A 230,686-nucleotide genomic window follows, 5' to 3' on the forward strand; every position below is an offset into this window, starting at 1 on the left:
CTACGGCTATGACGACAACTACTACGCACTGGGCCACCCCAGTGACCCCAACTACTTCCGGATCCTGGGCGGATCGGACTTCGGCATCGACTACAACTCCGCTCTGAACTCCATCGACGCACCGAACCTCATGCAGGAAATGGATCGGGCGGGAATCTCGTGGGCCGGCTACGCGCAGAGCATGCCCAGCGCCGGTGACCTGGTGTCGTCCGGTGACTACTCCGCCGACGAACTGCCGTTCGCCCAATTCGGTTACGTCTACGGCAACACTCCTGATTACCTGCAGGAGCATCTGCTGCCGCTGACGCAGTTGTCCACCGACCTCAATGACCCGAGCACGTTCCCCGGATTCACCTGGATCGCCGCCAACGAGGACAACAACGGGGAAGGCCCGGTCGACTCGCTTAGTGGTGTTCTCCAGTTCATCGCCACCCAGCTCGGAGACCATCAGTACAACGTCGCGGCCGCCGACCAGTTCGTCCAGCAGGAGGTCTCCACCATCGAGGGCTCGAAGACGTGGACTGACCCGAACGAGAAGGACGCGATCATCATCGTCACCGACGAGGACAACAACAACCTCTCACTGGGCTTCGGTAACCAAGGCAATAACGTTCCGATGATCGTCATCCCGAGCGCGGGTGCCGTGACGTACGGGGGGATGCAATCCGGCAATTTCACCACCGACGCCTACTACAACGAGTACAGCCTGATGGCCACCATCGAAGACGCCCTGGGTCTGGCCCCGCTCACGGACAACGACACGTACGCCCAGGCCATGAACGCCTTCTGGAAGTAGTGGTCGAACCCCGGCACTAGCACCGGCACACATGAGTGCCCCTGTCGAGCGTCGGTTGATGGTTGACGGATCTGTTTCGGTTGATCCTTGACACTCGGGTTTAGTGCTTAGGCCGGACCGCGGGTGCGGAGGGCCCGTTTGTTTCTTACCTCATCAAGGGAGTGTCAAGGATCAACCGAAGCAACTGTCAAGCCTCAGCCGAAACACCGTCAAGCATCACCCGACACCGAAATGTCAAGCATCAACCGAGGTCATACACCGGCTGCTGCGCCCCCGGCAGGACTCGAACCTGCGACCACAAGATTAGAAGTCATGTGCTCTATCCACCTGAGCTACGGAGGCAATGCGGGTCCAGTTTATCCGCTGGTAGCGGTAGATCCGTCCCGACCGAGCAATGCCGCAGCGGCTGTTTCTGATTTACCCGCTGGTACCCGTCCAGCCAGTCGTGCTCGACGTGCGGGGAACGCCGGCCCGATCTGAGTCTGGCTGATCGGGTGTTTACCTGCCCGAACGGTCACCGTCTCGATCGTGACCTAAATGCGGCAATCAACCTGGCCCGCTGGGATCGCTCCCAGCCCGAGAAGGGCGGTGCCGAACAACCACCACAGTGGTTCGACATGCTTTAGCGTTGAATGGTGCTCGTGAAGACTGTGAAACAGAAGGGGCGCGTGGTGGCTGCGTCGGTGGGTCGGGCAGGCCAGGGCCGGAAGCCGCAGTCTGGAGCTCGGCGTGGGTGACCTTGTGGACGCCGACGGATTGCCCACCGAACTCGGTGCTCTCGACTACCTGTTGCACCGCGGGGAGGCCAATCCGCGTACTCGCTCGGGGATCATGGGTCTCGAGCTGCTCGATACCACCCCCGACTGGGACCGGTTCCGGAGCCTGTTCGAGAACGTCTCGCGGAAGGTGCTGCGGCTGCGCCAGAAGGTCGTGGTGCCCACGCTGCCGACGGCGGCGCCGCGGTGGGTGGTAGACCCCGACTTCAACCTTGACTTTCATGTCCGGCGAGTCCGGGTGCCCGAGCCCGGGGGCCTGCGCGAAGTGCTTGACCTGGCCGAGGTGGCCCTGCAATCACCGATGGACATCCAGCGTCCGCTGTGGTCGGCGACCCTGGTGGAGGGGCTAGCCGAGGGCCGCGCCGCCACCTTGATGCATCTGAGTCACGCGGTCACCGACGGAGTCGGCGGTGCCGCCATGTTCGGCCGGATCTATGACCTGGAGCGCGATCCGCCGGCGCGGTCGATGCCGCCCCAGCCAGTACCGCAGGACTTGTCGTCCAACGACCTGATGCGCGACGGCATCAACCACCTACCGATCGCGATGCTCGGCGGCACCCGCGATGTGCTGTTGGGGGCGCTGTCGATGGCGACCCGCACCGTGCGTGACCCGTTGTCGGCGGTGACCGGCGCCATCACCTACGCCCGGTCGGGCGCGCGGGTGATGAGTCAGGCCGCCGAACCCTCGCCACTGCTGCGCCGGCGCAGCCTGGCCAGTCGGACCCAGGCGATCGACGTGCGGCTGTCGGATCTGCATCGGGCCGCCAAGGCCGGCGGGGGATCCATCAACGACGCCTACCTGGCTGCCGTGTCCGGTGCGCTGGGGCGCTATCACCGGGCGCTGGGGGTGCCGATCGCGACCTTGCCGATGGCGATCCCGGTGAACCTGCGTGCCGATGCCGATCCCGCCGGCGGCAACCGGTTTACCGGGGTGAACCTGGCGGCCCCGGTCGGAGTTGCCGACCCGGTGGAGCGGATCAAGCGGATTCGGTCTCAGATGACCCAGCGCCGTGACGAGCCGGCGATGGACGTCCTCGGCTCGATCGCGCCGCTGCTGAGCGTCTTTCCGTCCCCGGTGTTGGAGAAGATGACCGAGTCGGTGGTTAGCGCAGACGTGCAGGCCAGCAACGTGGCGTTCTATCCCGGCGAAACCTACATTGCGGGCGCGAAGGTGCTGCGGCACTACGGAATCGGCCCGCTGCCGGGTGTCGCGATGATGGTGGTGCTGATCTCCCGGGGCGGCGAGTGCACCATCACGGTCCGCTACGACCGCGCAGCCGTCCGCGACGAGAGGCTGTTCGCCACCTGCCTGGTGGAGGGCTTCGACGAAATTCTGGCGCTCGCCGGAGATCCCGCACCGCGCTGCGTGCCGGCCTCCTTCACCGCTGGTGGCGAGTCATGACCGACGACGCAAAGTCTCAGCCGCCGCGCGACATGCGGCTGCCCGGATCGGTGGCCGAGATCGCGGCGAGCCCGCTCGGTCCCAAGATCGGCGCGTTCTTCGATCTCGACGGCACCCTGGTGGCCGGCTTCACCGCCGTGATCCTCACCCGGGAGCGATTCCGGAGCCGCGACATGGGGCTCGGGGAACTGTTCGGCATGATCCAGGCCGGGCTCAACCATCAGCTCGGCCGCATCGAGTTCGAGGAGCTCATCAACACCGCGTCGTCGGCGCTGCGTGGCCGTTCGATCAGTGACCTCGACGAGATCGGTGAGCGGCTGTTCGTCCAGAAGATCGCCAAGCGCATCTATCCCGAGATGCGTGCGGTGGTGCGCGCCCATCAGGCGCGTGGGCACACGGTGGTGCTGAGTTCTTCGGCGCTGACCATTCAGGTTGAACCGGTGGCTCGTTTTCTGGGTATCGCCAACACGCTCACCAACGCCTTCGTCACCGACGAGAACGGTGTGCTCACCGGCGAGGTGGTCGAACCGATTCTGTGGGGACCGGGTAAGGCCGCCGCGGTGCAGAAGTTCGCGGCCGAACACGACATCGACCTGCAGGACAGTTACTTCTACGCCGACGGGGACGAAGACGTCGCGCTGATGCATCTGGTCGGCAACCCGCGACCGACGAATCCCGAGGGCAAGATGGCCTCGGTCGCCCGGAAGCGCGGCTGGCCCATCCTGCAGTTCAGCAGCCGCGGCAGCGGAGTCGTCGGCCAGCTGCGGAACCTGGCCGGGCTCGGCTCGATCGTCCCGGTGGGCGCCGGCGCGATCGGGCTGGGCCTGCTGAGCGGCAGCCGGCGCCGGGGCGTCAACTTCTTCACCGCGTTGTTCCCGCAGGTGTTGTTGGGTCTCAATGGTGTGCGGCTCAACGTGATCGGCAAGGAGAACCTCACCGCAACCCGGCCGGCGGTTTTCATTTTCAACCACCGCAACCAGGTCGATCCGGTGATCACCGCCTCGCTGGTGCGCGACAACTGGATCAGCGTCGGCAAACGCGAACTGGAGCGAGATCCGATCGCCGGCCCGCTGGGAAAGCTGACCGAGATGGTGTTCATCGACCGGGACGACGCGGCGGCGGCCGTCGAGTCTCTACACGAGGTCGAGGAACGCGCCAAGCGCGGTCTGTCGGTGGTGATCGCGCCCGAAGGCACCCGGGTGGACACCACCGGGGTGGGCCCGTTCAAAAAGGGGCCGTTCCGGCTCGCCATGGCGGCCGGGATACCGATCGTGCCGGTGATCATCCGCAACGCCGAGGTGGTCGCCGCCCGGGACTCGATAAGCGCTCACCCCGGCACGGTGGACGTCGCGGTGTTCCCGGCGATCTCGGTCGAGGACTGGACGGTCGACACGCTGCCCGAGCGGATCGAACAGGTCCGCCAGCTGTACCTGGACACCCTGGCTGACTGGCCGGTCGACGAGTTGCCGGCCTGGTCGCCCAAGCCAACCGCACCGGTCAAGAAGGCAGCGGCCAAGAAGGCGCCGGCGAAGAAAGCCCCCGCCAAAAAGGCGCCGGCTAGAAAAGCTGCCGCCAAGAAGGCCGTCGCCAAGAAAGTCCCGGCCAAGAAAGCTCCGGCCAAGAAGCCGCCGGCTCCGAAGGGGGAGCAGTGACGACATCACCGGCCCCCGATCCCTCGGGGGCCACCACAACCGCTGACACGCTGGTCTTGGCCTACGTGAAGTCACCGGTGGAGGCCGACCTCGTTCACGAGTGGCTGGAACGGTACCGGGACGGCCGCCGCGGCGACCGTATCGACCTGTTGGAGCTCGACCCGTCGCAGCGCTCACCCGGGGCGATGGCGCGGCTGGTTGGGCACCTCGAACGCGACGAGCGGCGGTCGATCCTGCCGGTGCGGGTCTTCTGGATGCCCCGCGCCGAAGCCTCCGCCCTGAAGCGGGTGGCCGCCTTGCTGCCCGGCCGCAATCCGTATCGGCCCAGCGAACGCCAACAGCGCCAGATCCTGCGTACCGAGTCGTCGCTGGCCCGTGTGGTTGTCGGTGAGCCGGCTAGCGTCGCCGACCTGCGCAGTCAGTGGAGCGAGAACACCGTCGGTGAAAACCCCCGGGACTTCGCACATTTCGTCACGCGTCGGGCGGTGCTGGCGCTAGAGCGTGCCGAGAACCGGATCCTGGGCCCGCAGTACAAGTCGCCGCGGTTGGTGAAACCGGAGATCTTGGCGTCCACCCGTTTCCGCGAGGGACTGCAAGCCATTCCGGGTGCCACCGTCGACGAGGCCGGCAAGATGCTCGACGAGCTGTCCACCGGCTGGAGTCGGGTCTCGGTCGATATGGTCGCCGTCTTGACCCGGATGCTCAGCCGCGGCTTCGACCCCGAGATCGACTACGACGAGTATCAGGTCGCCGCGCTGCGCACCGCCTTGGAGAACCACCCCGCGGTGCTGCTGTTCTCCCACCGCTCCTACATCGACGGCGCGGTCATGCCGGTGGCGATGCAGGAGAACCGGCTTCCGCCGGTCCACGTCTTCGCCGGTATCAACCTGTCGTTCGGCTTGATGGGGCCGTTGCTGCGCCGCTCCGGGGTGATCTTCATCCGCCGCAGCATCGGCAACAACCCGCTCTACAAGTACGTGCTCAAGGAGTACGTCGGCTACGTGATGGAGAAGCGGTTCAACCTGAGCTGGTCCATCGAGGGCACCCGGTCCCGCACCGGCAAGATGCTGCCCCCCAAGCTCGGGCTGATGACCTACGTCGCCGACGCCTACTTGGATGACCGCACTGAAGATGTGCTCCTGCAGGGTGTGTCGATCAGTTTCGACCAGCTGCACGAGACCGACGAGTACGCCGCCTACGCCCGCGGCGGGGAGAAGACCCCCGAGGGGATCCGCTGGCTCTACCGCTTCATCAAGGCGCAGGGCGAACGCAACTACGGCAAGATCTACGTCCGTTTCCCCGAGGCCGTATCGATGCGCCAGTACCTTGGCGCCCCCGACGGCTCGACGGCGACCGACCCGGACGCCAAGCGGCTGGCCATGCAGAAGATGGCCATCGAGGTGGCCTGGCGGATCCAGCGCGTCACCCCGATCAGCGCGACCGGTCTGGTGTCGGCGTTGCTGTTGACCACGCACGGGCTGGCACTGACGCTGGACCAGATCCACCATTCGCTGCAGGCCGGCCTGGATTACCTGGAACGCAAGCAGACCCCGATCTCCACCAGCGCGTTGCGGCTGCGCAGCCGCGACGGGGTCCGCGCGGCGGTGGACGCACTGTCCAACGGGCATCCGGTCACCCGCGTCGACGGCGGCCGGGAGTCGGTGTGGCGGATCGCCCCCGAGGACGAGCATGCCGCGTCGTTCTACCGCAATTCGGTGATCCACGCCTTTCTGGAGACCTCGATCGTCGAGCTGGCCCTGGCGCACGCCGGTCGCGGCGAAGGTGACCGGTTGGACGCGTTCTGGACGCAGGCGATGCGGCTGCGCGACCTGCTGAAGTTCGACTTCTACTTCGCCGACTCCGCGTCGTTCCGCGACAACATCGCCGAGGAAATGTCCTGGTTCGGTGACTGGCAGGCCCGGGTCGGCGCGGGCGGAGCCGAGATCGACGGCATTCTGTCCGAGAAGACTCCGGTGACCTCCGACGTCATGCTGCGGGTGTTCTTCGAGTCCTACGCGATCGTCGCCGACGTGCTCTGCGACGCGCCGGACGACATCGGTGAGAACGAACTGACGCAGTTGGCCCTGGGGGTCGGCCGCCAGTACGTGGCGCAGGGACGCGTTCGCAGCAGCGAATCGGTGTCCACCCTGCTGTTTGCGACCGCGTGTCAGGTGGTCGCCGATCAGGGCCTGCTGAAACCCGCGCCGGATCTGGCGGGGCGCCGCAAAGCGTTCCGGGCTGAATTGCGAGCGATCCTGCAGGACTCCGACCACATCGCCCGCATCGCCCGGGAGGCGTTTGCCGCCCGGGACATGGAGGTGCGACGGCATTGGCGGGGATTGAGCAGGTAGCGCGGCGGGCTACAACGTCGCCTGCCTGGTATGCGGCGCGGTGGGTGCGCACCATACGCTGGGAGCCATGACGGCTACTTCGGCGACCCGCGGCCGCGCGGTGATCTTGGCGCCGATGCTGGTGGGGCTGGCGATCTTGGCCGGATGCATCGCCGCCGGAATCGGGGCGCTGTCGCTGGCCGATGCCCTGACTGCGACCGGCCTGCCCGATCCAGGGCCGGTGACCACGCTGGGACTGCCGTTCGTGCGGGCGGCCGGCGAGATGGCCGCCGTGCTGGCGGTGGGATCGTTTCTGCTCGCGGCGTTCCTGGTGCCGCCGCAGGAAAGCGGGGTACTCGACGCCGCCGGCTACCGCGCGCTGCGGTTGGGCACCGCAGCCTCGGGAGCCTGGGCGGTGTGCGCCGCGCTGCTGGTTCCGCTGACGATCTCCGATGTCTCCGGGCATCCGTTGTCTGAGTTCCTCGATCCGGCGACGGCTTGGTCGTTCGCCGGACTGGTCGACACCGCGTCGGCGTGGCGGTGGACCGCGCTGCTGGCCGCGGTGGTGACGCTGGTGAGCCTGCCTGTGCTGCGCTGGTCCTGGACGCCGGTGCTGCTGGCGGGTTCGCTGCTGACCCTGATCCCGTTGGGGTTGACCGGACATTCGGCCGCCGGCGGGTCGCACGACCTGGCGACCAACAGCCTGCTCATCCACCTGATCGCCGCGGGCCTGTGGGCCGGCGGTCTGCTGGCGCTGCTGGTACACGCGATTCGCGGCGGAGAACACGCCGACCTGGCAGCACGGCGATTCTCCACCGTGGCGCTGTGGTGCTTCGTCGCGATGGGCCTGTCGGGGGTGCTCAACGCGCTGGTTCGGCTGGCCCCTGCCGACTTGCTGACCACCCCCTACGGCCAGCTGGTGGTGGCCAAGTTCGTCGCCCTGTGTGCGCTTGGCGCCCTCGGTGCCTGGCAGCGCCGCCGCGGGGTGGCGGCACTGCAGGACGACCCGAACAAGCGCGCCCCGCTGATCCGGCTGGCTCTGACGGAGGCCGTCGTCTTCGCGCTCACCTTCGGCGTCGCGGTGGGGCTGGGCCGCACCCCACCACCCCCGCCGACGGTGCTCAACCCGTCGGTCCCGATGGTCAAGATCGGCTACGACTTCGCCGGCCCGCCGACCGTGGCGCGGATTCTGTTCGACTGGCGTTTCGACGTCGTCTTCGGTACCGCCGCGATAGTCCTGGCCGGGGTGTATCTGGCCGGTGTGCTGCGGCTGCGCCGCCGCGGTGACGCCTGGCCCGCAGGCCGCACGGCCGCCTGGATGCTGGGCTGCCTGACCCTGCTGTTCGCCACCTCGTCGGGAACCGGTCGCTACATGCCGGCGATGTTCAGCATGCACATGGCCGTGCACATGTTGCTGTCGATGCTGGTACCGATCCTGCTGGTGCTCGGCGGGCCGACCACGCTGGCGCTACGCGCGTTGCCGGTGGCCGGTCGCGGCGAACCGCCAGGGATGCGGGAATGGCTGCTGGCCGCGCTGCACAGCCGGGTCTCGCGATTCCTCACCAACCCGATCATTGCGGCGGTGATCTTCGTCGTCGGCTTCTACGGGCTCTACTTCAGCAGCCTCTTCGACTCGATCGCCGGCAGTCACGCCGGACACCTCGCGATGAACATCCACTTCATCCTCAGCGGCTACCTCTTCTATTGGGTGGTGATCGGCGTGGACCCCACCCCCCGGCCCATCTCGCCGCTGGCCAAACTGGCGGTGGTGTTCGCCTCGCTGCCCCTGCACGGCTTCTTCGGGGTCTTCTTGATGGGCATGCACAAGGTGCTCGGGGAGTGGTTCTACGGTGCGCTGGGTTTGCCCTGGCATACCGACTTGGCCGGAGACCAGCACCTGGGCGGCGGCATCACCTGGTCGGCAGGCGAATTGCCGCTGCTCATAGTGATGATTGCGCTGCTGGTGCAGTGGCATCGCAGTGACCGGCGCACCGCAAAGCGGCTCGACCGTGCGGCTGACCGTGATGACGACGCCGACCTGGCCGCCTACAACGCGATGTTGGCCGAGATGGCCCGCCACGATGGAACGGTGCAGCGCTGAACCCAGCGCGGGGTCCCGACTAGGCGATCTGACCGGCCGCGGCGCGTACCGCCGCGCGCACCCGATCGGCAACGACCTGCGCCGATGAGGTGTCGAGCTTGCCGTCAAGATGCAGGAATGCCAGGCCGTGCACCAATCCCCACACGGCGGTGGCCATCGCCTCCGAGTCGGCCGATGGAAACACCTGCCGCACAATGGAGTTCAGATACTCTTGGATCGCGGTGACCGCATCCACCCGCTCGGCGTTGCTCGGGTCGCACTGCTCGGTGAACATCACCCGGAACAAGCCGGGCCGGTCGAGCGCGAACTGGACGTAGGCGATGGCGATCGCAGCGAGGTCATCCGCCGTCTTCGGTGCGGGATGTGCGGCGAGCAGGTCGGAGGCCAGTTCGCGATAGCCGACTGCGGCGATCGCAGACAGCAGCGCGTTCCGGTCGGCGAAATGTCGGTAGGGCGCCGCGGTCGATACGCCGGCTCGGCGAGCGGCGGCACGCAGCGACAGTTCGGTGGCGCCGTTTTCCTCAAGGAGATCCATGGCCGCGCGTAGCAGGGTTCCGGGCAGGTCGCCGTGATGGTAGGTCTTGGTGGACGCTGACATCTGTGGCTACCCCGTGTTGACCATCTGTGGCTACCCCGTGTTGACGCCGCTTACATGAGCTCCTAATGTTAGCAGCAAGCATGAGTAAGCGCCGCTAACATCGGTGGCTTTTGCGGTGACGAATCAAAGGAGACCGTGCAGTGACCTCACCCCGAACGATCGTGATCACCGGCGCCAGTGACGGCATCGGCGCTGTTGCGGCCCGTGCCTTGGCCGGGCCGGAGGTCAATCTCGTTGTCGTCGGCCGCTCGGCCCAGAAATTGGCGCCGGTCGCCGCCGCTGCCGGTGCTACCGCGCTGACCGCTGACTTCGCCGATCTGGACCAGGTTCGTGCGCTGGCCGAACAGATCCGCGAACAGGTCGGCGCTATCGACGTCCTGCTGAACAACGCGGGTGGAACGTTCGCGCCGGGCCTGCGGACTGCCCAGGGGCACGAACCCAACTTCGGGATCAACCACCTCGCGCCCTTCCTGCTGACCAACCTGCTGCGCGATCGGCTGGCCGCCGCCGGTGGCGCACTGGTGCTGAACACCTCCAGCGTCGGCAACCGGTTCGGACACATCGACCTCGATGACCTGGACTATCGACGCCGGCGCGCCTTCGAGACACGAGCCTATGGGACCAGCAAGCTGATGAACATTCTGTTCACCCGCGGCATCGCCCAGCGCTGGGCTGGCGACGGGATCGTCTCGGCCGCAGTGCATCCCGGTCCGGTCGCGACGAGCTTCGGTCGGGACTCGTGGTTCGTCGGCCTGCTCTACCGCACTCCGCTGCGCCATCTCGCGACGATCACTCCGGCTCAGGGCGCCGCGCCGTTGATCGAGCTGGCCAATCGCGGCGCCGACCCAGAGATCAACGGCGTCTACTTCGACCGTCATCGCGCCAACGGCCGCGAGAATCGGCAAGCCCACGACCCCAAGCTCATTGACGGGCTATGGACCGTCTCCGCCGATCTCGTCGGCCTGGGCTGATAGCCACGGCTGGTGTCCGAATCGATCGATGTGCACCACGTCGTCGATCGGCGGACGCTGGGTCGGGCCGTATCGCCCGCGAGCCCAACCGATCGGGATGATGCACACCGGCACCATCTCGGGCGGCAGCTCCAGCACGCGGCGTGTACTGCGGACGAACAACAACGGCAGCGTCTGCAGTGAGGCGCCCAAGCCGACGGCTCGGCACGCCAGCAGCAGGTTCTGCACCGCGGGATAGACCGAACCGTAGAACGACGAGACCCTGATCTGCGGCCACCCGACCGGTCGGTGCTTGGGGGTGCGCCGGTAGCAGGCCACCACGAGGGTCGGCAGTTCGTGGTAGTGCTCACGCTGCCACTCGGACACCGCCAACTGGCGTAGCGTCGGCTCGTCAGTGGTAGCCCGCCTGGCAAACCACCCGAATAGCTTGAACATTCGTTGGTAGCTGCGCACCAGGCGCCGCTTCTGCTCGGCGTCATTGACCACGACAAATGCCCAGTCTTGGCTGTTCGAACTGGTGGGCGCCTTGAGCGCGAGCGCAAGCACCTCGCGCAGTAGTTCCTCGTCGACGGGGTCGAAGTGCAGCCGGCGAATCGCGCGCTGCGAGCGCATGGCCTCGGCGAGCGGCATGGTCAATCCCGCCAGTGCCTCGGCGGTGTCCGGGGGTACGAAGGGGCTCGGGGTGGTGTTCATCGTTTCGTCCTCGACGACACGAAATTCGATGCCGGCGTCGGCGAGGCGGCGCAGGAGGTTGTCGCCCATCGCGGCGACGGTGGTGAGCTGGCCCGAAGCTTGCGGGTTGGCGTCGAACGCCAGGGACATGGCCGACTCCGCCAGCATTTTCGCGGTCTCGCCGTAGCCGGGGTCGCCGCCGCGGACCTGGGTGTGCACCCGCTTTCCGCCGCCTTCGCCGATGAAGTCGACGGTGAACCATGAACTGGCCCTTCGCGACTCCGAAGGGCCCTCACCCTGCGGGATTCGCCTGCCGAGCGCGTGACGCAGTCGCGGCACCTGCGCGGCGGCGACGAACGCGCCGACGCCGGCGAGGGTAGCGGCCAGCGTGGTAGCCCGCTGGAGTCCCGCGTAGTGGGTGTAGGTGAAGTCGGGGCCGTAGTCGGCGCGGGCGGCGGCGGAGCGCTGCACGATCTGGGGGTCGACCGTGGGCAGGGGCAGCAGCCACACGCCGAGTACGGCATCGCGGCGCGGAACACCGATGCGGGCGCGCGTTCGGCGGCCATCGGTACGTGGCTCGGCTTTCTTGCGCGCGACCTCGACCTGGCGCATCTGTCGCAAGCGCGACATCTGTGCCAGCGCGGAGTGCAACGTGCCGCCGGAGATCATCATGTCGGCGCGCGCCACGCCGCGGACCGTCAGCGGCACCCCGTCGGGTAGGTGCTGGACGGTGAAGAAGGCGCCCAAATCATGTGGGATGGAGTCGAACCCGCAAGCGTGAACCAGCCGGGCGCCGGTCTGCACCGCCGTGGCGTGGTGGTTCAGATACATCCGGTCGATGAACTCCGGCTCGCCGGTGAGGTCGAGGTAGTCGGTGCCGGCCGCGGCGCACGCCGCCACCAGCGACTCACCGTGCTCCAGGTACGGGCCGACCGTGGCGATCACGACCCGCGCAGACTCGGCCACCGCGCGCAGCGAGTCGGGATCGTTGGTGTCGGCCAGGAGGAGCTGCAGTGCGGCGGCGGCCGGGTTGATTGCAGCGAGCCGGTCGCGAACGGCTTCGAGCTTGGCCTTGTTACGGCCGGCCAGGGCCCATTGTGCGTCGGCGGGAAGATGTGCGGCGAGATAGTCGGCCGTCAGACCGCCGGTGAAACCGGTGGCGCCGAAAATCACCAGATCGAAAGGGCGGCGGGGAGTTTGGTCAGGGAGGCTCATAGTCCATTCATCTTCGGGCGGGTGCGGTCACGCGGCTCGGGCGTGCAGCCAGTTCTGGTAGCGACGCAGTGCCCGGCGCCGCAAGAGGGCCTCCTGGGCGTAGGCGGCGAAGGGATGCACCGTGGGTCGGGGCCGTTTGCCTTTGCCCAGGCGGCGCAGCTGATAGCGGACTCGGGCCATGCTGATGGCTGACGCGACGGCTTTGTCCTTGGCGGTGACCGGGGGGAGTTCGACCGCGGCGTCGGTTCCGCGACGCCACTTGTTCGGCAGGTCGGGATCGACGGCCAGCGCGGTTCCCATGCCGACCAGGTCGATACCGCCGGCGAGGACTTCGTCGGCCACCGACCGGCGGACGATGCCGCCGGTCAGCATCAGCGGCAGCGGACTGGACTGGGCCAGTTCCTCGGCGAGGGTGAGGAAGTACGCCTCGCGGGCGCGAGTCCGCTCATCGGCCACTTGGCCGGTCATGGCGGGGCTTTCGTAGCTGCCGCCGGACAGTTCCACCACATCTACCCCCAGGGGCGCCAGCAGCCCGATCACCGTCGCGGCGTCGTCGGCGTCGAAGCCGCCACGCTGAAAGTCGGCCGAGTTGAGCTTGACCGCCACCGCGAACGCGGGGGATACCGACGACCGGACCGCGCGGACGATGTCGAGCAGCAGCCGCGCGCGGTTGGCCAATGTTCCGCCCCACTGATCGGTGCGCTGGTTCGACAGCGGCGAAAGGAACTGCGAGAGCAGGTAGCCGTGGGCGGCGTGGATCTCGACTCCGTCGAACCCGGCCTGTTCTGCACGCCGAGCGGTCTCGGCGAAGCGGGCCACGGTGGCGCCGATCTGCTCGGCGGTCATCTCGACGGGCTCGGCCAGCCGCTTGCTGTTGCGGCCGATATCCACCCGGATGGACGAGGGTCCCCATGCGACACCGGGCATATTGGCCATCACTTGGCGGCCCGGATGGTTGATCTGCATCCACACCCGCGAGCCGCCGCTGCGGGCCGCGGCCGCCCACTGCCGGAACGGCTCCAGCGGCGCCTGCGCGTCGAGTACGACGCCCGCCGGTCCGGTCAGCGCCTCGGCGTGCACCATCACGTTGCCGGTGATGATCAGCCCGGCGCCGCCTTGGCTCCACCGCCGGTACAGCTGGAAGAGTGCCTCGTCGGGCAGCTGGCCGGCGACTGCCATGTTCTCTTCCATGGCGGCCTTGACCAGGCGATTCTCGATGACTGAACCGTTGGCCAGGCGCAGGGGTGTGAAGATCGTGGCGGGCATCGCACTCTCCGGACGTAGGCAATGTTAACAGTGCTTACGTCAGCATAGGGGGCGAAGTAAGCGCCGTCAACATCAACTTGATCGCAAGTGTTGACGGTGCTTACATTGGCGGCCTACTCTGGCCCCGGCGCGTCCATATCTAGCGAGGAGGAGCCTCCATGCCATCGACCCAGCAGGACACCGTCGAGGTCGATCTGGGTGGACATCTGGTCTCGGTCCCCAAAGGTGGCCTCTACGACCGGTATCGGATGAACACCGATCTCGACGATGTTGCCGCCGATCCGCGGGTGAGCAGCGTCGACTTCTTCCGGCAGTTGCCCAAAGCTCGTGTCGAGTCACCGATCGGACCGACGCTCACCCCAAACTTCTACTACCGGATCAGCACCGCGCGGCTCGTCATGCTGGCCAGAACCAAGACCATCCGTCGCCAACTGCCAAAAGAGTTGGCGCCGTTAGAGATCGGGCCGGGACTGGGGTTGATCTCGGTGATGTTCTTCCGCTACGACGTGTGCGACATCGACTTCTACACCGAGGCCGCCATCGGAATCGCGGTGCGACCCGCACGGCACGGCCGGCTCGGATTCGTAGACCTGCTGGCCGGGCTGGGCAACGACCATCTCCACTCCTATGTCCTGTCGCTGCCGGTCAGCACCGATATCGCTCAGGTGCGCGGTCATGTCGGTTACGGGTTCCCCAAATGGGTCACCGGGCTCGACGTCGACATCGACGGTCACCAGACCACCGCTCGGGTGGCCAACGAGGCCGGCGAGACAGACCTGGCGTTATCGGTGGCCACTCCCGCCCAGACCCGATCCCGGACGGGTGAACGAGTCTCCACACTCACCTCGTATACGACGATCCACGGCGCCTGGCACTCCACCTTGAGCCAGACCAACATGCTCTCGGTCGGTACCGAACGCTTCCCGCGCAATCTCGACCTGCGGATCGGTCAGGGGCGGCTGGCCGACGACTTGCGATCGCTCAGACCGATTCGGACCGTTCAACTCGACGTCGCGTGTGAAGCTCAACTTGCCTTGCACATGCCCGTTCCCACGTCGGTCCGGAGCTGAGGCTATTCGTGCAGCCCCGCTTCGGCGATCGCCTCGGCCTCCTGCTCGGTGGCCACCGACGGTCCCGACCCGGGCAGGCGTTTGCCGGCCGTCTCCGGCGTGAACCACACCGTGATTGCGCCGATGACGCCCGCGCCCATCAGCAGGTAGGCCGGCAACATCACGTTGCCGGTGCCTGACACCAGCGTCTCGGCGACCAGCGGAGTGGTGCCGCCGAACACCGAGACCGAGATGTTGAATCCGATCGCAACCGCGAAATAGCGCACCCTGGTGGGAAACAGCGCGGGCAGCGTCGACGGCGTGGTGCTGTAGAAGCACAGCAGCATGACGCCGATGAGCAGCACGCCGAGCAGTCGCAGCGGGTAGCTACCGCCCTGGCGGATCAACAGGAAGGCGGGAACAGACCCCACGATCAGCAGAGCGCTGCCGGTCCACAGAATCGGCTTGCGACCGATGCGGTCGGACAACTTGGCCAGCGGCAACACGGCGACCAGCATGAACACCAGTGCCACCACGATCATCGTCAGTCCGCGGCTGCCGCTGATGCGACCGACCTGTTTGAAGTACGTCGGCAGATACCCGGTGAGCATGTAGTTGGTGACGTTCTCGGCCAGCACCAGGCCCATGCAGATCAGCAGGCCGTTGCGCTGCCCGGTGACGGTCTGCTTGAACTGCAGCCACCCGTTGCTGTGGTCGGCGTCGGGCGTCTCGCTGAGCTGCTCCAGCTCTTCAAAGGCCGGTGATTCGTCGATGCGCAGCCGCATATACAGCGTCACCAAGGCCAGTGGCACACCCAGCAGAAACGGGACCCGCCAACCCCAGTGCAGCATGTCGGAGACCGGCAGTTGGGTTTTGAGCAGGGTCACTACCGCGGCGCCCGTGATGTAGCCGCCGAGTGTGCCCAGCGGCAGATAGCCGGTCAGCGCGCCGCGACTGCGGTCTGGGGCATGCTCGCTGACGTAGGTCATGGCGCCCACGTATTCGCCGCCGGTGGAGAACCCCTGCATGATCTTGGTGACGATCAGCAGGATCGGGGCCCACAAGCCGATCTTCTCGTACGACGGCAGCAGCCCCGTGATGGTGGTACCGACCGCCATCAGGGTGACGGTCATGACTAAGACCCGTTTACGGCCGATGCGGTCACCGAGCGCGCCGAAGACGATGCCGCCGAACGGCCGCACCGCGAACGCTGCCGCCAGGGTGCCGAAGGTGGCGATCAGGCCCACCGCGCTGGAACTGTCACTGGGGTAGAACACCTGCGCGATGGTGGTGGCCAGGAAGCCGTAGATCCCGAAGTCGTACCACTCCATGAAGTTGCCGACGGCCGTGCCCGCGATCGAGCGCTGCATGGCCGCCGGGTCCGAGACCCGTATGTCGTCGCGTGCCCATGTGCTGCGGCTGGTGTGTTCACCGCTGCCGGACCGGCCTTTGGTATCCACCGCAAGCAACGTATACCAACCGCGCGCCCACTTCTCGTCGGCACGGTAAGAGCTACCAGGCGGGGCGGCGGCCTCTACGATGGCGGGCATGCGCAGGCTCCCGGGCGTCCTGACCGTGGTCAGCGTCGCCGCTGCCCTGGTCGGCGGTTGCTCATCCGACTCCCCAACGGTCCCGTCGGCTGCGTCGTCAACCGTTGCCGCGACTACGCCACCAACCTCGTCGACGCCCGCATCCACCACGTCGCCGTCGCGCACCTCGCCCAAGAAGTCCACCGAGCCCCTGCCGGACGCCGCGGCGATCCTCAAGGAGTCCAGCGCCACCACCGCCGAACTCGACAGCGTGCATCTGTCGATGGCGGTGACCGGCAGCATCGAGAACATGCCGGTCACAGCGCTCGACGGGGACGTGACCCAGCAGCCCGACCCCGCGGCGAAGGGCTATGCCAAGATCGCCTACCGGGGCGCGCCGGCCTATGTGGCGTTCGTCGTGTTCGGCGGCGACTTCTACGTGTCGCAGGAGCACGGCCGCTGGGTCGACTACGGTCCGGCCGCCAAGTTCTATGACGCGGCGAGCATCCTGAGCCCCGACACCGGGCTGGCCGGCCTGCTGACCGATTTCATCGATCCCGAGGTCGAGGGGCGCGAGACCATCGATGACGTCCACACCGTGCGGATCAGCGGCGAGGTATCAGCCGACGCGGCGAAGAAGATCGTGCCGCAGCTGCAGGCCACCAAACGGACCGCGTGCACGGTTTGGATCGACGAGACCGGCGACCACCACCTGGTTGCGCTGAAGCTGGCCTCCGGCGACGACGACGCCGTGGCGATCACCTTCTCGAACTGGAATGCGCCGGTGACCGTCGGCAAGCCGCGGGCCTAGCTTCCGCCGGGGTTATCCCCAATGCGCTGTTCTTCCCCAGTTGCCGTTGTGCGTGACGGCCGGCCCGGCGTCCTTGTCGGGCCTACCGCGCCCAATGGGTGCAGCACCGGCGAGCTCGTCAGGCCCGCCGCAACCAGGAAGGAAGCACCCCTATGTTCGAGACAACACTTACCGTGATCGGCAACATCGTCAACGACCCGATTCGGCGCCGGGTGGGCGAGCACGAACTCATCAAGTTCCGGGTCGCCAGCAATTCGCGCAAGCGCGCTGCCGACGGCAGCTGGGAGACCGGTAACTCCCTGTTCGTGACCGTCAACTGCTGGGACAGGTTGGTCACCGGGGTGGGGGCGTCGCTGAGCAAGGGGCTGCCGGTGGTCGTGGTGGGGCATGTCTTCACCAGCGAGTACGAGGACAAAGACGGGGTTCGCCGCTCGTCGGTGGAGCTGCGCGCGACCGCGGTTGGCCCCGATCTGGCGCGGTGCGCGGCTCGGGTGGAGAAGATCATCGCTGCCGGACCGGACAATCCGCCGGTTGCTGCCGGTAGCGACGACGCCGACGGCCCAGATTGCGTGGACGGCGAATCCGACGCCAGCGACGAGATGGCCGAGATGGCTGGGATAGCTCTGACGCCCTGACAGCAGCCGACAGCGCTGCCGGACGACCCCCTAGGATGGTTGGCGAGCAAATTCGCGAGACCAGGAGGCGACACCCCGGCATGGCTGAGTTCATCTACACGATGAAGAAGGTGCGCAAAGCACACGGCGACAAAGTCATCCTCGACGACGTCACGCTGAACTTCCTGCCCGGCGCCAAGATCGGTGTCGTCGGTCCTAACGGTGCTGGTAAGTCCAGCGTCCTGCGGATCATGGCCGGGTTGGACAAGGCGAACAACGGCGATGCGTTCCTCGCGCCGGGCGCCTCCGTCGGCATCCTGTTGCAGGAACCGCATCTGGACGAAACCAAGACCGTCCGGGAGAACGTCGAAGAGGGCGTGCCGATCAAGGCCAAGCTCAATCGGTACAACGAGGTCGCCGAGCTGATGGCCACCGACTACACCGACGAGCTGATGGAAGAGATGGGCAAGCTCCAGGAGGAGCTCGACTCCGCCGACGCCTGGGACATCGACTCGCAGCTCGAACAGGCGATGGACGCACTGCGCTGCCCGCCGGCCGACGAGCCCGTCACTCACCTCTCCGGTGGTGAGCGCCGGCGGGTGGCGCTGTGCAAGCTGCTGCTGAGCAAGCCGGACCTGCTGCTCCTGGACGAGCCGACCAACCACCTCGACGCCGAGAGCGTGCTGTGGCTGGAGCAGCACCTGGCCTCCTACCCGGGCGCCATCCTCGCGGTCACTCACGACCGCTACTTCCTCGACAACGTCGCCGAGTGGATCCTCGAGCTCGACCGGGGCCGCGCCTACCCCTACGAGGGCAACTACTCCACCTACCTGGAGAAGAAGGCCGACCGCCTGGAGGTGCAGGGCAAGAAGGACCAGAAGCTGCAGAAGCGGCTCAAGGACGAACTCGCCTGGGTGCGTTCGGGTGCCAAGGCCCGCCAAGCCAAGAACAAGGCCCGCCTGCAGCGCTACGACGAGATGGTTGTCGAGGCGGAGAAGACCCGCAAGCTCGACTTCGAGGAGATCCAGATCCCGGTCGGCCCGCGGTTGGGCAACACTGTGGTCGAGGTGGAACACCTGGACAAGGGCTTCGACTCCCGCCAGCTGATCAAGGACCTGTCCTTCACGCTGCCGCGCAACGGCATCGTCGGCGTGATCGGCCCCAACGGCGTCGGCAAGACGACCCTGTTCAAGACCATCGTCGGGCTGGAAGAGCCGGACAGCGGCACGGTCAAGGTCGGCGAAACGGTCAAGTTGAGCTACGTCGACCAGAATCGCGCCGGCATCGACCCGAAAAAGACGGTTTGGGAAGTGGTCTCCGACGGCTTGGACTACATCGAGGTCGGGCAGACCGAGATCCCGTCCCGGGCCTACGTCTCGGCGTTCGGGTTCAAAGGCCCCGATCAGCAGAAGCCCGCGGGTGTGCTCTCCGGTGGTGAACGCAACCGGCTGAATCTGGCGTTGACCCTCAAGCAGGGCGGCAACCTGATCCTGCTCGACGAGCCGACCAACGACCTCGATGTCGAAACACTCGGTTCGCTCGAGAACGCCCTCGAACAGTTCCCCGGCTGCGCGGTGGTCATCAGCCACGACCGCTGGTTCCTCGACCGCACCTGCACGCACATCCTGGCGTGGGAGGGTGACGACGACAACGAGGCCAAATGGTTCTGGTTCGAGGGCAACTTCGGTGCCTACGAGGAGAACAAGGTGCAGCGACTCGGTGCCGAAGCGGCGCGTCCGCATCGAGTGACCCACCGCAGGCTCACCCGCGACTAATGTTGGCCCGGTAGCGGCGCTGCCGGAGCTGACACACAGTCAGGAGGGGTGGGATGACAAAGTCCACCAAGGAATCAACCGCGTGGACAACATTTCCCGACCCCTCTGAGCCGCAGGGCATTCCTGCGTGGGTCTCGACCGCCTACGTCGAGACCTATCGCGGGTCGCACAGCGACTCTCTGGTCAGCGACGAACCATTGGGTGGCACCGATCCGGCCAGCCGGGCCGCCGCCACCGCCGTCGTGACCCCGGCGCTGCTGGCTGCGCACGCCCGGCTGGCGCAGCACCGGGTCGCCGGCGAGACCCGGGTTGCGGTGTACCCCGCCGACGATCCCGCCGGGTTCGGGCCGGCACTGCAGGTGGTCACCGACCACGGCGGCATGCTGATGGACTCGGTGGCGGTGCTGCTGCACCGGCTCGGGGTGGCCTACGTCGGGATTATGACTCCGGTCTTCACGGTGCGGCGCGATGCGGCCGGGGAACTGCGCTCGGTGGAGCCGAGATCCGCCGACGGCTCGGCGGGGGCCGAGGCCTGGATTCATGTCCAGCTCTCACCGACGGTCAATCGCAACACTCTGGCCGAGACCGAACGCCTGCTGCCCGATGTGATGGCCGACGTCCGCCAGGTCGCCGTCGATTCCACGGCGATGCGCGACGCGCTCAACGAGCTCGCCGCCGATGTCGAGGCCAATGCGCACGGCCACTACACCGCGCCGGACCGCCACGATGTCGCCGCTCTGCTGCAGTGGCTGGCCGACGGGCGCTTCGTGCTGCTGGGATACCAGAGCGGCGTGGTGCGCGACGGGCAGGTTCACATCGAAGACGCCGCTCGACTGGGAGTGCTGCGCCTGCGTAAGTCTTTGCGGCCCAGGCTCACCGGCAACAATCTGCTGACCCTTGCGCAGGCCACCGTGCCCAGTTACATGCGGTTCAGTTCACACACCTATGTGGTGGTGATCCGCGAGGATACCGGCGACAGCATCATCGCGCACCGCTTCGTCGGACTGTTCACCGCCGGCGCGATGAACGCCGACGTCTTCGAGATACCAGTCATCTCGCACACCGTCCGTCGCGCGCTGGCTTTGGCGGAGAAGGAGCCTGGCCACCCCGGGCAACTGCTGCTCGATATCATCCAAACCGTTCCGCGTTCAGAGCTTTTCGCGATCGATGCCGAGCAGTTGCTGAACATGGCGATGGCGGTGTCCGACCTGGGTGCGCGGCGCGGAACCCTGCTGTTCCTGCGCGGCGACCGGACCGGTCGCTTCGTGTCCTGCCTGGTGTACCTGCCCCGTGACCGCTACACCACCCCGGTGCGGTTGCATATGGAGGACATCCTGATCCACGAGTTCGGTGGGGTAGGGCTGGAATACAGCGCTCGTGTCAGCGAAGCGCCCTGGGCGCTACTGCATTTCATGGTCCGGATGTCCGACGATCCCGACGCCCGTTCGGTCGACACCGGCGAGGCCAACCGGGTCCGGATCCAGGCGCTGCTGGCCGAGGCCACCCGGACCTGGGGAGACCGGCTGCTCGAGACGGCGGCGCAGGACTCCATCGACGCCGAGGTGGCCGAACACTATGCGGTCGCCTTCGACGAGATCTACAAGCAGGCCGTCGCTCCGGCCGAGGCGGTCGGTGACATCGCGATCATCGAGCGGCTGACCGCCGACTCGGTCAAATTGGTGTTCTCCGACTACGGCGAGGCCGACGGAAGTCAGTTGGCCTGGTTTCTCGGTGGGCACGGTGCGTCGCTGAGCCAACTGCTGCCGATGCTGCAGTGCATGGGAGTGGCTGTCCTCGAAGAGCGACCGTTCACCGTCACCCGCGCGGACGGCCTGCAGGTGTGGATCTACAAGTTCAAGGTGTCCGCACACCCGACGATTGAGATCCCGGCGAGCGGAGCCGAGCGCGTCGACGCCGAACAACGATTCGCCGACGGCGTCACCGCGATCTGGGAGGGCCGCGCCGAGCCCGACCGATTCAACGAGCTGGTGCTGCGCGCCGGACTGAACTGGCAACAGGTGGTGGTGCTGCGCGGCTACGCCAAATACCTGCGCCAGGCCCGGTTCCCCTACAGCGAGAACCACATCGCCTCGGTGCTCAACGACTATCCGAGCATCGCGCGGGCCCTGGTGGCGCTGTTCGAGGCGCTCTTCGACCCGTCGCGCACGCATCGCAACCGGGACGCGCAGTCGGCCGCCGCTGACGTCGCAGTGGGCATCGACGCGGTGGTGAGCCTGGACACCGACCGCGTGCTACGTGCGTTCGCCTCCCTGATTCAAGCCACCCTGCGTACCAATTACTTTGTCACCCGCGACGATTCGGCTCGTGCACGTAACGTGCTGGCGCTCAAGCTGAATGCTGGCCTGATCGACGAGTTGCCGCTGCCCCGGCCGAAGTTCGAGATCTTCGTCTACTCACCCCGGGTCGAGGGTGTGCACCTACGGTTCGGCTTCGTATCGCGCGGCGGACTGCGCTGGTCGGACCGCCGCGAGGACTATCGCACCGAGATCCTCGGACTGGTCAAGGCCCAAGAGGTCAAGAACGCCGTCATCGTCCCGACCGGGGCCAAAGGCGGGTTCGTGGTCAAACACCCACCGACGCCCACCGGTAACCCGCTAGCCGACCGCGAGGCAACCCGCGACGAAGGGATCGCCTGCTACACGCTGTTCATCTCCGGGCTGCTCGACGTCACCGACAACGTCGACCACGCCACCGGCGCGGTCAGCGCGCCGCCGCAGGTCGTGCGCCGCGACGGTGACGACGCGTACCTGGTGGTGGCCGCCGACAAGGGCACCGCCAGCTTCTCTGACATCGCCAACGGGGTGGCCGAGTCCTACGGCTACTGGTTGGGCGACGCATTCGCGTCCGGAGGGTCGGTCGGCTACGACCACAAGGAGATGGGTATCACCGCCAAGGGTGCCTGGGAGTCGGTCAAGCGGCACTTCCGGGAGATGGGCATCGATACCCAGACCCAGGATTTTAGTGTCGTCGGAGTTGGAGACATGAGCGGCGACGTGTTCGGCAACGGCATGCTGCGGAGCCAACACATCCGGCTGATGGCCGCCTTCGACCATCGGCACATCTTCCTCGATCCCGACCCCGATCCCGCCCGGTCCTTCGCCGAGCGTCAGCGGATGTTCGACCTGCCCCGGTCCAGTTGGGACGACTACGACAAGTCGCTGATTAGCGCCGGGGGCGGCGTCTATGCGCGGGACCTGAAATCCGTGCCGGTCAGCCCGCAGGTCGCCGCAGTGCTGGGCCTCGGCGAGGACATCACCGAGCTCACCCCGCCGGTGCTGATCCGGGCGATCCTGCGGGCGCCCGTGGACCTGCTGTTCAACGGTGGCATCGGCACCTATGTCAAGGCCGAGTCCGAATCGGACGCCGATGTGGGCGACCGTGCCAACGACCAGGTCCGGGTCAATGGAAACCAGGTGCGCGCTAAGGTGATCGGCGAAGGCGGAAACCTCGGCGTCACGCCGCTGGGCCGCGTCGAATTCGACCTGGCCGGCGGGCGCATCAATACCGACGCCCTGGACAACTCCGCCGGAGTCGACTGCTCCGACCACGAGGTCAACATCAAGATCCTGATCGACGCCCTGGTCACCGTAGGCAAGGTCGACGCCGCGGACCGGCCCGAGTTGCTGGCGTCGATGACCGACGAAGTCAGCGCGCTGGTGCTCGCGGACAACACCGCCCAGAACGATCTGATGGGAACCAGCCGGGCCAACGCCGCGAGTCTGCTTCCGGTGCACGCCGATCAGATCCGCCACTTGGTGGCCGACCGGGGCCTCAACCGTGCACTGGAGGCGCTGCCTTCGGAGAAGGAGATCGCCCGGCGTGCCGAGGCCGGGCTGGGCCTGGCCTCACCGGAGTTGGCCACCCTGATGGCGCACGTCAAGCTGACGCTGAAAGCGGCGGTGCTGGCCACCGATCTGCCCGAACAGGATGTGTTCGCCGCCCGGCTCCCGCAGTACTTCCCGCGCGTTTTACAAGAGCGCTTCGGCCCCGAGATCCGTCAGCATCAACTGCGCCGCGAAATCGTCACCACCATGCTGATCAACGACGTAGTGGACACCGCGGGCATCACTTACGCCTTCCGGATCACCGAGGACGCGGGCGTCGAGCTGATCGACGCGGTGCGCGCCTACGTCGCGACCGATGCCATCTTCGGGGTGGGCGACCTCTGGCGCCGCATCCGCGCAGCCGGCGAGCAGGACTGCCTGCCGGTCGCGGTGACCGACCGAATGACACTGGACCTGCGGCGGCTCATCGACAGAGCCGGCCGGTGGCTGCTCAATTACCGCCCCCAGCCGCTGGCGGTCGGCGCCGAAATCAATCGGTTCGCTGAGCAGGTTGCCGCACTGTCACCGCGGATGTCGGGATGGCTGCGCGGCGACGACGCCGACATCGTCGCCAAACACATCCGCGAGTTCGAGGCCCAGGGCGTGCCCCGTGGCCTGGCCTCCGACGTCGCCCTGGGCCTATATCGCTACAGCCTGCTCGACATCATCGACGTCGCCGACATCACCGAACGCGACGCCGACGAGGTCGCGGACACCTACTTCGCGCTGATGGATCGCCTCGGTACCGACGGGCTGCTGACCGCGGTCGCCCAGCTCCCGCGCGATGACCGCTGGCATGCCTTGGCGCGGTTGGCGATCCGTGACGACATCTACAATTCGGTGCGGTCGCTGTGCCTGGACGTGCTGGCGGTCGGGGAACCGGACGAGGATGGGATGCAGAAAATCGCCGAATGGGAATCGACCAACGCCTCACGCGTGGAGCGGGCGCGGCGCACGCTGACCCAGATCTACGAATCCGACCAGCGGGATCTGGCGACCCTGTCGGTGGCGGCCCGGCAGATCCGCAGCATGACGCGCGGCGCGGCCTCATGAGCCCGGCAGGAGAATCCAACGGGCAGCCGGTGGGCTTTGTGGCGGCGGTTCCGGTGCGCTGGTCGGACATCGATATGTACCAGCACGTGAACCACGCGACCATGGTGACGATGCTCGAAGAGGCGCGGGTGCCCTTCCTGTCGCCGGCGTTCGCGGTCGACATCACCAGCGTCGGCCTGCTGATCGCCGAGGTCAAAGTCGGCTACAAGGGGCAACTGCGGCTGACGGACTCACCGCTGCAGGTGACGATGTGGGTGTCTCGGCTGCGCACGGTGGACTTCACCATCGGCTACGAGGTGCGCTCGGTGCACGCGGCCCCGGACTCCCGGCCTGCCGTGATCGCCGAGACGCAGTTGGCCACCTTCAGCATCGACGAGCAGAAGCTGGTGCGGCTGTCGGCGGACCATCGCGCCTACCTGGAGAAGTTCATCCGTTGAACGCGCTGATGCTCCCGATCAGTCTGCCGTGAGCATGGCGTCGAGCAGTCGTTGAATGACGATGCTCACGTCGGCACGCGTCTGCTCGGGGTCGTCGGCCGTCGCGATCAGCATCGCTGCTTCGTCGAGCGCGCCGATCAGCACGTGGGCGAGCGCGCGGACCGGCTGGTGGGGGAGTTGTCCCGCTTTCATCGCTTCACTGAGCAGCTGCTCGGTCATGCCGAGGCTGTAGCGCTGGGCCACGTCGCGAAAGCCGTCCCAACCCAGGACGTTGGGGGCATCGAGCAGCAGGAGTTGCCGCACCTCCGGATCGTTGGCCACCACCAGCCAGTTTTCCGCGGCTGCCCGTAACGCGGCGGCGGGGGTGGTTGATGCGGAGGCGGCCACCGCTTCGGCCAGGCGCGCCATCACGTCGGCTTCCACCGATTCCACGACGGCCAGGAAAAGCGCTGCCTTGTCCGGGAATTGGTGGTACATCGCGCCCCGGGTCACGCCGGCGGCCTCCGCGATCTCGGGGGTCCCCACGGCCGCGTAGCCACGCGCACCCCACAGTTTGCGGGCCGCGCTCATCAAGGCAGCACGGGTGGCGGCGGAACGCTCGGCTTGCGTCCGACGCTTGATTTCCGTACAGGCTGTCGGTAAGTTATCGGCAGGTTGCACGTAACTATGTTAGGAGCTGCCCATGCCCACCGTTGACATTGACGCCGGAACAATCCACTACGACACCGCGGGCCCGCAGGATGGCCGCCCGGTGCTGTTCGTCCACGGCTACGCCATGGGCGCCTCGCTGTGGGGGCCACTGAGCGCCCGCCTGGCAGCGCGAGGTCTCCGCTGCATCGCCCCGAATTGGCCGCTGGGCACACACCCGACGGCGCTGCGGGCCGGCGCTGATAGAACCCTGCCCGGGATCGCGGCCATGGTGGACGCGGTCATGGGAGCGCTCGGCCTCGAGGACGTGGTGCTGGTCGGCAACGACACCGGAGGCCTGATCAGCCAACTGGTCGCGGTCAACCACCCCGACCGGCTAGGCGCGCTAGTGCTGACCAGCTGCGACGCCTTCGAGCACTTCCCGCCGCCCATTCTGAAGCCCTTCGTGCTGGCCGCGAAGACGGCGATCACCTTCCGGGGAGTGCTCCAGCCGATGCGGCTGCGGATGGTTCGTCAGCGCGGATACGGCGCGCTTTCCCACGGCGACATCGACCACCTGGTGAAAGGGTGGGTCACACCCGCGCTGGGTGACGCCGCCATCGCCGAAGACCTCCGTCACCTCACCAAATCGCTGAACCAGCAGACCGCCCTGGACGCCGGGGCGCGACTGCACGAGTTCACCAGGCCGGCCCTGATCGCCTGGTCCGCCGATGACCTGTTCTTTCCGGTCGAAGACGGGCGGCGCCTCGCAAGTACGCTGCCCAACTCCCGCTTCGAACTCATCGACGGCGCGCGCACCTTCTCGATGATCGATCGGCCGGACCGGCTGGCAGATCTGGTCGCCGAATTCGCCAGCACCGCAAGCGGTCCAGGAGTCCGTGGCCGACCGTGAGATGACCGGCCGTTCAGACCAGCCACGCAGCGGTGTTCGGCGGCAAGGCGCCGCCGGTCGCCGGCGCGCTGGCCAGGATCAGCTGCCCTTCCGGAAGATCCACCGGGCGCTTACTGGCATTGAGTGCGCAGATCAGCCCGCCGCGCCGGAAGATGAGCATTCCGGGCAGGGCGTCTAGCCACTCGATCTGCGATCCGGTGAGTTCGGTTCTGCTCCTGCGCATCTCGAGAGCCTGCCGGTACAGCGACAGCGTCGAGCTGCGGTCGCTGCGTTGTCTCTCGACAGTCAGGTGCGCCCAGTCCGGCGGCATCGGCAGCCAGGTGTCGGGGTTGTCGGAGAATCCGAACGCCGGTGCGTCGCCGGACCACGGCAAGGGCACCCGGCAGCCGTCGCGACCGCGTTCGGTGTGCCCCGAGCGCTCCCACACCGGGTCCTGCAGGGCCGAATCGGGCAGCTCGACGTTGGGCAGGCCCAGCTCCTGGCCGTTGTAGACGAACACCGCGCCCGGCAGGGCCAACAACACCAGAGCCATAGCCCTGGCCCGGTCCAGCCCGACGGCCCCGCCGCCGTAGCGGGTGACCGCCCGCTCGACGTCATGGTTCTCCAGCGCCCAGGTGGCACTGGCGCCCACCAACCCCACCGCGGCCAGCGAATTGTCGATCGCACCGCGGATCTCGTCGGCATCGAAGTCGGCTTGCAGCAGCCGGAAGTTGAACGCCAGGTGCAGTTCGTCGGGCCGTAGATACTCGGCGAACTGATCGTTGTCGTGCACCCAGACCTCGCCGACGCTCACCGCGTCCGGATAGTCGTCCATGACCCGGCGAATCGCCCGGTGAATCGGGTGGACGCCGGGCCGGTTGAATCGCGGGTCATCGTCCTGATGGGCCAGCAGCTTCACATCGGTGACCGGCATGTCCGGCAGACCGGCCGGCTTGGCCATGCCGTGCGACACATCGATGCGGAAGCCGTCCACGCCGCGGTCCAGCCAGAACCGCAGGGTTCGCTCGAAATCGGCGAACACCTCGGGATTATCCCAGTTCAGATCCGGCTGTGACACATCGAACAGATGCAGGTACCACTGGCCTGGGCCGTCCGGCTCGGTGACCCGCGTCCAGGCCGGGCCGCCGAACACCGACACCCAGTTGTTGGGTGGCAGCCCGCCGTCGGGTCCGCGGCCGTCGCGGAAGAAGTAGCGGTCGCGCGCGGCACTGCCCGGCCTATGCGGCGGTTCCAGCTTCGCCTCTCCTCCGTCGAGGCTCGCTGAACCGCCGGGTTCATGCGGCGGTTCCAGCTTCGGCTCTCCTGCGTCGAGCCTCGCTGAACCGCCGGGTTTGGCGGCCAGTGCCTCGACGAACCACGGGTGCGCCGAACTGGTGTGGTTGGGCACCAGGTCCATGGTCAGCTTGATTCCCCGCGCGTGCGCGGCGGCCACCAGCCGATCCAGTGCCGCGAGGTCGCCGAAGAGCGGATCGATGTCACGCGGATTCGCCACGTCGTAGCCGTGGTCGGCCATCGGCGACACCGTCACCGGGTTGAGCCAGATCGCGTCGACGCCGATTTCGCGCAGGTAGTCCAGGTGTGCGGTCACCCCGTCGAGGTCGCCGACCCCGTCGCCGTTGCTGTCGGCGAACGAGCGGGGATACACCTGGTAGAACACACTCTGGGACCACCAGGGACTCTCGCGGGTGGCCATCAGATCGGCGCGTTGACCAGGAAGTCGGCCGCCGAATGCAGGTACTGCAGCAATTCGCCGCGGTGCGCATCGTCGAGGGTGTCGCTGTCGATCTCGCCGATGGCCGTCACCATGCAGCGCAGCCAGGCATCGCGCTGCAGCGGGCCGATCCGGTAGGGGATGTGGCGCATCCGCAACCGCGGGTGCCCGCGAAGTTCGGTGTAGGTGCGCGGTCCGCCCCAGTACTGCTCGAGGAACATGCGCAACCGTTCCTCGGCGCCATCCATGTCGTCGGCGGGGTACATCGGGCGCAGGATCGGATCCTGGGCGACCAGTTGATAAAACCGCGACACGATGGCGTGGAAGGTCTCCGCACCGCCGACGGCGTCATAAAACGAGGGTTCTTCTATCGGCTGCATCGCCCCCCATTGTGGGGCATCGTCGATGCCTGCCGGTGAACACACAGGAAATAGGCGTGCGACCAGCGCCGAATCATGGTGAACTGTTCGGCGGAGGTCAATGGTGCGACATCTAAACCGGCTGCAAGACCGGATATGAAACGTCGGGGCCACCGCACCCCCGGTGCCCCACCGGCGAGCCTGAGCGGGCTTGCCACCGCCCCATGCCTGCATTCGGTCGCCACTTCCGGTGCTGCGACCAGCAATGAAGCCGCATCGATCTGGACTCGTCGGCGAGTATTGCTGCTGAACTCCACTTTCGAGCCGTTGACGGCGCTGTCGCTGCGGCGTGCCGTGGTGATGCTGATCTGCGGTAAGGCCGACATCGTGCACGACGATCCGGCCGGCCCGGTCATCCACTCGGCGACCCGGTCGGTGCCGGTGCCGTCGGTGATCCGGCTGCGGAACTACGTTCGGGTGCCGTACCGGGCCCGGATCCCGTTGACCCGGGCTGCGCTGATGCACCGCGATCAGCACAGCTGCGCCTACTGCGGTGGCAAGGCCGACACGGTCGACCACGTCGTGCCGCGCAGCCGCGGCGGTGACCACTCCTGGGAGAACTGTGTCGCCGCCTGCTCGACCTGCAACCACCGCAAGGCGGACCGGTTGCTGGCCGAGATCGGCTGGACGCTGCGATTGGTGCCCACCTCGCCCAAGGGCCAGCATTGGCGGCTGCTGGCGGTGATCCACGATCTCGATCCGGTGTGGATGCGCTACCTCGGTGAGGGCGCTGCCTAAGCGGATCGCCCCATCCGGCCGGGTTCCCGCATCGTTCGATCAGCGGTGGGATACCGTCTACGGCGTGAGCGTGTTGGAAACCCTCGGCATCTTCATTGGCATCCCGGTGGCAATGTTCGCACTGCTGGCCGCCCGGACCCTGACGCAGAAGGGGCCGCGCGCGGCCACCTATCAGATGTCGGAGCGGTGGACACACCCGCCGATCCTGTGGTCGGCGACCGACGAGGCCATTGGCGGACATGGCCACGGCCATTCCGAGTTCAGCGTGGGGGGTGGAACCAGTGGCAACTGGTGAAGTCGTAACGATCGATCCGGCGGACCTGCCCTACGGCTTTGTGGTCACCAACAGCGGTCGGGTTTCCGGGGTTACCGAGCCCGGCGAGGCGTCGACGCATTACCCGTTCCCGGTCAAGGAACTGGTGGCTCTCGATGACGCACTGACCTACGCCTCGCGCGACACGCAGGCCCGCTTCGCCACCTACATCGGCGACCTGGGTTCCGACACCGCCGCGCGGGCCCGCGAGATCCTGGCGAAGGTGCCCACCCCCAACGACGCCGTGCTGATCGCGGTCTCGCCGGACCAGAAGGCCATCGAGGTGGTCTACGGCGCCGGCGTGGCCGGCCGCATTGCTCCGGCAGCGGCACCGCAGGGTGTGGCCGCGGCGGCCGCGGCGTTCCGTGACGGCAACTTGATCGACGGTCTGGTCAGCGCGGTGCAGGTGATCAGCGCCGGCGTGACCCCGGCCTAGCTGCTGGCTGTACCGCCGGACGATCCCGTGGTCGCGAGCGTGAACCTGCCCGGTCCACACGCAGGACCGGATGTCGTTTCGGCGCATGCTCTGGCTGCGGCCTCCCCGGCGCACCGCGCCTGGCTGGCGAACCTCGACCGGCGCGGTGTCGGACCGCGGGCGGTGACCGAAATCGTTCGTGGGCAGGGCATCACGCGGGACAGTTTCCGGGCTCTGGACGTAATGGAGCAGATCACCGACCCGGACGGCAAGAGCTTTTTCGTCATCCCCCGAACAGCCGGCGGCGACGCCGTGCGGCGCGCGGTGCTGCTGACCTACCTTCTCAATGCGGGCACCGGGTACGGTCGGCCCGGCGCTCGCAGCGACTTTCCCGAGACGCCGTACGGCGCCGACGAGATACGACGGATCATCGATCGCCAGCGCGCGAATCGCTGGAGTTACGCGGCGGTCCGCAGCATCTGCAATGCCGGCGGCTGCGTGGCCACGACCCCGAACGGCGTGTTGATGGTCGTGGGAGGCAATCGAATTCACGGGGCGTTCAGCCACCGTGGCGGCACCATGTGGGGTGATCTGTTCCTGATCAACGCCCAGCGGGTCTCCGATCCCGCCGGATTGCTGCGCGAGATCGTCGCATCGGGCCGCGTCGGTACGAGCGGACCTGACCTGGATGCGCTGTTGCATCACGAGGAGATCCACGCCCAGCAGTGGGCCGCCCTGGGGCCGGTGCGGATGCCCTCGCGCTACCTCGCCGAGGAGGCGAGGGCGCGAATCTTTGGCGGCGTCAACGGTTTCGAGAAGGACGCCGGCCTGCGCGACGGGGGATACCGCTGATCAAGCGGTGTCAACGCTGCGCGCGCGCAGTGACCGCTCCACCCCGGCCCGACCCTCGGTTACCAGCCTCCGCAGCGCCGGTGGCACCGAAGGATCGGCCAGGAAGGCGTCGGCGGCGTCCAATCCGGCCTGGCTGACATCCCACCCGGGGTACAGACCCACCACCACGGTCTGCGCGACCTCGCTGGATCGCCGTTCCCACACACCGGAGATCGCCTCGAAGTAGCGCGCGGTGAACGGCGCCAACAGCTCGCCCTGGCCGGGCTGCACGATTCCGCCGATGATTGCGCGACCGGTGATGTTGGCCAACGTGTCGTCCTCGATCACCTGCTGCCAGGCCGCTTCTTTGACGGCGGGCTGCGGCCGGGCCGCCGAAGCCTGTGCGCCCTGGCGTTGGCCGGCCGCGGTGGGGTCGCGCTGGATCTCGGCATCGATCGCCGCAGAGTCCAGCGCACCGCCGCGGGCCAGCGCCACCACGATCCGCCAGCGCAGGTCGGTGTCGACGGCCAGCCCGGACAGCCCTTGGGTAGCCGGGTCGGCGTCCAACAGTGCGGCCAGCACCGTAGTGTGCCGCTCGGCGAGCACCGAGGTGCACAGCGCGTTGACATAGGCCAGCTGGTGATCCGAGCCGGGCTCGGCCCCCCGGGCCAACTCCAGCAGCCGGTCGGCGAACGCGGGCCACCCGTGCTCGGCGGCCCAGTCCGGATCGGCGTAGAACCCCAGCGCGGTCTGCGCCTGCAGCAGCAGCCGCGAGGCGACGCCGACCTCGGCTTCGGCGCCGATGCCGCGCTGTACCAGTGCCAGGAAGTCCCGGGCGCGCAGCTCGGCTTCGCGGGTCATCTCCCAGGCCGCCGACCACACCAGCGTGCGCGGCAACGGCTCGGCGATGTCGGCGATGCGCTCCGTCGCGGCGGCCAGTGACTGCGGGTCCAGCCGCAGCGCGCAGTAGGTCAGGTCGTCGTCATTGACCAGGATCAGCTTTCCGCGCGAAACCCCGACCAGGCCGGGCACCTGGGTGCTGGGCCCGTCGATGTCCAGCTCCTCGCGGTGCACGCGCACCAACCGGCCGGAACCGGAGGGGTCGTCATCGTAGATACCGATGGCCAACCGGTGCACCCGCGTCTCACCGGCACCTGGGGCAGCACCACCCTGCGTCACCGCGAACCGGGTGAACCGGCCGTCGCCGTCAACATCGAAGTCCGCCTGCAGCGTGTTCAGGCCGGTGGTCTTCAGCCACTGCCGGCCCCAGTCGGACAGATCCCGGCCGGACGCCTTCTCCAGTGCCGCCAGCAGGTCGTCAAAGGTGGCGTTGTCAAAGGCGTGCGCGGCGAAGTAGTCACGCAGACCGGCCAGGAAGTGCTCCAGACCGACGTAGGCCACCAACTGCTTGAGCACCGAAGCGCCCTTGGCGTAGGTGATTCCGTCGAAGTTGACCTCCACAGCGGCCAGGTCGGGGATGTCGGCGGCGATCGGGTGCGTCGACGGCAGCTGGTCTTGGCGGTAGGCCCATGATTTCTCCGCGTTCGCGAACGTGGTCCAGGCGCTGGTGTATTCGGTGGCCTCGCTCTGGCACAGCACCGAGGCGAACGTCGCGAATGACTCGTTGAGCCACAGGTCGTCCCACCAACGCATGGTGACCAGGTCGCCGAACCACATGTGCGCCATCTCGTGCAGCACGGTCTCGGCGCGTCGTTCATAGGACGCCCGGGTCACCTTGCTGCGAAAGACGTAGTCCTCCAGGAACGTCACCGCTCCGGCGTTCTCCATGGCACCGGCGTTGAACTCCGGCACGAACAGCTGGTCGTACTTGCCGAATGCATACGGCACGCCGAAGTTGCGGTGGTAGAAGCCAAATCCCTGTTTGGTCTCGGTGAACAGCCGCTCGGAGTCCATGTGCTCGGCCAGCGATGCCCGGCAGAACAGGCCCAGCGGGATCTCGCTGTGTTCGTCGCGGTATACGTCGTCCCAACGGGCATACGGTCCGGCGATCAGTGCCACCAGATAGGTGCTCATCTTCGGCGTGGTCGCAAACGTGTGCATTCCGTCGCGCACCGCGGTGGTGGCGCCGTTGGAGATCACCTGCCAGTGCGGCGGTGCGGTGACGGTGATGTCGAAGGTGGCCTTGAGGTCGGGTTGGTCGAAGCAGGCGAACATCCGCTTGGCGTCCGCGGTTTCGAACTGCGAGTACAGGTACACCTCATCGTCGACCGGGTCGACGAAGCGGTGCAGACCTTCGCCGGTGTTGGAGTAGTAGCACTGCGCGTCGATCTCGACGGTGTTGTGCCCGTCCAGGCCGGTCAGTGTGACGCCGACGGCCTCGTCGTAGGCCGAGACATCGAGGGCGCGGCCGTTGAGGGTGGCGCTGTGGATCGTCGCGGCGGCGATGTCGATGACGGTGTCGCTACCGGCCAGTGCGTCGAAGGTGACGGTGGTGGTGGAGCGGAAGGTGCGCTCGCCCGGATTGCCGCTGCCATCGGTCAGGTCCAGGGCGATCCGGTAGTTGACGACGGTGACCGAAGCGGCCCGCACGGCGGCCTGGTCGCGGGTGAGGTTAGGAAGTGCCACGCCCGCCTACAGTAGCCGCCAGACCGTGCGGGCGGGCGCCGGACCGAGTTTAATGAGGCCATGCTCATCGCCGGTCTGACCTTCGCCGCGCTGGCCGCGGTGTTGCACGTCTACATCTTCGCGCTCGAGTCGCTGAGTTGGACTTCGCCGCGCACTCGGGCTGTCTTCGGCACCACCGCCGAGGAGGCCGAGACCACCAAGGCGCTGGCCTTCAATCAGGGTTTCTACAATCTGTTCCTGGCCATCGTCACGGTCGTGGGTATCGCCGCGGTTTCGTTGGACCACAACACCGTTGGGCTTGCGCTGATCTTCGCCGGCGTGGGGTCCATGCTGGCCGCGGCACTGGTTCTGGTGACGTCGTCGCCCGACAAGGCCCGCGCCGCCGTCGTCCAGGGCGCGTTCCCGGCGGTCGCGGTCGCGCTGCTGGCCCTGAGCCTGTAGTCGCGCGGCGGGCATAGATGTGCTCGGGGCCGCGTTAGAGGTTGCAGACGTGTCCATTGTTGGCTGAGAGGATCGCCATGCCCGTGAAATCGCAAGCCGAGTTCTGGTTCGACCCGCTGTGCCCGTGGTGCTGGATCACCTCGCGGTGGATCCTCGAGGTCGAGAAGGTCCGTGACATCGACGTCACCTTCCACGTGATGAGCTTGGCCGTCCTCAACGAGGGCCGCGACGACCTGCCCGAGCAGTACCGCGAGGGCATGAAGCAGGCGTGGGGCCCGGTGCGGGTGGCGATCGCCGCCGAGCAGCTACGCGGCAACGAGATCCTGCGGCCGCTGTACACCGCGATGGGAACCCGGATCCACAACCAGAACAACAAGGACTTCCCCGACGTCATCGCCGGTGCACTGGCCGAGGTGGGTCTGCCGGCCGAACTGGCCGACGCCGCCACCAGCGACGCTTACGACGAGGCGCTGCGGGCAAGCCACCACGCTGGGATGGACGCCGTCGGCAAGGACGTCGGAACCCCGACCATCCACGTCAACGGGGTGGCGTTCTTCGGGCCGGTGCTGTCTCGCATTCCCCGCGGCGAGCAGGCGGGGGAGCTGTGGGATGCATCGGTGACCTTCGCGTCCTATCCGCACTTCTGGGAGCTCAAGCGAACCCGGGTCGAGGCGCCGGAGTTCGACTGACGGTTGGCGGGGGAGCAGACCGGGTCTGAGACAATGACGCCATGCGCGTCTACCTCGGCTGCGACCACGCCGGCTACGAACTCAAAGAAGCGATCGTCGAGCACCTGAAGAAGGCCGGCCATGAGCCGGTCGACTGCGGGGCCTTCAGCTATGACGCCGAGGACGACTACCCGGCGTTCTGCATCGCGGCGGCGGCTCGTACGGTTGCCGATCCCGACAGTCTCGGCATCGTGATCGGCGGGTCCGGCAACGGTGAGCAGATCGCAGCCAACAAGGTGCCCGGGGCGCGTTGCGCGCTGGCCTGGAGCACCGAAACCGCGCAACTGGCCCGGGAACACAACAATGCCCAGCTGATCGGCATCGGCGGCCGGATGCACAACACCGCTGAAGCACTCGCGATCGTCGACGCATTCTTGAGCACCCCGTGGTCGGAGGCCGAGCGTCACCAGCGGCGCATCGACATCCTGGCTGCCTACGAGCGCAACCACGAGGCACCTCCGGTGCCCGGCGCGCCCGCCTGACCCGACCACAGACTGGCCTGACATGCCGGAGGGGCACATCTTGCACCGGCTGGCCCGGCTGCATCAGCGCCGCTTCGCGGGCGCGCCGGTCGCGGTGTCCAGTCCGCAGGGCCGCTTCGAATCCGGCGCCGCCGTAGTCGACGGGCAGCCACTGCTGCGTGCCGACGCGTGGGGCAAGCACTTGTTCCACCACTACGCGCGCGGGCCGATCGTGCACGTGCACCTGGGGATCTACGGCCACTTCACCGAGTTCGGCCTGGCTGACGGTGGCCTGCCCGAACCGGTCGGCCAGGTCCGGATGCGGATGGTGGGTGCCGACTACGGCACCGATCTGCGCGGTCCGGCCGCGTGCGAGGTGGTCGACGAGGCGCAGGTTGCCGACGTGATCGCGCGGCTGGGACCCGATCCGCTGCGCAGTGATGCCGACCCGTCACTGGCCTTCAAGCGAATTGCCAAGTCCCGCAAAACCATAGCTGCACTGTTGATGGACCAGTCGGTGCTGGCCGGGGTCGGCAACGTCTACCGCAGCGAGGTGCTGTTCCGGCATCGGATCGACCCCTACCGGCCCGGTGTGCAGATCGGCGAAGCGGACTTCGCCGAGATCTGGGCCGACTTGGTGGCGCTGATGAAGGTCGGGCTGCGGCGCGGCAGCATCGTCGTCGTCCGGCCCGAGGATGACCACGGCGCTCCGGCGTACGCGCCCGGCAAGCCGCGTACCTACGTCTACCGGCGCGCCGGCGACCCGTGCCGTCTGTGCGGGACTGCCGTGCGCACCGCTGAACTGGAGGGCCGCAATGTGTTCTGGTGTCCGTCCTGTCAGGGTGGCGGGTCGCCCACCTAGCGGGTCAGTCGTCGTAGACCGTTTCGCGCCGGGGCCGAAGCGCCACCCCGAGCGCCCGGTAGATCTCGTTGGACAACACCACGCTGCGCGGGTCGGCATTGGCCTGGGTGTGATCGAACCGGTTCATCACGTAGCCGTAGCCGATCCGGTGCTCCAGATCCGCGAACGCGAACGATCCGCCGAGGCCACCGTGACCGAAGATCCGCCGGTTGGGCCCGTTGACCCCCTCGGCGTTGAGCATGTAGCCCATTCCCCACCCGTGCTCGGCGACTCGGGGCCCGAGCACCAGGTCGGTTTCGGTGCCGCCCTGCAGCACCCGCAGGCGGTCCATGGCGGCCCGGCTGAGCAGCTTCTCCTGCACCAATGCGTTATAGAAGGTGGCCATGCCCAGGGCCGAGACCTGGGCGTTGGTGCCGGGGAACTCCAGTTGGCGCCAGAGCGTCAGGTCGTTGGTGGCGATCTCGTCGTCGGGGGCGAATCCCATCGCGACCGCCAGTCCCGCCTTGGGGTGGTCGTCCAACGAAGTCGGGCGTTTCGGTGCGCCGGCCGAGGACAGCATCTCCCGGATCGTCGGCTTGCCCACCGGATCGGCGCAGCGGTAGGGCTGCTGCTCGGCCGGCACCCCGATGTGTACCTCGGCGCCCAGCGGGCCGGCGACCTCCGTGCGCAGGTACTGGCTCACGGTCAATCCGGTTACCCGCCGGACGACTTCACCGATGATGAAGCCGTAGGTGGTCATGTGGTAGCCCTGCGCGGTGCCGGGACGCCACCACGGTTCGGCGGCGGCCAGGCGTTCGCAGACCAGATCCCAGTCGGTGACGTCGCGCCAGTGCATCGGTTCACGCGGCCCGATCGCCCCGGAACGGTGCGCCAGCACCATCGCCAGGGAGATGTCGCCCTTGCCAGCCTGGCCGAACTGCGGCCAGTAGTGGGCCACCGGTACTCGCAGGTCCAGCTCCCCGGCATCGGCGAGCCGATGCACGCAAGTGCTGGTCAGGCCCTTACTGCCCGACAACACGGTGCTCAGGGTGTCTTCCTGCCAGGGCCGCTGGCCGTCGACGTCGGCGGAGCCGGCCCACAGATTGACGACCAGTTCGCCGTCGACATACGCCGCGACGGCCGCGCCGAGCTCGTCGCGCTCGGTGAAGTTGCGCTCGAACTCGTCGCGCACCTTGGCGAAGCGCGGGGAGCACGTCCCATGTATTTGGACGTGCCGTGTGCCGCCCATGGCGTGCCTTCCTGCTAGGGAGCATCCCCTTCCGCGGGGGCGACGGGGCGATCGCACCCGCGCAGCTTGCTTGGAAGGATAAGTCCGCGGCGTCGCGCGAGTACAGCAGCCCCCGGCCGGCACGCGCCTGTTGAGCAGTTGCTTGTCGAGGGGGGAGACCGCCGCTGGAGTCCGCCGAACCGCAGGTCGGCGGACCCCAGGCGGGTCCTTGTGGAGCGGGCGACGGGAATCGAACCCGCGTAGCTAGTTTGGAAGACTAGGGCTCTACCATTGAGCTACGCCCGCATGAACAGCTAGAGCGAGACTGTACCGGCGTGGCGGACCCGAAATCCAATTGCCCCGCCGCGGTGGCTTCGTGGGGCGTTGGCAGCAGGTCATTGTGATCACCGATATGCCGGGCCGTAGGATCGCCTGGTCAGTGCGGGGTGTAGCGCAGCTTGGTAGCGCATCCGCTTTGGGAGCGGAAGGCCGCAGGTTCAAATCCTGTCACCCCGACCACTAGCGCGCGCCGCACCGGCACGACCGACCACGTCAACGATATCGAGGAGTACACCCGTGAAGAGCACCGTCGAGCAGCTGACCCCGACCCGGGTTCGCATCAACGTTGAGGTGCCGTTCACCGAGCTTCAGCCGGATTTCGAGCGGACCTACAAGGAGTTGGCCAAGCAGGTGCGGTTGCCGGGCTTCCGGCCGGGTAAGGCTCCGGCCAAGCTCATCGAGGCTCGCTTCGGTCGCGCCGCGGTGTTGCAGCAGGTGGTCAACGAGGCGCTGCCGAGCCGCTACAGCGAGGCGGTGACGAGCTCGGACCTCAAGCCGCTGGGTCAGCCCGACATCGAGGTCACCAAGCTCGACGACGGTGAGCAGATCTCCTTCACTGCTGAGGTCGACGTGCGGCCCGACATCGCCCTGCCCGACCTGGAGCAGCTGAAGATCACGGTGGATCCCATCCAGGTCAACGACGACGAGGTCGACGCCGAGCTCGACTCGCTGCGCGCCCGGTTCGGCACCCTGACCGGTGTCGAGCGCCCGGCCGCCGACGGCGACTTCGTCTCGATCGACCTGGACGCCACGATCGACGGCGAGGCGGTTGAAGGCGCTGCCACCGAGGGGCTGTCGCACGAGGTCGGATCGGGTCAGCTCATCGAGGGCCTCGACGACGCCATCGTGGGGTTGTCGGCCGGTGAGAGCAAGTCCTTCACCACCAAGCTGGCGGCCGGCCCGCAGGCCGGCAAGGACGCTGAGGTCACCGTCACGGTTCAGTCGGTCAAGGAGCGCGAGCTGCCGGAGGCCGACGACGAGTTTGCGCAGCTGGCCAGCGAGTACGACACCATCGGCGAGCTGCGGGAGAACCTCACCGAGCAGGTGAGCCGGACCAAGCGCATCCAGCAGGCTGAGAAGGTCCGCGAGGCGACGCTGGCGACCCTGGTCGAGCAGGTCGAGATGCCGTTGCCCGAGGCCGTCGTGCAGGCGCACATCGACAACGCGTTGCACAACGCGCTGCACGGTCTGGACCACGACGAGAACAAGTTCGCCGAGTCGCTGGCCGAAAAGGGCTCCTCGCGCGCCGAGTTCGACGCCGAGACCCGCAGCGAGGCCGAGAAGTCGGTGAAGACCCAGCTGCTGCTCGATGCGCTCGGCGACAAGCTGGAGATCCAGGTGGGCCAGAACGACCTCACCCAGCACCTGGTGCTGATGGCACGTCAGTACGGCATCCCGCCGCAGCAGCTGGTGCAGTTCCTGCAGCAGAACAACCAGCTGCCGGCGGTCTTCGCCGACGTGCGTCGCGGCATGGCGCTGGCCGCGGCGGTGCGTGCGGCCGCGGTCAGCGATACCGCGGGCAACGAGATCGACACCGCCGAGTTCTTCGGCACCGACGAATCAGGTGACGAGGCAGACGAAGCCGCCGAGGCTTTGGCCGCCGCTGAGGAAGCGGCCGAGGAAGCCGCCGAGGCCGAGGCTGCATCCGACGAGTGACGCTGTAAGCGAACGAAGCCGGTTCGGACCGCCCTGAGCCGTTCCGGTTGGTTAGGGTCGGTGCATATGAATCTCGAGAAAGCAGGTATCCCACTGTGAGCCAGCCCGGTCTGAATCTCGTCGACTCGGTTTACGAGCGGCTACTGCGAGAACGCATTATCTTCCTGGGGTCGCAGGTGGACGACGACATCGCCAACCGGCTGTGTGCCCAGATCCTGTTGTTGGCCGCCGAGGACCCGACCAAGGACATCTCGCTCTACATCAACTCCCCGGGCGGTTCGATCAGCGCGGGGATGGCGATCTACGACACCATGGTGCTGGCACCGTGTGACGTAGCCACCTACGCGATGGGGATGGCCGCCTCGATGGGCGAGTTCCTGCTTGCGGCGGGCACCAAGGGCAAGCGCTACGCCCTGCCGCACGCCCGGATCCTGATGCACCAACCGCTGGGCGGGGTGACCGGCAGCGCCGCCGACATCGCCATCCAGGCCGAGCAGTTCGCGGTCATCAAGAAGGAGATGTTCCGGCTCAACGCCGAGTTCACCGGTCAGTCCATCGAGCGCATCGAGGCCGACTCCGACCGCGACCGCTGGTTCACTGCCACCGAAGCCCTGGAATACGGCTTCGTCGACCACATCATCACCAGCGCCCACGTCAACGGAGCCACATCATGAACCCCGAAACCTTGCGAGCCATCGCACCGCAGGCGCGCTACATCCTGCCGTCGTTCGTGGAGCACTCCAGCTGGGGCGTCAAGGAGTCCAACCCGTACAACAAGCTGTTCGAGGAGCGCATCATCTTCCTCGGCGTGCAGGTCGACGACGCCTCGGCCAACGACATCATGGCCCAGTTGCTGGTGCTGGAGTCTTTGGACCCCGACCGCGACATCACCATGTACATCAACTCCCCGGGTGGTTCGTTCACCTCGCTGATGGCGATCTACGACACCATGCAGTACGTGCGGGCCGATATTCAGACCGTGTGCCTGGGTCAGGCCGCCTCGGCTGCGGCGGTGTTGCTGGCGGCGGGTACGCCGGGCAAGCGGATGGCTTTGCCCAACGCCCGAGTGCTGATCCACCAGCCGTCGCTGTCCGGAGTGATCCAGGGCCAGTTCTCCGACCTGGAGATCCAGGCCGCTGAGATCGAGCGGATGCGGACCCTGATGGAGTCCACCCTGGCCCGCCACACCGGGAAGGACCCGGAGGTGGTCCGCAAGGACACCGACCGCGACAAGATCCTGACCGCGGCCGAGGCCAAGGAGTACGGGATCATCGACACCGTGCTGGAGTACCGGAAGCTGTCGGCTCAGACGGCGTAGGCCCCGCGCCGAGCGTGTACTCAGCGCGAATTTTCAGCCGGATTTCCGCGCTCATTACACGCTCGGCGGGCTACGGCCGCCACGGCGGCAATCTCGGCCGGGCCCACCCGGCAGCAACCCCCGATGATGCGGGCACCGGCGGCAACCCAGGCCGGCACCAGGGCGGGGGAGAAGCGCCTCGGTCCCGCCCAGCGCCCCGACCTCCACTGCTCACCGCTGTTGGGGTAGACGATCAGCGGCTTGCCGGTGACTTCGCTGGCGATCTCGATCGCCGGCAGGACGTCGGCCGGGGCGCAGCAGTTCACCCCCACCGCGACGATCTGCGGCACCTCGGCGGCCACCGCGAAGGCCTCCGCGAGGGGCTGCCCGGCGCGGGTTTGGGTGCCGTCGATCGTGTAGCTGAGCCAGGCCGGAACGTTCGCCTCCTGGACCAGGCCCACCAGGGCCGCCGCCTCATCGAGGTCCGGCACGGTCTCCAACGCGAGCAGGTCGGCGCCGGCGTCGGCCAGGATCTCCAACCGGGGCCGGTGCCACGCAGACAGCTGTGTGACCGAAAGTCCGTACCGGCCGCGGTATTCCGAGCCGTTGGCGCGAGCGGCGCCGTACGGGCCGACTGACGCCGCAACCCAGCGCCCACGCGCGCCGTCGCCGGCTTGGCGGGCCAGGTCCACGCTGCGGCGCAACAGCCCGGCGGCCGCCCGTCGGTCGATCCCGCGGGCGGCGAATCCGTCGAAGCTCGCCTGATAGCTGGCGGTGGTCGCGATCTGCGCACCGGCGGCAAAGAAGGCCGCGTGAACGGCCGCGATGTCTTGGGGTGCTTCCACGAGCAACCGGGCCGACCACAGCGGGTCGGACAGGTCGGCCCCGCGGGCTTCCAGCTCCGTCGCCAGCCCCCCATCGGCGACGAGCACGGTATCGTCGGGCACGGCGAACCCCACGTTTGCCACTCTAGAGCTGGAAGGCTCCGCCCGGCTCACAGCCGGGTAACGCCCCCGAAACGCTCACGCCACGCCAGCGCGTCACACGCCGGCTGCGGCGCCTTGGGCTATATGTTCGTGGAGCAGGCAGACGGAGCCCGTGATGAATACCAACGACGCGATTCGGCCTTATCGGTCGCCTCGCACCGGAGTGAACGGGTAGCGTCGGAGCAGACACCGGCACCCCGACGACAGACGGCGAACAGGAAGTAGGTCCTAACGCACCATGGCGCGCATTGGAGACGGCGGGGACCTGCTGAAGTGTTCGTTCTGCGGCAAGAGTCAGAAGCAGGTCAAGAAGCTCATTGCAGGTCCGGGCGTCTACATCTGCGATGAGTGCATCGACCTGTGCAACGAGATCATCGAAGAGGAGTTGGCCGACGCCGACGACGTGAAGCTCGATGAGCTGCCCAAGCCCGCTGAGATCCGGGAGTTCCTGGAGGGTTACGTCATCGGCCAGGACACGGCCAAGCGCACGCTCGCGGTGGCCGTCTACAACCACTACAAGCGCATCCAGGCCGGCGAGAAGAGCCGGGACTCGCGCTCGGGTGAGCCGGTTGAGCTGACCAAGTCCAACATCTTGATGCTCGGGCCCACCGGCTGTGGCAAGACCTACCTGGCCCAAACGCTGGCCAAGATGCTCAATGTCCCGTTCGCAATAGCGGATGCGACGGCACTCACCGAAGCCGGCTATGTCGGTGAGGATGTCGAAAACATTCTGCTCAAGCTGATTCAAGCGGCCGACTACGACGTCAAGCGCGCCGAGACCGGCATCGTCTACATCGACGAGGTCGACAAGATCGCCCGCAAGAGCGAAAACCCCTCGATCACCCGCGACGTCTCCGGCGAGGGCGTGCAGCAGGCGCTGCTCAAGATCCTGGAAGGTACGCAGGCCTCGGTTCCGCCGCAGGGCGGTCGCAAGCACCCGCACCAGGAATTCATCCAGATCGACACCACCAATGTGCTGTTCATCGTTGCCGGTGCTTTCGCCGGCCTGGAGAAGATCGTCTCGGACCGGGTTGGCAAGCGGGGCTTGGGATTCGGCGCCGAAGTCCGGTCCAAGGCCGAGATCGACACCACCGACCACTTCGCCGAGGTCATGCCGGAAGACCTGATCAAGTTCGGTCTGATCCCCGAGTTCATCGGCCGGTTGCCGGTGGTGGCCTCGGTGACCAACCTGGACATGGAGTCGTTGGTCAAGATCCTGTCGGAGCCCAAGAACGCGCTCGTCAAGCAGTACACCCGGCTGTTCGAGATGGACGGGGTCGAGCTCGAGTTCAGCCAGGACGCGCTGGAGGCCATCGCAGATCAGGCCATCCACCGCGGCACCGGTGCGCGCGGTCTGCGGGCGATCATGGAAGAAGTCCTGCTGCCGGTCATGTATGACATCCCCAGCCGCAACGATGTCGCCAAGGTCGTCGTGACCAAGGAAACGGTGCAGGACAACGTGTTGCCGACCATCGTGCCGCGCAAGGCATCGCGCGGCGAGCGTCGCGACAAGAGCGCCTGACCCGGGGCGGCGCTCGACGCCGCGCAAAGTTACTCGCCAGTACCGAACTTCTCTTAGAGTTGGCGCGCGGGTGAACGTGATGAAAACCACATTTCCGGCTCAAGTTGACCGCGAACCCCAGTGTGACATCGACATTTAACACTGAGTAACCCGAATTTCGACACGGTGTGGCGTCGTATGGTCTATAAGAGCGGTGCAATAATCGGTACTGCCAGTGACAGAAAAACTTGTGGGTGCGCCAGCCGTGCTGCGCGGGCCCGGGTGGACAGTGATGGAAGGCGGGGCTGTGGGGCCGAGCGGTAACGGAGTCGGGTCGGCACCCGGTCGCCAAAAACTCGAGAAAGTCGTCATCCGTTTCGCCGGTGACTCCGGCGACGGTATGCAGCTCACCGGCGATCGCTTCACCTCCGAGGCGGCCCTGTTCGGCAACGACCTGGCTACCCAGCCGAACTACCCGGCCGAGATCCGCGCACCTCAGGGCACCCTGCCCGGTGTGTCGTCGTTCCAGATCCAGATCGCCGACTTCGACATCCTCACCGCCGGTGACCGCCCCGATGTGTTGGTGGCGATGAACCCCGCGGCGCTGAAGGCCAACATCGGCGACCTGCCGCGTGGCGGCATGGTGATCGTCAACTCCGACGAGTTCACCAAGCGCAACCTGGCCAAGATCGGCTACGAGACCAACCCGCTGGAGACCGAGGAACTCTCCGACTACGTCGTGGTTCCGGTCGCGATGACCTCTCTGACCCTGGGTGCGGTCGAGGCGATCGGCGCGACCAAGAAAGACGGCGCCCGGGCCAAGAACATGTTCGCCCTGGGCCTGCTGTCCTGGATGTACGGCCGGGAGCTGGCGAGCAGCGAGCGGTTCATCCGGGAGAAGTTCGCCAAGAAGCCCGATGTGGCCGACGCCAACGTGCTGGCGCTCAAGGCGGGCTGGAACTACGGCGAGACCACCGAGGCGTTCGGCACCACCTACGAGATCGCCCCGGCCAAGCTGCCGGCGGGCGAGTACCGCCAGATCTCGGGCAACACCGCGATGGCCTACGGCGTGATCGTCGCCGGCCAGCTGGCCGACACCCAGGTGGTGCTGGGGACCTACCCGATCACCCCGGCCTCGGACATCCTGCACGAGCTGTCGAAGTACAAGAACTTCAACGTGCTGACCTTCCAGGCCGAAGACGAGATCGCCGGCATCGGTGCGGCGATCGGCGCCTCCTACGGCGGTGCGCTGGGTGTCACCAGCACCTCCGGTCCCGGTTTGGCGCTCAAGGCCGAGGCGCTGGGCCTGGCCGTGATGACCGAGCTGCCGCTGCTGTTGATCAACGTCCAGCGCGGCGGCCCGTCCACCGGCCTGCCTACCAAGACCGAGCAGGCCGACCTGATGCAGGCGCTCTACGGGCGCAACGGTGAGTCGCCGGTGGCGGTGCTGGCGCCGTGCACGCCGTCGGACTGCTTCGACGCGGCCATCGAGGCCGTTCGGATCGCGGTGACATACCGCACCCCGGTGGTGCTGCTCTCCGACGGCGCGATCGCCAATGGTTCGGAGCCGTGGCGTATCCCGGACGTTGCCGCGATGGAGCCCATCGACCAAAACCTGGCCAAGGCCGGCGAGGACTTCGCGCCGTACGCGCGCGACCCGGAGACCCTGGCCCGGCAGTTCGCCATCCCCGGCACCCCGGGCCTGGAGCACCGGATCGGTGGCCTGGAGAAGGCCAACGGCTCCGGGGCGATCTCCTATGAGCCGGCCAACCACGACCTGATGGTGCGGCTGCGTCAGGCCAAGATCGACGGCATCAAGGTTCCCGACCTGGTCGTCGATGACCCGTCCGGGGACGCCGAGCTGCTGATGTTGGGCTGGGGCAGTTCCTACGGCCCGATCGCCGAGGCCTGCCGGCGGGTCCGACGCGGCGGCGTCAAGGTTGCGCAGGCGCACCTGCGTAACCTCAACCCGTTGCCGGCCAACCTGGGTGAGGTGCTGCGGCGCTACCCCAAGGTGGTGCTGCCGGAGATGAACCTGGGCCAGTTGGCGCTGCTGCTGCGCGGCCGTTACTTGGTCGACATCCAGTCGGTGACCAAGGTGACCGGCCAGGCATTCCTGGCCGACGAGGTCGAGGGGATCATCGACGACGCACTGGCCGGCACGCTGGCCGACCGGGAGAACGAGAAGGCGTCGCTGGCCAGGGCCGCGGCGGTCACCATTGCGGGTACAGCAGGAGCGAACTCATGACCACCACCGAAGCTGTCGGCTCGCTCGTCGGAACCGATCTGGGACTGACCGCGCTGAGCGGGGTCCCCACCACCGACGAGCCGCAGAAGTCCAAGGACTTCACCTCCGACCAGGAGGTGCGCTGGTGCCCGGGTTGTGGCGACTACGCCATCCTCAACTCCGTCCGCAACTTCCTGCCCGAACTGGGGGTGCGGCGGGAGAACGTGGTGTTCGTCAGCGGGATCGGCTGCTCGAGCCGCTTCCCGTACTACATGAACACCTACGGCGTGCACTCGATCCACGGCCGTGGCCCGACGTTCGCCACCGGGCTGGCGACCGCCCGTGAAGACCTGAAGGTGTTCCTGATCACCGGTGACGGCGACGCGCTGTCGATCGGCGGCAACCACCTGATCCACACGCTGCGACGCAACGTCAACATCACCATCCTGCTGTTCAACAACCGGATCTACGGCCTGACCAAGGGCCAGTATTCGCCGACCTCGGAGACCGGCAAGGTCACCAAGTCGACGCCGTACGGTTCGCTGGACAACCCGTTCAACCCGATCTCGCTGGCCCTCGGCGCCGAGGCGACCTTCGTTGGGCGGGCCCTGGACTCCGACCGCAAGGGCCTGACCGAGGTCCTGCAAGGTGCGATGGAGCACCGCGGCTCGGCGCTGGTGGAGATCCTGCAGGACTGCCCGGTGTTCAACGATGGCTCCTTCGACCTGCTGCGCAAGGAAGGTGCGGAAAGCCGCATCATCAATGTCCGGCACGGCGAGCGCATCGTGTTCGGCGCCGAGGGGGAGTACTGCGTCATCAAGTCCGGTTTCGGGCTCGAGGTCGCCAAGACCGCCGACGTCTCGGCCGACCAGATCGTGGTGCACGACGCCACCCAGGCCGACTCCTCGTACGCCTTCGCGCTGTCGCGGCTCTCGGAGCAGGACCTGTCGCACTTCCCGATGGGCATTTTCCGCAAGGTCAGCAAGCCCACCTACGACGATCTGGCTCGTGCGCAGGTCGCCGAGGCCCGGCAGTCGACCGCTAACGACACCGCCGCACTTCAGGCGCTGCTGCGTGGTCGCGACACCTGGACCGTGGACTGAGGCGAGTCTGAGGCCATGACTGCCGGTCGGTTGGCCGGAGTCGTGCTGGCCGGCGGCGCCTCGCGCCGGATGGGCCGCGATAAGGCCACTCTGACCGTGCCGGGCCGCTTCGCCGGTTTGACTCTGGTGGAACACCAGGTATCGGTGCTGGCGCAGCGTTGTGATCCCCTCTTCGTGGTGGCCGCCCAGGGCCAGGCGTTGCCCGATCTCGCTGCACAGGTGCTGCGCGACGCAGTGCCCGGGCTGGGTCCGTTGCCCGCGATCGGGCTGGGGTTGCATGCAGCGGCACAGGCCGGCGCCCCACGCGCCTTCGTCTGTGCGGTCGACATGCCTTTTCTGACAACGGATTTGATCGACGCGCTTACTTCTCCCGTGGCCGACGTCGTGCTGCCGCACGCTGATCGCGACCACTATCTGGCCGGGGTGTATCGCACCACGCTGGCCGACACCGTCGATTCCTTGGTCGCGTCCGGGGAACGCCGGGTGGGCGCGTTGATCGACGTGGCCGACGTCCGGCGGATCATGCTGGCCGACGCGTCCCCGCTGGCCAATCTCAACTCTCCGGACGATCTCGCCGATCTGCGCTGAGTCGCATAGCAGCAAATATGGTTTGTCGTTGCGAATAAAGCGTTATTCGGGGCGCACAGGTAATGAAATATATCGTCGTATTATCTGCGTGAGATACAAAAATTATTGGCGCGACGCGGAGTTTTCCACTCGGGGAGCTTGTTGTATGAGTCTGGAAACGCTTGTAGCGCAACGTAATTGGTTCGGGGCCTCGGGCGACGGTGGATGTTGAGACGAGCCGGATTGCAGCGCCTATTCCGCACGCGAAATTACGTGATGGTTCGGTAGAGGCGCAGCTTTCGCCTGCTTGACGCGCTGCGAGCAGTCCAGGCCCGATGACCTGCGACGAATGAGGTAGATGATGCTGCTGGGACCTCTGTAGCGGGCGATTCTCGGCTGAGGGGGCGATGAACCGTTCTCAAATTCCGGCATTTGCAGTGGTCCAGCCCACAAAAAACCCGTGATCTGACTCACGCTCATCGGCGCCGGCTGCTAGGTCGACAGAACACCGAAAGCGGGTGCTGACCTGCTATGACCATTCCCGACCGCAACGTGATGGTTTCGTGATCTAGCCGAAATATTCGCGTCATGCGGTTGGACTTGTCGTATGAACGTTTCGTAAGTTTCCTCTCGCCCTAATGCAAGGCAAACAAATTGAATCGACGGAACCGCGTGTGAGCGGGGCCGCGGGCGGCCCCTCAAACGTCTCCGCGGTGCCGGGTGTCATCCCGGCGGGCGTATCTGCCCCCGCTGTCGTGCCTGACCTAGACGGCACGTCTCGAAGACCACTCCCGCCTGAAGCCCAGGCATGCCGGCCCACTGCCGTGGGCGCACTTCGGCGCGCGCACTGCGAAAGGAACGATGTTGAAGAACGTCCGCAAGCCCCTGACCCTGGCCGCGATCGCCGGCGCCCTGATCACCGGCGCGGTCGCCCTGTCCGACGCCACCGCCAAGGCGGACAGCGTCAACTGGGACGCCATCGCGGCCTGCGAGTCGGGTGGCAACTGGTCGATCAACACCGGCAACGGCTACTACGGCGGACTGCAGTTCAACGCCGGCACCTGGCGTGCCAACGGTGGCAGCGGCATGCCGCACAACGCCAGCCGTGCCGAGCAGATCCGGGTTGCCGAGAACGTTCTGCGCAGCCAGGGCATCGGTGCCTGGCCGGTGTGCGGCCGTCGCGGCTGACCATCCCTGTAGCGCTATCGACGACGGCGCCGGGCGACCAGCCCGGCGCCGTCGCCGTCGGATAGGGGCTCGGGCCGGCGAGTAGCGTCGGGCGCGTGCCTGACACGCCTCGTGAGCTCGACATCATCCTCTATGGGGCCACCGGTTTCGCCGGGAAGCTGACCGCCCAATACCTGGCCCGCGCCGGCGCAGCCGCCCGGATCGGGTTGGCCGGCCGCTCGGCGGAGCGGGTGCGCGAGGTCCGCGACGGTCTCGGATCGCCAGCCCAAGACTGGCCGATCGTGGTGGCCGACGCCGACAAGCCCGCAACCCTGGGGGCGATGGCGGCCCAGACCCGGGTGGTGATCACCACCGTGGGTCCCTACACCCGTTATGGCATGCCCTTGGTCGCAGCCTGCGCTGCGGCCGGCACCGATTACGTCGACCTCACCGGCGAGACGCTGTTCGTGCGGGAGAGCATCGACCGCTACCACAGGCAGGCCGCCGACAACCAAGCTCGCATCGTGCACGCCTGCGGCTTCGATTCCATCCCCTCGGACATGAGTGTGTACGCCTTGTATAGGGCTGCCTGCGACGACGGCACCGGGGATCTGCTAGACACCGACTTCGTTGTGCGGGGCGCCTCCGGTGGGGCGTCCGGCGGCACCCTCGCGACCATGATTGAGTTCCTCAGCGCCGCCGCCAACGACCCGAAGGCCCGACGCCAGCTGTCGGATCCCTACACGCTCAGCTCGGATCGGTCCGCCGAGCCGCGATTGGGCCCCGAGCCGGACCTGTCCTGGCGGCGGGGCCAAGACATCGCGCCGGAACTCGACGGAATCTGGACCGCCGGCTTCGCCATGGCACCTGTCAACACCCGCATCGTGCGGCGCAGCAACGGACTGCTGGACTGGGCCTACGGTCGCCGCTTCCGCTACGCCGAGCACATGAGCGTCGGCTCGTCGGCCGCGGCACCTGCACTGTCTGGACTGGCCACTGGAATGGGCAAGGCGACCTTCGGGGTCGGCGGCCACCTCTTGCGGCTGGTGCCGGCCGGATTGCTGGAACGGGTGTTGCCCAAGCCGGGCACCGGCCCCAGCCGGAGCCGTCGCGAGAACGGCTACTACCGCATCGAGACCTACACGACCACGAGCAGCGGGGCCCGCTACCGGGCCGACATGGCGCAGCGGGGCGACCCCGGCTACCAGGCCACCTCGGTGCTGTTGGGCGAGAGCGCGCTGGCGCTGGCGCTGGACCGCGACGCACTGTCGGACCACTACGGCGTGCTCACCCCGGCGGCCGCGATGGGCGATGTGCTGCTGGCCAGACTGCCCGCAGCGGGTGTGACGCTCGAGGTTTGTCGGCTGCGCTGACCGGGGCTCAATTGGCCGGTGCCGGGCACTGATCTTTCCGCTAATGTCGTTTTCGACCGCTGCTCCTAGCAGCACCCAGCAACGAAGGTGGAATCATCATGGCCGGCCTCGACGATCTCTTCGCTCAGATCCCCATCCAGGACATCGCTAACCAGCTCGGCGCTGACTCGGGTGAAGTGGACAGCACCATTCGGACCCTGGTGCCGGTACTGGTCGGCGGGTTGAGCCAGAACGCCCAAGACCCGAGCCAGGCCGACAGCATCGTCAACACCGCCGCCACCTTCGCCGCCCAGGGGCTGCTGGACAACGCGTTCGGTGCCAGCCAGTCCGAAGGCCAGCAGGTGATCTCCACCATCTTCGGCGGCAACAACACCAGCGAGGTCGCCTCGGCACTGTCGGGTGCCGGAGCGGGCAACAACGACCTGCTGCAGAAGCTGCTGCCGATCATCGCGCCGATCGTGCTCGCCTACATCGGCAAGCAACTGACCGGCCAGAAGGCCGAGCCGGCCCAGCAGCAGGCCTCCGGTGGCGGTCTCGGTGACGTCCTGGGCAGCATCCTGGGTGGTGCAGCCGGCGGCGGAGGCAACAAGTCGATGGGCAGCATCCTGGGCAACGCGCTGGGCGGCAAGACCGGGGAGGCGATCGGCGGAATCCTCGGCGGGCTGCTCGGCGGTAAGAAGTAGCTCGTCAGCACAAAGCCCTCGGACCGACCAGGTCCGGGGGCTTTGGCGTCTCTCGGGCAGTCATTCCTAGAATCAAGCGGTGACTGACACTTCCAACGCCGCCAACGCCGATCACCTGCCCAAGTCATGGGAGCCGGGTGCGGTAGAGGACGCGATCTACCAGCGTTGGGTGGATGCCGGCTACTTCACCGCTGATCCCACCAGCGACAAGCCCGGCTACTCGATCGTGCTGCCCCCGCCGAACGTCACCGGCAGCCTGCACATGGGCCACGCGCTTGACCACACCCTGATGGACGTGTTGACCCGTCGCAAGCGGATGCAGGGCTACGAGGTGTTGTGGCTGCCCGGCATGGACCACGCCGGCATCGCCACCCAGAGCGTGGTGGAACGCCAGCTCGCCGTCGACGGCAAGACAAAAGAAGACTTCGGCCGCGAACTGTTCATCGAGAAGGTGTGGGACTGGAAGAGGGAGTCGGGCGGCACCATCGGGGGCCAGATGCGCCGCCTCGGCGACGGCGTGGACTGGAGTCGCGAACGCTTCACCATGGATGACGGCCTGTCGCGGGCGGTCCGCACCATCTTCAAGCGGCTCTACGATGCGGGGCTGATCTACCAGGCCGAACGACTGGTCAACTGGTCGCCCGTGCTGGAGACCGCGATCAGCGATCTTGAGGTCAAGTACGACGACATCGAGGGCGAGCTGGTGTCGTTCCGGTACGGCTCGCTCGATGACACCGAGCCCCACATCGTGGTGGCCACCACCCGGCTGGAGACCATGCTCGGTGACACGGCGATCGCGGTGCATCCCGACGACGACCGGTACCGCGACCTGGTGGGCAGCTCACTGCCACACCCGTTCTCCGACCGGCAGATCGCCGTGGTTGCCGACGCACACGTGGACCCCGAATTCGGCACCGGCGCGGTCAAGGTCACGCCCGCCCACGATCCCAACGACTTCGAGATCGGTCTGCGCCACCGGCTGGACATGCCGACGATCCTGGACAAACGCGCCCGGATCACCGGCACCGGAACACAGTTCGACGGCATGGACCGCTTCGAGGCGCGCGTCGCGGTGCGCGAAGCGCTGGCCGCGCAAGGCCGCATCGTGGCCGAAAAGCGGCCCTACCTGCACAGTGTCGGGCATTCCGAGCGTAGCGGTGAGGTCATAGAGCCGCGGCTGTCCATGCAGTGGTGGGTCGACGTCTCCTCGCTGGCCAAGGCCGCCGGTGACGCGGTTCGCGACGGCGACACCGTCATCCATCCGAAGAGCCTGGAGCCGCGCTGGTTCGCCTGGGTCGACGATATGCACGACTGGTGTATCTCGCGGCAGCTGTGGTGGGGGCATCGCATCCCGATTTGGCACGGGCCCAACGGCGAAAAGGTTTGCGTCGGACCGGATGAGACCCCGCCTGAGGGCTGGGAGCAGGACCCCGACGTGCTGGACACTTGGTTCTCCTCGGCGCTGTGGCCGTTCTCCACGATGGGCTGGCCAGACGCCACGCCGGAGCTGGAGAAGTTCTATCCCACCAGCGTCTTGGTGACCGGCTACGACATCTTGTTCTTCTGGGTGGCTCGGATGATGATGTTCGGCACCTTCGTCGGTGGCGACGCTGCGCTGCCCGACGCCCATGTTCCGTTCCGTAACGTGTTCTTGCACGGCCTGATCCGCGACGAGCACGGCCGCAAAATGAGCAAGTCCAAGGGCAACGGGATCGATCCACTGGACTGGGTGGAGACGTTCGGCGCCGATGCCCTGCGGTTCACCCTGGCCCGCGGCGCCGGCCCCGGCAGCGACCTCTCGATCGGAGAGGACCACGCCCGTGCGTCGCGCAACTTCGTCACCAAGCTGTTCAACGCGACCCGATTCGCGCTGATGAACGGCGCCTCGCTGGCGCCATTGCCGAGCATCGATGAGCTGACCGATGCCGACCGCTGGATCCTGGGTCGCCTGGAAGAGGTTCGCGCCGAAGTGGATTCGGCGTTCGAGGGCTACGAGTTCGGGCGGGCCTGCGAGGCGCTGTACCACTTCGCCTGGGACGAATTCTGCGACTGGTACGTCGAATTGGCCAAGACGCAGCTGGGGCAGGGACTGACCCACACCACGGCCGTGCTCGCGGCGGTGCTGGACAGCCTGTTGCGACTGTTGCACCCGGTGATCCCGTTCGTCACCGAAACCCTGTGGCAGGAGCTCACCGGTGCAGAGTCTCTGGTGATCGCGGACTGGCCGGCCCCGTCGGGCATCGCCTTGGACAAGGTTGCCGCGCAACGGATCACTGACATGCAGAAGCTGGTGACCGAGGTGCGTCGCTTCCGCAGCGACCAGGGTCTGCGCGACCGGCAGAAGGTCTCGGCCCGGTTGACCGGCATCGACGACGCCGACCTGGCCACCCAGGTGGCCGCGGTGGCCTCCCAGGCCTGGCTGACCGAACCGGGGGAGGGCTTCGCGCCGTCGGCCACCGTCGAGGTGCGACTGACTCGCGGCACCGTCGTCGTCGAACTGGACACCTCCGGGACCGTCGACGTCGTCGCCGAACGCCGCCGCCTGGAAAAGGACCTGGCCACGGCGCGCAAGGACCTCGATGCCACTTCGGCGAAGCTGGGCAACGCCGAGTTCCTGGGCAAGGCACCTGAGGCTGTGATCGAGAAGATCCGGGCCCGCCAACAGCTGGCCCGCGACGAGGTGGAGCGCATCACCGCGCGTCTGGCAGGCCTGGCGTGACCGATCAACCGATCGGCACCTCTGAGCCCACTCCGGACGAGATCGCGGCACTGCTCCAGGTCGAGCACCTGCTTGATCAGCGGTGGGGTGAGTCCAAGATCGAGCCGAGCCTGACCCGCATCAACGCCTTACTGGAACTGCTCGGCTCGCCGCAGCGCAGTTACCCGTCCATCCACGTCGCCGGCACCAACGGCAAGACCTCGGTGGTGCGGATGATCGACGCGCTGCTGACGGCGTTCAGCCGCCGCACCGGGCGCACCACCAGCCCGCATCTGCAGTCGGCGGTCGAGCGCATTGCGATCGACGGCCAACCGATCAGCCCGGCGCGCTATGTGGAGACTTACGCCGAGATCGAGCCCTTCGTGCAGATGGTCGATGCGTCCTCGCAGGCCGACGGCGGGCCGGCCATGAGCAAGTTCGAGGTGCTCACCGGGATGGCGTTCGCGGCGTTCGCCGACGCCCCAGTCGACGTCGCCATTGTGGAAGTCGGACTGGGCGGCCGCTGGGACGCCACCAACGTCGTCGATGCTCCGGTCGCCGTCATCACCCCCATCGGCATCGACCACGTCGACTACCTCGGTGAGGACATCGCCGGGATCGCCGCGGAGAAGGCCGGCATCATTCACCGCTCCTCGGACGAACTGACCGACACCGTGGCGGTGATCGCCCGCCAGCTGCCCGAGGTGATGGAGGTGTTGCTGGCGCAGTCGGTGCGCGCCGACGCCGCGGTGGCACGGGAGACCTCGGAGTTCGCGGTGCGCACTCGCCAACTCGCGGTCGGCGGGCAGGTGCTGGAACTGCAGGGCTTGGGCGGGGTGTACTCCGATATCTTTCTGCCGCTGCACGGCGAGCATCAGGCCCACAACGCGGTGCTGGCGCTGGCAGCGGTGGAGGCGTTCTTCGGGGCCGGCGCCGAGCGTCAGCTCGACGTCGAGACCGTTCGGGCGGGGTTCGCCGCGGTGCGCAGCCCGGGCCGACTGGAGCGGATGCGCAGTTCGCCCACGGTGTTCATCGACGCCGCGCACAACCCGGCCGGCGCCGCCGTGTTGGCCCAGGCCCTGGACGAGGATTTCGACTTCCGGTATCTGGTCGGTGTGGTCAGCGTGCTCGGTGACAAGGACGTCGACGGCATTTTGGCAGCCCTGGAACCGGCCTTCGATCGAATTGTGGTGACCCATAACGGTTCTCCGCGTGCGCTGGACGTCGAGACTCTCACCGTGGCAGCAGCGCGGTGGTTCGGTGACGAGCGAGTGGTCACCACCGAAACGCTCGAGGATGCAATCGACACCGCCACGGCACTGGTCGACGAGTACGACTCCGAGGGAGACGCGTCCGGGGCCGGGATCGTCATCACCGGCTCGGTAGTCACTGCCGGCGCTGCTCGCTCTCTGTTCGGGAAGGACCCGGCATGACCCAACAGCCTGATGCTCCCGACCCGTGGCGGGGTTTTCGCGGCGTGATGGCCGCAACGCTGATACTCGAGGCCATCACGGTGCTGCTGGCGCTGCCGGTGGTCAGCGTCGTCGGCGGCGGTCTGACACCGTTCTCGCTGGCATATCTGCTCGGCCTGGCGCTGGTGTTGCTGCTGTTCGCTGGTATCCAGGGCCGCAGCTGGGCGATCTGGGCCAACCTGGCGCTGCAGCCGGTGCTGGTGGCCGGGTTCGCGATTTACCCCGGCGTGGGCATCATGGGCCTGGTGTTCACCGCGGCGTGGGCGCTGATCGCCTATTTCCGTGCCGTGGTCCTGCGACGCTCGTGACGGAACCGGCGACCGGGCCGGTACGCTATCGCCCGTGCCGCTGGCGATGATGCAGGGCGGAACGATGGAAGAGGAGCGGCGCTGCATGACTGAGCGGACTTTGGTGCTGATCAAGCCGGACGGCGTGAACCGTCGGCTGGTGGGCGAGATCATCAACCGCATCGAGAAGAAGGGGCTGACGTTGGCGGCCCTGGAGCTGCGGCCGGTGCAGCAGGCCGTGGCCCGGCAGCACTACGCCGAGCACGACGGCAAGGCGTTCTTCGCCTCGCTGCTGGACTTCATCACCTCAGGTCCCGTGGTCGCCGCCGTGGTCGAAGGACCGCGCGCGATCGAGGCGTTCCGGCAGCTCGCCGGCGGCACCGACCCGGTGGCCAAGGCCACCCCGGGCACCATCCGCGGCGACTTCGGTCTGGAGACCCAGTTCAACCTGGTGCACGGCTCGGACTCGCCGGAGTCGGCCGAGCGTGAGATCGCGCTGTGGTTCCCCGACCTGAAGCCGTCGGCGCCGACGGCCCCCATGACGCTGGCCTGACATCGGAGTTAGCGCCTTTCGTCCGGCCCCTGTGGATTGTGTGGGATACTGACTAACGGGTGAACGTCACCGGACCGGTGTCCGACACCCGAATGAAGACTTCGACGAGTGCGACGGTCGCGATATGTGATGCGGCGCCGATCGCCGGTCTTCATTCAGCCAGGCACCGAGTCGGTTCAACCCGAGCCCCTCGGAGCGAGACCACCACAAGCCCGGGGAAGTGAGCCGGGCCCATAACGAGAAGTCCTCGCGTGGCCGCGTCGCAACGACGCGCCCGGGGGCTTGAGGAGACGTACGTGGCAGACCCCTCTCTTTTTAAAGGCCCTGACTCAGAGGCACCGGCAGCGCCGGGCGAGCACGAAGAGTTACCCGATCGACTGCGGGTGCACTCGCTGGCGCGGGTGCTGGGCACCACCAGCCGGCGCGTCCTGGACGCGCTGACCGAGCTGGACGGCCGGGCGCGCAGCGCCCACTCCAGCGTGGATCGTGTCGAGGCGGTGCGGGTCCGCGACCTGCTGGATTCGTTCGCCGAGCCTGCGGTCTCCGGGTTGTTCCAGGAGGCCGGCGAGGCCGAGGCAACCGGTGAGGTCCCCGACGAGCCGGAGTCTCGGCTGCTGCTCGAGACGGCCCCGGAGCCGGCCGCCGTACGGGCGGACTACATGCCGTTGTTCGTCGCGCCCCAGCCGGTCGCCTTTGAGCGCCCGGTACCCCGCGTCGTCGAAGAGGACGCCGACGATGATGAAGACGACGACGACCTCGCCGGCTCCGACGCCGATGCTGACGCCGATGACGAGAACGGCGACCGCCCGGCCAACCGGCGCCGCCGCCGTGGGCGCCGTGGCCGTGGCCGTGGCCGCGGGTCCGAGGGTGCGGCAGCCGAGGACGCCGACGACGAGACCGAGGACGACGACTCCGCCGCGGAATCGGAGGAGGCCGACGACGCCGAGGACGCCGCCGATGATGAGGGCGGCTCGGCCGAGGACGTGGGCAACCGTCGCCGTCGCCGTCGCCGTCGGCGCAAAGCCGGAGCCGGTGAGGAAGAGGACGCCGGGTCGTCGGACGACCCACCCAACACCGTCGTGCACGAACGGGCTCCGCGCGCCAAGTCCAGCAGGTCCGCCAAGAGTGACCGCGGCACCGGTGACGACGAGATCCAGGGCATCACCGGCTCGACACGGCTGGAGGCCAAGCGGCAACGCCGCCGCGACGGCCGCGACGCCGGGCGCCGTCGTCCGCCGATCCTGAGCGAGGCCGAGTTCCTGGCCCGCCGCGAGGCCGTCGAACGCCGGATGGTGGTCCGTGACCGGGTCCGGACCGAGCCGCCGCACCAGGGTGCCCGCTACACCCAGATCGCCGTGCTGGAAGACGGCGTGATGGTGGAGCACTTCGTCACCTCAGCCGCCTCCACTTCGCTGGTGGGCAACGTCTACCTGGGCATTGTCCAGAACGTGCTGCCGTCGATGGAGGCCGCCTTCGTCGACATCGGCCGGGGCCGCAACGGCGTGCTGTACGCCGGTGAGGTGAACTGGGAAGCCGCCGGTCTCGGTGGCGCCAACCGCAAGATCGAACAGGCGCTCAAACCCGGCGACTATGTCGTGGTGCAGGTCAGCAAGGACCCCATCGGACACAAGGGCGCCCGGCTGACCACGCAGGTGTCGCTGGCCGGTCGCTACCTGGTCTATGTACCGGGCGCGTCGTCGACCGGCATCAGCCGCAAGCTGCCCGACACCGAACGTCAGCGTCTCAAGGAGATCCTGCGCGAGGTGGTTCCCGCCGACGCCGGCGTGATCATCCGCACCGCGTCGGAGGGCGTCAAAGAAGAGGACATCCGCTCCGACGTGGAACGCCTCCAGGAACGCTGGAACCAGATCGAGGCCACCGCGGCCGAGACCAAGGGGAAGGCCGCCGGGGCGGCGGTGGCGCTCTACGAAGAGCCCGACGTGCTGGTCAAGGTGATCCGAGACCTGTTCAACGAGGACTTCTCGGAGTTGGTGGTCTCCGGTGACGACGCCTGGGCCACGATCAACGAGTACGTGGGCTCGGTGGCCCCCGAACTGCTGCCGAAACTGACCCGCTACCAGTCGCCCACCGGCCCGGATGGCCAAGCCGGCCCGGACGTGTTCGCCGTGCACCGCATCGACGAGCAGCTGGCCAAGGCGCTGGACCGCAAGGTCTGGCTGCCTTCGGGCGGCACGTTGGTCATCGACCGGACCGAGGCGATGACGGTGGTCGACGTCAACACCGGCAAGTTCACCGGCTCCGGGGGCAACCTCGAGGAGACGGTGACCAAGAACAACTTGGAGGCCGCCGAAGAGATCGTGCGGCAGCTTCGCCTGCGTGATATCGGCGGCATCATCGTCATCGACTTCATCGACATGGTGCTGGAGTCCAACCGGGACCTGGTGCTGCGTCGGCTGACCGAGGCACTGGGCCGCGACCGGACCCGCCATCAGGTCTCGGAGGTGACGTCGCTGGGGCTGGTGCAGCTGACCCGCAAGCGGCTGGGCACCGGGCTGATCGAGGCGTTCTCGACGAACTGCCAGCACTGCGCCGGGCGCGGCATCATGCTGCACGCCGACCCGGTCGACTCGGCCGCGCCGGGACGCAAGACGGAATCGGGCGGCGGCGGCACCACCACCAGCAGCCGCCGCAGCAAGCGTTCGAAGAAACCGAAGGTCGACGAACCGGCAGTCGTCAAGGTTCCGGTGCACACGCCCGGTGACCACCCGATGTTCAAGGCGATGGCCGCGGCCAGCGACCGGCACGACGAGTCGGACGACGAGCACGAGACTGCGCCCGACGGCGACGAGCTGGTGGTGAACCTCGCCGAGCAGGACGCCGAAGGCACCGAAGAGGCCGAGGGCGCCGACGAGGTGGCCCAGGAGTCCCTGGAGTCCGACGTGGCCGATGAGGACCTCGGCGACGACGATGATGACGCCGACGACGAGGATGTCGACGACGATGACGACGAAGTCGATCTCGACGATGATGATGACGAAGATTTCGACGACGACCTGGATGTCATCGATGAGTCTGATGAGTCCGACGGAGACGACTCCGACGATGCAGAAGACTCCGAGGACTTTGATGGGCCCGACGAGCCCGAGGTGGCAGTTGCGGTGGTCGAGCGTCCCCGACGTCGGCGTGCGGCGGCCCGGCCGGCCGGGCCACCGATCTAACGTAGTGCCGGTTTGACCCCTTAGCCGCTGGTCACGTACCCTTGACCAGTTGTCGCCAGGCGGGAATAACCACAGCTCGGCGGACAGAACCCCAGACACCTGCGCAAGTCCCGATGGCGTGCGCGCCCGAGAAGCAGAGGTAGAAACCAACGATGGCGACGTACGCAATCGTCAAAACCGGCGGCAAGCAGTACAAGGTTGCCGTTGGTGACGTGCTCAAGGTTGAGAAGATCGAGTCCGAGCCGGGATCGTCGGTCTCGCTGCCGGTCGCGCTGGTTGTGGACGGTGCCACCGTCACCACCGACGCCGCCAAGCTGGCGAAGGTCGCGGTCACCGGAGAGGTCCTGGAGCACACCAAGGGCCCCAAGATCCGCATCCACAAGTTCAAGAACAAGACCGGCTACCACAAGCGGCAGGGTCACCGTCAGCAGCTGACCGTGCTCAAGGTCACCGGAATCAAGTAGCAGCAGGAGGCAGCGAGATGGCACACAAAAAGGGCGCTTCCAGCTCACGTAACGGGCGCGACTCCAACGCCCAGCGACTCGGCGTCAAGCGGTTCGGCGGCCAGGTTGTCAAGGCCGGCGAGATCCTGGTCCGCCAACGGGGAACCCACTTCCACCCCGGCGTCAACGTCGGGCGCGGCGGCGACGACACCCTGTTCGCCACGGCACCCGGTGCGGTCGAATTCGGTGTGAAGCGCGGCCGCAAGTTGATCAACATCGTGCCTGTCGCCCGCGACTAGTCGCTGGCGTAACTGGGCGCCGTTCGGCGCCGGATAGGTAGTAACGCCATGTCCCGGTTCGTCGACCGCGTTGTCATCCATGTGCGGGCCGGCGACGGGGGCAACGGCTGCGCCTCGATTCACCGGGAGAAGTTCAAACCGCTCGGTGGTCCTGACGGTGGCAACGGCGGCCGCGGCGGCAGCGTCGTGCTGGTCGTCGACCCCCAGGTGCACACCCTGCTGGACTTCCACTTCCGGCCACACATCGACGCGGCCTCCGGCAAGCAGGGCCAGGGCAACAACAAGGACGGCGCGTTCGGCGCGGACCTGGAGATCAAGGTGCCCGACGGCACCGTCGTGCTCGACGAGCACGGGCGGCTGCTGGCGGACCTGGTAGGCACGGGTGCCCGCTTCGAGGCGGCAGCCGGCGGACGCGGCGGTTTGGGCAACGCGGCACTGGTGTCGCGCGCCCGCAAGGCGCCCGGCTTTGCACTGTTGGGGGAGAAGGGCGAGACCCGCGACCTCACCCTGGAACTCAAGACCGTCGCCGACGTCGGGCTGATCGGATTCCCCTCGGCGGGCAAATCCGCGCTGGTGTCGGTGATTTCGGCGGCCAAGCCGAAGATCGCCGACTATCCGTTCACCACACTGGCGCCGAACCTGGGCGTGGTCTCGGCCGGAGAGAACACTTTCACCGCGGCAGATGTGCCCGGGCTCATTCCCGGTGCCTCGGCCGGTCGCGGGCTGGGCTTGGACTTTCTGCGGCACATCGAACGCTGCGCCGTGCTGGTGCACGTCGTAGACTGCGCGACCGCCGAGCCGGGCCGCGACCCGCTCTCCGATATTGAAGCGATCGAAGCCGAACTGGCCGCCTATACCCCGACCATGCAAGGGGATTCGACGCTGGGCGACCTGGTCGACCGGCCGCGGGCGGTGGTGCTCAACAAGATCGACGTGCCCGAGGCGCTGGAGATGGCCGAGTTCGTCCGCGACGACATCGTGGCTGAGCGCGGTTGGCCGGTGTTCATGGTCTCCACGGTGAGCCGTGTCGGCTTGCGGCCGTTGACCTTCGCGCTGGCCGAGATGGTGACGGCGTACCGCGCGGCGCAACCGGAGCCGGTGGCGCGCCGCCCGGTGATCCGTCCCGTGCGCGCGGGCGAGACCGGATTCACCGTGGAATCCGACGGTGAGGGCGGCTTTATCGTGCGCGGGTCGCAGCCCGAGCGCTGGGTGCACCAGACCAACTTCGACAACGACGAAGCGGTCGGCTACCTGGGCGACCGGCTGGCCCGACTCGGGGTCGAGGACGAACTGCTGAAGCGCGGCGCCAAACCGGGCTGCGCGGTGACCATCGGCGAGATGACCTTCGACTGGGAGCCGGCAACGCAGGCCGGGGTCGACATCACACTGTCCGGCCGCGGCACCGACACCAGGCTGGAGCGCACCGACCGAGTGGGTGCCGCTGAGCGCAAGGTGGCACGCAAGCAGCGCCGAGAGCATCCGGAGGACGAGTGACCGGCAGTGCTGCGCGCGAAGCGATTCGCACCGCGCGCACCGTCGTGGTCAAGATCGGCACCACCGCGCTGACCACCGAGTCCGGCATGTTCGACGCCGCCCGGCTGGCCGGGCTGGTCGAGGCGATCGAGGGCCGAATGAAGTCCGGCTCGGACGTGACGATCGTGTCCTCGGGGGCTATCGCCGCCGGGCTGGAGCCGCTTGGATTGGCCAAGCGGCCAACCGATCTGGCCACTAAACAGGCCGCCGCCAGTGTGGGCCAGGTGGCGTTGGTCAACGCCTGGAGTGCCGCCTTCGGCCGGTTCGGCCGCACCGTCGGGCAGGTGTTGCTGACCGCCCAGGACGTCTCGATGCGGGTGTCGCACACCAATGCCGCCCGTACCCTGGACCGGCTGCGCTCATTGCACGCGGTGGCGATCGTCAACGAGAACGACACGGTGGCTACCAGCGAGATTCGGTTCGGCGACAACGACCGCCTCTCGGCGCTGGTGGCGCATCTGGTGGGCGCCGACGCGCTGGTGCTGCTCTCCGACATCGACGGCCTCTATGACTCCGATCCCCGCAAGGGCCCGGCCCGCCTGGTCCCCGAGGTAGCGGGACCGGATGATCTCGCCGATGTGGTTGCCAGCGAGGGCAGCCACCTGGGCACCGGCGGCATGGTGTCGAAGCTGTCGTCGGCACTGCTGGCCGCCGATGCGGGAGTTCCGGTGTTGCTGGCCGCGGCCAGTGAGGCCGCTGCCGCGCTTTCGGACGCATCGGTAGGCACCGTCTTCGCACCCCGGGCGCAACGGATGTCGGCACGCAAGTTCTGGGTCCGCCATGCCGCGGACGCGGCCGGGATGTTGACGCTGGACGCCGGGGCCGTCGAGGCGGTACTGGCGCGCCGACGCTCCCTGCTGCCGGCCGGGATCACCGCGGTCGCGGGCAGGTTCTACGGCGGCGACGTGGTCGAACTGTGCGGCCCGGACGGGGCCGTGGTGGCCCGCGGCGTGGTCGGTTACGACGCTGCGGAGTTGGACGCCATGATCGGCCATTCGACCGCCGAGTTGGCACCGGACGCGCGCCGGCCGGTCGTGCACGCCGACGACCTGGTCGCGGTGTAATCCTTGGGCGCAGGTCACCTACAAGACCCGGGTGCCGCCGGCGTGTGGCCGGTCCGCATTGTTGCCCAGCCGGCGGAAATGGCGGCGCCGCAGGATCGAGAGCTCCCACGATCGCTCGGCTTGGACCGTGTAGTGGGCGCTATTTCTCGGTTGGCTTGAGATACAGCGTGCCCCAAACGATTTCAGTTAGGGCAGTGGCGAGCTCGGCATCGTAGTCCGCGTCGCGGACCGGCAGGTTCTGCTGGCAGACCCGCTCCACCATCCAGGTGAGCGCGTTTGCGGTCGCGGCAACGGGTAAGTCGCGACGAATGGAGCCGTCGGCCTGGCCGTCTTCGATGACCTGAGCCACTCGGCCGGAGATGCCGGTCAGCAGGTCGCGGTAGGTGGCGCCCACCAGCGGGTCGTAGCCGGCCATCTCGCTGAGCGCGATCAGCAGCGGTTGATGCCGCCGATAGTTGGCGATGATCGAGGTCATCGCGGCGTGCACATCGTCGGGATCGCGGCGCTGCGCCACGCCCCACCAGCGCTCGGCCCCCGAGGCGAGATCGCCGAACACCTGGCCGGCGAGCCGGCGCAACAGATGACCCTTGTCCTCGAAGTAGATGTAGAAGCTGGCGCGCGAGATGCCGGCCTCGGTCGCGAGGCGGTCCACGCTCAGTTCGGTGAAGCTGGCGCCGGCGCTCATCAGTCGCTCGGTGGCGTCGAGAAGCTGCCGTTCGATCTCCTCGCGCCGCTCTTGGCGGCTGGCGGGGGGCTTGCGGGTCACAGAAGCCACAGCGGTCAGCGTAACGGCAAACCCGACGTCTTGACTAGACACTATGTCTAGACCTACTGTCGGACCGAGCCCGGTGTGACCGGGGCCATACGCCGAGGAGGTCTCGTGACCGCACCATCCGCCGCGCTGCGCAGCTACGACGCGGTCGACCTGTCCTCCCGCGCGTTCTGGTCCAGTACCGCTGAAGAGCGGGAGCGCTCGTTCGCGGTGCTACGGGCCGAGCGTCCGGTGAGCTGGCACCCCCCGGTGGAGGACGCCATGCTCAACGACCCCGACGATCCCGGCTATTGGGCCGTCACCCGCCACGCCGACATCGTCTCGGTGAGCCGGAACAACGACGTGTTCTTGTCGGGAAAGGGCGTGCAGTTCGAGAACTTCCCCGAGGAGTTGCTGGAGACCACGCAGTCTTTCTTGGCCATGGATCCGCCGCGGCACACCAAACTGCGCAAACTGGCCACCGCGGCGTTCACTCCCCGCCAGATCAGACGCATCGAGGACTCGATCAAGGCCAGCGCCAAGGCAATCGTCGCCGAACTCAAGGCCGCCGGCAGCGGGGCGGACTTCGTCGAGCACTGCGCCAAGGAACTGCCGCTACGCACGCTGGCGGACATGGTCGGCGTGCCGGAATCCGAGCGCGCACAGGTGGCCCATGCCGCCGATGCGCTGGTGTCGACCAACGACCCGGTATTCCTTGACGGGCGCGACCCGCTGGCGGTGATGGGCGAAAACATCATGTACCTGCACCAGGTGGCGGGTGCGCTGGCCGCCGAGCGCCGGGAGCGCCCCGGCGACGACCTGTTCAGCAGCCTGGTGAACGCCGAGGTCGACGGCGACCGGCTCACCGACGCCGAGGTCAGCGCCTACTTCGTGCTGCTGTCGGTGGCCGGCAATGACACCACTCGCCAGACCACCAGCCATGCACTTAAGGCGCTCACCGACTTCCCTGGGCAACGTTCCTGGCTGCTGGAGGATTTCGACCGCCGGATCGGGACAGCGGTCGAGGAGTTCATCCGCTACGCGACACCGGTGATGACCTTCCGTCGAACCGCCGCAACCGATTACGAGCTCGGCGGGCAGACCATTCGGGCCGGCGATAAGGTGGCCATGTTCTATGCGTCAGGCAACTGGGATGCGGCGGTGTTCGACCATCCCGATCGCCTGGATCTGAGCCGCGACCCCAATCCGCATCTGGGCTTCGGCGGCGGCGGGCAGCACTACTGCCTGGGGACCCATGTGGCGCGTGCCCAGCTGCGCGCCCTCTTCGGTGAGTTGCTCCACCAACTGCCGCGCATCGAGGCCGGTGATCCGGAGTACTTAGCGGGCAGCTTCATCCACGGCATCCGGGCCATGGCTTGCACCTTCTAGGTCCGTGCCGAAGTGCCGGCCGGTGGCGTCCTTGCCGATCGCGGTCAGCACGATGACGGCGAGCAGCGTCGGCACCACCGTGACGACCAGGGCGTACGGGTAGCCGTGGGCGGCCGCCAAGTGCTCCTGGATCGGCAAGTTGAACGCAGCGAAGAGATTGCCCAGCTGGTAGGTCACGCCCGGGTAGAAGCCGCGGATCGCATCCGGCGACATCTCGGTCAGGTGTGCCGGGATGACGCCCCAGGCGCCCTGCACGCAGATCTGGATCAGGAACGAGCCCAGGCACAGCATGCCCGCGGTGTGCGACAACGCGAACAGCGGCACGATCGGCAAGCCCATCACCGCGGCCCAGATGATCGCGTAGCGCCGGCCCAACCGCTGTGACAGCGAGCCGAAGATCAGCCCGCCGATGATCCCGCCGATGTTGTAGATCACCGCGATCCACTTGGCCGTGACATGGGACAGACCTGCCCCGTCGGGTGAGGTCAGAAACGTCGGGTAGATGTCGTGGGTGCCGTGGCTCATCCAGTTGAACGCCGTCATCAGCAACACTAGGTAGCAGAACCGGCGGATCACCTTGGCGTCGGTGAAGACATCGCGAATCTTGGTGTGGGTCAGCCGCATCCGGTCCTGGGTGGCCTGCCATATCTCCGACTCCGTCACCCGGTAGCGGATCAGCAGGCTGACCATGGCCGGCAGGATCGACAGCCCGAACAGCCAGCGCCAGGACAACCCCAGCACGTCGTTCACCAGGAGCGAGGCCAGGGTGGCGGCCAGGTAGCCGAACAGATAACCCTCCTGCAGCAGCCCGGAGAAGAACCCGCGGCGCTCGGGCGGGATCTTCTCCATGGCGAGCGCGGCGCCCAGTCCCCATTCGCCGCCCATCCCGATCCCGTAGAGCAGACGCAGAATCACCAGCACGGTGAAGGTGGGCGCGAACGCGCACAAGAACCCCACCGTCGAGTAGAAGACCACGTTCACCATGAGTGGTATTCGTCTGCCGACCCGGTCGGCCCACAGCCCGAACAGCAGCGCCCCGAGTGGGCGCATCACCAGCGTGGCCGTGGTCAGAAACGCGACCTCGGTCTTGGTGTGGCCGAAGGTCTTGGCGATGTCGGCATAGACGAACACCACGATGAAGTAGTCGAATGCATCCATCGACCAGCCCAACACGGCGGCGAGGAACGAGTTGCGCTGGTCGGGGGTGAGCCGCTGCTTTGTCACCGGAGCATCGTGCCGGATTTCGGAGCGATTGTGTGCCGCTACTGACGGATTACCGCGACGAGATTTCGCAGGCCAGCTCCGAAGCCATCAACGCCAGTGTCGGCGAACAACCGCCGTCGATCTTGACGTCGGCCAACTCATCGCCGCGGGTGGGGCCGCGGTTGACGATCGCGACCGGGACACCGCGCGCGGCGGCGTGGCGAACAAACCGGTAGCCGGAGAACACCGTCAGTGACGAACCCGCCACCAGCAATGCCTCTGCGTCATCGACCATCGAATAGGCTTGAGCGACGCGTTCTTTGGGGACACTTTCGCCGAAATAGACGATGTCGGGCTTGAGGATCCCGCCGCAATGCCGGCAGTCGACGAAGCGAAATGACGCGGTATCGGTGACGACGGCGTCCGCATCGGGCGCCACGGCGATACCGCCGAGCCTCCCCGCCCGGTCGATGAACCCGGGGTTGAGCTGCTCGAGCTGCTCGTCCAGCGACGCTCGGCTCAAAGATTGCCCGCAACTCAAGCAGACCACCGTCGCGTAGCTGCCGTGCAGATCCACCACGTGTCGGCTTCCTGCTTTGGTGTGCAGCAGATCGACGTTCTGGGTGATCACCCCGGTCACCACACCCGCTGCTTCCAGCGCGGCCACTCCCAAGTGCCCGATATTGGGTGCGGTGTCGGCCATGTGGCGCCAGCCGATGTGGTTGCGAGCCCAGTACCGCTGACGAAACACCGGGTCGCCGGTGAACTGGGCGATGGTCATCGGGTTGGTCGGCGGCGAGTCCGGGCCACGATAGTCCGGAATGCCGGAATCGGTGGAGATGCCGGCGCCGCTGAGCACCGCGACCCGCCGGCCCGCCAGCAGCGTCAGCAGGTCGCAGACTGTCGGCTCGGTTCGGCCCATCCGGCTAGCGTAGGCACTTCGCGGCGGTCGACGTCTCAGCAGCCATGTTGCGGCACATCATCTCCAGTGCGGCGGCACCCAGTTCGGCGTCGATGTGGGCGACGGCGTCGACCGGTATCACCACCGGAAGGTGCCGTACATAGGCGTCCAGGGCGGTATAGAGGATGCATTGCTCGGTGACCTGGCCGGCCAGAATCAACCGACGGGTGCCGAGCCGGCCGAGCAGGTACTCCAGCGGGGTGGAATAGAAGGCGCTGTGTCGCACCTTGGTCATCAACCGGTCGCCGGCCACCGGGGCGACGGGCCGAACCAGCTCGGGTCTGTTGCCGTTCAGCGCCGACGCGGCGATCTGGGCGAATCCACCGGTGAAATCGCCGTAGTTGTCGTTGACGTAGATCAGGTCGACATCGTTGGCGGCCCGGCTGCGTTCCACCAGGTCGGCCAGTGGTTCGACGATCTGCGCGACGTTGTCGGCCAGTTGCTCGGCGTCGGCGTGGCGGTAGGCGTTGAGCATGTCGACGACCACCACCGCGGTTTCGGTCATGCCCTGGTGATACCCGAAAGCTGCACGTTGACACAGTCCAGGCGACAATGGGGGCAATGGAGCATTCTGGGGACTTCTACAACGCCTACCGGCATGGGTTCGCGCGGGTTGCCGCCTGCACGCACCGCACCGCGCTCGCCGACCCGGCCGTCAACGCCGAGTCGGTGCTACGGCTGGCGCGCGAATGCCATAACGACGGCGTCGCGCTGGCCGTATTTCCCGAGCTCACCCTGTCGGGATACTCCATTGACGACATCGTGCAGCAGGACAGCCTGCTCAGTGCCGTCGAGGCGGCGCTGCTCGGCGTGGTCGCGGCGTCGACGGAGCTGCTGCCGGTCTTGGTGGTGGGGGCACCGCTGCGCTATGCACACCGCGTCTACAACACCGCGGTCGTCATCCACCGCGGGCGCATCCTGGGCGTCGCGCCGAAGTCCTACCTGCCGACCTACCGGGAGTTCTACGAAGGCCGCCAGCTGGCTGCCGGTGCCGACGAACGCGGACTCATTCGGCTGGGCGGCGTAGAGATCCCGTTCGGGCCGGACCTGCTGTTCGCCGCGACCGATCTACCCGGGTTCGTGTTGCACGCTGAGGTGTGCGAGGACATGTTCGTGCCGGTGCCGCCCAGCGCACAGGCGGCCCTGGCCGGCGCGACGGTGCTGGCCAACCTGTCCGGCAGTCCGATCACCGTCGGGCGCGCCGACGACCGCTGCCTGTTGGCCCGGTCGGCCTCGGCGCGCTGCCTGGCCGCGTATGTCTACGCCGCCGCGGGCGAGGGGGAGTCGACCACCGACCTCGCCTGGGACGGCCAGACCATGATCTGGGAGAACGGCACGCTGCTCGACGAAAGCGAACGGTTCCCCAGCGGCCCGCGCCGATCGGTCGCCGACGTCGACCTCGGACTGCTGCGCTCGGAGCGGCTTCGCATGGGCACCTTCGACGACAACCGCCGCCACCACCGGGATGCGGTGCAGGCGTTCCGGCGGGTGGAGTTCATTCTGGACCCGCCGGCCGGAGACATCGGGCTACGGCGGGTGGTCGAACGATTCCCGTTCGTGCCGTCGAATCCGCAGCGCCTGCAACAGGACTGCTACGAGGCCTACAACATCCAGGTTTCTGGACTGGAGCAGCGGCTGCGCGCACTGAACTGTCCCAAGGTGGTCATCGGGGTGTCGGGCGGACTGGATTCGACGCACGCCCTGATCGTCGCGGCTCGGGCGATGGACCGGGAAAACCGGCCGCGCAGTGACATTCTGGCGTTCACCATGCCCGGCTTTGCCACCGGTGAGCGCACCAAGGCCAATGCCGCCGCACTGAGCAAGGCGCTGGGAGTGACGTTCGCGGAGATCGACATCCGCGAGACCGCGAAACTGATGCTGTCCGAACTCGGGCACCCGTTCGCGCGCGGTGAAGCCGTCTATGACGTCACGTTCGAGAACGTCCAAGCCGGTCTGCGCACCGATTATCTGTTCCGGATCGCCAACCAGAACGGCGGCATCGTGCTGGGCACCGGCGACCTGTCCGAGCTGGCGCTGGGCTGGTCCACCTACGGGGTGGGCGATCAGATGTCGCACTACAACGTCAACGGTGGAGTGCCCAAAACCCTGATCCAGCACCTGATCCGGTGGGTGATCAACTCCGGGGAGTTCGACTCCGACGTATGCGCGGTGCTGGCCTCGGTGCTTAACACCGAGATCAGCCCGGAACTGGTGCCGGCGACTGACGGCGAAGAGATTCAGCGCAGCGAGGACAAGGTGGGCCCGTACCCGCTGCAGGACTTCGCGCTGTTTCAGGCGCTGCGGTACGGATTCACCCCTGCCAAGACCGCGTTCCTGGCCTGGCATGCCTGGCATGACGTGGAAGCGGGTTCCTGGCCGCCCGGATATCCGGCGGACAAACGCCAGGCCTATTCGTTGGCGGATATTCGGCGCTGGCTGAAAGTCTTTGTGCAGCGGTTCTATTCGTTCAGTCAGTTCAAGCGCTCGGCGCTGCCGAACGGGCCGAAGGTGTCCCACGGCGGTTCGCTGTCGCCGCGGGGAGATTGGCGGGCTCCGTCGGACATGTCGGCGCGGATCTGGCTTGACGAGATCGAACGGGAGATTCCGCAGGAGTAGGGAGGAGCACTGAGGATGGCCGACATTAGAAGGTTTCCGTTGTCACCGGCGTTGCAGCGGGCCATGACCCTGCTCAGCGATCCACCGTCGGACCCGCAGGTGAGCCGCGGCTATCTCGACCTGCTCGACGGGGCAGGGGAGCGGGCCGCGCAGCAGAACACCGGCGCCATCCAGCGGTTGTGGGCCTCAAGGTTCGGGTCGATGTTCTACGACAACGCCCAAGCGGTGGCCCGCCGCCTGCTCGAAGCCTGGCAGCACCCGATCGACTGGCTGGAGATCCCGGCCGGCGGGGTGGCGCTGGACGTCGGCTGCGGGCCGGGCAGCATCACCACCTCGCTGGCCCAAGCGGTCGGCCCAGAAGGTTTGGCACTGGGCATCGATGTCTCAGAGCCGATGCTGGCCCGGGCGGTGCGGGTGCAGGCCGGCTCGCAGACCGGCTTCCTGCGCGCCGATGCTCAGCAACTCCCGCTACGCGACCAGACTGTTGATGCTGTGGTCTCTATCGCTGTCCTGCAGCTGATCCCCGATCCGGTGGCCGCGCTGGGCGAGATGGCGCGGGTGCTCAAGCCCGGCGGGCGCATCGCACTGATGGTGCCCACCGCCGGATCGGCCTCCCGGCTATGGCAGGTGCTGCCCAAGGCCGGCGCGCGGGTGTTTGACGACGACGAGATCGCCGACACCCTTGAACTCCAAGGTCTCACCGGCGTGCGGGTCAAGAACTTCGGCACCATCCAGTGGGTGCGGGCCAAACGGGACTGATCGTCTGGCAGGGTGTGAATCATGCCCACCGTCCTGATCGAGGTCCGCCGCCACTACGAGCCGGCCGAGGAAGTCGCGATCATCGACGCCGTGCACGGCGCGCTCGTGACCGCGTTCCAGATCCCGGCCAAGGACAAGAACGTGCGGCTGGTCGTGCATGAGCCGCACCGGTTTGCGGTTCCGGCGCAGCTCTCCAAGCCCGAATGCCGCACCCTGATCTCGATCGACTGCTTCTCCGGCCGGTCGCTTGAGGCCAAGCGTCTGCTTTATGCCGGAATCGTCGAAAACCTTGCTGTGCTGGGCATTCCCGCCGACCACGTGATGATCACCCTGCATGAGGCGGATCGGGAAAACTGGGGCATCCGGGGCGGGCAAGCCGCATCCGATGTCGACCTGGGATTCAACGTCGGAGTCTGAACGCATCCAGTGCTGCGCTGATCGCCTCGGCACTCGGTGCGCAGTCCCCGGCACCGGCCACCAGGGTGGCCAACGACCCTGCCACGCAAGCGCGCTGCACTGCGCGTTCGATCCCCCCGGGCCATTCGGTCGCCAGCACCCCGGCGAACACGTCACCCGCGCCCGTGCTGTCGAGCGCCTGAACCACCGGAGCCGGCATCGTGCGAGTGCCGCCGGGCCCGCAGTAGCGGGCGCCATCCGCGCCGAGGGTGACCACCCGGTGCGCCACCTTGTGGCGAAACCGCTCGGATTCGGATTCGTTGACCACCGCGACGTCAACCTGCTCGATGAGCCCCGCCATATCCGTGGCGGGCGGGGACACGTTGAGCATCACCGTCGCCGCGCCCGTGTGAGCCACCTCGGCGGCCGCGGTGGCGACCGGGATCGGAATCTCCAGCTGCATCAGCAGCACGTCGCAGTCGGCGATCAGGTCGCGCTGACCGGAATCCAGCGCCCACGTGCTGTTGGCGCCGGGGGCCACCACGATGGTGTTCTCCTCGGACAGGTCCACCGTGATGACCGCCGAGCCGCTGGGCCCGGGCATCGTCGTCAGGCCGTCGGTCCCGACACCGTTGCTCTGCAGGTGCCTGCGCAGCAGCAACCCGGCGTCGTCGTCACCGACCGCGCCCACCAACTGCACCTGCGCCCCCGCTCGTGCCGCGGCCACCGCCTGGTTGGCGCCCTTTCCGCCGGGGTAGCTGCTTCGCGCCGTGGCCAGCACCGTCTCGCCCCGGGCGGGCAAGGTGGCGACGTTGAACACGGTATCGAGGTTCACGCTGCCCACTACGCACACCCGCGTCACCACGCAGTCCAGCTTCGCATTCGCAACCGTGGAATGTCGTGCATCCCCTAGTGTGAGACTCCATCCGACAACCGGTGAAGGGAGCCGCCGAGTGGACTCGGCACCGTCGACAGTGACCACGGCGAGTGATGAGCGCCGGCGCTGGCGGTTGCTGGCCCGGCTCAGCATTCAGACCAAGCTGATGTTCATCCTGCTGATCACCAGCGTGGCCTCGGTCGCGGTCGTGGGATTCGTCGAGTTCCAGTATGGCGCACAGGAATTGCAGCATGCGGCCACCAGCAAGTTGGTGCAGGCACGGGAGGCGCAGCGACGTGCGGTCACCGGACTGTTCGCCGAGATGACCAACTCCCTAGTCGTTTTCAGCGGGGGAGCGACCGCAGCTACCGCACTCAAGTCATTTACGGCTGGATTCGACGAGCTCGCCGCCGCTGCAATCACGCCCGAACAGCAGGGGGCGATAGAGGCTTATTACCAGGACCACTTCACCAAGGCGCTGGGCAAACGGACCGGCGAGCAGCCGGACATCGCCGCGTTGCTGCCCACGGCGAACGCGCAGCGTTACCTGCAGGCCCGCTACACCGCAGGCTTTGTCGCGGAGCCGAAGAAGTCCGACGACTCTGGTGACGGCAGTGCCTGGTCGGCGGCAAATGCCCAGTTCAACAACGTCTTCGCGGAAATCGTCCAGCTCAACGAGTACCTGGACGCGTTGCTTCTAGACACCCGAGGCAATGTGGTCTATTCGGTCAACAAGGGCGTGGATCTGGGTACCAACGTGCTCACCGGTCCCTACCGTGAATCCGGTCTGCGTGACGCCTATCGCAAGGCGTTGGCAGCCAACGCGGTCAATTTTGTGTGGATCACCGATTACCAGCCTTACCAACCCAACTTGGACACACCCACCGCCTGGTTGGTGTCTCCGGTCGGTACCAAGGGCGTGGTCGAGGGCGTGTTGGCCTTGCCGCTGCCCAGCGCCAAAGTCAATCGGATCATGACCGCCGACCGTGAGTGGGAGGCCGCTGGGCTGGGTCACACCACCGAAACCTATCTGGCCGGTCCGGACCACCTGATGCGCTCCGATTCGCGACTGTTCCTGGAGGATCCGGAGCGGTATCGCCGGGAGGCGGTGGCGGCGGGGACCTCGGAGGCGACGGTGGAACGCGCGCTGCGGCTGGGAACCACTACCTTGGTGCAGCCGGTCGGCGGTCCGGGACTGGAGGCCGCACAGCGTGGCCAGACCGGCACGCTGACCAACGGGCATGCCTATCTGGGAAACCGCGAGCTGACTGCGTACGCGCCGCTGACCGTGCCCAACTCGGACCTGCAGTGGTCGATTCTGGCGACCAGGGACTACTCCGACGCCTACGCCGCGGTCACTTCGTTCAGCAAGCGGGTGGTGCTTGCCACCACCGGCGTCATCTTCGCCATCTGCGTGCTGGCCATGCTGCTGGCGCGACTTTTCCTGCAGCCGATCCGCCGCCTGCAGGTCGCAGCCCAGCGGATCAGCGCCGGTGACTACAGCGCCGCGGTGCCGGCCCGGACGGCCGACGAGATCGGCGAACTGACTAAGGCGTTCAACGACATGAGCTACAGCCTTCGCACGAAGGAGGAGCTGCTCGATCAGCAGCGCAAACAGAACGACGAGCTGCTGCTGTCACTGATGCCGGAGTCGGTGGTACGACGTTATCGCGGGGGCGAGCAGGCCATCGCGGAAGAGCATCACAACGTCAGCGTTGTCTACGCCGAACTGCATGGGATTGACCAGCTGTCCTCCGAGCTCTCCGCGAGCGAATTGGTGACAACCGTCGACGATCTGGTCAGACAGTTCGACGCGGCGGCCGAAGCCGTTGGGGTCGAACGAATTCGCACCATGTACAACGGCTATCTCGCAGGTTGCGGCTTGACCACCCCGAGGCTGGACGGGGTGCACCGTATCGTCGAGTTCGCGTGCGAGATGCAGCGCATCGTTGATCGGTTCGACGTCAAAACCGGTTACCGGCTGAGCTTGTGGGCCGGGGTCAACACCGGAGAAGTCGTCAGCGGTCTGGTTGGCCGGTCCGGGGTCACTTATGACCTGTGGGGCTCTGCTGTCAACCTGGCCTACCAGTTGCGCAGGGTCACACCGGAATCCGGCATCTACGTCACCGCCGGAGTGCGCGACATGCTGGACGGTACCGCGGAGTTCTCGCTGGCCGGCACCCTCACGATAGGTGACGCCGAGGAGCAGGCCTGGCGATTGGCTTCGAGATTTTCCGAGGCACCGTGAACGTCTTCGGGGCGTGGTTGTACTGGGCGGTCGGTGTCGCGATCGGCCTCCCGGTGGGCCTGGTACTGCTGACCGAAGGGCATGTGGCGCTGGCGCGCAGAGGCAGCCACCTCGCCCGACCAGTGGCTCTGGCGCGTAATTACCTGTTGCCGCTGGGCGCATTGCTGGTCTTACTGGCGCAGGTCGCCGGCGTACCGGGACACGATCCGATGCTGCGGATCATCTACACCGCGTTCGGCTTCGTGGTGTTGGTGGTACTGCTGTCCGGGCTGAACGTGACCTTTTTCCAGAGCGCTCCAAAAGGCTCCTGGCGCAGCCGGATACCGACCATCTTCGTCGATGTCGCACGATTCCTGCTGATCGGTGTGGGTCTGGCGCTGATCCTGTCGCACGTCTGGGGTGCCAGGATCGGCGGCCTGTTCACCGCGTTGGGTGTGACGTCGGTGGTCATCGGCTTGATGTTGCAGAATTCGGTCGGCCAGATCGTTTCGGGTCTGTTCATGCTGTTCGAGCAGCCATTCCGGATCGGTGACTGGCTTTCCACCCCCACCGCACGTGGCCGGGTTGTTGAAGTGAACTGGCGGGCGGTGCACATCGGCACCGCTGACGGGCTGCAGGTCACGCCGAACTCGGTTCTGGCCGGAACCTCGTTCACCAACGTCAGTCGATCCGGCGGTGCGCACCGGGTATCGATCACGACCACCTTCGCCGTCGTGGATCCGCCAGACCAGGTGTGCGCGTTGTTGTCACGGGTTGCGACCGCTCTACCGATGCGAACCACCGGCGAGGCACCGGATTCGGCGGCACTCGGCGGTGGCCAGTACCGCACCACGGTCGCGCTGGGCTCGCCGGCCGACGACGGCGCGGCGCAGACCACCTTCCTGAGGTGGCTTTGGTACGCCGCCCGACGGGCGGGACTGCACCTTGACGAAGCCGAAGATGTGTTCTCGACACCGGAACGAGTGGCCGAGGCACTGCGGTCAGTAGTGGCACCCGCGCTTCGGTTGACCGATGACGACCAGCGCGCCCTGGAGCCGTACGCCACGGTGGTCCGTTACGGCAGAGACGAGGCCCTGCAACGGGCTGGCCAGGTGCCGACCGCGATGACCTTTCTGACCGAGGGCAGCGTCCGGCTCACCAGTGCGGATCCAGCCTGGCCGGACGCCACGCTGCGGCACGGTGCGTTTCTCGGCGTCACCACGCTGACCCGGCAACCCAGTCTGTTCGACGCGCACGCCGTGGAGGAAGTGACCGCGGTAGTCATCGACCGGGAGAACATCGAAGAACTGGTGATGACCAAGCCGTTGTTGCTGCAGGAGCTGGGCCGCATCATCGATCAGCGGCGTCCCGCGGCATCTGCATAGCAGGGGACGGTACAGCGAGGCCGTTTTACCTGATCGGGCGTTCGCCGATACTCTGGCACGATGAGCGTCCCCGTGCTTCCCGACCTGCGCCAAGAGGTCCATGACGCCGCCCGCCGCGCGAGGGTCGCCTCGCGTTCCCTGACGGCGCTGTCCACCGCTGCCAAGAACAGTGCGCTGAACGCCGCAGCCGACGCGCTGCTGGCCCACGCCGACGACATCTTGGCCGCTAATGACCGCGACGTTGCCGCTGCCCGTGACGCCGGCACGCCCGAGGCCATCTTGGACCGACTGGCGCTGACCAAGTCCCGGGTTGACGGGATCGCCGCCGGACTGCGTCAGGTCGCCGGCCTGCCCGACCCGGTCGGCGAGGTACTGCGCGGCTACACCTTGCCCAACGGGCTGTTGCTGCGTCAGCAGCGCGTCCCACTCGGCGTGGTGGGCATGGTCTATGAGGGCCGGCCGAACGTCACCGTCGACGCATTCGGGCTGACACTGAAGTCCGGCAATGCCGCGCTGCTACGCGGCAGTTCGTCGGCGGCCCACTCCAACCAGGCGTTGGTGGACGTGCTGCGCGGTGCTCTGGAGGCCGAGGACCTGCCCGCCGACGCGGTGCAGCTGCTGTCGTCGGTTGATCGCGCCACCGTCACCCACCTGATCCAGGCCCGCGGACTCGTTGACGTGGTGATCCCGCGCGGCGGGGCCGGGCTGATCGAGGCCGTGGTGCGCGATGCGTTGGTGCCCACCATCGAGACCGGTGTCGGCAATTGCCACGTCTACATCCACGAGGCCGCCGACCTCGACATCGCCGAACAGGTGCTGTTGAACTCCAAGACCCGCCGGCCCAGTGTCTGCAATGCCGCCGAGACGCTGCTGATCGACAAGGCGATCGCCGCATCCGCGGTGCCACGGCTGGTGGACGCGTTGACCGCCGCCGGAGTAGCGGTGCATGGAGACGCCGACGCCGCCGCTGACGAGGACCACCTACGTCGCGAGTACCTGGCGATGGACATCGCGCTGTCGGTGGTCGACGGGCTAGAAGGCGCGATCGATCACATCAACGAATACGGCACCGGTCACACCGAGGCCATCGTCACCACCAACATGGCGGCCGCCCAGCGATTCAGCGAGCAGGTCGACGCCGCGGCGGTCATGGTCAACGCCTCCACCGCCTTCACCGACGGCGAGCAGTTCGGCTTCGGTGCCGAGATCGGCATCTCCACCCAGAAACTGCACGCCCGGGGGCCGATGGGGCTGCCGGAGCTGACGTCGACCAAATGGATCGTGTGGGGTGACGGCCACACCCGTCCCGCCTAAGGCGCCTCGAAGGAGCTACATCCGCATGGAAAAACCCGCCGTTCCCGCCACCCCGGCCCGCCAAGCGCCGCTGTTTTCCGACATCGACGACGTCGCCCGGCGGCTGGCCGAGACGGGCTACCTGGCCGACACCGCCACCACCACGGCGGTGTTTCTGGCCGACCGGCTGGGCAAACCCTTGCTGGTGGAGGGTCCGGCCGGGGTCGGCAAGACCGAACTGGCCCGCGCGGTGGCCGCGGCCACCGGTTCCGGGCTGGTGCGGTTGCAGTGCTACGAGGGCGTCGACGAAGCCCGGGCGCTGTATGAGTGGAATCACGCCAAGCAGATTTTGCGCATCCAGTCGGGGTCCAACGGCGGTGACTGGGACGCCACCAAGATGGACGTATTCTCCGAGGAGTTCCTGCTGTCGCGTCCGCTGCTGACCGCGATCCGGCGCACCGATCCGACGGTGCTGCTGATCGATGAGACCGACAAGGCCGACATCGAGATCGAGGGTCTGCTGTTGGAGGTGCTCTCCGACTTCGCGGTCACCGTCCCGGAACTGGGCACGATCACCGCCACGCGCACCCCGTTCACGGTGTTGACCTCCAACGCCACCCGGGAACTGTCCGAAGCGCTCAAGCGCCGCTGCCTGTTCCTGCACATCGACTTCCCAGACCCGGACCTGGAACGCCGGATTCTGCTGTCGCGGGTACCCGAGTTGCCCGAGCATCTGGCCGCCGAGCTGGTGCGCATCATCGCGGTGTTGCGCGGCATGCAGCTCAAGAAACTTCCGTCGGTGGCCGAGACCATCGACTGGGGCCGCACCATCTTGGCCCTGGGCATGGACACCATCGACGATGCCACCGTCGCTGCCACCCTGGGGGTAGTGCTCAAGCACCAATCCGATCAGGTGCGGGCATCCGGCGAGCTGCGACTGAACTGATGGTCGTCTGATGGTTCGCCGCACCCGCCCGTCGCAACCTCTTGCCCCGCACGGAATTCCGGGGCACCTGGTGGGGTTCGTGGAAGCGCTGCGCGGACAGGGGATTTCGGTGGGTCCCTCCGAGACCGTCGACGCTGGACGGGTGCTGACCGCGATCGGGCTCGACGACCGGGAGGTGCTGCGGGAAGGCCTGGCCTGCGCGGTGCTGCGTCGGCCCGACCATCGCGACACCTACGACGCCATGTTCGATCTGTGGTTCCCCGCCGCGTTGGGTGGGCGCACGGTGGTCGTCGATGGCGACGAGCAGCCGTCCGACGACGTGCCCCTGCCGGAGGACGCCGAGGACATGCGGGCAATGCTGCTCGATCTGCTGACCGAGAATCCCGATCTCGCCGACACCGATCCCCGATTGTCGGCGATGATCGCCGCCATCGTTGGTGCCTACGGGCAATACCGCTCCAGCCGGGGCCCGTCCTACTCGGCCTACCAGGCGCTCAAAGCGCTGGCGCTCGACGAGTTGGAAGGCAAGTTACTGGCCGGGCTGCTCGCGCCTTACGGCGACGAGCCCAGCCCCACCCAGGAACAGATCGCCAAGGCGATGGCGGCGCAGCGGATCGCTGCACTGCGCAAGCTCGTCGACGCCGAGACCAAGCGGCGCACCGCCGAGCAGTTGGGGCGCGAACACGTCCAGATGTACGGCATTCCGCAGCTGAGCGAGAACGTCGAGTTCCTGCGTGCGTCCGGCGAACAGTTGCGTCAGATGCGCCGGGTGGTGGCGCCGCTGGCCCGCACCCTGGCGACTCGACTGGCCGCGCGTCGGCGACGCTCCCGTGCCGGGACCATCGACCTGCGCAAGACCCTGCGTAAGTCGATGTCCACCGGCGGAGTGCCGATCGACGTGGTGCTGCGCAAGCCGCGGCCCGCGCGGCCCGAGCTGGTGGTGCTGTGCGATGTCTCGGGCTCGGTCGCCGGGTTCAGTCATTTCACTTTGCTTCTGGTTCATGCTCTGCGGCAGCAGTTTTCCAGAGTTCGCGTCTTTGCGTTCATCGACACCACTGACGAGGTGACGCACCTGTTCGGGCCGGAGGCCGACCTGGCCGTGGCGATCCAGCGGATCACCCGGGAGTCGGGGGTCTATACCCGCGACGGCCACTCCGACTACGGCAATGCGTTCGTCTCGTTCGCCGAGAACTATCCGAACGTGGTGTCGCCCCGCAGTGCGCTGCTGGTGCTCGGCGACGGTCGCACCAATTACCGAAACCCAGGGGTGGAGGTGCTGTCGCACTTGGTGACCGCCAGCCGGCACGCGCACTGGCTCAACCCCGAGCCTCAGCATCTCTGGGGCAGTGGCGATTCCGCGGTTCCGCGGTATGCCGACGTGATCCCCATGCACGAGTGCCGCTCGGCCAAACAACTGGCCGGCGTCATCGACGCCCTGCTGCCTGTCTAACCCCGACGGCGTGGTCCGGCGTTAGGACTCGTCAGCGGGTCCGCTCGTATACCAACCAGCGCAGCTCCATCGGGCTGTCGCTGCGCGAGGTCCGGAACGCGTCGAGCCCGGTAGCCCACCCGATGTACCAGCTGGTGGGCGGCCAGGCGCCGTCGGGCAGATTTGCCTTCTCGTAGTCGTGCGCCGATTCGTCGGAACGTAGCTCGAGTGGCAGGCCGGCTGCGGCGGCCGCCATATCGTTGCGGGTAAACAAGCTGGAGTAGATCTGCTGGCAGAATTCGCGGGCCGCCTGGTCGGGCTCGTAGCCGTCGTTCGCCAGGAAGCTGTTGAACACCAGCTTCCCGCCCGGAGCCAGACTTCGGGCGGCGAGCTCGAAAAGGTCGCGCACCTGCTGCGTAGACCGGAAATCGGTCAGTACCTCCGAAAGCACCATCATCTGGTAGTCGTCGCGCAGGTCGTCGGCGTCGGCGAACACGTCACGCACGATGACTCGCACGTCCAACGATTCCCGTTCGGCCTCGGCCTGAAGGATCGCGGCGAATTTCGGGGTCATCTCCACGACGTCGACCGGATGCCCACGGCGTGCCAGGGCTAGGGCGTTCCGGCCGGTGCCGCCGCCGATCTCAAGCACCCGATGAGTGGCTGGATCGTCCGCTTCGCTCGAGATCTGCCAGATCCGGGCATCGGGATGGGAGCCGAACAACGGTGGTTCTCGCGTCGCGAGCCAGTACTCGTATGCCTGCGCGAGGGAGCTCCACTGGGCGCGGACCGTGTAGTTCAGGGTGGCGCCGATCGGGGCGTTGTAGGAGATGACGATGTGCGAACGTGGCGATGCGGAGTAGGCCTGAGTCAGTTGACCGTGCAACACCCCTTTGAGACTGGCGAGTTCGAGATCACTGAAGGGCTTGCCCAGGCCCGAGAACACCGTGGCGCACATTGACACGTATTCGTCGACCATGCTCGGCACGGCCGGCAGCCTGATCTCGCCGGTGATCTGTGCCCGGGTGTAGAAGCGCCTGAGCATGGCGTCTTTGGTCGCCTGGGTGCGATCAGTCGAGTTCACCGGAAAACCTTCCACAGACATCTTCTACACGATCGGCATCGGCTTCGCGGCAGCAACGGGGTGTTGCGCCACCGATGAGAGTATGCCGAAGCGGAAAGCTGCCCGGCGCGTCGGCCGACTACGCCGCAAGCGAGCGGTACCACCAGCACGCTCACGCCGACGAGGACCCCAAGTAAGCTGGCCTATCGTGCGAAAACGGCGGCTTGGAGTCATGGGTGGGACGTTCGACCCCATCCATCATGGGCACCTGGTCGCCGCCAGCGAGGTGGCCGATCTGTTCGAGCTCGATGAGGTGGTTTTCGTGCCAACGGGCCAGCCATGGCTCAAGGAACGCCGCGTCACTGCCGCAGAGGACCGTTACCTGATGACGGTGATCGCCACCGCGTCGAACCCACGGTTCTCGGTGAGCCGCGCCGACATCGATCGCGGCGGCCCCACTTACACCAAAGACACCTTGCGCGACCTGCAAGAACAGAACCCCGACGCCGAGCTCTACTTCATCACCGGTGCAGACGCGCTGGCCACCATTCTGTCCTGGCAGGATTGGCCGGAGATGTTCGAGATGGCGCGGTTTGTGGGGGTGAGCCGGCCCGGCTACGAGCTCAACGGCGACCATCTCGCCGAGGCGCTCGGCTCCCTGCCGCCGCATGCCTTGACGCTGGTCGAAGTGCCGGCACTGGCGATCTCTTCCACCGATTGCCGCCGGCGCGCGGCAGAATCCCGCCCGATCTGGTACCTGGTACCAGACGGGGTGGTCCAGTACGTGTCCAAGCGCCGCCTCTATCAACCGACCCCCGGAGACCAACAATGACCGCGACACCCGAGGCCGTGCGGATGGCCACCGTGGCGGCCGGCGCCGCCTCGAACAAGCTGGCCGACGACGTCGTCGTCATCGACGTCTCAGCGCAGCTGGTCATCACCGACTGCTTTGTCATCGCCTCGGCCTCCAACGAGCGCCAGGTCAACGCCATCGTCGACGAGGTCGAGGACAAGATGCGCCTGGCCGGCTACAAGCCGGCACGCCGCGAGGGCACTCGGGAGGGGCGCTGGACTCTGCTGGACTACATCGACGTCGTCGTGCACATCCAGCACCAGGACGAGCGGGACTTCTACGCGCTGGACCGGTTGTGGAAGGACTGCCCGCTGGTGCCGGTGGACTTAGCGGACTCAGCCGGTGAGTCGGCGCCCGAGGACGCCTCGTGAGGATCCGCAGGTTGATCCTGCTGCGACACGGCCAGACCGAGTTCAACGCCGGCAGTCGGATGCAGGGGCAGTTGGACACCGTTCTCAGTGACCTGGGTCGGGCGCAGGCGGAGGCGGCGGCGGAGGTGCTGCGCAAACGGCACCCGCTGCTGATCGTGTCTTCGGACCTGTGGCGGGCCTACGACACCGCCACCGTGCTGGCCGAGCACAACGGGTTGCAGGTCCGGGTCGACACCCGGCTGCGGGAAACCCATCTGGGTGACTGGCAGGGATTGACCCACGAACAGGTCGACGCCGCCGCACCGGGCGCCCGGTTGGCTTGGCGTGACGACGCCCGATGGGCACCCCACGGCGGGGAGAGCCGCATCGACGTGGCCGAGCGCAGTGTTCCGTTGGTGCGCGAGCTGGTGGCCGGGGAGCCGGACTGGGGCAGAGCCGATCACGCCGATCAGCCGGTAGTGCTGGTCGCCCACGGCGGGCTGATCGCCGCTCTGACCGCGGCGTTGCTGCGGTTGCCGGTGGAGAACTGGCCGGTGCTGGGGGGGATGGCCAACGCCAGCTGGACCCAGCTCAGCGGATACTCCGACAGCCCGGATTCCGCCCAGGACGACTTCGCCGATGTGCGGTGGCGTCTCGACGTCTGGAACGCTTCAGCACAGGTGGCCGGCGATGTCCTCTGACGCACGGACGCCCGCGCAAGCCCGTCCCACGCTGCTGGTCTTCGCTGACTCGCTCTCCTACTACGGGCCCACCGGCGGCCTGCCCGCCGATGATCCACGGATCTGGCCGAACATCGTTGCCAGCCAGCTGGACTGGGACGTCGAACTGATCGGTCGGATCGGCTGGACCAGCCGAGACGTCTGGTGGGCGTCCACCCAGGACCCACGGGCGTGGGCGGCACTGCCCCGGGCCGGGGCGGTCATCTTTGCCACCAGCGGGATGGACTCACTGCCCTCGGTGTGGCCGACGGCAGTGCGTGAATTGATCCGTTATGTGCGGCCGGCCTGGCTGCGGCGTTGGGTCCGAGATGGCTACGGCTGGCTGCAGCCCCGGTTCTCGCCGGTGGCGCGGGCGGCCCTACCGCCGCACCTCACCGTGGAATATCTTGAGATGACTAGGGGAGCAATCGATTTCAACCGTCCGGGTATTCCCATCGTGGCGTCGCTGCCGTCGGTGCACATCGCTGACACCTACGGCCGCGCCCACCAGGGACGGGAACCCACGGTGCGCGCGATCACGGCCTGGTCGCGGGAACACGATGTGCCTCTGGTGGACCTGAAGGCCGCGGTGGGCGATGAGGTCATGAGCGGGCGTGCAAATCCTGACGGCATTCATTGGAACTTCGAGGCGCACCGGGCGGTCGCCGACCTGATGCTCAAGGCCCTGAGTGAGGCCGGCGTCCCCGGCCCGTTGGTATGACCGCCTGATGAGCGTCGTCGTCATCACCGATTCGTCGGCCTGCCTGCCGCTTGAGACGCGTGACCGCTGGGGTATTCGCACGGTACCGCTGCACATCCTGCTCGAGGGAGCCGATTTGCGTGACGGTGTCGACGACGTGCCCGCGGACATTTATGCGCGCGAGCGTGTCACCACCTCGGGGGCGGGGCCGGAAGAGCTGGCGGAGATCTACCGGAATGCGCTTGACTACAGCGCGGGCTCTGGGGTGGTGGCGGTGCACATCTCCTCGGCGTTGTCCGGGACGTTCGGCACCGCAGCACAGGTAGCCGGTCAGATCGGGCCCGGCGTGCGGGTGGTCGACTCGAAATCGGCGGGTATGGGCACCGGGTTCGTGGCGCTGGCCGCCGCTCGGGCGGCCGCCGACGGTGCCGACCTGAATGCCGTTGCGGCCGCGGCCGATGCCGCCGTGCAACGCGGTCACGCCTATATGGTGGTGCAACGCCTCGACAATCTGCGGCGCAGCGGCCGGATCGGCAGTGCTGCGGCCTGGCTGGGCACCGCACTGTCGCTGAAACCGCTGCTCGCGGTAGATGACGGAAAACTTGTTCTGGCCCAACGCATCCGCACCGTCAGTAAGGCCGTCGCGTCGATGATCGACCGGGTTTGCGATGTGGTCGGAGATCGCTCAGCGGCGCTGGCGGTGCATCATGTGGCTAATCCACAGGGGGCCCAAGAGGTGGCTGGCGCGCTGGCGGAGCGGTTGCCGGTCTGTGAGCCGGCGGTGATCACCAGCCTGTGCCCGACGTTGGCCCTGCACGTGGGGGCTGGCGCGGTCGCGGTGTGCGTCGATGTCGACCCGGTTGGGGGCTGAGCGCGTCAACGCCGGCGTTGCCTACTGCGTGGGCGTGGCGAATCTGTCGGTGTCGGTGGACTCTTCACGCGGGGTGTGTGCTGCGATCCCGCGAATGTTCTTGTTGGGACCCCACGGTCGGACCACCTGCGGCCACCAGAACCACTTGCCCAGCAACGTCGCGATCGACGGCATGAAGAACGCGCGGACCACGAAGGTGTCCAGCAGCAGCCCGATCGCCACGGTGGTGCCATACATACCGATGGCCTTGAGATCGCTGAAGAACATGATGCCCATGGTGGCCGCGAACACCATGCCGGCCGAGGTCACCACGCCGCCGCTGCCTGCCATCGCTCGGATATAGCCGGTCTTGAGCCCGGCGTGTATCTCCTCCTCGAAGCGGGAGACCAGCAGCAGGTTGTAGTCCGAGCCGACGGCCAGCAACACGATCACCGCCAGCACCAGCGTCACCCAATAGATGTGCTGGCCGAAAATGTGCTGCCAGATCAACACCGAGATACCGAAAGACGCGGCGATAGAACTGGATGCGGTGCCGAGGATGACCGCTGCGGCCACCAGGCTTCGGGTGATCATCATCATGATCAAGAAGATCAACGTCAGCGACGCGACGATCGCGATCATCAGGTCGTACTTGGCGCCGTTCTGCATGTCTTCGTAGAGGGCGGCCATGCCGCCGATGTAGACCTTGGCGTCCGCCAATGACGACTGCTTCAGGGCCTCCTGCGCAGCGATCCGCTCCGGCTCAACCCGTTTGATGCCCTCCGCGGTCGCCGGATAGGTCTGGTGGGTGACGAAGAATCGCGCCGATTTTCCGTCCGGTGACATGAACAGCCGAAGACCGGTTTGGAAGTCCTTGTTGTCGAACGCTTCTGCCGGCAGATAGAAGAAGTCGTCGTTCTTGGAGTCGTCGAAGCTTTGACCCATCATGATTTGGGTGTTGCTCAGGTCCTCCATCTGATCGATGAACGCCGAGAACGTCGAGTGCACTGTGAGTACCAGGCCGCGCATGATTCGCATGGTGTCGACCACGGCCGGCAGTAGTTCGACCGCTTGCGGCAGCAGGCGCGCTGTCTTGGTGATGTCGTCGGACAGGTAATGCAGTTGCTCGGCGAGTTGGTCGATGCCGTCGGTGGCGTCGAAGGTGTTGCGCAGCGCGTTGCACATCGGGATGTCGAAGCAGTGCGGCTCCCAGTAGAAGTAGCTGCGCAGCGGACGGAACTGATCGTCGAACTCGGCGATGTGGTCGCGGATCCGGTCGGAGACGTCCACGGTGTTCCGGGTGACCTCGGCCGTGTCGTCGAACGTCCGGTCGACCTCCTGGAGATAGCCGTACATCTGGATCAGCAACTCGATGTCCTTGTCGAGTTGCTGCGAGATGGTGTCGATGTCCTTGATCCGGTCCTTGAGCGTCTTCATGTTCTGGATCATCAGCTGGTTGGAGACGCTGAGTTGAAAGGGGATCGAGCTGTGCTGCAGCGGAATTCCCAAGGGGCGGGTGATGTCTTGGATCATCCCGATCCCGACCACCCGCATGATGTTCTTGGCGACTCGGTCCAGCACCAGCATGTCGGCGGGATTGCGCATGTCGTGGTCGGATTCGACCATGGTGATGTCCGGCGCCATCCGGGCAGCCGAGAAATGTTTCTCCGCTGCGGCATAAGCCACGTTGACCGGGGTGTCGGCGGGCAGGTATTTGCGGTCGTCGTAACCCGGTTTGAAACCTGGCAGGGCCACCAGACCGATCATGATGATGGCCAGGCTGGCCACGGCGATCGGCCCGGGCCAGCGCACCACCGAGACGCCGGCCCGGCGCCAGAACCCGCCCGGCTTGGCCTTTTTGGGTTCGAGCAGACCCAGGCTGGTCACCACCACCAACATGGCCGGTCCCAGGGTGAGCGCGGCGCCGACCACCACGAGCATGCCCACGGAGACCGGAATGCCCATGGTGTGGAAGTAGGGCAGCCGGGTGAAGTACAGCATCGCCGACGCCCCGGCGATGGTCAGACCCGAACCCAGCACCACCGGGGTGACACTGCGAACGGTGGTGTAGTACGCGTCGACCCGGTCCTCGCCGACCAGCCGGGCTTCCCGGTACCGGCCGATGAGAAAGATGCCGTAGTCCGTGCCCGCGGCGATCGCGAGCATCACCATGATGTTGACCGCGAACGTGGTCAGGCCCATGACGTCGTTGTAGCCGAGGACCGCGACGACACCGCGGGCGCAGATCAGCTCAAGCAGGGTCAGAAACAGCTGGGTCAACATCGCCGACACCGACCTGAAGACGATCAGCAGCATGATCGCGATAGCGGCGATGGTGAACAGCGTGATCTTGACCAGGCTGGAGTCGCCGATCTCGCGTAGATCAGCGGTCAGCGCAGCCGGTCCGGCGACATAGGCCTTGACCCCGGGCGGCGCGGGCGTGTCATCAATGGCCTGGCGGACTGCGACAACCGAGTCATTGGCCTCGGTCATGCCCTGGTTGCCTACCAGGTTGAGCATGATGTAGGCCGCTTTGGCGTCGGAGCTCTGCACGCCTGCCGCGGTCAGCCGGTCACGCCAGAAGTCCTGGGCGTGCTCGACATGGTGTTTGTCGGCGACCAGCTTCGCGACAATCTCGTCGTAGTAATGATGGGCGGCATCGCCGAGTTCGTCGTCGCCGACCACCACCATCATCACGGTGCTGTTGGACTTGTACTCCTGAAAGTTCTCGCCGACCAGCTTGCTGGCAATCATCGACGGCGCATCGACGGGCGCCAGCGGCGCGGAGTGCTCCTCAGAGATGACTTCCAACTGGGGAACAAGGACATTCACTAGCACCGTGAGCACGATCCAGGCGATGATGATCGGCACCGCGAAAATGCGCAGCATGTGCGCGAAGAAAGGCCGCTTGACGTGCGGATCCTGGTGGCTGTCCAGCTGCTCTTTGATCCGTTTGATCATCCGGACTTCACCAGGCAGAAGGTCTGGGCGTTCAGGCCGGCGGCGCGGCGTTCGTCGAGCAGCCGGTCGTCGATCTTGATTCGGCAGCCGATCTCACCGGTGTTGCCCTGAACGATCATGTTGGCCATGACGGCGGGCAACACCGTGACCACCGTGTAGGTCCACGGCAGCGGCACGCCCGTGAGCTGATGGACGTTGGCCTCGGCGTCCCAGTAGTTGATGTCAGCGGTGGTGCCGGGTGGCCCGAAGGCCTCGTAGGCGACGTATTTCGGGTTGAACTGGACGATTTCGATGCCGGCGCCGGCGTGGGGATTGAGGTCTTCGGAGGCGAACACTTTGTGCAGCCGGCTGACGACCACACTCGAGACCGCGATGACCACGATGAAGACCAGCGGAATCCAATGGCGTCTGAGCATGCCGGTGACCGAGATTTTCCCCATCTCACCGCCTTCCGCCTGCTGATAGTGCGGTTGAACGTCGGCGCTGGACGGCCTGCTCTCCGGCTTCGCCGGAAGCATCGATGGTTCCGCGAATCGCGCCCTTCGGCAGCATAACCTTCGACTGGCTAAGGAATGCAAGATCTGCTGTCTCGGCGCCGGGGGGACTGGCTGTCTCGACTCGAGTTCAGCGCCAACGCCGCGACTTCAGTAGCATGGCCGCTGATGCACGCTCTGGGAAAAGTCGTCCGATTCGGTGCGGTGGTCATCGTGGCAGCGCTGGCGCTGGCCGGGTGCAGCGGTAAGGGCACGTCGGGCGCGTCCTCGCAGGAGTCGTCGGCCCCTGGGGCGTCGTGGACTCGCCCCGACGCGCCGCCCGATCCGCTCACTCTGCTTCGCGCCGGTGACCTCGCGATCGCGCAGGTGCCGGACAGCGTGTTGATCTTCATCGAGAGTCAGACCAGCGACGCCGGTACCTGGAAAGCCAGGGTGGTCACTCGCGACGGCACCGAACACCAGGTCAAGATCGACTCTGACGGGGTGTCCGTGCTGGTCGGCCCCGTCGTGACCGACGACAGCGACGCCGACAAGGCCAAGCGGCGCGCCAATGTGGACGGCACCCATCTGGACTACCGCAGCGCCGTGGAACGGGTACTGCGGGCAGTGCCCAACAGTTCGATCACCGAGCTGAGCCTGCTCGACATGAACGGCACGGTCGTCTGGGAAGCCGACGTGTGGGACGACAAACTGGCCGAGCGCGACGTCACGGTCGACGCGGCAACGGGGGCGGTCACCGCGAACCGGCAGGCCTGATTCGGCGGTCCAGCTTCACCTCTCCTGCGTCGAGGCTCGCTGATATAGATCAAGTTGGTCCTTCTCAAATGCCTCCGGAGGTGTCAGGAAGGGATCTGTAACTGATTCCTTGTTGGGCCCGTGTGTTGGACCTCGAACAAACCACCATCACCGAGATCATCAGGCACACCCCATCATCGCCCGCACCCAGCAATCAGACGTTCACCCCGGCTGGCGTGTTACCGACCCAGGCTCCTAGCCGTCGCTAACCGCCGAGCCCCGCGTCGCGCCCGGCCAGGGTGGTGATCGCCGACCAGTCCAGCTGTCCGCCGCCGTTGGCCAGCAGGGCCAGGAAGCGGTCGCGCAGCAGGCTGCCCAGCGGCAGCGGCACCGTCAGCTCCTCGGCGGCCTGCAACGCCAACCGGACGTCCTTGAGCCCGAGGGTGGCGGCGAAACCGGCCGGCTCGAAGCTCTTGCGGGCGATCAGGTCGCCGTAGGTCGCATACGCCGGAGCGTTGAACAGCGTCGAGGTGAGGATGTCGACGTAGGTCACCGGGTCCACCCCGGCCTTCTCCACCAGCGCGATGGTCTCACCGAGCGACTCGATGACGGTGGCGAGCATAAAGTTGCCGGACAGCTTCACCAGGTTGGCGGTGTACGGCTGCTCGGACACCACAAAGGTGCGCTGACCGATCGCGTCGAAAAGCGGCGCCACCAGGTTCAGTGCCGCCGGCGCGCCGGCCGCGATCACGAAAAGCTTTGCCGCAGCGGCGGCGTCAGGCCGGCCGAAGACGGGTGCGGCGATATAGGACTGCCCCGCGTCGGCGTGCGCGGCGGTGAGCCGCCGGGCCAGCGCCATGCTGATGGTGCTCGAGGAGATGTGTGTGCCGCCGGGCGGCAAGGACGCCACAATCCCGTCCGGTCCGAGCGCGACGTTCTCGACGGCCTCGTCGTCGGCCAGCATGGTCTGCACCACGTCGCCGCGGCAGGTGTCGGCCACCGTGCGCGCCGACGTGGCGCCCTGCTGTGCCAGGGTGGCCACTTTGGCCGATGACCGGTTGTAGGCGGTGACGGCGTGACCTGCCTTGAGCAGGTTGGCGGCCATGCCGCTGCCCATGTTTCCGAGTCCGATGAATCCGACGTGCATGATGTCTACCTTGCCCTGTATGTCTGTATGACGGAATGCAACGGTTGAGGAGGACGTCTGGTGGGTGTGTACGCGGTGACCGGGTCGGCATCCGGCATGGGACGCCAGGCGGCGGACAAGCTGCGGGCGGTCGGTCACACAGTGATCGGGGTCGACCTGCGCGACGCCGAAGTCGTTGCGGACCTGTCCAGCCCGACCGGGCGATCGGCCGCCGCCGATCAAGTGCTGGCCCAGTGTGGCGGCCGCCTCGACGGCGCGGTCATGGCGGCCGGGCTGGGCCCGAAGCCGGGCCCGGGCATGGCCCGCACCATCTTCGAGGTGAACTTCCGCGGGGTGGTGGATCTGCTCGACGCGTGGCGGCCGGCGCTGGCCGCCGCTGAGCTCGCCAAAGTTGTGGTGATCGGCAGCAATTCGTCGACCACCATTCCGGCCGTTCCCCGTCGGGCGGTGCGTGCCCTGCTCGCCGGCAAGACGGCCCGGGCGGTGCGAACGGTGAAGCTGCTGGGCCCCGCGGCGCCGTCGATGGCCTACGGCGCATCGAAGATCGCGGTGACCCGCTGGGCACGCCGGCACGCGGTCACGCCGGCGTGGGCCGGCGCCGGGATCCGGCTCAACGTGCTGGCGCCCGGGGCGATCCAGACCCCGCTGCTCGACGAGTTGTTGGCGATACCCCAGCAGGCCAAGGCTGTTCAGTCGTTCCCGGTGCCGGTCGGCGGGTACGGCGATCCGGCACAGCTGGCCGACTGGATGCTGTTCATGCTTTCGGACGCCGCAGAATTCCTGTGTGGCAGTGTCATTTTCGTCGACGGCGGCACCGACGCCTACTTCCGCAGCGATGACTGGCCACGCAGTCTTGGTATCTCGGGGGTGCCGCGCTACCTGCTGCGGATGAGGTCGTTTCGAGCGACGTCGAAACCCTAGGCGTCAGGCCTGCTCGACGGTCACCGCGATACCGTTCACCGCGCCGTTGCCCGACGGCTCGTCGATGAATGTGGGCGGCGCCAGGATGTTGTTGTTCACGCCCGGCGCGCCGTTGGCCACCGTCAGGCGGGTGCCGGCCTTGCCGTGACCCCAGCCGTGCGGCATCGACACCACGCCGGGTTTGATCGCGTCGGTGACCTCGACGGGAACTTCGACGCGCCCCGTCGCCGAAGCCACTACGGCGCTGTCCCCGGTCGTCAGGTTGCGCGCTGCCGCATCGTCAGGGTGGATCAGCAAGGTGCAGCGGTCCTTGCCCTTCATCAACGGCGTGAAGTTGTGCATCCAGGAATTGTTGGAGCGTAGGTGACGTCGACTGACCAAGACCAACTCATCGGCCCGACGATCCAGCCGCGCGGCCAGCCGGGGCAGGTCGTCGAGCAGATACTGCGGCGCAAGCCGCACCTTCTTGTCCGGCGTGCTCAGGATGCCGGGTACCTGCGGCACCATCGGGCCGAAGTCGATGCCGTTCGGGTGAGCTTTGACCATGTCGAGTGTCAGCCCGTCCGGGTTCTCGCCGTATCGATCGCCGAATGGCCCGGTGCGCAGTGTCAGGTCCAAGATCCGTTCCGGTCCGCCGTGGTCATAGCGGGCGCGGATCTCGGGTCCGGTCAAGCCCTGTAGATAACACATGACGTCGAAGAAGCCATCGTCGAGCGCGGTGACATCGACATCTTCGGCAGGGGTCCCAGTGCACAGACCGGTCAACCGGATCAGGATCTCCCACTCGTCGGGACGGTCGGGGTCATCGGGGAAGAACACCGCCGGCGAGTAGTTGCTGACGCTGCTGATGGCGAACTGCAGCAACAGGTCATCATGGTGCGGCTGCTCCAGCGGTGAGAGTCCGGGCAGGAACACGTCGGCGTGCCGGGTCGTCTCGTTGAGCCAGCAGTCCACCGCGATCATGGCGTCCAGCGTCGGCAGCGCCTCATCGAGCTCGTGGCCGGCCGGGCTGGACAACACCGGGTTGCCCGCGACGGTGATCAGCGCCTTGACTTGGCCTTCACCCGGGGTGGTGATCTCCTCGGCCAGGCACGACACCGGGGTCTGGCCGAGCACCTCTTTGGCGCCGCGAACGCGGCTGCGCCACCGGCCGAATTCCGGTCGACCACCCTCTAAACCGGGCAGTTGTTGGGTGGTCAGTGACCACGCCGTCGCCCGCGGGAACATCGCGCCCCCCGGGCAGTCGAAATGGCCGGTGAGGATGTTGACCACATCGACCAGCCAGCTCGCCAGACTGCCGAATTCCTGGGTGCACAAGCCGATTCGGCCATACACCACACCCTTGTCGGTGTTGGCCAGTTGCCGCGCCAACTCCCGGATCCGGTCGGCACTGATCCCCGTTGCCGGGGCCACTCGCTGCGGCGACCAGTCCGCGGTGATCGCCCGCATGGCCTCGACGCCGTCGACATACTCGCCAGCAACGCCCAGCCGAATCAGATCCTCGTCGAACAAGGTGTGGATCACGGCAAGCAGCAGCGCGGCGTCGGTGCCGGGGTTGATCGGCAGCCATTCGTCGGCTTTGGCGGCGGTGGCGGTGCGAACCGGGTCGATGACGATCACGGTTCCGCGACGGCGGATGTCCGCGATGATCGCGTTGATATTCGGTGCGGCCAGCAGCGAACCCTGCGACACCGCCGGATTGGCGCCCATGATCACCAGCAGGTCGGTGTGTGCGATGTCGGGTACCGGAATGGCCCACCAACCCCCGTACATCAGGTGCGAGGTCAGGTTTTTGGGCCACTGGTCCACCGTGCCCGATGAGTAGCTGGTCGGGATGCCGGACATTCCCAGCAGCATCCCGATATAGCGGCCCAGGGAGAACGTGTGCGCTGTCGGATTGCCGATGTAGGAGCTCACGGCGGCGATGCCGTGATCGGCGATGATCGGTTGCAGCAGTTCGGTGCAGCGGCGGAAGGCGGCCTCCCAGCTGACCTGGCGCCACTCGCCGTCCACCTTGATCATCGGCACTCGGATGCGGTCGGGGTCCTCGTGGACCGCGCCGAGTGAGGCGCCTTTCGGGCAGAGGTGACCACGGCTCCAGACGTCGTCGCGGTTGCCGCCGATTCGGGCGACTCGGCCGCCATCGACGTGAATCTCTAAGCCGCACATGGCTTCGCAGAGTGGGCAGGTGAGCAGGTGGCGACCGTCTTTGCCGGTGTCGGCCAATGGCCCGAGCGTCATGTCGGCGATGCTAGAAGTTTCGCGGTCGCATTGGCCGGGACCGTCCCGCTCAGTGGGCCAAAGCTTTTATCCCATTCACTGAGACAACTGGTTCTTTCCTCACGTTTTCATCAGCTAGCGTCCGGCGCTGTGAGTCCGATCACAGCGCTGAAACCATAGAAACGGAGACTGCCATGCCGCACTTTGTCGCCCGCTCTTTGATCATCGCCGGTGCCGCCCTCGCCGGCGCCGGCATGGTCACCGTCACCCCGGTAGCGGCGCCGCCGGCCGTGGCCTCGGCCGCGGATGTCCGGCTTGCCGCTGGTGAGGCTCAAGACATCCTGCTGGAGTTCGTGCGGCACGGGACTTCGACGGACAACGTGAATCTCATCAACGGCACCCTCGCGCCCGGAGCGCACCTGACCGGTGATCCCTACCCGGCCGCCTACAACGGCCAGCTCCAGGCGGAACAGGTGGGGCAGAGCCTCTATGACCAGTACGGTGCGACGGGCGTGGACGGGATCTTTGCCTCCGGGCTGATCCGGACCCAGGAAACCGCCGCGCCGTTCGCGGACTTGATGGGCATGAACGTCACCAACCTGTCCGGCCTCAACGAGATCAGCGCCGGCATATGGGAAGGCATCCACGCGTCGACCGGGGATGAGTTCAAGAACATGGCCTTCATGTACCTGGCTGCGCCGATCGCATGGACCTACGGGCTCTACTGGGTGCCGCTGCTGGGTTCCTCGGATTACAACGGAATGGCGTTCGAAGACCGCTTCGGCGGGGCCGTCCAACAGATCTACGCCACCAGCATCAACGCCGACGACCCCACCTATCAGGATGTTGCCTTCTCGCACGGCGCGGCGATCATGGCGTGGGTGCAGATGAACGTCGACAACCCCGACCCGTCGCTGATCTGGACCCACCCGCTGACAAACACCAGCCAGGTGGTGCTGGAGGGCAACCCCACCGACGGTTGGACGCTGGTCAGCTGGGACGGGATCGACGTCGCGCCGGCGGATACCGCGACGCAACTGTTCGTCGCGTTCCGGGATCTGATGACGGTGCCGCAGATGGCGATGTTCCACATCCAGCAGGCGCTGCTGAGCATGGATTCCACCCAGATCACCGATGCCTTTTCGACCGGCTTCACCGATGTCTGGAATGAGATGGTGCAGTTCCCGCAGACGGTGTGGAACATCGTGATGGATTCGTTCGATTCCAGTCCGGCCGCGGCCGTCTCCACCGACATCGCCGGATCGATGGCCGACCTCGCCGCGGTGATTTGATCGCTGTGCGCCTCACGGGCGGCCCAGCGACGGGCCGCCCGTGAGCCTCGATCCTCAGATCGCCGAGTTGTTGCCGGTGCTCAACGCGGGATTTCCCCGCGTCGAGACGATGACCGGTCCGCAGGCGCGAGCGGCAATTCGTGCCCGCCTGCAGGTGCCCGCCGAGCCGGAGCCGGTGGGCGGCGTGGCAGAGCGCACCGTCGCCGGCCCCGCGGGCCCAATCCCGGTCAGGATCTACCGGCCCGCAACCGCGCCCGATGCCGGCTTGCCGGTGGTGGTGTTCGCGCACGGCGGCGGATTCGTGTTCTGCGGCCTGGATTCTCACGACGGACTCTGCCGGGCCATGGCGAACGGGCTGGGCGCGGTGGTGGTGTCAGTCGACTATCGGCTGGCGCCGGAGGCGCGCTGGCCGGCGGCTGCCGACGACGTCTACGCGGCGACCGCATGGGCGGCGCGGAACGCCGAGCGGTGGGGTGCGGATCCGGGCCGGCTGGTGGTCGCCGGGGACAGTGCCGGCGGGAATCTCGCCGCGGTCACCGCGATGATGGCCCGCGACCGTTGCGGACCGGAGATCGCTTGTCAGGTACTGATCTACCCGGTGATCGCCGCCGACTTCACGACCGTCTCTTACCAGAAGTTCGGGGAAGGCTTCTACAACACCGCTGCCGCCATGGCTTGGTACTGGGACCAGTATCTGCCCGGCGTTACCGACCGCACCCACCGCTACGCCTCGCCGATCCAAGACGTACGCGCCGGGCTGCCCTCAGCCGTGGTGATCACCGCGGGCTGTGACCCGCTCTGTTCTGAAGGGCAGGCCTATGCGGCGGCCCTGGCAGCCTCGGGCGTTGCGACCACCCACCGCGACTATCCGGGTGCCATCCACGGGTTCTTGACCATGCCGATGTTGCAGCTGGCTCAGCGCGCCCGACAGGCGTTATGGGCCGACATGGCGGAGTTCCTGAGGGGCTGAGGTTCGGCCCAGCCCGGGTACCGCTCAGCGGGACTTCCGCTTGAACCACTCCACTGCGCTTCGCACACTTGACCCACTGACCGTTCAGGGGAGAACCATAGTGTCGCCAATGATCAGCATCGCCGAGGCGTCTGGACGCGCGGCCGCGGCAACCTCATTGTGGCGTGCAGAACGGCTGGGCCGTCCTATCGAGTCCCTGTGCGATATGTCCCCAGGACTGAATATCGATGACGCATATGCGATTCAGCGGCGCAACATTGCGCGCAGAGTCGACGCCGGATCGGCGATCTGCGGGCACAAAGTCGGACTGTCCTCCCCGATAATGCAGCAGATGATCGGGGTGTACGAGCCGTGTTACGGCCACCTGCTCACCGACATGATGGCCGACGACGGCGATACGGTGAAGTTGTCCGGACGGTACCAGCCCCGGATCGAAGTCGAGGTGGCATTTGTGCTCGGGGACAGCCTGCCTGGGCGGCGTTGCACTGAACGCGATGTGCTGGCCGCCACCGACTACGTCACCGCAGCCATCGAGGTGATCGACAGCCGCATTCAGGACTGGCGTATCGGCATTGTCGACGCGATCGCGGACAATGCCTGCGCCGCGCGATTCGTGCTGGGCTGGCAGGGCTGTCCGCCGGGGGCCGTGGACCTGACCGACATCGACGCCGTGCTCTACTCCGGTCACGCTGGACGCGAGGTTGTCGTCACCCGGGGAAACGCCGGTATGGTGCAGGGCAATCCGGCCGCGGCCGTGGCTTGGCTGGCCCGCACGGTCGCACGATCCGGGGTGCGTCTGGAAGCTGGTCACACCATTCTGTCCGGAGCGTGCACCCCTGCCTTCGATGTCGGTGTGGGCGATCGATTCCGGGCTGAACTGGCCGGTATCGGAAGCGTTTCCGTCGAATTCTGGTGAACCGCTGGGCCTAATGCGGCGGTCCCAGTTTCGCTTCTCCTTCGTCGAGGCTCGCTGAACCGCCGGGCTCAATGCGGCGGTCCCAGCTTCGCTTCTCCTTCGTCGAGGCTCGCTGAACCGCCGGCTCAGGATTCGATAACGTCGAATCCCTTGTAGCCGGCCTCTGCGACCGCGGCGATGATCTGCCCGTACACGCCGAAGCCACCGATGAAGGGCATGAAGACCCGCGGCCGGCCCGGGATGTTGGCGCCCAGATACCACGAGTTCGCTTGCGTCATAAGGGTGCCTGCCGCGCGTTGCGCGCATTCGGCACCCCATTCGGCGGCTGCGTCCCGGCGTGCCTCCAGCGCGATCGCATCGTGGGCGCCCAGATAGCCGATCGCGTCGGCGATCCAGTCGACATGCAACTCCGAATGCAACACCATGTTGGCCAACACCGAGGGGCTGCCGGGTCCGGTGAGGTTGAATAGATTCGGGAAGCCCGGAATCCCCAGTCCCAGGTAGGTGTTCGGGCCATTGGCCCATGCGTCGTTGAGGGTCTGACCGTCGCGGCCCACGACCCGCAACTTTTCGACCGATCCGGTCATCGCGTCGAACCCGGTCGCGAACACCAGAGCATCCAGCTCGTAGTGCGCATCGGACGTGTGCACACCCGCGGCATCGATCCGTTCGATTGGCGTGGCACGCAGATTCACCAGGGACACGTTGTCCCGGTTGAAGGTCTGAAAGTAGTTTGAGTCGGTGCAGATTCGCTTGGTGCCGATCGGGTGGTCCTTGGGGATCAGCAGTTCCGCCGTCGCCGGATCGTCGATGACCGCGCGCACCTTCTCCTCCCAGAACATCCGTGCGGTGTCGTTGGCCTCGATGGTGGTGGTTTGGTCGGGGAAAGTCTTGGCGAACAGCACGCCACCGAGCTGCCAGCGCTTCTCGTAGGCGTCACGCAGTTCTTCGGCGGATGCTTGTACCGCCAGCTTCGGGTGGGGTCGGTGCGGTGAACCGCCACCGCTGTCCATCGAAAGCTGCCGGCGTTCGGCATAGCCGGCCTTCTGGGCCTGCCTAGTGGCGTCATCGAGCGGGATATTGCCGGCCGGCACGCTGTAGTTTGCGGTGCGCTGGAACACGTTCAAATGTGCGGCCTGCTCGGCGATAGGCGGAATCACTTGAATACCGGACGAACCGGTACCAATCACGCCTACCCGCTTGCCGGTGAAGTTGACGCCTTCGTGCGGCCAGCGCCCGGTGTGGTAAATCTGCCCGCCAAAGGTCTCGAGCCCGGCGATCGCCGGAATGTTCGCATTCGACAGCGGGCCCACCGCAAGCACACAGAACTTGGCTGACACGACGTCGCCGCCGTCGGTGCGGACCTCCCAGCGCTGCGCCGTCTCATCGAGGATCATCTCGGTGACCCGGGTGCCGAACCGGATGTGCCGTCGCAAGTCGAAACGGTCCGCGACGTGGTTCAGGTAGGCCAGGATCTCCGGCTGGGTGGCGTACTTTTCGGTCCAGTCCCATTCCTGTTGCAGGTCATCGTCGAACGAGTACGAGTAGTCGACGCTTTCCACATCGCAGCGAGCCCCGGGGTAGCGGTTCCAGTACCAGACGCCCCCCACGCCATCGGCGGCCTCGAACGCCTGTACCGACAGACCGTCGCGGCGGAATCGGTGTATCGCGTAGAGCCCGCCGAAGCCGGCGCCGATCACTACGACATCAACGGAGCTGGTCATGGGAGGAAGCTACCGATGCCGGAGGGCCCTGGAACAGGGCTTGTCCCGCTGGGTGGGAATTGAGCCGGGCGTGATTTCCCGGTGTGGTTGTGTGCACTAGGTGAGGCTGGTGAGGAAAAGGAGATTGTTGCCATGAAACCGGATTCGGACCGACTCTGCGCCGTGGTTGCCCTGGTCACCGGCGGTGCTCGAGGGCTTGGCGCGGCATTCGCCCGCCGCATCGTCGAACTGGGCGGCAAGGTGGTTATCGCCGACTTGCTCGACGACGAGGGCGCCGAGCAGGCCAAGGAGCTTGGGCAGAATGCGCGCTACACGCACCTGGACGTCACTGACACCGCGCAGTGGGACGAAGCGGTGTCCTACGCGAACGCCGAATTCGGATCCCTCAACGGCCTCGTCAACAACGCTGGCATTGCGACCGGACAGTTCATCGAGCACGAACCCGTCGACCACTTCCGTACGGTGCTGGAGGTCAACCTGGTGGGCGTGTTCAACGGAATTCAGGCCGTGATCGGCTCCATGCGGGACGCCGGCGGCGGTTCGATCGTGAACATCTCCTCGGCGGCCGGTCTGATGGGGCTCCCGCTCACCGCGGGTTACGGCGCCTCCAAGTGGGGCGTGCGAGGACTGACGAAGATCGCGGCGACCGAACTGGGCGCCGACCGGATCAGGGTCAACTCGGTGCACCCGGGCATGACCTACACTCCGATGACCGCCGAAGTCGGTATTCAACTCGGCGAGGGCAACTACCCCAACACCCCGATGGGGCGGGTCGGTGTCCCCGACGAGATCGCCGGGGCGGTCACGTATCTGCTGTCGGATGACGCCGCCTACGTGACCGGCGCCGAGATCGCCGTGGATGGCGGCTGGACTGCGGGTCCCACCGTGAAATACGCGATGGGCCAATAGGGCCGCTGGTTTCAGCCCCTCGGCCGCCAGCTGCATGGGAGTGTGGAGCTATGGCAGCTGCTGGCCACGGGGACCCGCCGACGTCGATGGTTGCTCGGGTCGCACTGATCATGAACGTGTTCGAGCCTGGCGAGTGTCTGCGTCTGGATCAAGTGGTCTCGCGCACCCAGCTGCCACGTTCGTCGGTTCATCGCATCCTCAACCAGCTGCATTCCGTGGGGCTGCTGCGCCACCGCGCCGACGGATACACGCTGGCGGCCTCATCACTTCCGGTGACCCGGATGGTCGAGTACTCCCAGCTGCGTGCCGTCGCCTCGCGGACACTCGAACGGCTCCACGCAGATACCGGATTGGTGGTCCACCTAGGCGTGCTGCTCGGCGGTGAGGTCGTCTATCTGGACAAGGTGGCCGGACGCAGCGCAGTCGTGTTGCCGACCCGAGTCGCCGGCCGTACCCCCGCGAACGCCAGTGCCCTGGGCAAGGCGATGCTCGCGCAGCTTCCGGCGGAGGAGGTCGACTCGGTGTTCAGCGGGCCGCTGAGCAAGCTCACCCGGGCCACGATCGTGGACCTGGCCACCCTGCATCAGGAGCTGACCCGAATCCGGTCCCGGCACGGCCTGGCCTACGACAACGAGGAATTGGCGGTCGGTCTGTGCAGTGTCGCCGCCCCGATCCGCACCAGCGATGGGGAAGTGGCTGGCTTGTCGCTGACCGGTACGTTGCCGATGCACCGGTTGCAGCGCACCGCACCGTTCGTGATGCGCGCCGTCGGCCGCATCTCCCACTATCTGGGCCGAGCCGATCCCGAAGCGGCGGTGCGGGGTTCGCAAGCTCCGGTGAGCGAAACCGACACCATGTTGTCGCGGGTGCTGCGCACCCTGACCTCCGACGCGTGGGTGTAGCTCGGCGGGCCCGGCTCACAAGATGAATTCGTCGACCTTCAAACCGAACGCGAACTGACCGACGACCGACAGCACTCGTTCGGCGTCGTTGGACACGTGCATGCGGGCCGTCTGTACATCGCGCCAGACCCGCTCCACCAACCCGTCGAGGTCCGGTCCCGACCGCTCGACGAACCAGCGGACCACCTGCGCCGCGCGTTCGAACGCCACCACCTGGTCTCGTCTGCCGCGCAACAACAGCGCGGCGTCCGGGAATGCGTCGTGGTCCGCGCAGCTCATGAATTCGCTTATATTGCGCTCGATTTGCCGTATCGATAAGTGCACTCCGGTACTCGCGGTCGCTATCGCGTCTAGGGGGCCGGTGAAGGATGGTCGGCGCGCGGTAAGCAGCCCGAGAGCGGCACCGATCACCGGCACGGTCCCGGCATGGGTGTACAACACCGTCTGCGGAAGTCGGTAGAGCGGTGCCAGGCCGGCGCGCGGCTGCTGGCTGACCCCGAACGTGCGGTAGTGGGGCACGATGGCACGGGAAACCACCACTTCGTCAGCGCCGATACCGCGTAGACCCAGGCCGTTCCAATTCGGCTCGATCGTGAAGTCCTCGCGGGGCACCAGCGCGACGGTGAAGTCCTGGGCGGCGCCGTCCTCGCCGACGAGCACCGCCCCGGCCATCAGCCATGAGGCGTGTTGCGCGCCCGCGCAACGGCTCCACCGGCCGGAGAGCCGAAATCCTCCGCTGGTCTGTTCCAGCCGCCCAGTGGGCGCGTAGGACTCGCAGAGCAACGCTCGTGGGTTGTCGGCCCAAACATCGTGCTGCGCCCGTTCGTCGAACAGTGCCAGGTGCCAGGCGTGCACACCCAACATCGCGGCCAGCCAACCCGTGGAGGTACATGCCGCCGCGATGTCGCGACTGGCGGTCAGGTACTCGTCCGGGTGGGCCTGCGCCCCGCCGAATGCGGTGGGCCGCAGTATCGCGAAGAACCCGGCCTCGTGCAGGCCAGCGATGATGTCGGCATCGACCGCGCCATTGCGGTCGACATCGGCCGCCGCCTCGGCAATCGCGGGAAGTAGTGCGCGGACCGCCTCGACGGTCATGCGAGGCTGACGACGCGCTGCAGGTCTGCGGCTTTCGGGCCTAGCGCCTCAACACCCGAAAGCCGTTTCATGCGATCAGCCTAATGAACTGCGGCACAACCGCTGCTTCCTTTCGGTCAAACTTGGATACCATTCCTCATCGCGCACAAGGAGGTGGGAATGACCCGACCGTCGACTGTGCACAGCGTCGCGCGCGAGATTCTCGACGTGGTGGCGCCGGTCGTTGCTGTCGAAGGCGAAAAGTGGCCGTCGACACCGCAATTGACGGCGGTGATGCAGCAGTGTGGCGGATGGCGAATGTTGCAACCGGTGCGCTACGGAGGCCCTGCGGTCACGGCCGAGGAGTTCCTCGTGGCGGTCTCGGAGTTGGCGGCGCTGGACGCATCGCTGGGATGGCTTACCGCGATGTTCAACGCGGCGGCCCACGAGGTCGGCAGCCTGCCCGGCGCGGTGGCCGACGAAGTATGGGGCGGTGACAGCACGGCGCTGATCGCACCGGGCTACTGCTCGGAAGGACGTCTGGTGCTCGCCGGTGCGGAATCCCAACTGACCGGCTGTTGGCACGCGGTCGGCGGCGCGGATTTCGCGGATTGGCTCCTGTTGACCGCTGACGGTGACGATGGCCGTTACCGGGTGCTGCTGCCCCGCGCGCAGGTGAACGCCGAGCCGGTGCGCAACCCGTCCGGACTGCTCGGGATAGACATCTGCGACGTCAAAGTGTCTGACGTTGCCGTGCCAGCCCGCCGCATCTTCCCGTCTTCGGCGTCGGCGCTGCCCGGCGCGGGGGCGGCAGCGACGGTGATCGGGGCGGCCGATGGGGTGTGGCACCGGCACGTCGGGGAGATCCGCCAGCGACTGTCGGCCTCCTACGGCAGCGAGGAGGTCATGGATCGGCCATCGTCGACGGCCCATGTGGGTCGTGCTGCCTGCGATATCGACGCCGCCAGACTCCAGCTCAGTGCAACGCTGCCGGCGGACGGTGGTAGTGCCGACGCCGAGATGGTGCGCACGGCGGCAACCGCACAGCTGCAGGCCGCCGCACGAGCACGTGATGCGGCCGATGATCTGCTGGCCAGCAGCCGGCGTCATGCGCTGGCCTCCTCGGATCCGGTCAGCCGGCTGTGGCAGGGCACGCACGCGTGCTTCGGGCTGACCGCGCGGCTGCTGGACGGCCTGTCAGACGGCTTCGTCGACTGACTCGGGTGCGGTCGGTGCCAGGGCCGCCAACTCCGCGAGTGCCCGGGGCAGACCGTCCGCGATCTGCCACGCGTCGGAGACATGGTCGCCGCAGACGAGCGTGCAGATAGTCATCTGGTCCTCATAACTCCACCCGGTGAAGTTCAGGCCCATGGGAAACACCACCGGGCCCGTCGAAATGAGCTTCTCGATCGGTGCTCCAGCCCAGTACAGGCGGCGCTGTGGACCCCGCATGTTGGATGCGATCAGGCTGAAGGTGGGTCGGCCCGTCATCCGTTCACTGACCAGTGGCAACGCGCGTGAATAGAACCAGAACAGCGGCCAGTACTCCATCCAGTCGTGCTGTAGCAGGGCATCTCGCTCCGCTTGCACTTCGCGGGCCGTCCTTGTGGCGTCGGCGATGGCATGAAGACGCTCGGCCGGATCGGCGATATCGGTCGCGAGCACCACGTTCCACCGCGCGACGTGGTTGCCCCAGTCGGTCCCAGCGCCGGGCGGGCGCATCGACACCGGGACCACCGCGGTCAGCGTCTCGACGGGCAGTTCGCCGTTGCGGTCCAGGAATTCGCGCAGCGCACCGCTGCACACGGCCAGGAACACATCGTTGACCGTGACGCCGAAAGCCTTGCCGACCTGTTTGATGGTCGACATGTCGCAGCTGTGGTAGGCAAACCTGCGGCTGGTCGTCAGTGGCGCGTTAAACCGCGTTCCGGGTGCGGAGAATGCAGCGGCGTAGCCGGGCTTACCGGACTTCTGGCGACGGCGCATGATGCCGGCCACGCGCACACTGCGGGCAATGATGCGCGGGAAGTTCAGTGCGGCGTCGGCCTGATGGCGCAGCACCATCGGCAGCCATGTCGACAGCGCCGGGCGCCGTTCGACCGCCGGTGGCGTGGACGGCGGTGTGGGAACCGGGGCGTCGGGGTCGGTGCTGTAGATGGTCTCGAGGAGCCGCAGGGAGGCCATGCCGTCGGCAATGGCGTGGTGAACCTTCAGGACGAAGGCCACCCGCCCGTCGGCGAGACCGTCTACGTACCACAGTTGCCAGGGCGGGCGGTGCCGCTCGGTATCGGATTCCAAGATCTCGCCGATTACCGCCGCGAGTTCACAGTCACCGCCGGGTGCCGCCGCGGTCGTGTGTTTGACGTGGTAATCGAGGTCGATGCTGGGGCGCGCGACCCACCAGGGCCGACCGAACCCCAGGCGCGGCATCAGCAACTGCCACTGCAGTGGTTCGACGTGTTGCACCAACGCTGGAACCGCGGCCCGGACCGTCTCCAAGGTGACCGCCTCACGTCCCTGGCTCGGGTCGAGCACGACCGCCTTGATCGTGTATTGCGGCTGCACCTCGTTCTCCCATGCGAAGAAACTGTTGTCCTCGCCTTTCAGGCGACGCATCTCTCACCTCACTGGCTGGATTGGCTGGCACGCGCGTCGCTTCCACGGCGCCGTGGTGTGTGGCATGAGTCACTGTGGCATGCAGCTGTGTCGGGAAAGACCGTTTGTCTCACCCAGTGAGACGCAGCGGCTCGGGTGCGGCCAATGCCGCAATATTGTGCAGCTTGTGAAGCCGAGAAAACCCCCTGGACCAGGGCGGCTGGCGTTGCGGACCGCTGACCCGCTCCAGGTCGGGGATGTGGTCTGCCTGCAGCCACTCGAAGGGAGTGCCCGATGAGCCGACCGACCCCCGATTCGATGAAGCGCGAGACCGCCGACCGGATGGGTGCGGCGTTCGCGTCGATCGCTGCTGGCAATGGCAACGCAGCTGAGGTCCGGGCCAAACTGAAGGCCAGTCGCCGGCCGGCTGTCCCGGTGCCGGTGGCGCGAATCGAGGATCGCCTCATTCCGGGCCCGGATGCGGCGACGTCGCTGCCGGTGCGGATCTACTACCCGGCCAGTACGGGCGCATCCGGTGAACGGCCGCCGGTGCTGGTCTACTTCCACGGCGGCGGATTCGTGCTGTGCGACCTCGATTCACACGACTCGTGCTGCCGACGGCTGGCGAATGGATCGGGGGCCGTGGTGGTGTCGGTCGACTACCGGTTGGCGCCCGAACACCCATTCCCTGCGGCCGTGCATGACGCCTGGTCTGCCACCGAATGGGTGGCCGGTCACGCCGACGAACTCGGCGCCGACGCGGCGCGGCTGGTGATCGCCGGGGACAGTGCCGGCGGCAATCTCGCCGCCGTGGTGGCCATGCTGGCCCGCGATCGAGGCGGACCGAAGATCGCGTTGCAGGTGCTGATCTACCCCGTCGTCGACCAGCGACGGAAGTCGTCGACGGCCAGCCAGCACGCCAAAAATGGCGTGCTCACGGGGTCGCATATGCAGTGGTTCACCGAGCAGTACCTCGGCCGTGAAGGCGACCGTACCAACGTGCTGGCGTCGCCGATTCTTGGCGAATTCGCCGGGCTGCCACCTGCGCACGTTGTGACGGGAGCGCTGGACCCGTTGTGCGAGGAAGGCGAAGACTTCGCGGCCCGGCTGCGCGGCGCTGGAGTTCCGGCCACGGTACGGCGCTATGACGACGGCTTCCACGGCTTCTTCAACCTGGCCGACCACTTGCCGTTGGCTCGTGAAGCAAACGAGGACGTATGTGCCGTCCTGCGCAATGCCTTGGGCAACAAGACATCTGACCATCTGTCACAGGCCTAACAGAAGAAGAAAGGGCGCCATGAAACTGCAGAACAGCCGGGTGCTCATCACCGGCGCCAGCCGCGGGCTCGGCAAGCGCATCGCCGAAGTGTTGACCGCGCATGGTTGCGCAGTGGCACTGGTGGCGCGCGACGGTGCCGCCCTGGAGGTATTGGCCAAAGAACTGGGCGGCCAGGCCTATCCGGCCGACCTGGGCGACCCGACGGCAGTGGAGGGCCTCGTCGACCGGGTCGAGGCAGACGGTCCGGTGGACATCTTGATCAACAACGCCGGCGTCGACCACGTCGGCAGGTTTCACGAGGCGAGCCCCGAACAGATACGGAATCTGCTGCAGGTCAATCTGGCCGCGCCGATGGAACTGTGCCGTCAGGTGATACCTGGCATGGTGCGCCGCGGTCGTGGCCATATCGTCAACGTGTCGTCGATGGGCGCCATCTCCCAGGGGCCCGGGCTGACCCTGTACGGGTCGTCGAAGGCGGGGCTGAGCCACTTCACCGCTGGGATCCGCGGAGAGTTACGGGGCAAGCCGGTCGGCACCACGCTGGTGCAGATCGGCGAGGTCAAGACGGACATGATCGACCACATCCGGGCATTCGGGCCGGCCCGGCGCACCATCGAGCGGTCTATTCGGTGGCGGATGATTCCCCGCGAATCGCTTGACCCGGTGGCGGTATCGGAGGCCATTGCGGGGGCGATCGAGCGCAACCGCCGGCACGTCATCATGCCGCGAAGCATTGTTCCGATGGCGAAGTTCACCGAGTTCCCCCGGCGCGTTTCGGAACTGATGTTGACCGGTATCGATCAGGACCGTGACTGATGGCAGGCGTGGATCTGACCGGGAAGGTCGCCATCATCACCGGAGCGGCACGCGGTCAGGGCGCCGCTGAGGCCCGGTTGTTCACCGAGCTCGGTGCTCGTGTGGTGCTCACGGATGTGCTGGCCGACGAAGGGGAGCGCATCGCCACCGAACTCGGGGCCCGGTTCGTGCGTCACGATGTCGGCGACGAGGCCGGGTGGAAGACCGTGGTCGATACTGTGGTCGGTGAGTTCGGGCGTCTCGACGTGTTGGTCAACAACGCCGCGATCTGCCAGTCGATTCCGCTCGTCGAGCAGTCCGTTGCGGGTTTCGAGGCGATGCTGCGGGTCAACCTCATCGGGGCGTTTCTGGGCGTCAAGGCGGTGGTGAAGCCAATGCAGGCCAGCGGCGGCGGGTCGGTGATCAATGTGTCATCGCAAGCCGGATTGCAGGGTCTGGCCGGCTACAGCGCCTACGGGGCGTCGAAGTGGGGACTGCGCGGCATGACGAAGGTCGCCGCAATCGAGTTGGGGCCCTATGGGATTCGAGTCAACTCGGTACACCCCGGCATGATCGACACCCCGATGGTCGCGCATCTGGGCATCCAGCCCGGGCCGGGCCGACACCCGGCAGCACCGCTGACCCGCATCGGGCTGCCCTCCGAAGTCGCCGATGTGGTCGCCTTCTTGGCCTCGGATGCCTCGGCGTATGTGACCGGAGCCGAACTGGCCGTCGACGGCGGGGCGAGCGCGGGCAAGATCCCGACCCCGACACCGTGACCGGCGGCCCCCGGCGTTAGCGTGTCTAAAGAGTTTCGGGGACTTTTGAGGAGACACATGCCGGCAGAGCTGAGCCACGACGAGACCCTGCGCGAGGTCACCACCGAGCAGGGGGTGCTGCGCTACCACGAGGCCGGCGACGGGCCCACGCTGCTGTTGCTGCACGGCTCCGGGCCGGGGGTGACCGGGTGGCGCAACTACCGCGGCGTGCTGCCCGCGTTCGCCGAGCACTTCCGCTGCCTGGTGCTGGAGTTTCCCGGCTTCGGCGTCAGCGACGACTTCGGCGGGCACCCGATGGTGACGGCGTTCGGCGCGGTGCCGGCGTTCGCCGAGGCGCTGGGCCTGGACCGGTTCAGCATCGTGGGCAACTCGATGGGCGGCGGCGTCGGGATCAACTTCGCGACCGCCAATCCTGACAAAGTCCGCAGACTGGTGACGATCGGCGGGATCGGCACCAACCTGCTGACGCCGGGGCCCACCGAGGGCGTCCGGCTGCTGCAGGACTTCACCGACAACCCCAGCCGCGAATCACTGGTGCGCTGGCTGGAGTCGATGGTCTACGACCCGGCCGTGGTGACCGAAGAGCTGATCGAGGAGCGCTGGGCGCTGGCCACCGACCCCGAGACGCTGGCGAGCGCCCGGCGGATGTACGGCAAGAAGGCCTACAACGCGATGATGCAGATGATGGCCGCATCCAAGGGGCCGATGCCGTGGGCGATGATGCACCGGGTGCAATGCCCGACCCTGATCACTTGGGGTCGCGACGACCGGGTCAGCCCGCTGGACATGGCGCTGATCCCGATGCGGACCATCCCCAACGCCGAGCTGCACGTCTTCCCCAACTGCGGGCACTGGACCATGATCGAGGCCAAGGACGCCTTCGAAAGCGTCGTGCTGGACTTCCTGCGACGCGACTAGATCAATGCCAAAACACCGCGGCGACGGTCTCCCGTCGCCGCGGTGTTTTGCGTTGTTCTGTCTTCAGAAGGTGAAGCTGAACAGGGCGTGGTCGTAGAGGTCCAAGCCGTTCAGCAGGTCGTCGATGGTCGCGTCGCCGACGCCGAGGTTGCCCAGCAGCTGGTCCAGGGTGCTGTTGAGCACGCCGTCCAGCGCGGAGGTGTTCAGCAGGCCGGAGATCAGGCTGTCCAGGGTGTTGCCGGAGAGCCCCAGCGAGTCCAGGAGGCCCCCAATCGTCGCGCTGGGCGCGATCAGCCCACCGAGCAGACCACCCAGGGCGGCGTCGTCGATGCCCAGGCCGCTGAGCAGGCTGTTGACCGACATGTTCAGGCTCGGCGTCACGGCGCCGAGCATCTGGTCGAGGGTGGCGTTGCCGAAGCCCAGGACGTCGAGTGCGCTGCTGACGTGGATGCCGCCGAGTGGAATGTCCGGATCGGTGAGCAGTGTCACCAGGCCGGGGAAGACCGGGGCGTCGGTGAGGCCGAGCAGTCCCACGAAGCCGCCGACGGTGGTAAGTCCGTTGAGGCCGGGCACCAGGCCGATCAGATCGAGGAACCCGGTGAGGCTGGCGGGGTTGGCGCCCAGATCGGTGAGCAGGTCGCCGGTCTGCACGTTGTTCAGGCCCAGGCCGCTCACCAGGTCACCGAAGGTGATGTCATTCAGGCCCGGTACGGCGTTGCCCATGGCGGTGAGCAGCGGCGCCAGCTGGCTCAGCTCCATGTTGCCGAAGCCCAGGCCACTGACCAGCTGATTCACCGTGGTGTCGCCCAGGCCCAGGCCGTCGACCAGGTTGGTGAGCAGCGCGCCGACGTTCTCATCGCCCAGTCCCACGCCGGTGACCAGGTCGCCGAGCGTGATCCCGTCCAGGCCCAGCCCGTTGAGCAAGCCGGTGAGCAGGGGCAGGAGGTGCATGTCGGACAGTCCCATGCTGTCGGCCAAGTCGCCGAGGGTGGCGTTGCCCAGTCCGAGGCCGTCGACCAGGCCGGGCAGCAGGGTGCTCAGTTGGTCGTCGCCCATCCCCAGGAAGTCGACGATCTGGGCCAGCGTGACGTTGCCCAGGCCGAGCAGGTCGGCCATCGGGCCCAGCGGGAACAGTCCGACGGTGCTGCCGTCGATGACGAGGAAGCCGAGATTGATGACGTCGTCGCCAGCTGCTGATGACGCCGCCGTCAGCGCCACTGCCTGGTGCTGTATCTGGGGAAGTTGCGGGGCGACGGGCGCCACGGAGATCAACGCCGCGGTGGCTACCGCGAAGGTGCCGGTCAGAAGTGGCTGGAAGGTGCGTTGCATGGTTTCCCCCATCTCGATCGCTGAACTGCGACTTAAGATTTCCATTGTTAGTGAATGAGCGTAAGCATATAAACGCGCATCAGTCAACGAGTTCTCTGATGAAAGGGTGATTTGGAAGGGGCTCGCCGGCTGCGTCCCGCGGCTGGGAAGCCGGGCGGGCGGGCAAAACGCCGGTGGTGGAGCCCCCTGTCAGGATTGAACTGACGACCTAACGTTTTAAAGGCGCTCGTTCCGTGAGTTTCCGCCGACTGGGCGACACCGACAGCGCCGGCTTGCGCCTCTGCCGGCTCGAGTCGGCGGGAGCGGGCCGCTCGACGACATCACCTCGTCGTACAATCGCCGTGGCTCATTGAGCCGAACCCGGCCGCGTTAGCTCAGTTGGTAGAGCGTCGCTCTTGTAAAGCGGATGTCGAGAGTTCGAGTCTCTCACGCGGCTCCATTTCTGTCGGCACTGATGGATAGCGTTGCCAACAGCCGCACCGCCGACGCTCTTGGAGGCCTGGCTCGACACCGGAGTCTGTGGTCGCACGTCGTACCTAGGCAACTATGTCCGGGACCACGAGCAGCACGGCGGTTGCTGTGCGATCTGCGGCATCGAGGGCAAGTGGAACGGCGTGACCTTGACGCTGATCATCGATCACCTCGATGGAGATGCAAGCAACAATCGTCGTGAGAATCTGCGGCTCGTTTGTCCCAATTGCGACAGTCAGCTGCCGACGTACAAAGCGAAAAGTCGCGGCAACGGTCGCTACTACCGGCGACAGCGGTACGCCGATGGCCGGTCCTATTGAGGCACCGGCCTCCGTTCAGGGGCCGTCGGCACTTGGGACATCGGTGTCGATCACCCGTTGGGAGCGCACCGTCCGGGGCGACGAGCGGCGGCTGGATCGGCGAGGCAGTAGCGGGATGCGTTCGGCGATATTGCTCAGCGGATTGACCACCATGGTCAGCGCGATCACCGCCTCCTGCAGGGTCTCGATTGCCGGTTCCAGAGCTTCCATCCCGGGGGCCAGTCGGCTCAGGGTGTCGGCGACGCCGGCGAGCTGCTCCAGGGGCCCGTTGCGGGCGGTCAGCTTGTCGATCAGCCCGCCTTCGGACAGCAACCGGTCGGCCAGGCCGTCCTCGGCCAGCAGCCGTTCGATCAACCCGTCTTCGTCGGTCAGCTGATCCACCAGGCCGCCGGGCTGCAGGGCCCGCTGGAGCCCGCCACCCTCGGCGGTGAGCCGGTCGATCACTCCGCCCGGTCCGGTCAGTTGGTCGACCAGGCCGCCCGGCGCCAGCAGCCGATCGGCCGGCCCGCCCGGCGCCAGCGCACGCCCCAGCGGCGCGTCGTCGTCCATCAACTTGGCCAGCCGGTTGGCCCGGGCGATGGTGTCATCCAGGCCCAGCATGTGGGCCATCGAGCTGTTTGCGCCCTGCTTTCCGGCATCGCCCAGGGCCTGGCGAGCCAGTCCCAGCGCTGTCGTGGCGACGCCGAGACTGGCGTCGGCGATCGACAGACCGATGCGCGCCGGGGCGGTGGACACGGCAATCAGCTGTTTGACCAGGCTCACCAGGTCAGTCTAGGGGGCATTGGGAGCAGCTATCAGCTAGTTTGATTGACAACAAACGTACAGCCAATATCCAGGTCATTTTCACCGGACCGCGAGGGAATTGACGCTATGGGAGCAACAGCCGCGCAAGACGCCGCACCGGAGGCCCGAGTTCTCGTCGTTGATGACGAGACGAACATTGTGGAACTGCTGGCGGTCAGTCTCAAATTCCAGGGCTTCGAGGTCTACACCGCCTCCAGTGGACCGGCGGCGCTGGACCGCGCGCGTGAGGTCCGCCCTGACGCGGTGATTCTCGACGTGATGATGCCGGGCATGGATGGCTTCGGGGTGCTGCGCCGGCTGCGCGCCGACGGCATCGACGCGCCCGCGCTGTTCTTGACCGCGCGCGACTCACTGCAGGACAAGATCACCGGGCTGACCCTCGGTGGCGACGACTACGTGACCAAGCCGTTCAGCTTGGAGGAGGTGGTGGCGCGGCTGCGGGTCATCCTGCGCCGGGCGGGTAAGGGCGCCCAGGAGCCGCGCAACTCCCGGCTGACGTTCGCCGACATCGAACTCGATGAGGACACCCACGAAGTGTGGAAGTCCGGCCAGCCGGTGTCGTTGTCGCCCACCGAGTTCACGCTGTTGCGGTACTTCGTGATCAATGCCGGCACGGTGCTGAGCAAGCCGAAGATTCTGGACCACGTCTGGCGCTATGACTTCGGTGGCGACGTCAACGTGGTGGAGTCTTATGTCTCCTACCTACGGCGCAAGATCGACACCGGCGAAAAGCGCCTGTTGCACACGCTGCGTGGGGTCGGCTATGTGCTGCGCGAGCCGCGATGAACGCGAGGTGCGACGAACGACTGTGGCCGGTGAAGGCCGGGAACGGGTTATAGGTCGAAAGATATGGGGACGGTCAAACCCCTTCGGGACATCTTGCCGCTGAAAGTCAGTTTGGTGGCTGCCACTCTGGCCATGGTGGCCGTCGGGCTGCTGGCGCAGGGGTACGCCGTCAACACGATCCTGCGGCATCGCCTGATCAGCAGGATCGACGCCACGCTCATCGACGCCGCCCACGGCTGGGCCGTGGAACAGCGCGGGCGGCTGCCGTCGAGGGAGGGTGAGGACCCCAGTCCCGGCCGGCCGCCGACGAGCTTCTACGTCCGCGACGTAGACCCCGACGGCAGCATCTGGACCGTCGTCAATGACCAGAACGCCGAGCCGTTGCTGCCGCCGGACAACGATGTGGGATCGGTGCCGATCACGATCGGCTCCGTCGACGGGTCGGGCGTGCAGTGGCGGGCGTTGTCGGTGCACGGCGAGAACGGCAGGCTGATCACCGTCGCCCGGGATCTGTCCGATCCCCGGGCCACGCTGCGCTACCTGGCCTGGTCGCGGGTTGCGATCGACGTCGCGGTGCTGCTGGTGTTGGGCGCCGCCGGTTATCTGGTGGTCAACCGCAGCTTGCGGCCGCTCGCTGAGGTCGAACGGACCGCGGCGGCGATCGCTGCCGGTCAGTTGGACAGTCGTGTGCCCGAACGTGATCCGCGTACCGAAGTCGGACGCCTCACGTTGGCACTCAACGGCATGCTGGCGCAGATCCAGGAGGCCGTGGCCTCCTCAGCGGACTCGGCGGAAAGCGCGCGCGTCTCCGAGGAACGGATGCGGCGGTTCATCACCGATGCCAGCCACGAACTGCGCACCCCGCTGACCACGATTCGCGGCTTCGCCGAGCTGTACCGGCAGGGCGCGGCGCGCGATGTGGAACTGCTGATGTCGCGCATCGAAAGCGAAGCCCGCCGGATGGGACTGCTCGTCGAGGACCTGCTGTTGCTGGCCAGAACCGATGCTCAGCGTCCGCTGGAGCGCCATTGGGTCGACCTGTTGGTGTTGGCCACCGACGCGGTGCACGATGCCCGGGCCACCGCACCGAATCGCGCCGTTGAACTCGAGGTCTTCGACGGCCCCGGAACCCCCGAAGTGCTCGGCGACGAAGCGCGGCTGCGGCAGGTGCTGAGCAACCTGGTCTCCAACGCGCTGCAGCACACCCCGGACGGGACCGCGATCACCGTGCGGGTCGGCACCGAGGGCGATGACGCCATCCTCGAGGTCGTCGACCAGGGGCCTGGGATGAGCGAGCAGGATGTGGAGCGGGTCTTCGAACGGTTCTTCCGGACCGACTCATCGCGGGCGCGGGCCAGCGGCGGCACCGGGTTGGGGCTGTCGATCGTCGACTCGCTGACCCGAGCGCACCACGGCTCGGTGACCGTCAGCTCGCCGCCGGGGCAGGGCTGCACCTTCCGGGTCTCGCTGCCGCGTCTTGCCGACACCTCGGCCCGCGCGGCCGAGTTACCCGCCGAGATCGTCTGAGTCTCAGCCCAGTTCGGCCAGTGCGGCCTTGATCTTGGCCTGCGCATCGTCGAGCGATTCTGCTGACGGATTGCGATCCACCCCGGTGAAACCGAAGTCGGACAGGCTGCGGGTCGGAAAGACGTGGACATGCAGGTGAGGAACTTCCAGGCCCGCGATGATCATGCCGGCCCGCTCGGTGTCGAACGCTCGGCACACCGCTTTGCCGATCTTCTGGGCCACCGCCATCACCTGGCCGAAGGCGGCGCCGTCAATGTCCTGCCACCCGTCGAGCTCGGCGCGGGGCACCACCAGCGTGTGGCCTTGGGTCATCGGCTCGATGGTCAAGAAGGCGACGACGTCGTCGTCCTCGTAGACGAATCGGCCCGGCAGCTCCCGGTTGATGATTTTGGTGAACACGGTGGTCATGGGATCAGCATATGCGCCGACTGCCAGATTAAACGGCCGCTGCTGCGTATTATCGAGGACGAGCTGATACCTATCGCGCGGGCTTGCCACGCTAGAGGCGGAGGAGATGAGATGTCATCTGTCGCAACCTTTCTCAGCAGTCCTAAGGCAGTGGGAACCTGGAATCTGGATCCGGAGCAATCAAGCATCCGCTTCGAGAACGGAACCATGTGGGGCGCGCTGAAGGTCCGGGGCGCGTTTACCGAATTCAGCGGCAGCGGCGAGATCAAGGACGACAAAACGGTGACGGGCAGGGTTGATATCAAGGCCGCCTCGATCAACACCGGATTGGGCACCCGTGACCACGACCTGCGCCGATCAAACTTCTTCAACACCGACCATTACCCCGACATCACCGTCGTGGTCGCCGGTGGAGAGCCCGCCGGCGGCGACGTCGCTCGGCTGGACGCCGAGCTGACTGTCAAGGGCATCACCGGACCGTTGCCGTTGAAAGTCGAGGTGACCCCGCTCGAAGACGGCGGGGTACGGCTGACCACCGAGGCGACCGTCACCCGCAAGCAGTTCGCGGTGGAAGGCAACTTCCTGGGCATGGTCGGCAACCGGACCAGGCTCAAGGTCAGCCTGGTCTTTCGGCCGGCCTAATTCCTCTGTTGACTCTGCGCCTACCAGGCAAAAGTGCGAGTAGGTTGCCTGGTCAGCGCAGAGTCAACCGATGACTTACCGGTCCGCGTCGGTGTAGCGGATGATGCCGCGAATGTTCTTGCCGTCCAGCATGTCCTGGTAGCCCTCGTTGATCTGCTCCAGCTTGTACTGGCGGGTCACCATGTCATCGAGGTTCAGCTTGCCGACCTTGTACATCGACAGCAGCTGCGGGATGTCGTACTGCGGGTTTCCGCCGCCGAAGATGGTGCCCTGCAGGTTCTTCTGCAGCAGCGTCAGCATCGCCAGGTTGAGCGTGACCTGGTTGTCGAGCATGGATCCCATCGCGGTGAGCACGCAGGTGCCGCCCTTGGCGGTCAAGACCATGTAGTTGTCGACGTCTGCGCCGTGCACCTCGCCGACCGTGACGATCACCTTGCGGGCCATCAGGCCGGCGGTGACCTCCATCATGCCGCCCATCGCGGCGAAGATGTCGGGGTAGACGTGGGTGGCGCCGAACTTCAGCGCCTGGTCGCGCTTCCAGTCCACCGGGTCGATGACGAAGATGTTGCGGGCACCGGCGTTGACCGCGCCCTGCAGTGCGGACATACCGACCCCGCCGACACCGACGATCGCGACGTCCTCGCCCGGGCGGATGTCGGCGCTGCGGACAGCCGACCCGTAGCCGGTGGTGACACCGCAGCCGACCAGGCAGGCCACCTCGAACGGAATCGACGGGTCGATCTTGACCACCGAGGATTTGTGCACCACCATCCACGGCGAGAAGGTGCCGAGCAGTGTCATCGGGTAGACGCCCTGGCCGCGCGCGGTGACGCGGAAGGTGCCGTCGCTGACGGCCACGCCGTTGAGCAGTCCAGCGCCCAGGTCGCACAGGTTGCGCAGTCCGGACTGACAGGTCGGACAGCTGCCGCAGGACGGGATGAAGGACAGCACGACGTGGTCGCCGGGGGCGATGTCTTCCACTCCGGGCCCGACCTCGGTGACGATGCCGGCGCCCTCGTGCCCGCCGAGCACCGGGAAGCCGGCCATGGGGATGCTGCCGGTCATCAGGTGGTGGTCGGAGTGGCACATGCCGGCCGCCTCCATCTGAATCTTGACCTCGTCTTTCTGGGGCTCACCGATCTCGATCTCTTCGACCGACCACGGCTTGTTGAACTCCCAGAGCAACGCACCCTTTGTCTTCACCGCGAACCTGCTTTCCTTTTGAATTTCTCGGACGTCCGGCAGTCCCCTGCTCGGAGCCTATAACCGACTACCGGGCCGCGGGAAGGTTCGTTCGAACCCCTTGGAACCCCTGGGACCGCACCGCCGGGCCGCGCTGCTGACGGCCTAGCCGTGGTAGGCGACCTGTAGATCTTTGACGCCATTGATCCAGCCGGAACGCAGTCGGCGGGGCTTCGCCATTCTCGTGATATCTGGGAGCTGGTTGGCGATTTCGTCGAAGATCAGCCGGATCTCCATCCGGGCCAAGTTGGCACCGATGCAGTAGTGGGTGCCTTGCCCGCCGAACGCCAAGTGCGGGTTCGGGTCGCGCAGGATGTCGAAGCTGAACGGCCGGTCGAAGACCTCTTCGTCGTAGTTGGCTGAGCTGTAGAACAACCCGACCCGCTGTCCTTTGCTGATGGCCACTCCACCCAGTTCGGTGTCGACTTTGGCGGTGCGCTGGAAGCAGTGCACCGGGGTTGCCCAGCGCACGATCTCGTCGACGGCGGTCTCGGGCCGCTGCCGCTTGTAGAGCTCCCACTGATCGGGGTGTTCGGCGAACGCGTTGATGCCGTGCGTCATGGCGTTGCGGGTGGTCTCGTTGCCCGCCACCGCCAGCAGGATGACGAAGAACGCGAATTCGGTCTCGCCGAGTGATTCACCGTCGATGTCGGCCTGGACCAGCCGGGTGACGATGTCGTCGGCCGGACAGCGCCGTCGCTCCTCGGCCATCGTGTAGGCGTAGCCCATCAACTCAGCGTTTGCCATCGCCGGATCGGAGTCGAAATCCGGGTCATCGGTGTTCATGATCGAGTTGGTCCAGTGAAACAGCTTTTCCCGATCGGCCTCGGGAACCCCGAGCAGATCGGCGATCGCCAACAGCGGCAGCCGCATCGCGATGTCGTCGACGAAATTGCCGCTGTCCTTCTCGGCCGCCGCGGCGACGATTTCGCGGGCCGACTGGGCCAGCGTCTCCTCCAGCGCAGCCACGGAGCGGGGCGTGAACAGTCGCGACACCAGCTTGCGCAGCCGGGTGTGCTCGGGCGGGTCGTGGTTGATCAACAGCGCCTTGGTCAGATCCAGCTGGTCGGCGGTGATGCCGTCGGGCAACCGCATGACCGCGCCCTTGGCGTTGGTTGACCACACGTCGTTGTCGCGCGAGATCTCTTTGATGTGTTGGTGTTTGCTGATAACCCAGTAGCCGCCGTCATCGAAGATGTTGCTGTGCGACGGCTGTTCGTTCCACCAGATCGGCGCGGTCTTGCGCAGCTCGGCGAACTGGGTGATCGGCATGCCGTGGAGCAGGACATCCGGGTCGGTGAAATCGAAACCCGAACCGAACGGACAAGCTGATTGCGTTGATGTCAAGACGAACACCTTTGGTTGTCACTGGAGCATGGACCTCGCTCGGGCATACACATGATGGCTAGGTGTATGACCGGGTGTCAACCATTTTTGTGCGGAACATCGGTGACCAGACCGCCGTCCATGACGAACTCCGAGCCTGTGGCGTAGGAAGACTCGTCACTGGCTAGGAACAGCACGAAGGTGGCGACTTCGTCGGAGGTGCCGGGCCTCCCCAGCGGGATCGTCACCATGTCCTCGGGCAGATGCTCGGTCATCGGGGTGCGGATGAAACCGGGGTGCAGCGAGTTGACCCGAATGTTGTGGCGCGCCAGTTCGAGAGCGGCGGATTTGGTCAGTCCGCGCACCGCCCATTTCGAGGCCACATAGGGGTGCACAAAGGCTGCCCCGCGCAGACCCTCGATCGAGGACACGTTGATGATCGATCCGCCGCCGGCGGCGATCATCGAATCGATGGACGCGCGCATGCCCAGGAACGTGCCGTTGAGATTCACGTCAATGACGTTGTGCCACTGGTCCAGATCGAACTTGCGCAACGGCCCCAGCGCGACGGTCCCGGCGTTGTTGACCAACACGTTCAGCTTCCCGAACGTCTCGACCGCGACGCTCACCGCGGCGGCCCACTGCTCCGGGTCCCGGACGTCGAGATGCACATACCGCGCGGCGTCACCCAGCTCCGCCGCGAGCGCCGCGCCCTCTTCGTCCAGCACGTCGCCGATGACCACTTTGGCGCCCTCGCCGATCAGCATCCGGGCATCGGCCGCGCCCATGCCGCGTGCACCCCCGCTGATCAGGGCTACCTTGCCGTCTACACGTCCCATGTGCATTCCGCCTTTCAGTCCGGTGGTGGGTTGTCTTCGGTGTCTCAGTCGGTGGTTGTCGCGATGACGGCGGGTGCGCCGACCAACGGCAGGTCGAGGGTGGTGACGATTCCGGCCGGTGCCGCGACGACGGCGGGAATCGCGTTGACCACCCGGCCAACACCGACGGCGATCGCGGCGTAGTTGTGATCGCCGTGCCGGCTGGTCGGGCAGATATCGACGGAGTAGGACGGTTCGCCGGTGATCTCCACCCGATAGGAGCCGCCCGGCTGTGCCGGCTGCGCCCAGTCTGGTCGCAGGTCGCTGCGCAGCCGGGTGACGTGCTCGACCACAATCAGGGGCTTGCCGTCGACGATGCCGTTGATCTCGAATTTGAGTGCGGCGACACCGCCTTTGGGGATATGGCCGGCGGCGATGTCGAAGGCTTCCGGGGCGGGTTCGCGCTCCGATGAGTCGGTGATGGCGTCCAGGGTCACGCCCAGTCCGGCGGCTAACTCCCGGATTGTGGCGCCCCAGGCGATGCTCAAGATGCCGGGCTGCAGCAGCATCGGCACATTGTCGAGCGAATTGCCGAAGCCCATCACGTCGAACATGACCTCGGCGCCGTCATAGGTCGCGTAGTCGGCGATCTCCAGGCAACGGATCTGCTCAATGCGTTGGCACGTGCTGGCGAACGCCAGCGGCACCATGTCGGTGACGAAACCGGGATCGACACCGTTGACGTACACGCTCGAATTGCCTTGTCGGGCTGCATCCTCGATAGGCGCGATGAACTTATCCGGGATGACGCCCCAGGGGTATTGCAACACCCCTGGGGCGGTTCCGATGACATTGATGCCGGCGGCCAGCAGCCGGCAGACGTCCTTGAGCGCGTCCGGCAGTCGGGTATCGCCCATCGCGCAGTAGACCGCGGCCTCGGGCTTGGCGCCGATGATCGCCTCGAAGTCGTCGGTGGCGGCGATACCGGTGTGGACGTCGAGACCGGCGAGCTCACCGGCGTCCTTGCCCACTTTGGCTGCTGTCGAGACCCACACTCCGGTGAGCTCGTAGGCGGGATTGGTGATCAGCCCACGCAGGGCGATACTTCCGGCGTTGCCGGTCCCGATCAGGGCGACGCGTATGGCCACGAGTTCTCCTGGAGTGAGTGGTGTTCTACCAGAGTGGAACCGGAGATGTGCCCAGCGGGTAATAGCCGGGGAGCTTCTCGCCGGCCAGGCTGCGCTCGATGCGCTTCTGCATTCCGGCCGAGAGCTTTCCTGCGGTCATCAGGTCCAGGTAGAGCTTCTGGACGTGACCGAAGTCGAAGAAGTCACGCTGCCACTCGATCTTCGCCTCGGCGTTGAGCCGAAACCAGCTGCCGCCGATTCCGTAAATCTCGTATTCGTCGTCGGCGGCTTCTCCCGTCCTGGCGACCTGCTTCCAGAATCCGACGATCTCGCCCTGCTTATCGTCGATGAGCACTCTTTGGTAGGGGTACTGCCAGTTGTCCAGCCCCTCCATCTCCAGACCCAGGGCAACGTCGCGGATCTCGTCGATCCCGACACACATGACGTCCTCTTTGGGGCCGATGTTCCAGCCGTAGGTGGCGTCATCGGAGTAGAAGTCGGCCAGCGGCCGCCAGTCGCCGGCCGCTTCGGCGTCGCGGTTGGCCTGCAGCCAGCGCTCGACCCATTCTTCGTAGGCCTCGCGGGGGAGGGGGGCTGAAGTCGCCATGTCTATTCCTTCTCTTCAATGGACAACGCTCGGGTGGGGCAGGCCCGTACGGCAGCCTGAATCTGGCGGCGGTCGGTGTCGGGTGGTTCAGCGTCGAGGATCTCGACCTTGCCGTGCTTGGGCACTTGGAAGTAGTCGGGCGCCTCCAACTCGCACATGGCGTGGCCCTGGCACAGGTCCAGGTCCACCTTCACTGTGTAGCTACCCATTTCAGCGCTCCCTCGGCTTCTACTTGCTGCGTCGCCGGTAGCGGACCTTGGCGGGGCGAGCCAGTTGCACCACCATCTTGGAATGGTCGTTGCGGTAGCTCTCCGGCGGCTGCGACATCTCGAATTCATACTCGCGCAGCAGAACCGAGAAGATCGCCTTGATCTGCATGGTGGCAAACGCCGCCCCGACGCAGCGGTGCCGACCGGCCCCGAACGGGATCCACGTCCAGCGGTGAATGACGTCTTCCTCGCGCGGTTCGTTGTAGCGTTCCGGGACGAAGTCGTTAGGTTCGGGGAAGTTCTCCGGAATCCGGTTGGAGACCGCCGGCGACGCCGCCACCATGTCGCCTTCGTGGATCGGGTAGCCGCAGACCTCGAACTCACCCTTGGCCACCCGCATCAAGATGATCAGCGGCGGATGCATGCGCAGGGTCTCTTTGAGCACGTTCTCCAGGTTCGGGATCTGGCGCAGCGCATGGAAACTTACCTCGCCGCCGTCGGCGTACAGCTCGTCGAGTTCGGCGATCACTGCGGCGTGCGCCTCCGGGTGGCGCAGCATCTCGATCAGCGTCCACGCGCTGGTTCCCGAGCTGGTGTGATGCCCGGCGAACATCATCGAGATGATGATCCCGGTGATCTCGTCGGCGGAAAACCGCGGGTTTCCGTTCTCGTCCGGGATCGACACCATGACGTCGATCATGTCCCGGCGTTTCTTGTCGGACTCCGGGTTGGCCAGCCGGCCGTTCATGATGCCCTGCACCAGTTCGACCAGCTTGACGCGGGCCTCGTCACGGCGGCGGAAGCTCTCGATCGGCAGGTACGGGTCGACGTAGCACAGCGGGTCGGTGCCGTTCTCCAGTTCGTAGTAGAGCTGGGCGAACCGGTTGTCGAGTTCTTCACGGAACTTCCGCCCGATCAGGCACGCCGTCGAGGTGTAGATGGTCAGCTCGGCGAAGAACTCCAGTAGATCAATTTCACCGCTCTCGCCCCACCCTTCGATCATCTGGCGCACCTCATGCTCGATGGTGCTGGCGTGGCGCTTCATGTGCTCGCCGCGAAGTGCGGTGTTGTGCAACATCTCTGCGCGCCGCTCCGGCGGAGCGTCGAAGACCACGCCGTTGCCGAAGATCGGAGTCATGAACGGGTAGGCGGCGGCTTGGTCGAGTTCGTCGTCGGTGGAACGGAAGAAGAACTCGTTGGCTTCGGCACCGGTCAGCAGCACCACCTTGCGGCCGGCCAGGTCGAACCAGCCGACGTCGCCGCATTCGTCGCGGACGCGCTGCATCAACGCGATCGGATCGGTGCGGAATTCTTCGAGATGGCCGTGCTCGGCCTGGCCCCCGGAAACGCGGGGAACCTCAACACTGACGGTCATGACGGCATTCCTTCCTCGCCCAGTTGCAGGTTCTGGCGATCGGAGGCGGTGTCGCGTAGCGGGGCCTCGGGCTGCACCTCCATGTCGACGATGTGTGCGCCGCGCGGGGTCTCCGCGACGAACGCGATGGCGCGAGCCAGGTCTTGCGGGCGAAGGAAGTAGCTGTGCCGAGCCTGACCCCACTTGGCCCAGTCTTCGAGCATCGGTCCCACCTGTTCGGCCGACAGCTTCCAGCCCATCTCGGTCAGGGTCGGACCGGGGTGGACGATCGAGGCGCGTACCCCGGTGCCCTCCAGCTCCATTCGCAGGTTGTGCACCATCGCGACCAGCGCGGCTTTGGCCGCGCCGTAGGCACCCATATGTGGACGCTGCTGCAAAGCCACATCGGAGCCGACGAAGATCACGTCACCGCGCTGGCGGGCGACCATGTCCGGCAACACCGCGGTGGCCAACCGGTTGGCGCCGATCAGATGTACCTGAATCTGATCGTTGAACGCTTCGGTGGGCAGCTCGTGAATGCGTCCGGGGAACATGTCGCCAGCGCCGGAGACCAGCAACTCGATCTCACCGAGGGCATCGATACTCTGCGCCACAAAAGATTTCACCGAGTCGGCGTCGGTGACGTCGAGCGGGAACGCGACGGCCTCGCCGCCATTGTCGCGGATGGTATCGACGAGCTTCGCCAGCTTATCCACACGCCGGGCGCCCAAGGCTACCGGGAAACCACGGCGCGCCAACTCTTCTGCGGTGGCGGCGCCGATACCCGAGGATGCGCCCGTGACGATGGCGGGCCGTCGGTCCGGGGATGGGTCGAAGCGTGGCATTTATGCCTCCTTGACGGTGATCGGGAGGTCGGCGAAGCCGCGCACGTTGGATGAATGCACTCGCACGGCGTTGGCCTCATCGACCTGGTAGTCGCTGATCCGGCTGAAAAGTTCGTCGAGCGCCACCCGGGCCTCCATCCGGGCCAGGTGTGCGCCGAGGCAGAAGTGGGCGCCGCTGCCGAAACTGAGCAGCTTGGAACCGATGTCGCGTCCGATCCGGAAGTCGTCGGGGTCGTCGAAGACCCGCTCGTCACGGTTTCCGGAACCGGGCAACAACAGCACCACCGAGTCGGCCGGAATGGTGGTGCCGTGCAGTGTGTAGTCCTCGGCAACGGTGCGGGCCAGGATCTGGCTGGGGGTGTCGTAGCGCAGTGTCTCCTCGACCCACAGCGGGATCCGGGAGCGGTCGGCGAACACCGAGGTCAGCTGGTCGCGGTTGCGGTGCCCCCAGTAGACGGAGCTGCCGAGCAGTTTGGTGGTGGTCTCGTTGCCGGCGATCACCATCAAGAACAAGAACGCCAGGATCTCGGAGTCGCCGAGCCGGTCGCCGTCGACCTCGGTCTCTAGCAGTGCGGAGGTCAGGTTGTCGGCCGGGTTCTTCTTGAAGTCGGCGATCATCGCGTTGTAGTAGGTCATCAGATCCACCGACGCCTGGATCGCCGACTGGGGCACATCGGTCACCCCGTCCTCGCGGTGCAGCACCCCGTCGGCGAGTTCCCGGATCCGGGCCCTGTCGGCTTCCGGCACACCCATCAGCTCGGAGATGACGTCCATCGGCAGCTTGCCAGCGAAATCGTTGATGAAGTCGAACGAGCAGGTGCCGTCGGAGCCGGGCTGGATCGCGGCATCCAGATGCTGGCGCGCCAGCCGAACCACTTGGGGTTCGAGCTCGCGGATCCGGCGCGGGGTGAAGCCCTTGGACACCAGGGTGCGAAGCCGCAGATGCGCCGGATCGTCCATCGCCAAAAACGACATCACCAGCTGGGCATGCGGGCCGCGGGAGACCGGGTCCAGGGAAACCCCATCCCGGTTGGACAGCGCTTCGCTGTTGCGGAACCCGTGCAGCACATCTTGGTGGCGCGAGATCGCCCAGAAATTGAGCTCTTCGTTGCGGTACACCGGGGCCTCGTCGCGCAGGCGCCGGTAGTAGGGGAACGGGTCCTCGTGGAAGTCGTAGTCGTAGGGGTTGAGGACGGGTGGTGCCGTCTGCAAGCTCATCGCGGTGCTCCTGATTCGAGGATCAGGCTGACGACATAGGCCAGCCGATCGGTGATCTGGTGGTAGGTGAAGGCGCCGCTGCCGGCGTTGACCAGAGCGCCGAAGAAGGTCATCTCCAGGGCAGAGACCTTCTGGGGGTCCGCGTCCGGGCCGAACGCCGAGATGATGCGGCGGTGGATCTCCGCGCCGATCCGGTCGCGCACCGTGCGGACCGCCGGGTCGCTGTTGCCGCTGAGCAGCGCGGCCGTGCAGGCCGCCGCGACCTCGGGCTCGTCGGCGACCACCAGTGCCAGGTGCCGCAGCGCCTGGTTGACCCGACTCGGCATCGGCTCGTTGACGTCGGTGAAGTAGGGGACCTGGCGGACCAGGTCCAGATACACCTCGGCGATCAGATGGTTCTTGGAGGAGAAGTAGGTATAGGCGGTGGCCGGGGCGACCTTGGCGCGGGCCGCGACGGCGCGCACGGTCAGGTCTGCGTAGGACTTCTCCCGCAGCATCTCGACGCCGGCGCGCAGCACCTTGCGGAAGGTCTCTTCCTGGCGCCGGTTCCGGGTCGCCGGCTCAGCCAAGGCAGCGTTCGACGATGTGACTGCCGCCACCGGTTCGCTGGACACGTGTCCAACGTAGCCGAAGGTGGATTTGTTAGGCAAGTCCCCTGGGAAGCAAGGGTTTCAGGCCGAGAGGGTTGCGGGGGTGCCAAGTCTGGGTCTAGGGTTCGAGCCGGTGATAACGGACATGTGTCCATTTTCGCAGTGTTTCTTCACGGGGGACTGCGACCAAGCTGCGGGAGTGACTGATGGCGCTACTGGCTGACGGCGTGAGCCGGCTGCTTATCGACGGCAAGCTGACCTCGGGCGGAGCCGGCGGCTTCGCCACCGTCAACCCGGCCACCGAAGAGGTGCTCGGTGAGGCGGCCAATGCCGACGCCGCCGACATGGATCGCGCGATCGGCGCGGCACGCCGGGCGTTCGACGAGACCGACTGGTCGACCAACACCGAACTGCGGGTGCGCTGCGTACGTCAATTGCGGGACGCGATGCTCGAGCACGTCGAGGAGCTTCGCGATCTGACCATCGCCGATGTGGGCGCGCCCCGGATGCTGACCGCCGGCGCGCAGCTGGAAGGGCCGATCAACGACCTCAGTTTCGCCGCGGACACCGCCGAAAATTACGAGTGGACACAAGATCTCGGTCAGGCTGCGCCGATGGGGATCCCCACTCGACGCTCGGTGGTGCGGGAGGCGGTGGGCGTCGTCGGCGCCATCACCCCGTGGAACTTCCCGCATCAGATCAACCTGGCCAAGTTGGGCCCGGCGCTGGCCGCCGGCAACACCGTCGTGCTCAAGCCCGCACCCGACACTCCATGGGTCGCCGCGGTACTCGGCGAGCTGATCGCGGAGAACACCGACATTCCGCCGGGCGTGGTCAACATCGTCACCTCGACCGACCACGCGCTGGGTGCCACACTCGCCAAAGACCCACGGGTGGACTTGGTTTCGTTCACCGGCTCGACTGCCACCGGCCGCAGCGTGATGGCGGACGCCGCCGCCACCATCAAGAAGGTGTTCCTGGAGCTGGGAGGCAAGTCCGCCTTCCTGGTGCTCGACGATGCCGACCTGGCTGCGGCCTGCTCGGTGGCGGGATTCTCGGTCTGCCTGCACGCCGGGCAGGGCTGCGCGATCACCACGCGACTGGTGGTGCCCCGGGCTCGCTACGACGAGGCGGTCGCCATCGCGGCCCGCACCATGGGCTCGATCAAGGCCGGCGACCCGTCAAAGCCGGGCACCATCTGCGGCCCGGTGATCTCGGCTCGCCAGCGTGACCGGGTGCAGAGCTACCTGGATCTCGCGATCACCGAGGGCGGGAGCTTCGCCTGCGGTGGCGGTCGCCCAGCGGATCAGCCCGCCGGCTTCTTCATCGAACCCACCGTGATCGCCGGGCTCACCAACGAGGCGCGGGTGGCCCGCGAGGAGATCTTCGGCCCCGTGCTCACCGTGATCGCGCATGACGGCGACGACGACGCGGTGCGCATCGCCAACGACTCACCCTACGGGTTGTCCGCCACCGTCTACGGTGCCGACGCCGAGCGGGCGGCGGGGGTGGCGGCCCGAGTGCGCGCCGGCACCGTCAACGTCAACGGCGGGGTGTGGTACTCCGCAGACATGCCGTTCGGCGGTTACAAGCAGTCCGGCAATGGCCGCGAGATGGGCATCGCCGGGTTCGAGGAATACCTGGAAATCAAAGCCATTGCGACAGCAGCGAACTAACGACAAACACCGGATCAAGGAGAACAAGCAGATGGGTCAATTCGACGACAAGGTGGCTATCGTCACCGGCTCCGGTGGCGGAATCGGGCAGGCCTACGCCCAGGCCCTCGCCGGCGAGGGCGCTGCGGTGGTGGTCGCTGACATCAACATCGACGGCGCGAAGACCGTGGCCGAGCAGATCGTCGCCGACGGCGGCAAGGCGATCGCGGTGCGCGTCGACGTCTCCGACCTGGAGTCGGCGCAGGCCATGGCGGACGCGGCCGTGGCGGAGTTCGGCGGAATCGACTACCTGGTCAACAACGCCGCGATCTTCGGCGGGATGAAGCTCGACGGCCTGCTCACCGTGCCGTGGGACTACTACGAGAACTTCATGCGGGTGAATCTGGACGGCGCACTGATCTGCACCCGGGCGGTTTACGAGCACATGGCTCAGCGCGGCGGCGGCGCGATCGTCAACCAGTCCTCCACCGCGGCATGGGTCTACTCGAACTTCTACGGCCTGGCCAAGGTCGGCGTCAACGGCCTGACCCAGCAGCTCTCCCGCGAGCTGGGCTGGCGCAACATCCGGATCAACGCGATCGCACCCGGCCCGATCGACACCGAGGCCAACCGGGTCACCACCCCGCAGGCCATCGTGAAGCAGATGGTGCAGCAGCTGCCGCTGGCCCGGATGGGCACGCCGGAAGATCTCGTCCCGATGTGCCTGTTCCTGCTGTCGGATCAGGCGTCGTGGATCACCGGCCAGATCTTCAACGTCGACGGCGGACAGATCATCCGCTCATGAGCGGCCCGGAAGAACAGCCCCGCCTCGGCTACATCGGCCTGGGCAATATGGGTGCGCCGATGGCCAAGCGTCTGGTCGACTGGCCCGGTGGGGTAACGATTTTCGACCTGCGGACCGAAGCGATGGCGCCACTGGCCGAGGCTGGGGCCAGCGTAGCCGGCAGTGTCGCCGAGGTCGGCGCGAACGCCGACATCATCAGCATCACGGTGCTCGACGACGCCCAGGTCCGCCAGGTGGTCGCCGAACTGGTACCCACGGCGAAGCCCGGCACCGTCATCGCGATCCACTCGACGATCGCCGACACCACGGCCGCCGAGCTGGCTGAGGAGCTCAAGCGCCACGGCATTCACGTCGTCGACGCTCCGGTCAGCGGTGGTGCCGGCGCGGCTGAGAAGGGCCAACTGGCCACCATGGTCGGTGCCGATCGCGCGGTCTACGAGCAGATCAAGCCGGCTTTCAAGCAGTGGGCATCGTTGGTGATCCACGCCGGGGAGCCCGGCGCCGGAACCCGAATGAAGCTGGCGCGCAACATGTTGACGTTCACCGCCTACGCGGCGGCCGGCGAAGCTATGAAATTGGCCGAGGCGGCCGGGCTCGATCTGCAGGCGCTGGGCCGAGTGGTGCGCCACACCGATGCGCTCACCGGCGGTCCCGGCGCGATCATGCTGCTGGACTCGACCGCACCGCTGCCGGCGGACCACTTCCTGTACAACGCCTTCACCCATACCCGCGGACTCGGGGAGAAAGACCTGCGCCTCGCACTGGGATTGGGACAGGACACCGGGGTCGACCTTCCGCTCGCCCGGGTCGCGCTCGCCGAACTAGCCGCCGGACTGGGCGTACCGCACTCGGAAGGACTAGGAGAGAACTGATGGACGAACTGCGCCGTGCCGGGCTGGCCAAGATGAACGAGGTCTACGCCTGGGACATGCCCGACATGCCGGGCGAGTACTTCGCGCTCACCGCCGATCACCTGTTCGGCCGAATCTGGAGCCGGCCCGGGCTTTCCATGCGCGACAAGCGCCTGATGACGCTGACGGTGGTGACCGCGGCGGGGGAGAAGGACCTCGCGGAGATCCAGGTCAACGCCGCGCTGCACAACGGCGAGCTGACCGAGGACGAGCTGCGCGAGATGGCCATCTTCATCACCCATTACGTCGGCTTCCCCCGCGGATCCGGGCTGAACTCCGTGGTGGAGAAGGTGATTGCCAAGCGCAACAAGGCCGCCGCCGAGGGCAAGCGCGAGGACAAGAAGGCCAACGTCGCAGCCGTGCTGGATAAGCAGAAGGGCGAGTGACCCAGAACCTGCTCGCCGCGCGGGGTGCCGTGGTGGTCGGCGGCAGTCGCGGCATCGGGCGAGCGGTGGCGCGGCTGCTGGCGGCGTGCGGTGCCGGAGTGGTGGTCAATGGCCGGGACCCGGGGGCGGTGGAGGACACCACCGCGGCGATCACCGCAGCGGGTGGGCGGGCGATCGGCCTGGCCGGTGCGGCCCATGTCGAGGCGACCGCCGTGGCGCTGATCCAGGCCTGTCGGGAGGAATACGGCAGCGTCGACGTGCTGATCAACTGCGCCGGCGTCGCCGAACCCCCCGGCTCCTCGATCCTGTCGGTGTCCACCGAACAATTCCAGGACCTGCTCGACGCACATTTGGGCACGGCCTTTCAGACCTGCCGGGCGGCCGCGCCGATCATGGCCGAGCAGCGCCGAGGCTCGATCGTCAACAGCGGTTCGGTGGCATTTCTGGGCGATTACGGCGGCACCGGATATCCCGCCGGCAAGGGCGCGATCAACGGCCTGACCGTGGCGGTGGCAGCGGAGCTCGCGCCCTACGGGGTGCGGGCGAATGTCGTCTGTCCGGGCGCCAAGACCCGGTTGTCCACCGGCGATGACTATGAGAAGCACATCCGCGACCTGAACGCCCGGGGTTTGTTAGATGAGGTCAGCATGCAGGCTTCGCTGGACCCGGCCCCCGCCGACTACGTCGCCCCGCTGTACGCCTACCTGGCCAGCGACCTGTCTGCCGAGGTGAGCGGATCGGTGTTCCTGGCCTCGGGAGGCTTCCTGGGCCGCTTCGACCGGCCGGTCCCCGCGGTGCTCGGATACCGCGATCACCAGCGCCACTCGCCCTGGACCGTCGACGAACTGCACACCATGGTGGCGAGCCGCTGACACGACGGAAGCGATGCCCGTAATACCAGTAGACCGGACTGTGGCGCGAACAGTCCGCACGCACCGCGGGCGGGCTTTCGCCTTCGATATCCTTTGTCTCGCGCCTCACCGATGACGAACCGAGGCGAACTCAGAGAGGAGTAGCGCCCATGCGCGTCCTGGTGATCGGTTCCGGCGCCCGGGAACATGCGTTACTCCTAGCCCTTCGCAAGGACCCCAAGGTTGACCACGTGGTGATCGCCCCCGGTAACGCCGGTACCGCGGCGGTGGCCGAGCAACGAGACATCGACATCACCTCGGCGTCGGCGGTCACCGCCTTGGCCCGCGACGTTGAGGCCGACCTGGTGGTGATCGGGCCGGAGGTGCCGCTGGTCTTGGGTGTGGCAGATGCGGTGCGTGCCGCTGGCATCGCCTGCTTCGGACCGTCGCAGGACGCCGCTCGCATCGAAGGCTCCAAGGCATTCGCTAAGGATGTGATGGCCGCCGCCGGCGTGCGCACCGCCCGCTCGGAGATCGTCGACAGCCCCGCTGACCTGGACGCCGCCCTGACCCGGTTCGGTCCGGATGCCGGGGAGGCGGCCTGGGTGGTCAAGGACGACGGGCTGGCCGCCGGCAAGGGCGTTGTAGTCACGGCAGATCGGGCTGCCGCCCGGGCCCACGCCGCCGGCCTGCTCGACAGCGGGCATCCGGTGCTGCTGGAATCCTTCCTGGACGGGCCCGAACTCTCCCTGTTCTGCATCGTCGACGGCGCCACCGTGGTACCGCTGCTGCCGGCACAGGACTTCAAGAGGGTGGGCGACGGCGACAGCGGGCCCAACACCGGCGGCATGGGCGCCTACGCACCGTTGCCGTGGTTGTCCCGGGAGGCTGCGGCCGGCATCGTCACCGACGTCGTCGAACCCGTCGCGGCCGAACTGCTCCGGCGGGGCAGCCGGTTCACTGGATTGCTGTATGCCGGTCTGGCGATGACGTCGACCGGGCCGGCGGTGGTCGAATTCAATTGCCGCTTCGGCGATCCAGAGACCCAGGCGGTGCTGGCCCTGCTGGAGTCGCCGCTCGGGCAGTTACTGCATGCCGCCGCCACCGGCGGGCTGAGCGAGTTCGGGGTGTTGCGCTGGCGGGATGCGGCGGCGGTGACAGTGGTGCTGGCAGCGGAGAACTACCCCGGCCGGCCGCGTGTCGGAGACGTGATCGTGGGTGCCGAGGCCGACGGGGTGTTACACGCCGGTACCGCGCGCCGTGACGATGGGGCGGTGGTGTCCTCCGGCGGGCGGGTGCTGTCGGTGGTGGGCGTCGGAGACGACCTGAGTGCCGCGCGTGCCGACGCGTACCGGATCCTCGACTCAATTCGCTTGCCGGGAAGCCACTTCCGCAGCGACATCGGCGCAGCTGCCGCCGAGGGGAAGATCCAGATCTGACCGCGGGCGCCTACCGCTATCCTTGGTGGCATGTCAGACGAGACGCAGCCGGACGCCACTGAACAGGAAACGCAGGAGCCCGCCAAGAAGGTTGACAAACCGAAGCGGCGGCCTGCCCCAGCCCCTGCTCCAGCGCCATCAATGCGCGGCCCGCTGCTGATCGCAGGTGCAGTGGGCCTAGTCGCCGGGCTCATCGGCGGCGCGGCCGTCGCCGGCCTGTGGCACCCGTCGTCCTCCGGCGGCAGTTCCGCCAAGTTCAACACTGCGCAGATCAACGAGGCGAAGAAGGACGTGTGCGGCGCGGTCGTGCTCGCTCGCCAAGCGGTGGCCAACAACATGCACATGAAGAACCCGGATCCGGAGAACCCCATCGCCCAGCTCGCGGTCGCGGCCAACGCCCGGTTGTCGCTGACTGCGGGTGCGGCATACCTGCGTGGCCGGCTCGATGCGGACCCCGCGACGCCGCAAGACATCGTGGAAACCACTCAGAAGATGGCCGGTGCGCTGGAGCGTCTGAACCTCAGCTACCTTGTCGGGCAACCGAATACGGAGCGCGAGCAGCTGGGGCATGACCTCGATGCGCACATCGCCGCGCTGGGCAAGCTCTGCCAGTAACCCCGTTGGGGTTGCCGCTCAGAGCCCGAATAGGGCCAGCGGGTCTGTTGCGGACATGACGCCAGCGTCGTCGAGGCCGTTGAAGGCGGCACCCGCGTCGAGCGGGTTGGCGGCGGAGAACATGCCGAACAACGAGCTCAGATCGACGTTGCCGAACGGCGTCACCAGGGTGTCGGTGACGGTGCCATCGTCGCCGGGCGTGGCGATGTAGACGTTCTGCCAGCCGCCGCCGAAGTTCAGGACGTCGTAGACCGTTCCTGCCGTCGGCAGCAACGCGGCGTCTACCCCTTCGGCAGCGGCGACGCTCGCCACGGTGAACTCGGTGTTGGCCATCCCCAGCAGGTTCGACACATTCACGCCGGTGGTGATGCTCCCGAGGTCGGTAGGGCTCGACCCGGAGTCGTCGTAGACAGTGAAGACCTGCGGGGCGAAGTCGATCGGTGCACCGCCACCAATGCCGACCGAGGCACCGCCGAGGGCCAGCAGCGGTCCGATGCCGAACAGCGCCGGCACGATGTTGAAACCCTCTTCCGAGCCGGTCAAGCCGAGCGTCGGGTCGAAGACATACCCGCCGAGGCTGAAAGCATCATCGCCGAGGCTGCTGTCGCCAACCTGCAGCCCGGTGAACGCGTCACCCGGGTCGAGTGGGTTGGCGGCATTGATGCCGCCGAACAGCGAGTCCAGGTTCATGTTGCCGAAAGGCGTGACCAGGGTGTCGTGAACAGTGCCGGGGGTAACGGTGCCGTCGACGGTGACGTCCGGCGTCGCCGTGTAGATATTCACCCATCCGCCGCCGAGGTTGAAGGCGTCGTAGACCGATCCCAGTACCGGTAGCTGCGAGTCCGTCACGCCGTCGGCAGCGGTGACACCTTGGACGATCAACTGGGTGTTGGTCATGCCCAGCAGATTCGCCACGTCCACCGCGGTCTTGACGTTGCCGAGCTCGCTACCGTTGCTTCCGTAGACGTCGAAGTCCTGCGGGGCGAAGGCTTGTGGCTGGGTTCCGGGATACCCCAGGCTGAACACCAGTTGGCCGCCGCCGAGGTTCAACAGCGGCGGCAAGCCGGCGAGGGAGTCGACCGGTGTGAAGCCCTCGGTCACCGTGCCGTCCTCCCCGGTGCTGAACGGGTTGAACGTGAAGCCGCCGATGGTGAAGGCGTCGGCGCCCATACTGCTGTCGCCGGCCTGCAGGGGGGTGAACGCATCGCCCGGCTGCAGCGGGTTGGCGGCGTTCATGCTGGCGAACAGCGAACTCAGGTCGGTGCTGCCGAACGGCGTCACCAGGGTGTCGGTGACGGTGCCGTTCGCGCCCGGGGTGGCGACATAGACGTTGTAGAAGCCGTTGCCCAGGTTGAGGACGTCGTAGACCGTTCCCTTCGCGGGTAGTGCCGAGCCCTCGACCCCGTCGGCGGGGGTGGTGTCGAGGACGGTGAACGCGGTGTTGGACAGGCCCAGTAGGTTCGCGACGGTTTCGTTGGTGCTGATGCTGCCGAGCGATTCGGTGCCGTTGTACAAATCGAAGATCTGCGGGGCGAGGTCCAAGCTGGTGGGCCCAATGCTCACCGACCCGCCACCGAGGCCCAGCAGCGGTGGAGCCAGGCTGAGTGGCCCGACCGGGTCGAAGCCTTTGGTGCCCGATGAGGTGATCGGGTCGAAGACGGTGCCGTCGATGGTGAAAGCGTTGTCGCCCGGGGCGGCAGCGCCCAGCGCGGCTTGCATGAGTGCTGCGGTGATCAGCCCACCACCGGCGGTGGCAGCAACGGCGGCCGTCTGAATTCGTCGATTTGTCATCACAGGCCTTCCAATTGGTTCGGTTGGACCGGCATTTAATAGCACTCAGAATCAGTTGAGTTACTGATGAGTACTTTTCGACGCTACCTCGCGTGTTCTTCGTCACACAAGGTTTCATTTGGCTCAGATAACGGACTAATTCGACGATTTAGGGGACAATGCGGCCGAATCACGCGACATCCCCCCAGATTCGCGGTAGTCCGAGCGCCGCAGTCATTGCTCGCTCTCGTGCCAGCGGTGTTCGGAGACTGAAGAACGCTTAGGCAGTCAGCAGTGGGGCGATCCAGGTCAACTCAGCCGGCAGCTGAGAGCTCCAATAGGACCCGTCGTGCCCGCCCGGGGAGAAACCGCCCGCCGGGGGGTTGGGCAGCTGGGCAATGAAAGCCTGGGTCGCCGAATAGAACGGGTCATCATTTCCGCAATCCACCCGAATCGGGATCGAGCCCAGTGACGGCATCCCGAAAACAGAGTTGGCCGAGAAGTCCGACGCGCCATCGAACGCGCCCGGCGCTGTCGCTCCGGGCGTCAGCCACAGTGCGGGGCTGACCGCGCAGATCGCCGCGGTTCGGCGCGGGCCGAGGCGACCCCCCAACAGCAGGGCGCCGTAGCCGCCCATCGACCAGCCGATGAATCCCACCCGCGAGGTGTCCAGGCCCTGCTCAGCCAGCAGTGGCAACAACTCGTCGGTCACCATTGCCCCCGAGTCCTCCCCGGACGTGCGGCGGTGCCAGTAGCTCCCGCCGCCGTCAACGGCGACCACCGCGAACGGGGGCAGCCCGGCGTCGACTGCTTGGGCCAGGCCCTGCTCGACGCCACCGGCCATCACTGTCGCGGCGTCACTTCCCTTGCCGTGCAGGGCGATCAGCGGACGCAGCGCCCCAGTCTGGCCGGGGGGCCGGGCGATCGCCCAGTTGGTGGTGATTCCTCCGCGCGCCGCCGAGGAGAACGAACCCGTCGTCATCGTGGGTGCGGCTTGCGGCGGGGCGGCCTGCGTCGGTCGCGCACTCAGTAGTGAACTCGCCCCCAGTGCGCCCGCGGTGCCCAGCACGGCCCCGGCGCGCAGTACCGCTCGTCGGCTCAACTCCGGCATGGCGGCCATCATGCCAGCGGGGTGCTGTTTGTCCGAAAAGGCGGAAACGCATGATGCTGCGCTACCTGGGCTGGCAGCATCTCTAGTCGTGATGACAGCAGTGACGCCCAAGGGCGAGCGGCGGCGGTATGCGCTGATCAGCGCCGCCGCCGAGCTGCTGCGTGAGGGTGGGTTCGATGCGGTGCGCCACCGCGCCGTGGCGCAGCGGGCCGGCCTGCCGCTGGCGTCGACGACCTATTACTTCTCGTCACTTGAAGACCTCATCGCCCGCGCGGTGGAACACATCGGGATGTTGGAAGTCGCGCAACTGCGGGCTCGCATCACCGAGCTTTCCCGGCGCCGGCGCAGTGCCGAGACCACGGCGGACATCCTGGTGGAGCTGTTGGTGGGGGAGGAGCGCGATGAGCAGATCACCGAGCAGCTCATCTCTCGCTACGAGCGCTACATCGTGTGCTCTCGCCACCCGGCGCTGCGTGACATTCAGCGCCGTATCCTGCATCAACGGTCCGACGCGGTCACCGAGGCCGTCGAACGCTCCGGGAGGATCGCGCGGGTCGAGATGGCCTATTCCCTGGTCTGCATGGTCGACGGTGCGGTGATGGCGGCGCTGGTCGATGACCTCCAGGGGCCGCGGGCGGCCGCCCGGGCCGCGGTCATCGATGTCATCGATATGCTCGCTCCACTGGATCAGCGCGCGGTGTCGGCCTGAGAAGCACACACGGTATGCTGCCTCGATCCCTTTGTCGCTCCTTAGCTACTGGCGGGTAACGAAGGGTCCGGAGGTGCTTGGAAAAGCGCCGTAAGCGCCGGAAGACGGCGAAGAGATGCGAATGTGGAGAGCTACGTCATGAATATCGGTGTCCTATCCGAGGCGCAGCCCGGTGAGACGCGTGTGTCGGCGACGCCGACGACCGTCGCTGCACTGACCAAGCTCGGTTACGACGTCGTAGTGGATTCCGGTGCCGGAGAAGCATCGTCCTTTTCCGATGCGGCGTACACCGAGGCCGGTGCCACCATTGGCGATGCACGCGCCGCCGACATCGTCTTCGGCGTCAATGCCCCGTCGATCGAGCAGCTGGACGGGATGAAGCCGGGCGCGACGCTGGTCAGCCTGTTGGCCCCGGCCCTGAACCCGGATCGGGTGGAGGATCTTGCCCGTCGGCCCATCACCGCGCTGTCGATGGACGCAGTTCCCCGGATCTCGCGCGCGCAGTCGCTGGACGTGCTGAGCTCGATGGCCAACATCGCCGGCTACCGCGCCGTGATCGAGGCTGCCCACGTCTTCGGCCGATTCTTCACCGGTCAGGTGACCGCCGCGGGCAAGGTGCCGCCGGCCAAGGTGCTGGTGGTGGGCGCCGGAGTTGCGGGCTTGGCCGCGATCGGTGCTGCCGGCAGCCTGGGTGCCATCGTGCGGGCCACGGACCCGCGTCCGGAGGTGGCCGACCAGGTTCGCTCGCTCGGCGGGGAATACCTGTCCATCGAAGACCCCGAGGCCGAGGTGTCGGCCACCGGCTACGCCAAGGAGATGGGCGACGACTACAAGGCGCGCGAGGCGCAGCTCTACAGCGAGCAGTGCACCGACGTCGACATCATCGTCACCACCGCACTCATCCCGGGTAGGCCCGCGCCGCGGATCATCACCGCCGAGATGGTGGCGTCGATGAAGCCGGGCAGCGTGATCGTCGACATGGCCGCATCCAACGGCGGCAACGTCGAGGGCACCGTCAAGGACCAGGCCGTCGTCACCGACAACGGGGTGACGATCATCGGCTACACCGACCTGGCCGGCCGGCTGCCCGCGCAGGCATCGCAGCTCTACGGCACCAACCTGGTCAACCTGATGAAGTTGATGACACCCGGCAAGGACGGCCAGCTGGTGCTGGACTTCGACGACGTGGTGCAGCGGTCGATGACCGTGGTGCGCGACGGCGAGTCGACGTGGCCCCCGCCGCCGGTGCAGGTCTCGGCCGCCCCGGCCAAGGTCGCCGAAGCCCCGGTGGTGGCGCAGGCGAACAAAGAACCGATGTCGGCCGGACGCCGGCTGGGCGTGGTGGTCTCGGCGGCGGCCGTGCTGTTCGCACTGGTCGCGCTGGCGCCGGCGGCGCTGCAGGTGCACCTGACCGTCTTCGCGTTGGCGATCGTGATCGGTTACTACGTGATCGGCCACGTGCACCACGCGCTGCACACGCCGCTGATGTCGGTGACCAACGCGATCTCGGGAATCATCGTGGTGGGCGCGCTACTGCAGATCGGCCACGGCGACCCGGCCATCACGAGTTTGGCCGCCGCGGCGATCCTGCTGGCCAGCATCAACATCTTCGGTGGTTTTGCGGTGACCCGCCGCATGCTCGCCATGTTCTCCCGCAGCTAGGCGCTGCGCACCCCGACTTGGAGTAGACCCCGCTTATGTTTTCAGTTGAGACCGCCGCCTCGGCGGCATACATCGTCGCGGCCTTGCTGTTCATCCTGGCCCTGGCCGGGCTGAGCAAGCACGAGACGTCCAAGGCCGGCAACAGCTTCGGCATCCTCGGGATGGCGGTGGCGCTGGCCGCGACGATCACCTTGGCGGTGCATCACGAGATCAATCCGGTCGGCTTGGCGTTGCTGATCGGGGCCACCGTGGTCGGTGCGGCGATCGGGTTGTGGCGCGCCAAGGTCGTCGAGATGACCGGCATGCCGGAACTCATTGCACTCCTCCATTCCTTTGTAGGCCTGGCTGCCGTGCTGGTCGGCTGGAACGGCTACCTGCACGTCGAGAACAGCCCGTGCAGTGCGGACGCCCGCGAATTGGCGGCCTCGGGACTATTCGGCATCCACTCGGCCGAGGTGTTCATCGGCGTCTTCATCGGTGCGGTCACCTTCACCGGCTCGATCGTGGCCAACCTCAAACTGTCGGCGCGGATGAAGTCCAACCCGCTGATGCTGCCCGGCAAGAACTTCCTCAACATCGGCGCACTGGTCGCGTTTGTCGCGCTGACGGTGTGGTTCGTGCACGAGCCGCAGCTGTGGCTGCTGATCGCCGTCACCGTGCTGGCGCTGGCGTTGGGCTGGCACCTGGTGGCCTCTATCGGCGGCGGCGACATGCCGGTGGTCGTGTCGATGCTCAACAGCTACTCCGGCTGGGCGGCGGCGGCTTCGGGCTTCCTGCTCTCCAACGACCTGCTGATCATCACCGGTGCGCTGGTCGGCTCCTCGGGTGCCTACCTGTCCTACATCATGTGCAAGGCGATGAACCGGTCGTTCATCTCGGTGATCGCCGGTGGCTTCGGGATCGAGGCCGGCCCGGCCGAGGACAAGGACTACGGCGAGCACCGCGAGATCACCGCCGAAGGGGTGGCCGAGCTGTTGGGCGGTGCCGACTCGGTGATCATCACCCCCGGCTACGGCATGGCCGTCGCGCAGGCCCAGTACGGCGTCGCCGAACTGACCCGCAAGCTGCGCGACCGCGGTGTCAACGTGCGCTTCGGCATCCACCCGGTCGCCGGCCGACTGCCCGGCCACATGAACGTGCTGCTGGCCGAGGCCAAGGTGCCCTACGACATCGTGCTGGAGATGGACGAGATCAACGACGACTTCGGCGACACGTCGGTGGTCCTGGTGATCGGCGCCAACGACACCGTCAACCCGGCCGCCGCCGAAGACCCCTCCAGCCCGATCGCGGGGATGCCGGTGCTGACCGTGTGGGACGCCGACAACGTGATCGTCTTCAAGCGCTCCATGGCTTCCGGCTACGCGGGCGTGCAGAACCCGCTGTTCTTCCGGCAGAACTCCGCCATGTTGTTCGGTGACGCCAAGGACCGGGTCGAAGACATCCTGCACGCGTTGTAAGGCCCTTGCTTAGGGCGTGTGCGGCCGGGCGAAACCCAAGCGTTTGGCTTGGCCCGCCGGCTGCGACGGCTCGCGATGCAGGCCGTTCAACAACGCGAACAGCACCGGCTCGATCTCGTCGACCGCCTGTGCGGGGTCGGCGGCGGCGGCGATGATGGGCCCGGTCTTGCTGAGCAGGGCGTAGAGCAATTCGGCGGTGACGCCGACCGGTACGGCCACGATCTGGCCGGTCTCGATCAGCTCGCCGAGCACGCCGCGCAGCAACGGAAGCGCCAGTTCCTCGTCGACGGTCTGCTTGCGGTCCCAACCCAGTGCGCTGGCCGATTCCCGTAGCAACACCCGTGCGTCGTGATTGTGGACGTAGCAGCGCAGCACCGCGCTGATCGCCAACAGGGCCTGTTCCCAGGGGCTGGCGTCGTCGGGCATGGACTCCAGGGCGCCCGGTAGTACGGCCTGCATGACATCGGCTTGGCTGAGCCTGAACACCTCGGCGAAGATCGCCTGTTTGTCGCGAAAGTGGTGGTAGACGGCGCCCTTGCTGGAGTGCGATGCCTGCGCGATCTCATCGACCGAGGTCGCTTCGAAGCCCTTGGCAACGAAAAGGGTCCGGGCGGCGTCGAGCACCGCGGTCCGCGTGAGCTCGGCGTGCATGTCCCGCCGGGTCGGCCTCCCGTTACTCATCGGCCAAAGCGTACTCACCGACCGGCAGTCTGTGTCAGACTACAAGTCTGTCCGTTTTTATCGACATGTGGAGTCGCCATGTTGACCGTTGGCCGCGCCGACGAGGGTAATGCCGCGTGGGCGCCTCACGAGTGGCCCCCGGCAGCTCAGATAGCGGTCGACGTTTTCCTGGAGTTCATGCGCAACAAGCGGGTGCGCCCCTACGACATCGCCACCCGGTGCCGCACCCGATCCCTGACCCGCCACGTCCCTATCGGGCCGCGGCGAGAGATCGTGCGCTCTTTCGACCTCGCGCCGCCGTTCTGGCCGGTCACCATCGACCGCTATGACGGCCTGCTGGCCGGCTACGGCATCAACCGAAACGGCGCGTGCATTCGCTACACCCAGAATCCCTACCCGCTGACCAGCCGGGCTGACGACGTGACAGTGCGGCGCGTGCAGTTCTCGCAGGGATGTCAGAACGTGATGCGCCGTGCCACCCGAACCAACCCCGCCTTCATCTGCGAACCGCTGCCGCCGTGGCGTGCCGTCCAGGTCGTCGGGGAGTACCTCATCGATGCCGCGCTATCACTGTCCGAAGGTCGCGGCCCGGTGATCGTGGAAGCCGTGCCCGCTGCCCAGGCCAGTCAGACGCGACCGGAGCGCACGACCGTAAGCTAGCTGCTCGTGAGCATTCCCAATGTGCTGGCCACCCGTTACGCCAGCGCCGCCATGACCGACATCTGGTCGCCGCAGGCCAAGATCGTTGCCGAGCGTCGGCTGTGGCTGGCGGTGCTGCGCGCCCAGTCCGAGCTGGGCGTGCCGGTGCCCGCACAGGCGATCGCCGACTACGAGGCCGTCCTCGGTGACGTCGACCTGGCGTCGATCGCAGCCCGCGAGCGGGTCACCCGCCACGACGTCAAGGCCCGGATCGAGGAGTTCAACGCCCTCGCCGGTCACGAGCACATCCACAAGGGCATGACCAGCCGGGACCTGACCGAAAACGTCGAGCAGCTGCAGATCCGCCAGTCCCTGCAACTCGTCCACGACCACGGGGTCGCGGTCGCGGCGCGCCTGGTCAGCCACGCGGCGGCCTACCGCGACCTGGTGATGGCCGGGCGCAGCCACAACGTCGCCGCGCAGGCCACCACGTTGGGTAAGCGGTTCGCCTCGGCTGCCGAGGAGACCGTGCTCGCGCTGGCGCGAGTGCGTGAGCTGATCGACCGCTACCCGCTGCGCGGCATCAAGGGTCCGATGGGCACCGCGCAGGACATGCTGGATCTGTTCGACGGCGACACCGCCAAACTGGCGCAATTGGAACGCTCCATCGCAGGTTTTCTGGGGTTCTCGGCGGTGCTGACCAGCGTCGGGCAGGTCTACCCCCGCTCGCTGGACCACGACGTGGTTTCCGCGCTGGTGCAACTGGGCGCCGGCCCGTCCTCGCTGGCGCAGACGATCCGACTGATGGCCGGCCACGAACTGGTCACCGAAGGATTCGCGCCCGGCCAGGTGGGCTCCTCGGCGATGCCGCACAAGATGAACACCCGCAGCTGCGAGCGGGTCAACGGGCTGCAGGTGGTGTTGCGCGGCTACGCCTCAATGGCTGCCGAACTGGCCGGCGCGCAGTGGAACGAGGGCGACGTCTTCTGCTCGGTGGTGCGTCGCGTCGCGTTGCCCGACGCCTTCTTCGCCGTCGACGGGCAGACCGAGACCTTCTTGACCGTGCTCGACGAATTCGGGGCCTACCCGGCGGTGATCACCCGCGAACTGGATCGCTACCTGCCGTTCCTGGCCACCACCAAGGTATTGATCGCCGCGGTGCGTGCCGGGGTGGGACGCGAAGCCGCCCACGAGGTGATCAAGGAGCACGCGGTGGCCGTCGCGCTGGCGATGCGCGAGCGGGGCGCCGAACCCGACTTGCTGGACAGGCTGGCCGCCGACGAACGGCTGCCGCTGGACCGGGCCGCGCTGGATGCCGCCGTCGCCGACCGGCAGGCCTTCACCGGCGCGGCCGCTGACCAGGTGGACCGGGTGGCGGCACAGGTGGCCGAACTGGTGCAGCGCTATCCGGAGGCGGCCAGCTACAGCCCGGGCGCGATCCTGTAACCGTCATGGGCGAGCTCGCGGGAGTCGACTTCACCGATCTGGACAACTTCGCCGACGGATTCCCCCACGAGCTGTTCGCGCTGCACCGCAGCGTCGCCCCGGTGTTCTGGCACGAACCCACCGCGCACACCCCGGACGGCGAAGGCTTCTGGTCGGTGGCCACCCACGCCGAAACCCTCGAGGTGCTGCGCGACGCGCGGACCTATTCGTCGGTGACCGGCGGCGCCAGGGCGTTCGGCGGTACCGTGCTGCAGGACCTGCCGATCGCGGGCCAACTGCTGAACATGATGGACGACCCGCGGCATGCGCGGGTCCGGCGGCTGGTCAGCTCCGGGCTCACCCCGCGGATGATCCGCCGGGTCGAAGAGGACCTGCGGCGGCGGGCGCGGACGCTGCTGGACGCCGTCGAGCCCGGCGTGCCGTTTGACTTCCTGGTCGACATCGCCGCCGAGGTGCCGATGCAGATGATCTGCATCCTGCTCGGCGTTCCCGAGGCCGACCGGCACTGGCTGTTCGAGGCGATCGAGCCCAGCTTCGACTTCCGCGGTTCGCGCGCGGCGGTGGTGTCCCGACTGTCCATCGAGGACGCCGGAAACCGGGTCTACACGTTCGGACGGGAGTTGATCGCGGCCAAGCGCGCCGAGCCGAGCGACGACATGCTCTCGGTGGTGGCCAACTCGACTGACCCCGAGCTCAGCGATCTCGAGGTGTATCTGTTCTTCCAGTTGCTGTTCAGTGCCGGCGCCGAGACCACCCGCAACGCCATCGCCGGCGGGCTGCTGGCGCTGTCTGCTTACCCCGACCAATATCGTTTGCTGCGTAGCGATTTCGATCTGCTGTCGACCGCCATCGAGGAGATCCTGCGCTGGACCTCACCGGCTCCGTCGAAGCGGCGCACCGCCACCCGGCGCGCGGTGCTGGGTGGGCAGACCATCGACGCCGGCCAGAAGGTGCTGGTGTGGGAGGGCTCGGCCAACCGTGACCCGGCGGTCTTCGACCGGCCCGATCAGTTCGACATCACCCGTAAACCCAACCCACACATCGGTTTCGGTCACGGCGCCCATTTCTGCTTGGGTGCCCACCTGGCCCGACTGGAACTGCGGGTGCTCTACGAGGAGCTGCTGAGCCGGTTCGGTGAATTGGCGGTGGTGGCGCCGGTGGAGTGGACGCGCAGCAACCGGCACACCGGGATGCGACACATGATGGTGGAACTGCGGCCTTAGGCCCTCTGCGATTTCGGCGCGCTTTCTCCCGCTCAGCGGGCACTATCGCGCCGAAATCGCCCGGTGGACTTCGGCGATGACGCGGTCCGGGGTAGTGGTCAGGTCTAGGAGCGTGGGTCGGTAAGGGTTTGCGCGGGTCCACGGCGGTGCCGGTTTCATTGTGCGCTGGTGGCGGTAGCCGTCGGCGTGTCGCCGCCCTGGCCGCACAATCAACGCGGAGACACCCCGACAGAACAGGAGGACACCCCCGCGGCACTGACCGCCTGAACCACCAACTCGAAGAATCACACGACGACGTCGTACACCACGCCCGTGGACTTGACCATGCCGTAGGACTGGCCCCGACAAGGCGAGGCTCAGGTTAGCGCGCGGGGGTCAACCCCATCGACGTTGAGGACATCGATGTACCGCGCGAAGGCCTTGTCGACCTCGCTTTTGATCTGGACGAGCGTGCCTTCTTCCATGCGGTAGGTCCGGTTCGGATCGCCTTTGAATGAGAGCCAGTTGAAGCTGGTCGTGATCCACTGGTCGTCGAAGATCAGGATCTTGGCGTGGGTGTTCTGCAGGCGGACGATCCGCAGCTTGTCGTATCGAGCCGCCAGGTTGTTGAGCCTGCGAAGCGCAAAGTCATCCGATCCGCTGTCATCTGGCCCGTATCCGTGACCGATATGCACTTCAACGCCTGCTCGAAGCCGTCGCTCAAGGGCAGCAACGAAATCTGTGTTGACCACCCCGCCCTTGACCCAAGGTGCGATGATCAGCAGTCGCTTCTTGGTGCCGTTGAGCGCCTTAGTGAGCAGCTGCGGGTGCTCATGGACGTCGACACTGCGCACCGCAATGTCCTCGATGCGTTGCGGAATCTCGACGGATTCGTCGCCGTCTCGGATCCTCAACTCGCCAGCGGCCCTGAGGATCTCGACCTGATCGCCCGTCACCCGCTGGTCCTCGAGCTCGGGGGCTAGAGTCGGACGAGGCTCCGAGCGTGCTACAACGATCCCAAGTTTGACGACGGCATCCGTGGCCGCAAGTTCCAGTCCATGGTTCGGCTGAAGGTCTCCATCAACGCATAGCCCCAGTTCCACCTCGCCGGAGTCAGGATCGCCATAGATCAGCAGTTGGGCCGGCATATACAGGTGTAGGTTCTGTGCCGCGATCTTTCGAACGCGCAGGACCTCCACTTTCCGCGTCCGGTCGTCGCGTGACTCGACCAGCTCGTTGAAGCGTTGCACGGCAAGGTCGTCTAGGTTGACGCGCGAGCTCTTCTTGGCCGGCAGAAGCACGAGGCCAGCTTCCAATGCGTCCCGCTTCTTGAGCAGGCTGGAACGCGTGTAGTCCTCGGCGTTCCAGACGAGCCGATCGAACGGCACGTTGAGTTGAGTCAAGATTGGCTGTACCGCTTCGGCATTGCGCGCGGCTTCTAGCCCCAGCGTCGTCAGGCCAAGTTGTCCGCTCCAAGCCTTGGTGAGGTTGTTTGAGCTGATCTGGTCGGCGACTGTGGTAACGACCTGGCTGCGCTGTAAGCCAAGGAGTGCAGCGATCTCATCAATCTCACGAACCCCGGCGTGCACGAACCGCAGAATGAATTCTTCCAGCAGGGGGAGCGGCTTGCGTTCTTGAGCCAACACGTCCACGCGGAGCATCGTGACCGGTAGGGCGGCATCGACCACCCTAATCAGCTGGAGACCCGGCCTGTGGTCGCCGAACCGGCGCCGAATCATTTCGGCCGACGTAAGACTCATCGCTCCGCCGTCCGCAGTTCGCAGTCGTCCGGATGTGTCTCGACATAGGTCAGGACCTTCTTCAAGGCACCGGTTGTACCTCTGACGAAGCCAGCGTCGCCGACGATGGTGAGGCCGAATCGAGCTCGGGAGAGCGCAACGTTGATTCGTCGCCAGTAGTCGGGGCCGATGAAGCCGAGTTCAGCCCTGGAGTTGCTGCGCGTCACAGAGAAGAAGGCGACATCCGACTCACGCCCCTGCACGGCATCGACGCTCATAACCGTGATCGACAGGTGCCGCAATCGGTTACCAAGGGGAGCAAGCTGCTGTTTTAGGTCGGCGACTTGCGCAACGTATGGCGCGATCACAAGGACATCTAGCCGTTCACGGTTCCTCGGCAGGCCGACGACCTGCTTGTCGATGGATCCGTTCAGCACCGTCAGTCGATCGACGACGATGCGAGCCTCGGCACGGTTCGCGAAGCTCTTGCCCCTGCCCTGGGGAGCTGCTTCTCGGCGAGCCTCGCCGTGTGCCGACGTATCGAGCCACAGTACGGGCTTGCCGTAACCCAGAGAATAGCCGTCGAGCCCGCCGTCATTGGGGGAGCGCAACTGCTCTTTGTAGAAGCAGGTCGAGATCATGTCACCGATCGGGCGGATCATCCGGTACTGCTGATTAAGCATCACCTGGGAGTGTTCCGGCAATCGGTCCGTCAGTCTTTGGAAGAGCGTTTGTTTGACATATTCGGGCAGAAGCTGGTGGTCATTCATCAGATCCTTGTTTCGCAGCAGGTCTTCGTCGACTGGCGGCAGCTGGTTTGTGTCACCGACGACGACCCAGCGCTTGGCTCGGGAAATCGGCACCAAGGCTTCGGTGAGGGTTGCTCGAGACGCCTCATCGACGATGCACAGGTCGATGTCGAGATGCCGCACGGCGGGATGCCTGAGGTATCCGACACAGGTTCCAGCGATAACGCTCGTCTGGTCGAGGAACGTGTTTGCGAGGCCAGGATCCGAGGCGATCCGCTGCAGCCATTCGCCCTGCAACTGGAGCCGGGTTAGTAGCTGCTGCGCCTCGCTGCTTCCACCTATGAGGGCATCTACAGCAGTCATAGTGTCCTCTGCAGTCATCTCGACTGACAGAGTCAGGTCGCTGCCCAGCTCGGATTGCGCCTCGGCTAGTAACTCATCTCGGAGGTCAGCCAGCGCGTCGACCCTGTCTTGCACCGATGTTGTGGAGGTTGGCTCTGACAGGGATGTTGCCAACTCCGACCGCTGATCTTCCTCGTCATCTGGACGCGCGGCCTGGAGGTGGTCGAGTTGTGCCAGGGCGGCGGACAACTGCTGTAGCGCCAATGCGGCTCGCAGATGTGACGGTGGCAACCCCGCTTCAGTGGCACGTGCTCCGAGGTGACTCTCCGCGTTCTTGCGCACTGCTCGTGCCCAACGCTTCATCTGAGCATCGAGCAGAAAGTGCCGCACTGATTCATCGACGCGATTCGGGTCAGCGCTTGCGAGCCTGACCATGCTGGCTTGACCGCCGTCGGCAAGTCGCTGCAGTGCGTTATCCACGGCGACGTTCGTCTGCGAGGCGATGAGCACCCGTGCCTCGGCGTTTACCCGCAGTGTCTGCTCAACGAGCTCAGCGATGAAGCTCGTCTTGCCTGTACCCGGTGGTCCTTGGACAACGAAGATGTCAGGCGATCCCATCGCTGTCTCGATGGCCTGGCGCTTGCGTTCGTCCAGATTGCGGTTCCAGATTTGGATCGGAGCCGACTTGGGCTCCGTGTTGCGGCCGGGATCGAGCAGCAGCTCCCGTAGGTCCGAGCGGGCTGACTTGTCGCGCTGAACGTCGTCGACGGCCCTACGCTGCCGGTTCAGAGCCGCTTCGTCGGGGCCAAGGTGCGGATCGAGGACGGCCCGGTCGGGAAGTCCCTCCCACCTCCGAGCACTCAGGATGACAACTCGGTCGGCCTCGTGATCGATGACTTCGCCCCATCCGAGCTTTCGGTCGGTCACCAAATCTCGAACGCGCCATTCTGTGCCGACTAGATCGTGATCTACCGCGGTTTCTAGAATGAACGTGGCCTCGCGGCCCCGTGCCTGCCACTTTTTGTAGGGAAGTGGCTTCTTCTCTCCGCGGGCAAGCTCTTCGCGGGCATTCAGTACTCGACGCCAGATGTCGAATAGTTCGTCGCCGTCTCGCTCCCCTCCGTCAGTTGGGTCCGCGTGATCCCGAGCGGCGTAGAAGGCATCGACGGTGTCGATCAAGGTGGCGATGCCGGTCCTGGCTAGAACAGGATTGGCCGGCTGGCTAAACATCCAGTCGAAGATTTTCGGCACCAGAAGTGCTCGGCGCCTGTGATTTTCAAGTCGCTCGAAGTCCAACTCTGCCGCTTTGATGATCACAGCGCCGCTCTCGTCGGACTTCAAAGTGAAGCTCCAAGCCTCGCCGTCGATGCGGATGCTGTCACGCTGGGGTTCGCCCGACTCCTGGTCGTTGAAGAAGGAGGCGTAGACATCCCCCGACAGGTCGGCGTTTGCCTTGCCGATCGCCTCCTGTCGTGCGTCATCGCTACCCGCCAGCGCTCTGACCGCCGATTTCGTAAGACGCAGCCAGACGGGATTTCGCGCGAGCTGCTGTTGCGCCCGTCTGCGCTGTTGGATGGCCTTTAAGCCGCCTAGGAGGTCGCCGGCGTTCTTAGGCCGGGCGTCAGGCTGCGTGGCGATGCACGAGCCCAGCAGATGCCGAACATCAGGAGGAACGGGGATTGTCTCCAATGCCCGTTCGACACCTGCGAGGTCCTTAAGTTGCTCCTGGGTCATGCATTGAATGAGGAGAACACCCATTGAGTAGACGTCTCGCACGTACTGGATATCTGCGTTGAGTTCCGGCGGTGCGTACGGCTTCGAATGCCAGGCTGCGACGGTATGCGAAGTTGCTGGTGCCTCGCCCCGGATCTTCGCGATTCCGAAGTCTGCGAGCAGTGGAACGCCGGAGTCTGAGACAAGGACGTTCTGCGGCTTGATGTCTCGGTGCTCTATCTGCTTCAGATGGGTGTAGGCGAGCGCATCCACCAACGGCAGCGCTATCTCGGTAGCCAGACGATCCCACGAGTCCCAAGGCCCGGATGCCTTCAGAACATCGTCGAGGTTCCGCTCGACCCAGTCCAGGACGAGGACGTAGGTGGCGGTCTCGTCTATGCCGGACCAGCGGCAGCGCACGATGTTCGGGTGCGAAAGGTTCTTGAGCGTCGTCGCTTCGTTATTGAAGACCTTCCGGGTCACATCGTCGGACTGACCGGAGAGCAGTTTAACTGCAACAAATGATTCGTCGCGATCATCAATCGCCTTGCGAACGACGGAGAAGGTCCCGCTACGGCGCTCGACCTTCAGAAGCATGTAGTGGTCGGCAATGACGTCGGGCATGCCCAGACCTCCTCTTGTTGTCGACGCTGACTGACGGGAGATCCCTATCGAAACATGGCCGTCGGACACGAAGGCGTCTACCCCGAGTCCGGTGGACTCGCCCGGTGCTCGACGCTCGACTTGGTCGCCGGACTGCGACGGCTACAGATTCAACAACGAACCTGGGCGGACTCCAGGCAACTCTGCGATCCTTTCGGCGGACGAGACGCGCGCGGCGGTCCGCGCGCCTGGGGGATTGCTGTCGCCATGCGTACTTAACATCGTCATCATGACCGGAGAGGGCGATTGGCCCGAAGAGAAGACAGCCGGCGAAGAGCCGCGACAATCCGCTGCGGCGAACCCAAGTCGTAAGCCCGCTCGCGACGAGCGCGACCGAAGTCTTGAACGCATCGAGAAAGTTCTCTATGGGGTGCGACGTACGCGATCAGCCAAGCTGGCGCCTGATCGGTTCCTGACGCCGATCGACTACCTCATCAACCTAAATATGCAGTACCGCGCCCACCGCAGGGCGCTAGCCGGCTTCCGATGGGGCGATGAGGATGAGTGCACCGTTCCACCCACTGACCATGTTCGAATCCCGTCGCTGTTCGTCGTCGAACTCTTCCCACCGAGTGTTAAGGAAAATCTGGACCAAGCAATAAATCGAAACCGCTGGGATACAAAGCAATTACGAATGCTCGGCCGCCGCTATATGCCTACTCCCGACGAGGCTAGATCGGGAGCCCGCTGGACGTGGTGGAACCTCGGCGAGGTTGTACGTCGCGGTAGCAATGCCATCGGCCATGATGCCGTCCGTCGAAAGATGCCCAAAGAGTTCGATCGAGTCGAACTCAAAGCTCTTCAGATCGGCCAAGGGATCACGGCTGTCATGGCGAAGTTCGATCTTGATGACGACGCGATATCTCGGCTCGATGAGGCTTGGCACCGGGATTACCAGCCTGAAATGTATTGGGGTAAGCGGGGTGGGGAGTGGCCACGACCCTTGGACCCCGATTTTGTGGCGTTCCGAAGGGTGCAAGAGGAACGAGGTCGCCTGCATGGTGCTGCACGGCAATGGTTTTCCGCTAAGTGGCCCGGGTTTTTTGCAACAAATGGACAGCCGCAGCCTTTACTGGATGTCGTCCTGTTCGATGAGATAAGTGCCTACCCCGAGACGCGTCCAGCGAGAGGGGTTGATGGAGCTGTTCGCGCCCTCGGGCTTCCGCATACGGTCTACGTTCAGAGGTCGAGCAAGCTCCCGGCAATGACCATCGGGGAGCGGGATATACGAACTGACTCGGACATGGAGGATCGCCGAACGTGGGCGATTTGGGGCAACCGAACCGAGATCCTCGCCGGCCTCACGAAGGAGCTTACGTCCTATGGGCTTGGCCAGAATGACAGTTCGATCGCTTACTACGTCCGAGGCGCGGTTGAGGACTATTTTTTACGGTTGTCCATAAGCGAAATGCTGGAAGTGTGTCAGGGGCGGTACGCATCGATGCGAGACGCTGCCCGCCAACACGGCCAGCTGGGCCGCCTACGAGCTAGCTTGCTGACCCTCAGCGTCGACATGAGCAGCATTGACCGAGACATTCGGGCATACAACGGACGCGGCTGGCGGCGAGACCCGGCACAGTTCTTCTTCGAAGAAGCGCCGTTTCTCGTCGCCGAAGGCGTCGAACGCGGCCGTGAGATACGTGAGCCGATCAACATGAATGAGCACCTACTGAATGAACAGATGGGAATGCTCGAAACGCTGCTGGCCGCAGACGAGGATTATCGCGGCATTTTGACTGCGGCAGCGTCTCTGACGTCGTCGCTGGAGTCCCTTCGGGTGGCCAAAACGGCTGTATGGGTGGCGATCTCCTCGCTGGGCGTTGCCGCGGCTACTTTGCTGATTACGAATGTGTCAGACGACAACCTGTTTGGCGTCCTTGCGCGTTGGCTTGGCCGGCTTCACTGATTGGGACGGAGCCGCCAGCGCCATCATCACCCGGACGGTCGCCTCAGAGGTGCTGCCGGCTCGGGGCGACCAGATACCTGGCGGTCACGTGACGAAACGATGTGCGCGTCGCCGGTTGCCGGCGCACCGGGTCATCTCTGCATAAGCCGCAGATCGTAGATGTCCGTTGGCATCTGACGTGGGGCATTGTCACGGCATCTGAGGTATCGGCGTGTCTTTGCCAATCTATCTGGGGTACTGCCCGTAGCCTCGACTCAGTGTGCGCTGCAACGGTGGCGGCATGGCCGCAGGTCACTCGACCTGGCGGACCCGGGCATACCCCCAACCGCCCAGCACACCGTTCCGACACGTCGGACAGCCGATCTCGCCGGCCAAAAGCCGGGACTCGACGCAGGCCAAATCAACCTCTACCGTCACCATCAGTGCCTGCGAGCACTACAGCGCGGCACCCAGCGAGCCGACAAAGACTTTAGCGGGGTGTCGCGCACCCATCAGTTACCTCGTCACACTGATGGTGAACACGAGCCCAAGCAACCGGCAGATCCGGCCGACCGGCCTATCGGCAACCCCAGTGGCGAATCCCCACCCCGTGGTCGTCACCCAGAGAGACGGTCAACATCCGTTCTCGCTTGACCTGAGGCACTGTTTGCTGCCTGACCAGCGGTTGAATTATCGCCGGCCGGTGTGGTTGCGGGTTCCCTGTCCTTGTGTCGGTGGGAGGCGAGGAAGTCGTCGACGATGCGTGTGCAGTCGTGGGCAGTCATGGTGCGCAGGCCGGTCATCCGCGCGAAGGCGAATGGCCCGATGAGTTGGCACAGTACGAGTTCGACGTCGAAGTCGCCGAGTTCAGCGCGGGCTTCGGCGCTTTGCAGTATGGCGTCGAAGGGTTGTCGGTATTGGTCAATGACTCGTGCGCGCAGGGCCCTAGGGGCGTGCTCGGTACTGGCGTGATCGGTGGTTGCGGTGGGGCCCAGGGCGAGCCAGGCCAGCGCGGTGACGTGCAGCGGGGCGTCGTCGAATAAGGCGGCCTGGCGGGTGAGCAGTTCGATGAGCCGTTCGCGCAGCGTTCCACTGGCGGGTGCAGGCGGGGTGACTTGGGGCAGTAGCCGCTCGAAGGTCGCTGCAAGCAGCTGCGACGAGCTGTTGAAATGACGGTAGAGGGTGGTGCGAGCCACCTTGGAGGCTTTGGTGACCGCATCAATGGTGACGGCCTCAACGCCGCCGCTGGTGAGCAGTGCGGCCGCTGCGTCCAGTAGGCGATTGCGAGACCGGATCCGGCGGGGGTCGATGTCGTCATCGTCCTTGCTGTCATCGTGGCCGAACTGCAACCGGCTGCTCACCTCGCTCACCTCGCTGCTTCCGGGTTTTTGGCCGGCGTTGCGCGCTTGGGCCGATTATGGCACCAACGGTAGCCCAGCGAAACGGTTCGTCGCTGGCAGTGCCATCGTGTTCCGGATTGGCTCCGTGACACCCAGTGATTGCTACCGCTAGTAGTGTAGCGCTACCAATAGTACCATTTGTGCATCGCTCGACGGTTGATGGAGGCGCCATGTACACCCAATGGATCCAAGCGTGCACTGTGCAGCGGGTGTCGCTGCGTGGCGGGCTGATGTTGGGCTTCGATGACGGCAATGAGGTGGTCATCTACAGTCCGCTGCTGCTTACGTTGCCCGCTGTCGGTGACTTTCCGATCGAGGCAGTGTTCATCGACCCCGCCCGGGTCGCGACTCATGAGATCCCACTGCTGGACTTCGCCGGCGCGGTGTGCACGCAGGCATGGTGCGGTGATGGCGGTGCGCTGCACCTTGGCTTTTCGAGCGGACACGGCATCGACGTTGACGCCCATCCGGAGGTCACCGCCTGGGAGTTGTACGGCCGGCACCATGGCTACATGGCGTGCCTGCCGCAAGGGCGGGTCCGGGTGGTCCGCTATGACGTCCCCGAGGCCTACGACTCCGAGGTAGATCTCGCCGCACGTCGTTAATGGTTCATTCCGCAATGGCCTACGCCGGGCCGCGCGTGGGGCCCGGAATAGCACCCGTTTCGACCACTGTGGCACTATGAGTAGCGTAGCGATATCGAAAGTTTCGTTTGATGGGGGGTGGGGTGATCGACGGCGATCGGGACTTCTCGGGTACCACAGCGACACTGCCGAAACGGACTGGCGGTTCGGCCCCTGCGGCCGCTTCCAGCGAGTACAGCGTGCGATTGGCCGCCCTGGCCGGGTTCACGGTGCGACACAAGGCGCTGGTGATGGGGGCATGGGTCGGCGTTGCGCTCGTGCTGGCGCTGCTGTTTCCTCAGCTGGAGACGGTGGTGCGGCAGCAGTCGGTAAATCTGCTCCCCGGCGATGTCCCGTCGTTTCAAACGGTGGACCGCATGAGCGCGGCGTTCAGCGAACAGGGTTCCAAAACGATGGTGTTCGTGGCGATGGAAGACCCCGCCGGGTTAACCCCCGCGGTGCGGCAGCACTACGAGCAGCTCGTGGCGCGGCTCAGCGCCAACACCGATCACGTCCTGCTGGTTGAAGACTTGCTGGCCGACCCTGTCACCGCGGCCCACGCGGTCAGCAACGATCACCAAGCTTGGTATCTGCCGGTGGGTGTGGCTGGCACCCTGGGTGACCCCACCGCGGCCGCCTCCGTGCAGGCGGTGCGCGATATCGCCGCTGGGGTGTTCGCCGGCACGTCGACCACAGCGTATGTGACGGGGCCGACGGCGACCTTCAGTGACATGATCGCCTCTGCCGAGCATGACCTGCTGCTGATTTCGATCGCGACTGCCGGCTTGATCGCGCTGATCCTGCTGATCGTGTACCGGTCGGTATTCACCGCGCTGCTGCCGCTGCTGGTGATCGCAGTGAGCCTGGCCGTTGGGCGCGGTGTGCTATCGGTACTGGGCGAGCTGGGCATGCCTGTCTCGCAGTTCACCGTGGCGTTTATGACCGCGATCCTGCTGGGTGCAGGCACCGATTACACCGTATTCTTGATCAGCCGCTATCACGAGCAGCGGCGCACACACGTGCCCGCCGACCAGGCCGTTATCCACGCTACCGCCAGCATCGGTCGGGTGATCCTGGCCTCGGCGGCCACCGTCGCGTTCGCGTTTTTGGCTATGGTGTTCGCCCGCCTGAGTGTGTTCGCCGCGCTCGGCCCTTCGTGTGCGGTCGCAGTGCTGATCGGATTCGCAGCCACCGTCACACTGCTGCCGCCGGTGCTGGCGCTCGCGTCCAAACACGGCATCGGCGAACCCAAATCCGATCGCACCCGCCGGTACTGGAACAGCGTCGCGGTCGCGGTGGTCCGGCGCCCCGGCCGGTTATTGATCACCAGCCTGGTCATATTACTGCCCTTGGCAGGAGTCGCAGCGACAATGAAAATCAGCTACGACGACCGCAAAGGCCAGCCCGCCAGCACCGCGAGCAACCAGGGCTACCAGCTGCTGGACCACCACTTCGGCAAAGATATCGTCATCCCTGAATTCCTGGTGGTGGAAAGCCCCACCGACATGCGCACCGGTAAGGGGCTGGCAGACCTCGACGAAATGGCCTCCCGCATCTCCCAGATCCCCGGCGTCACCAAAGTCTCCGGGATCACCCGGCCCACCGGAGAGCGCCTCGAACAGGCCCGACTCTCGTGGCAGAACGGCCAGATCGGTGACAAGTTGGCTGGCGCCGTCGCCGACGGCAACGAACGCAAGGACGACCTCACCAAGCTCACCGACGGCGCCGACCAACTCGCCAGCGGGCTCGCACAGCTTGACACCACCCTGCGCAGGGCTTTGACACCACTGACCGGGATACTGGCTCAAGCTCAGTCCGCGGGCGCTCAGGCCCAGCAGTTCCGACCGTTGCTCCAACAGCTTTCAGCGACCGCCCCGGCCATCGACCACGCAATCCAATCCGGCCCCGGGCTGCGACCTTTGGCGGAACAAGCCCAAAGCGCCATCACAATCCTCGACCCCCTCGCCGCCGCCCTCAACACCTCCCCGTGGTGCCTCACCACGCCGCAATGCGCCCAGATCCGTGATCAGGTTCAGATTCTGGTGAGCTTGCGCGACAGCGGATTCTTCACCGAGGTCGCCGACCTCGGTGACCACTACAACCCCACCAGCAACGCCACCGTGGCTGGCGCCCTCACCGATGTCCAAAACGCGGTGACCGGCCTGGACAAGGCCTTCGGAGCCCTCGGTGATCCCACTGATCTGGCCGGCAACATAGGTCGACTCCAAGACGGCATCAGTCGACTCGCCTCGGGCGCCCAAGCACTGGCAACCGGCGTGCACACCTTGGCCGACAGCAACATCGAACTGCTGTCCGGGATGAGCCAGATCGCCACCCAACTGCAGAACTCGGCTCGCGCCAGCGCCTCCTCAGACTCTGCCAGCGGCTTCTACCTGCCCGCCAACGTCTTCGAGAACCGCCGATTCGCCGATGTGGCGAAACAATTCCTGTCAGCCGACGGCAAAGCCGCACGCTTCGCCATCGAATCGACACCCGACCCCTACAGTGGCGCAGCAATCCGCCTGGCGCACGAGATCGTCGACGTTGCCAACGCGGCGCGCCCCAACACATCACTGGCAGACGTCACCGTCTCGGTTGCCGGGTTCCCCGCCGTCAACTCCGACATCCAACGGCTGCTGCGGGCGGACTTCGCCCAACTGGCCATCGCCACCCTGCTCATTGTCGGCCTCATCCTCGTGGTGTTGCTGCGCGCCGTGCTGGCCCCGCTGTACCTGCTGGGCACCGTCGTGTTGAACTACCTGGCCTCACTCGGCATCGGCGTCCTGATCTTCCAATGGGGACTCAACTACGAAATCGCCTGGCCGGTGCCGCTGTTGGCATTCATCATCCTGGTAGCAGTCGGCGCCGACTACAACATGCTGCTCGTCTCACGGCTGCGCGAAGAATCCGGACCCAACATCCGCGTCGGCGTACTACGCACCGTCGCCAACACCGGCTCCGTCATCACCTCAGCCGGCCTGATCTTCGCCGCCAGCATGTTCGGCCTCACCACCGGCTCGATCGCCATCATGATCCAGGCCGGCCTCATCATCGGCTGTGGGCTCCTCCTCGACACCTTCCTGGTGCGCACCCTCACCGTCCCCGCCATCGCCACACTGCTGCGCGAAGCCAGCTGGTGGCCCAACGTGCGGCACCGTCATCGCGGCCGACGGACCCGACAAGTTGCTGATCGTAGATCCACTAGCGAATCGGCCAGGCATGGTCAGGATGGTCAGGGCGTACCGGGAAGCGGTGAACGAGGCTGATGGGACCGAGCCGACGGCACGAGCGCGGGCTCGTGTCTCATGCTTCGGGTCCCAGCCGGAGCCAAGCAGTGTTCCTTCTGGCCGACAGCCCGGGCCCGCGCTCGTTCCCCGCCACGAAAGTCCACTTACCCCAGTTCAAATGGCAAACCATCCGCTGCCGATTGTCACTTGATCTGAGGCACCGCAGGTCAGCGTCCCCGACCTGCCTCAGATAGATCGACAACGGACAGTAGAACGGCCGAAGAAATGACACGAACTTGAGACAAACCCAGATGACAACACGTGAGACAACCTGCATCGCCGCAGCTCAGAGCGACACCGTATGACGCGCAGCATGAGAACCTACAGTCGCATATTTGAGAGCATTACCTGACGGAATGACGGCGCCAACCGGGGCCGGGCACGCCGTAGCACCGCGCTCATGTCGGCAGGTTCGCATACATCGGGATCGGGATGGCCGTTGAACAGAACCGCCAAGTGGAGGTGGATCGTGTCGCGCCAACGCGCTTCGACAATCTTAGCCGCGCGTTGGCCTTCGTCGCTGAGGTCTTCGGGCGACATCTTATGGTCGTCAAGCTCAGCGGTACGGTTGAGCCTTATTTCCGCGCCGGAGTAGCGGACTTCCCACGGTGACCCGCGCGGCTGTCAACCGGCCACGACGGTCACGCTGTGGTGCGGTAAACCCAGCGGCTCCTCGGGTGTTTGAATCTCACGCTGTGCGCCATGGCATGTGCTTCGGCGTCACCCACCACCGCGAACTACCCGTCGATAATCACGTAGAGATTCGGCACCTTGTCGTCGCGGATGATCAGTACGTCGCGACCGGATGCTAGGGCGGGGCCGTCGGCGGGGCCCAGCGCCCAGGCGTAGGTGACCAGGTCGTGTGAGGTCTGCGTCGGGCTTGTGCGGGTGATGACGGTATCCGGGAGCTGCACCTGCAGAGCGGCGATCGCCGTCTTGACGCTGGCGTGCCCGGTGAGCGCGGCCGCGGGCTCACCGACGAACACGTTCTGTGTGCAGATCTCGGAGATCGCCTGCTCCCGAGCGTGCCCGCTCGGGAGGCCCAGGCGTTCAGGTGGGCGACGATCATGCCCTCGAAAGACATGGCTGGCTCCCTCGCTGGTTGAGGTAGCCACGACAGGCTCGGAGAAGCGCCGGAAGATGTGGTCACCAACGGACGAGTCGAGGTAGGCCCGCGCTTCTAAGTAATGTCTTTGTCACCTATATCCACAAGTCGGCGCGGCGGCAGAAGATGCGCGACATCGCGCGTAGCGCCTCAAAATAGCGTTCAAACGAGCCTCGATGGCAACAGTAAGCGCCGCGCGGCCACGAAGCGTGCAGTGTGAAGGCCCGGCATATCGTTGACGGCGCCACTAGGGCGTGGTGTCGATGCCTGCCATGCGTGGGAGCCCGCCCTGGCTCGGTGATCTTCGGCCCCGGCTAACGACGCCCGGGGCGCCGAACCGAAAGCGCGGCTATCGCGCCGCTGCGCGCTGGCCCGATGTCGCTACCTCGACATGTCCGCCAAGATGACCTGCCCGGGATCGATCACCTGGCCGTCGCCATTGCGCAGGCACGCCCGTACCGGTTCGCCGGTCGTGGTGTCGACGAATCGTCGCCCGTTGTCCCGCTCGGGCGGCATATGAGTGCGTCCCCACTGCGCCAGCGCGGCCAGCACCGTACTCAATTCGCGCCCCGCAGAGGTCAGCTCGTAGCGCTGCCGCCGTCGATCTCCGGGTTCCTGATAGTCGACCGCGGTCAGTATCCCGGCGGCGACCAGTGCCGCCAGTCGCGAGCTGAGAATGTCGGGGGCCACCCCGAGTGTGCTGCGGAAGTCCGAGAATCGTGATCTCCCCAGCAGCGCTTCGCGCACGATCAACATTGCCCACCGTTCGCCGAGCACGGACATGCTCCGTGTGATCGGGCAGCTGTCCTGCGACCACGCTTCTTTGCGCACCTCGCACCCCTAACCCTATACCTCTGGGTTGGATTCTCCTATCCAGTGGTGTTAGGGTCAAGTCGTGATTCCCCGGTCGGCGGACAAGCGCACGATCAGTCGGTGCGCGTCCGCGGCCATGCCGGCCGGCCGCGTAGCCGGGACGAACCGGTAACGATCGGCCATGGCGATGATCGGGCGCGGCGACGAATTCGAGGCCATCACCGTTGCCGCCGGCGCCGTGCGGCAACGGGGCGGCGCGCTGGTCATCGAGGGTGACGCGGGAATCGGCAAGACGACGCTGCTGACCGCGGTCGCGCAATGGGCCCACGGCAACCGATTCACGGTGTTGTCCTGCGCCGGAGTGCAATGCCAGACCAAGGTGGGCTACGCCGCGGTGCATGAGCTGCTGCATCCGATCCTCAACCACGCCGACGCCCTTCCGGAGCACCAGCGGCGCGCCCTGCTGGGCGCCTTCGGTTTGGCCGAACCCGTCGAGGCCGGCCCCTTGCTCATCGGCGTCGCCGCGCTCGGACTCATCGAGGAAGCCGCCGCGCAACAACCCCTGATGCTCATGGTCGACGACGCGCACTGGCTCGATGGATCCTCGCTGCATGTCTTGACCTTCGTCGGACGCCGCTTGGCCTCCGCGCCGGTGCTGCTGCTGTGCGCGGCGCGGCCGAGGCTCGACGGTGAACCAGCCCGACTGGTGTCGTTGTCGCGGCTCGCCCTCGGGCCGGTCGATGACAAGACCTCCCGGGTCCTGATCGCCGACGCGATCACCGACGGACACGCGCTCAGCGAGCTGGCCCGGCGCCGGGTGCTGGCCGAGGCCGCCGGCAACCCGCTGGCCATCGCCGAACTGGCCAAGGCGGTGATGGCCACCGGCGGCGACCAAACGTGGGACGGTGCGACACCGCTGCCCACCACCCGGCGCATCGAACGGGTCTTCCTCGAACAGCTCGACGCCGTCCCGGAATCCAGCCGTCAGCTGCTGGCGCTCATCTCGGCCAGCGATGGCACCTCGCTGTCCGAGGTACTCGATGCCGCGCGCCGCTTGGATCTGCCCGAAGCCGGCTTGGACCCGCTGGAACGCGCAGGGTTGATCACCGTCGGCGACGGTGCCCTGAAAGTCCGGCATCCCCTGATCCGATCAGTGGCCTACCGGGCAGCCACGTTGTCGCAGCGGTCGGCGTTTCATCGAGCGCTGGCCGAGGCCGCCACGGACCCGGCACGCGCCGTATGGCAGCGAGCGACCGGCGCCTACGGCCCCGATGAGCTCATCGCCACGGAACTGGAGTCGGTAGCCCAGTTCGCCCAAGAGCGCGGCGCGAACACCGAGGCCACCGCGGCGTGGCGGCGCGCCGCAGTGTTGTCGCCGACGCCGGATCGTCGGGTGCGCCGGCTGGTGAGCGCCCTCGAGCCTGCTTGCCGAGCCGGGCTGACCGCTGAGGCGATTGACATTCTCGACGAGGCTGAACCGCAGGCCACGGACCTGCAGGACCTCTTCGAACTCGCCTTCGCACGATTCACCCTCGGTGTCACCTCTGGAGTCGTCGCACCGCCGATCCCCGACTTGGTGGCATTGGCCGATAGGTTCGGCGCCGACGACGCGCCCGAGCATCGAAGCACCCAGATCCGACTGCTGGCCGCCGCCGCGGCGCAGTGCCGGATGCACGGCCTCGACGACGCCGACCGCCACCTGGTGGCCGACCGACTGCACGAACTCGAGAGCCTCGGCCACCCTGCCATCGACGTCGCCCTGGCGACCATCGAAGACACCAAATACGCGCGGCAGTTCCGTTCCCACGCCAGCGCGCTGCACGCCGCAGCCGGCGACGACACCACGGCATTGATGTCGATGGGCCTGGCGGCCGAATCGGCATCGGATCTGCCGACCGCGCAACAGTGCTGGAGTAGCGCGATTCGGGCCTCCCGCCGGGCCGGCGCACCCACCATCGAATGCGAGGCACTGCGCGGATTGGCGCGATCGCAGATCATCGCCGGCCGGCTCACCGAGGCGACGATCAGCGCCCAAAGCGCCTTGCGCATCGCCACCGACGCCGACATGTCGCTGAGCATCGGAGCTGCCGCCGCGCTGCTCGCGCGGGCCCACGCCTGGAAAGGGGAGACCAGATCGGCGCAGCAGGCGCTGGGAACCGCGCGCCAATATCTACCTGCGGGCACCCCGTTGCTGTGGTTTGACGATCTCGCTTGGGCCAGCGGACTTTTGGCGCTCACCAACCATGACTACGACCAGGCCTTCACCGACCTGTCACAGATGACCCGCGATCGAGGCGCCCGTCGTTGGGCTATCGCCGATCTGACGGAAGCGGCGGTGGCCAGTCATCACACCGAGGTCATCGGTGACCTCGTCGATGAGATCGCCACGCAGGCTACGACACTGGGTTCTGCACACGTACTGATGCTCGTGCACCGCGGCCGGGCCCTGCTGGCCGGTACCGGCAGTGACGCGGAGGCCCACTTTCGCACCGCCCTCGCCGACGGCTACGCCGCCACCGAGGCCCCGTTGGAGTATGCCCGCACCCAACTGTCCTACGGGGAGTGGCTGCGCCGGCAACGCCGGATCGTCGACGCACGTACCCAGCTTTCGGCAGCCCTGCGGATGTTTGATTCGCGTGGCGCGGTGCCATGGGCGCAGCGGACCCGCGGGGAGTTGCGCGCCGCCGGGGTTCAGCTACCCGGCGAGGCGGTCTCCATCGAAGAGCGGGGCGCCGAACTGACCCCTCAGGAACTGCAGATCGCCCGGCTCGCGGCGTCTGGGCTGAGCAACCGGCAGATCGCCGACCAGATCTACGTATCGCATCGCACCGTCGCAGCGCACTTGTACAAGATCTTTCCCAAGCTCGGCATTACCAGCCGCAACCAGATTCGCGATTCACTATCTGCCTGCGGCCTGTTGTTGCCTGACTAGCCCGGTCGGCGGCCGGTGTAGGCGACGAGGCGATCCAGCGCGGCGGTATCGGTGTCGATCGCCACGGGATCGTCGAAGCCGGCGGTGCGTCGGCTCTCCGGGGTGATGAGGCGGCGCGCCAGACCTAACACGAACGTCGAGTGTTCGGCTGTGATCGCCAGCGGCCGGTGCAGTGCCTGAGCGAAATCCCATCCGTGGACGACCAATTCGATCGACAACACGCCCAGCGCCAGCGAGGCCGGCATCAGCCGGTCACCGAGCATCACCTCGCCACCGATACCCCGCCGCTGCCAGGCTTCGATGGCCGTTGTCGCGGCCTGAACGACCCGTGCTGCCATACCAGCGCTGTCCGCATCTTCGGCTACCAGCGGCGCGGCCCCGGCGGCCGCCCCGACCATGGCGATGGTGCCGGTCAGGTGGTCACCGAGCGCGGCCACGTCAAACCCCGAGCACGGTGTCGGCAGCCGCAGCTGCTGGTCGGTCAGATCCGCCAGAACCGGGCGTAGCGCTGCCAACGCCACCTGCGCACTGGCCAATTCGTCCATTCTCGGCGGCCTCCTGGGTAGCGCTGATCGGGTACCACCGGATTGTGCGCGGACTCCCCGGCGTGCCGGTATAGGTCATGTGACTGTCCTGAGGCCGGCGCGGCCGACCTGGCCAGCACAGATGACGCGTCTCATGGTGCTGCCTTGGTGATTGCGAAGAGTGGTCATCATTCCGATGCCGCAGCCTTCGCTGGTCTGCTGTGCTGGATGTCAGCGGCTACTCGGCCGGCGCGACAGGCTAGAAACGAGGACACGTGGCGTCATATCGGGCTTACCAGGTCACCGGGCAACGTGAGTTCAGTCTCGTGGAACGCGAGCTGCGCGAACCCGATCATGATCACGTCAGGATTCGGACGCTGGCCTGCGGGGTCTGCCACAGCGATGTCCTGGCTGTGGAGGGGCAACGCCCCGATCCCACCCGGCCGGTGGTGCCCGGCCACGAGATCGTCGGGGTCATCGACGCGGTCGGCGCCAACGTCGATCACCGGTGGCGAATCGGAGACCGGGTGGGCCTGGGCTTTCTCGGAGGGCCGTGCAATCAGTGCGACTCCTGCCGGCGCGGAGATTTCGTCAATTGCGAAGACCAACCCCAGCCCGGCACCACCGAGGACGGCGGATACGCCGAGATCGTCTATGCCCGCCCAAGCGGATTGGTGCGCATCCCGGAGGGCTTCGATGCCCTCACCGCCGCACCCCTGTTGTGCGCCGGGATCACGGTGTTCAACGCGCTTCAGGCCGGTCAGGCCCCGCCGAACACGCTGGTCGCTGTCCAGGGCATCGGCGGCCTGGGTCATCTCGGGATCCAATACGCCAAGAAAATGGGCTACCGCGTGGCGGCCATCGCACGGGGGACCGAGAAGGCCTCGCTGGCGGCCACGTTGGGTGCCGACCACTATGTCGACAGCTCCGCCGAGGACCCCGGATCGGCGCTGACCGCCCTCGGTGGCGCGACGGCGATCGTCGCCACCGCTGCCAGCGGCGCGTCCATGGCCGGACTGGTCGCGGGGCTACGGCCGCGCGGGCGACTCATCGTGGTGGGCGCGTCCCCAGAGCCCATACCGGTGCAGACCGCCGATCTGATCTTCGGCGGGCGCAGCATTATCGGCAGCCTGACCGGGTCCGCCATCGACAACGAGGACAATCTCGCCTTCAGCATGGCCCACCAGATCGCGCCCATGATCGAGCCGTTGCCCTTCGAAGACGCGCCGAAGGCCTACGAGCGCATGATGTCTGGCCGCGCACGTTTCCGAGTAGTCCTGGACTACACCCTGTCCCGCTGACCACCGCTTTCCCCCAACCCCGACGAAGGAGCACCCCATGGCTGCCACCTACCGTTCCGTCGAGGTCGCCCGGCCGGGTGGCCCCATCGAGCTGACTGACCGACCCGTGCGTGAACCCGGGCGAGGGCAGGTCCGTGTTCGCGTCGAGGCCTGCGGGGTATGCCATTCTGACTCCCAGATCGCCGGCGGGCAACTGCCCGGCACCGTCTTCCCGGTGACCCCCGGCCACGAAGTGGCTGGCCACATCGAGGCCTTGGGTGCCGATGTCGAAGACTGGCAGGTCGGTGATCGGGTCGCCGTCGGCTGGACAGGCTTCTACTGCGGAAGCTGCTACCGATGCCGCCGTGGGGATTTTGTGCACTGCGAACACGCCAAGGTCACCGGTGCGGCATTTCCCGGCGGGTACGCCGAACAGCTGATCGTTCCCCAGCCCGGCCTGGCCCGGATCCCCGACGCACTGACCGCTGTGGAAGCCGCACCATTGGCCTGTGCCGGGGTGACGATGTTCAACTCGCTGCGGCGCACCACGGCCCGCCCCGGTGACGTCGTTGCGATCCTCGGTATCGGGGGGCTCGGCCACTTGGGCGTACAGTTCGCCGCGCACATGGGATTTCGTACCGTCGCAATCGCACGTGGAAGCGAAAAGGCCGACATGGCGCACCAATTGGGCGCCCACCATTACATCGACTCCACCGTCGATGACGTCGCCGGGCAGCTGCGCAAACTGGGCGGCGCCCGGGTGGTCGCGGCCACCGCGACAAACCAGCAAGCGATCAGCGCCACCATCGACGGGTTGGCCCCCCATGGTGAACTGCTCACCCTCGCCGTCCTGGACCAATCCATCCACGTCACCCCGTTGCAGCTGATCAACAGCTCCGGAACGGTTCACGGCCATCCCGCGGGCGTGGCGGCCGACACCGAAGACACCCTCGATTTCGCCGCCCTGCACGGCATCCGGCCCTGGGTTGAACCGATTCCGCTGGAGGATGCCGCCGCGGGATACGACCGGATGATGCGCAACCAGGCACGCTTTCGGGTGGTGCTGACCATGCCGCCATCACCGGTATGACCGGTTACGGCGGCGCTATGCGCGCAGCGGCGAGGGATCTCCGCCCAGTGCGCCGATGAGCCCGGCGACCAACTCGTCGAGGTATTCACCGACTTGGCCAATGGCCGGGTTGCCGTAGCTGGCGAACAGCCGGCTCGGCTGGTCCAGCACCACGACCGTGTCGCCCGCGGCGGACTCGAAGAGCACCACCCGTAGCGGGGCATGCAACATCGCCGCGGGGTCGTGGCGATACATGCGTTCGGCGATGGTGTGGTTACCCATCAGGTACTGCACGGTGGGTAGTGCGGTCGCCGATCCTCTCATCGCTGCCGCGACGTCGGTGCTGAAGTAGCGCATGAACCCGTGGGGTGCGGCCATTTTGGCGATCTCCACCGCCGCTGCCCAGTTCGGTGCCGCCGCAAAGACGTCGTGGTCCACTACCGGCACGAGGCGTTCATACCGCTCGCGGACGTCGGGGAAGGCGCCCGGTAACGGAATCTGGATACGCCGAACGGCGTGCTCGACGATCGCGGGTTCAATCATGGCTCCTCCGCACTCCCGTGGATGTTGACTCGCTTACCGTGACGGCCCCGCGCCCGCGGTCATCATGGCGAGGATGTCGGCGGTGGGTAGGACCGCGTGGGCGAGGTAGCGGTAGTTGATCAGGGCCGCCTGGTAGCCGTCGCCCCAGTCCGGGTGCCGGGGGCCGGCAACCGCATCGACGGCGACTGCCACTTCGAAACCGTCCTCAAGCAGGTGGCGCAGGTGCGACTCCACGCACATATTGGCCAGCATGCCGCCCAGAACGACGCGGCGACAGCCGCTTTTACGCAGTTGGAGCACCAGGTCGTTGGTCTGCGGACCGAACACCTTGTGCGGGCTGACAACCGTGGTGCCCGGATCGCTGATGTACGGCTTGAACTCCGGCAACCAATCAGCCCCCGAATCGGCGAAGCCGGTGAGGTCCAGCGCTCCGGCGCGGGCAAACGTGCCGCTGGCGAACTCGGCGGTCTCCAGCGGCCCGTTGAACAACCACCGCGAGTCGGACGGATAGAAGTAATGCGGCGAGATGAACAGTGGATAGCCAAGACGCACAGAGGTATCCATGATGTCCACCATGTGGGCGACGGTGCCGTTCTCGGTGACACTGGCGCCGACGACGGCCCAGTTGCGGCCCGCCGGGCTCAGCACATCGATCTGAGGATCGATGAATACCACGGCGGTGTCCTGCGGATTCATCTTCATTTGCGCATTCCCAACAGTTGGTTGAAGCACTCCGACATCGAGGGGTGGGTGTAGATCTCGTCGCGCAGCTGCGCGGCGGTGATACCGTGCCGCATTGCCAGGGCGACGATGTTGATGACCTCGTGCGCGTCGTGGCACAGCAATGCCGCGCCGAGGATCTTGTCGGTGGCGGCATCCACGACCACCTTCATGATTCCTTCGGTCTGGTCGACGATTCGTACTCGCGCGACGGTGGCCAGCTCGACCACCGAGCTGGTGGCGACGTGGATGTCGTAACCTGCAGTGCGCGCCTGGGTCTCGGTCAATCCGACGCGCGCCAGCGGTGGGGTTAGGAACAGGCAGTTGGGCACCGCGCGGCGCTGCGCGGCGTCCCTGGGCGAGGCGGCGCCGGTGAGCTGATCTAAGACGATCCGGTAGTCGTCCAGGGAGATGTAGGTGAACTGCGGCCCGCCGGTGACATCGCCAATGGCGTAGACGTGCGGCTGGCTGGTAACACGATGGTCGTCGACGACGACGGCGCCGGTATCGGTGACCTCCACCCCAACGCGGTCCAGATCCAGGCCCGCGGTGTTCGGAGTGCGCCCGAGCGCGACCAGAACCGCATCGGCGTCGACGGTGGTGGAGCGCCCGTCCACCAGGTAGCTCACCCGGGCCGTCGGCGGTGCGCCGGGGCGAAGGATCGTCTGCACCCCCGCCAGATTGACGCCCGTTTCGATCCGAACGCCGCGGGTGCCCAGCAGGGCACGTGCGGCCTCGGCGACCTCGGGATCCTCCTGCGCCAGCACCGCAGGCCGCTGCTCGAGGACGGTGACCGCGGACCCGTACGCGGCGTACATCGAGGCGAACTCCAGACCGATGTAGCCGCCGCCGAGCACCACGAGGCGATCGGGTCGAGACGCCAGCCGCAGCAGTTCCGTGCTGGAGACCGCCACCGGGCAGTCCGCCAGACCGGGCAGCTCCGGGAGGACCGGCTGTGAACCGGTGCCGATCACGATGCGGCGGGCAGCCACGCTGACCTCACCGCCATCGGTGTCCACCCGCACGGTGTTGGCGTCGAGGAACCTCGCCCGCCCGGTCAGCACCGTTACAGACGGGATCGACGCCAACGCAGCCAGGTTGGCGGCACGCAGACCGGCGGTGATTCGCTCGGTAGCGGCGACCGCTTCGGCATAGGACGGTGCACCCGATGCCCGCTCACCACGGTGCACCAGCGATTTCGTCGGGACGCACCCGGTGTTGATGCATGTGCCGCCGTACATGCCGGCCGACTCCTCGACCAGCACTACGCGTTGGCCGCGTCGCCCGAGGTCGGCCGCCAAGGTCTTGCCGCCCTTGCCGAAACCGATGACCAGCAGATCGGCATCGATTGCCACGGTCACCCCCGTTCCGCGGCCAGAAAGCCGAGGACCTCGCGGGTGAAGTCTTCGGCATGCTGGAACAGAAAGCCATGCCCGGCATCGCTGTAGAGGACCACCTTGGCGTTGGGGAGCCGGCCGGCCATCGCGAAACTGCCGTAGGCGTCGATCATCCGGTCGTGGGCACCGTTGGCCACCAAGGCTGGGATTGCGATCTCGCCCAACCGATCCCACACACGTGATCCGGTCGACGCGATCACCGCCAGCTGCGCCTTCATGGTCTCCAGCGACACCGGGACATGGCCGGCGGCCTGGGTGCGGGCATCGAGTCGGCGCAGCGACTGCACGCCGAGCTGATGTGCGTCGGCGCTGTCGGGGAAGAACAGGTAGAGGAAATCGTCGTCTTCGTTTGCCGGTTTGGTCGCCACCTGCCAGATGCGGGGATCGGGTTGTGGCATACCCGGTACGCCCCCGCCGGGGGAGCTGCCGGCGACGATCAGGCGGCGCACCAGATCGGGGCGTTGCAGCGTGGCGGCCTGCACGACGATGCCGCCCAATGACCAGCCCAGCAGGTCCACCTCAGCGAGCCCGAGAGCTTCGACGAACTCGATCAGACCGCCGGCCAACGCGTCCATCGTGGTCGGGGCGACGCCGCCGGTCCTGGCGTGACCGATGTTGTCGAAGATGATGACATCGCGTTCGGCGGCCAGCCGGTCCAGGAACGCCGGATCCCAGTGGTCCATGGTGCCGCGGAATCGCAACGCCAACACCAGCGGAACGCCCGACCCCGTTCCGAAGCGGCGGTAGGCGAACTGTGTCTTAGCGGAGTCAACGTAGCGGGTGCTGGCCCGCGACGAGAGTGATTGCGTCATTTTTGCGAGGTCCTACCGGAGCGAGTGGTTGGTGCGGGTCATAGGTCACCGCGGTCCGGTTTCGATGGTGGCTCGCGGTCAGCGCGTGGGGCCATAGGCACATTGACTGCTGTTTCGGCGCTCGGCACCGGTCCCAGTCCTTTGGCTGAGTTCACCGTTGCAGGCCGCACCGTCTCGCTAACCTCGATATGTGCCGGAGCCAACTGATCCCGCGGCTGAGACCCCGATCGTTCTCGACGTAGAGGGCTCCGGTGTCCAACCGCCGGTCACCCCTCGGGTGCGTCGGCTGTTCTGGCTACTGGAGCGAATCGCCCCCACCATCGGGTCGCGCTGGGCGCTTGAGCTGTGGTGCACCCCACCGGTGCTCGAGTCCAGCCTGCGCATGCCGCCCGGCGTCCCGCCCGGCCAGCCGCTGGAAGCGCACTGGGACGGGCACCGGATCGTCGGCGAGTCCTGGGGCGAAGGGCCACCGGTCTATCTTGTGCATGGCTGGGGCGGGCGCCGCCCACACCTCGGCATGTTCATCAAACCCCTCGTCGAATCCGGTCACCGTGTCATCGCGTTCGACCTGCCCAGCCACAACGAGTCCGAGCCGGGCGTCCTGGCACCCGGTCGCACCACCGCCATCGAGTGCGCCGAAGCGGTTGCCGCCATGATCCGGACACACGGGCCGGCCCGCGCGGTCGTCGCCCACTCCCTCGGGTGTAACGCGACCGCATTCGCGGCGTCGTGGGGCGCCACGGTCGGGCGGTTGGTGTTCCTCGCGCCGATGGGCGAGTTCCCGATCTACCTGGATCTCTTCGCCGCCCGCCACAACTTCGGCCGACGAATCCGCACCGGCCTGCATCGACGCCTGGAACGCCGTATCGGCATGCCGCTCGAGGACACCAACATGGTCCGGATCGCCGAGAACACCGACTACCCGCCGCTGCTGCTCATCCACGACCCCGATGACCCCGACACTCCTTACGTGACGAGCGAGAAGGTCGTCGCGTCCTGGCCAGGTGCACGCTTGATGACGACAGCGGGCCTCGGCCGGCTGGCGCATTTCCGAATCTTGCGGCACCGCCCCGCGATCCGCGCGGGCATCGAATTCATCGGGCCCGCATCGGAGTGAAAAACCCTGGCTGTACGGCTGTGGCCTAAATGCTGTAGCGCCGCAATCGCTGCAACCGCCGCATGCCCGCGGCGGCCACCTTCTCCCCGGCGGGCCGCAGTGCCTCTTCGAGCCGGGCGCGAACGTCCGCGGTGTCGAGGTGCGTGCCTATCGCTACGAGGTGGCTGGCCCCTGAACTCGCAGATGCGGTCACCACGTGCACCGACGTGCCGACGACGTTGAAAAGGTAGTGACGCTTGCCGATCGCGACCGTGCCCTTGATCCGGTAGACGCCCTGCGGTGGCTGCTCGAGCAGGTCGATGAGCGGTCCTGGGTCAACGGCGCCGTCGCCGATGACGGTCACCGAGTCCACGTGCACATGATCGTGGTGCTCATCGCGATCGTCGAGGAGCAGTTCCCGAAACGACATCTGTCCGGACTCCCCGCCGTCGCTGACGTCGTAGAGCAACCTGGGATCCACGCGTCCGGCCATCGCTCCCACCACGTGCGCGTGGGGATTGAGTTCGCGCACACGGGCTTCCACCCGGGCAAGGGCCTCTTCGCGGGCGTCCTCGGTGATCCGATCCAGTTTGTTGACCACGACCAGGGAGGCCACGCCGTAGCGCTGGGGCGGGGCGGAACCGGTGTCGACGGTGTCGAAGTGTTCGGCCGCGTCGATGACGTCGACAACACCGCCGTGGCGTATCCGCTCCACCCCGCTGAACCGAATCACCCGCGACACGTCCGCGGGTTCGGCTACCCCGCTCGCCTCGATGATGATCGCGTCGAGTGCCAGCTTCGGGTCGGCCAGCTTCTCCAGCGCCTCGTCCAAGCCGCCCTCGTCCGGCAGATGGCAGATGCACCCACCGGCGATCGACACCGGCTCGTCGACCTGGCCCGTGACCAGGCCGGCGTCGACGTTCAGTTCGCCGAAGTCGTTGATAATGACTCCGATTCGCGCGCCCGGCGCCCGCAGCACATGGTTGAGCAGCGTGGTCTTGCCGGCCCCGAGAAACCCCGTCAACGCGATAACGGGGATAGCGGGAGCATTGCGATCGGCCACCCGGCCATTATCGCCAGGTGCGCGCGGCCGGCTGTGACCACGGGTAGAAATCGGCCCGTCAGCTGCCGTACAGACGCAGCGCCCGGCCGGTCACGGTGGCCACGTCGCCGCTGAGCCCGGCGATGGGCGGACCGCCGCGCTGATGGATCACGTTGGCGAGCACGATCACGTAGGTGTCCGACCCGGGGTCGATCCACAGCGTCACTCCGGTGAACCCGGTGTGCCCGAAGCTGCCGATCGGAAAGATCATGCCGCGCGGGCGGGAGTGTGGCGTATCGATGTCCCAGCCGAAACCGCGGAGATCCTGTCCGTTGATCGCCGGATAATTTGCCGCGAGCAGGGGATCGGTCCTATTGGGTGTCGCTGCATTCGCCTGTTGCGCAGCGGCGTTCGCAGCCACGAGCTGTGCCGCGTCGTGTCCAGGTTGCTGCGGTGTCGTCATCAATTCCAGGGTCGATTGCCGCAGCGGAAACGGGCTAGGGCGCCCGGCGAGCCGATCGAGCAGGGCCTGGGCGTACCTGCCGATGTCGCTGGTGGTCGAGAACACTCCGGCGCTGCCGGCCACCCCGCCCATGCGGCGTGCCGTCGGGTCGTTCACCGTGCCGCGCAGCAGCTGGTCGAAGTCCGGATTGATCCCGGGGGTGTCTTCGTCATGCGCCGTGGGCGCGATGCGGGCCAACAGGTCGGTGCTCCAGCTACCTACCGGGCACTGGCCGTCCGGGGATGCGCTTACGTCCAATGCAACGGCCGTACCGCGGATCTGGTGGGGGCCACAGGCTTTGGCGGCGGGCAGGTAGCGGGTGTCGGTCATGCCCAGCGGCGCAAATACGTTGTCCTGCACGTAGGTGTCTAACGGTTGGCCGGTCATCGTCTCGACCAGCGCGCCCAGGATGATGAAACCGATATCCGAGTAGTGGAAGAGCTCGCCGGGTCCGAACTCCAGCGGTGCGGTCAGTGCCCGATGAACACCACCGGCCTTATCCGCCTCGGTCAGTCCCCAGGGACCCTGGTGGCTCAGATCGCCGCCGATGCCCGAGGTGTGGGTGAGCAGCATGCGTAACGTCACTTGAGCGCGCCGGGGGTCGTTGGTCTCGTTGAACTCCGGCAGGTAGGTCTGGACGGGTTCGTCGATTCCGACCCGGCCCTGTTCATACAGTTGCAGGACTGCGACAGTCGTCGCGAGGCATTTCGTCAACGACGCGATGTCGAAGATGGTGTCCTCGGTCATCGGCTCGGCCGGCGAGGGCGAGCCGTCAAGAGCGGGTTCATCTGCGAGCCTGCGCGCGCCGAAGGCCTGGCTGAAGGCGATCGTGCCGGCGTGCCCGATCCGGACTACCGTACCTGGCAGCCGGGGAACCGCGATCGCGTCGTTTATCAGCGCAGAGATCGGCGCGACCAGCTCCTCGCGAGGTAGATAGGGCGCCTCCTCACGCGGTATGACGGGCACCGTGGTGGAGGGGGTGCTGCCTGCTGGCGGCGGCGGATGACCCGGGTGACCGCACGACGGGGCCACCCCAAGTACGAGCGCGACACTTCCCACGGTGCAGGCCCGGATGATGCGCGATCGCGACACGGTCACAGCATCGACGGTAGCCAGCTGCAGGGAGTGCCACGACGGCCGCGTTAGACCTCCGCCGGGAACCAGTAGTCGAGCGTGTCTTCCACCCCGCCCCAGTCGATGCCCAGCCAGTCACCGAAGAAGTCTTCGATGTTGCCGAAGACGCTGTAGAAGGACGCCACCAGCGAGTAGAACAGGCCCTCCCACCAGCCGCTGTCGATCAGCCCGTGACCCCAGGCGTTGAGCCAGGCACCGAACTGGTCGAAGTCGCCGGAGATATTGATGTCAGTCAGCATGCCGTCGATGGTCGTCGTGTGGTTGGCCACCTGATCGGGGCTGAGCCCCAGGTACATCATGTGCTCGTAGAGGATCCCCAACGCGGAGGTGGCGTTGGGGTCGGCGACCGGGTCGCCGGGGATCGTGTACACGGTTGTGGTGAACGCGTTGGTCGGGGTCTGGAGGCCGGACAACAGACCTAGGTCGAAGAAGTCGCCGGGTGAGGACCCGCCGCCTGCTATTCCCTGCAGGTCATCGCCGGCATCCAGCGGGTCGCCGATGAACACGAAGTGCAGCAGCGTCGGGTCGATGCCCTCGTGGGCCAGCTGGGTCATCGCGATCGAACCGGCGGTCGCACCCTGCGACCAGCCGAACACCCACAGTGGGTGGTCGGCGTTATAGGCGTCCGGGTTGGCGGCCAGTTGGGTGTGCACCTCCCGCACGATCTCGGCCGCCCCGACGAAGCTGCTGTGTCCCTGCTGAACCAGTGCGGGGGTGGACAGCAGCAGCAGCGGCGCGTCACATCCCGCAGAGCCGACCACGCATGCGGTCGCATCGTCATCGAGGTCGAAGCCCAGCGGCCGCAGGAAGAGGTCGGCCGCGGTCTGGGCGAATGTCGCGGACGGTGTCGACAGAATCGTCGGACCGACGAAGATCGCGGTGTCGGCCAGCAGGCTCACGTCGACATGCGTGGCGTGCACCACCGGAGCGGACAGCACACCGCCCGCCACCGTGCTGGCAACCGCGATCGGCGCCAAGGCCTTGGTCAGCGTCATGGGGTGCCCTTTCGTCACTGGCTGGCCGCCTTTCCAGATCATTTGCGACGCGAGATATTTCAGACCGTCGGGAACCAGTAGTCCAGGGTTTCCTCGACCCCGCCCCAGTCCAGGCCCATCCAGTCGCCGAAGAAGTCCTCGAGCTTGCCGAAGGCGCTGTAGACGAACGCGACGGCCGAGTAGAACAGGCCGTCCCACCAGCTGCTGTCGGCCAGCCCGTGGCCCCACGCGTTGAGCCAGGCACCGAACTGGTCGAAATCGGTAGAGATGTTGATGGTGGTGAGCAGGTCGTCGGTAGTGGCGGTGTGGTTGGCCACCTGATCGGGGGTGAGCCCCAGATACATCATGTGCTCGTAGAAATCGCCGTACGGAGACGTGGAGGTGTAGTCGGCGTTGGGGTCACCGGGGATGGTGTAGATCGTGGTAGGGAAGGCGTCGTTCGGGGTCTCCTTGCCGTACAGCATCCAGCTGTCGGAGAAGTTGCTGTGGCCCGTCCCGTCGTCCTCCATGTGCGGATACTTGCCGTCGGGAGCGGTCGGGTCGCCGATGAACACGAAGTGCAACGCCCCCGACGGGATGTCGGGATCGTGGGCCAGCTGCGCCATCGCGATCGAGCCGGCCGTGGCGCCCTGGGAGTAGCCGAAGATCCACAGCGGGTGGTCGGCGTCGTAGATGCCCGGGTTGGCGGCGAGTTCGGCCTGGACAGTCCGAACGATCTCGGCCGCACCGGCGAAACTGCTGTGGCCGACTTGGATCAGGCCCGGGGTACTCAGTAGCTGCAGCGGCGCGTCACACGTGGCCGAACCGATCAGGCACGAAGTGAAGTCGTCACCGTCGAAGCCCAGCGGCCGCAGGAAGAGGTCCGCCGCGGTCCGGGCGAATGTCGCCGACGGCGTCGACAAGATCGTCGGACCGACGAAGATCGCGGTATCGGCCAGCAGGTCCACGTCGACATGCATGTTGACGTTGGCATGTGCAGCGTGCACCACCGGTGCGGCGAGCACACCGCCTGCCACGATGCCGGCGATCGCGGTCGGTGCGCAGAGCTTGGTTAACATCGCGGGCATTCCGCCTCTCCGAAGCATTCGTGCATGACAGACCGCATTACCCATAGCTAAAAATCACACGAGTAAATCGAAAGCTAAACCTGAGGGCGATCATGGCAGGGGCGTTCGGCGCAAGTCAATGGATGTGCCGCCCGGCTGAACGCGTCGGCAAGGACATTCTCCCGGATCGGTATGCCGATTGACGCGTCGACGGCGAGAGTGCCGGTATCAGCTCTTCAGGTATTCTTCTATACTTTATACAAAAACTTTAGGAGCCTCGGACATGAATGCAACCAAGGTCTTCGCGCCGTTTGCCGCCGCGAGCGTGATCGCGGCCGGCGTCGTCGGCACCCCTGTCGTCCAACCAGTGCACGCACTCCAGGTAGCCCTGCTATCGGACACGGCGATCTTCATCGGTGGCACCATGCTGTCCACGCCGTCGGCGACATTCGCGCAGACCGCGGCCGATCTGTTCTTGCAGCCGTTGGGTTTCGACGCCGGTGACGACGCGAGCGTCTGCGTGATCGGCTCCGCCGGCTGCGATTCTGCGCTGCAGGTGCTGACCACCCCGCAACTCATCCTGCAGGGGCACAGCAGTTTCGCCGGGGCGGCACTGATCGTCCGGGCGGTGGAGGCTGAATTGGCCGCCAACCCCGGCGCCTACGACGCCGAGCACCCGCTGTGGATCTTCGGCTACTCGCAGGGCGCCACGGCCGGCTCGATCGCGATGGCGCAGTTGGCCCAGGATCCCGACATCCCGTCGGGGGCGTTGCACTTCGTTTTCATCGGTGATCCGTCCGATGCGACCGGCGTAAGCGCGAATTCCCAGAGTGACACGCCCTGGGACCGGCTTTTCGACATGCCGATACTCAACGGCAACCTGACTCCGAACGACGCGTTCCCGACTACCATCTACACGTTCCCGGGTGATCCCGTTGCCGATGTCAGTTCCGCCTCCATGCTCGGCCTGTTTTACGGGCACGTGATGTATCTGGGGCTGACCCCGGCGCAGGTCGCCGACCATACCTCGACCACCGACGGCATGATCACCAACATCGACATCTCCGGTGACATCGACCAGTTCAGTACCTGGATTAACTCGTTCAGTCACGGGTTGCTCGACAGCGCCTCGCTGGATGCTCTCTTTAATTCGCTTGTGGCCCTTGTGTACAGCGCCTTCGGCAACATCGAGGACTTCTTCACCGACTGGATGGGCATCGACTGGGGCGGCGTCGAGAACACCCTCGACTACTGGTTCCCGCCGGTCTGATCCAGGCCGGGTTTCACCGGCTCCCCTTGACAACCTACAACCAGATGGTTGTACGATTGCGGCGTGATCACACTCGACGACGACCGGGTGGACGCCCTGTTCCACGCACTTGCCGACCGCACTCGGCGTGACATCATGCGCCGGGTGCTGGCCGGTGAGCACTCGGTCTCCGACCTCGCGGTGAAGTACGAGATGAGCTTCGCCGCAGTGCAGAAGCACGTCGCCGTATTGGAGAAATCCGGCCTGCTCACCAAGCGCCGCAGCGGCCGTGAGCAGTTGGCCCGCGGCGACGTCGCCGCGGTGCGGTCGGTGGCGGCCATGCTCACCGAGTTGGAACAGGTTTGGCGTGGTCGCATCGCACGTATCGACGAACTCATCTCGTCCGAGGAGACCTAGGAGGACCGCACCATGCCTGTGATCGACGTACAACATGACATCGACGCCTTGACCTTGACCATCACCGCCGACTTCGCCGCGCCGGTGCAGCGAATCTGGCAGGTCTATGCCGACCCGCGCCAGCTGGAAAAGGTCTGGGGGCCACCGACATTCCCCGCGACCGTGGTCGACCACGACCTCGTACCCGGCGGCCGCATGAACTATTTCATGACCGGCCCGGACGGTGAGAAGTACGCTGGATACTGGCAGATCATCGCCGTCGACGAGCCGCGGAGCTTCACCTTCGACGACGGCTTCGCCGATCTGGACTTCAACCCGGATCCTCAGATGCCGACCTCCAGGAACGTCTACACCTTCATCGAGCACGACGGTGGAACCCGCGCGACGTACGCGAGCACGTTCACCTCCGCCGCGGACCTGCAGAAGGTGTTGGACATGGGTGTCGTCGAAGGTGCCACCTCGGCGCTGAACCAGATCGACGCCTTGATCGCCTGCTGAATCGCTGCGCCGCCGCGCACCGGCGCCGGCGAAGTACTGGCGATGCGGCCATGAAAATGTTGACCCTCCGAAATGCCAGATCGGCAGCGTTCCAGTCAACACTTGAGGCTGAGGCGCAGACCGCCAGCTTTTTGCCAATTAGATGGTAAATTGGTGCCATGAATGTGTCGGTGGACCGACTGGGAAGGTTGGTCATCCCGAAAGCACTGCGCATGGCGCTCGGCATCACCCCCGACACACCACTCGAACTGATCCCGGACGGGACCGGTCTGCGGATCGAGCCGGTCCAGCAGAGTGCCCGCTCGATCGAGACCCGCGACGGACTCCCGCTCCTCGGCCCGGTAGAGGGTGCGGTACTCACCGACGCCGATGTGCGCCGGCTTCGCGATGACGTCCAGCGCTGACCTGTGGGCGTGCGACACCAGCGTTGCCGTCGCGGCTCTTGATTCGACCCACGAAGCACACTCCGCCTGCCGCCGAGCTCTGCTGCAACATCGCCCTGCGCTCGCGGGCCACGCGGCGTTCGAGACGTTCTCGGTGCTCACCCGCCTCCCTGTCCCGCTGCGCCTGAACGCAACCCAAGCAGCCGAGGTACTGGCGACCGCCTTCCCGGTCGAGTGTTGGCTCGACACCCCTGCGACCGGTGGCCTTTTCCGGCGGCTCGCCGGGCTCGGCATCGTCGGCGGGTCGGTCTACGACGCCCTTGTCGGTCAGGCCGCCCAGACGAACCGGCGCATGCTGCTCACCCGGGATCGTCGGGCGGAGCGCACCTATCGCTCACTCGGGGTGCACTACCAGTTCGTCGACTGACCACCGCAGCGCGCCTGACGGAGTGTCGGACGCCTTCGGCAGACTGCGGAGCATGAGCCGACGCAATCGAGAGAAGCGGGCCGCCAAACACAAGAACCGGCGCCGGGCCACCCAAGGGCGCCCCGGCTTCGATCCGGGGCCGGACCGCGCCGCACTCCTCGAAGACCTCGTGATGGCATTGAGCGCGGCCGCGTCCTGTCACGCCGACGACATGCCGCGATGTGCCACCGAACTGCTCGCCGAGTACCGGGCGCTCGGGCATGAGCTCGACGTTGCGGCTGACCTGGCCGTGAATGAGGCCCTTGCCGCGGCATGGGAGCACGGCTGGCAACCGTCCGACGTGCACGAAATCGCTTCTCGCCGCCTGAAGCCGGCCGAGGTTCGTTACCTCGATGAGGCCATCGTCTTGGAGTCCCGGCGGTATGCGCCGGCGACCGTGCACCCCGAGTGGCGTGCCGAGATCGCTCGGACCGCCGCCGGCGTCGGTGCAAGTGCACCATCGCCGCAGATGTGGAGGTGGGCAACGTCAACGGGCGCCGGCCACCACGAAACCTTGACCGTCGTCCTCAAACTTCTGAATCTTCTCGGTCGGATCCCCGCGCTGCAGGCGCTCCTGCCGCTGCCCGGCACATACCGGCATACCGCGACGGCGGTTAGCGATGCGGGCGGGAAGGCTCTGGGCAAGGTGCGCGCGTTGTTGGCCAAAGCCGAAGCCACTGAGTTCCCCGACGAGGCGGAGGCGCTGTCGGCCAAGGCCCAAGAACTGATGAGCAGGTACTCGCTGAACGAAGCGCTGGCCCAGCATGACCGTGGCAGCCCGGCCGCCGCGTCCGCGCGACGGATCTGGATCGACAACCCGTACGCGACAGCCAAGGCGGCATTGGTGCAGGTGGTGTGCGGGTCCAACCGTTGTCGCGCGGTGTGGGCAGAGGGCCTGGGATTCGTCACGGTGATCGGCTGTGAAACCGACCTCAACCTGGTCGAGCTGCTCACCGCCTCGCTGCTCGTGCAAGCCAGCCGAGCGATGCTCAGCGCCGGACGCGGCGGCGGAGCGCAAGCTCGGTCCCGGTCCTTTCGCCAGTCGTTTCTCGTCGCCTATGCCCAGCGCATCGGTGAACGCCTCGACAGCGCGAGTGCATCGGCCACCGCAGAGGTCAAGCGCGACGGCCGACTGCTCCCCGTGTTGGCGGCCAACAATCGGGCCGCTGAAGAACTCACCCAACGGCTCTTCCCGGCGACGGTGCCCCGCTCGGTGGCGGTCTCCAACGGCGCCGGATGGGGCGCCGGCCGCGCGGCGGCGAACCTGGCAGTGCTCGATGCCCGCGATTCGATAGCGGGCTGATCACCGGCGTTTGACCAGGCGCCGGAGCGGCAATTCCAGGTGTTCGGGCGGCTACAGCGGGCCGCAAGCCATCAGTTCGCTGAATCAGTCATTCGGCCGGTCGCACTCGACTATGACCAGCGCCAGGACTTCCCGTGGCCGGTGCTCGAAGAGGCTGCCGCGCAGGGCTTCTACAGCCCGCTTCCAGCGGATGGCGGTCGCGCAGGCGCTGGGCGCCGCGGTCGGCACCCCGCCGCTGCACGTCGAGATCGAGCCGTCCGGCGGACCGCTCAACCGGATGTTCGGTCGCGGCACCCCGCTGCGTACCAGGGCCGCCGCCGGCGCACTGGCGATGCAGGATCGCATCCCCGCACCGGTGCTGCGGGCTGCGATGAAAGTTCTGCGCCGCCGAGATGACCGGCCAGGCCGCTACCTCGAGCCCGAGGGCATAGGCCGAAACACCTGTAATACGCGGTAGCACGCAGTGAATTCGGCTTCCGCGCACGGGGTATCGACTTCTCCGTCGTGGGCGATCGGCACCGTTCCGTCGACGGCGGTGAACTGGAACTGCGGAACCCGCAACTCGTGGTAGAGCCGACTGCGCTGCAGCCGTCCGGTCAGCAGTGCCGCCAGGACTCGCAGCGTGGACCACGGCCGTCCGGTCTCCAGGATCCGCACATCCAGAAGCCCGTCGTCCATCCGGTGCCGTACGGCCGGCGCGAAGCCGTCGGGCTGATACGCCGAGTTGCCGAGGAAGAACAGCGACGTCTGCAGGGTCTTGTTGTCGTAAGAGATGCGCACCGGCCGTTCACGACGCAGCGTCATCAGCATGGCGTAAGCGCTGGCCACGGGCTTGCCGAGCTTTCCCTGCAACCGTTCCCGGCGTCGCACGAACGTCGGGTAGGCGCCGATGCTTGCCGTATTGATCACGGTTGTGTCGTCGTTGAACCGCACCACATCCACCCGCGACAAGCTGCCGTCGGCGATGGCCCGGATGGTCTTTGCGGTGGTGTCGCAGCCGATGTCCTTGGCGAAATGGTTCAACGTACCGCCGGGAAAGACCGCCAGCGGCAGGTCGTGTTCCACCGCCACGTGCGCGGCTGTCGCGACCGAGCCGTCGCCGCCGGCGATGGCGAGCACCTCGGCGGAACCGGCGGCGCGGCGCAAGGATTCGGCCAGGTCGTCGTCGCGGCTGATCTCGACGACGGTGACGGCCGGCAGGGCTTGGCGCACCTGCGCGGCGACCTCGGCGGCGCGCCCGTCGCCGGACTTGGGATTGACCACCAACGCCACGCCGGCGCCGTCGGGACGTGCGGGGGAGGGGACTCGCAGAGCCGCCGTGTGCACAGTGGGCGGCGAGGTTATCGGCGGCACCAGCTTTGCTCCGACTACCGCGATCGACGCACCGATGCCCAGCCCGGCCAGTACGTCCCCGGGATAGTGGACGCCGGTGGCGACCCGGGACAGGCCGACCAGGCCGGCCAGCCCCGCGGCGGGCAGGCCCAGCAGGGGGTTCTCCAGGCCGACCCCGGCGGCGAACGCCGCCGCGCTCGCGGAGTGGCCGGACGGCAGCGAGTTCGACAGCGGTAGCCGGCGGGCGCGGCGCAGCAGGGGCACCAGCGCGATGTTGGGACGCGCGCGAGGCCGAATCCGTTTGATCACAAGGTTGGTCACCAAGCTGGTCAGTGCCAGGCTAGCCACTCCGCGCGCGGCGCCCCGCTGGGCCGCCGGGCCGCCCGCCGCTGCCATGGCGGCGGCGAGGGCCAGCCACAGTTTGGAGTGGTCGGCGGCGCGGGTCAGCACCGGCATGGTGGTGTCGAGCAGTCGGCTGGGCGAGTGTGCGATCGCCTCGAACACCTCCGCGTCGAGTTCGCCGAGGCCTTCGGTGACCTGGCGCAGCCCGGAACGGCGGCGCAGCAGGGACGCCATCGGTAGTTGACCCACGGCAGTGATTCCTCCGTCCACCGGCGCCACCGCCGGCGCCGAATGGCAGCCCTATACCCGTTTGACGGTGGGGAGACTCCCCGCCGCCGCCGTCCATGAGAAACTCTCATCGTTTTCTCCGGTTCGTGCGCAGGGCCCCTCGGCGCGAGCGCTCACAGCACCGGTGATCGAGAGGAACCGACTGTGAACGAGCGACCTGGCGCAGTACTGGAGCAGCAGACCGGCGCGGGCGCCGGCCCGGGTCTGGGGTGGCGTCCCACCACCGCACCGGCCGCGTTCGCCCCGGACGACATCGCCGACGCCATCGGCTACGTACGCCACCCCGTTCATGTGGTGCGTGAAACCGCCACCGGAATGCTGGGCCTGGCTACGGGCGGCGAGGTGGTCGGCGTCGGTGAATCGGAATTGACCCTGATAGGAACACTGCCCGCCATCTACCCCGAGTGGCTGGGAGATCGTGAATTCTGCGAGGCGCACGGCGTCCGCTTCCCTTATGTCACCGGAGCGATGGCCAACGGCATCGCGACGCCGGCGTTGGTCATCGCGATGGCCGAGGCCGGAATGATGGGCTTCTTCGGTGCGGGCGGGCTGTCCTACGAGGCCGTAGAGCGGGGGCTGGACGAGATTCAGACCGCGTTGGCCGGCCGGCCCGGGCTCGCCTGGGGAGCCAACCTGATCCACTCGCCCAATGAAGTCTCCCTCGAGACCCGCGTCGCCGAGCTGTTCATCGCGCGCGGCGTTCCCGTCGTCGAGGCTTCGGCATTCATGAAACTGACGCCCGCGGTCGTGCACTACGCACTGTCGGGACTCGATACCGATCCGGCCGGCAACATCGTGCGCAGGAACCACGTGATGGCCAAGGTGTCGCGGCCTGAGGTGGCGCGCATGTTCATGGAGCCGGCGCCCGCGGCGTTGGTGTCCGCCTTGGTGGCGGCCGGAAAGCTGACCGAGCGCGAAGCCGACCTGTCCCGGTATGTACCGGTGGCCGAGGACATCACCGTCGAATCCGACAGCGGCGGGCACACCGATAACCGACCGTTGCCTGCACTTTTCTCCGAAATCGTCATGCTGCGCGATTCGCTGGCCCAGCAGCACCAGCTGAATTGCCGGGTGCGGGTGGGTGCGGCGGGCGGCCTCGGTGCACCGCAAGCGGTCGCCGGCGCCTTCGCGATGGGCGCGGCCTACGTGCTGACCGGGACCGTCAACCAGGCCTGCGTGGAGTCGGGGCTTTCAGCGCCCGGGCGTGCCATGCTCGCCAAGGCCGGCATCGCGGACGTGATGATGGCCCCCGCTTCCGACATGTTCGAAATGGGCGTCAACCTGCAGGTACTCAAACGGGGAACCATGTTCGCCCCGCGTGGCAAGAAGCTCTACGAGTGGTACGCGGGCAACCCCGACCTGGCCAGCGTGGTCGCCAAGCACGGCCCCGAGCTGGAGAAGATCCTGGGCACCACCGTCGCCGAGGTATGGGCAGACACCCAGCGGTACTGGCAACAGCGTGACCCGGCGGTGCTCGAGCTCGCTTCGAGGGATCCGAAGTACCAGATGGCGCTGGTGTTCCGCTGGTATCTGGGGCAGTCGAGCCGGTGGGCCATCAGCGGCATCCCCGAGCGAGTGCTGGATTACCAGATCTGGTGCGGTCCGGCCATGGGTGCCTTCAACAGCTGGGTGGCAGGCAGCCACCTGGAGGCGTGCGAAAACCGCCAGGCGGTCCAGGTGGCGCTTAACTTGCTAGAAGGTGCCGCCCACGTGACCCGCGCCAGTGCGGCCCGCTCCTGCGGGGTGCCCGTGCCGGCCAAAGCGTTCGCCTACAGCCCGCGGCCGCTGGCTGTCTGACGCGGCCGTCGAATGCACCGACTAAGCGTGTTCTAGCTGTTCAGCGGTTCACTGGCGTGACATTTTGGCGGACGACTGTAATGTATGCGGGGTTCTGGGCCGGGCATCTTCGATGTGTGATGGCGGCAACACTCTGATATGGTCCCGGCAGCGTCTGGCCATCGAGATGATCAGCGGACCCCCAGCTGCGACTAAACGTCTCTGATGGCAAAACTTAGGCATTCGATGCTTTTCGTCAAGGCGGCTCTTAAGGAGACCTGTGGTAGCCAAACATCCACCTGTCGCAGTGGTCGGCGTCAGCGCGCTGTTTCCCGGGTCTGAAGAAGCCGAGCGATTCTGGCGCAACATCGTCGAGGGTGCGGACCTGTTCTCCGACGTGCCGGAGTCGCACTGGCGGATCGACGACTATTACGACGCAGATCCTCGCACGCCTGACAAGGTATACGCCCGTCGCGGCGGATTCTTGCCCGACATCGACTTCTCGCCGATGGATTTCGGCATTCCGCCGAACGTGGTGCCTGCGACCGACACCGCCCAGTTGCTGGCGCTGCGGGTCGCACAGCAAGTGCTGGAGGACTACGCCGGCGGCGACATCTCCGGCATCGACCGCGAACGTGTCAGCGTGGTGCTGGGTTCGTCCGGCGGCACCGAGATGTCCGGCTACATGAGCGGTCGCCTGCACCGGCCGATCTGGGAACGCGGTCTGCGCGCGGCCGGCCTCTCCGACAACGAACTGACCGCATTCAGCGAGAGCGTGGCGTCGGGCTACACCCCGTGGCAGGAGAACACGTTCCCGGGTCTGCTGGGCAACGTCATCGCCGGACGCATCGCCAACCGCTTTGATCTCGGCGGAACGAACTGCGTCGTCGACGCCGCGTGCGCCAGTTCGCTGGCCGCGATCGAGATCGCGCTGCACGAGCTGTACCTGCGCGAGGCCGACATGGTGATCGCCGGCGGCGTCGACGCCTTCAACGACATCTTCATGTTCATGTGCTTCGCCAAGGTCACCGCGCTCTCGCGCACCGGTGACTGCCGTCCGTTCTCCGACCAGTCGGACGGCACCATGCTGGGCGAGGGGCTGTCGATGCTGGCGCTCAAGCGCCTCGACGACGCGGAGCGCGACGGCGACCGGATCTACGCGGTGATCCGCGGCATCGGCACGTCCTCGGATGGTCGGGCCAAGAGCATCTACGCCCCCAGTCCGGATGGTCAGGCGAAGGCCCTGCGCCGCGCGTACGAGGCCGCCGGCTACGGACCGGAGACGGTCGGCCTCGTCGAAGCCCACGGGACCGGCACCAAGGCCGGCGACGTGGCCGAGTTCACCGCCCTGCGCCGGGTGTTCGACGAATCGGGCCGAGCGGACCGGCAATGGTGTGCCGTCGGCTCGGTCAAGTCGCAGGTCGGGCACACCAAGGGAGCTGCCGGCGCCTGCGGCCTGTTCAAGACCGTGATGGCGCTGCACCACAAAGTCCTCCCGCCGACCATCAAGATCGACCGGCCCAATCCCGGGCTCGAGATCGAATCGTCGCCGTTCTACCTGTCGACGCAGACCAAGCCCTGGATCGCCGACCAGAACGTGCCGCGGCGCGCGTCGGTCAGTGCGTTCGGCTTCGGCGGTACGAACTTCCACATCACGCTCGAGGAGTACGCCGGCGCCGGCAAGCACGCACCGCGCTACCGCTCCTGGGACTCCGAGTTGGTGGTCCTGGGCGCGGACTCCGCGGCCGCGCTGGCTGCTCAGGCCGGAGAACTGGCCGCCTCGCTGGTCGACTCGCCGGACATGCTCGGCTATCTGGCACACAGCACGCAATCGGCGTATGACGCCACCCGCCCGCACCGCCTCGCCGTCGTCGCCAACAGCGTCGAGGGCCTGCGCGCGATGCTCGGGGAGGCCGCGGCGAAGCTCCAAACCGCTGGCGGCGAAACATCGTTCAGCTCGCCCAAGGGCTACTACTACTCCTGCCAACCGGCCGGTCCGGTCGCGCTGCTGTTTCCCGGGCAGGGCAGCCAGTACGTCGGGATGGGTGCCGACATCCCGCAACTCCACGAACCGGCTTTGGCGCCTTGGGAACTCGCGCGCGCCGGCCTGCTCAACGCAGACCGCGACCTGCACGACGTCGTCTGGCCCAAGACGGCGTTCACCGAGGAAGACCGCACGGCCCAGGCTGCCGAGCTGACCAAGACCGAGTGGGCGCAGCCGGGCATCGGCGCCCACAGCCTCAGCCTGCTGTCCGTCGTCCGTTCGCTGGGCATCGCGCCCGTCGCCGTCGGCGGTCACAGCTTCGGGGAGGTCAGCGCCCTGTGTGCCGCGGGGGTGATCAGTGACGACGTCGCGCTGCTCATCGCCCGCGCGCGCGGTGCACTGATGGCCCAGGCCGCCGCCAGCAGCGACGGAGCGATGTGCGCGGTGACCGCCCCCGCCGAGCAGGTCAGCAGACTTCTCGGCGAGTGGGGCCTGTCGGTGATCATCGCCAACCACAACGCCCCCAACCAGGTCGTGCTCTCGGGCGACAGTGCGGCGATCGCCGATGCCGCGCAGCGATTCAGCGCAGCGGGTATGAATGCGCGGCTCCTCGACGTCGCCACCGCCTTCCACTCCGAGATCGTCAGCTCCGCGGCGGCCCCGTTCGCCTCGTACCTGGCCGGCATCCCGTTCGGGGTGCCGCAGGTGCCCGTCTACGCCAACGCAACAGCGCAGCCGTACGTCGGCAGCGCCGAGCAGATGCAGGCGACACTGGCCAACCAGATCGCGCAGCCCGTGCGGTTCGTCGAGCAGGTTCAGGCGATGTGGTCCGCCGGCGCCCGAACCTTCGTCGAGGTCGGTCCCGGCAGCGTGCTCACCAACCTCGTCGGCAAATGTCTGACCGGCCAGGACCACGTCGCGGTATCCCTGGATGCCAAGGGCAGGAACGGGATTCGATCGCTGTGGATGGGGTTGGGCCAGCTCGTGGCCGCCGGCGTTCCGATGAACTTCGAAGCCCTGTGGGCCGACTATCGCCACGGTGACGACCCGCGAACCCGTCCGGCACCCAAGCTGACGATGAAGCTCAACGGCACCAACTTCGGCCGACCCGATATCAACGACGAGCCGGTGTCCCGGGCCGCTGAGAAATCGGACAGATTTGAGAAATCCACCCCCCGCAGTGACCACAACGGCCACGCGACCGTATCGGAGCCCCCAATGACAGCAGCTCATCCAACCGTTCCCGCGGCGAACGGGTTGCCGGCACACGTCCCGACCCACGTCCCGGTCCCGGTTCAGGCCGCTGCGGTTCCGATGGTGACCTCGCCGCTGATGTCCGGTCCCGGAGCCGAGATGGTGACGCACATGGTCGGTGCGCTCGGCAGCATGCAGCAGACCATCGCCCACCTGCAGGGCCTACTGCAGACCCTGGTCTCCAGCACGGGGATGACCCCGATGCCGGTCAACCAGCTGGCGTTCCCGGCCGCGACCACAGTGGTGCCGGCCCAGCCGGTAGCCGCCTATGGTGTCGCGGCTCCTCCGGCTCCGCCGGTGGTCGCCCCGCCGCCGGCCATGCCCGCGCCGCCTACGGCTCCGGCAGCCCCGATCAGCGTTCCGCCCGCGCCGGCACTTGTACCCGCGGCGCCTGCGCCGGTGGCCGCAGCTGCGCCGGTCGTCACGATGCCGGCACCGCCTGCGCCGGCTCCGGTTGCCGCGCCGGTTGCGGTGGCCGTTGCGCCTGCGCCGGTTGCTTCGGTGGTGGTCGCTCCGGCGGCGGGTGTGGATTTGGTCGGGGACATGTTGGCGGTGGTTGCCGACAAGACTGGTTATCCGGTGGAGATGCTGGATCTGTCGATGGCGCTTGAGGCGGATCTGGGGATCGACTCGATCAAGCGGGTTGAGATTTTGTCGGCGGTGCAGGATCGGGTTCCGTCGTTGCCTGAGGTGGAGACGGCGACGATGGCGGCGTTGGTGACGCTGCAGGAGATCGTTGACTACCTGCAGTCGTTGATGGGTCCGGCGGCTGCACCTGCCGCTGCTGCGCCTGCTCCCGCGGCTGCTGCGCCTGCGCCGGTTGCTCCGGTGGCGGTCGCTCCGGCGGCGGCGGGCGTGGATTTGGTCGGGGACATGTTGGCGGTGGTTGCCGACAAGACTGGTTATCCGGTGGAGATGCTGGATCTGTCGATGGCGCTTGAGGCGGATCTGGGGATCGACTCGATCACCGCATTCAGCACACCGCGGACTCAGCCCAGCCGAGTTCGCCCTACAGTGGACCACGACCCACCAACCCCAAGCCGCATAGCGACTGGACCAGAAACCGGGTCCCCCTCACCACCTCCATCGGCAGGTTGCCGATCCAATGCTGCGCCGGCAACTCACGCCATCAGATGCGCCGGGGTGCAAGCGGGTGTTGTTCTCGAATGATTACTACCCCGCGATTGCCAACGGTGAAGTCTCGTTGGTGACCAACGCGGTTGCGAAGCTTTGCGACAAGGGAGTCGTGACCGACGATGGCGTACTCCATCGCGCGGATGTCGTCATTTACGGAACAGGTTTCCGCGCTACCGACTTCCTCGCCCCGATGCGTGTTCGCGGCTGGGGCGGAGTGACTCTGGACGAGGTGTGGGGGACGCAGGCGCACGCATACCTGGGCATTACAGTCCCGATGTTCCCGAATCTCTTTCTCCTCTATGGCCCGAACACGAATGTCGGTTCCGGGTCGATCATTTACATGATCGAGTCTCAGGTCCGCTATGTCGGTGCCCTCATCAAGATTTTGGCGAGTGACCCAGGGCGTACGGTCGACGTCAGGCCAGACATCGAGCAAAGCTACAACACACGATTGAGCCGGCGGCTGCGAAGGTCGGTGTGGGCGCTTTGCGCGAGCTGGTACACGACCTCGAGTGGCGCGATCCCGACGAACTGGCCTGGGCCTACATTTGCCTACCGGATCCTCACCCGCAAACCACGCAGTCACGATTATCTATTCAGGCACGTTGAACGCCTTCAGTTAGACGGCCCGAGTGAGAACCGCGCGAGGCTGCGCAGATGATCCGGGTCGCAGGCGGTGTCTAACATTTCACTGTTAACTGTTCGAATATTGACATTCAGCACATCTATGTAAACTATTACCAGATACCCGTGCAGCAGAGCGCCCAGGAGGCATCGTGGCTAATCAGCTTCTCGCAATCACGCGTCACCCCAAGGAGCGGTTGACGTCTGTCCTGTTGGCGCCCGCCCCCCGCGTCGTCGATGACAAATGGCGACAGTGGAGTCGGGACTGGAGAGTCCGGGAACTTGCGCCGGCCCCCGCCGGATCTGGGCTGAGAGCCGTCCTAGGGGACGCTGGACTCCCGTTGCTGGGGCACACTGTCGACTACATCCGATTTGGTTCAGAATTCAGTCGGGAGCGTTACGAACGTTTGGGCTCGGTGTCGTGGATGGGCGCATTCGGTACCAAAATGGTGGTCATCGCCGGTCCAGACGCAACGCGTGAGGCGTTCACAAGCGAAGCCAAGGCCTTTTCTCAAGATGGCTGGTCCTTCCTGATCGATGCTTTCTTCCATCGCGGGTTGATGCTCATGAGCTTCGACGAACATTTGATGCACCGGCGCATCATGCAGGAGGCGTTCACGCGTCCTCGCCTGACCGGATATGTCGGGCAGGTGGCCCCGTGCGTTCGCGCAGCCGTGCCCGCGTGGCCGACCGGTCCGTCGGTCCGGATCTACCCGTTGTTGAAGAATCTCACCCTCGATATTGCCACGGATGTCTTCATGGGTGGCCGCGGCAAGGACGAGAGCGCTGCTGTCAACGAGGCGTTCGTGTCCACTGTTCGCGCGGCGAGTTCCTTTGTGCGAGTTCCACTCCCGGGCACCAGGTTCCGCGCCGGCGTGCATGGGCGGCGCGTGTTGGAGGACTACTTCTCCCGACACCTGCCGGCCGCGCGTGCAGGCGAGACCGACGATCTATTCGCCGCCCTCTGCCAGGCGACCACAGAAGACGGTGAACGGTTCTCCGACGAGGATGTGATCAACCACATGATCTTTCTCATGATGGCCGCCCATGACACCTCCACGATCACCACCACTGCTGTCACCTACTTCCTCGCTAAACATCCTGAGTGGCAGGAGAAGGCAGCGGCGGAGGCGCGGTCCTTCGGTCACGATTCGCCAGATATCGACGAACTGGAGCGGATGACGGTCCTCGATCTGATCCTCAAAGAAGCTCTGCGTCTGCTGGCGCCCGTTCCGCTGGTGATGCGCAAGACCGTCCGCGATGTCGCCATCGACGGCTATCACATCCCCCGTGAAACCTTGTGCGCAATCACACCCGCCGTAAATCACTTCGACCGCAGAATATGGAGCGACCCGGACCGTTTCGATCCGTCGCGCTTCGATGAGCCCCGGCGCGAGGACCAACAGCACCGATTCGCCTGGGTGCCGTTCGGCGGGGGGGCGCACAAATGCATTGGGATGCAGTTCGGCACACTCGAGGTGAAGGCAATCCTGCACCAGATGTTGCGTACCTACACTTGGACGGTCCCAAACGACTATCACGTGCGTTGGGACAACACCTCGCTGCCCATTCCCGTGGACGGACTGCCTGTGACGTTGCGGCACCGATGAGCGGTGAGAACTCGCCTTACCTGGAGCCCACGGAGTTCCTCGATTGGCAACATGAATCGGTACGCGACTTCGTTGCATCGGCGACCCGCGGCGCGGTCGACGACACCACGAAGGCCATAGCCATCTTCACTGCGGTCCGCGACTCGATTTGGTATGACCCCTACACCGTGACCGATGACCCGCATGCGTATCGCGCCAGCACCATCGCAACTGCAGACCGCGCTTACTGCGTCCCGAAGGCGGTGCTCTTGACGGCGGCCTGCCGAGCAGCAGGCATCCCAGCGCGGCTGGGGTTCGCCGATGTCCGAAACCACCTTCAGACCGAGACATTGCGTGAGCGGATGGGCGGTACCGACGTCTTCGTCTACCACGGATACAGCCTCATGCATCTCTGCGGTGTCTGGGTCAAGGCAACTCCGGCGTTCAATCGCGAGCTATGCGCACGGTTCGGCGTCCCGCCAATTGATTTCGACGGGCGCACAGACGCCCTGCTGCACGGGTTCGCCGGTGACGGCACACAACACATGGAATATCTGAGGGATCGAGGCGCCTTCGACGATCTACCGCTGGCAGAGATCCTGCAAGCGCTCAGAACCCACTACGGGACGCTCATAGGCGATGCGAGTCGCCATCCAGACCTGTTCGCCTGAAGGGCCGATGCGTAATGCACAGCACGATGCAAGACGTCCAGCTCACAATCTCGGCAATTGTCCGCCATGCCGCCTCCATTCACGGAAACAGCGAGGTGATCACCCCCGACGGAATTGGATACCGAAGTATGTCCTACCGTAGCGTCCTGGGGCGAGCGGGCCGACTTGCCAATGCGTTGCGCGGGCTCGGAATAACGGCAGATCAACGGGTGGCCACTTTTCAGTGGAGTAACCAAGAACATCTCGAGGCCTACTGCGCGGTTCCCTCCATGGGCGCGGTGCTGCACACCCTCAACATTCGTTTGGCTCCAGAGCAACTCGCGTACATCGCCAACCATGCCAGCGATCAGATCATCCTGGTGGATGCGTCGGTTGCGCCATTGTTGGCTAGTGCGCTACCAGCGATGGAGTCGGTGCATACGGTCATCGCCACCGGGGGCGGCGACCTCGCTCCGCTGCAGCGATGCGGGAAGACGGTGTTGCGTTACGAGGAGATCCTGGCGCAGCAACCGGAGACTTTCGATTGGCCCGAGATCGATGAGCGTTCCGCCGCGGCCATGTGCTACACCAGCGGGACTACTGGAAATCCCAAAGGTGTTGTCTACAGCCACCGTTCGACCTACCTACATGCACTGACCGCCTGCACGTCGAACGCCCTGGCAGTGAGCGAGGCCGACCGTATCCTGGCCATTGTCCCGATGTTTCACGCCAATGCGTGGGGACTGATCTACGCGGCGTTGATGTCTGGTGCGGACTTGGTATTACCCGATCGCCATCTGCAAGCCGCGCCGCTGGTGTCGATCATCGAAGAGACTCAGCCGACTATCGCCGGTGCAGTGCCGACGATCTGGAACGATGTCGATCGATACCTGGAATCGAATCCCGCCCGGGACATCTCCTCACTTCGGCTGGTTGCCTGCGGGGGATCGGCAGTCCCCGTCTCGCTGATGCGGGCATTCGAAGACAAGTACAACGTGCCTATCGTGCAGGCATGGGGCATGACCGAAACCTCGCCGCTGGCTACCGTCGCACGCGCAGCGCACGGAGTAGGCGAGACCCGTGCGTGGGAGATGCGCGAAAGCCAGGGTCGGCCGATGTGCGGTGTCGAGATCCGGTTGCGTGACGACCACAAGAAGACAGTGCCGTGGGACGGTCGATCAGCGGGTGAAATACAGGCGCGAGGCCCGTGGATCACCGGCGCCTACTTCGGCGACGATGATCCGGACAAGTTCGACGGAGGGTGGCTGCGCACCGGCGACGTCGGCCGGATCGACCCGGACGGGTATCTCACGCTGACCGATCGTGCGAAGGACGTCATCAAGTCAGGTGGAGAATGGATCTCCTCAGTCGAGCTGGAAAACACGCTGATTGGTCACCCGGCGATCTACGAGGCTGCGGTGGTGGCAGTTCCCGACGACAAATGGCAGGAAAGACCGCTCGCCCTGGTCGTGGTTCACCGTGGAGCCGAGGTCGACATCGACCGACTGCGCGCGTTTCTGTTGGACAAGGTCGCCAAGTGGTGGATCCCGGAGCGGTGGAGCTTCGTGTCTGAGATTCCCCGAACAAGCGTCGGGAAATACGACAAGAAGGCCATACGCGCGCGTCACTCCGCCGGCGAGTATCAGATCGAAACGTCCTAAGAAATCAAACCCATTGATATTGAACAGCCGAGAGGGAATCCTGTGACAGCATCAATTTCTCCCTGGATGAGCGCCGAATTGCTCGAGCTTCGTGACCTTGCCGCGAAGTTCTTCTCGACCGAATTGGCCCCACATGCGCAACGTTTCGCAGACCAGCACCAAGTTGACCGAGAATTGTGGCACAAAGCCGGCGAACTAGGCCTGCTCTGCATGTCCATACCCGAAGAATACGGCGGGGGAGGCGGCACATTCGCGCACGAAGCCGTCGTACTCGAAGAGCAAGCCCGAGTCGGGGACAGCTCATGGGGCGCAGGGCTGCACAGCGGAATCGTCGCGCACTACATCCTCCAGTATGCGGCCGAAGAACTACGGAGGCAGTGGCTGCCCAAGATGGCCTCAGGCGAAATGATCGGTGCTATCGCCATGACGGAGCCAGGGACCGGTTCTGATCTGCAGAGTGTCAAGACCAAAGCAATTCTTGACGGTGACGAGTACGTGATCACCGGCGCAAAGACCTTCATCACCAACGGTCAGCAAGCCGACCTGATCATCGTCGTCGCCAAGACAGATCCAAGTCAGGGCGCCGCCGGCATCTCGCTGATCGTCGCCGAAGCCGATCGACCCGGATTCCGGCGCGGCAAGGTCCTCGACAAAATCGGCCAACGCGGACAAGACACCTCCGAGTTGTTCTTCGACGACGTAAGAGTGCCCCGCTCGCACCTCCTGGGCGAGACCGAGGGTCAGGGTTTCATTCAGCTGATGACGCAGCTACCTCAAGAGCGGCTCATCGTCGCGGTTGGGGCGGTCGCGGCGATGGAACTTGCCGTGGAGCAGACACTCAAATACACCCGTGAGCGGGAAGCGTTCGGACGGCCCGTCTTCGGCTTCCAGAACACGAAATTCATCTTGGCCGAAGCTGCAACCGAAACGCGCATCGCACGAGTATTTTTGGACTACTGCATCGACCTACACCTCGCGGGCCAACTCGACGTCCAGACCGTCGCCATGGCGAAATGGTGGACCACTGAGCGAGCGATGAAGGTGCTCGATGACTGTTTGCAGCTCCACGGCGGATATGGGTACATGACCGAGTACCCCATCTCGAGATTGTGGGTGGACCAGCGCGTGCAGAAAATCTACGCCGGCACAAATGAGGTGATGAAGGAAATCATCTCGCGTTCCCTATGACCCTGAACGATTAGCCACCTGCACATTACTCACCTGGGAGGATTGATGGCATCTACAGAGGTGCCATATCGCCACGAAATGGGTGGACATTGCGGATCGGGTGCCCTTCGGGAGTTGATACCAGATGCTCCTATCTTCAGGCAATGAGTTCTTCAGGCAATGAGTTCGTTGGTTCTTCTGCTGGGTTGGCGGAGGGCGTGGTAGATCTCGCGGGCGATGTACGCTTGATGCAGCGCATGATCTCGTTCTTGGTTTTGCCTTCGGCCAGGCGGTGAACGAAGTAGTCGCGGGTGGGCTGGTGACGGCGCATGCGCACCACCAGGATGACGTGCAGGGCACGGTTGGCGTCGCGATTGCCTCCCCAATTGAGCCGGTGGCGGATCGTTTTGCCGCTGGAGGCTTCCAGTGGGCTGACCCCGCAGAGTTTGGCGAAAGCGGCGTCGCTGCCGATCCGAGCGGGGTTGTCGCCGAGGGCGGTCAGCAGCGTGGCAGCGGTGTCGGGCCCGACGCTGTAGCTCGGGTGCGGCGGTGGCGGTGATGGTGTCGACGTGGCGTTCGAGTCGGGCGGCTGCGGTGTCGAGCTGGTGGCAACGTGCCGCCATCGACTTGATAGCAGTAAAGAAAGTTCTCACATCGCAGGCCAGCGGCGGTCAGGCGGGCGTTGGTCGCGCCTGCTGCCCGCGGCGTCTCGATGCGGCGAGGAGCGAGGACAGTCCTGGCTTGTCGTGGTGCCAGGATGCCGTGGCCGTTGAGATGTACAGCGCTCGTCGTCGTGTGCAAGCTTGTGTGGCGGCGGACGGAGGGCGAAGCGTAGCGAGCGGCGCGGACGGGAGCGCCAGCGGACGGGAGCAGAGGGAGTGTAGCGAAGCCCGCAGGTAGCCGCCGGTTCCTCGCGGGCTATGGCGGCCCGGGCTCCGCTGAGCATCAGTTGCGGGTCTGCGCCATGGCGATGGGACTCGTAGGATGGCGGTTGTGAGCGGGATGCTGGCGCAGCGTGCACGGCGAGAGGCCGAGACGCGACTGGTGGGGCAGCTGCGGCGGTTGGCGCATGTGCGGGGTGTCGCGACGACTGCCGAGCGGCTGAGTCGGCGGTTCGATGCCCAGACAGCGGACTCTTTGGTGGCAGCGGCGTGGCTGCACGATATCGGCTACGCACCGTCGTTGCGCCGGACCGGGTTTCATCCGCTCGATGGCGCAGAGTTTGCCCGGGCGGCGGGTTTTCGGGAGCTGGTCGCCTCCCTGGTGGCGTTCCATACTGGGGCGCACGCGGAAGCTGCCGAGCGCGGCTTGTCAGGTTTAGCGGCGTTCAGCGATCCGCCCAGCGATGTTCTGGATGTGTTGACCTTTTGCGATCTGACGACCGGGCCGGACGGGGCGCCGGTATCACCGCGAGATCGATTGATCGAGGTGTTGGGCCGCTATGGACCCGAGGACCCGGTGCACCGCGCGGTCGACGCGGGGCGCGACGAACTGTTGGCGGCGGTCCGACGGGTACGCGATTGGCTGTAAACCCAGCCGGTTAGCCGAGGTAGGGGCTGTCGCGGTGTTGCAGGTAGTGCTCGATGCGCAGTCGCATCGACGGGTGCATGTCCAGATTGGGGATGTCGTCGGGATCGGTCCAGGCGATGTCGGTGCTTTCGTGATCGATGGCCAGGGTACCGCCGAGAACCTTGGTGGTGAAGGACAGAGAGAACTGTTGGCGGACTTCGCCATCGGTGAACGCGACGACATGCTGCGGGTTGGTGTAGACACCGACAAGGCCGGTGACTTCAATGTCGAGCCCGGTTTCCTCTTTGACTTCCCGGACGGCGGTGTCGGCAATCGTTTCGCCGATGTCGTGTCCGCCGCCGGGTAGCGCCCACAGGGTGTTGTCGCGGCGTTTGATCAGCAGGATACGACCCTGTTCGTCGGTGACGATGGCCGAGGCTGACGGAACGACGCTGTTGGGCAGCGGGGCGTTGGGGTCGTTGTAGTAGTCGGTTCGCATAGGGTTCAGCCTTTCGCGCTGAGCGGTCTGGCGCGATCCCAGACCTGGGTGAAAGCGTCTTCGAGGGTGGCCCAGAGCCGTGGTTCGTGGTGGCGCGACAGCACAAGCACGGGGTTGTTGCGCCCGGGTGAGCCGTAGATGTGGAAGTTGACGATCATGGCGTCGTCGACCCGGAAGATCGACGTGTAGAGCGTGGTGTCGTGGGTGCGGATATCCAGCCCCGGGGTATCGGCATGCGGGGCGAGCAACTCCACGGACGTGCGGCAGCGGGCGATGACGGCCTCGCCGATGCCTTCCTCCTTGCCGCGCAGGATCGTGGTGGCAGTGTCAGGATCCCCGACGAGAAACCGCACCGCCACACCGCGGGCGGCGGCGTCGAGCAGAATGTCGAGGAAGCCGTCGAGGGTGTCAAACAGGAACGTGGCCGCCAGGACGAGGATGTCGATGCCGGTGGTGGCGTCGCCGAAATGCTGCTGCCACGTCGTGATCGGCAGCTGGGTGCGGCTGGCATACAGCGTCGCGGTGAACGGACCACCCAGCGACGTCGTCGCCAGCGCGCTCGCGGTAGGGGCAGGATACTGGTTGGGCCACAGGTTGTGCGGTGTGCAGCCAAGCAGCTTAGCGGCGCGGCGGGCGTTGTCCTCGCGGACGTTGTAGTCGATGTTGGCCAGCCAGCGGCGCACCGTCTTGATATCCACGCCCACCGCAGTGGCGAACCTCTGTGGGGAGAGTCCCTTGGCGTGCAGCCGTTGGGTGAGGCGATCGTTGGGGATCGTGGCGGCCTCGGCGTCGCCGTCCTGATCGCCCGTCGTCTCAGCGCACATCTTTCCGTGTCATCCCTGTCCATCCTCAGCGCGTGGTTCCTAGTTTGCCATGCGACTGCCGCCGCCCCGCGGCGGTGATGCCCGTCCGATGCCCACGGGCATGTCCCTGTCGTGTCCGAAATGTCTGCGGCAGTGTCGGCAATGCCTGCCAACGTCCCTCGCTACGTCCGCGATGTCCACGTGAACTGAGCCCAGCGCCGCAACGGGCGCAAACAGATCACGAAAGGAACAGCGGGACAATGCGTTTAAGAATCGACACATCAGGCACACGGTTCATCGTCACCCGAGCGGCCGAGCCGCGGCTGAACTTCGAGACCGGCAGCCCAAAAGTGGACACCGCCACCGGCGTGCCACTGTATGCCGCGCAGCTGTTGGCGTTGGATGACACCGGTGGTGAAGTGCTCAACGTCACCGTCGCCGGGGATCCGAAAGTGACAGTCACCCAACCTGTTTCAGTCGCGGGTCTGGTTGCTATCCCTTGGGCTCAAGGTGATCGCAGCGGCGTGGCGTTCCGTGCCGACGCCATCACCCCCACCAACCCCGCGGCTGCGCCGAGCGATCAAGCGTCCCGCGCGCAGAAATAACCCCATTTGCTGGGGCGCGGCGCTCGTGGGTGTCGCGCCCCAGCACGTGAGCTGCTATCGACCATTCACTCACCAGAGGGACGCCTGTCATGGCATCAAACTACAAAAACAGCAAGAACTCTCAATCCAACGACGACGACTGGATCACCGACCTCATCCTCTCACTGTTCAAAGCGGCCGGGTATCTGCTGTGGTGGGCGGTCCTGTTCCCGGCCATCAGCATCCCGATCATCGCCAGCGTGGCGATGGCCATTACCCATGGCTCACGCGCGGGTCTGATCATCGGTATTGCTTTCGCTGCCGCGTATGCGGGCTGGGCGTGGCTGGACCCGCGATCGTTTCACGGATGGGTCACCGAGCCGGTGCGGCGGCGCTGGTTGACCTGGTCGCGCTACACCCGCACCTGGCAATCGGTGTGCACCCTGCACGGCCTGACCGCCACACTTGGCGAACGCACCTTGGTGCCGACCTTGCAGTCGGTGCGCATCGGCAAGACGACCGACGTCCTGGCGCTGCGAGTGGTCACCGGCCACTCCCTGGCTGATTGGCACAAGCAATCCGAGGCGCTAGCCGCCGCCTGGCGTGCCGACCGGATCGCCATCCGCGCGACCGCGCCCGGAGAGCTACGCATCACCCTGATGCGCGGCGACGTGCTGGCCGACCCGATTGCCCTGCCCATGCCCACGACGGCGACTGCGGTGGATGTGGGGTCGGTGCGGGTCGGGATCACCGAAACCCGCCACTGGTGGCACCTACCTCTGCTTGGCCACCACCTGCTCGTGGCTGGCGCGACCGGCGCGGGGAAAGGTTCAGTGTTGTGGTCACTGATCGCTGGCCTCGCCCCCGCCGTGAAAACCGGACAAGTGCGGCTCTGCGTCATCGACCCGAAAGGCGGCATGGAACTGGGCGCCGGAGCACCCATGTTCACGGTGTTCACCCACGACGCCACTGGTACCACCCTGTACCTGCTGCGGCAACTAGTGGAGGTGATGCACGCCCGCGCCAATCGGTTACGGGGCAAGACGCGCATGCACACCCCGACTCCGACTGAGCCGTTATTCGTGGTGGTGATCGATGAGATCGCCGCGCTGACTGCGTATGTGACCGACCGCAAGGTGCGCAGCGAAATTGAACAGCTGTTGGGCCTGCTGCTCTCCCAAGGCCGGGCCGTCGGCATTTCGGTGGTGGCAGCGGTGCAAGATCCGGCCAAAGACACCCTGCCGGTGCGGCAGCTGTTTACCGTGCGAATCGGGTTGCGGTTGACCGAAGCCACCCAAACCACCATGGTTTTGGGCCAGGGCGCCCGCGACGCGGGGGCCGACTGCGATCACATCCCCGACACCACTCCCGGTGTGGGCTACATGATGATCGATGGCACGGCCCAACCGGTGCGGGTACGGGCATTTCACGTCGCCGACCACGACATCGCCACTCTGGCAGCACGATTCCGGCCACCTCGTGCCGCGACCCGAACCAACCAGTCCAACAGCGGGCGCACCGACACCGCCCGGGGTCAACGGTGACTACTGCAACGACAGCCCCCACGCTGGTGTTGCCCGGGGTTCCCGGCTCGATCGACACCAATGCGGTGGTGGATCAGATGGTGCGCCGCGCGTCCTCGACGGGGTTCGAATCGTGGTGGCGGCGCGCGGAATCTGTTGGCTTCTGCGCCCACCCCATCCAACTCAGAGGTACCGACGAGATAGGCCGCGATCGGGTGGTGTGGACACGGTGCAACAACCGCCGCGCACAGGTATGCCCATCGTGCTCAGACCTGTACGCCCGCGACACGTGGCAGCTCGTGCACGCTGGCACCGCCGGCGGCCACCACAACATCCCCGCAGCAGTGGCCGATCGTCCGCAGGTGTTCGTCACCCTCACCGCACCTAGCTACGGGCCTGTTCACGCCGCCGCGCGTGCAGGCGACAAGAAGCAGCGTGTGTGTCGCGACCACCACCACACTGGCGGCTACCGCCGATGCCCGCATGGAAAACCACTGTGGTGCAGCACAACCCACGGCGAAGGTGATATCTATGCGGGACAGCCGATCTGCGCGGACTGCTACGACTACACCGGGCATGTCCTGTTCACATGGCACCTGCCCGAACTGTGGCGACGCTTCACCATCACCCTGCGACGCACACTGCGCCGAGAGCTACGTGCTTCGGGCGCCGACCCGGATGCGGTGCAGGTCAGCTTCATCAAAGTCGTCGAACTGCAAGCCCGGCTCATCCCGCACATTCATGCCCTGATCCGCCTCGACCCGCCCGACAGCGATGACTCTGGCGGTCATGACTGGCATGCGCCCCTTGCGGCAACCGAACTGGCCACCATCATCCAACAGGCCGTTCGAACCGTGGCCGTGACGGTCACCGACTCATCCTCAAATACAGCGACACGGGTGATCAGGTTCGGCACACAAGTCGACACCCAACCCATCGACAACCGGCACGCCGGCACGGACGGCTCTGCTGTGCAGGAGGATTCACCACACGGCGGGGTTCTTCCAGGCCGCCGCGTAGCTCGCTACCTCGCGAAATACGTCACCAAATCCTTAGCTGACGTCGGGATCAGCGCGCGACGCATCTCCACCGAGGCCATCGCTGACCTCGATGTCTGCGACCACGTTCGGGCGATCCTGACCGCCATCAGCCAACTCGCCGATAAGGGACTGGCCGGTGTCGGTCGGTGGCTGCACACCCTGGGCTACCGGGGCCACATCACCAGCAAATCCCGCCGCTATTCCACCACGATGACCGCGCTGCGCGAACGTCGCGCGGCCTGGACCCGTGAACAACGTTTAAAAAGCACTGCGCACCAACATGATCTCGGCCTCGACTCCACCGATGGCGATGATCTGGTGGCATGGGAATTCGATCGTGCCGGCCCCACCAGCCTCGGCGACCGGACCCTCATCTACTCCGCGGCCGTCCAACACATCCACACCCGCCGTATCGGACTGATCGAAGTCCGTGGCCAAGCCCGCAATCAACAATGGGATCCGCCAGGGGGAAGCGATGGCTGACAGGTCCCGAGCAGCACGTGCTCGCTCCGGGTGTGACGCTCGTCCCGATGCGCCGACGGTGTCAGAGGGGGGTGTTGAAATTGTTGTGCCCAACCAATATCGACTTCCGTCCGAGGCCAACCGCGCGCTGGTACACGTGATAATGGCTGTGCGGGACCGGATGCTTGGATCAGGGAGGGGAGTGGCGTGAGCCTGAGGTTCGCCTTCTATGGCCGAGTGAGCACGGAGGACGCTCAAGACCCGGAGGCGAGCCGCAGCTGGCAGAAGCGGCGTGCCATGGACCTGATCACTCCGCACGGCGGATTCATCGCCGCCGACTACTTCGATGTGGGACAGAGCCGTTCACTGCCGTGGAAGCGCAGGCCAGAGGCGTCACGTCTGCTTGCTGATGTCGCTTGTCGGGACCGTAGCTTTGATGCCGTAGTGATTGGGGAACCCGCCCGTGCGTTCTACGGGCCGCAGTTCGCGCTCACCTTCCCTGTCCTCACGCACTACGGAGTTGGCCTGTGGGTACCCGAGGTCGGCGGAGCGGTCGATCCCGGCTCCGAGGCACACGACCTGGTGATGACTCTGTTCGGCGGCATGAGCAAGGGAGAGCGCGCTCGAATCCAGATGCGCGTCCGTACGGCGATGTCAGCACTCGCGCACGACACCGCCAGATATCTCGGTGGTCGACCACCCTACGGTTACCGGCTCGTCGATGCCGGCCCGCATCCAAACCCTGCCAAGGCCAATCTTGGGCAGCGGCTTCACCGCCTCGAACCCGACCCCGCGACATCTTCGGTCGTCGAGCGGATCTACCGCATGTACGCCGACGGAGCGGGCCTGCGCTATATCGCGCAACGGCTCACCGACGATGGTGTACCGTCACCGAGCCAGTACGACCCGGCACGGAATCGGCATCGTGACCCACGAGGATGGTCCCATTCGGCGATCCGCGCGATACTCGACAACCCGGCGTACCGCGGTATCCGTGTTTGGGGCAAGCAGGAGAAATACGAGGTTCTGGTCAACCCCGATGATGTCGCTGCGGGGTATGAGACTCGTATGCGGTGGCGTGATGAGGCCGACTGGATCGCACCAGAACGCCGCACGCATGAAGCGCTGATCCGTGACGAACTAGCGCAGGCTGTTCGTCTTCGGATGCAGGCGCGGCGGGGTCCCGGTCTTGTTTGCAGCAGAGAGTCAACAGTGCCATATGCACTGCGTGGGCTGCTGTTCTGTGCCGCATGTGGACGGCGGATGCAGGGCGCTGCCCGCGCCGGGAAGCGAACAACACGCATCCTCTACCGTTGTGAGCTCGGTAAGTCGCGTTCGGTACCCGCGGACCTGAGTGATCACCCGCGCACCGTCTACCTCCGTGAAGATGAGGTGACTGCGCGACTTGACGAATGGATCGCCACCCTGGCCGATCCGGCCGACTTGGCACGCGGGCAAGACGCGGACCCGGTAGCAGGGGCTGGCTACGCGGCCTTGCGGCGCCAGCTCAGCGAGGCGAATGCGAAGGTTGCTGCTCTGGTTACCGCCGTGGAGTCTGGTGTGGCCGTTGAGGATTTGACTGTTGCATTGCGCCGCCGCACCGCCGAGCGCGACGAGCTGAAGGTCCGTCTTGAGCAAGCGGAGCGACCTCGCGTCATGACTGCCGCACAAATCAGCGAGTTGGTTGAGGAATTGGGCGGGCTGTCAGCAGTGCTTGGTGAGGCAACCGGGGCGGAACGCGCTCAGGTATACGCAAGCCTGGGCCTGCGCCTCGACTACGACCCGCATCTTCAGCGAGTCACGGCGACTGCCGACTTAAGTCGTGTCGCCGGACGTGTCCGAGGGGGGACTTGAACCCCCACGCCCGTTAATAGGGCACTAGCACCTCAAGCTAGCGCGTCTGCCATTCCGCCACTCGGACCAACCCGGCCGTGCCGGGCAGCTAAGGCTAACGGATGCCGATCGCTGGGCCCAAACCCAGCCCTCGCAACGCGATCCGCAGGGGCGCGAAGTGGTAGTAAAGGTAGCTGTGACCGATTTCCCCGATCCAGCCGGAGACGCCGTGGGCGAGGTGGTCGAACTCGTCAGCACGCTCATCCGCTTCGACACTTCCAACACCGGAGAGCCGGCCACCACCAAAGGTGAGGCCGACTGCGCACGCTGGGTGGCCGCCCAGCTCGAGGAAGTGGGCTATGAGACCGAATACCTCGAATCCGGGGCGCCGGGACGGGGCAACGTGTTCGCGCGCCTCAAAGGCAGCGACTCAAGCCGCGGGGCGCTACTGATCCATGGGCACCTCGACGTGGTGCCCGCCGAGGCCAGCGAGTGGAGTGTGCACCCGTTCTCGGGCGCGGTCACCGACGGCTATGTCTGGGGCCGCGGCGCGGTCGACATGAAGGACATGGTCGGGATGATGATCGCCGTGGCCCGGCACTTGGCCCGGGCCGGGATCACCCCGCCGCGTGACCTGGTCTTCGCGTTCGTCGCCGACGAGGAAGCCGGCGGAAAGTACGGCGCGCACTGGCTCGTCGAGAACCGTCCCGATTTGTTCGCCGGGGTCACCGAGGCGATCGGGGAGGTGGGCGGTTTTTCGCTGACGGTGCCGCGCCGCGACGGCGGGGAGCGTCGGCTATACCTGATCGAGACCGCGGAGAAGGGGTTGTCCTGGATGCGGTTGCGGGCCCACGGCCGGGCCGGGCACGGGTCGATGATCAACGACGACAACGCCGTCACCACCGTGGCCGAGGCGGTGGCCCGGCTGGGCCGACACCGGTTCCCACTGGTGCTTTCCGATGCCGTGGTGGAGTTTCTCGCCGCGGTCAGCGAGGAGACCGGGCACACCATCGACGTCGACTCCCCGGACCTGGAGGGAATGATCGAGAAGCTGGGACCGGTCTCCCGCATCATCAACGCCACCCTGCGCGACACCGCGACCCCGACCATGTTGGCGGCCGGTTACAAGGCCAACGTGATCCCGGCGGCGGCCGAGGCGGTAGTGGACTGTCGGGTGCTGCCCGGCCGCCAGGCGGCGTTCGAGGCCGAGGTCGACGCGCTGATCGGCCCCGGCGTCACTCGGGAATGGGTCGCCCACCAGCCACCCGTCGAGACCACCTTCGACGGCGACCTGGTCGAGGCGATGAACGCCGCGCTGCTGGCTTGCGACCCCGACGCCCGCACCGTGCCCTACATGCTGTCCGGCGGAACGGACGCAAAAGCGTTCGCCAAGTTGGGTATTCGATGCTTCGGGTTCGCTCCACTGCGGCTGCCGCCCGACCTCGATTTCTCCGCGCTGTTCCACGGAGTGGACGAACGCGTGCCGGTTGACGCGCTGGAGTTTGGTACCCGCGTACTGCACCACTTCCTGACACACTGTTGACCACAACGAGAGGACAGTCATGACCACAGCCCCCGACCCGTACGCCGCGCTGCCCAAGCTGCCGACGTTCACGCTCACCTCCACGTCGCTGACCGATGGCCAGCCGTTGGGCAAGGCCCAGGTCAGCGGAATCATGGGTGCCGGCGGTGAAGACGCCAGCCCGCAGCTGAGCTGGTCGGGCTTCCCCGAGGAGACCCGCAGCTTCGCGGTCACCGTCTACGACCCGGACGCCCCCACCGCGTCGGGGTTCTGGCACTGGGCGGTGGCCAACCTGCCGGCCACCTGCACCGAACTGCCCGAGGGCGTCGGGGACGGCAGCCTGCTGCCCGGCGACGCGCTGACCCTGGTCAACGACGCCGGGATGCGCCGCTACGTGGGTGCCGCGCCGCCGGCCGGTCACGGGGCGCACCGCTACTACGTGGCGGTGCACGCCGTCGACGTCGAGAAGCTGGAGCTGGCCGAGGACGCCAGCCCGGCCTACCTGGGCTTCAACCTGTTCATGCACGCGATCGCGCGCGCGGTGATCGTCGGCACCTACGAGCAGAAGTAGCCAACCCTCGCTGAGCAGACACAGAATCGCATGATCCCGCTTCGCGGGATGCGATTCTGTGTCTGCTCGCGCTAGCGGGCGGCGGAGCCGACCGCCTCGGCCAGCGACGCGAACCCGCCGTCGCGCAGCCGCTGCGCCAGGCCGTCGTGGATGTTGCGGGCCCACAGGCCACCGCCGTAGATGAAGCCCGTATAGCCCTGCAGCAGTGCGGCGCCGGCGGTGATCCGCTCCCAGGCGTCGTCGGCGGTCTCGATCCCGCCGACACTGATCAGCACCAGCCGGTCGCCGACCCGGGCGTACAGCCGCCGCAGCACCTCCAGCGCCCGGCGCGCCACCGGTGGGCCGGAGATTCCGCCGGGCCCCAATTCGGCCACCCCCGGGGTCGCCAGGCCGTCGCGAGACACCGTGGTGTTGGTCGCCACGATGCCGGCCAGGCCCAACTCCACGCAAAGGTCGGCAATGGCATCCAGGTCGGTGTCGGCCAGATCCGGTGCGATCTTCACCAGCACCGGCTTGGTGGTCTCGGCGCGCACCGCGGCCAGGATGGGCCGCAGCGATTCGACGGCCTGCAGGTCGCGCAGTCCCGGCGTGTTCGGCGAGCTGACGTTGACCACCAGGTAGGCGGCCAGTGGGGCCAGCAGCCGGGCGCTGGTGCGATAGTCCTCGACCGCGTCCTCGGGCGGAGTGACCTTGGTCTTGCCGATGTTCACCCCGATCGGCACGTCGGACCGATGCCGCGCCAACTGGGTCGCCAGGGCAGCGGCCCCGTGATTGTTGAAGCCCATGCGGTTCAGCAGCGCGCGGTCGTCGGGCAGCCGGAACAGGCGCGGCGCCGGGTTGCCCGGTTGTGCCGCCGCCGTCACGGTGCCCACCTCGGCGTAGCCGAAACCCAACGCGCCCCAAGTGTTTAGCCCGGCGCCATCCTTATCGAATCCGGCGGCCAGCCCGAGCGGACCGGGGAATTGCACCCCGAACACGGTGCTGGCCAGCAGCGGGTCATGCGGGGCGAGCCGGCGCTGCAGGGCCCGGCGTGCCGGCGGCGTCGCGGTGGCACCGCGCAGGCCGGCGAACACGATGGTGTGGATGCGCTCGGCCGGCACCATGAAGAACGCGCGGCGCACTGCGCCGTAGAGACCCATCGCTCTACAGTCCCGGCTGGTCGACGCAGCGGCTGTCGCTGATCGTGTTCGCGGCGGACTTCTTGCGGCGCAGCAACACCCGCCTGCTTCCATCGGTGTACAACCGCACTCGGGTCAGCTCCCAACCTCGGTATTCGGCTTCGATGGACAACCGGGTCGACGCCCCGATCCGGGTGACCTCCGGCGGCAGGCGTAGCGGAATCCATTCGTAGTCGTCGGACAGTTCGGTCTCCCAGCCGGCTGGCAACCGACCCCGCCGCAGCGCGGTCAACGTGGCCTCGCCGCGTGCTCGATCACCTGGACCCCGTCGCCGGAGCCCGACACCACGTACAAGGTGTCCGACTTGTCGTCCAAGGCCAGGGTGTTGGGTTGCTGCACGGTCGGATAGCGGACCTTCTCCACGGGAATTCCGGTGGTCAAATCGTAGCCGACCACGGTGTTCGTCCCGGTTTGCGACACCCAGGCAAACCCGCCCGCCCCGGCCAGCCCGTAGGGGGCATGCGGTACCGGATAGTCCTGGTGCAGCATCAGCGGATCCACGCCGTACACCAGCAGCCGCCCGCTTCGGGGGTCGGCCGCCAGCACCGGCCCGTGAGCGGCGGCGGCCAGGGTGGTCGCGCCCTGGCCGGCCCGCAGCGCGTACTGCGGCTTGCCGTCGGTGCCGATGGTCGTCACCGAGGTCTGGCCGCGGTCCAGTACCACCGCGACATCGCCCTGGGTCACGATCTGGTCGACCCGGGCGAAGATCTTGGACCGCTCGGCGACCCGCGTGCCGTCGGCTGCCAGCGTGTAGACCGCGCCGTCGGCGCTGCCCAACACCATGATCCCGTCGGCGCGCCGGCCGATCGCGGTGAACTCGACCCCGGCGGCGTCGTCGACGTCGACGCGTTTGATGCTGCGGGTGGCCAGGTCGAGGGTGTAGTAGCCGCCGTGTCCGGACAGGTAGACCGCGCCATTGCCGTCGCCGGCCAGTGCGCTCGCCGGACCCGGCAGCGGCACCGTGGCGGGCGGGCGGCTCGAATCGCTCACCAGCCCGAGGGTGGCGGCGGCTTGGGCGTCCGGGCCGGGGGACAGCGCCGCCAGCAGTCCGGTGGCCGTGTCGAACACGGCGCCGGTGGCCCGGCCGGCCAGCGGCCGTACCGTGCCGGCCGGGCGTTCTACGGCGACCGGCGAGACGGCGGGCTCGGCGGGCGCGATCGTGGGCGGTGGCGCGGTGATGGGATTGGATGAGCACGCTGTGAGCAGCAGCAGCGGCAGCAACAGGCCGTGAAGGGACCGGCGGGGCCGGCGGGGGGAGCGCGTCAGCACAGGGCAGCTCTTCCAGCTCGTCAGGGTGCGGGTGGTGCAGATATCGATTCTAAGGAAGGCGTCGAGGTGAAGTTCGCATGTCCGGCCGAACAATAAGTTCGCTTAGGTGTAACCTCGCGGCCATGACTGTGGTCGATGACTGGCAGCTGGCATGTTCGGAGTTCCGCATCGAGGAGATCTGGACCGGGGCCTTCGCTAGTGGTTTCGGCGAGGTCGGCGACGGCCGCAGTTTCTCCTTCCACACCGAGCAGCAGAAGCTCGTGGTGGACATCTACCGGCCCCGGCTGGCCGGCCCCGTCCCGCACGACGAGGACGTGGTGGCCACCGCAAGCCGGCACCTGTTCGAGATCGATGTCACCGACGAGCGCAGCCTGGCCGCCGCGGTGCGCGACGTGGTATCCGGTCTGACCCGCTGACACCAGCCCGGTACGGTCATCGTCGTGTCGGTAGTCGAGACGGCTGTGATGTCGTGGCCGCAAGTAGTCGTCCTGTCGATTGTCCAGGGCCTCACCGAGTTTCTGCCGGTCTCCTCCTCGGGGCATCTGGCCCTGGCCTCCCGGTTGTTCTTCGCCGGTGACGCCGGCGCCTCGTTCACCGCGGTGACCCAGATCGGCACCGAGGTCGCCGTACTGGTCTATTTCGCCAAGGACATTGCACGCATCGCCACGGCCTGGCTGTCCGGGGTGGCGTCGGCGCTGGCCAAGACCCCGCTGCCCGCCGAACGCAAGACCGACTACCGGATGGGCTGGTACGTCATCGTCGGCAGCATCCCGATCGTGATCGTCGGGGTGCTGTTCCAGCACTTCATCCGCGGCGAGGTACGCAACCTCTGGGTGATCGCTTCGGCGATGGTCGGGTTTTCGTTGGTGATCGCCGCCGCCGAGTATGTCGGCCGCCAGCAACGGCATGCCGACCAGTTGACCGTCAAGGACGGCTTCCTGGTCGGCGCCGCGCAGTGTCTGGCACTGATCCCCGGCGTCTCGCGCTCCGGGGCGACCATCAGCGCCGGCCTGTTCCTGGGCATGGACCGGGCGCTGGCCGCCCGGTTCGGATTCCTGCTGGGCATACCGGCGGTGTTCGCCTCGGGCCTGCACGAACTGCCCAACGCCTTCAATCCGGTCACCGAGGGAATGAGCGCCACCGGGCTGCAGCTGCTGGTCTCGGTGGTGATCACCTTCCTCGTCGGCTATGCGGCGATCAGCTGGCTGCTGCGGTTCGTCAGCAGTCACACCATGTACTGGTTTGTCGGATACCGGGTCATCGCTGGGACGACGATCCTGATCCTGCTGGCTACCGGGGCGTTGGCGGCGTCGTCATGACCGTCATCCTGCTGCGCCATGGCCGGTCCACCTCGAACACCTCCGGGGTGCTGGCCGGGCGCACCGAAGGCGTCGAGCTCGACGACCTGGGCCGCGAGCAGGCCGCACAGGTCGTCGAGCGGCTCGACGGCCTGCCGATCAAGGCGGTGGTGCGCTCGCCGCTGCTGCGCTGCCGACGCACCGTCGAGCCGCTGGCCGCTGCGCTGGGGCTGGAGCCGCTCGTCGACGACCGGCTCGCCGAGGTCGACTACGGGGCCTGGACCGGCCGCAAGCTCAGCGAGCTGACCGCCGAGCCGCTGTGGCGGGTGGTGCAGGCCCAGCCCAGCGCGGCGATCTTCCCCGAGGGCGAAGGGCTGGCGCAGGTGCAGGCCCGGGCCGTCACCGCGGTCCGCGACCACGACCGGCAGCTGGCCTCCCAGCACGGCGCCGACGTGCTGTGGGTTGCATGTACCCACGGCGACGTCATCAAGGCGGTCATCGCCGACGCGCTCGGCGTGCATCTGGACGGCTTTCAGCGGATCACCGCCGACCCGGCATCGGCGAGTGTGATCCGCTATACACCGTTGCGCCCCTTCGTGATTCACCTCAACCACACCGGAGCGTCGTTGGCCGCCGCGGTGCAGAGTTCGCCAGCCGGCCCGGTCCCCGAAAGCGACGCGGTAGTCGGCGGGTCCACCACCTAGGCCCACCTCGCCGAAGCCAGATACCGTCGGCCGCCTCAAGTGCCGGTATTTTGGAGATGCCATGTCCCGAGCAATTCATGTCTTCCGCACCCCCGACCGTTTCGTGGCCGGGACCGTCGGCCAACCCGGAAACCGCACCTTCTATCTGCAGGCGGTCCACGACGAGCGGGTGGTCTCGGTAGTGTTGGAAAAGCAGCAGGTCGCGGTGCTGTCCGAACGGATCGGCGCGCTGCTGCTGGAGGTCAACCGTCGATTCGGCACCCCGGTGCCGCCCGAGCCCACCGAGATCGACGACCTGGACCCGCTGGTCACGCCGGTGGACGCAGAGTTCCGGGTCGGCACCATGGGGCTGGGCTGGGATTCCGAGGCGCAGACGGTGGTGGTGGAGCTGCTTGCGGTCAGTGACGCCGAGTTCGACGCGTCGGTGGTGCTCGACGACACCGACGAGGGGCCGGACGCGGTGCGGGTGTTCCTCACCCCGGAGTCCGCGCGCCAGTTCGCCACCCGCTCCAACCGGGTGATCTCGGCGGGCCGCCCGCCCTGTCCGCTGTGCGACGAACCGCTGGACCCCGCCGGTCACATGTGCGTGCGCACCAACGGCTATCGGCGGGGCGCTTTCAGTCCCGACGACGAGCCCGATGACGCAGATATCTGACGACCGGGAGACGTTGCACTCCGGGGAACTGGAGATACTGGGCCGCATCCGCTCGGCGAGCAACGCCACTTTCCTGTGCCAGGCGACGCTGGGGGAGAACCGCGTCCACTGCGTCTACAAGCCGGTCGCCGGCGAACAGCCGCTCTGGGATTTCCCCGACGGCACCCTGGCCGGCCGCGAACTCGGCGCGCACCTTATTTCGGTCGAACTGGGCTGGAATCTGGTTCCCTACACCATTATTCGCGACGGTCCAGCAGGTCCGGGCATGGTGCAGCGCTGGGTGGACCAACCCGAAGACGACGACGAAGTGCCGGCCGCGTCCTTGCTGCCCGGCCTGGTCGACGTGGTTCCGGGCGACCACGTCCCGGCGGGCTACCTGCCGGTCTTGCAGGCTTACGGCAACAACGGTGATCCGGTCACGCTGGTGCACGCCGACGACATCCGGTTGCGTCGCCTGGCCATCTTCGACGTGGTGATCAACAACGCCGACCGCAAAGGCGGCCACGTGCTGCACGGCACCGACGGCCGCGTCTACGGCGTTGACCACGGCGTGAGCCTGCACACCCAAGACAAGCTGCGCACCGTGCTGTGGGGGTGGGCGGGCAAGTCGGTGTCTGACCTGGACGACGAGGCGTTGCCGGTGCTGTCGCGGCTGCTGGTGGCGCTGGACGGTCCGCTGGCGGCATCGCTGCAACCGCACCTGACGGCCGACGAGATCGCGGCGCTACGCCGCCGCGTCGCCGACCTGCTGGAGCACCCGGTGATGCCCGGCCCGGACCGTCATCGCCCGATCCCGTGGCCGGCGTTCTGAACACCACCGAGTGTGCGGTTTAGTCGGTGAAAATCGCTTGGATTCAGGCGGTCGCTGCAACAAACGTGGACGGGTCTGACAGTAGTCGGTCGAGTTCTTCGGCGGGGGTGCGCCAGCCGAGGCGTTTGCGGGGTCGGGCGTTGAGGTATGCCGCCGGCGCTTCTTGGCTGCCATGTCGTTGCCGATTCTTCCTGCCCGAACACCGGGCATCAGAGTCGCACAACAACTGGACCACTACGAAGGGCTCACCTCAGTGGTAGCGGGCGACCGCGCCGAGAATGCGTGACAAGGGCTTCGCGTCGACCAACGTCACTGCGAGCACTTCAAAAATCAGCCATACCGCGAAACGCTCAAGACGCAGCCACAGCGGCAGAACCTTAATCAGCTGTTGGTGAAGACGTCCGTACCTGCTGTCCCACTTCGGCAAAATCCAAGGCGCCGTGCGCTGATACAGCGTTACGCGCTGTGCCTCGTGTGCGATCCGTGGCACAAACTGTATCGCGCTTGCGCCTGTCCCGATGACGGCTACTTCCTTGCCGCGCAGCGATACCGAATGGTCCCAACGCGCCGAATGAAAACGCGGCCCCTCGAAGGTGTCTTCGCCGGCAATATTCGGCGTATGAGGTCGCGAGAGCTGCCCCACGGCCGAAATCACGACATCGCACCAGATCGTCTCGCTGGATCCGGTCACCAAACGCCAACGGCCGGCCTGTTCATCGAAGGTCATCTCGACGACTTCGGTCCGCGTGCGCAAATGCAGGTCCATTCCGTCGGCCAGGACGAGTCGGCGAAGATATTGGAGTATCTCGGGCTGTTCTGCATAACGTCTCGACCAACGAGTGTTGGGCTTGTCCGAGAGTGAGTACAACGCTGACGGCACGTCGCAAGCCGCTCCTGGATAGGTGTTGTCGCGCCAGACGCCGCCGATGTCTGCAGCCTTTTCCACCATGGTGAAGTTGGTGAATCCGTCCCTCTTCAGCTGATGGGCCATGGCGATACCCGCGACGCCGGCCCCGATGATCACTATCGACGGATCGTGTCCTCGAGGATCCCTCGCAAAGCCGCCTGTCATGAGACAGCTAAGAAGCAGTTGATGGCGCGGTGGCAGTGGAGCATCCACGGTCCCAACACTTTCACCGGTGGGCCGAAGCTTTCAGGAAGTTTCCAGCGCGGTGGATCGCCTCACGAGCCTCGGGCAGGATTCGGAACATGGCTTGGAACACGTGGATCTGTCCCCGGTACACCTGTATCTCAACGCTTGATCCGGCCGATCGGAGGCGGTCGGCAAGATGCCTCGAGTCATCGATCAACATTTCTCTTCCGCCTACCTGAATCAGGATCGGTGGCATGGACCTGAGGTCTGCGTCGAGCACGCTGATTCGCTCATTGCGGTGATCTGCACCAGCCACGTACAGGTCAAGAGCGCGGGCCGCGGACCGAGCAGAGGCGAAAGGATCACGGCGGCGAAGTTCGCGTGCCCTCGCGAGTTCACATGTCAGATCCAGGACCGGAGACATGAGAAGCATCGAATCCGGCAGCGGCAGTCCGTCACTACGTGCGCCAAGGGCGGTGGCCATCGTGAGCTGGCCGCCCGCCGAGTCCCCGGCCACCGCAACACCGCGTTCGCCGGAAGCCGAAGGCTGCCCTGTGACGAGCCAGCGGTATGCGTTCAGTGCATCGTCGGCGGCAGCGGGAAAGGGATAGCGTGGAGCTAGCCGATACCTCACCGCAAAGATGGGCCGACCGCTCGCGGAGGCAAGTTCACCGAGCAGGCCGCGGTGGGTAGCCGGTGAGCACATGGAGTAGGCGCCGCCATGAATGTAGAGCAACGGAACCGCGTGTGGATCGACTGCAGGAGAAGTGATCCAATCCCCGCGTATCTGATTCCCGGCGAACTCGGTATCTATTGTGCGAACCGCCACGCTTCGGCGGGGCCGCGATCCCACAAGCGCCATCCGGAGTACGCGATCCATCACCGCGAGGCCGTGGGCGCTCGACGGGATGAGTTGCGACAGCGGACGCAGTGTGTTTCGCGAAGTCATTGCCACGAAATGACTTGCAAGACTGGGGCGCCGGTCCGCCGCATCAGTGTTGGTCACCGTGCGCCAACGGATTCTGCGCGACGTTCAAATCGGTAATCGGAGAGCCGGAAGGTGCGGCTACGCCAGTAAGTCTCCAGGGTAGTTGACGGACGCAACGGAACATCGCCGTGTTTGTCGAAATAGTAACTGTTGGCATTGGAACAGCTCGGCTGCCAGAAAACCTGTCGATGTCGGCGGCTAACCATGTCACCGAAGTAGCGATCGTTCGCCTGCTGTCTGACCTCTACGTAATCAGCCTTCAGCGTGCGCGCACGACGAAGACAGCGGACGATATGCCGACTTTGCGCCTCGATGAGTGTGAAGTACGAGGAGCCGTTGTAACCATAGGGACCGAAGATATTGAAGTGATTCGGGAACCCTGGGACGCTCACACCCTCGAAGGCTTGGAGGCGGTGCTCATCCCACCAGGCAGACTGCTCCACTCCACCGCGTCCCTTCAGCACATAAGTCGGCATATTGCCCGACTCCATCACTTTGAACCCGGTGGCCAAGACCATGACATCGATCGGATAACTCTTGCCATCTTCAGTGTGAACCGAGGCATGGTCGACATGGGTGATGCCGCTGGTCTCGAGCGAAACATTGCGACGGTTGTACGTTGCGAGATAGGAATTGTGGAAACTCGGTCGCTTACAACCCAACGAATAGCGAGGAATGAGTTGGTCTCGAGTCACCGGATCGTCGACCGCCCGACGCATATAGCGTTTCGCCGCCTCTTCCATGAGGTCCGACACAGGGATCAACGAGTGAAAATGAGCTGCGATGGGAAATGTGAACTCGACGAACGCCTGACTCGCAGTGCGCGTCATCAGTTGTGCCCCTGGCACCAACCGCATCACTGTCGCGGCCCAGCTCGGTATGGAGAAATCCGGCTTCGGCAAGCAGTAAATCGGCGTTCGCTGGAAGACCGTCAGACTTGATGCGATCTTCGCGACTTCGGGAATCAGCTGCACCGCAGATGCCCCAGTCCCGATCACCGCCACCCGCTTACCGGTGAGATCTTTCGTATGGTCCCATCTGGCCGTATGCAGCGTCACGCCGGCGAAGTCGCGCACTCCTGGAATATCAGGCCACTTCGGCCGACTGAGAACGCCAGAGCAATTTATCACAAAACGCGCGGTCAGATTCTGACCAGAGGAGCAGCTCAGCCGCCATAGTGCGGCGCCTTCGTCGAAACAGGCTTCGTCCACAGTCGTGTTGAACCGGATGTAATTTTGGAGTCCGTATTTTTCTACACACCGCTCTGCATAAGCCTTCAACTCATCCCCGTGAGCGTAAGTACGTGACCAGGATGTTCGCATCTCATAAGAGAACTGGTAACTATAGGACGGAATATCGACCGCTATTCCCGGATACGTATTCCAGTGCCATGTACCGCCGACGCCATCGGCGTCATCGACTATAAGAAAGTCCGCAAATCCGGCCTTCAACAGGCTGATCGCTGTACCAATCCCAGAAAACCCGGCTCCGACTATTACAATTTCGTAGTGCTGCCCAGACTCAGAACCCATTACTTCCTCACGTGCGCTTTGATGTTTACCCTATCCGCTGCTGCAGTTCAGCGTGTTTGTGTCAACTTCAGGTCAGCATCGTCACGCCGAGTGATATCGTAATCCCGCATATCCAGACGGGACAGTTCCCTGGTGAACTGAGTCGCAAAGCCCGGATACATCGTGCCGTTATAGCCATCCTCTGTTAAATACCAGCTGCTGCAACCCGAGTTCCATGTCGTGCGTCGTAACCGCCGCTGAATATTGGAGTGGTACGCGTTTTGGCTATTCTCTTTCACATCCAGGGTATGGACTCCGTTACCTTGGTCGCGCAAGAGCTCGATCGCTTTTACGATGTAATCGATTGCCGCCTCCATATATAGAAGAGCGGAGTTGTGGCCAGGACCGGAATTAGGCCCGAAAGTGAAGAACAAATTCGGATACCCGGCCACACTCACGCTCTTGTAGGCAAATCTCCCCTCAGACCACGCGTCTTCGAGTTTTCGCCCGTCGCGCCCCAGGATCGGAAATGGCGTACCGCGTTTACACACATCGAAGCCTGTCGCGAATACTATGCAGTCCACCTCATGCTCGATGCCGTCGGCGGTTCGAATTCCGTTCGGAGCCAGTGTGGCGATCGGCCAGCTGACGAGTTTGCAGTTATCGGCCTGGAGAGCAGGGTAATAGTCGTTAGTCATAAGCATGCGTTTGCACCCAGGTCTGAACTGCGGTGTTAGCTGACGTCTCAACCAGGTATCCTTCACCTGCCGACGCAGATTCGCCTTCGCGGCCGCTTGGATGACAGATGTGGCAGCGGTATCCCAAACCATGCCCACGGCCATGACCTCATGCGCCCAAAACCACGCACCTCGTAGGGCCTGTTCGGTTGCCGGCATGCGCTTGAAAGTCGAACGCGCCCAGGCCGGATGCCGGAAATTCACCCTCGGTAGGACCCAGCCGGGCGTCCTCTGAAACACCTTGACCGACGCCGCCAACTGGACCAATTCGGGAACGATCTGCACAGCGCTCGCCCCGGTCCCGATAACCGCCACCCTCTTACCGCTCATGTCATAGGAGTGGTCCCACCGAGCACTGTGAATCTTTTTCCCCTCGTACGACTCGATGCCACGAATATCCGGGAAACTGGCGTCAGCAAGTGGTCCGCTAGCCATCACGACTGAACGGCCCCGATACCGCCTGCCGCCGGTCGTGTCGACAACCCACTCTCCGGCATCCTCGTCGAATTCCAGTGCACTCACGTCCGCACCGAAATGAATGAACCTCCCAAGATCGTATTTCGCGACAATCGCGTCGATATAGGCGAGGATCTCTGCGCTCCCCGAGTATGCGCGAGTCCAGCCTGGGTTCGGCTCGAACGAGTAGGAGTACAGCAATGACGGAATGTCGCAGGCGGCGCCGGGGTAAGTGTTGTCACGCCAGGTGCCCCCGACGCGATGTGATCGCTCCAAGATGACAAAGTCGTTAACGCCCGCTTGAAGCATTCTCATCGCCGTACCGATACCCGCGAAGCCGGCGCCGACGATCAAAGTCGTTACCGTGTCCGTCATTTAGCGACCGGTTCATAGGTCAGTTCATCCGTCCATGAAGGCGGTCGCCCGAGTACTTGCACGGGGAAGATGTCGATCGCATTGCCTAAGCGCTGGGAAACGAAGTGAAGGGGTTGGGACCGCTTGATCGAGGAGGACATGTGGGCCTTCAAGATGTGATATCCAGGCACCCTCCGCGTGTGCTCACTGCGGTCCCCGACATTGCCATATCGCGTCACCGCGTTGTACAGCTTCTCTTCGGATAGCCCCATCGCGTTGAGATTCATCAACATGCGCGTGAGAAGCGGTATATACAGCAACGCGCCAGTGAGAATACGGGGGTCCATCACAGCGCCGACCGTTTGGATTGCATGGATTCGCATGGGACTGGCGCCGAGGTCATTCAGGACTTGAAAACCTACTGCAAGGTGCCGCGATTCGTCGCTGTTGACCTTATTGAATACTTCCCCGCAAATTGGGTCGTCGACCTCATCAAGGAGAAATTTCAGCAGGGCCCCGTCCAGCGCGGTCTCCAGTGCGGGAATCGCGGCGCCGATGACAGTCAGAGGAAGAGCCTCAGCGTACCGATCTAGCCACTCGATCACGAGACGGATGTTCTTATTCGGTACAGGCTTTTCGCCTTCCTCGATCATGCCCCAGCGACGCATCAGAGCAAGTTCGGCGTTGGCGTGACGCTGCTCCTCGGCGTGAAAGTAACGGTAAATGTCTCCGAGCGCTTCGAAGGGCGCCTTCGGGGCCATCGCAGCAAAGGCGCGCGCTCCGACATGCTCAATCCACACCACGTCGGACATGAATTGCTTGAGTTTGGGACGCTGTTCGTCGGTGATCAACTCCGCACCAGGGGCGCCCCAATCGATATCGGCGAGAGCCCATTGCTTGTTCTTGATCGTCTCGAGCATGTCGCTATATGCGAACGCCATTTCACTGCTCCCTCTGTTCGGCTGGATCGTTCCATGAGGCCACGCGCTCCACCAGCCCCAACGCCCGCGTAAACTGACCGGGTAAAGCTCTTTTCAGTTGCCACAAAATTTTCGCGTCCAGTTGGGGCACTACATAGATTTGTCCGCGATCGTGCGCGTTCAAGGTCGTTCGAGCCACTTGATCCGGCGAAATGCCGGTCCACCTCATCAGGTTGGTCGCGAGTTTCGCCGCCGACTCCTCAATCTGAGGATTTTTGGCGATGTTCGTCTTGACGAAGGTGGGGCAAAGCACTGTGACATTGACGTTAGTACCGCTCAGTTCGGCCGCCAAGGTCTCGGACAGAGCGAGCACTCCGGCCTTACTCACGTTGTATGCCCCCATTCGGGGCGCCGAGCCGAAACTCGCGGCGGACGCCACATTGATCACTCCGCCACGGCCGTTGCTCCGGAGCCGGGGAACGAAAGTCTCGCACCCGTAGATAACACCCCAAAGGTTGACAGAAATCGCAGCGTTCCAGTCCTCGACCGACGTAGCGCCGATGCGATTGCCGCCCGCACCGATTCCGGCGTTGTTGATCACCAGGCTCGCCGCCTTGCCAAACCAGTCTTCACTGGCATCAGCGAGGTTACGGACCTGCTCAAGGTCGGTGACGTCGCATACGACGTCGAAACCCTCGCCGCCGGCCTGCCTCACCAACTCGGCCGACTCTTTCGCAGTGATGGGGTCTTTGTCCGCACACACAACACGTCCACCTCGGCGTGCAAGCTCAACGGCGAACGCGCGGCCGATACCGCTCCCTGCGCCTGTGACTACTGCGTGGGCGCGGTGGGTTCTACCTGGTGAACTACCGAACGGCAAGAACCTCATCTGCTTGCCTTTCGGATCGCGACACTGATTTCCGGTGCGGGAGACCATTGATTTGGGGGCATCAGCCACCATTGGTGTCGCATGCCACCAGTTTGGTCGTGAGCCCGACGTTTTGTCAAGATGTTTGATGTGCGGTCGAGAAACACGCGCTGGGGTGGTCGGACCGGTGCTGAGCGTCGAGCAGAGCGACGGCAGCAATTGATCGAGGCTGCGACCGAGATTTGGAGTGAGAGCGGTTGGGCCGCAGTGACTATGCGCGGCGTGTGCGCCCGGACAGGGCTCAACGATCGATACTTCTACGAGGACTTCAAGACGCGCGAGGATCTTCTCGTCGCAGCGTGGGATGGCGTTCGCAATGACATGCTCGGCGAGGTTTCCGCGCTCTTCGACGAGCGTGTGGATCGGCCGCCGATCGAAACCATCACCGCGGCGATCGCCATCGTGGTCGACCGGATCGCACGCGATCCTGGCCGGGCGCACATCCTCCTCGCTCAGCATGTAGGTAGCTCACCGCTGCAAGATCGCCGCGCTGTGGCGCTGCAGGAGGCAACGCAGTTGGTCGTCGAGGCAAGCCGGCCACATCTCAGAGAAGACGCCGACGAGACGGCCCTTCGTATGGACACTTTGGTTGCGGTGGGGGGGTTCGTCGAAGTCATCACGGCCTGGCACTCCGGTTTGCTCGCGGTGACCGAAAAGGAAGTGGTCGCGCACACGAGCCGACTGGCTGAAACCTTGGCTCAACGCTACGTCGTCAGCGGCTGAGGCTTAACCTTTCCGTGAGTTTCGAGGCCGACTGCACTTGTCTGTATGACTGTCGCCTTGACCCGCCACCGGGCATCCAATCCGTGACGACAGGCGCGCTGTCGATTGTTTGGAGGAACGACGCAGAAACAGTGTCTTTCTGCGTCGCCCTCCTCACGCACTTTTGCTACCCCGGCTGAGCGATGACCTTCTGTGAGCCGTCTTGGTCGAACAGTTCCTTGCTCCATCGCTCCAGGACCGCGGTGCTGTCCCAATCATCAGGGTGGAAGCCGGGGCGGTTGTACGAACGGAATCGCTGCAGCGCATCGGCGGTGAACATCGGGGTGCGACTGAAGCGACGTAGGCTACGCACCAACGTGACCGGGTTATACGAGGCCTTGTCAGAGGCCATCGACAGCGCAGTCTGCAGAATGAGTTCGCCGAACAGAATTGCAGAGGCGATCCGCATGCCCCGTACGCGGGTGCGCTCGGTGCCTCCAATCAGCCGATAGGCGTCGAAGGCGACGGCTTTGTGCTCCGACTCCTCGAACGCATGCCACAGCAGAATCGGTCGAACCTCTGTCTGTCCGATGAGCTTCTGCGCGTCATCGCTGGTGAGAATGATTTCAGCGAGCGTCGCGGTGTAGTGCTCCAATGCAGAGGTCATCGACAGCCGCATTTCTGGCGAAAAGCGCCGCTCCAATCGCTTGATCAGGCGTGCGACGTGGCGGTCGATCCGCGCGGTCGGATAACCCATGGCCTGGAGCCGTTCGTTGAGGAGCCGATGCTGGTGTCGGTGTGTGGCCTCTTGCCCGATGAAACCCTTGACCGCTGTCAGCAATTGGGGATCGTCGATGGAACTCTGGAAATACTTGACCGAGCGGATGAAGAAGTCTTCCCCTTCCGGGAAGGTCGCAGAAAGCACCGAGATGAAATGGCTCATCACCAGGTCGCCATCCACGAAGTGTCGCCGCTTCGTGGAGGTGGGCATGGGGAAACGAACGCGCCGGGGTTTTGGCAATACACGGCTCTTGGTCGAGGCTCGATCTTCCGGCATCTTGACGGGGTCCTTCCTCCGTTGCGTGATCTGACTTTAGGCCTTGTCACATGAGACTGCCAGAATGTAGGGCATGAGTCCAGCACGTGTTTATGGCGGGCTGTCCGCAACTCAACGCGATGCGCAGCGCCGCGCACTGCTGATTGACGCCGCGGTCGCGCTCATGGGCAAGCAGGGAGCCGCCGCGTGCACCGTGACCGCTGTGTGTACGGAGTCAGGAGTGACGAGCCGGTACTTCTACCAGCAGTTTCGCGACAGAGACGCGCTCCTGCGTGCGATGTTCACCAAGATCTCCACCACCTTCCAAGCCGTGATCACCAAGGCGATACCGGATGACACCGTTGCTCCTCAAGAACTCGCTTACGCTCCGATAAAGGCCCTGGTTCAGATGATCGAGAACGATCCCAGCATGGCCCGCATATTGTTTGTCGAATCGGGCGCTGAACCCCTGCTTCGGCAGCTGCGAAGCGAACTGATGTCCGAATTTGCGGAGCTCGTCCTCAGAGAGGCCCGCCTGCATCTCGATATACCCAGCGAGGTGATTCAGGTCGCAGATCTCGCCGCTACCTACGGTGTCGGGGGCCTGTTCGAGATTCTCCGTCGCTGGATAGACGGACAACTAAACCTATCGACCGAAGTGCTTATCGAGCATTGTGCGGGTTTTCTCGGCAGTCTTGGCCTGTATACCCTCGGCCAGAAACCTGACCCGGCCGCTTCGCACATCCAGGTCGATATCAACTCCCCGGCGGGCCACAACAGATGAGACCGGCGGTATTTTCGCCGACACGCTGCGGCGTCACGCTACCGAAGGCTGGTACACCACGATGTGGTCGAGTACGCGTTTGCTTAGCAAACCCCCTGTCGGCCCCGGTTCAATCCTGAGCAGCCTGCGCCGGTTGAAAAATGAGCAGATTTACGGGTTGAGTCATCCTTCCCAGGGTGGTCGCGCAGTGCAGCGTATTGACGACGCCTTCTGTATGGAGCTAGTGAAGTGATCCAGCGTGACGACGACGAATAACCCGGACGCGGACGCGACCAGCTGGCCGGTGGCTTCCTCGCGCAATTCTGTCCGCACTTCGAGTTTCCGGCCGGTTCTGGACACGAGCTCCGCGCTGACCTCGTAGGGAACCCCCAGCAATACCGGCGCGAAGAACTCGGTGTCGAGCTTACGGGTGACGGCCATCTCACCGACGACGTAGAGCAGCATGCCCACCGTGTCGTCAAGAACCGTCATGACTGCGCCGCCATGTGCGATCCCGGGTGCGCCGCGATGTCGGCCGTCGAAGATATGCCTGGCGCCCACCCCGTCGCCACGCCGACGCGCTCGCAGGCGATGACCGTGCGGATTGTCTGTGCCGCAACCAAGGCACCACGGATGGTGCGCATCGAGGTAGTCGCCGTCGGCGGCGATAACACGATTCTGAAAGTTATGCCACCACGCGATGGCCGAATCTTCTTCCGCTTGCTCGTCGATGACGAAATCCTCCTAAATAGGACCACGCAGTGCATGGACCACCATGCGACTGAAGAACTGCGCCGACGTCGGCTGGGCTGATCGCCCGAAGACAGTATGTAAAGGACTCGTTAGCCCGCCGAGATCATCGCTGCGGTACACCTTCCAGTTCCGTCACTATCAGCCATTTGGTCCTGCCCCGCAATACGCCCTCGACGCTGTCGCCGCATAGCTCGCCCGATAATGCTCGGGGTCGTCGTCGGTGCTATAGGGGTCATACCAAATCCTGTCCCCCACAGCGGTGACGGTCAACCTCGCCTTCTGCACAAGGGTCACGAACGTCACCGACCGCGTTCTGGGCGAAGCGCTGAACATCGTCATGCTGCCAATCGAGAAACCAGTAGTCTTCAGGAAACTCGATTGATTTGAAGTGCCACTCACAGATAGCCTTTCAGATGAGCTTCGATGCCGGTATCGACAGTGCCAACGGATCGACTGGCCGTTTCGAGGGCTTCGACGAGGCGCGTTTCGGCGTCCGGGATCGTCGCGGCGACTTTGGCCGCAGCTAGACTACGACTCCGTAGCGATGTGCCGGCATCCGTGGCTGCGGCCGCAAGCGTAGACCACGCTTTGGAAGCATGTCGGGCCGCGGCAGCCGCTTCGGCAGTGGCGGCGTCATCTAGGAGATCGGCGATGTTCTGGCAACCGTCTGCCTGCAGCGTACGAAAGAGCCCGCCGCCGGTACCGGCTTTCTCGATGAACGCCCCGAGCCCGAACAATGCCGCGGTCAGGGCATCGTCATCGAACAGCGTTGGCCAATGCCCTACGTCATCGGCGAAGTCCTGCACACCCTTCAAACCGGAAGATTCGACTTCAGCTGCCTCGATGCGCAGTAGCGGCGCACCTACGGCACCGCCGCGCATGAACGCTGCGCTCGCGGCGAGTGCAGCGGCCGCGATCGGCCCAAGGTCTGGCACTCGCTCTGGCCAGTCGACGTGATATGTGGTGTGCCGGGTAGGTGTGGGAAACCCGACCGAGGACCGCGCCCGGCGTAGGTCGTCGTAGGCCACCGTCTGGGTTGTCTCGCGGTCATTATCGACCACATAGGCGACCCGTTGTTCGTCATCGTATCCGGTGATGACAATGTCGTGACGGCTCATGTGCAATCGGACGCGCAGGTAAGGAAGTTCGCCGATGTCAGCCCAGACCATGACGGGTCGACCTTTGTCGATTTCGTCGGTCACAAATGCCCATCCCACGTCCGGGTCATCGGTCGATCGCACGACGAACTTTGCGCCAACCCGGGAGAGGTAATCTTGTTCCAGGTCGCTTCCTCGTCCTACCAGGTACACCTGGGGGAACAACTGCGTAGAGCGGACGTACGAGAAGTCCAAGGCTCCGCCGAGGGTGAAGACCAATCCTTCACTGAGTGCTTCTGTCCCCCATCCGAGTTGGGCCCATTCAGTAAGGTCACGAAGCGCACCGGAACCACAGTGCCCTCCCCTCCTATGGGGATAGGGAATTTGAATCCTCGTCATCGCCGCTTCCTCTCTTGTCAGTAGCACTGTTGAGACTCGTCAAAAGCTACGTTTCATCACGGCTTCCCGGCTGACAGTAGGTGCCAACACCAACACGCGTGACCGCAGCCAACCTCAGCCGCGCATCTCGACCGCCTATGGCGATGGGGCACATTGACTTTCGATCGCTAGTCCTGCATCAACACGTCAACGGTAAGAGCCACAGACGCGCAGCACTCAACCGTTGTACTCAGCTCGCTTGCTCCCGTGGTCGCGCTCCCGCGCTTCGGCTGCTTTATCAGAATCGGATGAGTCCTCGGATGTTGCGGCCCGATCGCATATCCGCGTAGCCTTCGTTGATCTGATCGAGGGTGTACTCACGGGTGATCAGCTCATCCAGCTTGAGGTGTCCGGCGTTGTAGAGCTCGACGAGCCGCGGGATGTCGTGGGCGGCGTTCGACGAACCGTACAGAGCGCCGCGGATCTGCTTTTCATACAGCGTCAATTCCAGCAGTGAACCCGACATCGAGGTGTCTTCGGGGTGCCCGATCGCGGTAACGACCACACGGCCGCGTTTACCGACCAAGGACAGCGCCTCGCCGATGTAGGACCCTTCGGCGACATCGGTGGTCAAGACGCAGACATCGGCGAGTTTGCCGCGGGTGATGTCACTGATCAGTGACCAGGCCTCGTCGATCGTGGCAACGGCATGCGTCGCACCGAAACCGCCGGCTTGTTCACGCTTGAACGCCACCGGATCGACAGCCACGATGTTCAACGCGCCCGCGATGCGGGCACCCTGAATCGCATTCATGCCGATGCCACCGGCTCCGATCACTACCACGGTATCCCCGGCACGCACCTCACCGGTGCGCACCGCCGACCCGTACCCGGTCGTCACACCACACCCGATCAACGCCGCCTTGTCCAGCGGTGTCCCCTGGTCGATTTTGACCAGAGACGCCTTGGGGACCACGGTGTATTCCGAGAACGTGCCCAGCAGGCACATCTGGCCGACGTCCTCACCCCGGGCATGGAAACGGTAAGTGCCGTCGATCTGGGGTCCCATCATGAGCGCGGCACCCAAGTCGCACATGTTCCCCATCCCCCGCGCGCAATAGGAACAGTGCCCACACGACGGCAGGAACGTCAGGATCACCGAATCGCCCTCGGCGACGTTCTCGACACCCGCACCCACTTCGACCACGGTGCCGGCACCCTCGTGGCCACCGACGACGGGCAGCGGAATGGGCAGGTCGCCGGTCACGAGGTGTTCGTCGGAATGGCACAACCCGGTCGCGGTCAGCTGGACGAGCACTTCATCGGGGCCGGGAGGATCCAACTCGATGTCCTCGACTTCCCACTTTTCTCCTAGGCCCCACAGCACTGCAGCACGTGTCTTCATATGTGTCTCCTTAACGTCAGTGTTTCGGTCGCAGTGGATTGATGATTCACGCCAGCGTCTCGATGATGAGGTCACCGTCGCCGAACTGGCGGCGCAGCTTCTTCTTGTCGAACTTGCCAGTGGAAGTCAGCGGAATGTCGGTGACGAACGCCCACCGTTCCGGTAGCCACCACTTGGCCACCCGCGCACGCAGAAATTCGGTCAGCTCCGCCGCGGTGGCGGTGCGGTCGGCAGCCAGGACGACCACCGCCAGCGGCCGTTCCTGCCACTTGTCGTCGGGCACTCCAATCACCGTGGCGGTGCGCACCGCAGGGTGAGCGGCCAACTCGTTCTCCAATTCCACCGAGGAGATCCATTCGCCCCCGGACTTGATGACATCCTTGGAGCGGTCGGTCAGCGCGATGAACGCGTCCGCGCTGATCGTCCCGACGTCCCCGGTACGCAACCACCCGTCCGGCGACGCCGCCGGACTGTCATTCTCGTAATACGACTGAGTGATCCACGGGCCGCGGACTTGAATCTCCCCCACCGATTTTCCGTCCCACGGTTGTTCTGCACCGCTGTCATCGACGATGCGGGCCTGCACACCGGCCACCACCCGGCCCTGGGTTGCGCGCAGGTGAAGCGACCTCTCCGGGGTATCAGAACTCCGCGGCAGAGCGACCGAGGCCAGCGGGGAAGTCTCAGTCATCCCCCAAGCCTGCACAATGCGGATGCCCAGCTCGTCATAGGCGGTCATCAACGACCGCGGAACCGCCGAACCACCGCAGGCCACCATCTTCAGCGAACTCACGTCATGGCCGGGATTGTCGCGCAGGTAGTGCAGAACATCGGTCCAGATCGTCGGCACCGCCCCCGCCATCGTCGGTCGCACCGCCTCGATCATCTCCACTAGAGGCCCCGCCTGCAGGAAACGGTCAGGCAGCAGAAGCTGCGCGCCGGCCATCATCGCCGCATACGGCAACCCCCACGCGTTGGCGTGGAACATCGGAACGATCGCCAACACCGTGTCGTCATGACCGATGCCCAAGGCATTCGAAGTGCACGCCGCCTGCGAGTGCAACCACGTCGAACGATGGCTGTAGACAACACCTTTCGGATGCCCGGTGGTACCGCTCGTATAGCACATCGCTGCGGCCGACTGCTCGTCGACGTCGGGCCAGTCGAACGTACTCGACTGGGCGGCCACCACATCGTCGTACCGTAGGACGTCCTTTCCGCACCCCTCGACCGCGGCAAGATCGCCGGTTCCGGTCACTAGCACCGTGCGCACCGAGGTCATCGACGGCAACGCCGCCGCCAAAAGGGCCAGCACCGTACTGTCGACGATGATCACCCGATCCTCGGCATGATTGGCGATCCACGTCAGCTGTTCCGGCGGCAGCCGCAGGTTCAACGTATGCAGCACCGCGCCCATCGACGGCACCGCCGCGTAACAGTCCAGATGCTCCTGGTTGCTCCACTGTAACGTCGCGACACGCTCATCTCCACGGATGCCGATCTGGCGCAGAGCATTTGCCAACCGTGCCGCACGCTCACCCACCTCGCGATAGGACACCCCAGAGATCTGCCGGGGTCCGCGCGCAGTCAGCACCTCGCGATCGCCATGAACTGCCGAAGCATGGGCCACGATCGCGGGCACAGTCAACGCAACGTCCTGCATCGTGCTCCTCATCGCACACCCGCCCTACAGCCCGCGGTGAGGCGAGGGTCACGCATCGATGAGGTCCTGCCGATTCTGGCTCTCCAGCATCAACCGGTACTCGGGGAACAGGTTCTTGGCCTGCGGGATCAACTTGATCAACTTCGGCACCGGACCTTTCGCACGTACCGTTCCCTTGGCCATCGCCATCGTCAAGTTCACCTTCCCCAACCAGAACTTGTTCCCCGTGTCTGCCGACATGAACAACTCCACGTTGGGCACCGCGGTACTGGCCGCTCCGGTCTCCACCACCTTGTTCGGCATGTCCACCGTCACAACCGCATCCGGATCTGTGTAATGCACCCGCAACACCACACCCGAATTCGCGAGCTTGTCCGCCAGACCTTCCTTCTCCAAACCCCGCCGAAAGATCCCGCCCAGGAAGGCATAGACCTCGTCCTCGTCCCTAAATACCGCCACCGTCAACCTCAACTAACCTCATTGTCAGAACAGAACAGAACAGAACAGGCACCGACTTCTGACGCTGCTCCTCCGGAAAGAATCGTCATGCTCGTTGGGAAACCCCACTAGGTCCTGATGCGCTGCGCCAAGGCGACCGCCGGGCAGCCGCTAGCGTTCCTTTGCCAGCGGGGCTGGATGGCAATTGTCACTGAAGTACCTCTCCAAGACACGCGTCGCATCCGCCGTCGTCGTTCCCACCGCCTACGCACCGCCGGCACCTCAGTCCGAGCCGGCGAGCACCAGTTCGGCCCGTTCGACGGCGACTTGCTGCGTGATGACCCGCTTGCTGAACATGAAGTCGCGGGGACGGTTGATGCAGTCGGCGGCAATGAGCTCGCCGGCACGGAGGTAGAAGCAGGTGAAGTCGCGGTCCCGGGTCGGGTCGCCGCTGAGGACGACCTCGTCGTACCCGGTGTTGAGACCGGCGATCTGGAGCTTGAGGTCGTATTGATCTGACCAGAACCATGGAAGGGCCGCAATCTTCTTGGACTTCCCACAGACGGTCGCGGCGGCGACCTTGGCCTGCTCGGCCGCGCTCGGCACGGACTCCAGGCGGATGCGACGGCCGTAACGGGCCATGTCGTGGCTGGCGCAGTCCCCGGCGGCCACGATGTCGGGGTCGCTAGTCCGGGCCCGATCGTCGATCACGACGCCGTTGTCGACGACCAGGCCCGCGGTGGCGGCGAGCTCGGTGTTCGGCTCCACGCCGATGCCGACAATGACGAGGTCGGCGGGAATTGATTCGCCACTGGCCAGGATTACTTCGCGGACCCTGCCGTCGCCGGACAGAGCCTCGACCAGCGTGCCCGTCCGGATGTTGACGCCCTCCTCCCGGTGGATCCGGTCGAAGAACTCCGATACCTCCGGGGCGGTGACCCGTTCAAGGACGCGCCCGGTCGCCTCGAGCAGGGTGACCTCCAGACCCAGTGCACGCAACGAGGCGGCTGTCTCCAGTCCGATGTAGCCGCCGCCCACGATCACCGCCCGACGCCCGGGGCCGGCGGCCTCTCGGATCATCTCGCCGTCCGCGGCGGTGCGTAGGTAGAAGACTCCGGCCAGGTCCGCTCCCGGGGTGGGGAGCCGACGAGGCCGGGCGCCAGTGCACAGCGCGAGCTTGTCGTAGGGCAGTGCGTCGCCGGTACTCAGCACGACATGACCAGCCGAGCGGTCGATCGCCGCCACCGTCGCATCCAGGAGTCGGATCCGCTGCTTGGCGTAGAAATCCGAGTTGCGGATCGCGAGTTCGGCCAGTTCGCATTTGTCGGCCAGGTACGACTTGGACAGCGGGGGCCGCTGGTAGGGCAACGCCGACTCATCGCCGACGAGGACGATCTCGCCGTCCCACCCTTCTCGGCGAAGACTGGCGGCGAGCTGGGTGCCCGCGTGGCTGGCCCCCGCGATGACCGCTCGCTGCACGGTCATGCGCCACCTTTCGGGATGAGGCGGACCATCAGCTTACTGATCCCCCTCACGAAGTTGGACTGCACGTACTCGGGCTCACCGACGACCTCGATGTTCTCGAACCGCGGAAGCAGCTCCTCCCACAGGATCCGCAACTGCATCTCGGCCAGCCGGTTACCCATACAGCGGTGCACGCCGAAACCGAAGGAGATGTGGTTACGGGCGTTGGCCCGGTCGATAATCAGGTCATCGGGCCGATCGAACACGCGCTCGTCGCGGTTGCCCGAGGCGTACCACATCAGGACCTTATCGCCCTTGCGGATGAACTGCCCGTTGAGCACAGTGTCGGCCTTGGCGATCCGGCGCATATGCGCGAGCGGGGTTTGCCACCGGATGATCTCCGAGACCATGTTGGGGATCAGCTCGGGGTTCGCCTTCAGCTTCTCAAACTGGTCAGGGAACTCGTTCAGCGCCAGAACACCACCGCTCATGGAATTGCGGGTCGTATCGTTGCCACCCACGATCAGCAATACCAAGTTGCCCAAGAACTCCATCGGGCGATCGATCAGGTCCTTGGTGCTCTCGTCGCTCTGCAACATGGTGATCAGATCGAAGCCGGGCAGCTCTCCGGCAGCTTTCCGGGCTGCCTTGTCCCGCCAGTGAGCGCTGAGACCTCTAGCCATATCGACCATGCCGCGAAATATCTCGTCGTTGTCCGAGGGCCCACCGTTGGCTTGCTCCATGGAGGTGGCGAGATCGGACCATTGGACGAGCTTGCGCCGCTGCTCGTACGGGAAGTCCAGCAGCGTGGCCAGCATGCGCGCGGTTAGCTCGATCGAGACGTGCTGCACCCAGTTGAACGGTTCGCCAAGCGGCAGAGCGTCGAGCACGTCTACCACCCGCTCGCGGATGAGGCCCTCCATCTCACGCAGGTTCTTCGGTGCGACCACACCCTGGACAGCCTGCCGTTGCCGGTCGTGTTTCGGGGGGTCCATCGCGATGAACATCGCAATGTCGAGGAAGCGCGGCGGGCTCCCGATGACGATGAACGGCTCGGAGGAGAAGACCTCGTGGTTCTTGTCGACGGCCACGATGTCGGCATGCCGCGTCACCGACCAGAACGGGCCGAACGCGCTGTGGGCCTGATAGTGCACGGGAGCCTCGTTGCGTAGGCGCTCGTAATAGGACTTCCAGCGACCCTGACGATAGAGGAAAGGATTGCTAAGGTCGATGTCGGTCAGTTCAACCTCGTCAGCCGGCGGGATCGGTCGCTCGATGAAGATTTTTTCACCGTTGGTGCCGGTGACCCAGCGCCGCGTTCTGTCGTAGAGGTGGGCGCCCTGGATTATTCGGTCCATCGGAATTGTTGCCTGAGCCTTGGCAGTGACTGCCTCGCGAATATTGCTCACGTCTCACCTCTCTTTCGTCATCACAGTTGGAACTCGGGCAGATGGACGATCAAACCGTCCCACGCCTCAGAGACCTGCATCTGGCAGGACAGCCGGGAGGTCGGCTGACGCTCGGGGTTCATCGCGAGCATCTCCTCTTCATTGGCCCCGGGTTGCGTCCAGCAGAGTGGTGTACGAGTCGGACCTGATCAGCGGGACCGGCGTGTCGTTGCCGAATGATTGAAGGTCATCGCGTGATTCTTCGAGAGACCCGTCAAAGTCCAACACACGGGCCCAACAAGGAATCAGTTACAGATCCCTTCCTGACACCTCCGGAGGCATTTGAGAAGGACCAACTTGATCTATATCAGCGAGCCTCGACGCAGGAGAGGCGAAGCTGGACCGCCGACACAGGCCCCAGCGGCTAACGCGCGCGAGGATGCGCCTCGGCCCACACCTCGCGCAGGGCGTTGACCGTCACCAACGTATAGATCTGGGTGGTGGTCACCGAGGCGTGGCCGAGCAGCTCTTGCACCACCCGCACGTCGGCGCCGCCGTCGAGCAGATGGGTCGCGAATGAGTGCCGCAGCGTGTGCGGTGACACTTTGGCGGTGATCCCGGCCCGCTCGGCGGCGTCTTGCAGCACCTGCCAGGCGCTCTGCCGCGACAGCCTCCCCCCGCGGGCGTTGAGGAACACCGCGGCGGTACCGCGGCCGCGGCCGGCCAGCTCCGGACGGCCCCGCACCAGGTAGGCGTCCAGCGCCGCGACCGCCGGCCGGCCGACCGGCACCAATCGCTGCTTGCCGCCCTTGCCGTGCAACAGCACCGACCGGTCTGCGACATCAATATCGTCGATGTCCATTCCCACGGCCTCCGAGATGCGGGATCCGGTGGAGTACAGCATCTCCAGCAATGCGCGGTTGCGCAGCGTCAACGGCCCGTCAGCCTCGCTGGGGGTACCACCCGCTTGCGGGGGAGCGCCGCCGGCACCGGCCAGCAGCGCCGCCACCTCGTCAACGGTCAGGCTCTTGGGCAGGCGCCGCCCCGGTGTCGGCGGCTTGACCGAGCGCGCCACGTCGGCCGCCACCAGCCCCTCGGCGGCGGCGAACCGGTGCAGGCCGCGCACCGCGATCAGCGCGCGCCCCGCCGAGACCGCCGACAGGCCGGGCACGCCGTTGTCGGGGTCGCCACGACGCAGCGTCACCAGAAAATCGGTGACGTCGCCTTCGCCGACGCCGGCCAGGTCTTCGATCCCGCGGGCCAGCAGGTGCTCGCGGTAGCGGCGCAGGTCGCGCCGATAGGAACTCAACGTGTTGGCCGCGACCCCGCGCTCGATGGTCAGGTGGTCCAGATACCCCTGCAACTGCCCGCCCAGCGGGCCCACCGGCTGGGCCGCCGCCGTCATGGCCGGTTCTGCCTTGCCGCGAACGCCTTTGGCCGATCCACCCACTCGGCGCCGGGGTCACGCAGCTCGGCTAAGCCCTGGCTGTGCGCGTGAGCGGCCAAAATCCCCGCCACCGCAATGGCATTGACGATCTCGCCGGAAAACACCATCCGGGCCGCCTCGGCAAGCGAATACCACTCGCACCTCAGATCGGCCTCTTCGTCGTGCGCCTCCGGTCGGCCCACCTCGGTCAGGCCAGTGGCCAGATACACCCGCACCGACTCGTCGGAAAAGCCCGGCGTGGAGACCAGGTCCACCAGCACCTGCCAGGTGGTCGCGGTCAGACCGGCCTCCTCGACCAGCTCGCGACCGGCCGTGACGTGCGGCGGCTCGCCACCGACGTCGAGCAGGCCGGCGGGCAGCTCCCAGAGCCGCCGGCCCAGCGCGTGGCGGTACTGGTAGATCAGCGGGATTCGACCCTCGTCATCCAGGGCGACCACCGCGACCGCCCCGAAGTGCTCCACCACGTCCCGGGTGGCGGTCGCGCCTCCCGGCATCAAGACCTCGTCACGGCGCAGCGCAAAGATCTTGCCGCTGTGCAGCAGCTGCGACGACGTGGTCTCGAAGACGTGGTCAGCCACGGGTGACGTGTTCCGGCAGCGCTTCTTGCAGTGGGTCGGTCAACGGCTGGGCACTGCCGCCGTGCCCCTCGGCTCCGTTCTGGGCGTCATCGTGGTCAGCGGCGTGGGGCTCGTGGGCGTGCTCGGGGATCTCCACCGGCAGCCGCTCGGCGGCCTTGTAGTCCATCGCCGCACCGATGAACGCGGCGAACAGCGGATGCGCCCTCGTGGGCCTGCTCTTGAGCTCGGGGTGCGCCTGGGTGCCCACCAGGAACGGGTGCACCTCGCGGGGGTACTCGACGAACTCCACTAGCTTGCCGTCCGGGGAGGTGCCGGAGAACCGCAGCCCGCTCTCGGCGATCCGGTCGCGGTAGGCGTTGTTGACCTCGAAACGGTGCCGGTGCCGCTCGGAGACCTCGGTGGCCTGATAGGCCTCGGCCACAATCGAATCCGCTTCCAGCACGGCGGGATAGGCGCCCAGCCGCATGGTGCCGCCGAGGTCGGCCGTTCCCGCGACCGCCTCCTGCTGGTCGGCCATGGTCGCGATGACGGGGTCGGGGGTGTCCGGGTCGAACTCCGCCGAGCTGGCCTGGGTGACCCCGGCGGTGCGGGCTGCGTCGATCACGATGCACTGCAGACCCAGGCACAGTCCCAGCACCGGCAGCGCGTGGGTGCGGGCGTAGGCGATGGCGCCGATCTTGCCCTCGATGCCCCGGATTCCGAACCCGCCGGGGATCAGGACCCCGTGCATCTCCCCCAGCGCGGCGGCAGCGCCGGCCGGGGTTTCGCACGCATCGGAGGCCACCCAGTGGATCTCGACCTTCGCGAAATGGGTGAAGCCACCGGCCCGCAGCGCCTCCGTCACCGACAGATACGCATCCGAGAGGTCGATGTACTTGCCCACCAAGGCGATTCGCACCGTCTCGTGGGGTTCGTGGACACGGCGCAGCAGCTCGTCCCACTCGGTCCAGTCGACGTCTTTGAACGGCAGGTTCAGGCGGCGCACCACGTAGGCGTCCAGCTCCTCGCGGTGCAGCACCTTGGGGATGTCGTAGATCGAGGGTGCGTCCGGGGTGGAGATCACGCCGTCGACGTCGACGTCGCACATCAGCGCGATCTTGTTCTTGAGCGCCTCGGGCACCTCGCGGTCGCAACGCAGGATCAGCGCGTCGGGGGTGATGCCGATGCTGCGCAGCGCGGCCACCGAGTGCTGGGTGGGCTTGGTCTTGAGCTCACCGGACGGGGCCAGATACGGCACCAGCGACACGTGCAGGAAGAACACGTTGTCGCGGCCTACGTCGTGGCGGACCTGCCGGGCAGCTTCCAGGAACGGCTGCGACTCGATGTCGCCGACGGTGCCGCCGATCTCGGTGATCACCACGTCGGGGCGTACGCCGTCGGCGTCGGGCTCCGACATGGCCAGGATGCGCCGCTTGATCTCGTCGGTGATGTGCGGGATCACCTGCACGGTGTCGCCGAGATATTCGCCGCGGCGTTCCTTGGCGATCACCGTGGAATACACCTGGCCGGTGGTCACATTCGCCGAACCGGACAGATCGCGGTCCAGGAATCGCTCGTAGTGGCCGACGTCAAGGTCGGTCTCGGCACCGTCCTCGGTGACGAACACCTCGCCGTGCTGGAACGGATTCATCGTTCCAGGGTCGACGTTGAGATAAGGGTCCAGCTTCTGCATGGTGACCTGCAGTCCCCGGGCTATCAGCAACTGGCCCAGGCTACTTGCGGTCAAACCCTTACCTAGCGAGGACGCAACTCCACCCGTGACGAAGAGATGCTTCGGCTCGGTTTGCGGATGCTTTCGCAGTGGTGGCAACACCAACCTCCGTGACGACGGCGCAGGAACTTCAGGGCCTGCCGACCCACGGAATCTCACCCTAACATCGACTCGGCGTCCCGGCTCCAGACACGCCCAGTCGCCCCCGAACACCGCCTGTGATACGGCCGGCTATTGCGCCAGGGTGACCGAGCCGGCGCCGTGGCCGATGCCGTACTGGCCCGGCTGGCCCCCGCCGATCAGGCTGCTCACCGCCATCACGGTGGTGATCCGGCCCGACTCGATGTCCACGTCGTCGACGGTGCTGATCGTGCCGGCCACCGCGGAATCGGTGCGTGCCATAGCCACCGCCGCGGTGCCCGACGCCGACCCGTCGCGGCCGGCCAGCACCGTCGCCGAACCGTGCGGGGCCAGTGCCGCGGCGAACCGGGCCACGCTCAACCCGGCGGTGCCGGCGTCTTCCGGCAACGCCCCGCCGGTGACCACGATGGCGGCGTTGGCGGCCGGGAAGCGCTCTTGGGCGTAGGTGACGAAACCGGTGTCGCGCAGCGCGGCCAGCACGGTGGCGCGGGCGGTGTCATCGACAGCGGGGCCGGGCGGAGTCGGGGGCTCGGGACGGCGCGAGTTGATCAGCAGTGCGATCCCGAGCAGGTCGCCGGCCTGGGCGTCCTGGTCGACCAGGCTGGTGCTCAATTGAGCGCCAGCCGGCACGATCCCGGACTCCAGCACGGCACGCAGCTTCTCCTCGGCGTTGCCGTCGACGAACTGCGCCGTCAGTGTCACCGTTCCGGTGACGGTTCCGCCGGCCTGCCCGATGATCCGCGAGACCGCCTCGACGTCGTCGTCGGCCGCGTCAGGGGTCCGGAAGATCACCGTGGATTTCCCGGTCAGCGCGTCGTGCACCATCCGGGGCGCCATCTGGGCATCGAAATCGTTGGCGTTGCGCAGTCGTTCGCTCAGCGCGTTGTGCTGTTCGCGCAGCGCGTCGACCTGCTCCCGCAGATCCTGCTTGTCGGACTGCATGCCGGCCATCAACGGACCCGACAACAGTCCCGAACCTAGGACGACGCCGAATACCAGTGCCAGCAGCACTGCCGTCAGCGACATCGCGTGGTAGCGAGGGGTGATCATGGCGGTGCTGACCCCGATCCTTTTGCGTCGATCCCTTTTAGGTCACCCAGTGCCGCAACCACTGCGACAGGTGCTGCCAGTAGTGCCCGAGCCACTCGAGCACCACGGCGTCGGTCCGCGATACCCACAGCGCGACGATGATCGCCATCAGCATGGTCAACACCAGCAGCGCGATCGCGCCGGCCGAAATCCGGTTGCGGTAGAGCGTGGCGACCGCGCGGGCGTCCACCAGCTTCTCGCCGACCTTGAGTCGGGTCATGAACATCGACGGGTTGGTCAGCTGACGGGTCCGGTCGAAGAACGTCTCGATGTTGGCGGTGTGCCCGGCCGTCACCAGTAGCGCCGCACCGTGGTGGTCGGCCAGCAGCAGCGCCAGGTCCATCGCGGAACCGGCGGCCGGGAAGGTCATGGCACCGACACCCAGGTCCTGGATGCGCTCCAGACCGGGCGCGTGGCCGTCCGCGTCTGCGGGCAGCACGACCTGCGAGCCGCACCGCAGCACTTCGGCGCTCATCTGGTCGGGGTCGCCGACGATCAGCTGCGGGCGGTAGCCGGCCTTGCGCAGCACGTCGGCTCCGGCACCGATGCCGATCAGCACCGGCTGGTACTCCTTGATGAACGGCTTGAGGCACTTGAGGTCGTCAGTGGCGGTAGCTTCGTCACCGACCAGCACCACGTGGCGACGTCGCAGGTCGACGTCGATCTCGGGGATCCCGATGCCGTCGATCAGCAGCGGGCTCTCGCTGCGAATGAACTCGATGGTGTTGCCGGCGAAGGACTCCAGGTGGGCCACCAGCCCGCTCTTGGCCTCGATCATCATGTCGGCGATCTCGACGTCGCTGCGTTCGACGCCGCGGGCCAGCCGGCGGTCGCCGGAGTAGACGGCGCCGTTGTAGAGGCGGATCTTGGCGCCGTCCCGGATCTTCTTGAACACCGTGGGTCCGGCTTCGTCGATCAGCGTGACGCCGTTGGCGACCAGCACCTCCGGTCCCAGGTTCGGGTAGCGCCCGGAGATCGATGCCGAGGCGTTGACGACGCCGGCGATCTGGGCTTCCACCAGGGCGTCGGCGGTGATCCGGTCCAGGTCGAGAATGTCGAGGACCACGATGTCGCCGGGGCCAACCCTGCGCAGCAGTCGGTCGATGTCGTGGTCAACCCGAGCCGTACCGACAAGGCCAGGCCGGGCGGTGTTACGAGACAGCAGCGCAGACATCTTCATGGGCGCGATTCTGGCCGGGAAGTCGGGAGAATCGCGGGAGGCGCGCCGTAACACCAGCCCCAGAAGTTTCATCAGTCACATCAGTCACAAGGCGCTGACCTGTCGTCGGCTTCGTTGTCGGAGCCCGCGTTCCGATCCTCTTGCGCGGCATCTAGTAGCTCTCGCGCGTGCGCCCGGGCGGTGTCGGTCTCCCCCAGCCCGGCCAGCATCCGGGCCAGCTCGCCGACCCGGGCGTCGTCCGCCAACCGGCGCACCCCGCTGGCGCCTTGTCGCCCGGTGGGCTCGACCATCAGGTGCACGTCGGCATAGGCCGCGACCTGCGGCAGGTGGGTCACCACGATGACCTGGTGCGTTCGGGCCAAGCGAGCCAGCCGCCGCCCGATCTGCACCGCGGCCCGTCCACCCACGCCCGCATCCACCTCGTCGAACACCATCGTGGTGCCGGCCGACTGCCGCGATGAGGTGGCTAGCACCACCTCCAGCGCCAGCATCACCCGGGACAGTTCCCCACCGGAGGCGCTCTTGGCCAGCGGCAGCACCGTCATGCCGCGGTGCGGGGCCAGGCCGAACTCGACATCGTCGATACCGTCGGCGCCGGCGTGCACCGTCTGGCCCGACGGCAACCGCAACGCGGCCGGGTCCTCGGCGGCCGCCGGGCTGGTGCTGACCCCGATGCTGAATTCGGCATCGGCCATTGCCAACCCGGACAGTTCGGCGCTGACCGCCTTGGCCAGTCCGCCAGCCGCCTTGGTGCGCGCGGCACTGAGGTCGGTGGCGGCCTTGGCCACCTGCTCTCCCAGCGCGTCGACCCGGCGCGCCAGCTCGGCGAGCGCTTCCTCGGAGACGTCGAGCTGGGTCAGCCGTTCCCGGGATTGCGCCGCCCAGGCCAGCACCCCGTCGATGTCGGCGGCGTACTTGCGGGTCAGGCTGCGCAGCTCGGCCTGGCGGGCCAACTTGGCATCGAGCGCATCGGCGCCGGTGGGCAGATCATCGAGATAACTGCCGAGTTCGCGGGCCACGTCACCCACCACGGTGAGCGCCTCGCCGAGCTGATCGCCCAACGCCTGCAGCGCGGTGTCGTCGGTGCCGCTCAACGCCGCCTTCGCCTGCCCCAGCCGATCGGTTGCCGAGTTCGGCCCGTCGGCTGCATCGAGCGCGTCGTCGGCTCCGGCCAGGGCCGCCCGCGCACCGGAGGCCGCGGCACGCAACGCGTCGAGCTCGGAGAGCCGCCGAATCTCGGCGGTCAGCGCGTCGTCTTCCCCGGCCCGAGGCTCGACGGCATCGATCTCCCGCAGCGCGAACGTGAGCCGGTCGGCTTCCTGAGCCAGTTCCCGGGCGCGGTCGCGGCGTTCGACCAACTCGCGTCGTGCCGATTGCCAGGCCTCGCGCGCGGCGCGGTAGCGCTCCAGCCGGGCGCCCACCGCGGCGTAGCGATCCAGCGCCGCACGTTGCTCGTCCGGGCGCATCAACCGCAGCTGATCGTTTTGGCCGTGCAACGTCAGCAGGCTGCCGGTGAACCCGGTCAGCGATTTGGCCGGGACCCCGCGCCCGCCCAGGTAGGCCCGTGAGGGACCGTCGCGGCTGACCGAGCGGGCCGCGATCACCGTGCCGTCCTCGTCGCGCTCGGCTCCGGCGGCCTCGAGCAGTTCGTCGATCTGCCCGGCTGCGGCCTGCGCCAGGTCGGCGGTGCAGAACCGGCCCTCCACCACGGCACGGTTGGCACCGGAACGCACCCGGTTGGCGTCGGCGCGAGCACCACCGAGCAGGTGCAGCCCGGTGACCACCATCGTCTTGCCGGTGCCGGTCTCGCCGGTCAGGACGGTCAGTCCGCGGTCGAATTCAGCGGTGGCTGCGCTGATGGCGCCCAGGGACTCGATACGGATCTCAGTCAGCACCGGAGGCGCACCCCTACTGTCCGCGCCAGCCGGTGACCGGCAGCCGGAATTTGCGCACCAGACGGTCGGTGAACGGCGAGCGACCCAGCCGCGCCCACTTCACCGGGCTGACACCGCGCTGCACTTCCAGGCGGCCACCGGCGGGCACCAGCATCTTGCGGCGACCGTCGCAGAACACCAGTGCATTGTGGCCGTCGCTTTCGACTTCGATCGCGATGATCGATTCGGGGCTGGTGACCATGGGCCGGGCGAACAGCGCGTGAGCGTTGTTGGGCACCACCAGGATGGCGTCCAGGTCGGGCCAGAGCACCGGTCCGCCGGCGGAGAACGCATAGGCGGTGGATCCGGTCGGGGTTGACACCAGCACCCCGTCGCAGCCGAACGTCGACACCGGCCGGCCGTCCACCTCGACGACGACGCCCAGCACACCCAGCCGGGGGCCCTTCTCCATGCTGGCCTCGTTGAGCGCCCACCCGCTGTCGACGATCTCGCCGTCGGCGCGCACCACGACGTCCAGCGTCATCCGGTCCTCCACCCGGTAGTCGCGGGCGATGATCTTGTCCAGCACCTGGTCGATGGTGTCGGCCTCGGCTTCGGCCAGAAACCCGATTCGGCCCAGATTGACGCCCAGTACCGGGATGTCGGCGCTGCGGGCCAGCTCCGCCGCGCGCAGGAAGGTGCCGTCACCGCCGAGAACCAAGACCAGTTCGCAACCCTCGGCCGCCCCGTTGTCGGGATCCACCAGGTCGATCGCGACACCGATCTCGCGACCTTCGTCAGCCCCCGCGTGCAGCGCACCCTTGTCGACGGCTTCGGCGGTCAGCACGCGCAGCGCGATGCCGTGTTCGTCGAGCACCTTCTCGACCCGGCGGGCGGTGTCGGTGGCCTCTTCACGACCGCTGTGCACCACCAGCAGCACGGTGCGTTGATGATCTCCACTGGTCATTGCGGACCCCTCGCGACGGCATCCTGCACGGCGGCGCGCAACGCGTCACCGGTCAGCGGCGCGGCACTGGCGCGCAGATGCAGAAAGTATTCGACGTTGCCGGAAGGTCCCGGCAACGGACTGGCGGTGACGGCGACGGTGCCCCACCCCAGTTCTTCGGCGCGGTGCGCCACCGATACGACCGCGTCGGCCCGCAGGGCCGGGTCGGACACCACACCGCCAGACCCCACCTGTTGTCGTCCGACTTCGAACTGCGGCTTCACCATTGGCACGATATCGGCGTCCGGTGACGCACAGCCAGCCAGCGCGGGCAATACCGTGGCCAGCGAGATGAACGACAGGTCCGCAACGATCAGCTCCGCGGGCCCGCCGATGGCGTCGACCGTCAGACCTCGGACGTTGGTGCGTTCGATGACCACCACCCGCGGGTCGGTGCGCAACGACCAGGCCAACTGCCCGTAGCCGACGTCGACGGCGACCACCCGGGCCGCACCCCGGTCCAGCAGCACTTCGGTGAATCCGCCGGTCGAGGCGCCGGCGTCCAGGCACCGCCGGTCGGCAACGGCGATACCGAACGTGTCCAAGGCGCCGATCAGCTTGTGCGCCCCGCGCGACACCCAACTGCGTTCGCCGTCGTCCACCACCGCCAGCGCCGCGGTCACCGCCACGGCGGTGGCGGGCTTGACCGCCGGGATGCCGTCGATGGTGACTTTGCCGGCCTCGATCAATTCGGCGGCCTGCTGGCGAGACCGCGCCAATCCGCGCCGGACCAGTTCGGCGTCGACCCGAGCACGCCGCGACATGCCTGACTCAGCCCTTCTCTACCGACTCCAGCGCCCGCACCAACACCTGGTGGGCCTCTTCGAGCCGCTGCGCCAAGGCCTGAAAATCACCGAGATCGCTGTGGGCCGGCAGGTCGGCCAGCTCGGCTTCGCCGGGCAACTCGGCCAGCACTGCCGCGATGCGTGCTCGGACGTCCTCAATCTCACTGTTCATGGGTGCCACTCACGCTAGCCGATGCCGATTAAGGCCACGTGCCGAGCAGCGACCACTGTTGCAGCGCCGCGTCGGCGGTGTCATCGGCGGCCGCAACAGTGAACGTGCGCGCGGCCAGCTCGGCGTCCCACACCGCGGATGCGAGCGCACGGACGACCGACAGGCCATCACCGTCTTCCTCGGGTTGCCCGGCGGCGACGGTCACGGTGGTGCCATCCACCTGTACGTCCCAGGCCGGCTGCGACCCGATCGCCAGCTTGCCGGCGCCGACGTTCAACGCCCGCAGGTCATGGCCGAGGTAGGTCGGCCGATGCTCGGCGACCGCGCCGACGGCGTCACGGGCGGAGTTCACTCCGGTGAGCACCATCAGGCTGGGCAGCGCAGCGGCATTGGCCGCGGCGATGTCGGTGTCGAGCCGGTCGCCGACCACCAGCGGTGCGTAGAACTCGCCGCGGGTCAGCGCCGCGGTCAGCAGCGCCGGGCCCGGCTTGCCGGCCACCTGCGGTTCGGCGTCGGTCGCGGCACGCAGGGCGGCCACCATCGAGCCGTTGCCCGGCAGCAGACCCCGCTCCGACGGCAGCGTCTTGTCGACGTTGGTGGTCATCCACAGCGCCCCGGCGCGGATCGCCAGCGCCGCCTCGGCCAGATCGGCCCAGCCCAGCTCGGTGGACAGGCCCTGGATGACGGCGGCGGGTTCGTCGGTGGCCAGGCGCACCGCTTCCAAACCGACGGCGCCGATCTCGGCCGCCAGCGACTCCGCACCCAGCACCAAGACTCGCGACCCGGCGGGCAGCTGGCCGGCCAGCAGGCCTGCCGCGATCTGGCCGCTGGTGGCGACGTCCTCGGCTGTGGCGGTGAAGCCCAGCTGGTTCAGATGTGCCGCGACCTCGTCCGCACCGCGCGACG

General features: G+C 66.2%; 198 protein-coding genes, 6 tRNA genes and 8 pseudogenes (2 of these 212 only partly in view). 122 read left to right on the forward strand and 90 right to left on the reverse strand.

From position 1 onward, the window contains the following. Positions 1–796 carry the 3' portion of a phosphoesterase gene (locus tag NM962_21545; protein UVO12408.1) on the forward strand. 962 nt of this gene lie to the left of the window's left edge, so only the last 796 of its 1,758 coding nucleotides appear in the window; the start codon falls outside the window, past its left edge; the stop codon is at positions 794–796. Between the two features lie 268 nt (positions 797–1,064). Here the strand turns inward: NM962_21545 and NM962_21550 are convergent. Continuing rightward, positions 1,065–1,138: transfer RNA gene (locus tag NM962_21550), tRNA-Arg, on the reverse strand. Positions 1,139–1,278: 140 nt separating this feature from the next. Between NM962_21550 and NM962_21555 the strand changes: the two genes are divergently transcribed. The 6 genes and pseudogenes from NM962_21555 (at position 1,279) to NM962_21580 (ending at position 9,057) form a co-directional block, all read left to right on the forward strand. After that, positions 1,279–1,422 (forward strand): transposase, encoded by a 144-nt coding sequence (locus NM962_21555; GenBank protein ID UVO14884.1) that lies wholly within the window; start codon positions 1,279–1,281, stop codon positions 1,420–1,422. 103 nt (positions 1,423–1,525) lie between these two features. After that, positions 1,526–2,974: a wax ester/triacylglycerol synthase family O-acyltransferase gene (locus tag NM962_21560; GenBank protein UVO12409.1), complete on the forward strand. Its 1,449-nt coding sequence runs from the start codon at positions 1,526–1,528 to the stop codon at positions 2,972–2,974. Between the two features lie 32 nt (positions 2,975–3,006). Beyond that, positions 3,007–4,200: pseudogene (locus NM962_21565) on the forward strand (HAD-IB family hydrolase). 260 nt (positions 4,201–4,460) lie between these two features. Continuing rightward, a pseudogene (locus tag NM962_21570) lies at positions 4,461–4,626 on the forward strand (hypothetical protein). Beyond that, positions 4,623–6,977 (forward strand): glycerol-3-phosphate 1-O-acyltransferase, encoded by a 2,355-nt coding sequence (locus NM962_21575; protein UVO12410.1) that lies wholly within the window; start codon positions 4,623–4,625, stop codon positions 6,975–6,977. The pseudogene NM962_21570 and the gene NM962_21575 overlap by 4 nt, the downstream one beginning before the upstream one ends. 67 nt (positions 6,978–7,044) lie before the next feature. After that, positions 7,045–9,057, forward strand: coding sequence for a cytochrome c oxidase assembly protein (locus tag NM962_21580; GenBank protein UVO12411.1), 2,013 nt, complete (start codon positions 7,045–7,047; stop codon positions 9,055–9,057). A gap of 19 nt (positions 9,058–9,076) precedes the next feature. Here NM962_21580 and NM962_21585 read toward each other — a convergent pair whose 3' ends face one another. Continuing rightward, on the reverse strand, positions 9,077–9,655 hold the full coding sequence (locus tag NM962_21585; protein ID UVO12412.1) for a TetR/AcrR family transcriptional regulator: 579 nt from the start codon (positions 9,653–9,655) through the stop codon (positions 9,077–9,079). A 140-nt stretch (positions 9,656–9,795) separates the two neighbouring features. On the opposite strand from NM962_21585, the gene NM962_21590 reads away from it, so the two are divergent. Then, a complete protein-coding gene (locus NM962_21590; GenBank protein ID UVO12413.1) occupies positions 9,796–10,626 on the forward strand; it encodes an SDR family NAD(P)-dependent oxidoreductase in 831 nt (276 codons plus the stop codon). Here the strand turns inward: NM962_21590 and NM962_21595 are convergent. Together NM962_21595 and NM962_21600 are read right to left on the reverse strand one after the other, a co-directional pair. Beyond that, on the reverse strand, positions 10,588–12,513 hold the full coding sequence (locus tag NM962_21595; protein ID UVO12414.1) for a nitroreductase family protein: 1,926 nt from the start codon (positions 12,511–12,513) through the stop codon (positions 10,588–10,590). The genes NM962_21590 and NM962_21595 overlap by 39 nt on opposite strands. A gap of 27 nt (positions 12,514–12,540) precedes the next feature. After that, entirely contained in the window at positions 12,541–13,779 is a 1,239-nt protein-coding gene (locus NM962_21600; GenBank protein ID UVO12415.1) for an NADH:flavin oxidoreductase/NADH oxidase family protein, read from the reverse strand. 158 nt (positions 13,780–13,937) lie between these two features. On the opposite strand from NM962_21600, the gene NM962_21605 reads away from it, so the two are divergent. After that, positions 13,938–14,849, forward strand: coding sequence for an acetoacetate decarboxylase family protein (locus tag NM962_21605; protein UVO12416.1), 912 nt, complete (start codon positions 13,938–13,940; stop codon positions 14,847–14,849). A 2-nt stretch (positions 14,850–14,851) separates the two neighbouring features. On the opposite strand, the gene NM962_21610 is transcribed toward NM962_21605, so the two are convergent. After that, positions 14,852–16,198: an MFS transporter gene (locus NM962_21610; protein UVO14885.1), complete on the reverse strand. Its 1,347-nt coding sequence runs from the start codon at positions 16,196–16,198 to the stop codon at positions 14,852–14,854. Positions 16,199–16,376: 178 nt separating this feature from the next. On the opposite strand from NM962_21610, the gene NM962_21615 reads away from it, so the two are divergent. The 5 genes from NM962_21615 to NM962_21635 all read left to right on the forward strand — a co-directional run bounded on the left by NM962_21615 (position 16,377) and on the right by NM962_21635 (position 24,892). After that, positions 16,377–17,168 carry an LppX_LprAFG lipoprotein gene (locus tag NM962_21615; GenBank protein UVO12417.1) on the forward strand — a complete coding sequence of 264 codons (792 nt, stop codon included), beginning with the start codon at positions 16,377–16,379 and terminating at the stop codon, positions 17,166–17,168. A 152-nt stretch (positions 17,169–17,320) separates the two neighbouring features. After that, complete coding sequence (locus NM962_21620; protein ID UVO12418.1) at positions 17,321–17,803, forward strand: single-stranded DNA-binding protein; 483 nt, start codon at positions 17,321–17,323, stop codon at positions 17,801–17,803. Positions 17,804–17,883: 80 nt separating this feature from the next. Then, positions 17,884–19,557, forward strand: a complete 1,674-nt coding sequence (gene ettA / locus NM962_21625; protein ID UVO12419.1) for an energy-dependent translational throttle protein EttA — start codon at positions 17,884–17,886, stop codon at positions 19,555–19,557. Positions 19,558–19,610: 53 nt separating this feature from the next. Beyond that, positions 19,611–24,455 (forward strand): NAD-glutamate dehydrogenase, encoded by a 4,845-nt coding sequence (locus NM962_21630; GenBank protein ID UVO12420.1) that lies wholly within the window; start codon positions 19,611–19,613, stop codon positions 24,453–24,455. Next, positions 24,452–24,892 (forward strand): acyl-CoA thioesterase, encoded by a 441-nt coding sequence (locus NM962_21635; GenBank protein ID UVO12421.1) that lies wholly within the window; start codon positions 24,452–24,454, stop codon positions 24,890–24,892. The genes NM962_21630 and NM962_21635 overlap by 4 nt, the downstream gene beginning before the upstream one ends. A gap of 18 nt (positions 24,893–24,910) precedes the next feature. Here the strand turns inward: NM962_21635 and NM962_21640 are convergent, their stop codons facing one another. Continuing rightward, positions 24,911–25,462 carry a TetR/AcrR family transcriptional regulator gene (locus tag NM962_21640; protein UVO14886.1) on the reverse strand — a complete coding sequence of 184 codons (552 nt, stop codon included), beginning with the start codon at positions 25,460–25,462 and terminating at the stop codon, positions 24,911–24,913. Between the two features lie 112 nt (positions 25,463–25,574). On the opposite strand from NM962_21640, the gene NM962_21645 reads away from it, so the two are divergent. After that, positions 25,575–26,432 carry an alpha/beta hydrolase gene (locus NM962_21645; protein ID UVO12422.1) on the forward strand — a complete coding sequence of 286 codons (858 nt, stop codon included), beginning with the start codon at positions 25,575–25,577 and terminating at the stop codon, positions 26,430–26,432. A 13-nt stretch (positions 26,433–26,445) separates the two neighbouring features. Here the strand turns inward: NM962_21645 and NM962_21650 are convergent, their stop codons facing one another. After that, positions 26,446–28,125: a glycoside hydrolase family 13 protein gene (locus tag NM962_21650; protein UVO12423.1), complete on the reverse strand. Its 1,680-nt coding sequence runs from the start codon at positions 28,123–28,125 to the stop codon at positions 26,446–26,448. Continuing rightward, a complete protein-coding gene (locus NM962_21655; protein ID UVO12424.1) occupies positions 28,125–28,523 on the reverse strand; it encodes a globin in 399 nt (132 codons plus the stop codon). Before NM962_21655 ends, NM962_21650 begins: the two co-directional genes overlap by 1 nt. 135 nt (positions 28,524–28,658) lie before the next feature. On the opposite strand from NM962_21655, the gene NM962_21660 reads away from it, so the two are divergent. From NM962_21660 to NM962_21675, 4 genes are all read left to right on the forward strand, one after another. Continuing rightward, positions 28,659–29,300: an HNH endonuclease gene (locus tag NM962_21660; GenBank protein ID UVO12425.1), complete on the forward strand. Its 642-nt coding sequence runs from the start codon at positions 28,659–28,661 to the stop codon at positions 29,298–29,300. A gap of 112 nt (positions 29,301–29,412) precedes the next feature. After that, the gene (locus NM962_21665) at positions 29,413–29,595 is read left to right on the forward strand and encodes a hypothetical protein (GenBank protein UVO14887.1); all 183 of its coding nucleotides are present in this window, start codon (positions 29,413–29,415) and stop codon (positions 29,593–29,595) included. Further along, positions 29,582–30,049, forward strand: a complete 468-nt coding sequence (locus tag NM962_21670) for a DUF5130 domain-containing protein (protein ID UVO12426.1) — start codon at positions 29,582–29,584, stop codon at positions 30,047–30,049. Before NM962_21665 ends, NM962_21670 begins: the two co-directional genes overlap by 14 nt. A gap of 27 nt (positions 30,050–30,076) precedes the next feature. Further along, positions 30,077–30,880: a hypothetical protein gene (locus tag NM962_21675; GenBank protein ID UVO12427.1), complete on the forward strand. Its 804-nt coding sequence runs from the start codon at positions 30,077–30,079 to the stop codon at positions 30,878–30,880. Here the strand turns inward: NM962_21675 and pepN are convergent, their stop codons facing one another. Beyond that, complete coding sequence (gene pepN, locus NM962_21680) at positions 30,881–33,445, reverse strand: aminopeptidase N (protein ID UVO12428.1); 2,565 nt, start codon at positions 33,443–33,445, stop codon at positions 30,881–30,883. Between the two features lie 60 nt (positions 33,446–33,505). Between pepN and NM962_21685 the strand changes: the two genes are divergently transcribed. The 4 genes from NM962_21685 (at position 33,506) to NM962_21700 (ending at position 35,937) form a co-directional block, all read left to right on the forward strand. After that, on the forward strand, positions 33,506–33,886 hold the full coding sequence (locus NM962_21685) for a DUF1304 domain-containing protein (GenBank protein ID UVO12429.1): 381 nt from the start codon (positions 33,506–33,508) through the stop codon (positions 33,884–33,886). Positions 33,887–33,963: 77 nt separating this feature from the next. Continuing rightward, entirely contained in the window at positions 33,964–34,575 is a 612-nt protein-coding gene (locus NM962_21690) for a DsbA family protein (protein UVO12430.1), read from the forward strand. Between the two features lie 41 nt (positions 34,576–34,616). Then, positions 34,617–35,096, forward strand: a complete 480-nt coding sequence (locus NM962_21695) for a ribose-5-phosphate isomerase (GenBank protein ID UVO12431.1) — start codon at positions 34,617–34,619, stop codon at positions 35,094–35,096. Between the two features lie 22 nt (positions 35,097–35,118). Next, positions 35,119–35,937 (forward strand): Fpg/Nei family DNA glycosylase, encoded by an 819-nt coding sequence (locus tag NM962_21700; protein UVO12432.1) that lies wholly within the window; start codon positions 35,119–35,121, stop codon positions 35,935–35,937. A gap of 4 nt (positions 35,938–35,941) precedes the next feature. Here NM962_21700 and NM962_21705 read toward each other — a convergent pair whose 3' ends face one another. Beyond that, positions 35,942–37,165, reverse strand: coding sequence for a beta-lactamase family protein (locus NM962_21705; GenBank protein ID UVO12433.1), 1,224 nt, complete (start codon positions 37,163–37,165; stop codon positions 35,942–35,944). 211 nt (positions 37,166–37,376) lie between these two features. After that, positions 37,377–37,450 (reverse strand) — tRNA-Gly (locus NM962_21710). Positions 37,451–37,586: 136 nt separating this feature from the next. On the opposite strand from NM962_21710, the gene NM962_21715 reads away from it, so the two are divergent. The 4 genes from NM962_21715 (at position 37,587) to clpP2 (ending at position 40,457) form a co-directional block, all read left to right on the forward strand. Next, a tRNA-Pro gene (locus NM962_21715) sits at positions 37,587–37,663 on the forward strand. Between the two features lie 57 nt (positions 37,664–37,720). Continuing rightward, entirely contained in the window at positions 37,721–39,139 is a 1,419-nt protein-coding gene (gene tig / locus NM962_21720; protein ID UVO12434.1) for a trigger factor, read from the forward strand. 95 nt (positions 39,140–39,234) lie between these two features. Beyond that, positions 39,235–39,813 (forward strand): ATP-dependent Clp protease proteolytic subunit, encoded by a 579-nt coding sequence (locus tag NM962_21725; protein UVO12435.1) that lies wholly within the window; start codon positions 39,235–39,237, stop codon positions 39,811–39,813. Next, positions 39,810–40,457: an ATP-dependent CLP protease proteolytic subunit ClpP2 gene (clpP2, locus tag NM962_21730; GenBank protein ID UVO12436.1), complete on the forward strand. Its 648-nt coding sequence runs from the start codon at positions 39,810–39,812 to the stop codon at positions 40,455–40,457. The genes NM962_21725 and clpP2 overlap by 4 nt, the downstream gene beginning before the upstream one ends. A 20-nt stretch (positions 40,458–40,477) precedes the next feature. Here the strand turns inward: clpP2 and mmuM are convergent, their stop codons facing one another. Next, positions 40,478–41,404: a homocysteine S-methyltransferase gene (mmuM, locus tag NM962_21735; GenBank protein ID UVO12437.1), complete on the reverse strand. Its 927-nt coding sequence runs from the start codon at positions 41,402–41,404 to the stop codon at positions 40,478–40,480. Between the two features lie 256 nt (positions 41,405–41,660). Between mmuM and clpX the strand changes: the two genes are divergently transcribed. The 16 genes and pseudogenes from clpX to proB all read left to right on the forward strand — a co-directional run bounded on the left by clpX (position 41,661) and on the right by proB (position 61,571). Beyond that, the gene (gene clpX, locus NM962_21740) at positions 41,661–42,944 is read left to right on the forward strand and encodes an ATP-dependent Clp protease ATP-binding subunit ClpX (protein UVO12438.1); all 1,284 of its coding nucleotides are present in this window, start codon (positions 41,661–41,663) and stop codon (positions 42,942–42,944) included. 271 nt (positions 42,945–43,215) lie between these two features. Then, positions 43,216–45,171 (forward strand): 2-oxoacid:acceptor oxidoreductase subunit alpha, encoded by a 1,956-nt coding sequence (locus NM962_21745; protein UVO14888.1) that lies wholly within the window; start codon positions 43,216–43,218, stop codon positions 45,169–45,171. Beyond that, a complete protein-coding gene (locus NM962_21750; GenBank protein ID UVO12439.1) occupies positions 45,168–46,253 on the forward strand; it encodes a 2-oxoacid:ferredoxin oxidoreductase subunit beta in 1,086 nt (361 codons plus the stop codon). The genes NM962_21745 and NM962_21750 overlap by 4 nt, the downstream gene beginning before the upstream one ends. A gap of 15 nt (positions 46,254–46,268) precedes the next feature. Continuing rightward, positions 46,269–46,841, forward strand: coding sequence for a molybdenum cofactor guanylyltransferase (locus tag NM962_21755; protein ID UVO12440.1), 573 nt, complete (start codon positions 46,269–46,271; stop codon positions 46,839–46,841). A gap of 933 nt (positions 46,842–47,774) precedes the next feature. After that, positions 47,775–48,008 (forward strand): annotated as a pseudogene (locus NM962_21760) (transglycosylase family protein). A 95-nt stretch (positions 48,009–48,103) separates the two neighbouring features. Beyond that, entirely contained in the window at positions 48,104–49,360 is a 1,257-nt protein-coding gene (locus tag NM962_21765; protein UVO12441.1) for a saccharopine dehydrogenase NADP-binding domain-containing protein, read from the forward strand. Between the two features lie 98 nt (positions 49,361–49,458). Next, positions 49,459–50,043 carry a DUF937 domain-containing protein gene (locus tag NM962_21770; protein ID UVO12442.1) on the forward strand — a complete coding sequence of 195 codons (585 nt, stop codon included), beginning with the start codon at positions 49,459–49,461 and terminating at the stop codon, positions 50,041–50,043. Positions 50,044–50,122: 79 nt separating this feature from the next. Continuing rightward, complete coding sequence (locus tag NM962_21775) at positions 50,123–52,762, forward strand: valine--tRNA ligase (GenBank protein ID UVO12443.1); 2,640 nt, start codon at positions 50,123–50,125, stop codon at positions 52,760–52,762. After that, complete coding sequence (locus NM962_21780) at positions 52,759–54,174, forward strand: bifunctional folylpolyglutamate synthase/dihydrofolate synthase (GenBank protein ID UVO12444.1); 1,416 nt, start codon at positions 52,759–52,761, stop codon at positions 54,172–54,174. The genes NM962_21775 and NM962_21780 overlap by 4 nt, the downstream gene beginning before the upstream one ends. Then, positions 54,171–54,521, forward strand: a complete 351-nt coding sequence (locus tag NM962_21785; GenBank protein ID UVO12445.1) for a DUF4233 domain-containing protein — start codon at positions 54,171–54,173, stop codon at positions 54,519–54,521. The genes NM962_21780 and NM962_21785 overlap by 4 nt, the downstream gene beginning before the upstream one ends. A gap of 85 nt (positions 54,522–54,606) precedes the next feature. Further along, positions 54,607–55,053, forward strand: a complete 447-nt coding sequence (gene ndk / locus NM962_21790) for a nucleoside-diphosphate kinase (GenBank protein ID UVO14889.1) — start codon at positions 54,607–54,609, stop codon at positions 55,051–55,053. A gap of 377 nt (positions 55,054–55,430) precedes the next feature. Next, the gene (locus NM962_21795; GenBank protein ID UVO14890.1) at positions 55,431–58,232 is read left to right on the forward strand and encodes an Rne/Rng family ribonuclease; all 2,802 of its coding nucleotides are present in this window, start codon (positions 55,431–55,433) and stop codon (positions 58,230–58,232) included. A gap of 152 nt (positions 58,233–58,384) precedes the next feature. Continuing rightward, entirely contained in the window at positions 58,385–58,696 is a 312-nt protein-coding gene (rplU, locus tag NM962_21800) for a 50S ribosomal protein L21 (protein UVO12446.1), read from the forward strand. A 17-nt stretch (positions 58,697–58,713) separates the two neighbouring features. Beyond that, a complete protein-coding gene (gene rpmA, locus NM962_21805; GenBank protein ID UVO12447.1) occupies positions 58,714–58,974 on the forward strand; it encodes a 50S ribosomal protein L27 in 261 nt (86 codons plus the stop codon). A gap of 48 nt (positions 58,975–59,022) precedes the next feature. Next, positions 59,023–60,468, forward strand: coding sequence for a GTPase ObgE (gene obgE / locus NM962_21810; protein ID UVO12448.1), 1,446 nt, complete (start codon positions 59,023–59,025; stop codon positions 60,466–60,468). Then, entirely contained in the window at positions 60,465–61,571 is a 1,107-nt protein-coding gene (gene proB / locus NM962_21815) for a glutamate 5-kinase (GenBank protein UVO12449.1), read from the forward strand. The genes obgE and proB overlap by 4 nt, the downstream gene beginning before the upstream one ends. 139 nt (positions 61,572–61,710) lie before the next feature. On the opposite strand, the gene NM962_21820 is transcribed toward proB, so the two are convergent. Then, positions 61,711–62,346, reverse strand: coding sequence for a TetR/AcrR family transcriptional regulator (locus tag NM962_21820; GenBank protein ID UVO12450.1), 636 nt, complete (start codon positions 62,344–62,346; stop codon positions 61,711–61,713). 105 nt (positions 62,347–62,451) lie between these two features. Between NM962_21820 and NM962_21825 the strand changes: the two genes are divergently transcribed. Then, positions 62,452–63,711, forward strand: coding sequence for a cytochrome P450 (locus NM962_21825; protein UVO12451.1), 1,260 nt, complete (start codon positions 62,452–62,454; stop codon positions 63,709–63,711). Here NM962_21825 and NM962_21830 read toward each other — a convergent pair. Genes NM962_21830 through NM962_21840 form a run of 3 tightly spaced genes read right to left on the reverse strand, consistent with a single transcriptional unit; the run spans position 63,661 to position 66,380 of the window. After that, positions 63,661–64,935: an MFS transporter gene (locus NM962_21830; GenBank protein ID UVO12452.1), complete on the reverse strand. Its 1,275-nt coding sequence runs from the start codon at positions 64,933–64,935 to the stop codon at positions 63,661–63,663. The genes NM962_21825 and NM962_21830 overlap by 51 nt on opposite strands. A gap of 49 nt (positions 64,936–64,984) precedes the next feature. Beyond that, entirely contained in the window at positions 64,985–65,836 is an 852-nt protein-coding gene (locus NM962_21835; GenBank protein UVO12453.1) for an NAD-dependent deacetylase, read from the reverse strand. 4 nt (positions 65,837–65,840) lie between these two features. Next, entirely contained in the window at positions 65,841–66,380 is a 540-nt protein-coding gene (locus NM962_21840; GenBank protein UVO12454.1) for a cysteine hydrolase, read from the reverse strand. Between the two features lie 56 nt (positions 66,381–66,436). Here NM962_21840 and NM962_21845 point away from each other — a divergent pair, with 56 nt between their 5' ends. Genes NM962_21845 through NM962_21855 form a run of 3 tightly spaced genes read left to right on the forward strand, consistent with a single transcriptional unit; the run spans position 66,437 to position 69,667 of the window. Next, on the forward strand, positions 66,437–68,491 hold the full coding sequence (locus tag NM962_21845) for an NAD(+) synthase (GenBank protein ID UVO12455.1): 2,055 nt from the start codon (positions 66,437–66,439) through the stop codon (positions 68,489–68,491). A gap of 15 nt (positions 68,492–68,506) precedes the next feature. Then, a complete protein-coding gene (locus tag NM962_21850; protein ID UVO12456.1) occupies positions 68,507–69,250 on the forward strand; it encodes a methyltransferase domain-containing protein in 744 nt (247 codons plus the stop codon). A gap of 21 nt (positions 69,251–69,271) precedes the next feature. Beyond that, entirely contained in the window at positions 69,272–69,667 is a 396-nt protein-coding gene (locus tag NM962_21855) for a tautomerase family protein (protein ID UVO12457.1), read from the forward strand. Here the strand turns inward: NM962_21855 and NM962_21860 are convergent. After that, the gene (locus NM962_21860; GenBank protein UVO12458.1) at positions 69,651–70,511 is read right to left on the reverse strand and encodes a ribokinase; all 861 of its coding nucleotides are present in this window, start codon (positions 70,509–70,511) and stop codon (positions 69,651–69,653) included. The genes NM962_21855 and NM962_21860 overlap by 17 nt on opposite strands. A 178-nt stretch (positions 70,512–70,689) precedes the next feature. Here NM962_21860 and NM962_21865 point away from each other — a divergent pair, with 178 nt between their 5' ends. The 5 genes from NM962_21865 to NM962_21885 are packed head-to-tail and all read left to right on the forward strand — an operon-like array spanning position 70,690 to position 77,824. Beyond that, complete coding sequence (locus NM962_21865) at positions 70,690–72,771, forward strand: HAMP domain-containing protein (protein ID UVO14891.1); 2,082 nt, start codon at positions 70,690–70,692, stop codon at positions 72,769–72,771. Further along, entirely contained in the window at positions 72,768–74,135 is a 1,368-nt protein-coding gene (locus NM962_21870; protein UVO12459.1) for a mechanosensitive ion channel family protein, read from the forward strand. The genes NM962_21865 and NM962_21870 overlap by 4 nt, the downstream gene beginning before the upstream one ends. 60 nt (positions 74,136–74,195) lie before the next feature. Next, on the forward strand, positions 74,196–75,449 hold the full coding sequence (locus tag NM962_21875) for a glutamate-5-semialdehyde dehydrogenase (protein ID UVO12460.1): 1,254 nt from the start codon (positions 74,196–74,198) through the stop codon (positions 75,447–75,449). 25 nt (positions 75,450–75,474) lie between these two features. Continuing rightward, a complete protein-coding gene (locus NM962_21880) occupies positions 75,475–76,374 on the forward strand; it encodes a MoxR family ATPase (protein UVO12461.1) in 900 nt (299 codons plus the stop codon). Between the two features lie 7 nt (positions 76,375–76,381). Next, positions 76,382–77,824, forward strand: coding sequence for a VWA domain-containing protein (locus NM962_21885; protein UVO14892.1), 1,443 nt, complete (start codon positions 76,382–76,384; stop codon positions 77,822–77,824). A 31-nt stretch (positions 77,825–77,855) separates the two neighbouring features. Here NM962_21885 and NM962_21890 read toward each other — a convergent pair whose 3' ends face one another. Continuing rightward, entirely contained in the window at positions 77,856–78,902 is a 1,047-nt protein-coding gene (locus NM962_21890; GenBank protein ID UVO14893.1) for a class I SAM-dependent methyltransferase, read from the reverse strand. A 196-nt stretch (positions 78,903–79,098) separates the two neighbouring features. Here NM962_21890 and nadD point away from each other — a divergent pair, with 196 nt between their 5' ends. Genes nadD through NM962_21915 form a run of 5 tightly spaced genes read left to right on the forward strand, consistent with a single transcriptional unit; the run spans position 79,099 to position 82,359 of the window. After that, complete coding sequence (gene nadD / locus NM962_21895) at positions 79,099–79,698, forward strand: nicotinate-nucleotide adenylyltransferase (protein ID UVO14894.1); 600 nt, start codon at positions 79,099–79,101, stop codon at positions 79,696–79,698. Beyond that, the gene (rsfS, locus tag NM962_21900) at positions 79,695–80,090 is read left to right on the forward strand and encodes a ribosome silencing factor (protein ID UVO12462.1); all 396 of its coding nucleotides are present in this window, start codon (positions 79,695–79,697) and stop codon (positions 80,088–80,090) included. The genes nadD and rsfS overlap by 4 nt, the downstream gene beginning before the upstream one ends. Then, the gene (locus NM962_21905; GenBank protein UVO12463.1) at positions 80,087–80,770 is read left to right on the forward strand and encodes a histidine phosphatase family protein; all 684 of its coding nucleotides are present in this window, start codon (positions 80,087–80,089) and stop codon (positions 80,768–80,770) included. The genes rsfS and NM962_21905 overlap by 4 nt, the downstream gene beginning before the upstream one ends. Beyond that, positions 80,760–81,509 (forward strand): SGNH/GDSL hydrolase family protein, encoded by a 750-nt coding sequence (locus NM962_21910; protein ID UVO12464.1) that lies wholly within the window; start codon positions 80,760–80,762, stop codon positions 81,507–81,509. The genes NM962_21905 and NM962_21910 overlap by 11 nt, the downstream gene beginning before the upstream one ends. A 7-nt stretch (positions 81,510–81,516) precedes the next feature. Then, complete coding sequence (locus tag NM962_21915) at positions 81,517–82,359, forward strand: DegV family protein (GenBank protein UVO12465.1); 843 nt, start codon at positions 81,517–81,519, stop codon at positions 82,357–82,359. A 21-nt stretch (positions 82,360–82,380) separates the two neighbouring features. Here the strand turns inward: NM962_21915 and NM962_21920 are convergent, their stop codons facing one another. After that, positions 82,381–85,227: an MMPL family transporter gene (locus NM962_21920; protein ID UVO14895.1), complete on the reverse strand. Its 2,847-nt coding sequence runs from the start codon at positions 85,225–85,227 to the stop codon at positions 82,381–82,383. Positions 85,228–85,295: 68 nt separating this feature from the next. After that, the gene (locus NM962_21925; GenBank protein ID UVO12466.1) at positions 85,296–85,739 is read right to left on the reverse strand and encodes an MmpS family protein; all 444 of its coding nucleotides are present in this window, start codon (positions 85,737–85,739) and stop codon (positions 85,296–85,298) included. Positions 85,740–85,961: 222 nt separating this feature from the next. On the opposite strand from NM962_21925, the gene NM962_21930 reads away from it, so the two are divergent. Continuing rightward, a complete protein-coding gene (locus NM962_21930; GenBank protein ID UVO12467.1) occupies positions 85,962–86,549 on the forward strand; it encodes a PepSY domain-containing protein in 588 nt (195 codons plus the stop codon). Positions 86,550–86,793: 244 nt separating this feature from the next. Here the strand turns inward: NM962_21930 and NM962_21935 are convergent, their stop codons facing one another. Next, entirely contained in the window at positions 86,794–87,675 is an 882-nt protein-coding gene (locus NM962_21935) for an NAD(P)-dependent oxidoreductase (protein UVO12468.1), read from the reverse strand. A gap of 60 nt (positions 87,676–87,735) precedes the next feature. Between NM962_21935 and NM962_21940 the strand changes: the two genes are divergently transcribed. After that, complete coding sequence (locus tag NM962_21940; protein ID UVO12469.1) at positions 87,736–88,596, forward strand: SDR family oxidoreductase; 861 nt, start codon at positions 87,736–87,738, stop codon at positions 88,594–88,596. 3 nt (positions 88,597–88,599) lie between these two features. On the opposite strand, the gene NM962_21945 is transcribed toward NM962_21940, so the two are convergent. Then, on the reverse strand, positions 88,600–90,837 hold the full coding sequence (locus tag NM962_21945; GenBank protein UVO12470.1) for a molybdopterin-dependent oxidoreductase: 2,238 nt from the start codon (positions 90,835–90,837) through the stop codon (positions 88,600–88,602). A 173-nt stretch (positions 90,838–91,010) separates the two neighbouring features. Between NM962_21945 and NM962_21950 the strand changes: the two genes are divergently transcribed. The 3 genes from NM962_21950 to NM962_21960 all read left to right on the forward strand — a co-directional run bounded on the left by NM962_21950 (position 91,011) and on the right by NM962_21960 (position 93,994). Then, on the forward strand, positions 91,011–92,108 hold the full coding sequence (locus tag NM962_21950; protein UVO12471.1) for a histidine phosphatase family protein: 1,098 nt from the start codon (positions 91,011–91,013) through the stop codon (positions 92,106–92,108). Between the two features lie 40 nt (positions 92,109–92,148). Further along, positions 92,149–93,078 carry an alpha/beta hydrolase gene (locus NM962_21955; GenBank protein UVO12472.1) on the forward strand — a complete coding sequence of 310 codons (930 nt, stop codon included), beginning with the start codon at positions 92,149–92,151 and terminating at the stop codon, positions 93,076–93,078. 331 nt (positions 93,079–93,409) lie between these two features. Continuing rightward, the gene (locus NM962_21960; protein UVO12473.1) at positions 93,410–93,994 is read left to right on the forward strand and encodes a fumarylacetoacetate hydrolase family protein; all 585 of its coding nucleotides are present in this window, start codon (positions 93,410–93,412) and stop codon (positions 93,992–93,994) included. Between the two features lie 125 nt (positions 93,995–94,119). Here the strand turns inward: NM962_21960 and NM962_21965 are convergent, their stop codons facing one another. After that, positions 94,120–95,718 (reverse strand): NAD(P)/FAD-dependent oxidoreductase, encoded by a 1,599-nt coding sequence (locus tag NM962_21965; GenBank protein UVO12474.1) that lies wholly within the window; start codon positions 95,716–95,718, stop codon positions 94,120–94,122. 132 nt (positions 95,719–95,850) lie between these two features. Here NM962_21965 and NM962_21970 point away from each other — a divergent pair, with 132 nt between their 5' ends. Both NM962_21970 and NM962_21975 read left to right on the forward strand, forming a co-directional pair. Beyond that, positions 95,851–96,627 (forward strand): glucose 1-dehydrogenase, encoded by a 777-nt coding sequence (locus NM962_21970; protein UVO12475.1) that lies wholly within the window; start codon positions 95,851–95,853, stop codon positions 96,625–96,627. A gap of 50 nt (positions 96,628–96,677) precedes the next feature. Next, positions 96,678–97,529 (forward strand): IclR family transcriptional regulator, encoded by an 852-nt coding sequence (locus tag NM962_21975; GenBank protein ID UVO12476.1) that lies wholly within the window; start codon positions 96,678–96,680, stop codon positions 97,527–97,529. 15 nt (positions 97,530–97,544) lie between these two features. Here NM962_21975 and NM962_21980 read toward each other — a convergent pair whose 3' ends face one another. Beyond that, positions 97,545–98,624, reverse strand: a complete 1,080-nt coding sequence (locus tag NM962_21980) for an acyl-CoA dehydrogenase family protein (GenBank protein ID UVO12477.1) — start codon at positions 98,622–98,624, stop codon at positions 97,545–97,547. Positions 98,625–98,783: 159 nt separating this feature from the next. Between NM962_21980 and NM962_21985 the strand changes: the two genes are divergently transcribed. Further along, positions 98,784–99,821 carry a hypothetical protein gene (locus NM962_21985; GenBank protein UVO12478.1) on the forward strand — a complete coding sequence of 346 codons (1,038 nt, stop codon included), beginning with the start codon at positions 98,784–98,786 and terminating at the stop codon, positions 99,819–99,821. Here the strand turns inward: NM962_21985 and NM962_21990 are convergent. Continuing rightward, positions 99,801–101,219 (reverse strand): wax ester/triacylglycerol synthase family O-acyltransferase, encoded by a 1,419-nt coding sequence (locus tag NM962_21990; protein UVO12479.1) that lies wholly within the window; start codon positions 101,217–101,219, stop codon positions 99,801–99,803. The genes NM962_21985 and NM962_21990 overlap by 21 nt on opposite strands. Positions 101,220–101,492: 273 nt before the next feature. Between NM962_21990 and NM962_21995 the strand changes: the two genes are divergently transcribed. From NM962_21995 to NM962_22010, 4 genes are read left to right on the forward strand one after another with little or no spacing between them, the layout of a single operon-like run. Beyond that, on the forward strand, positions 101,493–102,476 hold the full coding sequence (locus NM962_21995) for an alpha/beta hydrolase (GenBank protein ID UVO12480.1): 984 nt from the start codon (positions 101,493–101,495) through the stop codon (positions 102,474–102,476). A gap of 19 nt (positions 102,477–102,495) precedes the next feature. After that, entirely contained in the window at positions 102,496–103,293 is a 798-nt protein-coding gene (locus NM962_22000; protein UVO12481.1) for an SDR family NAD(P)-dependent oxidoreductase, read from the forward strand. Then, positions 103,293–104,051, forward strand: a complete 759-nt coding sequence (locus tag NM962_22005) for an SDR family oxidoreductase (GenBank protein UVO12482.1) — start codon at positions 103,293–103,295, stop codon at positions 104,049–104,051. The genes NM962_22000 and NM962_22005 overlap by 1 nt, the downstream gene beginning before the upstream one ends. A gap of 57 nt (positions 104,052–104,108) precedes the next feature. Then, on the forward strand, positions 104,109–104,969 hold the full coding sequence (locus NM962_22010; GenBank protein UVO12483.1) for an alpha/beta fold hydrolase: 861 nt from the start codon (positions 104,109–104,111) through the stop codon (positions 104,967–104,969). A gap of 63 nt (positions 104,970–105,032) precedes the next feature. Here the strand turns inward: NM962_22010 and NM962_22015 are convergent, their stop codons facing one another. Next, entirely contained in the window at positions 105,033–106,298 is a 1,266-nt protein-coding gene (locus NM962_22015; protein ID UVO12484.1) for a hypothetical protein, read from the reverse strand. Between the two features lie 177 nt (positions 106,299–106,475). After that, positions 106,476–106,552: transfer RNA gene (locus NM962_22020), tRNA-Leu, on the reverse strand. Positions 106,553–106,661: 109 nt separating this feature from the next. On the opposite strand from NM962_22020, the gene NM962_22025 reads away from it, so the two are divergent. Continuing rightward, positions 106,662–106,737: transfer RNA gene (locus NM962_22025), tRNA-Thr, on the forward strand. A gap of 52 nt (positions 106,738–106,789) precedes the next feature. Continuing rightward, positions 106,790–107,089, forward strand: coding sequence for an HNH endonuclease (locus NM962_22030; GenBank protein ID UVO14896.1), 300 nt, complete (start codon positions 106,790–106,792; stop codon positions 107,087–107,089). A 15-nt stretch (positions 107,090–107,104) separates the two neighbouring features. Here NM962_22030 and NM962_22035 read toward each other — a convergent pair whose 3' ends face one another. Then, positions 107,105–107,851 carry a hypothetical protein gene (locus tag NM962_22035; GenBank protein ID UVO12485.1) on the reverse strand — a complete coding sequence of 249 codons (747 nt, stop codon included), beginning with the start codon at positions 107,849–107,851 and terminating at the stop codon, positions 107,105–107,107. A 108-nt stretch (positions 107,852–107,959) separates the two neighbouring features. On the opposite strand from NM962_22035, the gene NM962_22040 reads away from it, so the two are divergent. Both NM962_22040 and NM962_22045 read left to right on the forward strand, forming a co-directional pair. Continuing rightward, positions 107,960–108,679, forward strand: coding sequence for a response regulator transcription factor (locus NM962_22040; protein UVO12486.1), 720 nt, complete (start codon positions 107,960–107,962; stop codon positions 108,677–108,679). 63 nt (positions 108,680–108,742) lie between these two features. Then, the gene (locus tag NM962_22045; protein ID UVO12487.1) at positions 108,743–110,206 is read left to right on the forward strand and encodes a HAMP domain-containing histidine kinase; all 1,464 of its coding nucleotides are present in this window, start codon (positions 108,743–108,745) and stop codon (positions 110,204–110,206) included. Between the two features lie 3 nt (positions 110,207–110,209). On the opposite strand, the gene NM962_22050 is transcribed toward NM962_22045, so the two are convergent. Further along, a complete protein-coding gene (locus NM962_22050) occupies positions 110,210–110,614 on the reverse strand; it encodes an HIT family protein (GenBank protein UVO12488.1) in 405 nt (134 codons plus the stop codon). Between the two features lie 111 nt (positions 110,615–110,725). On the opposite strand from NM962_22050, the gene NM962_22055 reads away from it, so the two are divergent. Continuing rightward, positions 110,726–111,256, forward strand: a complete 531-nt coding sequence (locus NM962_22055) for a YceI family protein (GenBank protein ID UVO12489.1) — start codon at positions 110,726–110,728, stop codon at positions 111,254–111,256. Positions 111,257–111,331: 75 nt separating this feature from the next. On the opposite strand, the gene NM962_22060 is transcribed toward NM962_22055, so the two are convergent. The 10 genes from NM962_22060 to NM962_22105 all read right to left on the reverse strand — a co-directional run bounded on the left by NM962_22060 (position 111,332) and on the right by NM962_22105 (position 120,601). Then, positions 111,332–112,459 (reverse strand): NDMA-dependent alcohol dehydrogenase, encoded by a 1,128-nt coding sequence (locus NM962_22060; GenBank protein UVO12490.1) that lies wholly within the window; start codon positions 112,457–112,459, stop codon positions 111,332–111,334. Positions 112,460–112,603: 144 nt separating this feature from the next. Beyond that, positions 112,604–113,845 (reverse strand): cytochrome P450, encoded by a 1,242-nt coding sequence (locus tag NM962_22065; GenBank protein UVO12491.1) that lies wholly within the window; start codon positions 113,843–113,845, stop codon positions 112,604–112,606. A gap of 77 nt (positions 113,846–113,922) precedes the next feature. After that, positions 113,923–114,663, reverse strand: coding sequence for a glucose 1-dehydrogenase (locus NM962_22070; protein UVO12492.1), 741 nt, complete (start codon positions 114,661–114,663; stop codon positions 113,923–113,925). 44 nt (positions 114,664–114,707) lie between these two features. Continuing rightward, complete coding sequence (locus NM962_22075) at positions 114,708–115,790, reverse strand: diacylglycerol kinase (protein UVO12493.1); 1,083 nt, start codon at positions 115,788–115,790, stop codon at positions 114,708–114,710. 25 nt (positions 115,791–115,815) lie between these two features. Then, on the reverse strand, positions 115,816–116,376 hold the full coding sequence (locus tag NM962_22080) for a nuclear transport factor 2 family protein (protein ID UVO12494.1): 561 nt from the start codon (positions 116,374–116,376) through the stop codon (positions 115,816–115,818). A gap of 2 nt (positions 116,377–116,378) precedes the next feature. Further along, positions 116,379–116,585 (reverse strand): ferredoxin, encoded by a 207-nt coding sequence (locus NM962_22085; GenBank protein ID UVO12495.1) that lies wholly within the window; start codon positions 116,583–116,585, stop codon positions 116,379–116,381. Between the two features lie 19 nt (positions 116,586–116,604). Beyond that, complete coding sequence (locus tag NM962_22090; protein ID UVO12496.1) at positions 116,605–117,960, reverse strand: cytochrome P450; 1,356 nt, start codon at positions 117,958–117,960, stop codon at positions 116,605–116,607. Continuing rightward, positions 117,957–118,784 (reverse strand): SDR family oxidoreductase, encoded by an 828-nt coding sequence (locus NM962_22095; protein ID UVO12497.1) that lies wholly within the window; start codon positions 118,782–118,784, stop codon positions 117,957–117,959. The genes NM962_22090 and NM962_22095 overlap by 4 nt, the downstream gene beginning before the upstream one ends. Further along, entirely contained in the window at positions 118,785–120,002 is a 1,218-nt protein-coding gene (locus NM962_22100; protein UVO12498.1) for a cytochrome P450, read from the reverse strand. Then, complete coding sequence (locus tag NM962_22105) at positions 119,999–120,601, reverse strand: TetR family transcriptional regulator (GenBank protein ID UVO14897.1); 603 nt, start codon at positions 120,599–120,601, stop codon at positions 119,999–120,001. Before NM962_22105 ends, NM962_22100 begins: the two co-directional genes overlap by 4 nt. A 197-nt stretch (positions 120,602–120,798) precedes the next feature. Here NM962_22105 and NM962_22110 point away from each other — a divergent pair, with 197 nt between their 5' ends. The 7 genes from NM962_22110 to NM962_22140 all read left to right on the forward strand — a co-directional run bounded on the left by NM962_22110 (position 120,799) and on the right by NM962_22140 (position 127,254). After that, the gene (locus tag NM962_22110; GenBank protein ID UVO12499.1) at positions 120,799–122,268 is read left to right on the forward strand and encodes an aldehyde dehydrogenase; all 1,470 of its coding nucleotides are present in this window, start codon (positions 120,799–120,801) and stop codon (positions 122,266–122,268) included. Between the two features lie 31 nt (positions 122,269–122,299). After that, on the forward strand, positions 122,300–123,052 hold the full coding sequence (locus NM962_22115; protein UVO12500.1) for an SDR family oxidoreductase: 753 nt from the start codon (positions 122,300–122,302) through the stop codon (positions 123,050–123,052). Next, positions 123,049–123,924, forward strand: a complete 876-nt coding sequence (locus NM962_22120) for an NAD(P)-dependent oxidoreductase (protein ID UVO12501.1) — start codon at positions 123,049–123,051, stop codon at positions 123,922–123,924. The genes NM962_22115 and NM962_22120 overlap by 4 nt, the downstream gene beginning before the upstream one ends. Next, complete coding sequence (locus tag NM962_22125; GenBank protein UVO12502.1) at positions 123,924–124,349, forward strand: carboxymuconolactone decarboxylase family protein; 426 nt, start codon at positions 123,924–123,926, stop codon at positions 124,347–124,349. The genes NM962_22120 and NM962_22125 overlap by 1 nt, the downstream gene beginning before the upstream one ends. Beyond that, entirely contained in the window at positions 124,346–125,221 is an 876-nt protein-coding gene (locus tag NM962_22130) for an SDR family oxidoreductase (protein ID UVO12503.1), read from the forward strand. Before NM962_22125 ends, NM962_22130 begins: the two co-directional genes overlap by 4 nt. 149 nt (positions 125,222–125,370) lie before the next feature. Beyond that, the gene (gene purD / locus NM962_22135) at positions 125,371–126,639 is read left to right on the forward strand and encodes a phosphoribosylamine--glycine ligase (GenBank protein ID UVO12504.1); all 1,269 of its coding nucleotides are present in this window, start codon (positions 125,371–125,373) and stop codon (positions 126,637–126,639) included. A gap of 30 nt (positions 126,640–126,669) precedes the next feature. Next, positions 126,670–127,254, forward strand: coding sequence for a hypothetical protein (locus tag NM962_22140; GenBank protein UVO12505.1), 585 nt, complete (start codon positions 126,670–126,672; stop codon positions 127,252–127,254). Positions 127,255–127,272: 18 nt separating this feature from the next. Here the strand turns inward: NM962_22140 and NM962_22145 are convergent, their stop codons facing one another. Continuing rightward, complete coding sequence (locus NM962_22145; protein ID UVO12506.1) at positions 127,273–129,045, reverse strand: hypothetical protein; 1,773 nt, start codon at positions 129,043–129,045, stop codon at positions 127,273–127,275. Between the two features lie 259 nt (positions 129,046–129,304). After that, a complete protein-coding gene (locus NM962_22150) occupies positions 129,305–130,147 on the reverse strand; it encodes an alpha/beta hydrolase-fold protein (GenBank protein UVO12507.1) in 843 nt (280 codons plus the stop codon). A gap of 79 nt (positions 130,148–130,226) precedes the next feature. Between NM962_22150 and NM962_22155 the strand changes: the two genes are divergently transcribed. The 3 genes from NM962_22155 to pntB all read left to right on the forward strand — a co-directional run bounded on the left by NM962_22155 (position 130,227) and on the right by pntB (position 133,963). After that, positions 130,227–130,844: a TetR family transcriptional regulator gene (locus tag NM962_22155; protein UVO14898.1), complete on the forward strand. Its 618-nt coding sequence runs from the start codon at positions 130,227–130,229 to the stop codon at positions 130,842–130,844. 138 nt (positions 130,845–130,982) lie between these two features. Then, entirely contained in the window at positions 130,983–132,506 is a 1,524-nt protein-coding gene (locus NM962_22160) for a Re/Si-specific NAD(P)(+) transhydrogenase subunit alpha (protein ID UVO14899.1), read from the forward strand. Positions 132,507–132,541: 35 nt separating this feature from the next. Next, positions 132,542–133,963 (forward strand): Re/Si-specific NAD(P)(+) transhydrogenase subunit beta, encoded by a 1,422-nt coding sequence (pntB, locus tag NM962_22165; protein ID UVO12508.1) that lies wholly within the window; start codon positions 132,542–132,544, stop codon positions 133,961–133,963. Between the two features lie 9 nt (positions 133,964–133,972). On the opposite strand, the gene NM962_22170 is transcribed toward pntB, so the two are convergent. Further along, on the reverse strand, positions 133,973–134,644 hold the full coding sequence (locus tag NM962_22170; GenBank protein UVO12509.1) for a TetR/AcrR family transcriptional regulator: 672 nt from the start codon (positions 134,642–134,644) through the stop codon (positions 133,973–133,975). A gap of 78 nt (positions 134,645–134,722) precedes the next feature. Between NM962_22170 and NM962_22175 the strand changes: the two genes are divergently transcribed. The 3 genes from NM962_22175 to NM962_22185 are packed head-to-tail and all read left to right on the forward strand — an operon-like array spanning position 134,723 to position 137,952. Then, positions 134,723–135,304, forward strand: coding sequence for a hypothetical protein (locus tag NM962_22175; GenBank protein ID UVO12510.1), 582 nt, complete (start codon positions 134,723–134,725; stop codon positions 135,302–135,304). A gap of 6 nt (positions 135,305–135,310) precedes the next feature. After that, on the forward strand, positions 135,311–136,729 hold the full coding sequence (gene purB / locus NM962_22180) for an adenylosuccinate lyase (protein ID UVO12511.1): 1,419 nt from the start codon (positions 135,311–135,313) through the stop codon (positions 136,727–136,729). Positions 136,730–136,734: 5 nt separating this feature from the next. Then, complete coding sequence (locus NM962_22185; protein ID UVO12512.1) at positions 136,735–137,952, forward strand: cytochrome P450; 1,218 nt, start codon at positions 136,735–136,737, stop codon at positions 137,950–137,952. Between the two features lie 356 nt (positions 137,953–138,308). On the opposite strand, the gene NM962_22190 is transcribed toward NM962_22185, so the two are convergent. Then, the gene (locus tag NM962_22190) at positions 138,309–139,583 is read right to left on the reverse strand and encodes a hypothetical protein (protein ID UVO12513.1); all 1,275 of its coding nucleotides are present in this window, start codon (positions 139,581–139,583) and stop codon (positions 138,309–138,311) included. Positions 139,584–139,687: 104 nt separating this feature from the next. Continuing rightward, positions 139,688–143,098 (reverse strand): AAA domain-containing protein, encoded by a 3,411-nt coding sequence (locus NM962_22195; GenBank protein UVO12514.1) that lies wholly within the window; start codon positions 143,096–143,098, stop codon positions 139,688–139,690. A 268-nt stretch (positions 143,099–143,366) separates the two neighbouring features. On the opposite strand from NM962_22195, the gene NM962_22200 reads away from it, so the two are divergent. After that, positions 143,367–145,043, forward strand: a complete 1,677-nt coding sequence (locus NM962_22200; GenBank protein ID UVO12515.1) for a hypothetical protein — start codon at positions 143,367–143,369, stop codon at positions 145,041–145,043. A gap of 294 nt (positions 145,044–145,337) precedes the next feature. Here NM962_22200 and NM962_22205 read toward each other — a convergent pair. Both NM962_22205 and NM962_22210 read right to left on the reverse strand, forming a co-directional pair. Further along, positions 145,338–145,463 (reverse strand): annotated as a pseudogene (locus NM962_22205) (helix-turn-helix domain-containing protein). A 176-nt stretch (positions 145,464–145,639) separates the two neighbouring features. Further along, positions 145,640–146,383, reverse strand: coding sequence for a TetR family transcriptional regulator (locus NM962_22210; protein UVO12516.1), 744 nt, complete (start codon positions 146,381–146,383; stop codon positions 145,640–145,642). 209 nt (positions 146,384–146,592) lie between these two features. Here NM962_22210 and NM962_22215 point away from each other — a divergent pair, with 209 nt between their 5' ends. Then, positions 146,593–147,027, forward strand: a complete 435-nt coding sequence (locus NM962_22215) for a DUF6188 family protein (GenBank protein UVO12517.1) — start codon at positions 146,593–146,595, stop codon at positions 147,025–147,027. 110 nt (positions 147,028–147,137) lie between these two features. Beyond that, entirely contained in the window at positions 147,138–150,311 is a 3,174-nt protein-coding gene (locus NM962_22220) for an RND family transporter (GenBank protein ID UVO12518.1), read from the forward strand. A 758-nt stretch (positions 150,312–151,069) separates the two neighbouring features. Here NM962_22220 and NM962_22225 read toward each other — a convergent pair. Further along, the gene (locus tag NM962_22225) at positions 151,070–151,447 is read right to left on the reverse strand and encodes a hypothetical protein (GenBank protein UVO12519.1); all 378 of its coding nucleotides are present in this window, start codon (positions 151,445–151,447) and stop codon (positions 151,070–151,072) included. A 371-nt stretch (positions 151,448–151,818) separates the two neighbouring features. Beyond that, a complete protein-coding gene (locus NM962_22230) occupies positions 151,819–152,268 on the reverse strand; it encodes a helix-turn-helix transcriptional regulator (protein ID UVO12520.1) in 450 nt (149 codons plus the stop codon). Positions 152,269–152,431: 163 nt separating this feature from the next. On the opposite strand from NM962_22230, the gene NM962_22235 reads away from it, so the two are divergent. Beyond that, positions 152,432–155,182, forward strand: a complete 2,751-nt coding sequence (locus NM962_22235) for an AAA family ATPase (GenBank protein UVO12521.1) — start codon at positions 152,432–152,434, stop codon at positions 155,180–155,182. Here the strand turns inward: NM962_22235 and NM962_22240 are convergent. Continuing rightward, the gene (locus NM962_22240; GenBank protein ID UVO12522.1) at positions 155,179–155,727 is read right to left on the reverse strand and encodes a TIGR03086 family metal-binding protein; all 549 of its coding nucleotides are present in this window, start codon (positions 155,725–155,727) and stop codon (positions 155,179–155,181) included. The genes NM962_22235 and NM962_22240 overlap by 4 nt on opposite strands. Positions 155,728–155,981: 254 nt before the next feature. Between NM962_22240 and NM962_22245 the strand changes: the two genes are divergently transcribed. Then, the gene (locus NM962_22245) at positions 155,982–157,007 is read left to right on the forward strand and encodes an alcohol dehydrogenase catalytic domain-containing protein (protein UVO12523.1); all 1,026 of its coding nucleotides are present in this window, start codon (positions 155,982–155,984) and stop codon (positions 157,005–157,007) included. Between the two features lie 37 nt (positions 157,008–157,044). Then, positions 157,045–158,076, forward strand: a complete 1,032-nt coding sequence (locus NM962_22250; GenBank protein UVO12524.1) for an alcohol dehydrogenase — start codon at positions 157,045–157,047, stop codon at positions 158,074–158,076. Positions 158,077–158,091: 15 nt separating this feature from the next. Here the strand turns inward: NM962_22250 and NM962_22255 are convergent, their stop codons facing one another. From NM962_22255 to NM962_22270, 4 genes are read right to left on the reverse strand one after another with little or no spacing between them, the layout of a single operon-like run. Continuing rightward, positions 158,092–158,598: a DUF302 domain-containing protein gene (locus NM962_22255; protein UVO12525.1), complete on the reverse strand. Its 507-nt coding sequence runs from the start codon at positions 158,596–158,598 to the stop codon at positions 158,092–158,094. A 33-nt stretch (positions 158,599–158,631) separates the two neighbouring features. Further along, positions 158,632–159,300 (reverse strand): cysteine hydrolase, encoded by a 669-nt coding sequence (locus NM962_22260; protein ID UVO12526.1) that lies wholly within the window; start codon positions 159,298–159,300, stop codon positions 158,632–158,634. After that, on the reverse strand, positions 159,297–160,673 hold the full coding sequence (locus NM962_22265) for an NAD(P)/FAD-dependent oxidoreductase (protein UVO12527.1): 1,377 nt from the start codon (positions 160,671–160,673) through the stop codon (positions 159,297–159,299). The genes NM962_22260 and NM962_22265 overlap by 4 nt, the downstream gene beginning before the upstream one ends. Positions 160,674–160,675: 2 nt before the next feature. After that, on the reverse strand, positions 160,676–161,527 hold the full coding sequence (locus tag NM962_22270; protein ID UVO12528.1) for an alpha/beta hydrolase: 852 nt from the start codon (positions 161,525–161,527) through the stop codon (positions 160,676–160,678). A gap of 190 nt (positions 161,528–161,717) precedes the next feature. Here NM962_22270 and NM962_22275 point away from each other — a divergent pair, with 190 nt between their 5' ends. After that, entirely contained in the window at positions 161,718–162,644 is a 927-nt protein-coding gene (locus NM962_22275) for an alpha/beta fold hydrolase (protein ID UVO12529.1), read from the forward strand. Positions 162,645–162,669: 25 nt separating this feature from the next. Here NM962_22275 and NM962_22280 read toward each other — a convergent pair whose 3' ends face one another. The 4 genes from NM962_22280 to NM962_22295 all read right to left on the reverse strand — a co-directional run bounded on the left by NM962_22280 (position 162,670) and on the right by NM962_22295 (position 167,363). Further along, the gene (locus tag NM962_22280; GenBank protein UVO12530.1) at positions 162,670–163,686 is read right to left on the reverse strand and encodes a GTP-binding protein; all 1,017 of its coding nucleotides are present in this window, start codon (positions 163,684–163,686) and stop codon (positions 162,670–162,672) included. A 58-nt stretch (positions 163,687–163,744) separates the two neighbouring features. After that, positions 163,745–165,133: a beta-lactamase family protein gene (locus NM962_22285; GenBank protein ID UVO14900.1), complete on the reverse strand. Its 1,389-nt coding sequence runs from the start codon at positions 165,131–165,133 to the stop codon at positions 163,745–163,747. 176 nt (positions 165,134–165,309) lie between these two features. Further along, positions 165,310–166,296 carry a PE-PPE domain-containing protein gene (locus NM962_22290; GenBank protein UVO12531.1) on the reverse strand — a complete coding sequence of 329 codons (987 nt, stop codon included), beginning with the start codon at positions 166,294–166,296 and terminating at the stop codon, positions 165,310–165,312. A gap of 59 nt (positions 166,297–166,355) precedes the next feature. Further along, positions 166,356–167,363 carry a PE-PPE domain-containing protein gene (locus NM962_22295; GenBank protein UVO12532.1) on the reverse strand — a complete coding sequence of 336 codons (1,008 nt, stop codon included), beginning with the start codon at positions 167,361–167,363 and terminating at the stop codon, positions 166,356–166,358. Positions 167,364–167,625: 262 nt separating this feature from the next. Between NM962_22295 and NM962_22300 the strand changes: the two genes are divergently transcribed. From NM962_22300 to NM962_22330, 7 genes and pseudogenes are all read left to right on the forward strand, one after another. Further along, entirely contained in the window at positions 167,626–168,612 is a 987-nt protein-coding gene (locus tag NM962_22300; protein UVO12533.1) for a PE-PPE domain-containing protein, read from the forward strand. A gap of 63 nt (positions 168,613–168,675) precedes the next feature. Continuing rightward, on the forward strand, positions 168,676–169,008 hold the full coding sequence (locus NM962_22305; GenBank protein UVO12534.1) for a metalloregulator ArsR/SmtB family transcription factor: 333 nt from the start codon (positions 168,676–168,678) through the stop codon (positions 169,006–169,008). A 12-nt stretch (positions 169,009–169,020) separates the two neighbouring features. Further along, positions 169,021–169,506 (forward strand): SRPBCC domain-containing protein, encoded by a 486-nt coding sequence (locus tag NM962_22310; protein ID UVO12535.1) that lies wholly within the window; start codon positions 169,021–169,023, stop codon positions 169,504–169,506. Positions 169,507–169,664: 158 nt separating this feature from the next. Further along, entirely contained in the window at positions 169,665–169,910 is a 246-nt protein-coding gene (locus tag NM962_22315) for an AbrB/MazE/SpoVT family DNA-binding domain-containing protein (GenBank protein ID UVO12536.1), read from the forward strand. After that, positions 169,894–170,316: a type II toxin-antitoxin system VapC family toxin gene (locus tag NM962_22320; protein UVO12537.1), complete on the forward strand. Its 423-nt coding sequence runs from the start codon at positions 169,894–169,896 to the stop codon at positions 170,314–170,316. Before NM962_22315 ends, NM962_22320 begins: the two co-directional genes overlap by 17 nt. A 52-nt stretch (positions 170,317–170,368) precedes the next feature. Then, entirely contained in the window at positions 170,369–171,658 is a 1,290-nt protein-coding gene (locus NM962_22325) for a DUF2786 domain-containing protein (protein ID UVO12538.1), read from the forward strand. Positions 171,659–171,830: 172 nt separating this feature from the next. Next, positions 171,831–172,043, forward strand: a pseudogene (locus NM962_22330) (acyl-CoA dehydrogenase). Positions 172,044–172,066: 23 nt separating this feature from the next. Here the strand turns inward: NM962_22330 and NM962_22335 are convergent. Beyond that, positions 172,067–173,566, reverse strand: a complete 1,500-nt coding sequence (locus tag NM962_22335; protein ID UVO14901.1) for a phosphatase PAP2 family protein — start codon at positions 173,564–173,566, stop codon at positions 172,067–172,069. 198 nt (positions 173,567–173,764) lie between these two features. On the opposite strand from NM962_22335, the gene NM962_22340 reads away from it, so the two are divergent. From NM962_22340 to NM962_22370, 7 genes and pseudogenes are all read left to right on the forward strand, one after another. Beyond that, positions 173,765–175,417 carry a PfaD family polyunsaturated fatty acid/polyketide biosynthesis protein gene (locus tag NM962_22340; protein UVO12539.1) on the forward strand — a complete coding sequence of 551 codons (1,653 nt, stop codon included), beginning with the start codon at positions 173,765–173,767 and terminating at the stop codon, positions 175,415–175,417. A gap of 286 nt (positions 175,418–175,703) precedes the next feature. After that, on the forward strand, positions 175,704–179,804 hold the full coding sequence (locus NM962_22345) for an acyltransferase domain-containing protein (GenBank protein UVO14902.1): 4,101 nt from the start codon (positions 175,704–175,706) through the stop codon (positions 179,802–179,804). Continuing rightward, positions 179,713–180,432, forward strand: a pseudogene (locus NM962_22350) (4-hydroxyacetophenone monooxygenase). Before NM962_22345 ends, NM962_22350 begins: the two are co-directional and overlap by 92 nt. A gap of 115 nt (positions 180,433–180,547) precedes the next feature. Next, the gene (locus NM962_22355) at positions 180,548–182,005 is read left to right on the forward strand and encodes a cytochrome P450 (GenBank protein UVO12540.1); all 1,458 of its coding nucleotides are present in this window, start codon (positions 180,548–180,550) and stop codon (positions 182,003–182,005) included. Further along, positions 182,002–182,655 carry a transglutaminase domain-containing protein gene (locus NM962_22360; GenBank protein UVO12541.1) on the forward strand — a complete coding sequence of 218 codons (654 nt, stop codon included), beginning with the start codon at positions 182,002–182,004 and terminating at the stop codon, positions 182,653–182,655. Before NM962_22355 ends, NM962_22360 begins: the two co-directional genes overlap by 4 nt. A gap of 14 nt (positions 182,656–182,669) precedes the next feature. Beyond that, entirely contained in the window at positions 182,670–184,295 is a 1,626-nt protein-coding gene (locus NM962_22365; protein UVO12542.1) for a fatty acid--CoA ligase, read from the forward strand. A 66-nt stretch (positions 184,296–184,361) separates the two neighbouring features. Continuing rightward, positions 184,362–185,483: an acyl-CoA dehydrogenase family protein gene (locus NM962_22370; GenBank protein UVO12543.1), complete on the forward strand. Its 1,122-nt coding sequence runs from the start codon at positions 184,362–184,364 to the stop codon at positions 185,481–185,483. A gap of 136 nt (positions 185,484–185,619) precedes the next feature. On the opposite strand, the gene NM962_22375 is transcribed toward NM962_22370, so the two are convergent. Next, positions 185,620–185,934 (reverse strand): transposase, encoded by a 315-nt coding sequence (locus NM962_22375; protein ID UVO14903.1) that lies wholly within the window; start codon positions 185,932–185,934, stop codon positions 185,620–185,622. A 521-nt stretch (positions 185,935–186,455) separates the two neighbouring features. On the opposite strand from NM962_22375, the gene NM962_22380 reads away from it, so the two are divergent. Continuing rightward, complete coding sequence (locus NM962_22380) at positions 186,456–186,992, forward strand: HD domain-containing protein (protein ID UVO12544.1); 537 nt, start codon at positions 186,456–186,458, stop codon at positions 186,990–186,992. A gap of 10 nt (positions 186,993–187,002) precedes the next feature. Here NM962_22380 and NM962_22385 read toward each other — a convergent pair whose 3' ends face one another. Together NM962_22385 and NM962_22390 are read right to left on the reverse strand one after the other, a co-directional pair. Continuing rightward, positions 187,003–187,470: an NUDIX domain-containing protein gene (locus tag NM962_22385; GenBank protein ID UVO12545.1), complete on the reverse strand. Its 468-nt coding sequence runs from the start codon at positions 187,468–187,470 to the stop codon at positions 187,003–187,005. A gap of 5 nt (positions 187,471–187,475) precedes the next feature. Further along, a complete protein-coding gene (locus NM962_22390; GenBank protein UVO12546.1) occupies positions 187,476–188,294 on the reverse strand; it encodes a hypothetical protein in 819 nt (272 codons plus the stop codon). A gap of 239 nt (positions 188,295–188,533) precedes the next feature. Between NM962_22390 and NM962_22395 the strand changes: the two genes are divergently transcribed. From NM962_22395 to NM962_22410, 4 genes are all read left to right on the forward strand, one after another. Then, positions 188,534–188,878 (forward strand): hypothetical protein, encoded by a 345-nt coding sequence (locus NM962_22395; GenBank protein ID UVO12547.1) that lies wholly within the window; start codon positions 188,534–188,536, stop codon positions 188,876–188,878. Positions 188,879–188,967: 89 nt separating this feature from the next. Next, positions 188,968–190,401 (forward strand): FtsK/SpoIIIE domain-containing protein, encoded by a 1,434-nt coding sequence (locus NM962_22400; GenBank protein UVO12548.1) that lies wholly within the window; start codon positions 188,968–188,970, stop codon positions 190,399–190,401. A 77-nt stretch (positions 190,402–190,478) separates the two neighbouring features. Further along, positions 190,479–191,903, forward strand: coding sequence for a plasmid replication initiator protein (locus NM962_22405; GenBank protein UVO14904.1), 1,425 nt, complete (start codon positions 190,479–190,481; stop codon positions 191,901–191,903). 186 nt (positions 191,904–192,089) lie between these two features. Continuing rightward, entirely contained in the window at positions 192,090–193,736 is a 1,647-nt protein-coding gene (locus NM962_22410) for a recombinase family protein (GenBank protein ID UVO12549.1), read from the forward strand. Here the strand turns inward: NM962_22410 and NM962_22415 are convergent. Beyond that, positions 193,718–193,803, reverse strand: a tRNA-Leu gene (locus tag NM962_22415). The genes NM962_22410 and NM962_22415 overlap by 19 nt on opposite strands. Positions 193,804–193,911: 108 nt before the next feature. Between NM962_22415 and NM962_22420 the strand changes: the two genes are divergently transcribed. Further along, positions 193,912–195,258: a M20/M25/M40 family metallo-hydrolase gene (locus tag NM962_22420; protein UVO12550.1), complete on the forward strand. Its 1,347-nt coding sequence runs from the start codon at positions 193,912–193,914 to the stop codon at positions 195,256–195,258. Between the two features lie 19 nt (positions 195,259–195,277). Then, positions 195,278–195,808, forward strand: coding sequence for a YbhB/YbcL family Raf kinase inhibitor-like protein (locus NM962_22425; GenBank protein ID UVO12551.1), 531 nt, complete (start codon positions 195,278–195,280; stop codon positions 195,806–195,808). A gap of 71 nt (positions 195,809–195,879) precedes the next feature. Here the strand turns inward: NM962_22425 and NM962_22430 are convergent, their stop codons facing one another. Genes NM962_22430 through NM962_22440 form a run of 3 tightly spaced genes read right to left on the reverse strand, consistent with a single transcriptional unit; the run spans position 195,880 to position 198,255 of the window. After that, on the reverse strand, positions 195,880–196,947 hold the full coding sequence (locus tag NM962_22430) for a quinone-dependent dihydroorotate dehydrogenase (GenBank protein ID UVO12552.1): 1,068 nt from the start codon (positions 196,945–196,947) through the stop codon (positions 195,880–195,882). A gap of 4 nt (positions 196,948–196,951) precedes the next feature. Continuing rightward, complete coding sequence (locus tag NM962_22435) at positions 196,952–197,218, reverse strand: DUF5703 family protein (GenBank protein ID UVO12553.1); 267 nt, start codon at positions 197,216–197,218, stop codon at positions 196,952–196,954. Next, positions 197,215–198,255, reverse strand: a complete 1,041-nt coding sequence (locus tag NM962_22440; GenBank protein ID UVO12554.1) for a hypothetical protein — start codon at positions 198,253–198,255, stop codon at positions 197,215–197,217. The genes NM962_22435 and NM962_22440 overlap by 4 nt, the downstream gene beginning before the upstream one ends. Positions 198,256–198,377: 122 nt before the next feature. Between NM962_22440 and NM962_22445 the strand changes: the two genes are divergently transcribed. From NM962_22445 to NM962_22465, 5 genes are all read left to right on the forward strand, one after another. Then, a complete protein-coding gene (locus tag NM962_22445) occupies positions 198,378–198,671 on the forward strand; it encodes a hypothetical protein (protein ID UVO12555.1) in 294 nt (97 codons plus the stop codon). A 48-nt stretch (positions 198,672–198,719) separates the two neighbouring features. After that, the gene (locus tag NM962_22450) at positions 198,720–199,574 is read left to right on the forward strand and encodes an undecaprenyl-diphosphate phosphatase (GenBank protein ID UVO14905.1); all 855 of its coding nucleotides are present in this window, start codon (positions 198,720–198,722) and stop codon (positions 199,572–199,574) included. After that, positions 199,571–200,257 (forward strand): MSMEG_4193 family putative phosphomutase, encoded by a 687-nt coding sequence (locus NM962_22455; protein ID UVO12556.1) that lies wholly within the window; start codon positions 199,571–199,573, stop codon positions 200,255–200,257. Before NM962_22450 ends, NM962_22455 begins: the two co-directional genes overlap by 4 nt. Positions 200,258–200,318: 61 nt before the next feature. Next, positions 200,319–200,912: a DUF3090 domain-containing protein gene (locus NM962_22460; protein ID UVO12557.1), complete on the forward strand. Its 594-nt coding sequence runs from the start codon at positions 200,319–200,321 to the stop codon at positions 200,910–200,912. Further along, the gene (locus tag NM962_22465; GenBank protein UVO12558.1) at positions 200,896–201,723 is read left to right on the forward strand and encodes an SCO1664 family protein; all 828 of its coding nucleotides are present in this window, start codon (positions 200,896–200,898) and stop codon (positions 201,721–201,723) included. The genes NM962_22460 and NM962_22465 overlap by 17 nt, the downstream gene beginning before the upstream one ends. A 259-nt stretch (positions 201,724–201,982) precedes the next feature. On the opposite strand, the pseudogene NM962_22470 reads toward NM962_22465, so the two are convergent. The 6 genes and pseudogenes from NM962_22470 to NM962_22495 form a co-directional block, all read right to left on the reverse strand. Beyond that, positions 201,983–202,795: pseudogene (locus tag NM962_22470) on the reverse strand (NAD(P)/FAD-dependent oxidoreductase). A 61-nt stretch (positions 202,796–202,856) separates the two neighbouring features. Next, positions 202,857–203,822 carry an alpha/beta hydrolase gene (locus NM962_22475; protein ID UVO12559.1) on the reverse strand — a complete coding sequence of 322 codons (966 nt, stop codon included), beginning with the start codon at positions 203,820–203,822 and terminating at the stop codon, positions 202,857–202,859. Further along, complete coding sequence (locus tag NM962_22480) at positions 203,819–205,336, reverse strand: NAD(P)/FAD-dependent oxidoreductase (protein ID UVO12560.1); 1,518 nt, start codon at positions 205,334–205,336, stop codon at positions 203,819–203,821. The genes NM962_22475 and NM962_22480 overlap by 4 nt, the downstream gene beginning before the upstream one ends. Before the next feature lie 47 nt (positions 205,337–205,383). After that, complete coding sequence (locus NM962_22485; GenBank protein UVO12561.1) at positions 205,384–206,883, reverse strand: NAD(P)/FAD-dependent oxidoreductase; 1,500 nt, start codon at positions 206,881–206,883, stop codon at positions 205,384–205,386. After that, entirely contained in the window at positions 206,880–207,803 is a 924-nt protein-coding gene (locus NM962_22490) for a ferritin-like domain-containing protein (protein UVO12562.1), read from the reverse strand. The genes NM962_22485 and NM962_22490 overlap by 4 nt, the downstream gene beginning before the upstream one ends. Before the next feature lies 1 nt (position 207,804). Further along, the gene (locus NM962_22495; protein ID UVO14906.1) at positions 207,805–208,671 is read right to left on the reverse strand and encodes an SDR family NAD(P)-dependent oxidoreductase; all 867 of its coding nucleotides are present in this window, start codon (positions 208,669–208,671) and stop codon (positions 207,805–207,807) included. Between the two features lie 198 nt (positions 208,672–208,869). Between NM962_22495 and NM962_22500 the strand changes: the two genes are divergently transcribed. Continuing rightward, positions 208,870–209,433 carry a TetR/AcrR family transcriptional regulator gene (locus NM962_22500; protein ID UVO14907.1) on the forward strand — a complete coding sequence of 188 codons (564 nt, stop codon included), beginning with the start codon at positions 208,870–208,872 and terminating at the stop codon, positions 209,431–209,433. A gap of 166 nt (positions 209,434–209,599) precedes the next feature. Here the strand turns inward: NM962_22500 and NM962_22505 are convergent, their stop codons facing one another. After that, positions 209,600–210,403, reverse strand: coding sequence for a metal-dependent hydrolase (locus NM962_22505; protein ID UVO14908.1), 804 nt, complete (start codon positions 210,401–210,403; stop codon positions 209,600–209,602). A 139-nt stretch (positions 210,404–210,542) separates the two neighbouring features. Between NM962_22505 and NM962_22510 the strand changes: the two genes are divergently transcribed. Continuing rightward, positions 210,543–211,232, forward strand: coding sequence for a TetR/AcrR family transcriptional regulator (locus NM962_22510; GenBank protein ID UVO12563.1), 690 nt, complete (start codon positions 210,543–210,545; stop codon positions 211,230–211,232). 162 nt (positions 211,233–211,394) lie between these two features. Here NM962_22510 and NM962_22515 read toward each other — a convergent pair whose 3' ends face one another. The 18 genes and pseudogenes from NM962_22515 to NM962_22600 form a co-directional block, all read right to left on the reverse strand. Beyond that, positions 211,395–211,913 carry a PaaI family thioesterase gene (locus NM962_22515; protein UVO14909.1) on the reverse strand — a complete coding sequence of 173 codons (519 nt, stop codon included), beginning with the start codon at positions 211,911–211,913 and terminating at the stop codon, positions 211,395–211,397. 446 nt (positions 211,914–212,359) lie between these two features. After that, on the reverse strand, positions 212,360–213,460 hold the full coding sequence (locus NM962_22520) for a BtrH N-terminal domain-containing protein (GenBank protein UVO12564.1): 1,101 nt from the start codon (positions 213,458–213,460) through the stop codon (positions 212,360–212,362). Positions 213,461–213,737: 277 nt separating this feature from the next. After that, entirely contained in the window at positions 213,738–214,844 is a 1,107-nt protein-coding gene (locus tag NM962_22525; GenBank protein ID UVO12565.1) for an NDMA-dependent alcohol dehydrogenase, read from the reverse strand. A 46-nt stretch (positions 214,845–214,890) separates the two neighbouring features. After that, positions 214,891–216,507 (reverse strand): fatty acid--CoA ligase, encoded by a 1,617-nt coding sequence (locus tag NM962_22530; protein ID UVO12566.1) that lies wholly within the window; start codon positions 216,505–216,507, stop codon positions 214,891–214,893. Positions 216,508–216,555: 48 nt separating this feature from the next. Continuing rightward, positions 216,556–216,966 (reverse strand): SCP2 sterol-binding domain-containing protein, encoded by a 411-nt coding sequence (locus tag NM962_22535; GenBank protein UVO12567.1) that lies wholly within the window; start codon positions 216,964–216,966, stop codon positions 216,556–216,558. 261 nt (positions 216,967–217,227) lie between these two features. Continuing rightward, on the reverse strand, positions 217,228–218,430 hold the full coding sequence (locus tag NM962_22540) for an FAD-dependent oxidoreductase (protein UVO12568.1): 1,203 nt from the start codon (positions 218,428–218,430) through the stop codon (positions 217,228–217,230). Then, positions 218,427–219,767: a cytochrome P450 gene (locus tag NM962_22545; GenBank protein ID UVO14910.1), complete on the reverse strand. Its 1,341-nt coding sequence runs from the start codon at positions 219,765–219,767 to the stop codon at positions 218,427–218,429. Before NM962_22545 ends, NM962_22540 begins: the two co-directional genes overlap by 4 nt. Positions 219,768–219,838: 71 nt before the next feature. After that, positions 219,839–219,967, reverse strand: a pseudogene (locus NM962_22550) (2Fe-2S ferredoxin). 254 nt (positions 219,968–220,221) lie between these two features. After that, entirely contained in the window at positions 220,222–221,202 is a 981-nt protein-coding gene (gene xerD / locus NM962_22555; protein ID UVO12569.1) for a site-specific tyrosine recombinase XerD, read from the reverse strand. Next, positions 221,199–221,822: an NUDIX hydrolase gene (locus NM962_22560; protein UVO12570.1), complete on the reverse strand. Its 624-nt coding sequence runs from the start codon at positions 221,820–221,822 to the stop codon at positions 221,199–221,201. The genes xerD and NM962_22560 overlap by 4 nt, the downstream gene beginning before the upstream one ends. Next, entirely contained in the window at positions 221,815–223,623 is a 1,809-nt protein-coding gene (locus tag NM962_22565; GenBank protein ID UVO14911.1) for a CTP synthase, read from the reverse strand. Before NM962_22565 ends, NM962_22560 begins: the two co-directional genes overlap by 8 nt. A 141-nt stretch (positions 223,624–223,764) precedes the next feature. Further along, on the reverse strand, positions 223,765–224,724 hold the full coding sequence (locus NM962_22570) for a copper transporter (protein UVO12571.1): 960 nt from the start codon (positions 224,722–224,724) through the stop codon (positions 223,765–223,767). Between the two features lie 37 nt (positions 224,725–224,761). After that, on the reverse strand, positions 224,762–225,943 hold the full coding sequence (gene steA / locus NM962_22575; protein UVO12572.1) for a putative cytokinetic ring protein SteA: 1,182 nt from the start codon (positions 225,941–225,943) through the stop codon (positions 224,762–224,764). An 80-nt stretch (positions 225,944–226,023) separates the two neighbouring features. Then, positions 226,024–227,838, reverse strand: coding sequence for a DNA repair protein RecN (gene recN, locus NM962_22580; protein UVO12573.1), 1,815 nt, complete (start codon positions 227,836–227,838; stop codon positions 226,024–226,026). 13 nt (positions 227,839–227,851) lie between these two features. Continuing rightward, positions 227,852–228,784: an NAD kinase gene (locus tag NM962_22585; protein ID UVO12574.1), complete on the reverse strand. Its 933-nt coding sequence runs from the start codon at positions 228,782–228,784 to the stop codon at positions 227,852–227,854. After that, on the reverse strand, positions 228,781–229,587 hold the full coding sequence (locus tag NM962_22590; GenBank protein UVO12575.1) for a TlyA family RNA methyltransferase: 807 nt from the start codon (positions 229,585–229,587) through the stop codon (positions 228,781–228,783). The genes NM962_22585 and NM962_22590 overlap by 4 nt, the downstream gene beginning before the upstream one ends. Before the next feature lie 7 nt (positions 229,588–229,594). Beyond that, the gene (locus NM962_22595) at positions 229,595–229,780 is read right to left on the reverse strand and encodes a hypothetical protein (GenBank protein ID UVO12576.1); all 186 of its coding nucleotides are present in this window, start codon (positions 229,778–229,780) and stop codon (positions 229,595–229,597) included. A 28-nt stretch (positions 229,781–229,808) separates the two neighbouring features. Then, positions 229,809–230,686, reverse strand: the 3' portion of a protein-coding gene (locus NM962_22600; GenBank protein ID UVO14912.1) for an HAD hydrolase-like protein. Its footprint extends 85 nt past the window's final position; the window shows 878 of its 963 coding nt (coding positions 86–963); its start codon lies beyond the right edge, outside the window; the stop codon is at positions 229,809–229,811.

The organism is Mycobacterium sp. SVM_VP21, assembly GCA_024758765.1.
GTDB lineage: Bacteria > Actinomycetota > Actinomycetes > Mycobacteriales > Mycobacteriaceae > Mycobacterium > Mycobacterium heraklionense_C.

Bases quoted from the DNA above. Each gene is read 5' to 3' on its own strand.
- pntB (UVO12508.1), top strand. From the start codon at position 132,542: ATGTTTTCAGTTGAGACCGCCGCCTCGGCGGCATACATCGTCGCGGCC.
- NM962_22335 (UVO14901.1), bottom strand. From the start codon at position 173,566: ATGGCGTCCCTGCTGCGCCGCCGTTCCGGGCTGCGCCAGGTCACCGAA.
- NM962_22040 (UVO12486.1), top strand. From the start codon at position 107,960: ATGGGAGCAACAGCCGCGCAAGACGCCGCACCGGAGGCCCGAGTTCTC.
- NM962_21935 (UVO12468.1), bottom strand. From the start codon at position 87,675: ATGCACGTCGGATTCATCGGACTCGGAAACATGGGCAGCGGCATGGCC.
- NM962_22240 (UVO12522.1), bottom strand. From the start codon at position 155,727: ATGGACGAATTGGCCAGTGCGCAGGTGGCGTTGGCAGCGCTACGCCCG.
- NM962_22450 (UVO14905.1), top strand. From the start codon at position 198,720: ATGTCGTGGCCGCAAGTAGTCGTCCTGTCGATTGTCCAGGGCCTCACC.
- NM962_21665 (UVO14887.1), top strand. From the start codon at position 29,413: ATGTTCGCACTGCTGGCCGCCCGGACCCTGACGCAGAAGGGGCCGCGC.
- NM962_21595 (UVO12414.1), bottom strand. From the start codon at position 12,513: ATGAGCCTCCCTGACCAAACTCCCCGCCGCCCTTTCGATCTGGTGATT.
- NM962_22155 (UVO14898.1), top strand. From the start codon at position 130,227: ATGACAGCAGTGACGCCCAAGGGCGAGCGGCGGCGGTATGCGCTGATC.
- NM962_22175 (UVO12510.1), top strand. From the start codon at position 134,723: ATGTTGACCGTTGGCCGCGCCGACGAGGGTAATGCCGCGTGGGCGCCT.
- NM962_21970 (UVO12475.1), top strand. From the start codon at position 95,851: ATGAAACCGGATTCGGACCGACTCTGCGCCGTGGTTGCCCTGGTCACC.
- NM962_22545 (UVO14910.1), bottom strand. From the start codon at position 219,767: ATGGACCGAATAATCCAGGGCGCCCACCTCTACGACAGAACGCGGCGC.
- NM962_22495 (UVO14906.1), bottom strand. From the start codon at position 208,671: ATGAGGTTCTTGCCGTTCGGTAGTTCACCAGGTAGAACCCACCGCGCC.
- NM962_22510 (UVO12563.1), top strand. From the start codon at position 210,543: ATGAGTCCAGCACGTGTTTATGGCGGGCTGTCCGCAACTCAACGCGAT.
- NM962_22140 (UVO12505.1), top strand. From the start codon at position 126,670: ATGTCAGACGAGACGCAGCCGGACGCCACTGAACAGGAAACGCAGGAG.
- NM962_22005 (UVO12482.1), top strand. From the start codon at position 103,293: ATGGCAGGCGTGGATCTGACCGGGAAGGTCGCCATCATCACCGGAGCG.
- NM962_21700 (UVO12432.1), top strand. From the start codon at position 35,119: ATGCCGGAGGGGCACATCTTGCACCGGCTGGCCCGGCTGCATCAGCGC.
- NM962_22400 (UVO12548.1), top strand. From the start codon at position 188,968: ATGGCATCAAACTACAAAAACAGCAAGAACTCTCAATCCAACGACGAC.
- NM962_22505 (UVO14908.1), bottom strand. From the start codon at position 210,403: ATGCCCACCTCCACGAAGCGGCGACACTTCGTGGATGGCGACCTGGTG.
- NM962_22530 (UVO12566.1), bottom strand. From the start codon at position 216,507: ATGCAGGACGTTGCGTTGACTGTGCCCGCGATCGTGGCCCATGCTTCG.
- NM962_22320 (UVO12537.1), top strand. From the start codon at position 169,894: ATGACGTCCAGCGCTGACCTGTGGGCGTGCGACACCAGCGTTGCCGTC.
- NM962_22430 (UVO12552.1), bottom strand. From the start codon at position 196,947: ATGGGTCTCTACGGCGCAGTGCGCCGCGCGTTCTTCATGGTGCCGGCC.
- NM962_21695 (UVO12431.1), top strand. From the start codon at position 34,617: ATGCGCGTCTACCTCGGCTGCGACCACGCCGGCTACGAACTCAAAGAA.
- NM962_22390 (UVO12546.1), bottom strand. From the start codon at position 188,294: ATGTGCGCTGAGACGACGGGCGATCAGGACGGCGACGCCGAGGCCGCC.
- NM962_22095 (UVO12497.1), bottom strand. From the start codon at position 118,784: ATGCCACGCTTCGACCCATCCCCGGACCGACGGCCCGCCATCGTCACG.
- NM962_21750 (UVO12439.1), top strand. From the start codon at position 45,168: ATGACCACCACCGAAGCTGTCGGCTCGCTCGTCGGAACCGATCTGGGA.
- NM962_22235 (UVO12521.1), top strand. From the start codon at position 152,432: ATGGCGATGATCGGGCGCGGCGACGAATTCGAGGCCATCACCGTTGCC.
- NM962_22200 (UVO12515.1), top strand. From the start codon at position 143,367: ATGACCGGAGAGGGCGATTGGCCCGAAGAGAAGACAGCCGGCGAAGAG.
- NM962_22570 (UVO12571.1), bottom strand. From the start codon at position 224,724: ATGATCACCCCTCGCTACCACGCGATGTCGCTGACGGCAGTGCTGCTG.
- NM962_22385 (UVO12545.1), bottom strand. From the start codon at position 187,470: ATGCGAACCGACTACTACAACGACCCCAACGCCCCGCTGCCCAACAGC.
- NM962_22300 (UVO12533.1), top strand. From the start codon at position 167,626: ATGAATGCAACCAAGGTCTTCGCGCCGTTTGCCGCCGCGAGCGTGATC.
- NM962_22250 (UVO12524.1), top strand. From the start codon at position 157,045: ATGGCTGCCACCTACCGTTCCGTCGAGGTCGCCCGGCCGGGTGGCCCC.
- obgE (UVO12448.1), top strand. From the start codon at position 59,023: ATGTCCCGGTTCGTCGACCGCGTTGTCATCCATGTGCGGGCCGGCGAC.
- NM962_22260 (UVO12526.1), bottom strand. From the start codon at position 159,300: ATGAAGATGAATCCGCAGGACACCGCCGTGGTATTCATCGATCCTCAG.
- NM962_21705 (UVO12433.1), bottom strand. From the start codon at position 37,165: ATGGGCGGCACACGGCACGTCCAAATACATGGGACGTGCTCCCCGCGC.
- NM962_22145 (UVO12506.1), bottom strand. From the start codon at position 129,045: ATGACAAATCGACGAATTCAGACGGCCGCCGTTGCTGCCACCGCCGGT.
- NM962_22365 (UVO12542.1), top strand. From the start codon at position 182,670: ATGCACAGCACGATGCAAGACGTCCAGCTCACAATCTCGGCAATTGTC.
- NM962_21685 (UVO12429.1), top strand. From the start codon at position 33,506: ATGCTCATCGCCGGTCTGACCTTCGCCGCGCTGGCCGCGGTGTTGCAC.
- NM962_22070 (UVO12492.1), bottom strand. From the start codon at position 114,663: ATGGGACGTGTAGACGGCAAGGTAGCCCTGATCAGCGGGGGTGCACGC.
- NM962_22120 (UVO12501.1), top strand. From the start codon at position 123,049: ATGAGCGGCCCGGAAGAACAGCCCCGCCTCGGCTACATCGGCCTGGGC.
- rpmA (UVO12447.1), top strand. From the start codon at position 58,714: ATGGCACACAAAAAGGGCGCTTCCAGCTCACGTAACGGGCGCGACTCC.
- NM962_22045 (UVO12487.1), top strand. From the start codon at position 108,743: ATGGGGACGGTCAAACCCCTTCGGGACATCTTGCCGCTGAAAGTCAGT.
- NM962_22015 (UVO12484.1), bottom strand. From the start codon at position 106,298: ATGCAACGCACCTTCCAGCCACTTCTGACCGGCACCTTCGCGGTAGCC.
- NM962_21915 (UVO12465.1), top strand. From the start codon at position 81,517: ATGAGCGTCGTCGTCATCACCGATTCGTCGGCCTGCCTGCCGCTTGAG.
- NM962_22115 (UVO12500.1), top strand. From the start codon at position 122,300: ATGGGTCAATTCGACGACAAGGTGGCTATCGTCACCGGCTCCGGTGGC.
- NM962_21835 (UVO12453.1), bottom strand. From the start codon at position 65,836: ATGGGCCGAACCGAGCCGACAGTCTGCGACCTGCTGACGCTGCTGGCG.
- NM962_22405 (UVO14904.1), top strand. From the start codon at position 190,479: ATGGTGCGCCGCGCGTCCTCGACGGGGTTCGAATCGTGGTGGCGGCGC.
- rplU (UVO12446.1), top strand. From the start codon at position 58,385: ATGGCGACGTACGCAATCGTCAAAACCGGCGGCAAGCAGTACAAGGTT.
- NM962_21755 (UVO12440.1), top strand. From the start codon at position 46,269: ATGACTGCCGGTCGGTTGGCCGGAGTCGTGCTGGCCGGCGGCGCCTCG.
- NM962_21645 (UVO12422.1), top strand. From the start codon at position 25,575: ATGCCCACCGTTGACATTGACGCCGGAACAATCCACTACGACACCGCG.
- NM962_21640 (UVO14886.1), bottom strand. From the start codon at position 25,462: ATGAGCGCGGCCCGCAAACTGTGGGGTGCGCGTGGCTACGCGGCCGTG.
- NM962_22370 (UVO12543.1), top strand. From the start codon at position 184,362: ATGAGCGCCGAATTGCTCGAGCTTCGTGACCTTGCCGCGAAGTTCTTC.
- NM962_21975 (UVO12476.1), top strand. From the start codon at position 96,678: ATGGCAGCTGCTGGCCACGGGGACCCGCCGACGTCGATGGTTGCTCGG.
- NM962_21865 (UVO14891.1), top strand. From the start codon at position 70,690: ATGTTCATCCTGCTGATCACCAGCGTGGCCTCGGTCGCGGTCGTGGGA.
- NM962_21630 (UVO12420.1), top strand. From the start codon at position 19,611: ATGACAAAGTCCACCAAGGAATCAACCGCGTGGACAACATTTCCCGAC.
- NM962_22485 (UVO12561.1), bottom strand. From the start codon at position 206,883: ATGACGGACACGGTAACGACTTTGATCGTCGGCGCCGGCTTCGCGGGT.
- NM962_21785 (UVO12445.1), top strand. From the start codon at position 54,171: ATGACCCAACAGCCTGATGCTCCCGACCCGTGGCGGGGTTTTCGCGGC.
- NM962_21950 (UVO12471.1), top strand. From the start codon at position 91,011: ATGCCGCACTTTGTCGCCCGCTCTTTGATCATCGCCGGTGCCGCCCTC.
- NM962_22270 (UVO12528.1), bottom strand. From the start codon at position 161,527: ATGACGCAATCACTCTCGTCGCGGGCCAGCACCCGCTACGTTGACTCC.
- NM962_21920 (UVO14895.1), bottom strand. From the start codon at position 85,227: ATGCTGCGCATTTTCGCGGTGCCGATCATCATCGCCTGGATCGTGCTC.
- NM962_22480 (UVO12560.1), bottom strand. From the start codon at position 205,336: ATGGGTTCTGAGTCTGGGCAGCACTACGAAATTGTAATAGTCGGAGCC.
- NM962_21880 (UVO12461.1), top strand. From the start codon at position 75,475: ATGGAAAAACCCGCCGTTCCCGCCACCCCGGCCCGCCAAGCGCCGCTG.
- NM962_21605 (UVO12416.1), top strand. From the start codon at position 13,938: ATGCCATCGACCCAGCAGGACACCGTCGAGGTCGATCTGGGTGGACAT.
- NM962_22460 (UVO12557.1), top strand. From the start codon at position 200,319: ATGTCCCGAGCAATTCATGTCTTCCGCACCCCCGACCGTTTCGTGGCC.
- NM962_21910 (UVO12464.1), top strand. From the start codon at position 80,760: ATGTCCTCTGACGCACGGACGCCCGCGCAAGCCCGTCCCACGCTGCTG.
- NM962_21985 (UVO12478.1), top strand. From the start codon at position 98,784: ATGACCCGACCGTCGACTGTGCACAGCGTCGCGCGCGAGATTCTCGAC.
- NM962_22425 (UVO12551.1), top strand. From the start codon at position 195,278: ATGACCACAGCCCCCGACCCGTACGCCGCGCTGCCCAAGCTGCCGACG.
- NM962_21995 (UVO12480.1), top strand. From the start codon at position 101,493: ATGAGCCGACCGACCCCCGATTCGATGAAGCGCGAGACCGCCGACCGG.
- NM962_21690 (UVO12430.1), top strand. From the start codon at position 33,964: ATGCCCGTGAAATCGCAAGCCGAGTTCTGGTTCGACCCGCTGTGCCCG.
- NM962_22290 (UVO12531.1), bottom strand. From the start codon at position 166,296: ATGACGCTGACCAAGGCCTTGGCGCCGATCGCGGTTGCCAGCACGGTG.
- NM962_21610 (UVO14885.1), bottom strand. From the start codon at position 16,198: ATGCAGCGCTCGATCGCGGGCACGGCCGTCGGCAACTTCATGGAGTGG.
- NM962_22050 (UVO12488.1), bottom strand. From the start codon at position 110,614: ATGACCACCGTGTTCACCAAAATCATCAACCGGGAGCTGCCGGGCCGA.
- NM962_22220 (UVO12518.1), top strand. From the start codon at position 147,138: ATGGGGGGTGGGGTGATCGACGGCGATCGGGACTTCTCGGGTACCACA.
- NM962_21840 (UVO12454.1), bottom strand. From the start codon at position 66,380: ATGACCGAAACCGCGGTGGTGGTCGTCGACATGCTCAACGCCTACCGC.
- NM962_22055 (UVO12489.1), top strand. From the start codon at position 110,726: ATGTCATCTGTCGCAACCTTTCTCAGCAGTCCTAAGGCAGTGGGAACC.
- NM962_22010 (UVO12483.1), top strand. From the start codon at position 104,109: ATGCCGGCAGAGCTGAGCCACGACGAGACCCTGCGCGAGGTCACCACC.
- NM962_21945 (UVO12470.1), bottom strand. From the start codon at position 90,837: ATGACGCTCGGGCCATTGGCCGACACCGGCAAAGACGGTCGCCACCTG.
- NM962_22195 (UVO12514.1), bottom strand. From the start codon at position 143,098: ATGCCCGACGTCATTGCCGACCACTACATGCTTCTGAAGGTCGAGCGC.
- NM962_22080 (UVO12494.1), bottom strand. From the start codon at position 116,376: ATGGCGACTTCAGCCCCCCTCCCCCGCGAGGCCTACGAAGAATGGGTC.
- NM962_21925 (UVO12466.1), bottom strand. From the start codon at position 85,739: ATGGGGAAAATCTCGGTCACCGGCATGCTCAGACGCCATTGGATTCCG.
- NM962_22395 (UVO12547.1), top strand. From the start codon at position 188,534: ATGCGTTTAAGAATCGACACATCAGGCACACGGTTCATCGTCACCCGA.
- NM962_22160 (UVO14899.1), top strand. From the start codon at position 130,983: ATGAATATCGGTGTCCTATCCGAGGCGCAGCCCGGTGAGACGCGTGTG.
- NM962_22455 (UVO12556.1), top strand. From the start codon at position 199,571: ATGACCGTCATCCTGCTGCGCCATGGCCGGTCCACCTCGAACACCTCC.
- NM962_22090 (UVO12496.1), bottom strand. From the start codon at position 117,960: ATGACCGTCAGTGTTGAGGTTCCCCGCGTTTCCGGGGGCCAGGCCGAG.
- NM962_22185 (UVO12512.1), top strand. From the start codon at position 136,735: ATGGGCGAGCTCGCGGGAGTCGACTTCACCGATCTGGACAACTTCGCC.
- NM962_21965 (UVO12474.1), bottom strand. From the start codon at position 95,718: ATGACCAGCTCCGTTGATGTCGTAGTGATCGGCGCCGGCTTCGGCGGG.
- NM962_21635 (UVO12421.1), top strand. From the start codon at position 24,452: ATGAGCCCGGCAGGAGAATCCAACGGGCAGCCGGTGGGCTTTGTGGCG.
- NM962_21850 (UVO12456.1), top strand. From the start codon at position 68,507: ATGGCCGACATTAGAAGGTTTCCGTTGTCACCGGCGTTGCAGCGGGCC.
- NM962_22445 (UVO12555.1), top strand. From the start codon at position 198,378: ATGACTGTGGTCGATGACTGGCAGCTGGCATGTTCGGAGTTCCGCATC.
- ndk (UVO14889.1), top strand. From the start codon at position 54,607: ATGACTGAGCGGACTTTGGTGCTGATCAAGCCGGACGGCGTGAACCGT.
- NM962_22100 (UVO12498.1), bottom strand. From the start codon at position 120,002: ATGAGCTTGCAGACGGCACCACCCGTCCTCAACCCCTACGACTACGAC.
- NM962_21660 (UVO12425.1), top strand. From the start codon at position 28,659: ATGAAACGTCGGGGCCACCGCACCCCCGGTGCCCCACCGGCGAGCCTG.
- NM962_22490 (UVO12562.1), bottom strand. From the start codon at position 207,803: ATGGCGTTCGCATATAGCGACATGCTCGAGACGATCAAGAACAAGCAA.
- NM962_21745 (UVO14888.1), top strand. From the start codon at position 43,216: ATGGAAGGCGGGGCTGTGGGGCCGAGCGGTAACGGAGTCGGGTCGGCA.
- NM962_22310 (UVO12535.1), top strand. From the start codon at position 169,021: ATGCCTGTGATCGACGTACAACATGACATCGACGCCTTGACCTTGACC.
- NM962_21875 (UVO12460.1), top strand. From the start codon at position 74,196: ATGAGCGTCCCCGTGCTTCCCGACCTGCGCCAAGAGGTCCATGACGCC.
- NM962_22170 (UVO12509.1), bottom strand. From the start codon at position 134,644: ATGAGTAACGGGAGGCCGACCCGGCGGGACATGCACGCCGAGCTCACG.
- NM962_22520 (UVO12564.1), bottom strand. From the start codon at position 213,460: ATGACGAGGATTCAAATTCCCTATCCCCATAGGAGGGGAGGGCACTGT.
- NM962_22325 (UVO12538.1), top strand. From the start codon at position 170,369: ATGAGCCGACGCAATCGAGAGAAGCGGGCCGCCAAACACAAGAACCGG.
- ettA (UVO12419.1), top strand. From the start codon at position 17,884: ATGGCTGAGTTCATCTACACGATGAAGAAGGTGCGCAAAGCACACGGC.
- steA (UVO12572.1), bottom strand. From the start codon at position 225,943: ATGAAGATGTCTGCGCTGCTGTCTCGTAACACCGCCCGGCCTGGCCTT.
- NM962_21585 (UVO12412.1), bottom strand. From the start codon at position 9,655: ATGTCAGCGTCCACCAAGACCTACCATCACGGCGACCTGCCCGGAACC.
- NM962_22255 (UVO12525.1), bottom strand. From the start codon at position 158,598: ATGATTGAACCCGCGATCGTCGAGCACGCCGTTCGGCGTATCCAGATT.
- NM962_22315 (UVO12536.1), top strand. From the start codon at position 169,665: ATGAATGTGTCGGTGGACCGACTGGGAAGGTTGGTCATCCCGAAAGCA.
- NM962_22465 (UVO12558.1), top strand. From the start codon at position 200,896: ATGACGCAGATATCTGACGACCGGGAGACGTTGCACTCCGGGGAACTG.
- NM962_21980 (UVO12477.1), bottom strand. From the start codon at position 98,624: ATGACCGTCGAGGCGGTCCGCGCACTACTTCCCGCGATTGCCGAGGCG.
- NM962_21930 (UVO12467.1), top strand. From the start codon at position 85,962: ATGCACGCTCTGGGAAAAGTCGTCCGATTCGGTGCGGTGGTCATCGTG.
- NM962_22150 (UVO12507.1), bottom strand. From the start codon at position 130,147: ATGATGGCCGCCATGCCGGAGTTGAGCCGACGAGCGGTACTGCGCGCC.
- clpP2 (UVO12436.1), top strand. From the start codon at position 39,810: ATGAACCCCGAAACCTTGCGAGCCATCGCACCGCAGGCGCGCTACATC.
- NM962_21855 (UVO12457.1), top strand. From the start codon at position 69,272: ATGCCCACCGTCCTGATCGAGGTCCGCCGCCACTACGAGCCGGCCGAG.
- nadD (UVO14894.1), top strand. From the start codon at position 79,099: ATGGGTGGGACGTTCGACCCCATCCATCATGGGCACCTGGTCGCCGCC.
- NM962_22595 (UVO12576.1), bottom strand. From the start codon at position 229,780: ATGAACAGTGAGATTGAGGACGTCCGAGCACGCATCGCGGCAGTGCTG.
- NM962_22295 (UVO12532.1), bottom strand. From the start codon at position 167,363: ATGCCCGCGATGTTAACCAAGCTCTGCGCACCGACCGCGATCGCCGGC.
- NM962_22110 (UVO12499.1), top strand. From the start codon at position 120,799: ATGGCGCTACTGGCTGACGGCGTGAGCCGGCTGCTTATCGACGGCAAG.
- NM962_21990 (UVO12479.1), bottom strand. From the start codon at position 101,219: ATGCGTCGCCTGAAAGGCGAGGACAACAGTTTCTTCGCATGGGAGAAC.
- NM962_21615 (UVO12417.1), top strand. From the start codon at position 16,377: ATGCGCAGGCTCCCGGGCGTCCTGACCGTGGTCAGCGTCGCCGCTGCC.
- NM962_22585 (UVO12574.1), bottom strand. From the start codon at position 228,784: ATGACCAGTGGAGATCATCAACGCACCGTGCTGCTGGTGGTGCACAGC.
- NM962_22540 (UVO12568.1), bottom strand. From the start codon at position 218,430: ATGACCGTGCAGCGAGCGGTCATCGCGGGGGCCAGCCACGCGGGCACC.
- NM962_21600 (UVO12415.1), bottom strand. From the start codon at position 13,779: ATGCCCGCCACGATCTTCACACCCCTGCGCCTGGCCAACGGTTCAGTC.
- rsfS (UVO12462.1), top strand. From the start codon at position 79,695: ATGACCGCGACACCCGAGGCCGTGCGGATGGCCACCGTGGCGGCCGGC.
- NM962_21620 (UVO12418.1), top strand. From the start codon at position 17,321: ATGTTCGAGACAACACTTACCGTGATCGGCAACATCGTCAACGACCCG.
- NM962_21650 (UVO12423.1), bottom strand. From the start codon at position 28,125: ATGGCCACCCGCGAGAGTCCCTGGTGGTCCCAGAGTGTGTTCTACCAG.
- NM962_21655 (UVO12424.1), bottom strand. From the start codon at position 28,523: ATGCAGCCGATAGAAGAACCCTCGTTTTATGACGCCGTCGGCGGTGCG.
- NM962_22085 (UVO12495.1), bottom strand. From the start codon at position 116,585: ATGGGTAGCTACACAGTGAAGGTGGACCTGGACCTGTGCCAGGGCCAC.
- clpX (UVO12438.1), top strand. From the start codon at position 41,661: ATGGCGCGCATTGGAGACGGCGGGGACCTGCTGAAGTGTTCGTTCTGC.
- NM962_22215 (UVO12517.1), top strand. From the start codon at position 146,593: ATGTACACCCAATGGATCCAAGCGTGCACTGTGCAGCGGGTGTCGCTG.
- NM962_22590 (UVO12575.1), bottom strand. From the start codon at position 229,587: ATGTCGCGGCGTGCTCGGGTCGACGCCGAACTGGTCCGGCGCGGATTG.
- purD (UVO12504.1), top strand. From the start codon at position 125,371: ATGCGCGTCCTGGTGATCGGTTCCGGCGCCCGGGAACATGCGTTACTC.
- NM962_22525 (UVO12565.1), bottom strand. From the start codon at position 214,844: ATGAAGACACGTGCTGCAGTGCTGTGGGGCCTAGGAGAAAAGTGGGAA.
- NM962_21580 (UVO12411.1), top strand. From the start codon at position 7,045: ATGACGGCTACTTCGGCGACCCGCGGCCGCGCGGTGATCTTGGCGCCG.
- NM962_21960 (UVO12473.1), top strand. From the start codon at position 93,410: ATGATCGGGGTGTACGAGCCGTGTTACGGCCACCTGCTCACCGACATG.
- NM962_22360 (UVO12541.1), top strand. From the start codon at position 182,002: ATGAGCGGTGAGAACTCGCCTTACCTGGAGCCCACGGAGTTCCTCGAT.
- NM962_21845 (UVO12455.1), top strand. From the start codon at position 66,437: ATGGAGCATTCTGGGGACTTCTACAACGCCTACCGGCATGGGTTCGCG.
- NM962_22000 (UVO12481.1), top strand. From the start codon at position 102,496: ATGAAACTGCAGAACAGCCGGGTGCTCATCACCGGCGCCAGCCGCGGG.
- xerD (UVO12569.1), bottom strand. From the start codon at position 221,202: ATGACGGCGGCGGCCCAGCCGGTGGGCCCGCTGGGCGGGCAGTTGCAG.
- NM962_22125 (UVO12502.1), top strand. From the start codon at position 123,924: ATGGACGAACTGCGCCGTGCCGGGCTGGCCAAGATGAACGAGGTCTAC.
- NM962_21770 (UVO12442.1), top strand. From the start codon at position 49,459: ATGGCCGGCCTCGACGATCTCTTCGCTCAGATCCCCATCCAGGACATC.